The following is a 230,686-nucleotide window of genomic DNA, read 5'->3' as shown; positions in this document are numbered from 1 at the left end:
CACGGCCCAGCGCAGCACCCCGCCGTCGGCGACCTTGTCGCGGGTCGTGGCCGCGATGTCCTGGCCGGCGGCCACGGGACCGCCCTCGTCGTCACCAGCGCCGCAGCCCGCGAGCAGCGGCAGTGCGAGGACTCCCGAGGTCAGGAGCGCCAAGGACCTGCGCCTTCTCTGGGACATGGGTGGTACCTCCGGGGCGGGGCGTGAAAGGGGGCAGCTTGATCACGTTTGGCGGTATATGGAGCTGATCACACTGGGTGCCGCATCACACTGAAATCCACCGCCCGCCGCACCTCTCGCAGCCGGCCCTCGCCACGCCGCGAACCCCACCCGTGCGGACCAATCCCACTTGCGTCACGGACGGGCGTTCCCTCGGAAGAGGGATCAAAATGGGAGCAGGGAGGGGCGCACAGATTGCGCCTGCGCGCCCGCAATCGCTGCACGTCCCTTCACAACGGGGGACGGGAGGCGCGACACTCGCAGGCGCACATGAGCGTTGCCACCGCAACCAGCGGAAGTGAGGGCAAGTCATGTCCCTGCAAGACGATTTGACCGCCGTACGACGCAACCTGAACGAGCTGGTCCGCTCGGTCGAGCGGCTGGAGCGAGACGTCAAGGACGCAGCCCGGCAGGCCCCGGACACCCCGCGGGCCCCACGCCAGGAGGGGATGGTCTCCGTTCCGGACGCCCCGTACGACAGCTCGCTGTGGAAGGACGTCGACGACGAGGGTCTCGGCGCCCGCGACCGCCGGGCACCCTGACCCTGGCGTACCCGGCCCCGCACCCCGCACGCGCCGGCACCCCCGCACCCCACCAGGCCCAGCCGTCCGCGGCTGGGCCTCGTGGGTCACCCGTCATCACTCCACCCGGAGTCCCCTTTGGCCACAGGCACGGAACCACCCCGGCAGCTGACCGGCGTCCACGACGCGTCCCGGGCCGCGATCGCCGCCCGGCACCTGCGCACCGACCGGTGGTGGCTGGCCCCCGCCGTCACCGCGGCCGGACTGCTCGCCTTCATCGTCTACTCGACGTGGCGGGCCTTCGCCAACGCCGACTACTACGCGGCCCCGTACGTCTCCCCGTTCTACTCCCCGTGTCTCGCGGAGAACTGCCAGGAGATGCGCGGCGGCCCCAACCTGGACCTGTTCGGCAGCTGGTGGGGCCTCTCCCCGGCCCTGCTGATCCTGATCTTCCCGCTCGGCTTCCGGCTGACCTGCTACTACTACCGCAAGGCCTACTACCGGGGCTTCTGGGCCTCGCCGCCCGCGTGCGCCGTCGCCGAGCCGCACACGAAGTACACCGGCGAGACCCGCTTCCCGCTGATCCTGCAGAACATCCACCGGTACTTCTTCTACGCGGCGCTCCCGGTCGCGGGCATCCTCACGTACGACACGGCGCTGACCTTCCGCAACGACCGCTACGAGTGGGGCCACATGGGCCTCGGGACGCTGCTGTTCCTCGTCAACATCACGCTGATCTGGGCCTACACGCTGTCCTGCCACTCCTGCCGGCACATCATGGGCGGCCGCCTGCGCCACTTCTCCAAGCACCCGGTGCGCTACCGGCTGTGGGGCTGGATCAGCCGGCTCAACACCCGCCACATGCAGCTCGCGTGGGCCTCGCTGATCAGCGTCGCCCTGTGCGACTTCTACGTGTACCTGCTGGCCAGTGGCACCTTCACCGATCCGAGGTTCTTCTGAGATGGCTCAAGTCGACCGGCAGCAGTGGGACGTGGTCGTGGTCGGTGCCGGCGGCGCCGGGCTGCGGGCCGCGATCGAGGCACGCGAGCGGGGCAAGCGTACGGCCGTGATCTGCAAGTCCCTCTTCGGCAAGGCCCATACGGTGATGGCGGAGGGCGGGATCGCCGCCTCCATGGGAAACGTCAACGAGGGCGACAACTGGCGGGTGCACTTCCGCGACACCATGCGCGGCGGGAAGTTCCTGAACCAGTGGCGGATGGCGGAACTCCACGCGAAGGAGGCCCCGGACCGGGTCTGGGAGCTGGAGACCTGGGGCGCGCTCTTCGACCGCACCCCGGACGGGAAGATCTCCCAGCGCAACTTCGGCGGGCACGAGTACCCGCGCCTCGCGCACGTGGGCGACCGGACGGGCCTGGAGCTGATCCGCACCCTCCAGCAGAAGATCGTCCAGCTCCAGCAGGAGGACTTCAAGGAGTTCGGGGACTACGAGGCCCGGCTCAAGGTCTTCCAGGAGTGCACGGTCACCCGGGTCTTGAAAGATCGCAGCCTGAAGGACGGGCAGAGGGTCTCGGGGGCCTTCTGCTACGAGCGCGAGTCCGGCCGGTTCTTCGTCCTGGAGGCCCCGGCGGTGGTCCTGGCCACGGGCGGGATCGGCAAGTCCTTCAAGACCACGTCCAATTCCTGGGAGTACACGGGCGACGGCCACGCGCTGGCCCTGCTCGCCGGGGCGCCCCTGCTGAACATGGAGTTCGTGCAGTTCCACCCGACCGGCATGGTCTGGCCGCCCTCGGTCAAGGGCATCCTTGTCACCGAGTCGGTGCGCGGCGACGGCGGGGTGCTGCGCAACAGCGAGGGCAAGCGGTTCATGTTCGACTACGTCCCGGACGTCTTCAAGGAGAAGTACGCGGAGTCCGAGGAGGAGGGCGACCGCTGGTACGAGGACCCGGACCACAACCGGCGCCCGCCCGAGCTGCTCCCCCGCGACGAGGTGGCCCGGGCCATCAACTCCGAGGTCAAGGCGGGCCGCGGCTCCCCGCACGGCGGGGTCTTCCTGGACGTGTCCACCCGGATGCCGGCCGAGCGGATCAAACGGCGGCTGCCCTCCATGTACCACCAGTTCAAGGAGCTGGCGGACGTGGACATCACCGCCGAGCCGATGGAGGTCGGCCCGACCTGCCACTACGTGATGGGCGGGATCGCGGTCGACTCCGAGACCGCGGCCACGGTCGGGGTCCCGGGCCTGTTCGCGGCGGGCGAGGTCGCGGGCGGCATGCACGGCTCGAACCGGCTCGGCGGTAACTCCCTCTCCGACCTGCTGGTGTTCGGGCGGCGGGCCGGCCTGCACGCGGCAGAGTACGCCGGCGGTCTCGCCGAAGCGCTGCCCGCGGTCTCCCAGGCGGAGATCGACGCGGCCGCGACGGAGGCGCTGGCCCCGTTCCACGCCGCCGAGGGCGCGGAGAACCCGTACACGCTCCACCAGGAGCTCCAGACGACCATGAACGACCTGGTCGGGATCATCCGCCGCGAGGGCGAGATGGCCGAGGCTCTGCGGAAGCTGGCGGGCCTGCGCGTACGGGCGGCCCGGGCCGGGGTCGAGGGGCACCGGCAGTTCAACCCGGGCTGGCACCTCGCCCTGGACCTGCGGAACATGCTGCTGGTCAGCGAGTGCGTGGCCCGCGCGGCCCTGGAACGCACCGAGAGCCGCGGCGGGCACACCCGGGAGGACTGCCCGTCGATGGAGCGCGACTGGCGCCCGGTGAACCTGCTGTGCCGTCCGGTGGACCCGGCGCCCGAGGACCCGGCCGCCGACCGGATCTCCCTCGTCCGGACCCGGACGGAACCCATCCGCCCCGACCTGCTCGCGCTCTTCGAGAAGGAAGAGCTGGTCAAGTACCTCGCCGAAGAGGAGCTGTACGAATGAGTACGTACGACGCGAGCTTCCGGATCTGGCGGGGCGACGCGGAAGGCGGGGAACTGCGGGACTTCACCGTCGAGGTGCACGACGGCGAGGTCGTCCTGGACATCGTCCACCGGCTCCAGGCCACCCAGGCCTCGGACCTGGCGGTGCGCTGGAACTGCAAGGCGGGCAAGTGCGGCTCGTGCAGTGCGGAGGTCAACGGCCGGCCGCGGCTGATGTGCATGACGCGCATGTCGACCTTCGACCGGGCCGAGACGATCACGGTCACCCCGCTGCGCGCCTTCCCGGTCGTCCGGGACCTGGTCACGGACGTGTCGTTCAACTATCGCAAGGCCCGCGAGGTCCCGGCCTTCGTGCCGCCGGAAGGGGTGGCTCCGGGGGCGTACCGGATGCAGCAGGTGGACGTGGACCGCTCGCAGGAGTTCAGGAAGTGCATCGAGTGCTTCCTGTGCCAGGACACCTGCCACGTGGTGCGCGACCACGAGGAGAACAAGCAGGTGTTCGCCGGTCCGCGTTTCCTGATGCGGGTCGCGGAGCTGGACATGCACCCGCTGGACGCGGCGGCGGAGGCGGGCCTGGACCGCAAGCGCACGGCCCAGGAGGAGCACGGGCTCGGCTACTGCAACATCACCAAGTGCTGTACGGAGGTCTGCCCCGAGGGCATCAAGATCACCGACAATGCGCTGATCCCGCTGAAGGAGCGGGCGGTGGACCGCAAGTACGACCCGCTGGTGTGGCTGGGCAACAAGATCCGCAGGCGCGCTGATCTGTAGCACCCCCGGCCGTTCACTTCGCAGGACACAATGCCCCCTGGGAAAACGTCGCATGACGTGATGTCAGGGGGCTTTGCGGTGCGGGTGGGGGATGAACTGGCCGGCCGGTACCGGCTGGAGCGGCGGCTCGGCCAGGGCGGCATGGGCGAGGTGTGGCGCGGGCACGACCTGATGCTGGACCGGTCCGTGGCGGTCAAGGTGCTGCTGGAGGCGGCCACGAACGACGAGGTGGTCGCGCGGTTCAGACGCGAGGCCACGATCGGGGCGCGGCTCCAGCACCCCGGGATCACCGTGGTGCACGACGTGGGACAGCAGGACGGGCGGCTGTTCATCGTGATGGAGCTGCTGGCGGGCGAGGACCTGGCCACGACGCTGGCGCGGGACGGTGCGCTGGCGGTGGACCTCGCGGTGGACCTGGCCGCGCAGACGGCGGAGGCGCTGGCCGTCGCGCACGGACAGTCCGTGGTCCACCGGGACCTGAAGCCGGGCAACCTGTTCCTGCTGCCGGGCCGGCGGATCAAGATATGCGACTTCGGCATCGCGCACTCCGCGGACGCGACGGCGGGCTGGACGGTCACGGGGCGGATCATCGGCACCCCCGCGTACATGGCGCCGGAGCAGTGGCGGGGCGAGCGGGTGGGCGCGCGGTGCGATCTGTACGCGCTGGGGTGCGTGCTGTACGCGCTGGTGAGCGGGGCGCCGCCGTTCGGGCAGACCGAGGGTCCGTACGTCCTGATGCACCGGCACGTCGCGGAGGCGCCGCTGCCGCTGCGCGAGGCGGGGACGCCGGTTCCGGCGGAGCTGGACCGGCTGGTCCTGGCCCTGCTGGCGAAGGACCCGGCGGACCGGCCGGAGTCGGCGGAGGTGGTCGGGAAGGCGCTGAGGGAGCTGCGCGGCCTTCGCGGGGGCGAGAACGGGGACGGCCCGTCCCCGGAGTACACCCCGCCGGACCCGGACCCGGACCCGGTACCCGGCCAGCGGCTGGGAACTGGGCCCGGGGCCGACGCCGACCGGGGCCCGGGATCAGGCCCGGAGGGCGGGGCCGGCGTGAGGCCGGGACCAGGCCGGGAGGGCGGGGCCGGACAGGCGCCCGGATCAGGGCCCGAAGCCGGGGCCGACCGGAGGCCGGGATCAGGCCCGGAGGGCGGAGCCGACCAGGCGCCCGGACCAGGCCCGGAGGGCAGGGCCGGCGCGAGGCCGGGATCAGGTGCGGACGGCGGGGCCGGACAGGCGCCCGGATCAGGGCCCGAAGCCGGGGCCGAGCAGGCGCGGGTGCCCGGGGCGGCTCCGGAGCCTGCGTCCGGCTCCGGCGGCGGACGGGCGGCCGAGGCGGTCTCCGAGCGGGCCGACGGGGCAGGGGCCGAGCCGGCCGACGGGGCAGGGGGCGCTCCGATGGCGGCCGAGGGTGTGGGTTCCGGGGTGCGGGAGTTCGTACGGGGGCTGCTCGTCGAGGCGGAGGACGCGCTGCGGGAGCTCCCGGACGGCGACCACGCCCGCGTCGAGGTGCTGGCCGTCGCCGCCGACGCCGCGGCCCGCTTCGACTCGGGCCTCGCGGCCCGGCTGCTGGCCGACGCCGAGAGCGCGGCGTGGGCCGGCGGCGGGGGCGACGGGGCCCGGGTGGCCCGGCTGCTGACGGCGCTGGCCCGGAGCACCGCCCCGCACGCCCCGGCGCGGGCCCGGCGGCTGCTGACCGAGGCGCAGCAGGCACTGTTCACGGTGCCCGGCTCCCGGCGGGAGGGTCCGCTGCGCGCACTGGCGGAGGAATTGATCAAGGTTGCCCCCGGGCAGGCCTCCCAGATCGCCGGGTACCACCTCAGCGGGCGTCCGGCGCCCGGCGGGCTCCGCGCCCGGATCGAGGCGGCCCTCGCGGCGGAGCGGCCCGAGGAGGCCGAGCACCGGCTGGCCCGGATCCAGGACCCTGGCCAGCGCGCGGCCGCCACGTACGACACGGTGCTGGCCATCGCCCCGCGGGACCTGGAGAGTGCCCTGCGCCTGAGCGAGCGGATCGGCTCCGCCGGGGCCCGGCTGCTGGCGCTGTGTCAGGTGGCGCGCGACCGCGCCGAGGCCGGGGACGCGGCGGGCGGAGCCCGGGCGCTGGAGCAGGCCGAGGAGGAGCTTCCCCGGTTCCTGGAGGAGCGGGCGGCCTGGCTGCGCGAGGAGGCGGCGCACCACGCCGGGCAGGGGCGGTTCGAAACGTCCGAGCTGCTGCGCACCCAGGCGGCCGCCCTGCTGCGTCGCGATCCGGAAGGGGCCGCCGACGACAAGGCCGGCCACGCCCTGTCCTCGCTGGCCGAGGCCCGGGCCCGGGTCCGGCGGGCGGTACTGCCCCCGCTGGACCCTGCGGCGGCACGGGAGGGCGCGGACGCCGCCCGCGCTCTGCCGGACCCTGCGGTACGGGCCCGCGCGCTGGCCCGTACCGCGCGGGAGTGCCTGGCGACGGACCGGATGCCCTGGCTGGCGGAGGCGTCCGCCGACGCGGGGGCCCCTCCGCCGCCCGGCACGACGGCCCTGGGCGGCCCGTTCACGGGGCCCGCGGTGGCCCCTGCGACGTACGCCCGTCTGCGGGGTTGGGGGCCCGAGGCGCCCCCGTTGCTCCAGCAGGCAGCCCCCGGGTCCCAGGTCTGGCAGACCGGCGCACGGCCGGACGCCCTGTACCCGGCCGGTGCGTACGTCGTGTGGCGGTCGGGAACCGAGGTGGGCTGCGTACGAGCCGACTCGGGCGTGACCGGCTGGACGGCCCATGCCGACGAGGGCGCGGTCGCTCCGCCGCTGCCCGGGTCCGGGCGGGTGCTGGTGTCCTGCGTGGCGGACGCGGCCACGGTGTACGTGAAGGTGCGGCGGGAGGGCGAGCCGGGCGTGCGGCTGCTGGCGCGCGAGCCGCGCAACGGGCGGGTGCGGTGGTGGCGGGACCTGCCGCAGGAACGGCCGCTGCGGAGCGCGGGGCCGGTGCTGGTGCACGGGGCGCCCGGCGACCTGACCGCGCTGCGGGCGGCGACGGGCGAGATCCTGTGGGAGCGCACGTTGCGGGACACCCCCACCCGGTCGTCGGCCGCGGCGGCCGACCGCCTGGTCCTCGCGGACGACCGGGAGTACCAGGCGCTGGACCTGTCGAGCGGGCAGCAGGTGTGGTCACGGCGCCGCGACCGGCCCGCCGGCCGCACGGCCCATGGACAGCCCGTGCACATCCTGGACGGGGGCCACCTCCTCGCGCTGGACCGCGACACGGGCAGGGAAATGTGGCGGTTCGCGCTGGGTACTCCGGCGGAGCGGCTGTTGGTCGAACCAGCCACCGTGTATGCGGCGGCGTACCGCCCGGAGCAGGGCGGGGACGTGGTGTTCGCGTTCAGCGCGTTCAACGGGGAGCTGTACTGGCAGCGGTCGCTGACCCGGCACGAGGGCACGGTGTGCACGGTCGAGCTGCTGGGCCTCCGGCCGTGGGGCGTCTACGTCAACGCCTCCCGCGGTGGCCGCCGCGGCCTGCTGAGCCGGGTGGCGGGCCCCTCCGTCGCCGTCCTGGATCCGGGAACGGGCAAGCTCCGCCGCCAGTGGGAGCACCCCGACCTCGCCCTGGGCGACACCCTCCTGATCGCCGACCACGTCGTCCTCTCCCGCCCCGGCCTCTCGGCGTACGCCCTGCCCTGACCGGCCCTGCCGACCCTCGCGGCACCGGGCGCCCACCCCCGGGCCCGGGGCGGCGCGGAGGACGATCTCCGGGTGCGGGGCGGGTACTGCGCCCATACCCTCCCAAATGTGACGCCGCCGAGGAGCAGGGCGAAGAGGGGCACCGCCGCCGGGATATCCGTACGGGTCGGGCTCGCGCTGGGCGCCGCGCTGCTGGGGCTCGGTGGCTGGGGGGTGGCCGGGGCGCCGGCCGCTCGGGCCGACGATCCCGTCACCCTGTCCCAGCAGGGGCAGATCACCGACCGCGTGGGCGCCCTCGGCGACCGGAAGGCCGCCGTCACAGCCGCGCTGGACAAGCTGTACGCCGACCACCGCATCCAGCTCTTCGTGACGTACGTGCACGACTTCTCCGGGCGCTCCGCCCAGAGCTGGGCGGACGCCACCGCGCAGAAGAACGGCCTCGGCCAGGACGACGTGCTGCTGGCCGTGGCGACCGGGGCCCGCCAGTACGCCTATTCGGCCGATGTCGACTCCGGGTTCACCCGGGAGCAGCTCGCGGACGTCGCCCGTACGGCCATCGAGCCCGCGCTGAAGCAGAACGACTGGGCGGGCGCCGCGATCGGCGCCGCCGACGGGTACGGTGCCGTGCTCGCCGGGAAGCCCGTACCGGTGCCGGCCGTCACCCCCGGCGTGGCGAACCCCGGCGGCGGCGCGGACGAGGACGGCGGGGCCGGGGACTACGTGCTCCCGGTGGTCGTCGTCGGCGCGGCCGTCGCCCTCGGGGCGTACGCATACAGCCGCCACAAGCGCAAGGCCGGCTGGGCCGGTGGCACGACGGGCTGGGGCGAGCAGCCCGCGACCACGACCGCCCTGCCGCTGCCCGAGCTGGACGCCAAGGCCAGGGCCCTGCTGGTGGAGACCGACGACGCGATCCGTACCAGCACCGAGGAGCTCGGCTTCGCCTCCGCGCAGTTCGGCGACGCGGCGGTCGGCACGTTCACCGAGGCCCTGGCCTTCGCGCAGAGCGAGCTGACGGCCGCGTTCCGGCTGCGCCAGCAGCTCGACGACGCGTATCCCGAGGACGACCCCACCCGGCGGCGGATGCTCGACGAGATCGTGGCCCGCTGCACGGAGGCGAACCGGCGGCTCGACGCCGAGTCGGCGGACTTCGACCGGCTGCGGGACCTGGAGAAGAACGCCCCGCAGGCCGTGGCGACGGTCGAGGCGCACTTGCGGGCCCTGACGGGCCGTACGACGACGGCGACGGCGACCCTGACCGCGCTGGCCGGGCGCTACGCGGACTCGGCGTCCGCGCCGGTGGCCTCCAACGCCGAACAGGCCGAGGACCGGCTGCTGTTCGCGACGACCAGCCTCGGCGAGGCCCGGGCGGCGCTCGAGGGCGGCGACAACGGGAAGGCGGCCGTGCACGTACGGGCCGCAGAGGGGGCGGTGGACCAGGCGGCGACGCTGGTCGACGCCGTGGAGCGGCGGGCGCAGGAGCTGGCGGAGGCGGCCGGGAAGCTGCCCGGGGCGCTCACGGAGACGGGGACCGACCTCGCCGATGCCCGCGGCCTGCTGACCGGCACCGCGGAAGGGGCCTCCACGGCGGATCTGCGCGGCCGCATCGGCCGGGCGGAGGCGGTCCTGGCCGACGTACGGCGGGCGCAGGAGGCCGGCCGGTACGACCCGATCGACGCCCTGCGCCGGGTCGAGGAGGCCGATGCCGTCCTCGACGAGGCGCTGGCCGGGGCCCGGGAGCGCGAGGCGGGCAGCCGGCGGGCCGCCGCCCTGCTGGACCAGGCGGTGCTCTCGGCGCGCAGCGCGATCGGCGCGGCGGCGGACTACATCACCACGAGCCGGGGCGCGGTCGGCAGCCAGGCCCGCACCCGGCTGGCGGAGGCTCAGCGGCGCATGGAGCGGTCGGCGGCCCTGGCGGGCTCGGACCCGGCGGCGGCGCTGGCGGAGGCGCAGCAGGCGGACGGGCTGGCGCGGCAGGCGCAGCAGCTGGCCGAGCAGGACGTACGGGCGTACCAGAACCCGTACGGCGGCGGCGGGCAGCGGCAGCAGGGCGGCGGCATGGGCGGCGCGGTTCTCGGCGGGATCATCCTGGGCGAGATCCTGCGCGGCGGCCGCGGAGGCGGGGGCTTCGGCGGCGGGTTCGGGGGCGGCGGACCGGGCCCCGGCTCCTTCGGCGGCGGCGGGACCCGCGGCCGCATGGGGGGCGGCGGCCGCTTCTGATCCCCCCTTCGCCCAGGGAGAGGGCACCCCAAGGAGAGAGCACCCCCAAGGAGGGAGCACGCATGAGCAAGCAGACCATCCTCGGCCGCGTCACCCAGCTCGCGAAGGCGAACATCAACGCGCTGCTGGACCAGGCGGAGGATCCGCAGAAGATGCTGGACCAGCTGATCCGCGATTACTCGAACAACATCACGGAGGCGGAGCAGGCGGTCGCCACCACGATCGGCAATCTGCGGATGCTGGAGGCGGACCACGAGGAGGACGTGGAGGCGGCCGCCGAATGGGGGTCCAAGGCGCTCGCGGCGAGCAGGAAGGCGGACGGGCTGCGGGCGTCGGGGTCGGCAGCGGATGCGGACAGGTTCGACAACCTGGCGAAGGTCGCCCTCGGCCGCCAGCTCCAGTCGGAGAAGGAGGCGAAGACAGCGGAGCCGACGATCGCCGCCCAGACCGAGGTCGTGGACAAGCTCAGGTCCGGGCTGGACGCGATGAAGAACAAACTGACGGAGCTGACGGCCAAGCGGGACGAGCTGGTGGCCCGGGCGAAGACCGCACAGGCGCAGAACACCATGCTGGACGCGGTGAAGAGCATCGACGTCATGGACCCGACGAGCGACATCACCCGCTTCGAGGACAAGGTCCGCCGGGAGGAGGCCAGGGCCCTGGGCCGGCAGGAACTGGCGGCGTCCTCCCTGGACGCCCAGTTCGAGGCCCTGGACGACCTCGACAAGACCTCGGAGATCGAAGCCCGCCTCGCCGCCCTGAAGTCCCGCAGGGCCGCCTGACGAAACCGCTGCGCGGAGCCTCTCCGCGCAGCGGGACCCGTCCGCCGGCGGTCAGCCGTACATGCTCAGCAGCTGCTCCGCCGAGAGTTCCGAGACCGCCTCCGCCTCCGCGCCCGGGAGCGGGAGCTCGAACCAGACGGTCTTCCCCCGGTGGGTGCGGCGCGTGCCCCAGCCCGCCGACAGCATGCCGACCAGCTGCAGCCCCCGCCCGCCCTCGTCCGTGTCCCGGGCCCGGCGCCGCCGCGGCTGCACCAGGTTGCCGTCCCAGACCTCGCAGACCAGGGTGCGGTCCAGCAGCAGCCTCAGCCGGATCTCGCCCTCCCCGTACCGCAGGGCGTTCGTCACCAGCTCGCTCACCAGCAGCTCGGTGGTGTCCAGCAGCCCCTCCAGCCCCCAGCCCGGCAGTTTCGCCCGGGCCAGCTCCCGCGCCCGGCCCACCGACCGCGCCTCGCGCGGCAGCTGCCAGTCCCCCACCGCTTCCACCGGCAGCCCCTGCACCCGCGCCATCAGCAGCGCGATGTCGTCCTCACCGTGCCGCGTGTCCAGCGTGTTCAGCACGTGGTCGCACACGTCCTCCAGCGGCCGCACCGGGTCGGACAGCGCGTCCCGCAGCCCCCGCAGCCCTTCCTCGAGCGGATGGTCCCGCGATTCCACCAGCCCGTCCGTGTAGAGGGCCAGCAGGGCCCCCTCCGGGAGGTCCACCTCCACCTCCTCGAACGGCTCTCCGCCCACTCCCAGCGGCATCCCGGGCGGCACCTCCAGCAGCAGGGCGGGCCGCGGCGGGGCGCCCGGTTCCGCCGGTTCCACCAGAACGGGCGGCATGTGGCCCGCGTTGGCGATGGTGCAGCGCCGGGTCACCGGGTCGTAGACGGCGTACACGCAGGTCGCGAGGTACACCTCGGAGCGGTCCGCGTCCCGTGAGTGCAGGGCCGCCCGGGAGGCCTGCTGGGAGCCGCCGGGCGCGCCGAGCCCGCGGGCGATCTCGTCCAGCGCGGTCAGCACCTCCGCCGGTTCCAGGTCCAGCAGCGCCAAGGTCCGTACCGCGGTGCGCAGTTCGCCCATCGCGACGGCCGCCCGCAGCCCGCGGCCCATCACGTCGCCGACGACCAGCGCCGTGCGATGCCCGGGCAGCTCGATGACGTCGAACCAGTCCCCGCCGACCTCGGTGGCCGCGTTCCCCGGCAGGTACCGGCAGGCGATGTCCAGGCCGGCCGCCTCGGGGTCCCCGGGCGGCAGCAGGCTGCGCTGCAGTATCAGCGCCCGTTCGTGCTCGCGCCGGTAGAGGCGGGCGTTGTCGATGCAGACGGCGGCCCGGGCGGCGAGTTCCACGGCCACCGCCCGGTCCCGTTCCCCGAAGGGCTCGCTGCCCTTCGTACGGGAGAACTGGGCGAGCCCGACGACGGTGTCGTGCGCGACCATCGGTACGACGAGCGTCGACTGCACGAGGTCGTCCTGCCCGCCGCCCTCGATCAGCCGCGGCCGCGCCGTGCGCAGGGCGAGCGCTCCCGGCGAGGCAGCCGGGTAGCGGTGGATCTCCCCTACGGAGACCAGTGCGCCCGGACCGGACAGCGGGGCGTCCGACACGGCCGAGGCGAAGGCGACGCGCCGCAGGGGCGCGGAGGGCGCCCGGCCGGCGCCCAGCCCCGGCGGCAGCGAGGGCACGCCGGGGCCCTGCGGCCGGGCGGGCCGGTCGTCGTCGCCGAGCAGCAGCCCCTGGTAGAGGTCGACGGCGGCGAGGTCGCAGAAGCCCGGGACGGTCACGTCCAGCAGTTCGCGGGCGGTGGTCTCGAGGTCGAGGGAGTTCCCGATGCGGTGCCCGGCCTCGTTGAGCAGGGCGAGGTTGCGCCGGACCCCGGCGGCCTCGCGGGCGGCGAGGTGGCGGCGGGTGACGTCGGTGCCGAGGCCCGCGACGCCGATGGGGCGGCCGGTGCCGCCGTGGACGCGGTAGAGGTTGATGGACCAGTGGCGGTGCTCCCGGCTGCCGGGGGCGGCGCCGGTGATCTGGAGGTCCGTGACGGAGTCTCCGGTCTCCAGGACCCGCCGCAGGGCCTCGGTCATCCGGTCGGCCTCCTGGGGCGGGAGGTAGTCGTGGACCGTGCGGCCGCGGTGCTCCTCGACGGCGCCGCCGAAGACGGTCGCGAAACGGCGGTTGGCCCGCTGCACGGTGAGGTCCGTACCAAAGAGCAGGAAGCCGAAAGGAGATTGGCCGAATATGGCCTGCGAGGCGGCGAGATCGGATTCGATCCGGCGCAGCGCGCGTACGTCGACCACGACGCACAGCGCGGCCCGCTCGGCGGTCTCGGTCTGGGTGGGCATCACATAGATCTCGGCCACGCCGTGCGCGCCGTTCCCGCCGGGGATCCGGAAGGGGACGAGGCCGGTCCATTCCTTGCCGTCGAGGATCTCGGCCACCCTGCGGTGCCCGCCGGCGCGCAGCTCCGGCGGCATGAAGGCGTCCACCGGGTCGCGGCCCACGGCCTGTGCGGCGGTCAGCCCGAACAGCTCCTCGGCGCGCAGGCTCCACTGGTCGATGAGCCCGTCGGGTCCGATGGAGAAGGACGCGACCTTTATGTAGTCATATATCGAGCCAGGCGGGCTGCTGTGCCACAGGGAGTCGTGCCATGTCTCCCCGGGCACACGGGCCTGATGTGCCTGCGCAGGTATCTCGCTCACGCGACCGTCCCCTCCAGCTCACCGCAACCGGACCGGCCATGACCGAAGTATTCAGCACCACGGCCCCGCACGGCACGGCGTTCACGATCACAAAAAGGTCCCGACTATTTCGAGCCATGCCGTGTGATCGTCGGCCATCCTTCACCTTGTTACTCACCAGGAAGTGCCAACTCGAACCACACGGTCTTGCCCGATTTCCCGTGCCGCGTCCCCCAGCGCTGCGCGGAGGACGCCACCAGGTGAAGCCCGCGGCCACCCTCGTCGTCCGGGTTCGCGACCCGTTCGCGGGGCGGATCCGGAAGCGGATCGGAAACCTCCACGAGCAGGGCGGCACCCCCCGTCACACTTCCACTGGCCGGATTGCGCCGCACCAGCCGGACGCCGATGGGGCCGGAGGCGTACCTCAGTGAATTGGTGACCAGCTCGCTGACCAGCAGGACGGTGACGTCGCCGACGGAGTCCAGACCCCACGAACCGAGCGTGCCACGCACGGCGTGCCGGGCGGTGCGGACGGCGCCGGGTTCGGCGGGGAAGGCCCACTCGGCGCATTCACCGTCTGTGTCGATCACGCCGATCACTTCCCGGGCCGGTAACGACCCCAGTCCGATTCATCAGGGACAGAGCCACGAGGGGCAGCACACGATAGGGACTAATAGCGACATACCCGATATTTGAGGCGTCGTACCACCCGATCCTTCACGCACCGGCGCACTGTGGCGCAGACGGCCTAGAGCACGCGCGTCACGCGCCCCCGTGCGACCTGATGTGCTGCTCGGCGCGCTCGGCGCGCAGCCGGCGTCCGGCCTCGGCGACCGCCGGCCGGTCCTGGTCTAGCCAGTCCACCGAGTCCAGCTCCTCGGGCCCGAGCCAGCGCAGCTCGTCGTGGTCCTCCAGCGGCGCGGGGTCGCCGGACAGCAACCGGGCGGTCCACACGTGCAGGACGAGCCCGGGCCTGAGCGGCCACTCCCCCGGGATCCGGTCCAGCGGCTCGGCCTCCACGCCGAGCTCCTCGCGCAGTTCGCGTACGAGCGCCTCGGGGACGGACTCGCCCGGCTCGGCCTTCCCGCCCGGCAGCTCCCAGCGCCCGGCCAGCTCCGGGGGTGCGCTGCGGCGGGCGGCCAGCAGGCGGCCCTCATGACAAAGGGCTCCGCCCACGACAACTCGTACCGTCATGGGGCGGAGCCTATGTCAACGCGGGGATGCTCAGTTCGTCGTGGCGGTCTGACCGATCCGCTCGACCCAGTACAGCTGCTTGTGGCCCCTGTCTTCGAGGCTGTCGACGACCTTCTGGGCCTCGGCCCGGGTGGGGTACCGGCCCACCCGGTAGCGGTTGCCGTTGTCGTCCTGACGTATGACCAGCCATGGGAGCAGGGCACCGCTGTCGTTCATCGCGTTTCACCCTCCGCCGATGTACCTGCCCGGGAAACCGCATTGCGCATATGCCCGACCTTACGCCCGACCTTTACGGAGCGGATACGGTTTTTCACGAAGAGGTACCTCGCAGGCGTACGCATCCGGCCATGCGTACGACAAGCCCGTGTACGCCGGTTCAGGACCGGCGCACCGTGGGCGTCGGCAGCACCACCGCACCTCCCTGCGGTGCCTTGCGGCAGACGTCCTGGCAGGTGGCGTCGAGGGAGCAGCAGAGGGAGCAGATCGGCCCCGACTGGACGGGGCAGTCGGCGATGTCGGGGAGTTCGTACGCCGTCTCGCACACGGAGCAGGTGTGGGTGGCGGTGACGTCCTCGACCTCCACCCCCGGCCCGTTCACCGTGTTCGGCCTGGCCAGGTAGTACTTCCCTCGGGTCGCCCAGGCGATCAAAGGGCACAGGGCGAGGGCGAGTCCGGCCGCGATGAAGGTGGAGAACGCCTCGGCGTAGGTGCCGAACAGCCCGAAGAAGGCGAGGATCGAAACGGTGGAGGCGATCACCATTGCGCCGAATCCCGCCGGGTTGACGGCGTACAGGTACGCCCGCTTGAACTCGATGTACGGCGGGCTGAGTCCGAGCCGCTTGTTGATCACGAGGTCTGCGGCGACGGCGGCGATCCACGCGATGCCGACATTGGAGTAGAAGCCGAGCAGCTTGCCGAGCATCGCGAACATGTCGAGCTCCATCAGCGTCAGCGCGATGCCGAGGTTGAGGAAGATGTACCAGACCCTGCCGGGGTGGCGGTGGGTGATGCGGGAGAAGAAGTTCGACCAGGACAGCGAGCCGCTGTAGGCGTTGGTGACGTTGATCTTCATCTGGGAGACGATCACGAAGAGCGCGGCGGCGGGCAGCGCGAAGGAGCCGAGCCAGGGGCGCAGGGCTTCGATCTGCGGCGCGATGGGCTCCAGGGCGTGCGTCTTGCCGACCGTTTCGAGGGCCGCGAAGGCGAGGAAGGCGCCGCCGAGCTGTTTGGCCGCCCCGATGATCACCCAGCCCGGGCCCGCGGCGAGCACCGCGGTCCTCCATGTGCGGCTGTTGGCCGCGGTCTTGGCGGGCATGAATCGCAGGTAGTCGGCCTGTTCTCCGATCTGGGCGATGAGTGAGAGGGCGATGCCGGTCCCGAAGCCGAATCCCGTCCAGGAGAAGCCGGCCCCGGCGCCCTCGGTACCGCCGAAGTGCGTGAACGCGCCCCAGGCGTCCGGGGCCTGGAAGGCGAGCACGAGGAACGGCAGCACCAGGCCGATCAGCCAGACGGGCTGGGTCCACGCCTGCACCTTGGCGAGCGCGCCCATGCCCTTGAACACGATCGGGATCACGATGAGCGTCGTGACGAGGTACCCGATCTCGACGGGGAGCCCCATCGCCTGGTGCATGGCCTGGGCCATGATCGAGCCTTCGAGGGCGAAGAAGATGAAGGTGAAGGAGGCGTAGATGAGGGAGGTCAGGGTGGACCCGAAGTAGCCGAAACCGGCGCCCCGGGTGACCAGGTCCATGTCCAGCCCGTACGTGGCGCACGCCCGGGCGATGGGGATGCCGGTCAGGAAGATGACGGCGGCGGCGGTCAGGATCGCGGCCAGCCCGCTGCTGAACCCGTACGTGAAGACGATCGAGGCACCGATGGCGAAGTCGGCGAGGTAGGCGATCCCGCCGAGCGCCGTGCCCGCGACGGTGGCGGGACCCCAGCGGCGGAACGCGTGGGGCGCATACCGCAGCGAGTAGTCCTCGCGGCTCTCGTCGGCGGCGAGCTTCGCGTAGCTCCGGCGGGGTGCGGAGGCGGGCCCGGGCGTGGCGGTCGTGGTGGCGGCGGTGTCGGTCATACCGCCGGACGGTAGGGCCGGTCTGTGACACCCCGTCACACGTGGGCATTGCCCCGGGGTTACGCCCCGCACCCCCGCGTCACCGTCCGGTTAACGCGCGGGCACGCCCCGTCCGCTCACCGGACCGGCAGGTGGTACGACAGGCGGTAGCGGTCCGCCGGGACCACCACATCGGCGGTCTCGACCGCCAGTCCGGACGCGAAGTACGTACGGCCGATCACCAGGACCACATGGCCCGGGACCCCGCCCAGCAGCATGATCTCCTCGGCGAGGCCGGGCCGCGCCCCGACCTCCTCCACCACGTTGTCCACGACGACGTCGATCGCGGCCATCCGGTCGACGACCCCCGAGCCCCCGAGCGGCCCCTCCTCCGGCAGCATCACCGGGGTCCGGCCGGTGACCGTGAGCGGCTCCCAGGAGGTCGACAGCATCATCGCCTCCCCCGCGTCGCGGAACACGTACCGCGTCCGCATCACCCGCTCGCCCGGCTCGATGCCGAGCCGCTTGGCGATCTCCGCCGGCGCGGCCGTCTGCTCGCTGCTGGACTCCCACGTCCCGCGGGCCCCGGCCTCGGCCTGCTCCTGCCGGAACGGCGTCGACGTCCCGCCCGTGCGGTATCCCGAGCGGGCGACCCGCCTCGGCACGGGCTGCTCCCGTACGTACGTACCCGAGCCGGACCGGCCCTCGACCAGCCCCTCCGCCATGAGGACCTTGCGCGCCTCCAGCGCCACGGTGTCGGAGACCCCGTACTCCTCGCGGATCCGGGCTTGCGAGGGGAGCCGGGCGTGCGGGGGCAGGGACCCATCGACGATCTTCCGTCGCAGATCCCCGGCGACGCGCAGATAGGCCGGCTGCTCACCGAAAGTCACTGGCCACTCCCATCAGGTTGACAGACAGCTACACCCTGGCAACCGACGGTTGTAGACCGCAAGCAAGGGCCAGAGTTTCACCCGAAGTGATGAAGCCAGGTCACTGAAACCCGTTACCGCGCGTTACCGCGCGCTATCCTCGTCGGCTCCTCACACCGGGGCCGAAGAGGACCCGTCCGAGTCGCCCGGCTGCCCCGCGAGCCAGTCCGGCACCCTCGTCGACAGCCCGTACGCCCCGCGCAGCGCCTTCTCCGTGTCCACGGACAGTGCACCCGAGGCCGCGTCCCACGCGTCCCGGAACTCCGCCGGCTTCGTCGCCCTCGCCGCCCGCTGCCACGCCGCCCGCGCCGCCTCGACCTCCTTGAGCTGCGCCCGCACCGGCCCGGCCAGCTCCGGCCGGGCCTTCACCCCGTCCAGCAGCCCCGCCTCCGCGGCCAGCGCCCGGTCGACCTCGCGGGCCCACTCCCGGTACTGCGGCAACGCCTCGTCGATCTCCTCCTCCGGCCCGCCCCCCAGCGCCAGGTCGGCCTCGTTCATCACGCGCAGGAAGGCCACCTGCTCCGGCTTCAGCGTCCCGGCGTCCCTGCGCAGGCTGCCGCGGTGCTCCCGCTCCGCCGTGCCGATGACACAGAGCAGCCGCCGGTCGCCACCGCTCCACGCCTCGCGCGAGGGCGCGAAGTAGAACATCTCCGCGTACGAGGGCAGCGCCCACGAGTCCATCGCGTACGCGTCCTGCGCCTTCCAGCACGCGTCCGTGGCGGTCTTCCTCAGCTCGGGCCCGCCCGGGAACACCTTGTCGTCGAACCGGGTCGAGGAGGTGACCTCGCCCTCGTGCACCTCGGTGCACGCGATCCGGTAGATGAGCGGGCTCTCGTCGAGCAGGTCCCCGCCGGGGACGTTGAAGCAGTCGCCCGCGCGCATGTCGTCCGTGGCGGTCAACTCGCCCTCGACGCCCTCGAACCGCTGGAGCGTGTCCAGCCGGTCGAACAGCCGCTCCGTCACCCGGTCCGCGGCGAGGACGACGGCGCCGGTCATCGCGAGCGACACCGCCAGTCCCGTGATCGCGAGGGCCCTGCCCCGCTCCCCCTTCCGCGCGATCTGGACGAGCGCCACGATTCCGAAGACGACCCCGAGCGGCGGCATGCACAACAGCCCGACCAGCAGCGACGCGAGCGCGAAGCCGTTGAGGGCGGGCTCCCGGTACGCCTGTTGCGGGGGCGGAGCGAGCCAGTAGGGCGGGGGCGGGGTGCTCACGGGGCGTGGGGCTCCATCACAGGGGGGCGCGAACGAATGCGCGAAATAGTACGCAGCGGGGGTGACCGTCATGACGGTCACCCCCGCAGTTCATCGCGGCCTTACGCCGTGTTCATTCCCGGTGGGTCAGAACTGCAGCGCCCAGGAGTCGATCTTGCCGGTGTCGATGTTGGCGTTGTCGTTCACGCGGAGCTTCCACACACCGTTGGCGACCTCCGAAGAGGCGTTGACGGTGTAGGTCTTGACGATGTTGTCCGCGCTGCCGCCGCTGCGGTTGTGCAGGTTGTACACCGAGCCGTCGGGGGCGACCAGGTCGACCTTCAGGTCACCGATGTACGTGTGCTTGATGTCGACCGAGACGCTCAGCGCCGCCGGGGCGTTGCCCGCGACACCGCTGACGGTGAGCGGCGACTCGACGGTGGCGTTGTCGTTGACCGCGTAGTCGGCGGTGTTCTCGAAGCGGGTGCCCGGGTTCGGCGGGGTGGTGCCACCGCCCACGTACAGCAGGCGGTTCGGGGAGCCGGAGCCCGGACCCGTCACCACGTTCGGGGTGGCCGCGGCCACCAGGCCGTCACGGACCTGCGCCGGGGTGCTCGAGGGGTTCTGCGAGAGGTACAGGGCGGCCGCGCCCACGACGTGCGGCGTGGCCATCGAGGTGCCCGAGATGGTGTTGGTGGCGGTGTCGCCGGTGCCCCACGAGGAGGTGATGGAGGAGCCCGGGGCGAAGATGTCCAGGATCGAGCCGTAGTTGGAGTAGCTGGCCTTGGCGTCGGTACTGGTGGTGGCGCCGACCGTGATGGCCTCGGCGACGCGCGCCGGGGACTTGGTGCTCGCGTCCGTGGACTCGTTGCCCGCGGCGACGCCGTACGTGATGCCGGCGGCTATGGAGTTGCGTACGGCGGTGTCGAGCGCGGAGTCCGCGCCGCCGCCGAGCGACATGTTCGCCACGGCCGGCTTGACGGCGTGCTGCGTCACCCAGTCGATGCCGGCGACGACCTGTTCCGTCGTACCGGAGCCGTTGTTGTCGAGGACGCGGACGCCGACGATCTTGGCCTTCTTGGCCACGCCGTACGAGGTGCCCGCGACGGTGCCGGCGACGTGCGTGCCGTGGCCGTGGCCGTCCTGGGCGGTGTTGTCGTTGTCGATGGCGTCGTAGCCGTAGGAGGCGCGGCCGCCGAACTCGCCGTGGGTGATGCGGACGCCGGTGTCGATGATGTACGCGGTGACTCCCTCGCCGGCCTTGTCCGGGTAGGTGTAGCTGCTGTCGAGCGGGAGCGGGTGCTGGTCGATGCGGTCCAGGCCCCAGGACGGCGGGCTGGGCTGGGTGCCCTGGGCGTCGTCGACGGTGAACGTCCGGTTCTGCACGACGGACTTGACCGCCGGGTCGGCGGCGAGCTTCTTCGCCTGCGCCTCGGAGACCTTGACGGAGTAGCCGTTGAGGGCGGCGCTGTAGGTCCTGCCGATCGTCGCGCCGTAGCGCCGGGCGACGGCCTTGCCGCTGTCGGCGGTGGAGCGGGCGGCCGAGTCCTTCAGGGTCACGATGTAGCTGCCGGCGACCGAGCCGGGGGCACCGGCGTTCTCGATGACGCCCTGGGGGCCGTTGTCGGCCGCGGAGGCGGGTAACGCGGCGGCCGCGCCGAGCGCGAGGGCCACGACGGCGGTCGCGCTGACGCCGGCGAGTTTCCGGCGGGTGTGACGCATCACGGACATGTGAGGGGTCCTCCTCATAGGTGGTGCATTGCGGGGGGTGAGGCGGCGGAAAGGCATGGGCATGACAACCCCTTCGGGGTCTGCCGGGCTGCCGCCTCCAAAAGGTTGACCCACGCGTTCGCCCCACCACAAGAGGACGGCGAACGCGTAACATCCGTGCCATACAACGGCCATGAATGAGCAAAGGCGCTCTGCACATGACGCACGCACTGCCCGGCTACGTCTGCCCCGAGGACGCCACGCGCGCGGATGCCCGGACGGCGCCGTGGTGCTGCCCGCTCTGCGGTGGACCCTGGGATCTCGACTTCACACCGGATCCGGCCAGTCCGCTCGAACCGGCCGCCGGACCCAACTCGCTCTGGCGGTTCGGCTCCGTGCTGCCGCTGCCGGGGGCGTTCTCCGTCACGCTGTCGGAGGGGAACACCCCGCTGGTCCCGCTCGGGGAGCGGATTCACGCCAAGCTCGACTTCCTGATGCCCACCCTTTCGTTCAAGGACCGGGGCGCGGTGATGCTCGCGGAGCTGGCCCGGCGGCTGGCTCCGGAGCGGGTGGTCGCGGACAGCAGCGGGAACGCGGGGACGGCCGTGGCCGCGTACTGCGCGCGGGCCGGGCTGAAGTGTGAAGTTTTCGTGCCCGAGGGCACCTCGGAGAAGAAGACGGAACAGATGCGGGCGCACGGGGCGGCGGTCCGAGTCGTACCGGGCGGCCGGGAGGCGACGGCGGCGGCGGCCCGGGAGGCGGCCGACCTCCCGGGGGTCTTCTACGCGAGCCACGTCTTCAACCCGTACTTCCTGCACGGCACGAAGACCTACGTGTACGAGGTGTGGGAGGAGCTCGGCGGCCGGCTCCCCGAGACCCTCGTCGTCCCCGTCGGCAACGGCACCCTGCTGCTGGGGGCCGCGCTGGCGGTCGAGGAGCTGGCCCGGCGCGGGGTGAAGCCGCCGGCGCTGATCGCGGTGCAGGCCGAGGCGGTGTCCCCGCTGGCCACCGCCTTCGCGGCGGGCGCGGAGGACGCAGACCCGGTGGAACAGCGGCCCACCCTGGCCGAGGGCATCGCGATCCCGGCCCCGCCGCGGGCCCGCCAGATCCTGGCGGCGGTCCGCAAGTCCGGCGGCACGTTCCTGACGGTCCCGGAGCCGGCCCTGCGCGCGGCCCGGCGGGACCTGGCGCAGCGCGGGCTCTTCGTGGAGCCGACGGCGGCGGCCTGCTGGGCGGCGGTGGGCCCGCTCGCGCCCACCGACCCCCTCCGGGGCCGCACGACGGTCCTCCCCCTGTGCGGAGCAGGCCTGAAGGGAGGCCCCGCGTAGTGCGGCCCCCGCCGTCCCGTCCCGGCCCGTCGGCGTTCGAGGCGCGCAGCGGCCGGGGGCGGCGCCCCGGGCGAGGACCCGTACACGTCGGAAAATCGCCAGCCCTGGGCGGGCCCGGTCTGCTGAACTGGGCCCATGACCACCACCGTTGATCTCGCCCGCCGCTTCACCGCACTCCACACCCCGGCCGCCCCGCTGGCCCTGGCCAACGCCTGGGACGTGGTCAGCGCCCGCCTCGTCGAGGCCGCCGGCGCCCCCGCCGTCGCCACCACCAGCGCCGGCGTCGCCTGGTCCCTCGGCGCGCCCGACGGGGACGCCCTGACCCGCGACCGCGCCCTCGACCTCGTCGCCCGGGTGGCCGCGGCCGTCTCCGTCCCCGTGACCGCCGACATCGAGGGCGGCTTCGGCGCCGACCCCGCCGGGGTCGGCGAGACGGTCACCGGCGTGCTCGCCGCCGGCGCGGTCGGCATCAACATCGAGGACGGCACCCGGGCCGCCGCCGACCACGCGGAGCGGGTGGCCGCGGCCCGGGCCGCCGCCGGCACCGCCGGGGTCCCGCTGTACATCAACGCCCGCATCGACACGTTCCTCTTCGGCCTCGGGGAGGAGGCGAACCGCCTCGACGAGACCCTCGCCCGCGCCGCCGCCTACCTCCGTGCGGGCGCCACCGGCATCTTCGTCCCCGGCGTCACCGACCCGGCCACCGTCACCGAGCTGGTCAAGGGAATCGACGCCCCGCTCAACATCCTCGTCGGCCCCGGCGCCCCGTCCGTCGCCGAGCTCGGCGCCCTCGGCGTGGCCCGCGTCAGCCTCGGCTCCTGGGTCGCGTCGGCCGCGTACGACGTGGTCCGCCGCGCCGCCGAGGAGCTGGTCGCGGGCGGCACGTACACCGCGCTCGACGCCTCCCTCCCGTACGGCGAGCTGAACGCCCTGCTCAAGGGCTGAGACCCGGGAAGCATGTAGGCGCCAACGACCCTAGGATCCCGTCATGCGCACCTCGGAGACTGCTGGGAGCAAGCCGCCGGAATCCACCGCCCGCAGGGTCACCGGTGCCGTCTGGATCGCGCTCGCCCTCGTCTACGTCCTCTGGGGATCCACCTACCTCGCCATCCGCGTGGTCGTCCAGACCATGCCGCCGTTCCTCTCCGCCGGCGCCCGCTTCATCGTGGCCGGCCTGCTGCTGCTCGGCCTCGTCGCCTGGCGGTACGGGCCGGCCGCGCTCCGGGCCACCCGCGCCCAGGCCGGTTCTGCGGTCGTGGTCGGCCTGCTGCTGATCCTCGGCGGCAACGGCCTCGTCGTGCTCGCCGAGACCACGGTGCCGTCCGGCCTGGCCGCACTGCTCATCGCGGCGGTGCCGATGTGGCTGGTGCTGCTGCGGACCGCCACCGGCGACCGGCCGGCGCTGCGCACCCTGGGCGGCGTACTGCTGGGCTTCGCCGGGCTCGCGGTGCTGACCGGTCCGGGCATCGGCGGCGCGGTGCAGCTCTCCGGGGTGCTGCTCGTGCTGGTGGCGTCGGTGCTCTGGTCGCTGGGCTCGTTCTCCGCGTCGAAGCTGTCGCTGCCGGGCAACCCGTTCACGGGCAGCGCGTACCAGATGCTCGCGGGCGGGGCCGGCGGAATCGTCGTCGGCCTGCTGCGCGGCGAGCACCGGGGGCTGGACTGGGCCGCCTGCACCACCGCCTCCTGGCTGGCGCTGGGCCACCTCGTCGTGTTCGGCTCGCTGGTCGCCTTCACGGCGTACGCATGGCTGCTCCAGTCGGCGCCGCTGTCGCTGGCCGCCACGTACGCGTACGTCAACCCGGTCGTCGCCGTCGCGCTGGGTGCGCTGATCCTCGACGAGGCCCTGACCTGGCCGATCCTGGTCGGCGGTGCGGTCGTCGTCGCGGCGGTGTGCGTGATCGTCAGCACCGAGCGCAAACAGTAGCCGGGCCGGATCCGCAGGCGCGTCACGCCCGCCCGGCCGGAGCGTCAGTCCCGCGCGGCCTGCTCGTACAGCGCCTTGGCCTTCTCGTCGAACAGGGCGGCCGTGGAGTCCACGTCCGTCTCCCCGCCGCTCAGCACCCCGATCAGCCGCCCGGGACGGCCCGGACCGCCCCGGTCGGCGATCCAGGGGCTGCCGCTGGTGCCCGACCAGAAGCCCGCGCAGCCGATGTACAGCATCGCGGGGTCCTCCTGGTCGTGGCTGGTCTGGGTGGTGCAGGAGATGGGCTTGTTCTGCGGGTTGCGGTCCGACTCCGGGTAGCCGACGACCGTCACCTCGCGCTCGTACCCGGAGGTCCAGTCGGGCTTCGGGGCTTCGTCGGCGCCGCCGACCGCCTGCTGCACGGTGCGGCCGTCCTCGTCCGGCTCGATGCTGAGGAAGGCGAAGTCGGCGGTGTCCTCGCCCCATCTGGTCCAGCGCTCGTCCACGTGGACCGCGCGGACCTTCCACACCCCGAGGGGCTGGCGGCCCACGCCCTCCCCGGTGAACGCGGGGGCGAAGGAGAGGTCGCCGATGGCCCGGCCGTCGTGGGCGACCGCTCCGGGCTCGCCGTCCTCGCCCGCCGGGGCCACACAGTGCGCGGCGGTCGCGACGACGGTGCCCTTGGGACTGTCGACGACGCTCGCCGTGCACCAGTGCTCCCCGTTCGCCATGAGCACGCCGACGCCGGGGAAGGCGTGCACCGCGTGCGCGTCCACGTCCGTCGCCTTGAGGAAGCCGACGGCCAGGACCGCCGCCACCCCGGCGACGGCCGCCGCCGACGCACCCTTGACGGCTACGTTCATCGCACGCCGGGGTCGGGGGTCGGTGCGAGCATGACCTTGCTGATCCACTCCAGAGCGCCCTCCCTCATACCGCGCACGTACGACTTTCCGTTGTGCTCACCATCCTGGATCACCTGGAGCTGAGTGTGCACGGGGCCCTTTCCGTACTCCTTGATGAACTTCTCCGCCTTCTCGCGGCCGGTCTCCTTGGTGCCGATCTGGAAGTTGACGTACACGTCCGGACCACCCTCCTTGATCAGCTTCTCGGCGAGCTTCTCGGGGTTGTTCTCGTCCATGGCCTGCGTGTTCCCCTTCCACAGCGGGGAATCGGGGACGATGTCGACCCCGCTCGCGATGGCCGCCTTGAACCGGTCCGGGTACTTCAGGACGTGCTTGAAGGCACCGAATCCGCCCGCGGAGGAGCCCATGAAGGCCCACCCGTCCCGGGAGGTGAAGGTCCGGAAATTGGCCTTCGTGAAATCCGGGACGTCCTCGGCCATCCAGGTGCCCATCTTGGGCTCGCCGGGGATGTCCGAGGCGTCGAAGTGGTGCTTGGTGTCCGCGTTGTGCACCGGCATGATCAGGATGAAGGGCAGGCTCGTACCGGCCTTCACCCCGTCGCTCACGGCCTTCTGGAGGCCGAGGCCGGGGCCCGTACCCCAGTAGTTCGTGGGGTAGCCCCGGCCGCCGGGCAGGGAGATCAGAACCGGGAAGGCGCTCTTGGCGTACCTCGGCTCGTCGTACTCCTTCGGGACCCACACCCACACGTCACCGGTGAACCCCGACTTCGCGCCGGTCAGGGTCGTCCGGCCGATCTGCGTGCCGTCGGGCAGCCGGTAGGTCCGGACGAACTCGGACTTCGGCCCGGTCGGCATGCTCACCCCCTGCCGGATTTCCTCGGCCGCGGCCGACTCCTGCACCTTCCCGAAGGAGACCGGATCTCCTATGTCCGAGAAGAGCCCGTACTTGTACGCCGCCGCACCGCCGCCGGCGGCGAGCGTGAACGCCAGCGCACCGCCGATCAGAAGCCTGCGCCGACGCTTGGGGCGGCGACGGCCCGTGGTCAGCGGGCCTTCCTCGGTCATGAGGTCGCGGTCACCCTGAAGCTGGTCATGCTGCACGGATTTGTCCCGTTCCTTCTCCGGCGCTCCCGAAGAGCGCGGGTCGGACCGATCGGTCCCCCTTACACCCCTTACAGAGGTGTCAACGATCGGATGGGTTGCCTGGGACCGGCGGGACGTGGCCTGCGCCACCCCGGTCCCGGGCTCCGTGCGTACGGCCTGGTCAGCCGGTCGCGGGCTGCGGGCCCTTGAGCACCTTGCTGATCCACTCCAGGGAGCCCTCCTTCATGCCCCGGACGTAGTGCCAGCCGTTGTGCTCGCCGTTCTGGATGTCGCGGATGGTCATCTTGACGGGGCCCTTGCCGTACTGCTGCTGGAACTTGGTCATCCGCTCCTTCCCGGTCTCCTTGGTGCCGACCTGGAAGTTGATGTAGACCTCGGGGCCGTTGCCGTCGATCAGCTTCTTCGCGAGCTTCTCGGGGTTGTTCGCGTCCATCTCCGCCTGGTGGCCCTTCCAGAGCGGGGAGTCGGGAACGATCTCGCCGCCGCTGGCGATCACGGCCTTGAAGCGGTCCGGGTACTGCAGGACGGTCTTCATGCCGACGAAGGCGCCGGAGGAGGAGCCCATGAAGGCCCAGCCGTCGCGGGACTTGTACGTGCGGAAGTTGGCCTTGGTGAACGCCGGGACGTCGTCGGCGATCCAGGTGCCCATCTTGGGCTGGCCGGGGATGTCGGCGCCGTCGTAGTAGTACTTGCTGTCCGGGTTCAGCACCGGCATGACCACGATGAACGGCAGGCTGGTACCGGCCTGGACGCCCTCGCCTATGGCCTTCTGCAGGCCCAGGCTGCGGTCGGACCAGTAGTTGCTCGGGAAGCCGTTGCCGCCGGGCAGGGCTATGAGCACCGGGAAGGCGCTCTTCTCGTACTTCGCCTCGTTGTACTCCTTGGGCGTCCACACCCAGACGTCGCCCTCGAAGCCGGACTTCGCGCCCGCGAGGCGGGTCCTCGCGATGACCGTGCCGTCGTCGAGCTTGGCGGTCTGCTTGAAGTCGGACTTGGGACCGGTCGGCAGGAGTACGTCCGGATCACCGGTCGGCGTGGGAGAGGCCGACGGCGCGCCGGGGGACGGCTTGCCCGCATCGGGGGCGGCGGACGCGGGGGCCTTGCCGAAGCTCACGGAGTCACCGTTGCCGGAGAACCACTCGAGCTTCCAGGCGGCGAAGCCCCCGCCGCCGAGCAGCAGCGCGAAGGCCACGACGGCGGATATCCATATCGCCCGGCGGGAACGCCGGGGCGGGTCTTGATGCACGAACTTCGCTCCGAACGGTCATGACTGCCCCAGGTCGGGGCAGAACGGCTGGGTTCCCATTGGTCCTGATGTGCGAATCTTCCGGGCAGTTCCAAAACCCGGCAAAAACATGGCCGGAATCTCATGTGTCCGGAACCCCGACAGCACATCTCACCTCTGGGCGTCGAGCGCCTCCGCGCACCGCCCCAGCAGGCTGATCAGCTGCTCCCGCTCCTCCGCCGAGAACGCCGCGGCGAGCGCCCGCTCGACCCGTACGGCACCGGCGTCGGCGAGCTCCATCGCGGTCCGGCCCTCCTCCGTGAGCCGGGTCTCGAGCACGTTGCGGTGCCATTCGTGCGGGGTGCGCTCGATGAGCCCGCGCTCCTGGAGGTTCTTCAGCACGGTGTTCATGGTCGGCGGCGTCACCCCGCACAGCCGGGCCAGCGCGGCCGCGGAGATGCCCGGCTTCTCGGAGAGCCAGAGCAGCGCGGCGTACTGCGGAACCGTTACTGCGGCGGGCTTGAGCGCAGCGTTCTTGGCCGCGAGAAGCGCCTGCTCGGCGCGCTTGACGTGCGAGCCGATGCGCTCCTCGGGAGGCATGGAGGTCATCCCCGCATCCTAAGGCCCTTGCAAGCATTAGGGCTCTAATCTATGTTCGTGTTCACCCACATGGAAGAGGACACTCGCTGTGCTGAAGAAGCTCCTGCCCGCCACGCTCCTGACCCTGACCACGGCGCTCACCCTGGGCGCGATTACGGCCGCACAGGCCGCCCCGGCCTCCTCCGCCCCGGTCTCCGACAGCCGGATCTCGGCGGCCTTCACCCTCCCCGGCGAGAAGGTCTACCCCGAAGGCATAGCCACCGACCCCCGCAACCGGACCGTCTACGTCGGCTCGTACGCGGACGGCACCGTCTACCGGGCCCGCCCCGGACAGCGCACCGCCGAGGTGTTCCTGCCCGCCGGCGCCGACGGCCGCCACACGGCGAACGGCCTGCGCGTCGACGCCCGCGGCCGCCTGTGGGTGACCGACTCCACCTCCGGGGTCTCCGTCTACGACACCGCGTCCCGCAGGCGCCTGGCCCACTTCGAGGTCGCCGGGACCGGCGGGCTCTTCGTCAACGACCTGGCCATCACCCCGGACGGCACCGCCTACCTGACGGACAGCGTCCGCTCGGTGATCTACCGCGTCACCCCGGCCCAGCTGGCGGCCGGCTCGGGCGCGCTGCTCCCCGCGTACGACCTGAGCGGGCACCTCACCCCGTCCCCGGCGGGCAGCTTCGCCCTCAACGGCATCGTCTCGGACCCGGCGGGCCGCTTCCTGCTGGCGGTGGACATGACCGCGGGCGACCTCCACCGCATCGACCTGCGCACCGGCGCGATATCCCGCGTCGCCCTCCAGGGCGGCGACCTCACCCACGCCGACGGCCTGGACCTCGCCCCCGACGGCACCCTGCGGGTGGCCCACAACACCACGAACACCCTGACCCGGTGGCACCTGAGCCCCGACGGCACCCGGGCCCGGCTGACCAGGACGATCACGGACCCGTCCCTGCAGATCCCGACCACGCTGAGCCACACCCCGGGCCGCACGCTCGTGGTCCGCTCCCAGTTCGACAAGGGCGGCCCCATGGGCCCGGGTACGCCGACGTCCTTCACGATCGCCTCGGTCCGCGGCCTCTGATCCCTTCTTGACGCGCCGCCCGCACGCCTCGGCCCCGGCGGGCCGCCCGCGCCGTCAGCGGGCGGCGCCGAGCCGTGCCTGCTCCTCCTCGACGATGCGCCGGGCCAGCGAGGTGTCCGAGACGTCGACCGCCTCGGGCGCCGACTCCGCCACCACGCTGCGCCGGGCGTACGCGTCGAAGAGCCGCGCCTTGCGCTCCAGCACCTCCAGCATCCGCTGGTCCACCCCGTCCGTGGCCAGCAGCCGGTGCACCCGTACGGCGCGCACCTGGCCCATCCGGTGGGCGCGGGCCACCGCCTGCTGCTCCATGGTCGGCTTGACCTGCGGCTCGCAGAGGATCACCACGGACGCCGCCTGCAGGTTGATCCCGATGCCGCCCGCCTCGATCTGCGCGAGCAGTACGGCGTGCCCGGCCGCCGCGCCGAACCCGTCGACGAGCCGCTGGCGGCGCGCGGGCGGCACGCTCCCGGAGATGGGCCCGAAGAGCGGGCCTCCGTCGTGTCCGTCGCCTCCCGGCGGCCGGCGCCCGAGCGCGTCCTCGACCGCCCCGAGCACCTCGCGGAAGGCGGAGAACACCACGACCTTCAGCCCGTTGGCGGCGGCGTCCGCCACCAGCTCGCGCAGCCGTTGCAGCTTCGCCGACTTCTCCGGCTTCGCGTACGCGGCCCTGCGCATCGCCATGAAGTTGCCGGCCCGCACCGCCGCCCGGTAGGCGTCCCGGTCCGCGGCACTCAGCTCCCCCCACTCGTCGGTCCACTGGAGCCCGGGCAGCTCGGCGAGCACGTCGCGCTGGTTGCGCCGCAGGTACGCGGGCGCCACCGCCCTGCGGAACGCCTTGGACCCGGCGACCGAGTCGACGTCCCCGATCCCGGAGTCCGCCTCGGGCTGCAGGATCCGTACGAGACTGCGGAACTCCGAGACCCGGTTCTCCATCGGGGTGCCGGTGAGGAAGAGGACGTACGTACAGCGGGCGGCCCAGGCGGCGACCGCCAGGGAGCGCTGCGCGCGCGGGTTCTTGACGTGGTGCGCCTCGTCCACGACGAGCATCCCCAGCTCCTCCGCGGCGAGTTCGGGGAATCCGGTCAGCGCCTGGAAGGTCGTCACGGCCACCCCGCCCTCCCCCCGCCAGTCCGCGAAGGCGTCGTGCCGGCCGGGGCCGTGCAGGGCGACCGCGCGCAGGGTGCTGCGCGCCTCGATCTCACGGGTCCAGTTGATCAGGACGCCGGCCGGGCAGACGACGAGGAAGTGGCGCTGCCCCTGCGCGGCGAGGTGCGCGAGGGCGGCGAGGGCCTGGATCGTCTTGCCCAGCCCCATCTCGTCGCCGAGGATCACCCGCCGCTGGGCGAGGGCGAAGCGGGCACCGAAGGACTGGTAGCCGCGCAGCGAGACCCGGCGGTGCGTCTCGTCGAGGTCCTGGGTGCGGATCCGTTCGGCCAGCGCTTCGGGCAGGAACCCCTGGGCGGCGGCCGGGCCGGGGCCGCCGGTCCCGGCGCGCTCGGTGATCTCCGCGAGCAGCCCGTAGTACTCGGCGGAGCGCAGCTCGAAGTCGACCCAGGCGGCCGCCTCGTCGGCGGGGCCGCGCAGCAGGTCGACCGAGGCCTGTCCGAGCAGTACGGGCACCCCGCTCCCGGCGGCCTCCGCGGTCAGCCGGCCGATCTCCCCGACGGCGGCCAGCGCCCGCTCCCGCCGCTCCCGTCCCGCGAACCACATCCGCAGCCGGCCTGCGGCGGGCCCGGCGTCGGCGAGCAGCGGCCCGAGTCCGGCGTCCAGCCGCCGGGCCGCCCCGACGGCCCGGCGTGCTTCGGGCCCGGCCTCGACGAGCAGCTGCAGGGCGGTCACGAGTGCGGTGGTCCGGGGTTCGGGGCGGTCCACGTCGAGGTGCACGGCGACGGTCTCCCCGACGGCCTCGGCGAGCTGCCGGGCGGCGCCGAGCGCCTGGTCGGCGGTCTGCTGCCCGACCCCGGGGATCTGCCGCAGCCGGTGACGTCCGGCGTCCAGCACCTGCTGCACGGTGTCGAACCCGGCCGCCTCGACGGCGGTCACCCGCAGCCGCCCCTCCGTGACCTGGGCCAGCCGGTCGACGGGGATCCGCTGCAGCTCGAGGCGGGCCAGCTCCGCGTGGATCGGCGCCCAGGCCTCCCGTACGGCTTCGACGGCCCGCCGGTGGTCGGCCAGCAGCGCGGCGGCCGCCGCGTGCAGCCGCTCGCCCGCGTCGATCGTCTCGGCCGCCCTGTGCCGCATGCCCCTCCCCTCGACTGCTCCCGCCGCCGACTGCTCCCGGCTGCGCCGGGTGACGACTGCACGCAACCTACCGCCGTCGGCGGGACGCTCAGTAGCCGTTCACGGCGCCGCCCACGGTGATCTCCGTCTTCATCCCGAGGTCCTTGTGCCCGTCGACGGGGCAGTAGAGCTCGTACGTACCGTCCTTGAGGGTGATGTCGAACTTCCCGCTCTCCCCCGGCGCCAGGGTCATGGAGCGCTGCTCCCCGCCCGGTCCCTCCACCTCCAGGGCGTGCTCGTGGTGGCCGGTGTTCCTGACGGTGAACGAGTAGGCCCCGGCCTTGAACGTCTGCTGGGACAGGGCGATGTGGAAGTCGCTGAGGTCCGCCGTGACCTGCGTCGCGGCGGGCGCGGACGGGGCGGGTGGCGCCGCCGGGCCGTTTCCGGCTCCGTAGCCGCCGCCCCCGCAGGCGGCCAGCAGCCCCGCGAGCGCTCCGGCCGCCAGCCCCGTTCCCACGCGAGTGGTCCGGGTGGTGCGTGTCCTTGTCATGGCAGAGATACGGCTGACCGCCGCCGGGAGATTGCGGACGGGGAGGGACGCCGGGAGAGGAGGACAATGAAGGGGTGTTTCCCCGCGAACCGGAACCAATCCATTCGGGGAGGCCCAACGTATCCACTGATGTGCAGAGAATGGGCCTCCCGCTCGGGCGTGCGCCGGACGAAGCACTGCTGTCGGGCCTGGCGACGGGGGATCCCGAGATCGCCATCGCGTTCGTCCGCCGCTTCCAGCGCACGGTGTTCGGCGTGGCCATCGCCGTCGTCGGAGATGCGCAGCTCGCCGAGGACATCGCCCAGCTGACGTTCGAGCGGGCCTGGCGGCACGCCCAGGTCTACGATGCGCGCCGCGGTTCGGTACGGACCTGGCTGACGGCGATCGCGCACCATCTGGCGATCGACGCGGTCCGGGCCCGCCGGGCCAACCCGGTCGCCCCCGAGGACCTGGACGCCCTCCTCGACATCGTGACGGAGACCCCCGAGCAGCAGGCGCTCGCCGCCGAGACGTCGGCCGGGATACGGACGGCCGTCGCGGACCTGCCCCGGGAGCAGGCCCGCGCCCTGGTGATGGCCGGCATCTACGGGATGACCGCGCAGCAGGTCGCGGACATGGAGCGGATCCCGCTGGGGACGGCCAAGACGCGGATCCGGACGGCCATGCACAAGCTGCGCAGGACCCTGGGGGCCGAGGAGAGCCGGCGATGAGCGAGATGACCTGCGAGCAGCTGAGGGAGCTCGACGCCGAGCTGGCGTTGGACATCCTCCCGGCCCGGGAGCGCGCCCGTGCGGTCGCGCACCTGGACCGGTGCCCCGGCTGCCGGGCGCACATCGAGCAGCTGGCCCTGGTCGGCGACGGGCTGCTCGGCCTGCTGCCGGGTACGGAGCCCCCGGTCGGCTTCGAGAGCCGCGTCACGGCCGGCCTGCAGCCGGCCCCGCGGCAGCCTCCCCCGCAGCCGGCACCGGCCCGGCGCCGGCTGCTGCGGCCCCGGGTCGCGGTCGCGACGGCGGCGCTGGCCGTGGCGTGCGGCTTCGCCGGCTGGGCGGCGGGCACGGCGATCGAGCAGGCCTCGGGGCCCGTGTCCCCGACGGCCGAAGCGAACGCCCAGCTGCTGCAGGCGCCGCTGATGGCGGACGGCGGGGAGGTGGGCCGGGTCTTCGCCCATCCGGGCCAGCAGGGCTGGGTGTACATGTCGGTGGACCTGGAGAAGGCGACGCCGGAGGTCAGCTGCGTACTCGACAACAAGGACGGCACGACGACCCGCCTCGGCACGTTCTCGCTCCAGGGCGGCTACGGCTACTGGGTCGCGGCGGCCGACGTGAACCCCACGACCCTCGCGGGCGCCAGCCTCCTCACCCCGGACGGCACGGTCCTGGCGAAGGCCAACTTCGCCTGACGAGTCACGGAGCGTGACCTTCCGACATGCGGGAGTCACCAGCGGGTGTCAGGGTGGTGGACGTCCCCAGTGGACGTCCCCTCACCCTCTTCGAGGAGCGAAACCGGCATGGTCAAGAAGCAGCCGCCCCAGGACAAGGCCAACAAGCTCAAGGAGCAGGCCAAGCAGAAGATGCAGGAAGCCAAGAGCCAGGCGAAGAACCCGGACCGCACGTCCGAGGACATGGACATGGACATGCCCCAGGACCGCCCCCGCCCGTCAGGCTCCTCCGAGTCCCTGCGCTAGCGGCACCGCAAGGCGCGCCCGGTTCTCCCGGGCGCGCCTTCGCCACGCCCGCTCACGGGACCACGAAGGCCAACGCGGCCGGCGGGGCGGCGGGACGGGGGACGGAGACGTGGGTGGTGCCCGCGCGGACCGCGCGCAGTTCCCATTCGCGGTGGCCCGTGGCCGTCACGTTGCTGATGGGGATCAGCAGGACCGACTCGCCGTGAGCGGTGGGTTCCGGGCCGGCCTCCGGGAGCCGCAGCCGGGCCGTCTGCCCGACCTCGAGCCGGCCCGTGAAGCCGTCGTCGGCCCCGGTGAGTACGCGGCCCTGCGCCGGTGTCGGTGCGCCGGCTCCCGTCGCACCCGTGACGCCCGTACCGCCCGGGTCACGCGCCTCGTTCGCCGGCGGACGTGCCTCGCCGCCCCCGCACCCGGTGAAGAGCGCGAGGGCGGCGAGGCACACCAGGCGTCGGTCAGCCACCGTCACGCACGTTGAACCGAAGCAGGACGTCGACCTGGTGCAGCAGCTGGTTCCGGGTCGACGCCGGGTTGTTGTAGACCGCCTCGGCGCCGGCCATCGCCGCCCCGAAGGCCGAGTCCGCCTTCCAGTCGCCGTCGGTGTCCACCGGCGTGGCCAGGTCGTACGAACCGTTCGCGAAGTTGAGCCAGGCCGCGAGCAGCTGCTGGGAGACCAGCGGCCTCGGCTGCGGGGAGCCCGAGCCCAGGATCGCGTACGCCTGGGCCTCGGTCAGCGGCCCGTACACCGCGCTCATGTACGAGGCCACGCCCAGCAGGCAGGCCCGCTGGGCCGGCGTGAACCGGTCCGGCGCCCGCCCGTCGTACTCGCCCGTCCAGTACGCCTGGTTGCGCGCCCGCACTGCATTGCCGGTGATGATGACGGCAGCCGTGTCGGAGGCGGCGGCGCCGTCGTCGTCCCGGCCGGTGAAGGTCAGCGTGGACAGGCAGGCGGCCGGGTACGCGTGCGACTTCGTCGCCGTCACGTTGCGCGGCTGGACCGAGGGGCTCGGGTCCGGGTCGGTGGCCGGCGGGTTCACCAGCGAGACCAGGTTGTCCGGGGCCCCGTCCCCCCACAGCCACGTCAGGGTCAGGTCGTCGCTGCCGGGGTCGGTCGACGTGCCCTTCACGGCGATCGGCGTGCCGGCGTGGGCGATGAAGGCCTTCTGCCCGTTGTACGTCGTCTGCCCGTCGGCCGGGATCGCCGCGGCCGGGTCGGTGTTGGTGATCGTCGCGTCGACCGACCGGCAGCTGCTCGTGTCGTCGTCACTGCCGCAGACCTCGATCGTGAAGGTCCCGTCATCCCCGTACGTGTGCGCCGCGGAGAAGCTCAGCGTCGCGTCGGGACGTACGTTCTCCAGCGTGCCGGCCGGCGCCTGCGGGCCCGCTCCGTCACCCCAGTCGACCGTGGCGGTCAGCGGGTCGAGCCGGCCCGGGTCGCCGATACCGCCCGTCAGGGTGACCGGGGTGTTCTCCCCGGCCGGGGGGACCGGCTGCAGGGACACGGCCGGCGCGACGTTCTCGACGGTCACCGTCCTCGAGTCGGTGTCGGTGTTGCCGGCGCTGTCCGTCACCCGGAGTCCGACGGTGAAGACGCGGTCCTGGCCCACCTGGCCGAAGGTGGCGCTGACCCCGGTGGCGTCGTCGTACTGGCCGTCGTTGTCGAGGTCCCACGCGTACGTCGTCGGGTTCCCGGCCGAGGGTGCGGTCCCCTTGGCGGAGCCGGCGGCGCTGAGCGTGACGTCCGTACCCTCGCCCGTCGTGTACGGGCCGCCGGCGTTCGCGGTCGGCAGGCAGGCGGCCGGTACGGTCTCGTCGGCCGTCACGGTGTTCTGGTCCGCGCTCGACGCGGCGCCCGTGCCCATGCCGCGGCCGGCGAAGACCCGCCACAGCAGGCACTGGTTCGCCCCCGCGTTGTTGGTCATGTCGGCGGCCAGGATGCCGTCGCGGGCGTCGAGGTAGCTCGGCGCGGTGGCGGTGTTCTTCATCCCGTCGATGACGAGCTGCTGGGTGAAGGCGACGCCCTTGGCCTCGCGGATGTCGTACATCGTCGCGGCCCAGATCTCACCGTTGCGGTGCACGCCGCGGGCCGGGCGGAACGTTCCCCACTTCTCGGTGGACGTGTCGTACGCCTGCGTGCGGATGCCGGTGGCGGTGTTGCCGGTGACGTACTCGCCGACCGTCGCGTCGCCCCACTTGAGGAAGGAGATCGTGTCGCTCCAGCCCTCCCCGAGGGCGCCGGTCTGGGCGCCGCCGCCGAGGTTGCCGCCGCCGACGAGGCGGTTGGACACGCCGTGGCCGTACTCGTGCGCGATGACGTCCCCGTCGAGCGAACCGTCACGCCACGGCCGGCCCGGTGGCTGCCACATGTACATCTGCATGCGGGGGCTGGCACCGTCCCCGGGGGTACCGAAGTTGGCGTTGTTCGTGCACCGGATCGCGTTCGGCGGTGTGCTGTTGTCCAGGCAGCCGAGGTCCCAGCCGTCCTGCGCCTCGGCCAGCACCGGGTCGTTGCCCGCGCCGCCGCGACCGAAGTTGTCGACCTGGAAGTTCCGCGACGCCTCGTCGAACCCCAGGCCGTAGAGGTAGTCGTGCATCACGTTGGTGTAGTAGAAGAGCTGCGTGACGACGGGGTTCACGTCCGCGTCGAGGTTGGCCTGCGTCGCACCGGCGTTGGTGCGCCACGTGTCGTTGAACGTGTGGTTGAAGTGCTGGAAGGCGGGGTCGCCACTGGCCGGGGACTGCGGGCGCAGCGCGTCGTTCCCGGTGTCCGGCACCGTGTTGTCGCCGTCCTCGTCCCGGTAGGCGTTGGCGTTGTTGCCCTGGGTCAGCCGGCCGGTCACCCAGGAGCCGTCGCGCCCGGTGAAGGGCGTGACCGTACGGGCGGCGCCGGCGGCGTCCGGGTGCTGCGCCGTGAAGACGGTCCCTTCGGGGCCGGCGTGGTGGTACCGGCTCTCGCGGCTCAGCAGCCGGCCGTCGGCGGCGTCGACCACCGTCTGGTACCAGGACGTACCGGAGACCTCGATGTCGGTGAGCCATGCCGGGCGCAGCTCGCGGCCGGAGTCGGTGGGGAACCACACCAGCTCGGCGGTCACGTCGTTGGGCTTCGTGAGCCTCTTGGCGTAGACGTTCTTGAACTTCTGCTTGCCCTTGTCGCGGTTGTCCGTGCCCGTCAGCTCGTGCTGCGGCCTGGCGCCCTGGGCCTCGGCCGCGTGATCGAGGGCCTGCCTGGCCGTCAGCTCGACGCCGCCGGCCGGCTCGGCGGTCACGACGGCACCACCGAGGATGACGAGGCGGCCGCGCTTGTCGACGGTGGCGGTGAGGAGCCCGCCGTGTACGCGCATGCCGTCGATGCTCTGACCGATCGTCACCTGCTGCGCCCCGTTGTGCTTGGTGGGGTACGTGGAGACGACGACGAGCTGCGCGGCCTGCTCGGCGGTGAGCCCGAATTCGCCGCGGTGATCACGCACGTAGGCGAGCGCGACGTGCTCGGGAGCCCGCTTGGAGGGCGGCGTCAGATAACCGCCGGAGTTGAAGATCATCCGGGCGTGCCCGGTCGCCGGGTCGCGCCGTACGGTCGGATCGGCGGGGTCGTCGACGCCCGACGGCGCGGCGGCGGCCAGCGCGGGGGCCAGAGCGGGGGCCAGAGCCAGGAGCAGGCTCGTGGTGGTCACCGCGGTCCACAGCCTCGTGCGGAATCGCCATCTGGTCACGGCCTGAGCCTCCCGAGCGCCAACGCTCCCCCCGGGCCTGCTGTCGAGACCGCGCGCGCTCCGTGACCCTACTCACCAAGATCCACCCGTCAACGAGGCTCTCCGCCCGCCCCCACCCCCGCCCCCATTTGCGGGCAAGCATCCACAAGCACGACACAGCACGCTGCGGTCGCCCCGAAAGCAGGAGGCCCGGGACGACTGCGAGTCGGTGACTACCGAGTCGTCTACACGATCGACAACGGGGAACTGGTGGTGTGGGTCGTGCACGCAGGACACCGCTCCACGGTCCACGACACGCAGCTGCTCCAGGTTCTGCGGACTACTGCGGACAGCACAACGCCCTGACCTGCTTTCTCGCAGGTCAGGCCCTGCGGAAACGTCGTTTCGGACGGGCCTCTCCCAGCACCATCCGCACGGTCGGTCAGTAGTGGTACCGAGCCGCGAGGATGATGATCTCCTTGTCCGTCACCAGGTAGACGAGGCGGTGCTCGTCGTCGATCCGCCGCGACCACGCGCCAGGCAGGTGGTACTTCAAAGGTTCAGGCTTGCCGATCCCCGAAAACGGGTCACGCCTGACGTCCTCGATGAGCTTGTTGATCCGGGCGAGCATCTTGCGGTCGTTCTTGAGCCAGGAGGTGTAGTCCTCCCAGCCCTGATCCTCGAACACAAGCCTCACGGGGCACCCGCACCAGCGTCCGCCGAGTCCGGATCGATCAGCTCCCGCTCCGACACATTGACGTGGGCCAGGGCGTTCTCGTACGCCTTGAGCAGCCGACGCGCGTTTGCCGGCGAGCGCAGCAGGTACGAGCCCTCGCGCAGCGCCGCGTAGTCCTCGGCCGAGACGAGCACGGCGTTGCCGTGCTTCGAGACGATCTCGATGGCCTCGTGGTTCTCGTTGACCTTCTTGATCAGCGGAAAGAGTTCCTTGCGGGCTTCGCTCGCGGTTATGGACATGACCCGACCTCTTCCCTCAAGTGGTACCTAATAACGTACCACTCTCGGCACCGTTCAGGAGGGAGGGCGACTGATGGATGGTCAGCAATCCCAGCACCATCCCAGCGCGGGAAAAGCCAAGGGCCCACCTCCGAGGAGGTGGGCACTTCTGACCTGCAGGTTTACCCAGTGAGCGACGTGGTGCTAATTCACACGCTCAGACGTTGAAGCGGAATGTCTGCCGCCCGATCCTGACCTGCGGCGGATCCCCATCCAGGGCTCTGACCAGCCATTTCCCTGTTGGCATGCGTTGGCTCCTGATGGCTGTTTACGGGTGTCCTGCGGACTGGCTGCGGACTGGTCGGGGTGCCGAGGCAGAGAAATCCATGGCGCACTGGCCGGACCTGCAACGAAACTGCGCAGGTGAGCGACCGCTACCCCTGTCCCTGCTGCGGGCACCGCGTGCTCGACAGCATGCCCGGCTCCTACGAGATCTGCCCCGTTTGCTCCTGGGAGGACGACGGGGTCCAGTTCCGCTGGCCGACCATGGACGGCGGAGCGAACAAGGTCTCCCTGATCGAGGCCCAGCACAACTACCAGGACTTCGGCGCCTGCGACCAGCACGGCCAGCAGTACATCCGCCCTCCGGCCGAGGACGAGCCGCTCGACCCCGCCTGGCGACCCATCGACCTGACGCGCGACTCCTTCGAGGACTGGGAAGCCGAGGACCGCGCCCCGTGGCCCGACGACCGCTCGGTGCTCTGCTGGTGGCTGCCCACCTTCTGGCGCCGCGCCCACCCGGCGTCATGACTCCCCACATCGAGGGACTCATCCAGCAGCTCGACGGCGAAGCCGGCGCGTCCTACGACGCCCGCGCGGAGCTGATCTGGATCGGCTCCGAAGCCATCCCCGCCATCATCGACGGCCTCCCCTCCCTCGGCGGCTTCGGTCAGCTCACCGCCATCGAGGTCTTCGAGGAGGTGGGTGATCCCCGCTGTGGCCCCGCCCTCATCCAACTGTTGGACAGCGACAACCCGACCGTCCGCGAATGGGCAGCGATCGCCCTGGCGAGCCTGGAGATCGACGGCGCGGTCGAGCCGCTGCGCCGCGCCTACCGCGCCTGCCTGGCACGTCGGACCCCACCCGACTGGACCGAGCCGGACGGCATCCGCTGGGCCCTGACCGAACTCGGCGCCCGCACCCCCGTCGTCCCCGCCCTGACTGCCCGCCTGCGCGCCGGTACCGGAGCGGACAGCCCCGGCTGGCCCTCTGCCCACTTCACGGAGATCATCGACGACCTGGCCGACCACGCCCAGCTGATCCTCTACTCCCAGTTCTGGCGAGTGGACGCCGGCAGCACATACTCCGTCTCAGGCGCTGGCCTCGACTGGCAGCTCGACTGGAGCGCGCCCTGGGAGCACCTGGTCGAAGAGGCCCGCGCCTGGTCCCTCCTCGAAGCCACCGAAGCGCCGGTCGGCGACAACATCTTCGTCGCCCCCACCTGGATCGACCGTACCGACCTATACCCCGAGAGGTGACCGATGCCATTCCAGCACCCCGAGGAGATCGGCTACGGCTACGTGATCGAGCGCTACGTGACGAGGAAGGACTCGGGCCGCCCCCGCTACCTCGCGCTGAAGAGCGGTCGCGTCCTGCGGCCCGGGTGGCCAGACGCCGAACGCTTCACCCGTCAGCTCATCGACGACGCAGCCACGATCACCGACGCCGAGCTGGAGGCCCTTCTCGGCTACGAATGGCGCTCACGCCTAACCGCCGCCTGGCTAATCGGCGTAGGCCGACGCGACACGTTCCGCGAACGCGTCGGCGACCTGCTCCTGGCCAGTGAGTTCTGCTTCTCCGGCGGCGCCTACTGCTTCGCCCTGGCCCGCTTCGGCACGCACGCGGACGCCGAGATCCTCACTGCCTACCTCGACCGCTACCTCCCCCGCACCGACCTCCGCTACGACCAGCCAGCCGCCCTCGGCGCCCTCCTCCACCTCGACGCCCGACTCGGCACCCACCACGCCGACCGCTTCACGGAGCCCGACGGCCTCTGGGACCAGTGGGTCAATGCCCTGGCCCACCTCCGCGGCCACCAGGGCTACGTGCCCGACGAGCAGCGCCGCTGGACGGACCTCCAGTGCGACTTCGCCAACAGCTGGACTCAGCCGTAGACGCACCTCGAGCTGGCCACGGTGACCGCCCCAGTCTCCGACAAATGGAGCCTGCTTCATGGAATTGGCCCAGATCCCACATGTGGCTTCTCACCCGATGTACTGAAAGTCGCACCCGCTCCTACCGTTCGGCCTAGCCTGAACGGCATGCGAGTCCGTAACACCGGACCCAACCGTGGGGGGTGCACATGAGGTTGCTGTCGCACGTTGAAGCAAGCCCAGAGCAGATGCGGATCCTGGCCGACACGCGGCCGGGCTTTCATCTGGTCCGTGGCGCCGCCGGGAGCGGCAAGACCACCACTGCGTTGTTGCGTCTGCGGCAGCTGTGCGCCACCAGGCTTAGCCGTCGCGAGCGACTGCAACTAGTCGACCCTGTGCGAGTGCTGGTACTTACCTACAATAAGACTCTTCAGGGATACGTCGGAGAACTAGCCCGTCAGCAAGTCTCCGGTTCACCGGGGCTGATCCTTCGCGTTTCGACCTTCAGCAAGTGGGCAGTCGGGATGGTCGGCAATGAGGGCCTCGTCGATCGCGAGCGAACCCGGCCGGCCATCGGTAGCTTGGCCGCTTCGGTTCCACTGCCAATCGACTTCGTCATCGACGAGGTCGAATACCTCATGGGACGCTTCCGCCCCGACGAATTGGAGGACTACCTAGGTGCCCGCCGAGAAGGGCGAGGCCAAGCTCCCCGCGTCGAGCGAGCGCTTCGCCAGCGCCTACTGACCGACGTGGTCCTTCCATATACCGCACACAAAGAGAAGCAGGGCTGGCGCGACTGGAACGACATCGCCGCGGAAGCTGCCTTGGTAGAAGGGCAGCCGACCTGGGATGTCGTGATCGCAGATGAGGCACAGGACTTCAGCGCCAACCAGGTACGTGCAATCGCTGCACACGTTGGTACCGAACACACCACGACATTCGTCATGGACGCGACTCAGCGCATCTACCCACGCTTCTTCACCTGGCCCGAGGCTGGCGTCCAACTCGCGAACTCCCACGTCTTGCGCAGCAACTACCGGAACACCCGGCAGGTTGCCGCCTTCGCGCGCGGACTCGTTGAAGGACTACCCAACGAGGATGACGGATCGCTCCCTGACTTCCACGCATCCGATCGCGACGGCCCGCTCCCTACTGTCGCGGTTGGCCGATTCAGCGCTCAAGTGCACTACGCGATCCGACGTCTGCGCAACGAGATCGACCTGACGAGCGAGTCTGTCGCGTTCCTCCACCCGAAGGGCGGCGGATGGTTCGACCACCTCCGACAGGAGTTGGATCGCGAAGGCGTCGCATGGTGTGACCTGACTCGCGCATCCGGGTGGCCGTCTGGGCCCGAGTCAGTCGCACTCTGCACCATCCACTCGGCTAAGGGGCTGGAATTCGACCATGTGTTCATGCTTGGCTTGAACCAGCAGGTCACCCCTCACGGCGACGAGGAAGGCGATGCAACGCTGGACATGCTCCGCAGGCTGCTGGCCATGGGCGTAGGCCGGTCCCGGAAGACGGTGACCTTGGGATACAAGGCCGACGATCCGTCAACACTCATCAACCTCTTGGCCGTCGGCACGTACGAGGAGGTGCGCCTGTGACGTCCACCCAGGACGCCCCGGAGACCAAGGACACGGTCGAATCGATCATCACGAGCCGGAAGATCTCCGAGGCACTCCACTTCACAACCAATCTCGGACTGCTAGGAATTCTTGGCACATCCGCAGTACTCAGCCGACATCGACTCCCATCGGAGAAATACGTAGAGCATATCTATACACCCAATTGCAGCACGCGGAAAGATCACGCTTGGCTTGACTATGTCAATCTCAGCATTTCCCGCATCAACGATTCCATGTTCGATGCCAGCAAGCGATGGCACGAGGTCGATGAAGTGTGGTGGGCCGCGTTAAGCTTCGAAGCCGAGATCCTCAGCGCTCCTGGCGTCTATTTCACAACCACAAACAATATCTACCCCTCCGTTCGCAGAGGTACGGGCGCGGACGGATTGAACGCACTGTTCGCCGAGGTGGTGAGCGGGCGCTACTCTCAGCCGATGGTACGAAGGGCCGGGCAGTCGACCTCTTGGACTACTGACCGACAGGCGGAGGTGCTGTACCCGAGCCGCCTACCTCTGGCGCAGCTGCAGCGCATATATGTGCGCGAGGAGCATCACGCAGACGACATCAGCGGCTGGTTTGCCAGCTTCCCATCAACCCCTACCGTTCCTGTCATCTGCGCACCCAAGGTCTTCACATGAGCCCGAATGATCCAAGTATGCACATCCAGCAGCGACTGCACTCGGCGCTATGGGCAGCCTGGGCAGATGCACTCGGATTCATCAGCGAGTTGACCGACGAGGCGGGCCTCCGCCGACGCCTAGCCGGGGGGACCCTGCAGCACCCGGTCGAGTGGAAACGCCGTATCGGTGGAAAATTTGGGGTAACCGTTCCACTTCCCGCCGGAACTTACAGCGATGACACGCAACTTCGCCTGGCAGTCGGACGGGCGATCCGCCCTAGTGGTTTCGATCCTGAAGTCTTCTCGAAGATCGAGCTTCCCGTCTGGACTAGTTACGCCCTTGGCGGTGGGAAGGCGTCCAAGGCAGCGGCATCCCATATCGCAGGCGCTAGTGTTCCCTGGTTCGGCAACTTCTACAAAGGGTGGACTGACGCTGGAGGGAATGGTGCCGCAATGCGTGTGCAGCCCCATGTCTGGGCGGCGCAGGACCCGAGTCGGGTTGGCTCGCATCTTCTGGATGTTCTGATCGATGCTGTGATCACCCATGGTCACCCACGGGCCCTTGTTGGCGCTCTGTTCCACGCGATGACTTTGGGGTTCATGCTCGATCGCGGCCGAACTCCTTACCCCGCCGAGTGGGTCAGCATTGCTGACGAGATGCATCAATTTCCCTCGATGATTCGCCAACAGGCAGAGCTCTCCTTGTGGTGCTCCGCCTGGGAGCGCAGCGCCGAGAAAACGCTGGACGCTGCCTGGGAATCCACGATTCTCGAAGTGATCGAGATGTTTAACGCGGCTGAGGAGTTTGCACATTCTGGCAACGCCGCGCTACAGGAGGAGGATTTCGAATCCCTCCGGGCCGCCTACGAGCTACTTATCGAAAAGCTTGACTTGCGTTCACCCGCCACGAGAGGGAGCGGGACGAATACAGTCGTCGCCGCCCTAGCCTTGGCGGTTGCCGGCTCAAGCCGCCCCATCTCCATCCTGCAAATCGCGGCTCAGGCCGTGGGGACAGACACAGACACAATCGCCACGATGGCAGCCGCCTTGGTGGGAAGCGTTACCACCAACGAACCGCCTTCCACTGTCGCTGATTACAAATACATTGCGACTGAAGCCGTCCGCCTCGCAGCGATTTCCGCAGGAAACCGAGAGCACATTGAGAACTTCATCTACCCGGATCTCCTCCATTGGGAGGCTCCCAGAACCCAGGCAGGCGCTGTCGGTCTGGTGGAGGGCAAGCCCGCCTTGGCCGGGCTGGGTTTGTCCGACGGCTTGACGCTAGCTGGGACCGCTCAGTCATTTTCCTGGTCCTGGACAACGCTAAATTTCGGTCAGACCGTCCTGGCGAAGCACCGCACAGTGCTGGACGAGCTGCCAGCCACACAATGCCCTGCGCCCCCGCAGAGGGGTACAGTTCACAAAGAGTCGGACCCAGCCCAGTCGGAACCCACGCACAGCATGGTCCAGCAGGAAATTGAGCTCCTCACGCCCGTGACAACGCCACAAGAGCACCGAGCACCCGCAGGTCCTAACCGCCAGCGACCCAGCGGGGGACAAGACCTTGATGTCGATGCCATGTTGGAATGGCTTCGTGCTCAAGGGCGCACTGACCAGGCCATCGGGTATGCCGTTCGACGCATCGCCGAGCTTGGCACAACGGAACAAATGATCGCCTTCACTGCAACCATCCAAGCTGAGATCAGGCTGCATGCCGGTCAGACGCACCGTACGTTCTAGCCTGACCCGGCAGATCGCCTCAGACGGTGGACGACCGCGAGGACTCGGATCCCTGGGTTCAGTTCAGGGAGCATGATGTTCACGCTTTTGGCCAGCCCATCGCGGAGACCGCGGCGCCGTTGTTCAGATAGTGGTGGAGGGCGCTGGCCGTGGTGTCCACGAACGCGTCGGGGATGGTGTTGGCGTCGACCCAGCAGACTTGGGAGTGCTTGCGGGGTTCGCGGTTCTCGGGTTCGCCGGTCCAGTCGTGGGCGGCGAAGACGACCGTGAGGAAGCCGTTGGGGGCTTCAACGCCCCAGGCGCCGTGGATGATGTGGGCGACCTTGAGGGACTCGGGCTTCACTGTGAGGCCCGTCTCCTCGTAGAGCTCGCGGACCGCGGTCTCGGTGATGGGCTCGCCCGGTTCACTCTTGCCGACGGGGAGGTCCCACATTCCCTGGGCGAACTTGGCGTTCTCGCTGCGCTGGAGGAGCACGACTCGGTTGGTGACCTTGTCGTGAACGATGACGGCCGCGACCAGCAGGGTCATCGATTCGAGCGCCGGCTTGAGGGCTTGGGAGCGGTCATCGGTCTGCTGAGCCACGGGGGTTCCCTTCGTCAGGCGGATTGTTGGGCATGTTAGGCGAGGGCTTCGCGGGCACGGCGGGCGAGATCGGCGGCTCCGGGTACGCGGCGGCGCTTGTAGACCGCGAGCGTGGAGCGGATCGAGGTGATCGCCTTCCGGGTGCGGTCTGAGGTCATGCCTTCCATGAGCAGCAGGGCCCGGGTCCAGGCGGCAACGGCCTCGTCAGCGCGGGCTTGGGCGGCCAGGCTGTCGCCGAGGTCGGCGTGGGTGAGGGCGTGGACGCGCTTGTACTTCTCCGGGTCCCAGCGTGTTAGGGCGTCTCTGTGCTGCTGCTCCGTGCCGATGTGGTCGGCGAGGTCGGTCAGCGTGCGGGCGGTATGGCTGGCCACAGTGCCGGCGGCGGGGCCGCTGACGCGGGAGTAGCTGGGCTGGGGGACGTCGTCCCGTAGGAGGGCGTCTTCGGCGGCGAGGAGGGCTCGTGCGGCCGACGGGCTCTCGGCTGTGGCTGCGTAGGCGCGGGCGTGGGTGATGTGGAGGAGGGCTTCGGTCTGGCCGTCGACGTGGCCGAGGCTGCGCCGCAAGGCGCCTTCGACGAGGTCGACGCAGTGGTGGGGCTGCTTGAGGCTCAAGGCCTGGTGGGCGAGGGCGCGCATCATCCAGGCCGCGTGACCGTGGGGGTCGGCTTCGCAGGCGAGCTGGTAGCCGACCTGGTAGTAGCGCTGGGCTGCGCCTTCGTGGCCGAGGTCGTGGTGTTTCCATCCGGCGAGGTATGCGAGTTCGGCGACGGCGCCGAAGGCGGCCTGGCGTAACGGCTCCGAGGGGAAGCGCCCTCGGAGCATCGGGGCAGCCGTGTCGGCGAGGTAGGCAGTGACAGTGGTGAGGCCGTGGCCGCCGCCCAGGCGCTCGTCGGCAGCGCTGAAGGCCGTGGTGATGTGCCGTACGACGTCGATGTCCTCGACGCCGACGAGGCAGCGGCCGGTGCGGGCGCGGAGCATCCGGGACGTGGCTTCGTGGTCATGGAGGAGCGGCATGGCTACGCCGGCCGTGGTGAAGGCGGCGATGGCTAGGAAGCGGCGGCGCTCGACGTCCGCGCGGCCGAGGTCGGTGACGGTGACGACCGGGTCGCCGTTCGAGGTGGCCTCGCCGTCCCCCGCCTGAAGGCCGATCTCGGTGGGGGTGACGATGCGGCCGAGTCGACGAGAGAGGGCTTCGGCGAGGTACTGGCCGGCCTGGCCCGACGGGGCGCGGGTGCCATTGGCCCAGTGGGAGATCGCGGACTTGTTGGTCTGGAGCAGCTCGCCGTTCTCGGCGGCGATGCGACGTACGTCCTTGGCGAGCGATTCGTACGTGCACCCGGCGGCGTTGATCGTGTCGCGCAGGCGGGGGTTGGGGTTGGTCGGCGCTGGCACGCTCTCCTCCGCTCCGGAGCTGTAAACCGCGTATACCGCTTGGCGTCGGTCACACGGTACCCACTCTGCGTAGCGGGCGGTTCACTTATCGACAGCCGCCCCACTCTCGGGCCGGGCGGCCCCCAAGTTCCGTACGCCCTACCGGGCTCGGGCATTCCTATGCCCGAGCCCGGCCGATCAGAGACGGAGACACGGTGACCACCATCGACACCGCGACCATCACGGTCGAGCTGCCCGACGCCTTCGACGCGCGCTGGAGCCGCCTGCCCGGCATCCAGGTCGACGGCCGGCGCATCACCATCGACCCGGCCGAGTACTTCTTCCGCTTCGAGTCCAACACCTGGCTCGTCGCCGACTGGGAACTGGTCAAGTCCCAGCTCCTCGACGTGGACGAGACGACCGAGAGCTCGGTCGAGCAGCTCGCGCTCGACTTCATCAAAAACCACGGCGAGTCCACGTCGGATGCGGCCCGCGTGCTGGCCACCGCGTACGGGGTGTACTCGTACCTCTTCCGCGCGGAGCACCTGGCCGGCCTCGGCCTCCCGCAGATCACTGCCGACCACCTGCGCATGCTGCGCGAGGCTGCCACGCTCATGGCGCTCAACAAGGTCGAGCTGAACGGGCACATCTCCAACGCCGGCCCGTGCTGGTTCTTCCCCGCCGCCACCTCCGTCGTCTTCGACCTCGACGACGAGACGGGCGGAATGCTGGACGAGGTCTACCACGGCGGCTGGTTCAACGAGCACCGCCGGATCGAGTCCATCAAGGCGCACGCCGCGCTCGGTGGCCGGCTCGTGCACGGCTGCCAGTCCGTGCCGGACCAGTCCGGCGGGGTCGTCGCGCCCTACGGTGCCTCGATGGCCAACTTCCGTGACGACCTCACCGCGTTCAAGGCGGGCTGGATCGAGCAGGTCTACGCCCACCGCGTGACCGCGGCCGAGTAACCCCAACCCCCGTACGGCTCCGGGGCGGGCTGACCCGCTCGTCCGCCCCGGAGCCCACCAGCCACCAGCCACCAGCCCCCTGGAGACCCCCATGGACCAGAGCCTGACCGCCGCCCTGCTGAACGACCTGTGCGCGCTCGTCGGCAAGCCCATGCCTGAACGTGCCGAGATCCGCGTCTGGGGTATGTCTGGCGTCGAACGCGTCACGTTCCCCGACGGTGGAACCGCCGTCTTCAAGTACGCCAAGGAGCCCTTCGACCGCGAGTCCCAGGCCCTGCGGATCGCCCACCAGCGCGGGCTCCCAGTCCCCGAGCTCCACGCCACCGCCATGCAGGACAAGTGGCTCGGGATGCTCATGGACGACCTCGGCACCCCCGCACGGGATGCCGACGACCTCGATGGCGTCGCCGCCGCCGTGATGCTCCACGCCGCCCGCCCGGCCGGCGGCCTGCCCCTCCTCGACGGCGCGGGCCTCGCGGCCTTGCCCGGCCGAGCCCTCGATCACCTCCAGCGGCTGCGGAAGGCCGACCGCTGGACGGACTGCGACGACATCGAGACCGCACTGGGGAAGATCTCCGCTGCGGCCGACGCCCGCGTCCAGGGGGCGACGCTCGACCCGTTCGGCTGGGTCCACTCGGAGTTCCACCCCACCAGCGTCCACATCGGTGAGGACGGCTGGCACCTCCTCGACTTCGCCCGTGCCTTCACCGGCCCCGGCCTGATCGACCTTGCCTCGTACCACGGCACCACCGAGGCGCCGAGCCCCGTCCGACTGCGGGTGTTCCTTGAGCAGTACGTCACCTCAGGTGGCCACGAGGACGCCTTGGCCGCCCGAGGCGGCCTGGCGGCCGAGGCATGGGCCCTGGGCTGGCACCGCCTGTGGGCCGTGGAGTGGTTCATGGAGCAGGCCATCCGCTGGATCAACGACCCGGCCAAGGACCCCGCGTACATCCCCGTCGTCCGCCGCCACCTGAACGACGTGGTCCAACTCCTGGAGGTCTAGGTGCTCGCCCAGGTCTCCCCCTGGTACGCCCACGCAGCCCAGCGCATAGCCGCCTCCCCCGCCCATGCGCTCACCGCACCGGCCCGGATGGAGTGGAGCACCCATGCGGGCCTCGGTCCCGGAGCTGAGATTCTGGGACGGGACCTACGCGGCAAGCGCCTCCTGGAGCTGGGCTGCGGACCCGGCCACAACGTGGCCCACCTCGCCAAGCACCACCAGGCCCGCGTCACCGGCGTGGACCTCGTCGGACTCCAGATCCGCCGCGCCCGGTCCCACTACGGCCACCTCGACGGCGCTACCTTCGCTGCCGGGCACGCGCTGCACCACCTGCAGGCCACCGGCCAGAGCTTCGACGCGATCTACTCCGTCTTCGGCGCCGTCGGCCTCGTCGCCCCCGAGCTCCTGCTCGCCGCGATCTCCCGCCGCCTCAAGCCGGCTGGAGTCCTGGCTTTCTCCGTCCCGCACCCGGCACGGGCCGGAAGACATCCATCCACGGACGACCGTCCGCGCGAGGACTACGTCACCATGCCCGACCACACCCGGCTACCCATCGCCCGATGGGAGTTCGATGCCCGCCGCTGGGGCGCACACCTCGCGCGTAACGGCCTGCGCATCACCTCGGCGTTGGAGCTGCGTCACCCTCGCCGCGACCCGTGGCCGACCACCCTCCTGATCACCGCCCGCAAACGCTGACCCGGGAGGCACCAATGACCCTGCCCTACCTGCTCTTGGACATCGACGGCGTCCTCATCCCGTTCCCGGCGGCAGATGGCAGCACCCCGCCCACCCACGTCCGCCACACCGTGCTGCCCACTGGCCGGCACCCCGACGATCCCGTCCCCATCTGGCTCGACCCCAGCCACGGCCCGGTGCTCACCGATCTCCTGGCCAGCGGCCTCGTCACCCCGGTTTGGTGCACGAGCTGGCGCAAGGACGCCACCACGATCATCGGGCCGCTTGTGGGAGTGCCGGACTTCCCCTACCTCGACCTCCCCCGCCCACAGATCGCCACCAGCCATCCCGACGGATACCTCTGGAAGCGCGACCACGTCGACCCCTGGCTCGGCAAGGCCCCCGCCGTCTGGATCGACGACGACTTCGCCGCCGCCGACCACACCTGGGCCGCCGAACGCACCGCCCGCGGCTACCCCACCCTCCTCGTCCAGCCGGACCCTTACACCGGTCTCCAGCCGAGCCACGTCGCCGAGGTGCGGGACTGGGCGGTCCTCCTGGACGCAGCGGGTGGAACGCCGGCAGCCGCATAGCGTGGGCCTCGCGTCCGGTCTACGAAGCGGATCGATCCGGCCGGGCGTTCCGGTGATCAATCAGCCGCGTCACGGCATCGTCCAGCCTCTTCGCCGTGCGATGGACGGCTTCCAGCACGGAGTGGGCACCAACACCATCAGCCCCCGAGTTCAGTGCCTTGGCAGCCTGGTTCAGGTTGTTGCCGATGTACCCGAGCTGGCGTCGCGCGGCGAAGATCTCGACAACGATCTCTCGTTCACCGGCAACCTCAGCGGCTGTGCGGTTCAGGTCACTCGACGCGGCAAGCGCGCAGTGCGCGAGGAAGCCAGCGGTCGTCATGTTGGAGACCTGGGCGCCCGCGCTGATCTCGACCAGCTCCTCTTCACTCAGGCGGACCGTGCAGACGATCTTGCGCTGCGAGGGCTTCCGGTGACGCCTCCGGATTCGGGAGAGCGGCTCTGCGCGATCTCTCGCGCTGGCCCGTTGGGCCAGGTGTCGGCCCTCTTCAAGCTGCGGGCCGCCCTCGGCCGCAGCTTCCCCGTCCGGCGCCCCCTGGTGCCGGGCGACCCCTTTGGATGCTCCGCCGACGGTGGAGTATCCAAAGGGATAACTTGCTCGGCCTCGGTCGGCCTTGCGGGAAGGTCCCCTTCCCGCCCAACTTGCTCCGCTCGCGGTCGGCATTGCGGTTGTGGCCTGTCTTCCCGCTTCATCGGATGGGAACGGGACGTCAGGACTCCTCTCTCCGGAGGCAGCGTCGTTTGTGTTGTCGATCAAGGTGAGTCTCCTTCGCGATGCGTGGGACAGCGGGCGGCGGCTCGACCGCGCCAACGGGGCAGCGTGCGTCTGGGATCGAGGCCGTGGTGCTCTGCCCCCTGGTGAGGAGGGTCCGCACGGGGCGTACGGGGCGAGTGATCGGGTGGTCGGAAGGGTTCCGACCACCCGATCAGGAACGTCGTCTCGGCAATCAGCCGAGGTTGGCGTCAGTCTTGAACTCGGGTCGCAGGATGTTCATCGCGTCGGTCAGCCGTTCGCCGCCTAGCTTGAGGCCCTCGTCCGTTACTGCCTGCCGGACCACTGCCCGGGTGAGGCGTCCTTGCTGCGCTGCGGCGGCGCGTCCGATTTCCACGATCCGGTCGAGGGATGCGTCCGGCGGCCGGCCACCTGGCGCCTGGGGCTTCAGCTCCTCGTCCACTACCGCCGAGTCCCGCGCCGTGTCCGCTTCGGAACCTGTCTCGCGGGTGATGAGTATGCGGAGGTGAACGGCCCCCGCGAGTGCGAGCGGGGCAAGGGTGGAGAGGATGCCGACCGTGAGGTCGCTCAGCTGCAGAGTGCCTGAGGCCGTCTGTTGGTTGAGGCGTACCGCATGGAGGGCGTTGGCCCAGGTGCTGGCGGCGGTGGCGGTGCCGAAGAGGGTCCATACGTACAGGCGGGCGCGGAACGGGGCGCCCCTCAGGATGATCAGAGCACGCACGCCGTAGGCGATGAATCCGTCGATGAGCAGCGGGAAAAGGTACGTCAGAAATCCGCGGACGTGGATGGCCACGGCCATCTGCTGCAAGGCGTCGTACGAGAGCGCGCATCCGGCGGCACCAAGGGCGAGGATCGCTGCGTGGTCCCAGGCTGTGGCGCGGCCGGGCATGGCTATCTGGGCAGGTGGCGCGAGGGTGGCCATGTGGTGCGAGTACTCCAAGGGGTGGCGGGGTTGTTGCGGTGGCCCGTCTTTGCCGTCTTGGCCGTTGCAAGCGCAGGTCAGACGGGGTACGGCAGCGACGCGGCGCTCCGTCTTGGTTCCGTCCCGGCGGGCATCCTGTGACCTGCGGCGATACGGCAAGGACGCCTGGGACGCGGCAAGACGGATGCGGGCGGCGTATCAGTGGTGCGGCGCGGCCAGCGTTGATCGACTTCCGTCTTGGCCCCGGTTGCCGTCTTGGCTGCATGCGTCTGACCTGCGGTGCGACGGCAGGGACGGCACGGACGGCAACCGGGGTGGGCGGGTCTCAGCCCTCGATCGAGGCGGGGCCGGCGTCGACGGGGTGGACACCGGGGCAGTACCGGCGCCAGGCGTCAAGGAACTTGTTGCGGGTGTAGCCCTTGCGCTGGGTCTTGTCCGCGAGGCGGACGTTGCCCGGCCTGATGCCGTACTCGCGGAGCAGGGAACCGAGTTCGCGAGCGATCAGGCCGCTGCGTCCCCAGTCCGCCCACGGACCTTCGGCGTCTCCGCGCAGGGCGCTGAGTATCTCGTCGGTGGTCAGGCTCTCCGGCTCGCGCTGGGCGAAGAAGACGCGACGGATGTCGGCGAGGATGCGTGCGCCACCGGGGTTGTCCTCCTCGGCCTGGAGCTCGTCGGCGACCATCTGCGCGCAGGCGGCGCGCGCCAGGCGGGGCCACGGGCCGCCCGCAAGGTCGGCGGTGATGACCAGCGGTTCCCAGGTGTCGGCAGCACGGTCCTCGACTGGCATCGGCGGTTCAAGGTCTGCAGCCTCGTCAAGCAGCGGCCTTGCCCATGCGGCGATGCGGTCGCGGAGATTGTGGAGGGACGGGGTGTCGCGGCGGGAGCGGAAGGGATGCACGCTCTCGCCCTCGGCCCGGCGCCTCATGCGGATGACCACTGAGCGGTCCATGATCGTGTCGGGCAGGTCGCCGATCCCCGCCAGGGCCGCCATGGCGAAGGTGGCGAACCTGTGGGGCGTGTGGTCGTTGCCGACCACCCGGGTGACGTACCGATTGCGCTGGTGACCCGCGTTGAGCAGGCCGCGCATCTCCTCGTTCTTCTCGGCCATCTTCGGGGTGCCGAAGATGGTGTCCGCCTCGTCCACGAGGAGCGTGGGCGGCTCCTCGGTGATGGACCGGAAGATCGCCGCCGGAGTGGTGTTGATGGTGAGCATCGGCTCGTGGACCGTCTCGGTCAGCACATCCAGCAGCCGTGACTTGCCGCACCGCTTCGCGGGGCCGACCACGGCCAGGCGCGGGGCGTGCTGCCAGGCGGGCTGGAGGTGAGTCGCGGCGACCCACAGCGTGACCGCGTCCAGGGCTCGCTCGGAGGGCAGGATCACGAAGCGGGCGATCTGTTCCCGTAGTTCTGACAGCAGCTCGGCGCCCTCGGTAGCCGGCGCGTCCGGAATCTCTGCAGGCTCGGCAGGTGGTACCTCTTCAGCCTCTGCGGGGACCTGGTCCCGAAGGATGCCAGGCTGGCCGGGTACCGCCACCGGAGGCCATCCGGCCTGATGAGCGGCAGGGGTGTTCGGGGTCGCGGGGTGCAGCAATATGAACTCCTTCTGGTGGGGCATCGGGTTGTCGGAACCGGCTCCACCGGTTCGATTCGATTCACTCTCGGGCGCGGCGTTCACGCCGTGGGCTGTCGCCGTGTCAGGGTCGGCGGCCATCAAGCTCCGAGAGCCCAGTCACCGCGCAGCCCGTCCTGGCTGAGCAGTTCCTGGTCGAAGCGAGCGAGCTCGGATTCGCTGTAGAGGACTCGGCGGCCGACCTTCACGCCCCGAGGGCCGTAGCCCGTGTGACGCCAGTACCGGACTGTGCTCTCGGCGGTGCGGTAGCGCTCCGCCACTTCGGCGGTGGTGAGGTAGGGACCCAAGATTTTCCCATTCGGCTAGGCGGCTTTCCATTTCACCTAGACAGTGCCACGCGGAGCGGGATTAGTCAAACCGGAGAGGCCATGTTTCAATTGGGATAGCCACTGGACATGAGACGGAGGGTGACACATGAAGGACGGACCAGGCGACGGCAGCGCGCCGCTGCTCTACAGCGAGGGCAACGCGGCGGCACGCATCGGGCTGGAGCGCGAGGTCAGGGGGTGGAGCACGACCGAACTGGCCGCCCGCATGACCAAGGCCGGCGTGCCGATGAACCAGACCGCCGTCTGGCGCATCGAGAACGGCAACCCGCGCCGCAAGATCACCCTCGATGAGGCGCTCGGCTTCGCCCGCGTCTTCGAGCTGCCCCTCGAAGAGCTCATGTCACCGCCCCTGGACGGTCTCGACCTCGACGGTCGGCGCATCGTCCAGGAGGCAGTCGAGGCGTTCTACGAGTCCCGAGACGCGCAGGACCGACTCCACCACGCGGTCGTCGCCATCTCCGAGTACATCGAGGCGCACCCCGAGGGCTCGAAGGGCATCCACCTGCAGGTCCTCCGCCTCATGGGCGAAGAGCGCGAGGCCCGCGCCCTCGCCGAGTACATCGAAAGCGGCGGCTACTACCACTAACCACCGAGGAAAGAAGACCCACTTGGCGAACATCCAGAAGCGACCCAACGGCAAATGGCGCGCCCGCTACCGCGACCTCGACGGCAAGGAGCATGCGCGCCACTTCGACCGCAAGATCGACGCCCAGCGCTGGCTCGACGAGGTCACGACCAGCGTGGTCACCGGCCAGTACGTCGACCCGAGGTCGGCGAAGAAGCCCTTCAAGGAGTACGCGGAGGAGTGGCGGGCCAGCCAGCCGCACCGGCCTTCGACGGCCAAGGCCGTGGCCCAGCACCTGCGCTGCTACGCCTACCCCGTCTGGGAGAGGCGGGCACTCGGCGCCATCAAGCCCGGTGACGTACAGAGCTGGATCACCAGCCTGACGACCACCCACAAGCTCGCCGCGAGCACCTCCCGCACCGTCTTCAACACGGTCAACGCGGTCTTCCGAGCAGCGGTCCGCGACCGCATGATTCCGCACAACCCCTGCACCGACGCGAAGCTGCCCTCAGTGCCCCGGAAGAAGGTGGTTCCGCTCGCGGTCGAGCAGGTCCGGACGCTGGCCGAGGAGATACCCCGGCGCTACAAGGGCCTGGTCCTGCTGGGCGCTTCCACAGGGCTCCGCCCAGGCGAGCTCTTCGGCCTCCAGGTCCGCCACCTCGACCTGCTGCACGCAACCGTCTCGGTCGAGCAGCAGATCCAGCAGACGGCCAAGCACGGCGTGTACGTCGGACCGCCGAAGACCGCCCGCTCGCACCGAACGGTTCCACTCCCCCGCGTGGCGGTGGATGCGATGAAGGCCCACCTGCGGGACTTCCCCGCCGATGGGCCCGAGAGCTGGGTCTTCACGGCGCCGCAGGGCGGACCCGTGGTCTACACGCACTTCATGGATGGGTCCTGGCGGCCCGCCTGCGCGAAGGCCGGAATAGCGAAGGGCACCGGACCCCACTCCCTCCGGCACCACTACGCCAGCTTGCTGATCAAGCACGGCGAGTCGGTGAAGACCGTCTCCGAGCGCCTCGGCCACACCAACGCGGCCATGACGCTGAACATCTACACCCACCTGTGGCCCGACTCCGAGGAGCGGACGCGGGCCGCAGTGGACAAGGCGTACGGATCACCCTGGCGAGGGTAAGCCGAGGACCAAGATTCCGACGCACTTCCCCACGGGCCGACCCGGGACAGGTACCAGACACCTCTATCGAGGGTGACTGGGCCACAGACACTCGCAGCACCGCTGTCCTGATCGGCATGGCAGTGACGTGCTGCTACGGACGCAGCCGGCCAAATCCCCTACCACGCAGGCCTCATGACAGCCTCAGCCACGGGGCGTGTCAGAGGTCCGTGGGAGGATCCTTGCTGGCCCCATGTGACTGGTACATCGTCCGACCGCCACTCGTCCACAAGGAGTGAGATGACCGTCCCCCCGCCCAGCTCGCGCGAAGGGCACGACGTCGGCGAGAAGTTCGCAGGGGCGCTAGCCCTGTTACTCGTGCTCCTGATCGCTGGCATGGAAGGAGGAGTACTCCTCCCGGAAATAGCCAAGATGGGAACCGGCACACTCGACACCTGGTGCCTCGGCGGACAATTCTGCCTAGCAATCCTCTTATGGATCTCCCTCCTCTTAGCGGAACTCGCGTACCGCCACGAAAGGAGCTTCGCGCGCCCATTTCGGCGCTACGCCTGGGCATGCCAGGGAATTATCCTCACCGCTGGCACCGCGGCAAGCTGGCAGAAGTCGCCATGGACCGGAATTGTCATCGGCTTCATGGTGTCAATGGCCATGACGGTGTGGGGCGGCTTCCTGAAGGCGATAGCCCTCAGCCGCGAAGACCAAGAGGTAATGGACCGCATCATCGAGCAGCATCGACTTCGCCAACGTGAGCGGTTCGAGGAGGAACAGCGTCGTCGTCGCGCTGTCCGCCTTGCTGCGGCAGCAGCTCGATACGGAAGCACCTTGTCCGGGGAAGCCCTAGCCGAGGAAGCTTCTTCCCCGTCAATCCGCTGGGAAATCCCGTCACGCAAACACTCATCGATGGTCTATTTCATGCGAAACGGGAATCGCGTGAAAATTGGAATTACCACCGATTTGCGACGCCGGATCCGCACTCTCGCCCTGCGTGCAGAGCACGTTGTCCTACTAGAAGAGGGCGGGCGAGAGGAAGAGCGAGCCTACCATAAGAAGTTTGCGCAATACCGAGACGGCAATACGGAATGGTTTCGCTGCACCGGAGAACTGCAATCCTTCATCGCTGATCAGATTGAGAAGATTCGGCGCGAACACGGGCCATCGTGAAACCAGCAGCGAAGAACCGCCAGGCGGTCGGACAGACGAGCGGTCGACCATGCACCTGGGGTCCGCTGTAGTGTCCCAAGCTGCTCATCTCACCCGTCACCCATCGCGGCATGGCCGGTGCGAGGAGACAGGTATGCGGAGAACGGGGGCACGCTGACGGATCGATCCACGTGCACCGGCTGCCTTGTCGATGCTTGTCGACCTCGCACCCTTACTCGCGTAGGCCTGCCGACTAGGCGGGAACGAGTCCTAGTGAAGACCTACCCGAAGCACTTCGGGCACACCAACGCGGCCATGACGCTGAACATCTACACCCACCTGTGGCCCGACTCCGAGGAGCGGACCCGGGCCGCCGTCGACAAGGCGTACGCGGACCAGTCCGCCGATGCCCAGCCGCTGGTCAACGAAGCGGCGTAGCCGCTCCCCCGCGCGCTGACCGAAGTCAGCACGCTGCGGACTCTGTGCGGACCGCAAAGGCCGCCCAACCCGCTCCGCCGCAGGTCAGACGGCCTTTCACCGAACGTGTTAGACGTTGAAGCGGAACTCGACCACGTCGCCGTCCTGCATGACGTAGTCCTTGCCCTCCATGCGGGCCTTGCCCTTGGCGCGGGCTTCGGTGACCGAGCCACAGGCGACCAGGTCCGCGAAGGAGATGACCTCGGCCTTGATGAAGCCGCGCTGGAAGTCGGTGTGGATCACGCCGGCCGCCTCGGGGGCCGTGGCGCCCTGCTTGATGGTCCAGGCGCGGGTTTCCTTCGGGCCGGCCGTCAGGTACGTCTGGAGGCCCAGGGTGGCGAAGCCGACGCGGCCGAGGGTGGCCAGGCCGGGCTCGTCCTGGCCGACCGACTGGAGGAGCTCGAGGGCCTCCTCGTCGTCCAGCTCGGAGAGGTCCTGCTCCAGCTTGGCGTTCAGGAAGATCGCCTCCGCCGGGGCGACCAGTGCGCTCTGCTCCGCCTTGAAGGCGTCGTCCACCAGCTCGTCCTCGTCCACGTTGAAGACGTAGAGGAACGGCTTCGTGGTCAGCAGGTGCAGCTCGTGGAGGAGGTCGCCCTGCTCCGTGCCCTTGGTGATGCCCTTGGAGAAGAGGGTGTCGCCGGCCTCGAGGATCTTCTTGGCCTCGACGACGGCCGCGAGGACCGCGACCTTCTCCTTCTGGAGGCGGGACTCCTTCGTCAGGCGGGGCTCGGCCTTCTCGATGGACTGGAGGTCGGCGAGGATCAGCTCGGTGTTGATCGTCTCGATGTCGTCCTTCGGCGAGACCTTGCCGTCGACGTGCACGACGTTCTCGTCCTTGAAGGCACGGATGACCTGGCAGATCGCATCCGACTCGCGGATGTTCGCGAGGAACTTGTTGCCCAGGCCCTCGCCCTCCGAGGCGCCGCGGACGATGCCCGCGATGTCGACGAAGTCGACCGTCGCCGGGAGGATCTTCTGCGAGCCGAAGATGCCGGCCAGGACCGCCAGGCGCGGGTCCGGGACGCCGACGACGCCGACGTTCGGCTCGATGGTGGCGAACGGGTAGTTGGCCGCCAGCACGTCGTTCTTGGTCAGGGCGTTGAACAGGGTCGACTTGCCGACATTCGGCAGGCCGACGATTCCGATCGTGAGCGACACGTTGGCGACTTCCCGTAGCTGGAGGGGGCGGCGGCCCGGGAGTGGGCCACCGGACAGTTTACTTTCCGATGAGTGGCAGTCGTTGTACGCGTGTCCCCACCCCGATACCGCGCTCGGCCCGCCTAGCTTGGTGGGGTGGAGCAACACAGGACGCGTTCGGTGGATCACCCGCAGCGACAGCAGCCGGAGCGGCAGCAGCCGCGGCGCCCGGCCCCGCCCGTCGGCGGTGTGCCCGCCCAGGGCGGCCGCCCGCAGCCCGCGCCCGCCCGGCGGCTGCCGCGGGCCCGGCTGACCGGGCTCGGCGGCGGGCTGTTCGCGTGCGTCGCGATGACCCTGGTCGCCGGGATCGCCTGGCTGCTCTTCGGCGGCTCGCTGCTCGCGTACGGACTGCTCTTCCTGCCCGTCGCGGCCGCCACCGCCCTCTGGGTGCGCCCCGCCGACCTGATCACCGCGCCGATCTCCGCGCCGATCGCCTTCGCCGTCGGAGTCTGGCCCATCTCCGGCGGCTCGGGCGGCTTCGGCGCAGAGCTCATGGGCATCGTGTCCGCCCTGTCCCTGCACGCCGGCTGGCTGTACGGGGGGACCCTGGTCTCGGCGCTGATCGTCGTCGTACGGAAGGCCGTGCTGATCTCCCGGCGGAGGCTCCCCCGCCGGGCCGCCTAACTGCTCGGTCCCCTCGCCGCCCTCGCCGCCATCGCCGCCCCCACGATGCCCGCGTTGTTCTGGAGCTTGGCCGGGAGGATCTCGGCCCGGACGTCCTGGATCAGCGGGAGGAACTTCTCCGGTTTGCGGCTGACGCCGCCGCCGATGATGAAGAGGTCCGGGGAGAAGAGCATCTCCACGTGCTCCAGATACCTCTGCACCCGGTGCGCCCAGCGCTCCCAGGTCAGCTCCCCGTCCTCCTTGGCCTTGACCGACGCCCGCTTCTCCGCGTCGTGGCCCTTCAGTTCCAGGTGGCCGAGCTCCGAGTTCGGGACCAGCCGGCCGTCCGTGAACAGCGCGCTGCCGATGCCGGTGCCCAGCGTCAGCATGATCACCGTGCCTTCGCGGCCCCGGCCCGCGCCGTACGTCATCTCCGCGATCCCGGCCGCGTCAGCGTCGTTGAGGACCGTGACGGGCTGGCCGCCGAGCCGGTCCGACAGCAGGGTCGCCGTGTCGACGCCGATCCACGCGCTGTCCATGTTGGCCGCCGTACGGGTGACGCCCCCCGTGACGACGCCCGGGAACGTCACCCCCACCGGGCCGTCCCAGTCGAAGTGGCGCACCACCTCGACAACGCAGCCGGCCACCCCGTCGGGGGTGGCCGGCTGCGGTGTCAGTACCTTGTGGCGCTCCTGCGCCAGCTCGCCACGGTCCAGGTCCGCGGGAGCGCCCTTGATCCCGGAACCACCGATGTCCACGCCGAAGATCTGCATGGAATCACCGTACGAAACGGGCTACTTCCCGGCGACCAGTGCGGCCGCTTCCGCGCGCAGGTCGCGGCGCAGCTCCTTCGGCAGCGAGAAGACGATCGACTCCTCGGCGGTCTTGACGATCTCCACGTCCTCGAAGCCGCGCTCCGCGAGCCACTCGAGCACCTGCTCCACCAGCACCTCCGGCACCGAGGCGCCCGAGGTCAGGCCGACCGTGGTGACGCCCTCCAGCCAGGCCTCGTCGATCTCGCTCGCGAAGTCGACCAGGTGGGCGGCCTTGGCGCCCGCGTCCTTCGCGACCTCGACCAGCCGGATCGAGTTCGAGGAGTTCTTGGAGCCGACGACGATGACCAGGTCGGAGTCGGCGCCCATCACCTTGACCGCGGCCTGGCGGTTCGAGGTGGCGTAGCAGATGTCGTCGCTCGGCGGCGAGACCAGCAGCGGGAACTTGGTCTTCAGCGCGTCCACCGTCTCCATGGTCTCGTCGACCGAGAGGGTGGTCTGCGAGAGCCAGACGACCTTCGACTCGTCGCGCACGACGACCTTGTCCACGTCGTCCGGGCCGTCCACGATCGTGATGTGGTCCGGGGCCTCGCCGGAGGTGCCGATGACCTCCTCGTGGCCCTCGTGGCCGATGAGGAGGATGTCGAAGTCCTCGTTCGCGTACCGGATCGCTTCCTTGTGCACCTTGGTGACCAGCGGGCAGGTCGCGTCGATCGTCGCGAGCTTGCCGGCCGCCGCCTCCTCGTGCACCACCGGCGCCACGCCGTGCGCGGAGAACATCACGATGGAGCCCTCGGGCACCTCTTCCGTCCGCTCGACGAAGATGGCGCCCTTCTTCTCCAGCGTCTGGACGACGTACTTGTTGTGCACGATCTCGTGCCGGACGTAGACCGGCGCACCGTACTGCTCGAGGGCCTTCTCGACGGCGATCACGGCTCGGTCCACGCCCGCGCAGTAGCCGCGCGGGGCGGCGAGCAGGACGCGTCGGGAAGCGGGAGCAGGTGCGGCAGCAGTCATGCGGTCCATCGTACGGGGGTCTCCAGGAGGCCGGGCGTCGCCCATTCGGCACAGACTGGGTCGAACGTGCGAACCGACCGCCCCTCGGAGGAATGATGGCGTCCGTTACGGAGCCCAGTACGGCCCCGAAGCCGGCCCTCCGGCGGAGCCTCGGATTCCGGGACCTGGTCGTGTACGGGCTCCTCTTCATCGCCCCCATGGCCCCGGTCGGGGTCTTCGGCACCCTGGACGCGAAATCGCACGGCGCCGTCGCCCTCGTCTACGTCTTCGCGACGGTCGCGATGGCCTTCACGGCCTTCTCGTACGCGCAGATGGTCCAGGTGGCCCCGCAGGCCGGCTCGGTGTTCACGTACGCCCGCAAGGGGCTCGGCGAGGGGCCCGGGCTGATCGCCGGCTGGATGGCGATGCTCGACTACCTGCTGATCCCGGCGGTCGCGTACCTCTTCTCCGGGATCGCGATGAACGCGCTGGTCCCGGAGGTCTCGAGGTGGGTGTGGACGGCGCTGGCCGTGCTGGTCACCACCGCGCTGAACCTGTGGGGCGTACGGGCGGCCGCGCGCGTGGGATTCGCCGTGCTGGCCATGGAGATCGCGGTGCTGCTGGTGTTCGTGGTGGCCGCGGTGACGGTACTGGTCCAGGGCGGGGCGCAGCGCGGCTGGCTGTCGCCGCTGACCGGGGACGGTTCGCCGGGCTTCTCCCTGGCGGCCGTGCTCGGCGCGGTGTCGGTGGCGGTCCTCTCCTACCTCGGCTTCGACGCGATCGCCTCCTTCGCGGAGGAGGTGACGGGGGGCTCGGCGCAGGTGGCGCGGGCGGTGCTGTGCTGCCTGGCGCTGGCCGGGGTGCTGTTCATCGGGCAGAGCTACCTGGCGGCGCTGCTGATGCCGGTGTCCCCGGCGGAGCTGGCGGCCGAGCCGGCGCAGCAGGGGCCGGCCTTCTACAACGCGGTGGACGCCTCGGTCGGCCCCTGGCTGCACGACCTGGTCGCGGTCAGCAAGGCGATCGGGGCTGCCTTCGCGGCACTGGCCGGGCAGGCGGCGGCGGGCCGGCTGGTGTTCGCGATGGCCCGGGAGCGGCGGCTGCCGGGGGCGCTCGCGCGGACCTCGGACGGAACTCCGCGGCCGGCCCTGCTGGTGGCGGCGACGATCACGCTGATCGCGGCGGTGTGGGCGGCCCGCCGCGACGACGGGCTCGACCAGCTGGTCTCGGTGGTGGACGTCGGCGCGCTGGTGGCGTTCACGCTGCTGCATGCCTCGGTGGTCGGCTGGTTCGTGGTGCGGCGCGGGGCAGGGACCCCGAACTGGTGGAAGCACCTGGTGGTCCCGGTGCTCGGCGCGGCGGTGACCGTGGCGGTGATCGTCGAGGCGGCCTGGACGGCGCAGGTGGTGGGGGCGGTGTGGCTGGTGGTGGGCCTGGGGGTGCTCTTCGCCCAGCGCGGCCGGCGACCGGATGACGACACCATCACCGGTCCCTGAGACGCTGTCAGCCCGGGCGGCTAGCCTTCGTGCATGGGTCTGAATACGTCGGCTGACGCGCCGCTGCCGGTCGGCCAGGTGTCCCGGCTCATCGGGGGCTGGATCGACAGGCTCGGCCAGGTGTGGGTGGAAGGGCAGATCACGCAGCTCTCGCGGCGACCGGGGGCGGGGGTGGTCTTCCTGACGCTGCGCGACCCCTCGCACGACATCTCGCTCAGCGTGACCTGCTACCGCCAGGTCTTCGACGAGGTCGCGGACGCGGTGACGGAGGGCGCGCGGGTCGTCGTCCTGGCCAAGCCGGAGTGGTACGCCCCGCGCGGGCAGCTGTCGCTGCGGGCCACCGAGATACGGCCCGTCGGGATCGGCGAGCTCCTCGCCCGGCTGGAGAAGCTCAAGCGGTCGCTCGCCTCCGAGGGCCTGTTCGCGCTGGACCGCAAGAAGCCGCTGCCCTTCCTGCCGCAGCTGATCGGGCTGGTGGTCGGGCGGGCCTCGGCGGCCGAGCGCGACGTACTGGAGAACGCCCGGCGGCGCTGGCCGGCGGTCCGCTTCGAGGTGCGCAACGTCGCCGTCCAGGGGGTGAACGCGATGCCCCAGGTGATCCGGGCGGTCAAGGAGCTCGACGCCCTGGACGAGGTCGACGTGATCATCGTGGCCCGCGGCGGCGGCAGCGTGGAGGACCTGCTGCCGTTCTCCGACGAGGAGGTCGTGCGGACGGTCGCGGCGGCCCGTACGCCGGTGGTCTCGGCGATCGGGCACGAGCCGGACTCCCCGCTCCTGGACCTGGTCGCGGACCTGCGGGCCTCCACGCCCACGGACGCCGCGAAGAAGGTGGTCCCGGACGTCGGCGAGGAACTGGAGCGGGTAAGCCAGCTGCAGGGCCGGGGGCTCCGGGCGGTGCGCGGGCTGCTCGACCGGGAGGAGCGGGGGCTCGCCCACGCACTGGCCCGGCCGGTCTTCGTCCATCCGCAGCGGATGGTGGAGACCCGCGAGGCCGAGCTCGAGGCCCTGCTGGGCCGCACCCGGCGCACCCTCGGGCACCTGCTGGACCGGGCGGATTCGGAGCTCGCGCACACCCTGGCCCGGGTGGTGGCGCTGTCCCCGGCGGCGACGCTGGAGCGCGGGTACGCCGTACTGCAGCGGGCGGACGGGCACGTGGTGCGCTCGCCGGAGGACGTCTCGGCGGACGAGGTGCTGCGCGCGCGGGTGGCGGAGGGCGAGTTCTCCGTACGGGTCGCACCGGACGCCGGGCAGCGCGCCGAGTGAGCCGCGCGCCCCACACCGGATTTTCGATGCACTGCACACATAAGGCGGGACGGGAATGACTGAAACCGATACCTCGTTGGGGTACGAGCAGGCCCGGGACGAGCTCATCGAGGTCGTCCGCAAGCTGGAGGCCGGCGGCACCTCCCTGGAGGACTCCCTCGCACTCTGGGAGCGCGGCGAAGAGCTCGCGAAGGTCTGCCGGCACTGGCTGGAAGGGGCCCGCGCCCGGCTCGACTCGGCACTGGCAGCCCGTGAAGCGGGGGCCGACGGGGGTGGCGGGAGTGACGAGCGGGACGCCTGAGGCCGGGCCGAACATGGGGCCAAACGTGATCCGAGTCACCTCGACGCCGATTTAGTTGAAAGTTCTACAACTTTTGGCTTAAAGTCGGGACATCGCTTCACCTCCGTATGGAAGAAGGCTTTCCGATGTCTCTCGTTCTTGACTCCGCCGCTCAGGACCTGCTGTTCCGCGAGGCCCGCACCGCCAACTCGTTCTCCGACGAGCCGGTGACCGAGGAGCAGGTCCAGGCGATCTACGACCTGGTCAAGTACGGCCCCACCGCCTTCAACTCGACGCCGCTGCGCATCACGCTGGTCCGCTCCCCCGAGGCCCGCGAGCGCCTGGTGAACCTGATGATGGAGGGCAACCAGGCGAAGACCGCCGCCGCGCCGCTCGTCGCGATCCTCTCCGCGGACAACGAGTTCCACGAGGAGCTCCCGACCCTGCTGCCGCACTTCCCGCAGGCCAAGGACGCCTTCTTCAGCGAGCGCCCGGTCCGCGAGCAGGCCGCGGTGATGAACGCCGCCCTGCAGGCCGCGTACTTCATCGTCGGCATCCGCGCCGCCGGCCTCGCCGCGGGCCCGATGGGCGGCCTGGACTTCGCCGGTGTCCAGAAGGAGTTCCTGGACGGCGACCACACCCCCCTGATGGTCGTCAACATCGGCAAGCCGGGCGAGGACGCGTGGCACCCGCGCGGCCCGCGCCTGAGCTTCGACGAGGTCATCACCACCGTCTGAGTCCGGACACAGGTACGCGGAAAGGCCGCTCCCCCGGGATTCCGGGGGAGCGGCCTTTCCGCATGTCGGCGCCCGTACGGCGGGCTGCCGGGCGTGCGGCGGGTTACTGGGCTGCGCCCTGCTTGAACTCCAGCGCCGCCGCCATCGCGGCGAGGTCCTCGAAGGAGGCCGTGCCGGCCACCACCGTCACGTAGCCCTGTTCCTGCCGGACCAGGGCGTCGTACTTCTCGCCCTCCCAGCGCTCCCAGGCCAGGTCGCCGATCTGCTGCGTCTGCCCGGTGGCCTTCGCCTGCTGCGTGAGGGCGGCCAGGCGCTTGGCCGAGGCGTCGCTGGACTGCTCGATCGCGACGTACTGCCCCTTCGGATCCAGGAAACCCAGATGCCAGGCGTTCGCGGCCTTGCGGTCGAACGTCACCGAGGTCGCCCGCCACTGCGACGGCAGCCCCATGGGCGCCGCCACCGGGTACGGCGCCGCGCGCCGGGCGGTGATCGTCTCAACCCGGTAGTCGACCACGTGTGTCGGATCGGCCTTCTCGTCATGTGGGACGAAGATGTAGATCACCGCGACGACGACACCGATCACCGCCAGCGACCGGACCATGTCCCAGACCGTCTGCTTGCCCTTCATACCTGCCACGCCACCATCGTCCCCCATGGCCGGGAGCGATCTCCGCCGGGGTGGCCGCGACGCCCGCCCCTGTTCGCAACATGTCCGGTCAGGCCAATCGCCTGACCGGTATTCCGCTCATACGTGACCCGGTCTGCTCAATTTGTCGACGTACCGATAGAGTTCCAGCACCCTCACTTCCCGGCCGTCGCCGTACAGAAAGGTGCGCTCCGATGACCGAGCACAACCTGCCGCCCCAGCTCGAAGTCTCTCCGGAGGCCCCCGACCGCAACCTCGCCCTGGAACTGGTCCGGGTGACCGAGGCCGCCGCGATGGCCGCCGGCCGGTGGGTCGGGCGCGGCGACAAGCTCGGCGCCGACGGCGCCGCGGTCAACGCGATGCGGACCCTGATCTCCACCGTCTCGATGAACGGCGTCGTCGTCATCGGCGAGGGCGAGAAGGACGAAGCCCCGATGCTGTTCAACGGCGAGCGGGTCGGCGACGGCACCGGTGCCGAGGTCGACATCGCCGTCGACCCGATCGACGGCACCACCCTGAACGCCAAGGGCATGCCGAACGCCATCGCCGTGCTCGCCGCCGCCGACCGCGGCACCATGTTCGACCCGTCCGCGGTCTTCTACATGGAAAAGCTGGTCACCGGCCCCGAGGCCGCCGACTTCGTCGACATCAACGCACCCGTCTCGGTGAACATCCGCCGCGTCGCCAAGGCCAAGAACATGGCCGTCGAGGACGTCACGGTGATCATCCTGGACCGCCCCCGCCACGAGGGCATCGTCAAGGAGATCCGCGAGACCGGCGCCCGGATCAAGTTCATCTCGGACGGCGACGTCGCGGGCTCGGTCATGGCCGTGCGCGAGGGCACCGGCGTGGACCTGCTCCTGGGCATCGGCGGCACCCCCGAGGGCATCATCTCGGCCTGCGCCATCAAGTGCCTCGGCGGCACCATCCAGGGCAAGCTGTGGCCGAAGGACGAGGCCGAGCGCCAGAAGGCCATCGACGCGGGCCACGACCTGGACCGGGTCCTGCACACCGACGACCTGGTGTCCGGCGAGAACGTCTTCTTCGTCGCCACCGGCATCACGGACGGCGAGCTGCTGCGCGGCGTCCACTACCGCTCGGAGACCGCGACCACGTCCTCGCTGGTCATGCGCTCGAAGTCGGGCACGATCCGGCAGATCGACTCGACCCACCGCCTGTCGAAGCTGCGCGCCTACAGCGCGGTCGACTTCGACCGCGCGAAGTAGCGCGCGAAGGACAACCGGACGGGCCGGCCGGCGGCCGGCACAGCGAGAGGGGCGCTACCGCGTGCGGCGGTAGCGCCCCTCTCGCTCGTGTGCGTACGGGCCCTCAGCCCGCGGCGGCTATCGGCCCGGCCCCCGGGGCCTGGCGCAGTTCCGCCGCCCGGCGCCGGCGCCGGGCCAGCACCACCCGCCGCTCGGCGGCGGTGAGCCCGCCCCAGACCCCGTACGGCTCGGGCTGGAGCAGCGCGTGCTCGCGGCAGGCGACCATCACCGGGCAGCGCGCGCAGACGCGTTTGGCGGCCTCCTCGCGGGAGAGCCGGGCTGCGGTCGGCTCCTTGGAGGGCGCGAAGAACAGCCCCGCCTCGTCCCGGCGGCACACCGCCTCCGCGTGCCATGGGCCGTCCTCTTCCCTCGCCGGCACCCGCGGCTTCGGTACGGCGGCCGGACGCGCCTGGAGGCTCTGTACGGCGGCTACCTGCAGGGACTGATGCGGCGGATGCTGCACGGTCTACTCCTGACGACGTATACGCAAGCGAGAGACGATGCACCTGTCCCTACCCGCTGTACGCGCCCCTATGCACTGCGTGGAGCAAGCGCGCCGCGGTGAGGAACTTCGACCGAAACCCGATGCACCGCCCGGCTCCCTACCCCTCTGGTTGCACGCCGGCTACCCCCGGGGCGGGCCCCCGGGATCACCCCGTGGTGGGCCGCGAACGAAGGGCTCCTGCGGCTACGGTTCCCCCGTCCCGAACGACGTGCACGACACGACGGAGGAACGATGAAGCTGAAGACGAAGGCGGTCCTGGCGTTGGCCGCCATCCCGGCGGCCCTGCTGCTGACGGCCGGTCCAGCCGCCGCCGGCGGCGGCTGGGACGTCACCCACACCGGCGGCGACATCGCCGGGGCCTGGGCCCGCGGCAACATCTGGCAGACGTCCGACGGCCGGCTGCACCTGGACGGCAAGCTGAAGGACACGTCCTCGGCGGACAAGAAGGGCGCGGCGCTGCGGATCCACGCCGTGTACGCGGACGGCGGCACCCGCGACGAGGAGGTCTGGAACACCAGCGGCGCCGGGACCGAGGTCAACATCGGCGAGTACAGCTTCGCGTCGAGCGTGCGCCGCATCCAGCTCAAGGAGTGCCAGCTGTTCCGCGCGGGCAACGGCGGCATCTACGTCGGCGCCTGCGCCGGCGGAACGGACGTCTGGTCCTTCTGACCCGCACCGCCGGCCGGCCGTACGCCCCGGCCCCCGCGGCCCGGGGCGTACGGGGGGCGGCGGGGCCGGCGCTACCCCTCCAGGCGCTTGCGGAGCTTGAGGGCCAGGTCGACCAGGCGGGCACCCAGCTTGGGCCGGGCCTCGATGTTGCCCAGCAGCGCGAAGCCCCGGACGATCACCACCGGCGCGTTCGGATCGGTGGTCCCGGCGCGGCCCTCGCCGTGCACCTCGAAGTTGCCGAGGACCCCGCTGCCGTAGCCGCGGAGCGTCACGTTCTCCGGAACCAGGATCTCGACGTTCCCCAGCACGCTCGTCACGTTGATCTCGGTGACCTGCTGCTCGAAGACGGCCTCGGTGAGGTCGACGGTGACGTCGCCCAGGACGGAGACCACGCGGGTGTGCGCGCCCGGCCGCCAGCTGCCCTTGCGGGTGACGCTGCTGCACACGGCGACCACGGTCTCCGAGACCTCGGCCTGGCCGGCCGGCGCCGGACCCACCGGGGCCTGTGCGTACGAGGGCGCCGCGGGCGCGGCGCCGGGCGTGGGCAGGTCCCGTACGAGCACCTCGAGCTCCCCGACCGTCTTCACGGCGTACAGCGAGTCCAGACGCTCGGAGTGCTCGTCGGCGGTCAGCCGGCCCTCGGCGAGGGCGTCGGCCAGGATGTGCGCGATCCGGTCGCGGTCGGCATCGGAGGCCCGCAGCTCGGCGGGGGCGGCTCCGGGGGCGGCGGCAGGCGCGGCGGGCTTCTTTTCCAGGTCCACGCCGGCCAGCATAGCGATACGCGATAGATCGCGATAGTCGCCAGTGAGCCTTACCTCACAGACACAGCCCGGGACGGAGGTCCTACGCTGGATAGCCGCGCTGCCAAACCGGTCGCCAGCGCCGTCTGCCGAGTGAGGAATGACTGCCGTCATGCCAGAGTTTGCGTACACCGACCTGCTGCCCCTGGGCGAGGACACCACCCCCTACCGGCTGGTGACCTCGGAGGGCGTCTCGACCTTCGAGGCCGACGGCCGTACGTTCCTCAAGGTCGAGCCCGAGGCGCTGCGCAAGCTCGCCGAAGAGGCCATCCACGACATCCAGCACTTCCTGCGCCCCGCGCACCTCGCGCAGCTGCGCCGGATCATCGACGACCCCGAGGCCTCGTCGAACGACAAGTTCGTCGCGCTCGACCTCCTCAAGAACGCGAACATCGCGGCGGCCGGCGTCCTGCCGATGTGCCAGGACACGGGCACGGCGATCGTGATGGGCAAGCGCGGCCAGAACGTCCTCACCGAAGGCGGGGACGAGGCGGCCCTCTCGCGCGGCATCTACGACGCGTACACGCGCCTGAACCTGCGCTACTCGCAGATGGCCCCCCTCACCATGTGGGAGGAGAAGAACACCGGCTCGAACCTGCCCGCGCAGATCGAGCTGTACGCGACCGACGGCGGCGCGTACAAGTTCCTCTTCATGGCCAAGGGCGGCGGCTCGGCCAACAAGTCCTTCCTCTACCAGGAGACCAAGGCGGTCCTCAACGAGGCCTCCATGATGAAGTTCCTGGAGGAGAAGATCCGCTCGCTGGGCACCGCGGCCTGCCCGCCGTACCACCTGGCGATCGTGGTCGGCGGCACCTCCGCCGAGCACGCGCTGAAGACCGCGAAGTACGCCTCGGCCCACTACCTCGACGAGCTCCCCACGGAGGGCTCCCCGCTCGGCCACGGCTTCCGGGACCTCGACCTGGAACAGCAGGTCTTCGAGCTGACCCAGAAGATCGGCATCGGCGCGCAGTTCGGCGGCAAGTACTTCTGCCACGACGTCCGCGTCGTCCGCCTCCCCCGCCACGGCGCGTCCCTCCCGGTCGCGATCGCCGTGTCCTGCTCGGCGGACCGCCAGGCCACCGCGAAGATCACCGCCGAGGGCGTCTTCCTGGAGCAGCTGGAGCGCGACCCGGCCCGCTTCCTCCCGGACACCACGGACGAGCACCTCAGCGACTCCTCGGACGTCGTCTCCATCGACCTGAACCAGCCGATGGACGAGATCCTCGCGACGCTGACCAAGCACCCGGTGAAGACCCGCCTGTCCCTGACCGGCCCGCTGGTCGTGGCGCGCGACATCGCGCACGCCAAGATCAAGGAGCTGCTGGACTCGGGGGCGGGGATGCCGCAGTACCTGAAGGACCACCCGGTCTACTACGCCGGCCCGGCGAAGACCCCCGAGGGCTACGCCTCGGGCTCCTTCGGCCCGACGACGGCCGGCCGCATGGACTCGTACGTCGAGCAGTTCCAGGCGGCGGGCGGCTCGAAGGTCATGCTGGCCAAGGGCAACCGCTCGCAGCAGGTGACGGACGCGTGCGGCACGCACGGCGGCTTCTACCTCGGCTCGATCGGCGGCCCGGCGGCGCGCCTGGCCCAGGACTGCATCAAGAAGGTCGAGGTCCTGGAGTACGAGGAGCTCGGCATGGAGGCGGTCTGGAAGATCGAGGTCGAAGACTTCCCGGCGTTCATCGTCGTGGACGACAAGGGCAACGACTTCTTCACTTCGCGTGAACCCGAGCAGCCCACGTTCACCAGCATCCCGGTCCGCGGTCCGGGCCTGTAGTACGACGGCCTGAGGGGCCCTCCCCCGTGCGGGGGAGGGCCCCTCACACATGTCGTCCGGCGGGCAGATGGATCGCCGGGGGTCCCGCGGGAGGCTGTTGCCGTACCCGAACGGCACACCGTCTCAACGGGAGTTCACGATGAAGAACCGCAAGCGCGCCCTCGTCCTGGCCGGATGCGCCGCCGCCCTGGTGGCGACGCTGATCGGCGCGGCTCCGGCCCCCGCGGCGCCGGCCGCGCCGAGGCTCGCCTCGGTGCACGGGGGCGGAACGGTGTCCTACCCGTACGTCCCGAAGGAGCACGACATCCGCTTCACGGTCGACGCCGACGCCGTCCCGTGGAGCCGGCCCTTCCCGGCGCCGGGCGGGGAGCAGGGCATGCCGGTCGACGCGCGCGGCCGGGTGACCGTCTACCACGCCATGCCCGATGCGGGTTTCACCGGCGTCGCCGAGGCGGAGGTGGACTGCATGGTCACCGGCGGCCGGACGGCCACGATCACCGCGGTGGTCACGTCCTCGAACGTCGGCTGGGAGGGCAAGCGGATCGGGATCAGCGTCCAGGACGGCGAACGCGGCGGGCCCGACCGGGTGGGCTTCTCGTGGGGCATCGCCAACGTCGACGTGAAGCCCGACGGCTCGGTGTCCGAGCCCCGCGTGGGCACGTGCATGGCCCCGGCCCCCTTCACGGAGGTCACGAAGGGCGGCTTCAAGGTCACTCCGGCCCCCTTGGCCCCGCGCCCCCACTGAGCGGTCCCGTCAGGACCTGCCCCGGTCTTCGCCCGCTGCGCGGAGCACGTTCCCGCGCAGCAGCCCGGCCTCGACCGGCGTGGCCTCGAAGCCGTGGGTCCGCGCTTGGCTCAGCTGCGTCAGCGTGAGGCCCATGACCTTGCGGACGGCTTTGAGCGGCACGCCGTCCGGGCCGCCGACTTCCAGGCGTTCCGTGCCTTCGCGGGCGATGATCTCCTCGCGGATGAGGTCCGGGGCCGGGCCCCAGCCGCCGTCGCATGCCTGTGTTCCGGACACCGGGCAGTGGTGCTGCCACTCCCAGCGCAGGCGGCCGTCGACGACGCGCTGCCACGACTCGTCCTGGCAGGACGCGCAAGGATCGCAGTGCCATGTCACGAAGTGTTCGGCCATCGGTGCAGCATGCTGCACCGGGGCGGTCACCGCATGCGGATAACGTCTGATCCATGAATCGGCAGTACGCGCAGTCCGTCACCGCCCGCGACGTGCGGGTCATCGCCCATCGAGGGGCCTCCCACGAGCACCCCGAGCACACCCTAGCCGCCTACCGGCAGGCCATCGCCGACGGCGCCGACGCGCTGGAGTGCGACGTACGGCTGAGCGCCGACGGGCGGCTCGTGTGCGTGCACGACCGGCGGGTGGAGCGGACCTCCGACGGGCGCGGGGTCGTCTCCGCCATGACGTACGAGGAGCTGGCCGCGCTCGACTTCGGCGGCTGGAAGGGCGAGGAGCACCGCGGGGCGCAGGTGCTGCTCTTCGAAGACCTGCTCAAGGAGGCGCTGGCCGCCGACCGGCCCGTCGGGCTGGCCGTCGAGACCAAGCACCCCACCCGCGCCGGCGGCCGCCTGGAGGCCGAGCTCGTACGGGTCCTGAAGGACCACGGGCTGGCCGACGGCTCCGACGGCCGCATCGAGGTGATGAGCTTCTCCCGCAACGCCCTGACCCGGCTGAACCGGCTGGCTCCCGGCCTGCCCGCCGTCTACCTGATCGAGCGGCGGCTGCGGCCGGCCCGGCCGCCGTTCGCGGGGCACGCAGGGCCCGGTATCGACCTGCTGCGCAAGGATCCGGGGCTGGTGGCGCGGCTGAAGGCCAAGGGGCTGCGGGTGCGGGTCTGGACGGTCGACGAGCCCGAGGACGTGGAGCTGTGCCTGCGCCTCGGCGTGGACACGCTGATCACCAACCGGCCCCGCGAGGTACGGGAGTACCTGAACGGCCTGTGACCGACCGCGTACAGCCACCCGGCCGGGGTGCGCCGGCCGGGTGTGGGGGGTTCGGGTCGTGTGCAGGGGCGGGTTTGCGCGCTGTGCCTCTACACGAAGCGCTGGTTCGCCGAGCCGTTGCAGGTCTGCAGGCGCAGCTGGTCGTGGGCGGCGGCCACGGTCAGGCACGTTCCCGGGGCGGCCGCGGGGCGCAGGGTGGCGCCGTCGCGGACCCACTGCTGGTTCGCCCCGCCGTGGCAGTTCCAGATGATCAGGCCGGTGCCGGCACCGTAGTTGGCGCCCGGGGCGTCCAGGCAGCGGTCGTGGGTGAGCTCGATGTGGACGGACTTCTTCGCGGAGTCGTACCACCAGCCCTGGTTGCGGCCGCCGTGGCAGTCCCAGCCGATGACCTTGGTGTCATTGGCGCTGGCGCCGCCGTTGGAGTCGAGGCAGTTGCCGGTCGCCTCGTTCTTCAGCGGCTTGTACAGGTCGTCCCAGGCACCGGTCTGCAGGACCGGGGTGCCGGTGCTCGCCGGGTCGGCGCAGGAGGCCTCGCGCAGGCCGGAGTTGTAGAGCTGGGTCAGGCAGGCCGCGAAGGCGCCGTGGCCGCGGTAGTTGGGGTGGAACGACTGGCGGGCGGTGTTCTCGTCCCACGGGAAGTGGTCCCCGAGGTCCAAGTAGAGGCCGCGGGCCCAGGTGTCCTCCATGCACACCTCGTGGCCCTGGAAGAGCCGCGAGTTGTCCAGGTACGTGGCGCCCGAGGCCAGGGCGGCCGCGCGCATGCCCTTCTCGAAGGTGGGCACCGCGTAGTTGCGGCCCCAGGCGGCGTCGGAGTCGTAGCCGGCGCAGCCTCCGGGGAGCTTGCCGGGGAAGTTCGGGTTGTCGTAGAAGTCGGGGCCGATGGGGCTGGGGTAGCCCATCACGACGAGCTTGTAGTCGGAGTCGGCGTAGCCCGCGTCGCGCATGACCGTCTTGAGGTCGGCGACGGTGGACTCGACCTTGGGCTTCAGGCCGTCGACGCGCGCCTGCCAGCCGGGGCCGTACTTGGGCTCGCAGGTGCCCTGGCTGAGCACCCAGCGGGTCACGCAGTCGGTCATCACCGGGCCGAACTGCAGGTCGTCGTTGGCTCCGGCGACGAGCAGCACCATCTTGATCTTCGTGTTGCGCGCCTTGACGGCCAGGCTGTCGCTCTGCACCAGTTCGTCGGCGTACTGCTTGCTGCCGCCTATCCGGATGTTGCCGGTGTACGCGCCGGAACAGGCCACGTTGAAGGTGAGGTCGGCCGGGATGCCGGTGCGGTGGATCGCGGTGTCGGGCGAGCGGTGGCACTGGTTGGCCGAGGTGTTCGTCGCGGGGTCGTAGTTGCCGACGCCCTCGCCCGAGATCTCGCTGTCGCCGAGCGAGATGAGCCCGGTCTTGCGCTCGTTCAGGGGCCGGACGGCCGGGTCGCCGTAGATCTTGACGGCCTCCGCTGCGCGGATGGCCTCGAGCTCGGGCGACAGGGGGGTGACGGCTCCGGCGGCCGCGGTGGGCGCGGCCGCGTGGGCCATGGGGGTGATGGCGGTGACGCCCCCGAGGGCGGCCGCGATGGCCGCCGCTGCCGCGAAGGTAGATCTGAGCCTGGGTTTGGTACGTACACGTGTCATGACGCCTCCCCGACGTTGGTGTTACCCCCGGTATTTACTGGCCGGTAGGGGAGTTGGGAACACTTCGAACAAGACAATTGCTCAACTTTTTGAGGAGGCCACGAAAATGACGAACGATCAGCAGGCCCATGGATCAGCAGGCGAGTACCGGATCGAGCACGACTCGATGGGCGAGGTGCGGGTGCCCGCGCATGCCAAATGGCGGGCTCAGACCCAGCGCGCGGTGGAGAACTTCCCCATCTCCGGGCAGCGCCTGGAGCGCGCCCACATCGAGGCGCTCGCCCTGATCAAGGCCGCGGCCGCCGCGGTGAACGCGAAGCTGGGGGTGGTGGACGAGGGCATCGCCGACGCGATCCGGTCCGCCGCCGCCGAGGTGGCGCAGGGGCGCTGGGACGAGCACTTCCCGGTCGACGTGTTCCAGACCGGGTCCGGGACCTCGTCCAACATGAACACCAACGAGGTGATCGCCACCCTGGCCGGCGAGCGGCTCGGCCGCGAGGTCCACCCCAACGACCACGTCAATGCCTCGCAGAGCTCCAACGACGTGTTCCCGTCGTCCATCCACATCGCCGCGACCGCCGCCGTCACCCGCGAGCTGATCCCCGCCCTGGAGCACCTCGCCGCCGCCCTGGAGCGCAAGGCCGGCGAGTTCGCCGAGGTGGTCAAGGCGGGCCGCACGCACCTGATGGACGCAACCCCGGTGACGCTGGGCCAGGAGTTCGGCGGGTACGCCGCCCAGGTGCGCTACGGCGTCGAGCGGCTGCGGGCGGCGCTGCCCCGGCTGGCCGAGCTGCCGCTGGGCGGGACCGCGGTGGGCACCGGGATCAACACCCCGCCCGGGTTCTCCGCGGCCGTGATCGCCGAGGTGGCCGCCGCGACCGGGCTGCCGCTGACCGAGGCCCGCAACCACTTCGAGGCCCAGGGGGCGCGGGACGCGCTGGTGGAGACCTCGGGGATGCTCCGTACGATCGCCGTCTCGCTCACCAAGATCTCCAACGATCTGCGCTGGATGGCCTCGGGACCGCGGACAGGATTGGCCGAAATCAATCTGCCCGATCTCCAGCCGGGCTCGTCGATCATGCCCGGGAAGGTCAATCCGGTGGTCCCGGAGGCCGTGCTCATGGTGGCCGCGCAGGTGACGGGGAACGACACGACCGTCGCGGTGGCGGGCGCGGCGGGCAACTTCGAGCTCAATGTGATGCTCCCGGTGATGGCGAAGAACCTCCTGGAATCGATCCGGCTGCTGGGCAGTGCGAGCCGCCTGCTGGCCGACCGCACGGTCGACGGGATCACCGCCAACGAGGCGCGGGCCAGGGAGTTCGCCGAGTCCTCGCCCTCCGTGGTGACCCCGTTGAACCGGTACATCGGCTACGAGGAGGCGGCCAAGGTCGCCAAGAGGGCGCTCGCCGAACGGAAGACGATCAGGGAGGTCGTGCTGGAGTCCGGGTACGTCGACCGCGGCGACCTGACGCTGGAACAGCTGGACGAGGCCCTCGACGTCCTGCGCATGACCCGGCCCTGAAAACGTTTCCGGCCTGGGTCCGGATTCGGTCGTTTCCCGTCCCCGCGCACCTCCGTGACCTGCACCGCAGCGGGCGCAGGGGCCCCAGCCCTAAGATCTGCGCATGACAGGTACCGGAGGCCGCGGGGGCGGCGACGACGCGCAGGGCACTCGCTGGCGGCCCGGGGAGCAGATCCTCTGGCGCTACCGCGACCACGCCCCGGGCCTGAAGGGCGCGGTCCACATCTGCCGCCCGGTGACCGTGGTCCAGGACACCGACGAGCTGCTGGCGGTGTGGATGGCCCCCGGCACCGAGTGCGTCAAGCCGGTGCTGGCCGACGGCACCCCCGTCCACGAGGAGCCGCTCGCCACCCGGTACACCGCGCCGCGCACCACCGTGCGGTCGCGCTGGTTCGGCGCCGGCGTGCTGAAGCTGGCCCGGCCCGGGGACCCGTGGTCGGTGTGGCTGTTCTGGGAGCACGGCTGGCGGTTCAAGAGCTGGTACGTGAACCTCGAGGAGCCGCGGACGCGGTGGTCCGGCGGGATCGACTCCGTGGACCACTTCCTGGACATCTCCGTCTACCCGGACCGCACGTGGAAGTGGCGGGACGAGGACGAGTTCGCGCAGGCCCAGCGGTCCGGTCTGATGGACGCCGAACAGGCCCGCCGGGTGCAGGTCGCGGGGCGGTCCGCGGTGGACGTGATCAAGGCGTGGGGGACTCCGTTCTCCGACGGCTGGCAGGACTGGCGGCCGGATCCCGCCTGGGGAGTTCCGGCCCTTCCCGAGGACTGGGACCGCACTCCGGCGCATATGACCTCATGAGACCCTTGATGCGCCCCCGGGGTTCAAACGTAAGATCTCCCTCCGCGGGTCGCGCGCGGGAGGCGCACTCGTCCGCACATCCGTAAATGTCGTGCTGTACGCGGGACTTGACCGGAGGTCAAAGCAGAGCGAGAGGTAACGAGCGGGACGCGGTACCGCGGGGTGATGGTGTCCCCGCCGCTGAGCGGGTATACCGCGACTGACCGAGTTGAGTGCAGCGCACATCGAGCGCAAACGGACGGAATTCCACGCGTGACGGAGTACCCCACCTCGCAGGAGGGCCCGCAGCCCGCCGCGACACCGGCCCCGGGCGGCTCCGCCATGCCTGCCGCCTCCGGCGGCCCGGCGGAGGAACTGGGCCACGGCAAGGCCCCCGTCCCCGCCGCCGAGGCCGTACGCGGTTCGGCCGCGGCCGGCGACGATCCGGTGCGCGCGCACGCCGAGGCCGCCGGCCGGGGCCCGGACGTCCCGCGCCCGCGCGGCGAGGGCGTGCCCGCCCCGCAGGACGGCACGCCCCGCCCGGGCCGGGGCCGCTCGCGCGGCGCCGCGGCGCAGGGCGCGGCCGGCCGCCGCGGCCGCGACGGCGAGGCGGCCCGCAATGCCGCGCGCGAGACCGCAGCGGGCGGATCCCGGCGACGCGACGGCGAAGCCGCCCGGAACGCCGCGCACGCGGCGGCCGCCCACGACGAGGACCCGGCTTCCGCAGCCCTGCCCGCCGGGCGGGCCCACGAGGCCCCCGGTGCGGGCCAGGACCGCCAGGCAGCCGCAACACCGGGTGCCTCCCGCCCCCGCGGAGCCGGACCCGACGCGGACCCACCCGCGGGCCGCGAAGGCCGGGCCGCCGCAGGCGGAGAGGGCGCGCTCGCGGGCCCGGCCCGCGAAGGCCACACCCCGGCGGACACGGACCCCGCCCGCATGACCGGGGCCGGTGCCGCCGGTCCGGCGTACGAAGGGCAGGGCTCCGCAGTGGCCGATGTCCTCGGCGGGGGCGCAGCCGTGCTGGACGGCGGGATGGCTCGGCGCGAGGGGGACCGGCTGCGCTTCGTCGGGGCCGCCACCCGGCGGATCGCACGCGGCATCGACCTCGACGAGATCGTGCTCGGACTGTGCCGGGCCACCGTGCCCACCTTCTCGGACGCCATCCTCGTCTACCTGCGGGATCCCCTGCCGGTGGGCGACGAGCGTCCCGTCGGCCCGGTCGTTTTAAGGCTGCGCCGCACCGACCGGCTCCGGCCGATCGACGATCTGACCGGAGCGGACGGCGCCGGGGCCGTGGGGGCCGCCGGCGAGCTCGACTTCAGCCAGCTGCCGATGGTCGGCCCGCAGGGTGACCTGCCCGCGGCGGAGCTCTGCGAGATCCGCACCGGCGGGGCACTCGCCGAGGTGCTGCGCGGCGTACGGCCGGTCTTCGGGTCCGCTGCCGGGGCCAAGGACGCGCTGCCGGAACTGCTCGGCTCGGAGCACCCCGTTCCGCGCGGCCAGCGGGCCATCCTCGCTCCGCTGCGCGGCCGCCGCCGCGTCATCGGCGCCGCGGTGTTCCTGCGCAGCCCCGAGCGGCCCGCGTTCGAGCAGAACGACCTCCTGGTCGCCGCCCAGCTGGCCACGCACACCGCGCTCGGCATCGACAAGGCGGTCCTGTACGGCCGCGAGGCGTACATCGCCGACGAGCTCCAGCGCACCATGCTCCCCGACAGCCTCCCCCAGCCCACCGGGGTCCGGCTCGCCTCGCGCTACCTGCCCGCCGCCGAGACGGCCCGGGTCGGCGGCGACTGGTACGACGCCATACCGCTGCCCGGCAGCCGGGTCGCGCTCGTCGTCGGCGACGTCATGGGCCACTCCATGACCTCCGCCGCGATCATGGGCCAGCTCCGCACCACCGCCCAGACCCTGGCCCAGCTGGACCTGCCGCCCGCCGAGGTCCTGCACCACCTGGACGAGCAGGCGCAGCGCCTGGGCTCCGACCGGATGGCCACCTGCCTGTACGCGGTCTACGACCCGGTCTCGCACCGGATCACCATCGCCAACGCCGGGCACCCGCCGCCGGTGCTCCTGCACCTCGGCGGCCGCGCCGAAGTGCTCCGGGTGCCCCCCGGCGCCCCGATCGGCGTCGGCGGCGTGGACTTCGAGGCCGTGGAGCTGGACGCCCCGGCCGGGGCCACGCTGCTGCTCTACACCGACGGCTTGGTGGAGTCCCGGCTGCGCGACGTCTGGACCGGAATCGAGCAGCTGCGCGAGCGGCTCGCCACCACCGCCCAGCTGACCGGCCTCGACCATCCGCCGCCGCTGGAGGCGCTCTGCGACGACGTCCTGGACATGCTCGGCCCGGGCGACCGGGACGACGACATCGCGCTGCTCGCGGCCCGCTTCGACGGGATCGCGCCGAGCGACGTGGCGTACTGGTTCCTGGACCCGGAGGAGACCGCTCCGGGCCGCGCCCGCCGGTTCGCCCGCCGGGCGCTGACCCGGTGGGGCCTGGAGGAGCTCCAGGACTCCCTGGAGCTCCTGGTCAGCGAGGTGGTCACCAATGCCGTCCGGTACGCCGAGCGGCCCGTGACGTTGCGCCTGCTGCGGACGGACGTACTGCGCTGCGAGGTCGGCGACGACTCCCCGCAGCTGCCGCGCCAGCGCCGGGCCCGGGACACCGACGAGGGCGGCCGCGGGCTGTTCCTGGTCAACCGGATGGCCCGCCGCTGGGGCGCCACCCGGCTGAGCAGCGGCAAGGTCGTCTGGTTCGAGCTCCCGTTGCCGGGGGCGAACGACCGGCGTTGACTGGGCCAAGTGGCCAACGACGTCAGCCGGTTCACCAGGTCCGACGTGTTCCAGCCGGGCCGGCGGACCGAGATGCCGGCGCCGGCCGGGCCTCGCCGCGGCGCTCCGGGGCTGAACGCGAGAACGCCGCCGCCCCGCAGCGTGGATGCTGCGGGGCGGCGGTGTGTCAGGGGCCGTACGAGCGCGCTACGGGAGCGTGATCGGCGGACTCTTGGACGGGTCCGGGCTCTTGCTCGGGTCCGGGCTCTTGCTCGGGTCCGGGCTCTTCGACGGGCTCTTGCTCGGGTTCGGCGAGCTCTTGCCGGGGTCCGGGGTGTTCGCCGACTGCGAGGCGCTCGTCGACGGCGTGATGGCGGCCGAGGGGCTCGACGACGGGGAGCTGCTGCGGCTCGGCGCCTGCGAGGCGCCCATCTTCGCCTCGGAGAGGTCGAACTCGCCGGTGTCCACTCCCTTGAGCGCGGCCAGCGTGTACGCCTTCCAGATCTCGGCGGGGAAGCTGGAACCACCCGCTCGGCCACCGCCCGCGGTACCGGTCAGGGTGACCTGCTTGGCCGTTCCGGGCTCTTCGCCGAACATCGCGACGACGGTGACGAGCTCCGGCGTGTACGCGGTGAACCAGGCGGCCACGTTGGACTCGGTGGTACCGGTCTTGCCGGCGGCCTCGTAGGCGGAGCTCTTCACGGCCTTGCCGGAACCGTCCTGGACGACGCCGGTGAGCACCTTGGTCACCGTGTCGGCGGTCTCGCGGGTGATGGCCTGGCCGCCCACGGACTCGACCGGCTTGAACTCGCGGGTGGCGTGCTTGGCGCTCTTGATGATCGTCGGCGTGACCTTCTTGCCGTGGTTGTCGAAGGTGGCGTAGACGCCGGCCATCTCCAGGGTGTTGGCGCTCATGGTGCCGAGCGACATGGCCGGCTTGTCGGCGGGCCAGCCGTCGCGGTCCTTCATGCCGAGTTCCAGCGCCGTCTTCTTCACGTTCGGCGGGCCCACGTCCACGATCATCTGGGCGTACACCGAGTTCACGGAGGAGTTGGTGGCCGCCTGGACGGTGAGGAAGGGGTCGCCGTAGTTCGTGTTGTCCTGGTTCTGCGGCGCGAACGGGGTGTCGCCTCCGACGACCGGGCGCTTGCTGGTGCCGTCGTAGAGCGCGTTCGGGGTGATCGGCTTGCCGTCGTGCGTCTTGGACTTGTTCTCCAGGGCGGAGGCGAGCACGACCGGCTTGAAGGTCGAGCCGGGCTGGAAGTCCTGGCGCAGGGCGTTGCTCGCCCAGTGGTCGGAGAGCCCGGTGCCGCCGTACATCGCGACGACCGCGCCGGTCTTCGGGTCCACGGAGGTGGCGCCGGCCTGCACGCTCGCGTCGACGGCGCGGTCCTTGCGGTCGAGCTTGGCCTCCAGCTCGTCCTGGACGGCCTTCTCCAGCGCGGCCTGCTTCTTGGGGTCGACGTTGAGGGTGATCTCCCAGCCACCGGCCTGCAGCATCTGCGCGGTCATGCCGGTCTGCCGGCGCAGTTCCGCGTCGGCCGCCTGCTTCAGGTAGCCCTTCTGGCCCTCCATGCCGGGGGCGGCCTTGGGCTTGATCGGCATCTGGAGCTGGAGCTGCTTGCGCTTCTCCGGGTCGAGCGCCTTCATCTCGACCATGTTGTCGAGCACACCGTTGAAGCGGATCTTGACCAGCCGCGTGCCGTTCGGGCCGGCGGTCGCCAGGTCGTAGTCGCTGGGCGCCTGGAGGACGGCCGCGAGGTACGCGCCCTGCTCCAGGGTCAGCTTGTCGACGTCGACGCCGTAGTACGCCTGGGCGGCGGCCTGGATGCCGTACGCGCCGCGCCCGAAGTAACTGGTGTTCAGGTACCCCTCGAGGATGTCGTCCTTCTCCATGCGCCGGTCGACCTTGAGGGAGATCACCAGCTCCTTGAGCTTGCGGGTCGCCGTCTGGTCCTGGTTCAGGTAGAAGTTCTTGACGTACTGCTGGGTGATCGTCGAACCGCCGGCCTTGCCCTTGCCGGTGACCGTGTTGAACAGGCCGCGGCCGATGCCGAGGAAGTCGACGCCCTTGTCCTCGTAGAAGGATTTGTTCTCGATGGCGATGAAGCCGGTCTTGACGTCCTTGGGGACCCGGCTGATCGGCACGATCTCGCGGTTCATCGCGCCGTCGCGCGCCATGATCGAGCCGTCCGCGTACTTGTAGACGTTGCTCTGCTTGAGGGCGTCGGCGTTGGGGTCGGGCTCGTTCACGTAGAAGTAGAGAGCGACGAGCGCGCCCATGCCGAGCAGGATCAGCCCGAAGAGCGTCCCCAGGATCTTCTTCCACGTGAAGAAGCGACGTATGCCGGTCCGTTTGCCGGTACGCCCCTTTTTCCCGGTGGCGCTCCCGCGCGGCGCCCGCCGCGCACTGCGCTGCTGCGCCTTACGCGCTTCTGCTCGGCCCATCGCTCCCGCTCCGCTCGATTTCCCCCCCGACGTCAGCTCAGAAAGCTAACACCGCAGGTTGTGACAAAGGTTGGCCAACCGTGGCCAATACCGGTCAATTCGGACGTGAGAATCAGCACCCACATCAAGGGAACCGACGCGCGGCAAGCCCATAGGGTTGCGGCAGCCCGAAAAAGTGATATCACTTTGCTAAGCGGCTCGACCGGCCGCGACCTAGCGAAACGGGGCAGATGATGACGAACCTGGCGGCAACCGCTGGAGACGTACGGGAGTTCACGGCGCGCAGTATGGGCGGCGGACTGGCGCTGGTGCTCGGGCTGTTGGCGACGGTGGCCGGCGCGGGCCTGATCGCCCTCGGCGTCACCGCCGACGGCACGGTGATGCACGCGTCCCTGATACCGGCGGGCGTCCTGCTGATCCTCGTCGCGGTCATCTCGATGAGCGGGCTGAACACGGTGGCTCCGGGCGAGGCCCGCGTGGTCCAGCTGTTCGGCCGGTACCGGGGGACGATCCGCGCCGACGGCCTGCGCTGGGTCAATCCGCTGACCTCGCGGGAGACGATCTCCACCCGGGTCCGCAACCACGAGACGGCCGTCCTGAAGGTCAACGACGCCTACGGCAACCCGATCGAGCTGGCGGCCGTCGTGGTGTGGCGGGTGGAGGACACCGCGCGGGCCAAGTTCGAGGTCGATGACTTCACCCAGTTCGTCGAGACCCAGACCGAGGCGGCGGTCCGGCACATCGCGATCGAGTACCCGTACGACTCGCACGAGGAGGGCGGGCTCTCACTGCGCGGCAACGCCGAGGAGATCACCGAGAAGCTGGCGCTCGAACTGCACGCCCGGGTGGAGGCGGCCGGCGTCCGCATCATCGAGTCCCGGTTCACGCATCTCGCGTACGCTCCGGAGATCGCCTCCGCGATGCTCCAGCGCCAGCAGGCGGGCGCGGTCGTGGCGGCCCGGAAGCAGATCGTCGAAGGGGCGGTCGGCATGGTGGAACTGGCCCTGACCCGCCTGGCGGAGGAGGACATCGTGGATCTGGACCCGGAGCGCAAGGCCGCCATGGTCTCGAACCTGATGGTGGTCCTGTGCGGCGACCGGGCGGCCCAGCCGGTGGTCAACGCGGGCACGCTCTACCAGTGAGCCCCTCCGGCGAGCCGCAGGACCCGGAACCGGGACGGGGCCCCGGCGAGGGCCAGGGCCAGGAGCGGGCCGCGCGCGCGGGGCGGCAGGCGCGCAAGCAGGTACTGCTGCGGCTCGACCCGCAGGTGTACGACGCCCTCGCGCGCTGGGCGGGCGAGGAGCTGCGCAGCGCCAACGCGCAGATCGAGTTCCTGCTGCGGCGGGCCCTGTCCGAGACGGGCCGGCTGCCGGGCGGTGCGGCCCCGATCCGGCCGCGCGGCCGCCCCCGCAGCTCACCCGATTCCTGACGGCAGCTCCCCGGGCAGACCCCTGCCGGGCATCTCCGGCCGACCGGGCCGCAGACCCGCCGGCCACCCGCAGGGGTCCGCCCCGACCTGCCGGAACGGGCGACCCCGCCCACAATGGACGCATGGGGACCTCCCGAGCCGGGCCCCCGAACTCGCGGCCGCCCTGGATGCCGACCCCGGGAAGGCCTACACCCCGCAGGACGTCCTGGCCATCGCGTTCCGCCGCCCGCCGAACTTCGCACCCGGCGCGTCCTACGAGTACTCCAACACCAACTACGCCCTGTTGGGCCTCGTCGCCGAAAAGGCCGGCGGCCGCCCCCTGGCCCGGCAGTTCCAGGACCGGCTGTTCACCCCGCTCGGACTGAAGGGGACGTCCCTCCCCGGCATCCACGACCTGTCGCTCCCCGAGCCCCACGCGCACGGCTACATGTACGGAGGGACGTCGTACGCGCTCGAGGACAAGCCCTACCCGGCAGCGATGCGCGAGGCGGCGCAGGCGGGGAAGCTCGCGCCCCTCGACTACACCCACCAGAACCCCTCCTACGCCACCGCTGCCGGAGGAGCCGCCCCCACCGCGGACGACCTGGCCGCATGGATCAAGGCGCTGGTGACGGGCAAGCTCCTGGACTCCGCAGCCCAGCGGCAGTGGCTGCGCAGCCCGCAGGCCGAGGACCCGGCAGCCCCCGACGGCCAGAAGTACGGCTACGGCATCGCCTACCAGCGCTTCGCCCCGAACGCCGCGATGTACTACCACGGCGGTGAACTCCCGGGCTTCAACTCCTTCATGGGCCACGACCCGGACAACGACGTCACGCTCGTGATCCGGACGAACCTGACCCTGTCCCCCGACGGCCGCACCACGGCCCAGGCCCTGCTGCCCACCGTCCCCAACCAGATCTACGCCGGGCTCGCCCTGCCCACCGGCTGACGGACCACCACCAGGCCTTCGGTCCCTTTCCCGCGGCCGTGGGGCAGGCCGAAAACCATCTATACACCGCGCGTATACATCGTGCGTATACACCGCGTGTATAGTCCTCGGCATGTCCATCGGTCACACGCTCCTCGGCCTCCTCGAGGCCGGCCCACGCCACGGTTACGACCTCAAGCGCGCCTTCGACGAGAGATTCGGCCACGACCGCCCCCTCGCCTACGGGCAGGTCTACTCGACCATGTCCCGCCTCCTGAAGAACGGCCTCGTCGAGGTCGAGGGGATAGAGAGCGGCGGCGGACCCGACCGCAAGCGGTACGCCATCACCGACGCCGGCATCACCGACGTCGACAGCTGGCTCGCCCAGCCCGAGAAGCCCGAGCCCTACCTCCAGTCGACGCTCCACACCAAGGTCGTCCTCGCCCTGCTCACCGGCCGCAGCGCCGCCGACCTGCTGGACACGCAGCGGGCCGAGCACCTGCGGCTCATGCGCATCCTGACCCAGCGCAAGCGCAAGGGCGACTTCGCCGACCAGCTCGTCTGCGACCACGCCCTGTTCCACCTGGAAGCGGATCTGCGGTGGCTGGAACTCGCCGCCGCCCGCCTCGACCAACTCGCCCGGGAGGTACGCCGATGACTCCGGCCGGCACCCTGCTCTGCGCCACGGACCTCCGCAAGGCGTACGGACCCACCAAGGCCCTCGACGGCGCGGAGTTCTCCATCCACCCCGGCGAGGTCGTCGCCGTCATGGGGCCCTCCGGCTCCGGCAAGTCGACCCTGCTGCACTGCCTCGCCGGGATCGTCACGCCCGACTCCGGCACCATCACGTACGCCGGCCGCGAACTGTCCGCCATGAACGACGCCGAGCGCAGCGCCCTGCGCCGCAGCGAGTTCGGCTTCGTCTTCCAGTTCGGCCAGCTCGTCCCCGAGCTGAGCTGCGTGGAGAACGTGGCCCTCCCGCTCCGCCTCGCCGGCGCCAAGCGCAAGGAGGCCGAGCGGACCGCCCTGCAGTGGATGGAGCGGCTCCAGGTCGAGGACCTCGGCCACAAGCGCCCGGGCGAGGTCAGCGGCGGTCAGGGCCAGCGCATCGCCGTGGCCCGCGCCCTGGTCACCGGACCCCGGGTGATCTTCGCCGACGAGCCCACCGGCGCCCTCGACTCCCTCAACGGCGAGCTCGTCATGCAGCTGCTGACCGAGGCCGCCCGGTCCGCGAACACCGCCGTCGTCCTCGTCACCCACGAGGCCCGGGTGGCCGCGTACTCCGACCGCGAAATCGTCGTACGCGACGGCAGGTCGCGCGATATGGAGCGGATCGTATGAGGACGCCCGGCACCCGCAGCTCCTGGGTCAAGGACCTCGCCATGGGCGTCCGGTTCGCCTTCGCCGGCGGCCGCGAGGGCTGGACCCGCACCCTCCTCACCGGGATGGGCGTTGGCCTCGGCGTCGCGCTGCTGCTGGTCACCACCGCCGTACCGAACGCCCTGGCCGCCCGCGACCAGCGCGGCGCCGCGCGCGAGACCATCACCTCCCAGACCGCCGAACAGCCGGGGCGCGACACCCTGCTGATCGCCCGCGCGAACATGTCGTACCACTCGGACGACATCGACGGGCGCCTCGTCCAGCCCGAGGGCCCGGACGCCCCGCTGCCGCCCGGCCTGAAGAAGTACCCCGGCCCGGGCGAACTGGCCGTCTCCCCGGCCCTCGACCGGCTGATGAAGACCGACGAGGGCAAGCTGCTCCGCAAACGCCTCGACGGGAAGATCGTGTCGGTCATCGGCGACGCTGGCCTGGTCGGCCCCGGCGACCTCTACTACTACGCCGGCACCGACCGGCTCGCCGCGCAGGCGGACGGCTCGTACGTCCAGCGGATCACCGCCTTCGAGAACACCGTCGAGGCCCCGCCGCTCGACCCCGTCCTCGCCCTCCTCGTGGTGCTGGTGTTCGTCGCCCTGCTGACGCCGGTCGCCGTGTTCATCGCGACCGCCGTCCGCTTCGGCGGGGACCGCCGCGACCGCAGGCTCGCGGCCCTGCGCCTGGTCGGCGCCGACGGCCGGACGGTCCGCCGGATCGCTGCGGGCGAGGCGCTCGCCGGTGCACTGATCGGCCTGGTGCTCGGCACCGGCTTCTTCCTGATCGCCCGGCAGCTCGCACCGCACCTGAGCCTCCAGGGGCGCAGCGTCTTCCCCGCCGACCTCGACCCGCGCCCGGCGCTGGCCGCCCTCGTCGCGGTCTCCGTCCCGGCCGCCGCCGTCGCCGTGACCCTGTTCGCCCTGCGCGGCGTGGTCATCGAGCCGCTCGGCGTGGTCCGCACGGCCACCCCGCGCAGGCGCCGGATCTGGTGGCGGCTGCTACTGCCGCTGGCCGGTCTCGGCCTGCTGGCCCCGATGACGGGCCGCGGCAACACCCACGGGCGGTTCAACCAATGGCAGGTCTCGGGCGGTGTGGTGCTGCTCCTGGTCGGCATCACCGCCCTGCTGCCCTGGCTGCTGGAGCGGGTCGTGGGCCGGCTCGGCGGCGCCGGCGGGGTCTCCTGGCAGCTCGCCGTACGCCGCCTCCAGCTCACCAGCGGGACCGCCGCCCGGCTGGTCAACGGGATCGCGGTCGCGGTGGCCGGGGCCATCGCCCTGCAGATGCTCTTCGCGGGCGTCGAGGGCGACTACACCCGTGACACCGGCCAGGACCCCTCCCGGGCCTCGATGTCCATCCTCACCCGCTCCGGTACCGAGGGCCACGTCGACGCCCTCGGCAAGGCGGTGGCCGACACCCCGGGCATCCTCAAGGCCGTTCCGCTGACGTCCGTTTCGGCCTCCCGCACCCCGAAGGCACAGGGCGGTTCGATCGGTCTGACCATCGGGACGTGCGAGGCCCTGCGCGAGGTCGGGCAGCTGCCCTCCTGCAAGGACGGCGACGCGTTCGTCCTGACCGGCGCCCCCGGCGAGCCGGACGGGCGCACCAGAACCGCCGGGCCCGGCGACAAGCTGTTCACCGGGAACCTCTACGACCGCGAAGGCCCCGAGCCGAGCGTCTGGACCGTTCCCGCCGACGCGCGGACGGCGCAGGCCCGCAAGGACCCGAACGGCAGCCTGCGCACCGGCCTGCTGGTCACCCCGGCGGCCGCTCCGAAGAACCTGAGCGGCCGCGGAATGGCCCAGGTGTACGTCCAGCTGGACCCGGAGGTGCCGGATGCGCTGGAGCTGGCCCGGACCGCGGCCTACAAGGCCGACCCGCTGGCCACGGCCATGACCCTTCAGTCGGCCCGGACGACCACCGAGTTCGCCTCGATCCGGACCGGGCTGTTCGTCGGCGCCACCCTGGTGCTGGTGCTGATCGGCGCCAGCCTGCTGGTCTCCCAGCTGGAGCAGCTGCGCGAGCGCAAGAAGCTGCTGTCCGCCCTGGTCGCGTTCGGCACCAAGCGCTCCACTCTGAGCCTGTCGGTGCTGTGGCAGACGGCCCTGCCGATCGCCCTCGGCCTGGCCCTGGCCACCGCCGTCGGCCTTTCGCTCGGCGCGGTGCTGATGCGGATGACCAACGTGCCGGTCCGGATCGACTGGTCCTCGGTCGCGATGATGGCCGGCATCGGCGCCGGGGTGGCCCTGGTGGTCACCCTGCTCAGCCTGCCGCCGCTGCTGCGGATGATGCGCCCGGACGGCCTGCGTACGGAGTGACGCCGGACGCCCGCAGGCCCGTACGCCCGCTCCCCGGTGTGGCCCGCCCTATTCGGCGGGCCACACCGGGAGCGGGCGTACGGCTTCGCGCAGGGCGCCCGCGATGGCCCGGAACTCCTCCTGGCGGGCCGTGCCCGTCCGCATCGCGAGCGCGATCCGCCGCGACGGCGCGGGCTCGGCGAAGTACCCGGTGGCCAGGTACTCGTTGCGGGCGGTCTCCAGCCGCAGCGCGGTGCGCGGCAACAGCGTCACGCCCAGTCCCCCGGCGACCAGTTGTACGAGGGTGGAGAGCCCGGCGGCGGTCGTGGTGACGTCCGCCCCGTCGGTCCGGCCGGCTTCGCGGCAGATGTCCAGCGCCTGGTCACGCAGGCAGTGCCCCTCGTCGAGCAACAGCAGTTGCAGGCCCCGCAGTTCCTCGCGCGGGATGTCCCTGCGCCCGGCGAGCGGGTGTTCCCGGGGTGCGAGGAGTACGAAGTCCTCGTCGAAGACGGGCAGTTCGGTCACTCCCGGGACGCCGAGCGGGACCGCGAGCAGCAGCAGGTCGAGCCGTCCGCCGGCCAGCCCGTCCAGCAGCGAGGAGGTCTGCTCCTCGTGCACCTGGAGGTCCATCCGCGGGTAGCGCCGGTGGAACAGCCCGAGCACGGTCGGCAGCAGGTACGGGGCGACGGTGGGGATCACTCCCAGCCTCAGGATCCCGGTGAAGGGGGCCCGTACCGCCTCAGCCTCCTCCAGCAGCCCGCCCATCGCGTCGAGGACGGCCCGGGCCCGGGCCGCGATCCGCTCGCCCGCCGGGGAGAGCAGCACCTTGCGGGTGGTGCGCTCCAGCAGCTGCACGCCGAGGGCCTCCTCCAGCGCGGAGACTGCGCCGGAGAGTGCCGGCTGGCTCATTCCGATGGCCGCGGCGGCATCGCGGAAGTGCAGGTGCTCGGCGACGGCCGCGAACGCGCGCAGCTGCGCGAGCGTCGCCTGCTTCGCTCCCCTATTACCGACAGCCACTGATAGGCACCTCCGATCACCGGCCTCGAGTCTAGCTATTTCCGTAATCAATCCTGCTGTGCCAGCATGTGAGATCCGTCCAACCCCCTCGGAAAACCCCCAAAAGGGCTATTTTCCATTTCCGCAAGGAGAGCACGTGCTCACTGTCGGTGACAAGTTCCCCACCTACGATCTGACCGCTTGCGTCTCGCTCGAGGCCGGCAGCGAGTTCGCCCAGATCGACCACAAGACCTATGAGGGCAAGTGGCGCGTGGTGTTCTTCTGGCCGAAGGACTTCACCTTCGTCTGCCCGACCGAGATCGCCGCCTTCGGCAAGCTGAACGACGAGTTCGCCGACCGCGACACCCAGGTCCTCGGCGTCTCCGGCGACTCCGAGTTCGTCCACCACGCCTGGCGCAAGGACCACGCCGACCTGCGTGACCTGCCCTTCCCGATGCTGGCCGACTCCAAGCACGAGCTCATGCAGGCCTGTGGCGTGCAGGGCGAGGACGGCTTCGCGCAGCGCGCCGTGTTCATCGTCGACCAGAACAACGAGATCCAGTTCACGATGGTGACCGCCGGTTCCGTGGGCCGTAACCCCAAGGAGGTCCTGCGGGTCCTCGACGCCCTGCAGACCGACGAGCTGTGCCCCTGCAACTGGAACAAGGGCGAGGGCACCCTGGACGCCGGCGCGCTGCTGGCCGGTGAGTGACGGATGTCCCTCGACTCCCTCAAGTCCGCCATACCGGACTTCGCCAAGGACCTGAAGCTGAACCTCGGTTCGGTCATCGGCAACAGCGACCTGCCGCAGCAGCAGCTGTGGGGCACGGTCCTGTCCTGCGCGATCGCCGCCCGCTCCCCGCGCGTCCTGCGTGAGCTGGAGCCGGAGGCGAAGGCGGCCCTGTCGCCCGAGGCGTACACCGCCGCCAAGTCCGCGGCCGCGGTCATGGCGATGAACAACGTCTTCTACCGCACGCGGCACCTGCTCTCCGACCCGGAGTACGGCACCCTGCGCGCGGGCCTGCGGATGAACGTCATCGGCAACCCGGGCGTGGAGAAGGTCGACTTCGAGCTGTGGTCGCTCGCCGTCTCCGCGATCAACGGCTGCGGCCAGTGCCTGGACTCGCACGAGCAGGTCCTGCGCAAGGCCGGCGTCGACCGCGAGACGATCCAGGAGGCCTTCAAGATCGCCTCGGTGATCCAGGCCGTCGCGGTCACCCTCGACGCCGAGGCCGCCCTCGCCGCCGAGTAGTCCCCCTCGTACGAGGTCCAGGGCCCCCGCAGCCGTTCCCGGCGGCGGGGGCCCTGTCGTTCACCTGCGCCTGTCGTTCACCTGCGCAGGGCCGCCATCAGGGCGCGCATGTCCTCGATCATCGCCGCCTTGATCGCGTCCCCGTCCGGCTCGAAGCGGGCGTCGGGGCCGAACCACTGGACGTGCAGCGTGAACACCGCCCCGCCGTCGAGCACTTGGAGCCGGGGCCCGCCGCCACCGTCCCCCTCGTGGAACTCCGCCCGCTCGCCGAGCCCGGGGACCTGCTCCACCGTGCCGGCGGCGCCGTCGAAGAAGCCCCAGCCGGCCCTGGGTCCCGTGCCGAACTCCGCCCCGGGGTCGGTCTTCTTGTGCAGCTCGGCCATCGCCTGCACCTGGTAGGAGACCTGTCCGTCGACGTAGTTCCCGTTGTAGTTGCAGTACGACCAGTCCAGCCCGGGGTGCTCACCGTGGGTCGGGAAGCCGCGGCCCAGCTGCACCTCGGTCTTGGCGAGCGCGGCCAGAGGTCCTGCCCCGCACAGGTCCTCGGTGTGCCGGTACGAGATCCGCGGGGCACTGGCGAAACGATCCTGCGCCACCAGGACCCCGGCCCAGACGGCCGAGGCCAGTACGGCCCCGCCGAGCGCCCATAACCAGGCCGTACGAGGCCCCCGTACGCGCTCCCGCGGGGCGTCGGGCTCCTCCGCCGGCGTGGCCGGCCGGCCGGTGCCCCACTCCCCCTCGAGCTCAGGCTCGCTGATCATGCCCGGCCTCGCGGAGGGCCTGTTCCACGGCGGTCGAGCCGTGCGGGCCCGGGCCGATCGGAGTGGCGCCCTGGAGGAGCTGGTCCCGGGAATAGGCCCTGAGGTAGACGACCACGGTGTTCGTGACGGCGACCAGCGGAACGGCGACGACCGCTCCGCCGATGCCCGCGACCATGCCGCCCGCGGCCACCGACAGCACCACCGCGAGCGGGTGCACCCGTACCGCCCGGCCCAGGATGAAGGGCTGGAGCACGTGCCCCTCGATCTGCTGCACGGCCAGCACCACGGCCAGCACCATCAGCGCCGTCCACGGCCCCTGGGTCACCAGGGCGACGACCACCGCGAGGGCGCCCGAGACCACCGCGCCGACGAGCGGGATGAAGGCGAACAGGAAGATGAAGACGGCCAGCGGCACCGCCATCGGCACCTTGAGGAAGTAGATGCCGAGGCCGATGAAGATGGCGTCGATGAGCGCGACGAGCACCGTGCCGCGGACGTACGCCGTCAGCGTGCGCCAGGCGCGCGGACCGGCGCCCGCGACACCGGGGCGGGCGGCGGCCGGGACCAGGCCCTGCACCCAGGTCCAGATGCGCTTGCCGTCGTAGAGCAGGAACAGCGTCGAGAACATCGCGAGCAGGATGCCCGTGAGCACCTCGACGAGGACCGTCACGCCCTGCAGGCCGGCGGAGGTGATCTGCTCGGTGTTGGTGCCGATGGTCTCGCTGAGGTTCTTCGCGATGTCGTTGATCTGCTTCTCGGTCACGTGGAACGGACTGTCCAGTGCCCAGAGTTTGAGCTCGTTGATGCCGTCGCGCACGCGGGCGGAGAGGTCGTCGAGGTTCTCCATGACCTGCCAGACCACGAACCAGCCGACCAGCCCGATGACCACGAACCCGAGGATCGCGGTGACGGCGGTGGCGAGCCCGCGCGGCAGGCCGAGGCGGCGCAGCCGGACCACGAAGGGCTGGAGCAGCGCGGTGACGAGCAGGGCGGCGGCGAAGGCGAGGACGACCAGGCGGACTTCGCTGATCACCTTCATCACGACCCAGAGCATCCCGGCGAGCAGCAGCAGCCGCCAGCTGACCTCGGCGGCGACGCGCATGCCCCACGGGACGACGCTCACCGGGTCGGGACGCCCGGGCGGAGCGGGCGGGTGCGGGTGGCCGGGCTGCTCGGCGGGGGTGGCGGGCGCCGGGGTGGGCGCCTGGGCTGCCGGAGCCCCCGCACCGGCCCGCGTGCCCGCGCCCGTACGGGCGGCGCCCGGAGCGGCGACCGGGACCGGGACCGGAGCGGCGCCAATGCTCTCCGCCTCGACCTCGGCACGCCGCTCCTGGAGCCGCGCCTCCATCTGGCTCAGCCTGTTCCCGAGCCGGCCGAGCCAGCCTGCCCTCTTCGCCATGTCTTTTCCTTCCCCCGCCCGTGGACACACCTCGAAAGACCGTACACGCGAGGAGCCCCGCACCGTAGGACGGTGCGGGGCTCCTCGAGGTTGAGCGGGTGGCCGGTACTAGTACCAGCCGTTGGCCTGGTGGAAGCTCCAGGCCGCGCACGGGCTGTGGTAGCGCTCGTTCATGTAGTTCAGGCCCCACTGGATCTGGGTGGCCGGGTTGGTGCGCCAGTCGTCGGCGACCGAGGACATCTTCGAACCCGGGAGTGCCTGGACCAGACCGTACGCGCCCGAGGACGAGTTCACGGCCTTGTAGTTCCAGGTGGACTCCTCGTTGATGATGTTCGAGAAGCACTGGAACTGACCGGCCGGGACGATCTGCCGGGCGATGTCCTTGACCTGGGCGACCGTGTAGGAGCTCTGGACGGCGAAGTCCCCGGCGCTGCGCGCCGCGGAGCGGGAGGCGATCTGCTCCTTCTCCTCGCGGTCCTTCTTCGCCTTCTCGTCGGCAGCCTTCTGCGCCTCGGCCTTCTTGGACTTGGCGTCCTCGGCGGCCTGGATGCGGGCGGCTTCCTCGGCGACGCGCTTGGCGTCGGTGTCGGCGCCCTGGGCGATGGCGTCGGCCTGCTGCGTCAGGGACGCATTCTGGACCTGCGCCTGCTCGCCGACCGGGATGTCGGCGAGGAGAGTCGCCCCGGACGCGGTGGTCTCGAGATCGTTCGAGGCGGGGTCGCCAGCGGCAACGCCCACGACTGCGCCGACGGTGGTGACTGCGGTGGCCGAAGCCACTGCGAATCCCCGGACCGAGATCCGGCTCACACGGTGTCCTTCCAGCAGCGTCCGCAGTGACCGGGCGGGCGCAATAGTGCCCCTCGACACTGGCCTCCGTGGTGCTGCGATCACTGGAGGCGCGGGCCCGTGGGCAACTCCCTTACGGGGGCTGCCGCGTGGTGCTCGGGCGGCATACGGCGAACGACTGTGGAGTTGTGGTGCTGCTTGCACCTCACGTTGGGACAACGGGAGATACAGGGGGTCCCCCCAGACGTAGTCGAGGGGGAGTGTGCCGTATGCGGGGCCTGACGGAAAACAGACTCTGCCGGACCCCGACACCGCAAGGCAATTCTCCATTGCGTGGGAAAGGTCACACCTGGCATGTTGCCGTTGGTTTCGTCAAAGACCTGTGCAGCACGACGCCGCCCAGCTAGGCTCTCGTGCCTTTGCCGGGCGGCGCCAACTCGCTTTCCCACTATGGGGGTTTTACCCCCTTCGCCCCTACAGGGACTCGAGCATCTCGGTGACCAGTGCGGCGATCGGGGAGCGCTCGGAGCGGGTGAGCGTGACGTGGGCGAAGAGCGGATGCCCCTTCAGCTTCTCAACGACCGCCACCACCCCGTCGTACCGGCCGACCCGCAGATTGTCCCGCTGGGCGACGTCATGGGTCAGAACAACCCGCGAATTCGCCCCGATTCGGGACAGAACGGTCAGCAGGACATTCCGCTCCAGTGACTGCGCCTCGTCCACGATCACGAAGGCGTCGTGCAGCGAGCGCCCGCGGATGTGCGTGAGCGGCAGGACCTCCAGCATCCCCCGGTTCAGCACCTCCTCGATGACCTCGCGCCCGGCCACCGCCGAGAGGGTGTCGAAGACCGCCTGCGCCCAGGGGCTCATCTTCTCGGAGGCGTCCCCGGGCAGGTAGCCGAGGTCCTGGCCGCCCACCGCGTACAGCGGCCGGAAGACCATCACCTTCTGGTGCTGCCTCCGCTCCAGCACGGCCTCCAGGCCCGCGCACAGCGCCAGCGCCGACTTTCCGGTGCCGGCCCGGCCGCCCATGGAGATGATCCCGATCTCCGGGTCGAGCAGCAGGTCCAGGGCGATGCGCTGCTCGGCGCTGCGGCCGTGCAGTCCGAAGGCCTCGCGGTCGCCCCGTACGAGCCGTACGTTGCCGTCCGCGGTGACCCGGCCCAGGGCCTTGCCGCGCTCGGACTGGAGGACCAGCCCGGTGTGCACGGGCAGTTCGGCGGCCTCCGGTACGTACAGCCGCTCCTCGGAGTAGAGCAGGTCGACCTGCTCCCCGGACAGCGCGAGCTCACTCATGCCGGTCCAGCCGGCGTCGGTGATCGCGAGCTCCGCCCGGTACTCCTCGGCGAGCAGCCCCACGGAGGAGGCCTTGATGCGCAGCGGGAGATCCTTCGAGACGACCGTGACGTCGTAGCCCTCGGCCTGGAGATTGCGGGCGACCGCGAGGATCCGCGAGTCGTTGTCCCCCAACCGGAAGCCGGCCGGCAGGACACCGGGGTCGGAGTGGTTGAGCTCGACACGCAGGGTGCCGCCCAGATCGCCCAGCGGGATGGGGGCGTCGAGGCGACCGTAGCGAACCCGGAAGTCGTCGAGCAGGCGCAGGGCCTGACGGGCGAAGTAGCCGAGTTCGGGATGGTGCCTCTTTGCCTCCAGCTCGGTGATCACCACGATCGGGAGCACGACCTCGTGCTCGTCGAAGCGGGTGATCGCGTTGGGGTCTGCCAGCAGGACGCTGGTGTCGAGGACGTAGGTCCGCCTGTCGGGCAGGCGGCGCTTTGTGCTGGTCACCACGGAAGGACGTACCCCCTCGGAAGAGGTCGGGCCATGAAGACCGGACCGGTCATCGGCACCCATGCCGGGGCCGATTTCCGGCCCTCCCATTCGTCCGTGCGAACCGCACGTGCGTCCTGGTGCAAAGGGCCTCCCGGGCGGACGACCCCATGCCGTCCGCTGAGACTCGACACCCGTGGATCGGGCATCGACCTGAAAGGGATATTCCCCGATCAGGCCCGGCCATGCCATGGCATATGACGGACGCTCGGTGAATCCCTGGTGAAGGCCTTGCTGGGAGGACGGCCGGGGCCGGGGGGACGTCCGGGAGTACGGCGACGGCGCGCCACCGGAAGTCCGGGGCGCGCCGCGAGAGGTGCCGAAAAGTGCCGTGCCGAGAGGCCGTCAGGAGCCGTAGCGGCGGTGGCGGGCCGCGTAGTCGCGCAGCGCCCGCAGGAAGTCGACCTTGCGGAAGGCCGGCCAGAACACCTCGCAGAAGTAGTACTCGGAGTGCGCGCTCTGCCACAGCATGAATCCGGAGAGCCGCTGTTCGCCGCTGGTGCGGATGACCAGGTCCGGGTCGGGCTGGCCGCGCGTGTAGAGGTGCTCGGCGATGTGGTCGATGTCGAGGATCTCGGCGAGCTCCTCGAAGGAGGTGCCCTTCTCCGCGTGCTCGAGCAGCAGCGAGCGGACCGCGTCGGCGATCTCCTGGCGGCCGCCGTAGCCGACGGCGACGTTGACGAGTATCCCGTCGATGTCGTGGGTGGCCTGCTCGGCCTCCTTCAGCACCGACTGCGTCTGCGCGGGCAGGATGTCGAGGTTGCCGACGTGGTGGACGCGCCAGCGGCCGTCCGCGGCGAGGCCGCGCACGGTGTTCTCGATGATGTTGAGCAGCGGGCGGAGCTCGACCTCCGGCCGGTCCAGGTTGTCCGTGGAAAGCATCCACAGGGTGACGACCTCGACGTCGGTCTCGGTGCACCAGCCCAGCATCTCGGAGATCTTGTCGGCCCCCGCCTGGTGGCCCTGTTCCGTCGTGCCTCCGGACGCCTTCGCCCAGCGCCGGTTCCCGTCCAGGATCACGCCGATGTGCTTGGGCGACGCGTCATGGTCGAGGCGGCCTTCCACCCGGCGTGCGTAGAGCCTGTACACCAGGTCGCGCAGCTTCACGATCTTCCAGCCCCTCCGTGCAATGCCCCCGTGCGAAATGCGGTCCTTCCCCCGAGGCCGCCACATTACTGCGCGGCGGGATCGGGTACCCAACTCGGTCTGTCACAAGTCCGTGATAGGGAGGACATCGTGACTGATAACAATCCCTATCGGGCAGAGCCCTCGCGCTACGACTCCATGCAGTACCGGCGCACCGGCCACAGCGGCCTCAAGCTCCCCGCCATCTCGCTCGGCCTCTGGCACAACTTCGGCGACGACAAGTCCCTCGAGTCCCAGCGGGCGATCCTGCGCCGGGCCTTCGACCTCGGCGTCACCCACTTCGACCTGGCGAACAACTACGGCCCGCCCCCCGGCTCGGCCGAGCTCAACTTCGGCAAGATCTTCGCGCAGGACTTCGCCTCCTACCGCGACCAGCTGATCCTCTCCACCAAGGCCGGCTATTTCATGCACGAAGGCCCCTACGGCGAGTGGGGCAGCCGGAAGTACCTGATGAGCTCGCTCGACGCCTCGCTGAAGCGGATGGGCGTGGACTACGTGGACATCTTCTACTCGCACCGCTTCGACCCGGAGACCCCGCTGGAGGAGACCATGGGCGCGCTCGCGTCCGCGGTCCAGCAGGGCAAGGCGCTGTACGTGGGCGTGTCCTCGTACACGGCCGAGCAGACGGCCGAGGCTGCGCGGATCCTCCGCGAGATGGGCATCCGCCCCCTCATCCACCAGCCCTCGTACTCCATGATCAACCGTTGGACGGAGGACGACGGCCTGCTGGACACCCTGGAGGAGGCCGGCATGGGCTGCATCTCCTTCGCGCCGCTCGCGCAGGGGCTGCTGACCGGCAAGTACCTGAAGGGCATCCCGGAGGACTCGCGTGCCGCCGCGGGCAAGTCCCTGAGCCCGGACCTGCTGTCTCAGGACGTGGTGCGCCGGCTGGCGGGCCTGAACGAGATCGCGGCGCGGCGCGGGCAGTCGCTGGCGCAGCTGGCGCTGAGCTGGGTGCTCCGGGACGAGCGGATGACCTCGGCGCTGATCGGCGCTTCGAGCGTGTCGCAGCTGGAGGAGAACCTGGCGGCTCTGGGCGGTGCGCCGCTCTCGGATCAGGAGCTGAAGGAGATCGATTCCTTCGCCGTGTCCACCCCCGGCACCAACATCTGGGCCCAGCGCAGCTGACCTGCGGTTTTCCCCGGGCGGTGGTGGAAACAAAAAACGGGCCGGTCCGTGGGGGGGATACGGACCGGCCCGAGGGGGGGGGTTCCACCATAACCCTTCGTAAAGCCTGATGCGTGCATCGGCGCAAGATGATTACGCTCCGAAACCGCCCAGCAGCACTCCGGTGAGGGCTCCGGCCGCCATGAAGGGGCCGAACGGGAACGCCGTCCGGCGGCCTCCGGGGCCCCACAGCACAAGGGCCAGCCCGTACAGGGCGCCGTAGAGGAACCCGAGGAAGGCTCCGGCGGCCCATACCCCCCAGCCGTACCACCCAAGGATGACCCCGAGCGCGAGCGCCAGCTTGACGTCCCCGAAGCCCATGCCGGCGGGGTTGATCAGGAACAGCAGGAGGTACGCCCCTGCGAGCGCGCCCCCACCGAGCAGCGCGCCGTACCAGTCCCCGCCGGCGCCGGGCACGAGGGCGGCCCCACCCAGCCCGGCGGCGACCGCTCCCGCGAGGGGCAGGGTGAGCACGTCGGGCAGCCGCTGCACGGCCAGATCCACCTGGGCCAGCAGGAGCAGCAGGGGCACCACCCCGACGAACAGCACCCCCTCGGGCCGCCCCCCGACCGCTCCGCCCACCACCCCGCACACCATCCCGGCCACGCCGCAGCTCCACGCGACGGAAACCCCGTACCGATGCGACGGCCCTGCCGGCTGCGACTCCCGCTGCGCGGTGCCGTCTCCCCGCCCCGCCCTTCTCCCGGTCACCGGGCTCTGCCCGGACCCGCGCCTCAAACGCCGGCGGGGCTGTATTCCAGCCCCGCCGGCACCATCCGGCCCCGCCGGCGATCGAGGCGCTGGGGGCACCCCCAGCGGTAGCCGGGGGAGGGCCCGGGGGCGGCGCCCCCGGCAGTAGGGCAGGCCCAGCCAGCCCCGGATGGGGTGACCCTCCGGGCAGCGGTCGCGCCACCCGGCATCCGGCTCAACCGCCAGGCGGTACGCGGCCCGCGGCAGCAGCAGCCCGGCAGCCACCCCGTACACGACCGCGGCGACGGTGATCACTGACAGGCCCATCCGCCGAAGGTAGGCGCGGACAGCCGCACGTGCATGGGCCCGGGGGCCCAACCGCCCCTACCCTGGCCGCCATGACCACCAGCAACGGCCTGCTCCGCCTCGGGCCGGACCGGGAACCGGTGCCCCTGGAGATCGCGGCCTCCTACCGGGCCCGCACCCGCGGCCTCCTCGGCCGCGACGGCATCCCCGGCGCCGCCCTGCTCCTCACCCCGGCCGGGAGCGTGCACACGTTCCGGATGCGGTTCGCGATCGACGTGGCGTACCTCGACCGCCGTCTGCGCGTCATCGCCCTCACCACCATGCCCCCCGGCCGGCTCGGGCTCCCCCGGCTCCGCTCCCGGCACGTACTTGAGGCCGAGGCCGGCGCCATGGCCGGCTGGGGCCTGCGGGTCGGCTCGCAGCTGTACGTCGACGGACCGGACGGACCGGGCCCGTCTCAACTGCCGCTAGGCCCCGCGCGGCCCCGGCGGTAGGTTGGGGCGGTTGAGCTGGGGTCTCAGGGGAGCGGCATGACGGAGAACGCGCGAATCAAGGCGCTGGAGCAGATCATGCCGGCGACGCACGGCGCCGACGAGGACATCGACTGGCCGGCCGCGGAGGCCACCTGGCGCACCCGGTTCCCGGCCGATTTCATCGCCTTCATGGGCCGCTTCGGCGCCGGCTCCATCAACGGCGAGGCCAGCATCCTGCTGCCCCTCCCCAAGCCCGGTCTGCAGTGGGATCCGGCGGAGATGGCCGAGGAGACCGACAACGCCCGCCAGCTGTGGGAGGCGGGGGGCGGTCGGGCCGCCTTCGGCGTGGACCCCGAGTCGGTCATCGCGTGGGGGGTCACCGGCGGCTCCGACATCCTCTGCTGGCTCACCACGGACCCCGATCCGGACCGTTGGCCCGTCCTGGTGGTCGGCCGGCACACCGCGGACGCGTTCGCGGTCTATCCGTACGGCATGGCCGAGTTCCTGTACCGGCTCTGCTCGGACGAGTTCGACGTGAGCCCGGTGAGCATCACCTTCTGGGACGGCGGGCACCTCAGCTTCGTGCACTGGCGCAAGGCCCAGCGCCGCTGGCAGGAGGGCCGCAACCCGGAGACGGGCGAGCCCGACCCGTACGCGGGCGAGTTCGCCGACTGAGCCCCGGGCGCACCCGCCCACTGACCTGATCCGGACCCCCGACCCGTTTCGCAGCCCCAATGGGCCGGAATCGGGCCTTTCGGCATGTCTACGCGCGTCCGATTTGTTGATCACATATCGGAAAACACCAGCCCGAAAAGCCGTACTTGGAGCATTGACCACAAGTTCCGACCCAATGGAATCAACCGCCCTTCCGCAGGAGAGAATTCCGGCCAACGGGCCAAGGACGGACACCCCGGCCCGGAGCAACTCATAAGTAGTAACGGGACTCACAAGAAATTCAGGGGAATACACCCGTGCGACGAAGAATCTTCGGCACGGGCGCGACCGCGGTCGTGCTCGGTCTGCTGATCCCGCTGGCCGGATGCGGCGGTTCAGACAACGGCGCAGGTGACAGTGGCACGCTGCGCCTGGTCGCCGCGGAATACGGCGACAACCAGGCCACGAGTTCCAAGGCCTTCTGGGACAAGGTCACGGCCGATTTCACCAAAGCCAACCCCGGCATCAAGGTCGAGGTCCAGCTCCTGCCATGGGCGGACATCGACCGCGAGGTCACCCGTATGGTCAAGTCCGGCAATGCGCCGGACATGGCCCTCATGGGCTCGTACTCGGACTTCGCGGCGCAGAACAAGCTCTATTCCGCGGACGAACTCCTCTCGGTGACCGCCGAGGCGAACTTCCTGCAGCCGCTCGCCGAGGCCGGCTCGGTCGGCAGCACCCTCTACGGCCTGCCCTGGGTGGCGAGCAGCCGGCTCCTCTTCTACAACCAGGGCCTCTTCAAGCAGGCCGGCGTCAGCGAGCCCAAGAACTGGCCCGACCTGGAGACCGCCGCCAAGGCGCTCAGGAGCAAGGGCGTGAAGTACCCGTACGCGCTGCCCCTGGGCCCGGAGGAGGCGCATGCCGAGGCGATGATCTGGGAGCTGAGCAACGGCGGCGGCTACGCCGACAGCGCCGGCAACTACAACCTGGCCTCCGACCAGAACATCCAGACCTTCCGCTGGCTGAAGGACCACCTGGTCGGCCCCGGCCTGACCGGCCCCGTTCCGCCGTCGCAGCTCAACCGCGCCGACGCCTTCGCCGCCTTCGTGCGCGGCGAGGTCGGCATGCTCAACGGCTACCCGCAGCTCCTCCACGAGGCGCGCGCCAAGGGCATCGACGTCCGCACCGCGACCATGCCGGTCTCGGACACGCTCGGCTCCGGGGAGACCCCGCCGACCGTGGGTGTCGCCGACTGGATGATGGCGTTCAAGCAGAACGGAAAGCGCGCGGAGATCGGCAAGTTCCTGGACTTCATCTACCAGGACAAGAACCTGTCGGACTTCGCGGGCCGCTACCACCTGCTGCCCTCGACCGTCTCGGCCTCCCGCAACCCCTCCGGCGGCGGCCTCGACAGCAACGACCAGTTCTTCCTGACCGCCCTGCGCGGTGCCCAGCTGTACCCGGTGAACGACCCGTCCTGGGTGACGGTCAGCGACACCATCAAGCGCAACATCGGCCGCGCCGTGGAACCGAACGGCGACGCGAAGTCCGTCCTCGAGGACATATCCGCCAAGGCGAACGAGGCCCGGAAGAAGCACTGAAGGCACTGAAGGCACTGAAGTTCCCGCCCGACACGGGACTTTCGCCCCTGCCGCATCACACCCCGTGCGGCAGAATGGCTGCTACGGCTCTTGATCCAAGGCCGCGGACCAGTCGCCCGCCGAGTACCCACAAGGTGCACGGGGCGGCCGGCCCTCTCCCCTCTCTCCCCCGCCTCCGGGTCAGACCCTGCCGTTCTCCGCCGAGAACGCCGTCCGGTGCTGCTCACAGCTGGAGTCCCAGCTCAGCGTCCCCGTGAGCGTCCCGTAGCCCGAGCGCGTGACCGACCACTCCACCGTGTACTCGCCGGTGTCACAGGCGATCCGCTTGCCGCCCGGAACCTTGGCGCGCCCCGTCGCCGGCCGGTCCGCCAGCTCCTGGCGCACCTCGACCGCCTTGGCGTGGTCCGCGGAGCGCAGTACGGCGTGCAGGACGATCGGGTGCCTGCCGTTCTTGGTCGTCACGGCCTTCTTCACCAGCTTCGAGTCCGACACCGCCCAGCCGAAGTCGAACGAGGGCTGCCAGGCCAGGGTCTTGGGGTCGACGACCTGCCGCTCGTAGTCGGGGGCGCCCGAGGGGCCGGGGCGGGTCACCGTCTCGTACCGGATCCCGGGGTAGAAGCGGAGCTGCCCTTCCAGCTTGTGCATCTCGTCCTTGGTCCACTGCGACTTCATCGTCTTCTCGCCGCCGGCCGGGTCCTGCAGGTACGTACCGTCCGCGGCGGTGGCGGGCTGGCCGAGGGCGGGGGCGAGGGCCGCTGCGGCGGTGGCGAGGGCGAGAGCGGCGATGCGGGTGCGCTTCATGCCCGGTCCAACGGGGGCCCAGAGCGGGCTGCAACGAAGCCGCGCGGGCTTTCACCCGTACGGGATCCGCGCACCGGAATATCGCATGATCATCTTCCGTTCTACCGGGCGCAGCGACGACACCGAGCGACAGGGAGTCCCGATGAGCGCGAGTGCGGATGTGGGTACGAACGTGCACGGCACGGTGGCGGCGGGCTGGGAGCCCGTACGGGAGGAGTTCGAGGCCTTCGTCGCGGCCGAGGCGCACTCCCCCGAGGCGCAGCTGGCGGTGTACCGGGACGGTCGCCGCGTGGTCGACCTGTGGGCGGGCGAGGACACCCGCGCCGACACCCTGACCGGGGTCTATTCGATCACCAAGGGCGGCGCGCACCTGGTGGTGGCGCTGCTGGTCCAGGACGGCGTACTGGAGCTGGAGCGCCGTGTCTCGGAGTACTGGCCGGAGTTCACGGGCGGTGGCAAGGAGCGGCTGACGGTGCGGCAGCTGGTCTCGCACCAGGCCGGACTGGTCAACACCGCCGAGGGCTTCGACTACGCGGAGATCGCGGACGACGCGCTGATCGCGGCGCGGCTGGCGGCGCAGGAGCCGTACTGGGAGCCCGGTACGGCGTACGGGTACCACGCCTTCGTGATCGGCGCGCTGGTCGGCGAGGTGGTGCGGCGGGCCACGGGCAGGTCCCTCCAGGAGGTGTTCGAGGAGCGGATCCGCGCACCGTACGGACTGGACCTGTACATGGGCCTGCCGCAGGAGCTGGAGGGCCGCTGGAAGCCGGTCCTGGAGATGCTCCCCACGCCCGGGCAGCTGGCGGCGATGGCCGGGGCGGCGGTGCCGGAGCTGCTGCCGGTCGCCTTCAACGCGCACCGGGAGCCTGCGATGGACCTGCTGGTGTACGGGAACCACCCGAAGGTGAAGGCGCTGGGCCCGGCGTCGGCCGGCGGCATCGGAACGGCGCGCGGCGTCGCGGGGATGTACGCGGCCGCGATCAGCGAGGTGGACGGCCGGCCTCCGCTGCTGAAGCCGGAGACGGCGGCCGAGTTCGCGCGGCCCCACACCCCGGGCAGCGACCGGGTGACCGCCGAGGTGGACCACTTCGGGCTCGGATTCGAGCGGCAGCACGCAGTGGGCCCGCAGGCCTTCGGGCACTGCGGCGCGTCGGGCGGGCTGGGCTGGGCGGACCCGGCGACGGGGCTCGCGTACGGGTACGCGCGCCGCCGGTTCGCCTTCCCGGGCGGGGCCGCGCCGGAGAACGCTCGCCTGACGGCGGCGGTGCTGCGGGCGGCCGCGGAACCGGGGACGACGGCTCAGGGGACGACGGCTCAGGCCTGACCTGTTTCGAAGCGGCTGATGCGGCCGTTGTCGGTGACGAACCGCCAGGCGGTGCGCATCTCGCCCCACGTGTCGTTGCGGTAGTCGACGACGAGGGCGCGGCCGCCGTCGGACTCCTTCTCGACGTCCATGTGCCCGTTGGAGGACCAGATCTCCTTCTCGGCCCACTGGGTGACGTCGCGGTCGGAGCCGTCGTCGGACATGGTCACGTCCTCGGTGAGGACGGCACGGAAGGCGTTCTGGTCGCCCGCGTTCACGGCGGTGACGAAGGCGCGGACGGCGGGGTCGGACAGCTGGCTCGACGGGATCACGGAAGCCTCCTGGGCGGTCGTACGGGCTGTGTGCGCGACCAGGGAACACCGCGGGCGGCGCCGGGGCGGCGACCTTCACCCGTTCGCCGCCGGACGGCGTGTCAGGGGGCGTCGGGGGCCGTGCGTACGGGGAAGCCGGTGGGGCGGCCCTGGTCCTTCAGCCAGGCCAGCACCTGGTCGAGGGCCGCGACGGTCTGTGCTCGGTTGCCGCCGCCGTCGTGGAAGAGGACGGTCGGGCCGTTGCCGATCTCGGTCTTGACCGCGTTGACTATGGCGGCGACGCCGGGCTTCCCGAAGTCCTTGGTGTCGACGTTCCATCCGAGCGGGCGCATGCCGTGCGCGGCGGCGATGCGGCGGCTGTCGGGGGTGAACGCGCCGCCGGGGGCGCGGTAGTACTCCACCTCGGCGCCGCCGCCCGCGGCGTCCTCGATCATCTTCTTCGCGTCCAGGATCTGCTTCTCCTGGTAGCCGACGGGCTTCTTGTCCATGGCCGTGTCGTGGTTCATGGTGTGGTCGCAGAGCCGGTGGCCGCCCGCGACGACCCGCTTGACCAGGTCGGGGTGGGCCTTGGCCTGCGGTCCGATCATGCAGAAGGTCGCCTTCACGTCGTACTTCTTCAGCACCTCGAGGACCTTGGGCGTCCACTGGGGGTCGGGGCCGTCGTCGATGGTGATGTTGACGGCGTTGCCGCCGCTCTCGGAGGCGTGCGCTATGCCGTCGGGTATCTGCGACTGCGGTGCGTCGGCGCCGCCGGCGCCTTGGGCGCCTCCCCCCTTCGCGTCGCCGCCCTTCGGCCCGCCCTGCGAACCGCCGCCCGTGTCACCGGTGTCGGTCTGGCGTGCCGCGTTCTCGTGCCTGCCGGGCCCCGGTTCCACGAGGGCCGTCACCCCCCACACCGTCCCGGCCACCGCGGCGGCCGCGGCCACGACGACTGCCCCGGCCCGGATGCCCTGCCTGTTCGCGCGCGCCATGAAGCCCATGAACCGTCCCCTCCCCGTCCGTTCTCGTGTGCGCTCTGCCCTCCAGGACGACCCTTGAAGCGGAGGGGTTCCCGCCAATTCCCCCGTAAAATCCAGCTAATAGGACCTTGGTACTTGATCGCCCCGATTTGGACCCCATCCGAAACAGGACGGAACCACATCAACCTCCCCCGCATCAGCCGCATTCACCGAACCCATGCGTACCCGGCTTCAGCGCAGGAAAAAGCCCGGCCCCGGCGGGAATCCGCCGGGGCCGGGCTGGGGAACGTATGGCGCGGTCAGTGCGAGAAGGACTCCTGCGGAGCCTGCGCCGCCTTGCCGCCGTCCGCGTCGGCGCCCTGGGCCGGGCCCGCACCCCGGAGCGGGACCTCCTTGACGAACCAGGCGGCCGCGAAGCCCAGTACGGCGATGAGCGCGCCGAGCAGGAACGCGGAGTGCGTACCGGCGGCGACCGCGTGCTGGTAGGCGTCGCGCACTGCTTCCGGCAGCTTCGCCAGGCTGGCCGCGTCGAGCTGGGCGGAGCCGGCGGCCTGGGCGGCCTGCGGGCCGAGGCGCTCGCTCATGGTGTCCGTGACCCGGCTGGTGAACAGCGAGCCCATCAGGGCCACGCCGAACGAGCCGCCGAGCGTACGGAAGAGGGTGGCCGAGGAGGACGCGACGCCCATGTCCTTCATGTCCACGCTGTTCTGCGCGACCAGCATGGTGATCTGCATCAGGAAGCCGAGGCCGGCTCCGAGGATCGCCATGTAGACGCCGGACATCAGGCGGCTGGTCTCGGTGTCCATCTGCGCGAGCAGGAAGAGCCCCACGACCATGAGCGCGCCGCCCACGATCGGGAAGATCTTGTACTTGCCGCTGCTGGTGGTGATCCGGCCCGCGATCAGCGAGACGACCATCATCGAGAGCAGCATCGGGAGGAGCAGCAGGCCGGAGTTGGTGGCGGAGGCGCCCTGGACCGACTGCTGGAAGAGCGGGAGGTAGAGCACACCGCCGAACATCGCGAAGCCGACGAGGAAGCCGATGACCGACATGAGCGTGAAGTTGCGGCTGCGGAAGATGTGCAGCGGCATGACGGGCTCGGCGGCCTTGGTCTCGGCGAAGAGGAAGGCGGCGATCGACACGATGCCGACGATGATCAGGCCGATGATCTCCCCGGAGCCCCAGGCGTACTCGGTGCCGCCCCAGGTCGTGACCAGCACGGTCGAGGTGATGGCGACGGTCAGCAGCGCGGCGCCCAGGTAGTCGATCTTGCCTTGGGCCTTCTTCTTGGGCAGGTGCAGGACAGCGCTGACCATGGCGAGCGCGACGGCGCCGAGCGGCAGGTTGATGTAGAAGGACCAGCGCCAGCCCATGTGGTCGGTGATGGTGCCGCCGACGAGCGGTCCGCCGATCATGGCGAGGGCCATCACGCCGGCCATCATGCCCTGGTACTTGCCGCGCTCACGGGGCGGGATCAGGTCGCCGATGATCGCCATGACGCCGACCATCAGACCGCCGGCGCCGAGGCCCTGGATGGCGCGGAAGCCGATCAGCTGGCCCATGTCCTGGGCCATGCCGCTGAGCGCGGAGCCGATCAGGAAGATGACGATGGAGGTGAGGAAGGAGCCCTTCCGGCCGTACATGTCGCCGAGCTTGCCCCAGATGGGGGTGGAGGCCGCGGTGGCCAGCGTGTACGCGGTGACCACCCAGGAGAGGTGCTCCAGGCCGCCGAGCTCACCGACGATCGTCGGCATCGCGGTACCGATGATCATGTTGTCGAGCATGGCCAGGAGCATTGCGATCATGAGGGCCATGAGGACGACTCGGACGCTGCGCGGCTTCACCTCCTCGGAGATCTCCGCCGCCTTTGTGTTTTGAGTCATGTCCACTCCCCGTTCACCCACACACTCCGGACCCTTACTTGCCGCCCGGCTAGTTGACTACACTGGGGAAGGTAGACCCGCCACTAGCCGGGCGTCAAGTAAGTAGTTTGGGGAGAGCCATGTCCAGCAGCAGTCCGCAGGCGCGCCGTGGCAACACGCGCCAGCGCATCCAGGACGTCGCACTGGAGCTCTTCGCCGAGCAGGGGTACGAGAAGACCTCGCTGCGCGAGATCGCAGAGCGGCTGGAGGTCACGAAGGCGGCGCTTTACTACCACTTCAAGACCAAGGAAGACATCATCATCAGCGTCTTCGAGGACCTGACGAGGCCGATCGACGAGCTGATCGACTGGGCGAAGCAGCAGCCGCCGACGCTGGACATGAAGCGCGAGGTGCTCCGGCGCTACAGCGAGGCGATGGTGGCGGGGGCTCCGCTGTACCGGTTCATGCAGGAGAACCAGGCGACGATGCGGGAGCTGAGCATCGGCGAGACGGTGAAGCGCCGGCTGTTCACGCTGGTCGAGCTGCTCCGCACGGAGGACGGGCCCCTGACGAACCAGGTGCGGTGCGTGAGCGCCCTGTTCACGCTGCACGCGGGGATGATGTTCCTCCAGCACGTGGAGGGCGACCCGGAGGAGACCCGGCTGGCCGCCCTGGAGGTCGCCACGGACCTGATCACCCAGGCCCACGAGGCGACCTGAGCCGGGGGCGGCCGGACTGGGGGCCACCCGCAGATGAGTATCCGCACCCACGTCCGATCGTTCGCGTTCCCATACGGTGGGCGGGTCCGACCGCCACGACAGCGGCGTGCGCGAGGAAGACGGCCGACCTGACCGAGCAGCAGGCCCGGATGCGTGCCGAGGGGATCGTGCAGCAGGCCGTTGCCGGGATGTCCCCGAAGCCGGCACTGCGGCAGCATCACCACTCCAGCAGTGGTGCACAACCGAGTTCGGCACCGCCAAGCCGGACCAGGTCTCCGTCGACTACCGGCTTGGGGGCGTGCCCCCTTCTGCCGCGAGGGATCTCGCCCGTCAGGCCCGGGACGCGTGGGTGGCGCCGGGTTGCGAGTTCCAGAGCAAAGGCAGCCCCTCCCCCTCCCCGTAGCCGAGGGCGCCCGCGCGGGGAAGGGTCGCCCAGGTCCGGGTCCCGCCACCCGGCTCCCGGGACTCCCCGAAACCCCAGGCCCCGCGGCACTCCCGGACCACGACGGCCATGAGCCGCAGCGCGGCCCGCCGCCGGGCCTCACAGTGGGCGGCCAGCCGGGGGTGGGAGTGGGGCGCGTGCCCGTCGTAGACGGTGAGCCGCAGCGCATCGTCCCGATACCGGACGGAGAGGTAGAGACTCCGCCCAGGATCCAAATGCCAGGAGGCGGCGAGCAGTTCGCCGGTCACCTGCTCGGCGGCGACGGCGATCGCATCGAGCCGATGCGCATGCAGGACGGACCGTACGGTCCGACGCGCGATCTGCGCGCTGTACGCCTCGCCGGGCACGGTCAGGCTGCAGGTCAGCGCCTCCGGACAGGGCGGCTCGTCCCCGTCGGGAGCGGGCGGCGCAGCCGGACAGACGGTGAACCGGCCCTGGGCCGACTGCATGAAGGGGTTGAGCATCGCGAACTCCCTGCGGTTGCGAGTGGCTCCGCCGTGGGCGTGGTGGCCTGTCGCTGCGGCATGCGCATGCCGCAGCGATGCACTTCAACTCCCGTTGCGTGAGCGGTGCGTTACCCAATGTAGCGAGGAGAGTGGTCAATTGACCACCTGGTCATGGCGATTAGTCCCCCTCTGGCTGTGAGCGACTGCGGCACGGCAGACTGCTTCCATGCCTGAACGGACGCTGCCGACCGAACGACAGAAGCGACTGGGCTCCGAGCTGCGCAGGTTGAGGCTGGCTGCCGACGTGTCCGCCGCATCCGCAGCAGGACTCCTGGGGATCGACCGCACCAAGATCTCCGCGATCGAGCAGGGCGTCCGCACCATCAGCGAGGAACGGCTCCGAACGCTGGCCTGCCATTGCGACTGCGCGGACGAGCCGTACATCAACGCACTTGTCTCCATGGCCCAACCGCAGAAGCGGGGCTGGTGGGAGCGCTACCGGGGCTCACTGTCGGCCGCGATGCTCGACATCGCCGAGATGGAGGCCCGCGCCACCCGCATGCGGTGCACCCACTCGGTTCACATCCCCGGGCTGCTCCAGACCAGCGATCACGCTCTCGCCCTGTTCCGGTTCGTCGTGCCCACCCTCCCGGATCAGGAGGTCGCGTTGCGCTTGGCCCACCGACTGGAGCGGCAGCAGGTGTTGGAGGGCGAGTCGGCACCCGAGTACGTTGCGTTCGTCCACGAGGCGGCACTGCGCATGCGGTTCGGCGGGCGCAAGGTGGCACGGGCACAGCTGGAGCACCTGCTGCACGCATCCGAACGGGACAACATCGTCCTGCGCGTCCTGACCTTCGAATCCGAAGGATTCCCGGGGGCCGGCCAGACGGTCAACTACCTGGAGGGGCCGGTGCCGCAGCTCGATACGGTGCAGGTCGACAGCACGCACGGCGCCGAATTCCTGCACACCGAGGCACAACTGTCGAAATACCGAGCCCAGTTGGACTGGATGGAGCGGCTCAGCCTGCCGCCCGACCCATCACGGGATTTCATCCACCAACTGGCTCGCGAACTCTGAGGGGACACGATGGCCGACATCATCTGGGAGGACGCCTTCTGCGGCGAAGGCGCGAGCTGCTACCGGATCGGGGTGGACGGGGAGGGCGGGAGCTACATCGCGGTGGCCGGGCAGGAGGCGGTATATGTCAGCGACACGGCGGACGCGCTGCGGCAGCTGATCCGGGACATCAAGGCCGGCAAGGCCGACCACCTGCTGGCGGACTGACCCGCGAGAACGTGCACGGGCCGCGCCCGCACACGTCCCCACGGCACGCCCCAGGGCTGCAAGTCGCCCTCGTGCCGGCCGCTGCCCGCGGCCGGCCGTCCGGGCCGCTGAAACCAGGAGGTGCAGCAGGTTGGAGTCAACGGGTCCGGGACACCAGGGCGGGCAAGGCCGCGACATCGCCACCTACGGGCCCGAGTTCCTCGTGGTCTGACCGGCGGGTGGCTACCCCGAGGAGCGGATGAAGGCGATCAGGCCGTCGGCGTAGCGGTCCGGGTGGGTGAGGTGGGGGACGTGCCCGTCCCCCACCAGCGTCCGCATCTGCGCACGGCCGCCGAGCGCGGTGGCGAGCTTGCCGACGATCACCGGGAACCACGGCGGGCTCTCGCTGCCGAAGGTCAGCATCGCGGGGCCGGTGTAGCCGGAGAGGCGGGCGAGGTCGAGGCTCGCCCAGTCAGGGTCGCCGTGTTCGTCCATGAACGTGGGGGCGTTGGCGGTGAACGTCTCGCGGAACTGCTCCGGCAGTTGCTCCCAGGCGCCCGGCCCCATGGCGACGTCGTCCACGAACCGCTGGGCACCGGCACGGTCCTCGCCGGCGCGCAGGGCCGCGAGGACGCCGTCGAGGGCGGCCTCCATGGCCTGGAGCACCGGACGCAGTTCCCGGTCCCCGTCGCCCACGATGCCCATGAGCGGGGGCTCGTGCGCGGCCAGGCTGCGCAGCAGCTCGGGGCGGCGGCAGGCGAGGCCGAGCGCGGTCGAGGCCCCGAAGGAGTTCCCGGCCACGTGGACCGGGGCGCCGAGGGTCTCGATGAGCTGCGCGAGGTCGTCCTCGTCCTGCCGCCGGCTGCCCTGGCCCGGCGGGCGCTCGCTGCGGCTGTGGCCGCGCCGGTCGTAGACCAGCACGCGGAACGACTGCGCGAGGCGGGGGACGACGAGCTGCCAGTTCTCGTGGTCGACCCACGAGCCGTGGACCAGGACCAGGGGTTCGCCCTCGCCCACCACCTCGTAGTAGAGGTCCACGCCGTTCACACGAGCCCGCGCCATTCCGAGTCTCCTCGCCTGGGATGCCAGGGGGTCCGAGCGCCCGCGCAGAGACATACCGCGGGCCGGCGAACGGCACACCTCCCTGCGGGTCAGGAGGTGAGGCGGCGGTCCTCGGGGGCGATCGGGATGTCGTTGATGCTGGCCTCGCGGCGCCGCATCAGCCCGTTGCCGTCGAACTCCCACTGCTCGTTGCCGTGGCTGCGCCACCACTGGCCGGCGGCGTCGTGCCACTCGTACTCGAAGCGGACGGAGATCCGGTTGCCGGTGTACGCCCACAGCTCCTTGCGGAGCCGGTAGTCGAGCTCGCGCTCCCACTTCTCGGCGAGGAACTCCCGGATCTCGTCGCGGCCGCTGAGGAAGCGGTCGCGGTTGCGCCAGAACGAGTTCTCGGTGTAGGCGAGGGCGACGCGCTCGGGGTCGCGGCTGTTCCAGGCGTCCTCGGCCGCCTGGACCTTGGCCAGGGCGGATTCCTCGGTGAAGGGCGGCACGGGCGGGCGTACGGCGGGTTCGGTCATGGGCGCACCTCTGTCGGACGAAGGGGCGGAGAACGATCGTTCTCGACAGGGAGGACGATAGAGAACGGCCGTTCTCCGCGCAAGCGGTTCTGGGCTACGCTGCCCTCATGGACGACGAAGAGGCCCGCACCCGGCTGCTGGACGCGGCGGAGGCGCTGTTCTATGCCGAGGGCATCCAGGCCGTCGGCGTGGACCGCATCCGCACGGAGTCGGGGGTGCCGCTCAAGCGGCTCTACAAGGTCTTTCCGGCCAAGGAGGCCCTGGTCACGGCCTACCTCGAACGCCGCGACCGCCGCTGGACGGCGAGCCTGCGCGGCGCGGTGGCGGATTCCGCGGATCCGGTCGAGGCCGTCTTCGACTGGCTGGCGCAGTGGTTCTCGGAGCCGGACTTCCGGGGCTGCGCGTTCCTGAACGCGTACGGGGAGCTGGGCACGGGCCCCGCCGGGGTGCTGGACGTCGTACGCCGCCACAAGGCGGAGCTGCGGGAGCTGCTGGCGGAGCTGGCCGGCCCCGGCCGCGAGGAACTCGCGGACCAGCTGCTGATCCTGGTCGAGGGCGCGACGGCGGTGGCGGCCCTGACCCCCGGCCCGGAGCCGGCCCACCGCGCGCGCGAGGCGGCGTCGGCCCTGCTGTTCGCCCGGGAGGGCGGGCATGCGCTAGATTGAACGCGTTCAACTCACTGCGGAGCAGAGCACGGGGGCGGCCATGACGGCGACGGAGCCGGCCGGAAGAGCCGGCGGAGCCCGGAAGCGCCGGGTGCGGCCCGTCCACCCCTGGCAGACCAAGATCGCGCTGGTCGCGCTGGTCCTCCCGGCACCGATCACGCTCACCTTGCTCGGTGCGGGCGCGCCGGCCTTCCGGCTGGTCGTGACCCTCCTGCTGTTCTCGGTGCCGCTGGCCTTCCGGGCGGACCGGGCGCGCTTCATGGCGTCCTGCGTGGCCCTCGGGATCGTGCTGGCAGGGTGGTCGATCCTCGGCGCGTGGGAAGGCACCTTGATCTTCTTCCCTTCGGCGCTGCTCCTGCTGTGCGCGGCGTTCGCGGATCCGCGCGAGCACCAGGTACCGGCCACGGTCGTGACCGCGCTCGCCTGCCTGGTGGCGGTGGTCCCCGGGTTGTTCTTCGCCGGCTGCCTGGCGGGACTCGTCCTCTAGTTGCCGCCGGCGGCGGTGCTGCGGGGGAAGGTGATCTCGACGCGGCGGTTCTTCTTGCGGCCTTCCTCGGTGCCGTTGTCGGCGATCGGGTAGTCCTCGCTGTAGCCCCGGACGTCGTAGATGACGCCGGGGCTGGTGACGGTCTTGGCGAGCTCCGCCTGAACGGCGTCGGCACGCTGCTTGGAGAGCTCCTTGCCGTGCTCGTAGCTGCCCTGGTCGTCGGTGAACCCGAAGACCCGGACGCGGGTCGCCTTCTGCGTGTTGATCTCGTTGGCGATGGCCTGTATCCGGGCGGCGGCCTGGGCGTTGAAGACGGCACTGTTCTCGGGGAAGAGCACCTCGGACTGCAGGGCCATCATGACGGCCTGGTTGGTCTCCTGCCGCCGCTGCTCACCGCCGAGGTCTTCGACGACCTCGGCGATGTCCAGGACCTTGATCGGAGCCAGGGTTCCGCCCTGGGGGATCTTCAGCCCGGGGGAACTCGAGTCGATGGGCACGGGCGCGGAGGCAGATGGCTCGGTACCGGGGGGCACGGACGGCTTGACGTCGTCGGCGTGGGCGCTCGTAGCGCCGATGAAGTGGGCCCCGGCGATGACGAGGCCGACTACGGCTGTGGATGCGGAGACGCGGTGGCGTTTATTCATGGGGGTCACCCGGAGATTTTGATGGTGGCCGTTGCGAAGGTGGGCAGGTTGAATTCAACCTCGGCAGTGTTCGTCGGTGGTGTGGGGAACTGGACGAAGAACGGCAACGACTTGCCGGCTCCGATCGAGTTCACGCCTGTGGTGCACAGGCACCTTCCTTCGGTGTCGCGCAGCACGTAGTAGCGCTTCTTGCCTGCCTTGTCGACCAAGGTGGCCCCCGCAACCGACTCGCCACTGCCTGTGAGTTCGTTGCCGCGCCAAGCCGTGGTGTGGTTGAAGTCCTTGCCGCCGGTGTTCTTGAGTTGGCCGCTCACCGTGAGAAAGCCGCCTGCGTCGCGTTTTGCCTCGTTGACCTCGAGGACAACCCCGTCTTCGCCAGCTGCCGTGGCGATCACCGCAGGTGGAGCGGAGCTCTGCTTCCCCGCGGAGGGTTCCTGCGAGCCACCCCCCGACGGTTTCGGTGCGGAGGAACTCGCGCCTGCGGGCTTGTCGTCATTGCCGCCGCCACATCCGGCCAATGTGAGCGCCAAGGCCGCCGCAACCGCAACGGCCGCTCCCCCGCGGACCTTCACCTTGTGCCGCATGCTCATCTACGCCGTTTCCTTGTCTCTCGTTCGCTGTCAGTCGACCAGTCGTACGCTGAAGAGTGCCCTCGCCAGCTGGGACAGCGGGCCGGGTTTCGCGGGATCCAACGTGAGGGTCTTCCCGCGGCACTCGAAGACGACACTCCCCTCCCCCGGTGAGGGCGAAGGGCTCGGTGTCGATGTGGGTGCCGGTGTGGGTGTCGGGGCGGGGGTCGGAGCCGAACTCAGTGAGCAACGCGGCTCGATCAGGGCCGTGGCTGTGGCCCTCCCCTTTCTGTCGCTGGTCCCAGGTACGACCGTTTTCCCGACAGTGCCGTTGGTCTCGACCCTGACGGTGAACTCGGGGGTGGCCGGTTCGCACACTGCAGTGGCATCGTTCAAGGCAGCGAAGTCGACCGCCTTCTCGCAGGCACCGGTCCCCTTGAGGAGATCGCCGTCGACGATCTTCTCCCAGTCGGCAGGTTTGAGATCCAGCAGGTCGAGGCCCAGGAATACGTTGTCTCTGGCTTCGCGCGCGGCGGCCAGTGCCGCAGCATCCGCAGCCCCCTGGGCATTACTGCGCGTCGCGCCGGCCATCCCGACCGCAACGAACGCCAACGCGGCGAAGAGCAGAGCAGCGATCACCACGATGTAGATGGGGAATGCCTGCCCCCGGTCACCGAGTCGATGCGCGATCACTTGCCCGCAGTGATGGCGGTGATCTGGTCCTTGATCTTGTTGGTGATGCTCTGGCCGATGCCCGTGCCGACGATCGCGCCGATGATCACCACGACCACCAGGATGATGCCCAGGTATTCGAAGGCCGTCTGGCCTCGATCGCTCGCGCCCTTGCCCTCGTACCGGTTCCGCATCCTCGCCAGGGTGTTCTGCAACATGGGGGTTCCCTCCCGGGCCGGTGCCGCTGTTGGTTTGCGGACCGTACGGGGAGTCACCGGTGATAACCAAGGGTCCCGGGGCCCAATTACGGACCCACTGCGCACTCCGTCTACCCATGGCCGGTCACCCCTGGACGGGCCGTTCCCAGCCAGCGCGCTATCGCCTCGCTGCGGCTCGTGCTCTGGAGCTTCGCGAAGATGCGGTTGATGTGGTTCTTGACCGTCTTCTCGCTGATGAAGCAGGTGGCCGCGATCTGCTGGTTGCTCATCCCGGACGCGATCAGATCCATGATCTCCACCTCCCTCGAACTCAGGCCGAAGAGAACCAAGTTGTGCACCCGCTCAGGAGAGCGTGCCACAGATCGTTGCGGTTGCGAAGAGGTACGAAGGTCCGCGAGCAGTGCGCTCGCCGCCGTCGTCGTGAAATGGGCCCGGCCCTCGCGGACGTCGCGGACCGCCCGGACCAGGTCTTCAGGAGTGAATTCGCCGTGGACCAGGTAGCCGCCTGCGCCCAGCAGGAGGGCTTCTCGGACAATCTCCGATTCCTGGCTGTACGTCAGCATCAGTACGGGCGCCAGCTGTACGAGATGCGGCAGCGCCGAGATGCCGTCGACCCCCGGCATGCGGACGTCCAGCAAGATCACGTCCGGGGCGTACCGGCGGGTGAGGCCGAGTGCCTCGCGGCCGTCCGATGCCTGGGCCACCACCTCCAGGTCCCCGGCCGTGGCCAAGAGGGCTGCCAGGCCCGCCCGTACGACCGGATTGTCGTCGGCGATCAGGACGCGGAGCGGCATCACGGGCTCCCCTCCGGGGTCAGGGCCGCGAGCGGGAGGTCCAGGCGGACGAGGGTTCCGGGGCCGGACGGCCGGGCTCCGATGTGGAGCCGGGCGCCGATCGACGCCGCGCGTTCCTTCATGCCGAGCAGCCCGAAGCGGCCCCTGCGGTGCAGGGCATCGGGCGGGAGGCCGCAGCCGTCGTCCTCGATGCTCAGGGTGAGGCCGGTGGCGTTCGCGGCCGCCGAGACCACCACGCGCGTGGCCCCCGCGTGGCGGCGGGCGTTCTCCAAGGCCTCCGAGGTGACGGCCAGGAGGTGGTGCGCCACTGCGGACGGGAGCACGGGGAGGACGCCCTCCGTACGGAGCTCCGCGTCCGCGCCGGCCAGGCGGCGGAGTTCCCCCGGCAGCGAGACCTGCGGCGCCTCCGCCTCCCGCCGCAGGTCCGTCAGCAGTGCGCGGGATTCCGCCGCCGCCGCGCGGGCCGCGCCGGAGAGGGAGCGGGCCTGGCGGCGCAGGGCCGCCGGGTCCGTGGTGCGGGCGAGGGCGTCCGCCGCCAGGGCCAGGCCGTGCAGGGTCTTCGACACCGAGTCGTGCATCTCGCGGGCCAGGTGGTCCCGTTCGGCGCGCACCGCCTCGGCCGCCGCCAGCCGGGCCCGCGTCTCCGTCAGGGCCTGGCTCGCCGAGCCGAAGCGGAAGAGCAGGTCCCGCAGCGAGGCGCCGGCCGTGCCCGCCAGGAGGCACAGCACCGGCAGGGTCAGGCCGCCGCCGCCCACGGCCACCACGAGGGCCGCCGCCAGGGCCGCGTGGACCGCCGAGCCGCGCCACCCGTGGACCAGCCCGGCCAGCAGCGGTGTGCACAGTACGGCGAAGCCGAGGGGCGAGTCCGGCGTCGCCGTGACCAGCAGCAGCCCGCAGAACGCCATGTCCGGTGCCAGCAGCCAGCGGTGGCGCAGCAGCAGCGGCCCGAAGCGCTCCCAGTCACGGAAGAGCACGTACGAGAGCATGAAGGTGAGCAGGATCGCGCCGCCGACGAGGTACGTCGGCCCGCCGCGGGCCGTGCGCCCCAGTGCCAGCGGCGCGCCCAGGCCGATCACCACCATCCGGAACGCGAACACCCGGCGGCACAGGGCCTGGAGGGCGTTCGCCTGGAGCGTGAGGGAGGGAGGCGGAGAAGGGGTCGGGGAAGGGGCGCCGCCCTGCCGCTGTGCCCTCCCCCGCGCCGCCAGGTCGGCCAGGGGGATGTGGAGGACCGCCATGGCTCACCCGCCCCCGAGCATCGCGCCGAAGTCGACGTCCGCGCCGTACACGAAGCCGCAGACCAGCAGGATCAACGTGCCCGGCAGCATGAACATCGTCACCGCGAACGTGGCCTTCGGCACGGCCCGGGCGGCCCGCCGCCGGGCGTTCTGGGCATCCGTACGGCGCATGTCCTCGGCGATCGCGATCAGCGTCTCGACGATCGGCGAGCCCAGCTCCTCGCCCTGCTGGAGCGCGGTCACGAACTGCGCCACCTGCTCGGAGTCGTTGCGCGCACGCAGCTCGTCGAAGGCCTGGCGGCGGCTGACGCCCATGTCCATCTGCTGCAGGGTGATCCGGATCTCGTCCGACCAGGGGCCCTCGTACTTGGCGGCCACCCGCTCCAGCGCCTGCCGGAAGCCGAGCCCCGCGCTGACCACGACCGCCAGCACGTCCAGGAAGTCCGGCAGCGTCCGCTCGATGTGGTCGCGGCGCACCCGGATCGCCGACCACAGGCCGACCTCGATCCAGAACAGGCCGAAGGCGACCATCAGCAGGGCGGGTACGAGCTGGCCGTTGATCAGCATCGCGAACGCGCCGAGCGCGCCCAGGAACCCGTACACCGCACGGCGCGCCGCGTACCGGTCGATCGTCAGGCCGGCCGGGTTGCCCGCCAGGTCGATCTGGCGGCGCTTGCGGGCGACCCGGTTCGGGCCCATCAGGCGCAGGACGAGCGGCGCCCAGCGGATGCCCAGCCGGTCGACGGCAGAGCCGACGGCCGTCGTACGGGTGGCGCCGACCTCCAGGGCGAGCGCGAGGTCGCTCGGCAGTTTCGTCTCGGCGCGGTAGAGGCGGATGCCGTGGAAGACGCCGAAGACCGACACCCCCAGCAGCAGGGCCAGCAGCAGAGCCGTCATGTCCGTCGCCCCCTCACACGTCGATCTTCGAGAGGCGGCGGATCAGGACGAAGCCGAGCGTGAAGAGCCCGATCGCCACCAGCACCGCCGTCTGGCCGATGAACGCGCCGGTCATCCGGTCGAGCGCGCCCGGCATCATCACGTTCACCAGCAGCAGCGAGCCGAGTCCGATCGCCGGTACCAGGTAGGCCGTCACCGTCACCTGGGAGAGCTGGGTGCGGATCTCGCGCCGCGTCTCCTTGCGCTGCTCCAGCGTCACCGTGAGGTTGCGCAGGCTGCCGACGATCGCGCCGCCCGCGCGCGCGGACAGGACGAGCGTGGAGACGAGGACGACCAGTTCCCGGGAGGGAAGCCGCTGCGCGATCTCGCCGAGGGACTCCTCGATGGAGTGCCCGACGGCGAGCCGGTCGGCGACGCGCGTGAGCTCCTCGCCCGCCGGGGCCTCCAGCTCCTCCGCCGCTATGGCGATGGCCGTACGCAGGGCCAGCCCGGCCTGGGTGGCGTTGGCGAGGATGCGGGCGAGCTCGGGGAGCTGGTTGATGAACCGCTCGGTACGGCGCGCCCGCTGCCAGTTGAGGAAGGCGTCCGCCGCCCACAGGCCGATCAGACCGGCCACCGGGCCGAAGAACGGGGCCAGGAAGCTCGCCGCGACGAGCCAGACGCCTGCGACGGACATCAGCATGTAGACGAAGAACTCGCCGGGGGTGAGGTCCAGGCCGGTCACGGCCAGTTTCACCTCGATCCGTCTGCCCAGCGCGGTCCTGCGCAGGCGCCGGTCCACGCCGGGGAAGCGGCGCCTGCGGCCCGCCGGCTCCGGTGCGCCGTCCGTGGCGAGGCGTTCGATGAGGGCGGCGCGCTGGGCGCGGCCGGCGGCGTACGCATGGACGCCGACGACCACGAGGACGCAGGCCAGCAGCGTGGCGCCGAGGGTGAGGAGGATGAGTGGGTTCACAGGAGTGTCCGGGTGATGCGGGTGGCGAGCTGGTCGTCGGACATGGCGACCCCGAAGGCCTGCGGGATCGGCTGGTTGTTCATGTAGAGCCGGTCCGCGATCCGGCGCGGCAGCGGGTAATACTCGAAGTAGCCGTGGACGCGGCCGTCGGCGCCCATCGGCTGGGCGGCGAACCGGCAGACGGTGGTGATGCGGAAGGGCTCGCGGCCGTGCGAGTCGAGGATGGCGATCTCCGTGACGCGGCGCGAGCCGTCGCCGAAGCGGGTCAGCTGGACGACCACGTTCACCGCGCTGTTGATCTGGTCCTGCAGGGCCTCGAAGGGGACCTCCACCTCGGACATGGAGGCGAGCGTCTGCAGGCGCATCAGGGCGTCCTCGGCGCTGTTCGCGTGGACGGTGGCCAGGGAGCCGTCGTGGCCGGTCGACATCGCCTGGAGCATGTCGAGGGTCTCGCCGCCGCGGACCTCGCCGACGATGATGCGGTCGGGGCGCATGCGCAGGGAGTTGCGTACGAGGTCGCGGATGGTGATCCGGCCCTTGCCCTCCACGTTCGCCGGGCGGGATTCGAGGCGGATGACGTGCGCCTGCTGGAGCTGGAGCTCCGCGGAGTCCTCGATGGTGATGATCCGCTCGCCCTCGGGGATCAGGCCGGAGAGGGCGTTGAGGAGCGTGGTCTTCCCGGTGCCGGTGGCCCCCGACACGATGACGTTCATCTTCGCCTGGACCAGGCCGGACAGGAGCAGGAGCATCTGCTCGTCCAGCGAGCCGAGGCCGATCATCTCGTGCAGGGTGAACGCTCGCGGGAAGCGGCGGATCGTGAGGGTGGCCCCGGTCAGGGACAACGGCGGAATGATCACGTTGACGCGCTCGCCGCTGGGCAGCCGGGCATCGACCATCGGATTGGCCTCGTCCACGCGGCGGTTGACGGTGGAGACGATCCGCTCGATGGTCTGCATCAGCTGCTCGTGCGAGGCGAAGCGCAGGGGCAGCTGCTCCACCCGGCCGGCACGCTCGACGAAGATCTGGTCGGGGCCGTTGACCATGATCTCGGAGATCGAGGCGTCCTCGAGGAGCGGTTCGAGCACACCGAGGCCGAGAGCCTCGTCCACGACCCGGCGGATCAGCTGCGCCCGCTCGACGGTGGACAGGACGGGCCCCTCGCGGCTGATGATGTGCCCGAGTACGCGCTCCAGCCGGGCCCGGCGCTCGGCGGGCGCGAGCGCGGACATCTCGGCGAGGTCGATCTCCTCCAGCAGCTTCGCCCGGTACGCGGAGACCAGCCGGCCGTCCTCGCGGGGACTGTGCCGGTCGTCGGGGGTGTTGACCCGGGAACGCAGGCTCATGGTCCGGTCACCTTCGGGTCGTCGTTGGGCATGATGGCAGTTGCCCTGGCCGGGTCGATGGACAGGCCCGGCACGATGGACTTGATCGGGATGCTGACCTTCGCGGTGACCGCGTCAGGGACCGAAGACACGTCGATCGTCGCGTCGAGGCCTGAGCTGATGGCCGCCATGCCCGCCGCCGACCCGGCGCCCGGGTTGCGGGCCTCCACGCGTGCGGCCGTCCGGGCAGCGGTCTCGGCCTGCTGGTGGACGTAGCCGACCCAGCCGAGCTGGATCCCGCACAGTGCGACGAACAGCAGGATGGGGATGAAGCCGATGTACTCCAGGGCCACTTGGCCCCGGTCCCGGTCTCGTTTCACCTCAGTCCTCCTCTTCCTTCGCGGAGCCGCCCTCGCCCGTGATCGGGGTGCCGATGTCGAGGCCCGGGAAGAAGACCGGGAGGTTGAGCTTCACGGTCGCCTTGTAGACGTCGCCCGACTCGCGGCAGTCCACGCTCATGTTCCAGGCGCCCCCGACATGCCGGCGCGCCGCGGCATCGCAGGCCCCGCCCCCGTGCACCGCGCCCACCCGCGCCGCCTCGTCCGCCGCGTTGCCCGCCAGGGAGAAGGCGTACCCGATCAGTACGCACTCCCACACCGCCGCCACGAGCAGCAGGATCAGCGGCACCATGCCGACGAACTCGACCGCCACCTGGCCGCGGTCTCCCCGGGCGGCACGGGCGGCACGGACGGCGCGGACGGGTCTCCGCGCGGACATGTGTCAGCCCTCCCGGCCGCGGCGCAGCCAGGGGCCCGCCGCGCCCCGGTCGCCGCCCCGCAGGCGCGCCACCGGGCCGGGGGCCCGTACGGCCAGGGCCGCGCCCGGGGTTCCCGGGGCGGCGGTCGCGGGCTCTGCCGTGGACGGGGGTGAAAGCAGGCCGAGTTCGCCCGCCAGCGTCCACAGCGCCTGCTTCACGCTGGAGCGGTTGTCGAGGTCCTGCACCCGTCCCGCGTCCACGACCGCCTGGAGCTCCTTGAAGGCCGCCGGCACCGGGGTCCGGGTGGCCCGGGTCTTCGTGATCTTCTCGATGAGCGCGGGCTGGATCTCCGTTTGCCTGCTCCAGCGGTTCACCACCATCGCGGTGTCCTCCGCCTTGCGGACCTGGAGCCGCTCCCACATCCGGACCAGCCGTTTGGCCGCCCGTACGGAGACCACGTCCGGGGTGGTGACCAGGACCGCCACGTCCGCCATCTCCACCGCCGCCGCGTTCGCGCCCGTCACCTGGGTGCCGCAGTCGATGACGACCAGCTCGTACCGGCTGCGCAGGGCGCCGACGATGTGCCGGGCGGCGCGTTCGTCGACCTCCTCGCCGCGCTCGCCGTCCGCCGGGGCCAGCAGCAGTGCCAGCCCGGTCCGGTCGTCGTACACCGCGTCCTGGAGCACCCGCGGCGAGATGTCGTGGATCCCGGCGAGGTCGGCGATGGAGCGCCGGAACTGCACGTCGAGGTACGAGCCGACGTCGCCGGCCTGGAGGTCCATGTCGACCAGGGCGGTGCGCCGCCCCGAGGCGGCCGCGGCCAGTGCGAACTGCACGGCGGTGAAGGTGGTGCCGACGCCGCCCTTGGCCCCCGTGACCGTGACCACCTTGCCGCCGGGGCCGGTGAACACGTCGGCTCCCCGGCCCAGGTGGCGGCGGACGCCCACGGACCACTGGGCGGCGGCCTGGACGCGGGCGGCGAGCTCCTCGTACGCGAGCGGCAGCCCGATCAGACCCCGGGCGCCGGAGTCCATGGCGGCGGAGAACAGCGCCGGGCCCGCGTCCGAGGACACCAGCACCACACCCACCGCCGGGAAGCGGAGCGCGACCTCGCGGATGAGGTCGAGCGCGGGCACCGGGCCGATCCGCTCGTGGACGAGGACCACCTCGGGCAGTTCGTCGATGGACTCGGCGGCCAGCCGCCCCAGGGTGTCCAGCAGCGAGGTGGAGTCGGGGACCGGGGCGCCCGGCTCGGCGGCCGGGAGCTGGCTGAGGAGGGTGGAGATGGCGCGGGCGGCGTCCGGGTCGCCGGCCGCGGGGAGGATTCGGGTGGTCATCCGGGCCTCACTTGTCCCCGTCGAGGGTGTACGTACGGTCGCCCGCGGCGGGCGCGGAGTCGGTGCCGGGGGCCACCAGGGCCAGGCGTACGTGCTCCGCGAAGGACTCTGCGTACGCGACGCGCTGGGTGTCCTTGGTGTTCAGGGCGAAGGTGATCGGGACCGCCTCGGCGGGGCCCTTCTTGTCGCTGTCCTTGTCGAGGGCGGTGAGTTTGCCGACGTTCAGGACGCGCGCGTTGGCCACGATGATCACCGACCGCGAGGGCTCGGTGTCCTTGGCGCCCTTGAAGGTGGCGATGATGTTGACCTTGGCCCCGGAGTAGATCTTGCCGGCCACGCCGGTCGCCGCGTCGATCATGATGGCGATCTCCTGCTCTCCGGGCTGGAGCTGCGGCTTGTCGACGAACATGTCCGCCTGAAGCAGTGAGCCCTTGCGCAGGGTGGTGAGCGTGATCTTGTCCTTGAGCTGCCCGAGGTCGGTGACGGCGGTGTCCGACAGCCAGCGCTTGGGGATCGCGACTTCCTCGAACTGGCCCGCCGACAGCGGGCTGTACGGCGCGATGTCGCCCTTGGCGCGGTAGGCGACGACCTCTGCCCCGACCTTGGAATTGACGTCGCCGATCACCACGAGGACCCCGCCGAACGCCGCGAGGGCGCACAGGACCGACAGGAGCAGCAGGATGACGCCGCGGCGCTGGCGTGAGTTCATGGGCCGGACTACCTCGCCGTTCTTCGTTCGTTCGGGCCGGTCAGTGTCTTGATCTGGGGGAGCCGGGAGAGCCGGAGTACGCCGGGGGCGCCGTCCGGCCCGCGTCCTCGATCGGCGGCGGTGCAGCCAGGGGCGCGGCGCAGAAGCCGCAGCGGTCGCCGATGAGCTCGAGGCCGCACCAGTGGCACTGCTCGCGCCGGACGGAGGCGACGAGCTGGTAGAGCACGGACGGGTCCGGGATGGCGGCGGCGAACTCGACGAGCTTGGCCGTGGCCCACCAGACGGGCGAGTCGGCCGGGAGCGGGTTCTCCATCACGCCCTGGACCTGCCAGGCGGGGGCGAGTTCGGCCGCCACCCAGTCGGAGGCGAGCTGGCCGCGGGCGAAGGTGAGGTGGGTGGCGAACCCGGGGCCGGGCGGCAGCCCGGCGCCCGCCGCGCCTCCGGAGCGCCCGCCTCCGCCGCGTCCGCCGTGTCCGCCGCGCCCGCCGCGCCCGCCGTGGGCCTTGCCGCCGGAGCCGCTCAGCCTGACCAGGTGCGGGGTCGGGTGGGCGAGTACGGCGAACTGCGCGTTCGGTGACCACGAGCGGGCATGGGCCTTGAGGCCGACGGCGACCCGGTCCAGTCTGGCGACCGAGCCCAGCAGGGCCCCCGCGTGGATGTAGTGGGACAGCAGCCGGGCCGCGGAGGCGATGACCCCGGGACTGAAGTCGCAGACGCTGAGCTGGCGCAGCTGACGTACCAGCAGGGCCGTGGCCAGCGGGGGCAGATCGAGGTCGAGGAGCGCGATCCGGTCGGTCTCCAGGATGGCCCGCACCGTGTGCAGCCGCTGGACGGTCGCCGTCGGCAGCCACGGCGGTACGAAGACCACGAGGTGGCCGTGACGCTCCAGCAGGGCGCTCGTCTCGGCGAGCGCGCCCGCCAGGTCGAGCTGTCCCGGCGGGTGCAGTACGACGGCCGGCGGTGTGTGCCGGTCAGGGGCCGGCAGCACCAGATCGGCGCTGGTGACGGCAATGGCGGTCGGCACGCGAATCCCCCTGTTCACCCCGTACGCCCCATACGTCGGCGCCGCCGTCGCGTACGCGCACCCCTGCGCGACCGCAAACGATCGGCGCCCTTCCCCCTTGCCCCAGCACCATATCCGCGTCGTCCCTGGCAGGGCAGGGCCTTGGGAATTCCCGTGCTGCAGGCACCTGTCACAGGTGGCGGGAAACCCGGACAACCGGGATCGGACGCCCGATCAATTCAAGCCACATTGCAAAGAGTCTTGACACGGAGATTGGTCTGGACCAACTTGGGGCCAACACTTCACCAACGCCGACGGGGTTTCCCCCACTTGCTCCCGGAGGCGTACCTCCGCCTGTTCCACCACCCCCTTCACATCCCCTTCTCCCCCCACGGAGACCACGTGAACCGCATACGCTCGCTCGCCCTCCTGGGCGCCGCCACCCTTGCCGCCGGCGGCCTGACCGCCCTCGCCACCGGCACCGCGCAGGCCGCCGACGTCAACGTCGCCCGCAACGGAGGCTTCGAGTCCGGGCTCGCCAACTGGACCTGCAGCTCCGGGAGCGGCGCCGTCGTGTCCTCGCCCGTGTACGCCGGGGCCGGCGCCCTGAAGGGCACCCCCGCGGGCCAGGACAACGCGCAGTGCAGTCAGACCGTCACGGTCAAGCCGAACTCGACGTACACGCTCAGCGAGCAGGTGCAGGGCTCGTACGCGTACCTCGGCGCGACCGGGACCGGCACGCAGGACGTGTCCACCTGGACCCCCGGCTCGGGCGGCGGCTGGCAGAAGCTGTCGACCACCTTCACCACCGGCCCCAACACCACCCAGGTCACCGTGTGGACGCACGGCTGGTACGGGCAGGCCGCCTACGTCGTCGACGACTTCAGCGTCTTCGGCCCGGACGGGGGCGGCGGCACCGACCCCGGCCCGTCCGTACCCGGCGCCCCGGCCGGGACCGCCGTTTCCGGCCAGAGCACGAACGGGCTCACCCTTTCGTGGAACGCGGTCAGCGGGGCGAGCGGCTATTACGTCTACCAGGACGGCGTCCGGGTCCAGACCGTGTCCGGCTCCCCCGCCCAGATCACCGGGCTCGCCGCCGCCACCTCGTACTCCTTCCAGGTGAGCGCGTACAACGCGGCCGGCGAGGGCCCGAAGTCGGCGGCGGTGACCGGCACGACGACCGGCGGCGGGAACCCGAACCCGAACCCCTCGGTCCCCAAGCACGCGCTGACCGGCTACTGGCAGAACTTCAACAACGGCGCGACCGTCCAGAAGATCTCCGACGTCTCGTCCCAGTACGACATCATCGCCGTCTCCTTCGCCGACGCCACGACCACGCCCGGGGCCATCACCTTCAACCTCGACTCGGCCGGCCTCGGCGGCTACACGGTCGCGCAGTTCAAGGCTGACATCGCCGCGAAGAAGGCGGCCGGCAAGTCGGTCATCCTCTCCATCGGCGGCGAGAGGGGCACCATCTCGGTGGGCGACTCGGCCTCCGCGAACAACCTGGCGAACTCGGCGTACGCGCTGATGCAGGAGTACGGCTTCAGCGGGATCGACATCGACCTGGAGAACGGCCTCAACCCGACCTACATGACGCAGGCGCTGCGCTCGCTGTCCGCCAAGGCCGGCTCCTCGCTCGTCATCACGATGGCTCCGCAGACCATCGACATGCAGTCGACGGCGGGCGGCTACTTCAAGACGGCGCTGAACATCAAGGACATCCTCACCGTCGTCAACATGCAGTACTACAACAGCGGCTCGATGAACGGCTGCGACGGCAAGGTCTACTCGCAGGGCTCGGTGGACTTCCTCACCGCGCTGGCCTGCATCCAGCTCGAGGGCGGCCTCGACCCCTCGCAGGTGGGCATCGGCGTACCGGCCTCGCCGAGCGGCGCGGGCAGCGGGTACGTCTCCCCGACCATCGTGAACAACGCCCTGGACTGCCTGGCCAGGGGCACGAACTGCGGCTCCTTCAAGCCCTCGAGGACCTACCCGGGGCTGCGCGGCGCGATGACCTGGTCGACCAACTGGGACGCCAAGGCGGGGAGCGCTTGGTCCAACTCGGTGGGGCCGAAGGTTCACAGCCTGCCCTAGGCGGTACGTGTGTGGGTGGCCGTCCCGGCAGATTTGGCCGGAATGCAGTCCTTGACCGGGACATGCCATAAGAGCACGCTGTGCGCGTCCGCACGGCTACCCCCACACTCCCACCCAGGAGAACGCATGCGGCTCCACACCCGACGCAGGGCCGCCGTCACGGCGGCCCTGCTCGCTCTCGCGCTCGGCGCACCCGCCTACGGCATGAGCGCTACGGCGGCCCCGCCGCCGACCCCCTCGACCGCCACCCAGGACGAGGCGATCACCCAGTACGAGATCAAGGGCCCGGCCACGGCGGCCGAGCGAACGGCCCTGCTCCGTACGGGCGTCTCGATCGACGAGGTCGACGCCCGCTCGGTCGTCGTCAGCGCCGACCCCATGCAGGCCAAGGAGCTGCGGGCGCTCGGATACAAGCTGACCGCGCTGCCCGGGCCGCCGGACCGCTCCGAGCGGGGCGTAGCGGCGAGCCCGATGGACTTCCCGTCCAAGGACTCGATGTACCACAACTACGCCGAGGCGAACACGGAGATCGACCAGCGCATCGCGCAGTACCCCTCGATCATGAGCAAGAAGGTGATCGGGAAGTCGTACCAGGGCCGGGACATCGTCGCCATCAAGATCAGCGACAACGTCGCGACCGACGAGAACGAGCCCGAGGTGCTCTTCACGCACCACCAGCACGCCCGTGAGCACCTGACCGTCGAGATGGCGCTCTACCTGCTCAAGGAGTTCGGTTCCAAGTACGGCACCGACACGCGGGTCACCAACATGGTCAACGGCCGTGAGATCTGGATCGTGCCGGACCTCAACCCGGACGGCGGCGAGTACGACATCGCGACCGGCTCCTACCGCTCCTGGCGCAAGAACCGGCAGCCGAACTCGGGCTCCTCGTACGTCGGTACCGACGAGAACCGGAACTGGAACTACAAGTGGGGCTGCTGCGGCGGCTCCAGTGGCAGCAAGAGCTCCGAGACCTACCGCGGTGCGGCCGCCGAGTCGGCCCCCGAGGTGAAGGTGGTCTCGGACTTCGTCCGCAGCCGCGTGGTCGGCGGCAAGCAGCAGATCACCGCCGCCATCGACTTCCACACGTACAGCGAGCTGGTGCTCTGGCCGTTCGGGTGGACGTACAACGACACGGCGCCGGGCCTGACGGCCGACGACCTCGCCGTGTACAAGACCATCGGCACGAGCATGGCCAACAGCAACGGCTACACGCCGGAGCAGTCGAGCGACCTGTACATCACGGACGGGACGATCGACGACTGGCTGTGGGGCAACCAGAAGATCTTCGCCTACACCTTCGAGATGTACCCGTCCGAGACGGGCGGCGGGGGCGGCTTCTACCCGCCGGACGAGGTGATCGACCGCGAGACGGCACGCAACCGCGACGCCGTCCTGCAACTGCTGGAGAACGCGGACTGCATGTACCGCTCGATCGGCAAGCAGTCGCAGTACTGCACGTGATCTGCGATCCGTGATCGGCGGCCGGTGATCCGACGGCCGCACCGCACCGGGGCGCCCCACCGCCAGGGGGGCGCCCCTTTCCGTCCGTGGGCTATCCGAGGACGGCGAGGGCGTCGATCTCGATGAGGAGGCCGGCGGGCAGGCCCACGTACACGGTGGTGCGGGCGGCCGGGGCCTCCTTGAGGCCCTGCTCCTCGAAGTAGGCGTTGTAGAGGGCGTTCATCTCGGCGAAGTGCCCGGTGTCGGTGAGGTACACCCGGATCATCATCACGTCGTCCCAGCCCGCGCCGCCGGCCTCCAGTACGGAGCGGACGTTCTCCAGCGTCTGGAGGGTCTGCTCGCGCAGCGTCGGCCCGGCGGGGGTGGGCGCCCGGCCCTCCACGTGCGGGAGGAAGCCGACCTGGCCGGCGACCTGGAGGATGTTCCCCTTGCGCACGCCGTGCGAGAACTTCGCGGGCGGGGTGGTGTGGGTGTCCGGCGTGATGGCGGTCTTCTCGGTCACGGGGTGTCCTCGCTGTTCTCTGGAGAGCCGGAGTACTCCCGGCTGACGGTGTCGGCGGTACGCAGGACCAGGGGCAGCAGTTCGAGCAGCCCCTCGGCGGGGACGACCACGCCGGGCGCGGAGACGGACAGCGCGGCGACGACCCGCCCGTCCGGCCCGCGCACGGGCGCGCCGACGCAGTTGACCGACTCCTCGTGCCCGCCCAGGTCGCAGGCCCAGCCCTGTTCCCGTACGAGGTCCAGCTCGCGCAGGAAGGCCTGCGCGTCGGGGGTGGAGCGGGCGGTGTAGCGGGGGTAGTCGATGCGCTCGGCGAGGCTGCGCCGCTCGGCCTCGGGGAGGTCGGCGAGCAGCAGCTTCGCGACGGCGGCGACCGTGAGCGGGACGGGCTTGCCGATGCGGGAGTACATCCGGACGGGGTAGCGGCTGTCGACCTTGTCGACGTAGACCACCTCGTCGTCCTGGTGGAGGGCGAGGTGCACGGTGTGCCCGGTGAGCCGGTTCAGCTCGACGAGGTGGGGGTGGGCGACGGCGCGGACGTCCAGGTTCTCCAGGGCCTGCCCGGCCAGCGCGAAGAGCTGCGCGCCGAGGCGGTAGCGGCCGTCGGGCTGGCGGTAGACGAAGCCGTGCTCGTGCAGGGTGCGCAGCAGGCGCAGGGCCGTGCTCTTGTGCACGCCGAGCTCCTCGGCCACCTCGCCGAGGCCCGCCGGCCCCTTCGCGAGCAGCGGCATGATCCGCAGCGCCCGCTCCACCGACTGACTCACGCCTTGCCCTTCCGTCAGCGGAACCCGAGACACACGGCGGGACGTTGACCCTTCACCACCAGGGATGTTAGACACCCTTAGGCACAGCACGCAACGAGCGTTGCAGAGTATGCAACGCGAGGAGGAATCCGCATGGGCACCGACGCAGTCCGCCGGCTCGCCGACGAGCCGGTCGACCACCGGTTCAAGGGGCTGCCGCCCGACGCCGAGCGCGCGAAGCTCACCGTGGGCCGGCTGGCCGCCGAGAAGCGGGACCTCTACACCGGCGGCTTCACCACCCCCGTCCTCACGCTCGACGCCGACGCGCTGGAGCACAACCTCACCGCCCTCGGCACCTACGCCGCCCGCCACGGCCTCGCCTTCGCCCCGCACGGCAAGACCTGCATGGCGCCGCAGCTCTTCCGGCGCCAGCTCGAACACGGCGCCTGGGGCATCACCGCCGCCGTCCCCCACCAGGCCCGCGTCTACCGCGCCTTCGGCATCCAGCGGATCTTCCTGGCCAATGAGCTCGTCGACCCGGCCGCCCTGCGCTGGGTGGCCGCCGAGCTCGCCGCCGACCCCGGCTTCCGCTTCGTCTGCTACGTCGACTCCGTGCGCGGGGTCCAGCTCATGGACCGGGCGCTGCAGGGGCAGGACCAGGTCGTCGACGTCGTCGTCGAGCTCGGCGCCGGCGAGGGCGCCCGTACCGGCGCGCGGACCGACGAGGACTGCCGGGCCGTCGCCGACGCCGTGGCCGGGGCCGCCACCCTGCGCCTCGTCGGCATCGCCGGGTACGAGGCCGAGGTCCCCGGCGCCGACCCGGACTCCGTCCACGCGTACCTGCGCCGGCTCACCGCGCTCGCCGTCGAGTTCGACCGGGCCGGGCGGTTCGCCGGGGCCGGGGAGATCGTCGTCAGCGCCGGCGGCTCCGCGTGGTTCGACGCCGTCGCGGACGTGTTCGGCGAGCTCCCCGAGCTGTCCCGGCCCACCCTGCGGCTGCTGCGCTCCGGCGCGTACGTCTCCCACGACCACGGCTGGTACACGCGCCTCACCCCCTTCAACCGGGTCCCGGAGGAGGGCGGCCTGCGCCCCGCCTTCCGGCTCTGGACACAGGTCGTCTCCCGTCCCTCCCCCACGCAGGCCTTCGTCAACGCCGGCAAGCGCGACGTCGCGTACGACCTCGGCCTGCCCGAGGCCGAGCTGGTGCGCGACGCCCTGACCGGCGAGGAGCGCCCCGCCACCGGTGTCCGCGTGGTCAAGCTGTCCGACCAGCACGCCTGGCTGGAGACCGATTCCGAGGACGCGGTGAACGTCGGCGACTGGGTGGCGCTCGGCATGTCCCACCCGTGCACGATCTTCGAGAAGTGGCCGCTGATCCCGGTCGTCGCGGCCGACGGCACGGTCACCGACTACGTCCGCACCTTCTTCTAGCCGCGCCGGTGGACCTGGTCATCCGTGGGGCCCGCGTCGTCGACGGGACGGGCGGGCCCTCGTACACCGCCGACGTGGGCGTCCACGAGGGCCGGATCGCCGAGATGGGCCGGATCCGCTCCGGCGGCCGGCACACCGTCGACGCGCACGGCCTCGCGCTGGCCCCCGGCTTCGTCGACATGCACGCCCACAGCGACCTCACCCTGCTCCGCGACCCGGACCACAGCGCGAAGGCCGCCCAGGGCGTGACCCTCGAGGTCCTCGGCCAGGACGGGCTCTCGTACGCGCCCGTCGACGATCGCACCCTGGCACAGGTGCGGGCCGCCATCACCGGCTGGAACGGCCCGGGCGACGACGTCGAGTTCACCTGGCGGGACGTGGCCGGCTACCTGGACCGGCTCGACCGCACCGGCATCGCCGTCAACGCCGCGTACCTCGTCCCGCAGGGCACCGTCCGCGCGTACGCCCTCGGCTGGGACGACCGCCCGGCCACCCCCGCCGAGCTCGACCGGATGCGCACGCTCGTCGCCGAGGGCCTCGCGCAGGGAGCCTTCGGCCTGTCCTCCGGGCTCACCTACACCCCCGGCATGTACGCGTCCGGAGCCGAACTGGCGGAGCTGTGCCGGGTGGTGGCCGCGTACGGCGGCTACTACTGCCCGCACCACCGCTCGTACGGGCGCGGTGCGCTCGACGCGTACGCCGAGATGGTCGAGCTGAGCCGGCAGGCCGGCTGCGCCCTCCATCTCGCGCACGCCACCATGAACTTCGCGGAGAACGAGGGCCGGGCGGGCGCACTCCTGGCCCTCCTCGACGACGCCCTCGCCGCCGGGGCCGACATCACCCTCGACTCGTACCCGTACACCCCGGGCTGCACCACCCTCGTCGCGCTCCTGCCCAGCTGGGCGAACGAGGGCGGGCCGGAGGCCGTCCTCGCCCGGCTGCGCGACGACGCCGAGGCCGAGCGGATCCGGTACGCGCTGGAGGTGACCGGGGCCGACGGCTGCCACGGCGTCCCCGTCGACTGGGCGACGATCGAGATCTCGGGGACGGCGGACCCCGCGCACGGGGCGTACGTCGGCACGCGCCTGCGGGACTGGGACGCCGCGCGGCGGCTGCTGGTGGAGGACCGGCTGGGACCGACGGTCCTCCAGCACGTCGGCCACGAGGAGAACGTCCGGGCGATCATGCGCCACCGGGTCCACACCGGCGGCTCCGACGGCATCCTCCAGGGCGCGAAACCGCATCCGCGGGCGTACGGCACGTTCCCGCACTATCTCGGGCGCTACGTGCGCGAGCTCGGCGTGCTCTCGCTGGAGGAGTGCGTGGCCCACCTGTCCGGCCGCCCGGCGGCCCGACTGCGCCTGCCCGACCGGGGGTTGGTGCGCACCGGCCACCGCGCCGATCTCGTCCTGTTCGACCCGGACACGGTCGCGGCCGGGTCGACGTACGAGAACCCGCGCGCGCTGCCGGCCGGTGTCCCGCACGTGCTGATCGACGGGCGGTTCGTGATGCGGGACGGGCGCAGGACGGACGTCCTGGCCGGCCGGGCGGTCCGCAGGACGCCGTACCGCGGGCGTTGAGGCCTCGAGGCCCTCGGGACCATCGGGTCCGCTGGGACCGGGACCGCCCAGCCGTTGGGACCGTTGGGGGTTCGGGCCGTCCGCCTACGATTGGCGGCATGCTCGCCTTCGTCCCCGCCGCGCTGTTCTTCGTCCTCTTCTGCGTGAGCGTGCGGGAGGACCGCCGGCGCTTCCGGAACGCGGTCCTGCTGGGCCTCACCCTGATGTTCGGGTCGATGGGCCTGCTGTTCCAGATACCTGAGCTGCCGTCACCGCTGGATGCGATCGCGGTCCTGCTGGTGCTGATCGTGCCGACGGTCGGCACGCTCGTACTCGGCGGCTACCTGATCCGCAACGGCCTGACGATGATCCGCAAGGAGGGCCGCAGCCCGACCAACATGCTGTCCATGGCGGCGGGCGTCGGGATCTTCGCGCTGATCGCGCTGGTCCTCGGGGTGGCCGGCCGGGGCTCGCGCGTGGTGGACACGATGGTGGCGGGCCTGGTCATGCTCGTCGGCTACGTCTCCTTCCTCTTCCTCTGCTTCCTCGCCTACGCCTTCCTCTACGGTCGGATCGCGGTCCGCGGAGACGTCGACTACGTGGTGATGCTGGGCTCCGGTCTCATCTGCGGCGAGCGGGTGCCGCCGCTGCTGGCGTCCCGGCTGGAGAAGGGCCGGCAGATCCACGCCGCCCAGGTGGCCCGGGGCGGCCGGGTGCCGCTGCTGCTGGTCTCGGGCGGGCAGGGGACGGACGAGAGGCTGTCGGAGGCACGGGCGATGGCCGACTGGCTGATCGCCCAGGGCGTCCCGGAGGAGCAGATACGGCTCGAGGACCGCTCCCGTACGACGAAGGAGAACCTCGCCTTCAGCCGCACGATCATGCTCGATGCGGACCCCGGCTACCGCTGCGTGGTCGTCACCAACAACTTCCACGCCTTCCGCGCCGCGATGACGGCCCGCAGGGCCGGGGTCAACGGGCAGGTGCTGGGTTCCCCGACGGCCACGTACTTCTGGCCGAGCGCCACCCTCCGCGAGTTCGTCGCGGTGTTCTGGGAGCACCGGGCGGTCAACCTGAGCATCTGCGCCTCGATAGTCGCCCTGACGGCCTTTGCGGCGGTCGCCTCGGCGTGACGAGCGGGGCCAGGGGCCCTGCAGGTGCGTTCATGGCGATGTCGCCGGAGGATGAGGGGATCGGGGGACATTCCGAGGAGGTAACCGATGGACAGTGAATCGGACCAGCAGCCCAAGCGGCCGGCCAAGCTCTTCAGCGGCGGGGAACGGCCGTACGACCCCGAGGACCTCGTGATGGTGCAAGGCATGGAGCCGACTCCGGAGCGGCTCGAGAAGGCGCGCCAGCTGATCGAGAAGGAGGGCCCGGCGGTCATCGAGCGCTACCTCCCGTAGCGCGGGCGGTAGCGCGGCACGAAAGCTGCTGGTGGCCCCGGTCCGGGGGCCGCGCCCCCGGACCGGGGCCACACGTCGGCCGCGCCGGCCGAGGCCGACCGCATCCAGAATCGGTGAAGGATCGTTAAGCCTCGCGGGGGCCCTGACTCGGAGGCACCGCCATGCAGACGCTCACCATCGACTGGGACCACCCCACCGACCCGAAGCCCGGCCGCGAACGGGACCACGTACGGGACTACGTGACCACCGGCGGACTCGACGGCCATCTCTGGCACGGGGTCCCCACGCTCCTGCTCACCACGGTCGACCGCGCCACGGGCCGGACCGCCCGGACCCCGCTGATCTACGTCGAGGACGCGGGCCGCCACATCGTGCTCGCGGCCGACTGGGGCGCCCCGGAGCACCCGGCCTGGTACCGGAACCTGGCCGCCCACCCGGAAGTCCGCCTCCAGGTCGGCCCGGCCGCCTTCCAGGCCACGGCCCGTACGGCCTGCCCGATCGAGCGGGACGTCTACTGGCCCGCCATGACGGCCCTGTGGCCCCTCTTCGACGACTACCGGACGGCGGCGGCCCCCCGCGAGATCCCCCTGGTCGTCCTGGAGGCGGCCCCGGGCCGCTGCGCCTGACGCCGGCCATCCGGATCACACCCCGCATCGGCCCCGCCCGGAAGGCGGACAGACAGCCGGCCGGGCCGCAGATCACCCGTGGTCGTAGACCGTCACGGGCACGTCCCGGGCGGACAGGGCCCAGGTGATCAGCGGTTCGATGCGGGGCCACTTGCCGCCGGCCAGGCCGCAGCCGATGCGGGGCATGTGGACCGAGGCGCCCCGTTCGAGCGCGTGCCCGGCGAGCGCCGCCAGGCAGCGCTCCACCGCGTCGTAGCGGATCGGGGGGCCGCCGCTGCCCGTGCGTATGCCGCGCTGGCCGACCATGTTGGCCACCCAGACGTCCGCCTTCACCTGGACCAGCTGGACCGCGCCCAGGGCGAAGTCGTTCCCGCTGCGGCCCCGGTGCCAGGCCCGGTACGCCTTCTCGGGCTCGGGCCAGCGCTTCGAGAGCGCCACCACGAAGCCCTTGCCCCAGCCGCCGATGTCGTTGCAGACGTGCGCGATGATCTTCGGCCCCTTGGCCTGCGGGCTGGTCGCGTCCCCCGCGATGATGCGCAGATGCTCCATGTTCCGCCCCTTTCCCCCACCCACGACGGTACGGGCCGCCACTGACAGTGCGGCGGTCTGCTCGTGCAGAGCACGGGCCGTCTGCTCGCGTCCCGTACGCGCACGCCTCGAACCGGTGAGCGTGACGAGCGCAACACCGCGGCTCCCCCGTCCCCGGCCCCCACCGATTCCGCAGGCCGGAACGCCGCGGTGCCGCCGTTTCCAAGGGCGGATCGGGCCGCCACCGTCCCATCATGCGAAACAGGACATATCCCTCCCCCGTTCCTGCCCCGAATACCTCGGCGGACCGCCCGTACGGCCCGTAAGCTCCCGTCATGCAGGTGATCCAGTCAACGAAACTCGCCAATGTCTGCTACGAGATCCGCGGCCCCGTCCTCGAAGAGGCGATGCGGCTCGAAGCAGCAGGTCATCGCATCCTCAAGCTCAACACCGGCAACCCCGCGGCCTTCGGCTTCGAGTGCCCGCCGGAGATCCTTGAGGACATGCTCCGCAACCTGGGCAACGCCCACGGGTACGGGGACGCGAAGGGGCTGCTCTCCGCGCGCCGCGCGGTCATGCAGCACTACCAGACCAAGGGCATCGAGCTGGACGTCGAGGACATCTACCTCGGCAACGGCGTCTCCGAGCTGATCCAGATGTCGATGCAGGCGCTGCTCGACGACGGCGACGAGGTGCTCGTCCCCGCGCCGGACTACCCGCTGTGGACCGCCTCCGTGTCGCTGGCCGGCGGCACCGCCGTGCACTACCGCTGCGACGAACAGTCCGACTGGATGCCGGACCTCGCCGACATCGAGCGCAAGATCACCGACCGCACCCGCGCGATGGTGATCATCAACCCGAACAACCCGACCGGCGCCGTCTACGACGACGAGATGCTGCGCGGCCTCACGGACATCGCACGCCGCCACAACCTGATCGTCTGCTCCGACGAGATCTACGACCGGATCCTCTACGACGGCGCCACGCACACGAACACCGCCGCGATCGCCCCGGACCTGCTGACCCTCACCTTCAACGGGCTCTCCAAGAACTACCGCGTCGCCGGCTTCCGGTCCGGCTGGATGGCGGTCTGCGGCCCCAAGAAGCACGCCGCGTCGTACATCGAGGGCCTGACGATCCTGGCCAACATGCGACTGTGCGCGAACATGCCCTCGCAGCACGCCGTCGCGACCGCCCTCGGCGGCCGGCAGTCGATCACGGACCTCGTCCTCCCGGGCGGGCGGCTGCTGGAGCAGCGCGACACGGCGTACGAGCTGCTGACGCAGATCCCCGGCATCACCTGCGTGAAGCCCAAGGGCGCGCTGTACCTCTTCCCGAAGCTCGACCCGGCCGTCTACAAGATCAAGGACGACCGCCAGCTGGTCCTCGACCTGCTGCGGGCCGAGAAGATCATGGTGGTGCACGGTACGGGCTTCAACTGGCCCGAGCCCGACCACTTCCGGATCGTGACGCTGCCGAACCCCAAGGATCTGGCGGACGCGGTGACCCGGATCGGCAAGTTCCTCGACGGATACGGCCAGCCCTAGCAGACATGACGTACTCGATCCCGGATCGAGCACAACTTTAGAACGGATCCAATGTAGGATGGCCTCCTGACCACGCAGGAGGCCCCCTCATGTACGAGCCGATCCGCACGAAGCCGGTCGTCCACCGTCTGGGCGGCCGCAACTCCGACGGCCACGCCGGCTATCCGCACAGCAGCCGCGCCGAAGCACTGGACACCCAGCTCGCCGGGCACCTGGCGGCCCTGCTGACCGTCACCGACGAGCTCGGGCTCGACGGCGCCGCCACCCGTATCGCCGCCCAGGTGACCCGGCTGCGCGGCGCCGAACCCGCCCGTGCGCCGCGCGCCGACATCGCCGGCGCCGCCGAGCTCACCGCCCTGCACCAGCGGGCCCACGACCTCGCCGGCCGCGCGCTGGTCGTCGCCGCGTCCCGCGCCGACACCACCGTCGCGATCCTCGCCGCCGAGCGCATGGACGCGCACGCCGCCGCCCTGGCCTCGCAGAACCTGGCCGGCAGCCTCTGACCGGCCCCGGTCCGGGGCCGCGGAGGCTCCGGACCGGGCGCCACCGCCCTGGCCGGGCGCGTTGTGTCCTGGCTCGGCCCGCAGGCCTGCTTCAGGCGTGCCGCTGCGCGGGGCTTATCCCCGCCCCACCCTTCTCCCGCTCACCGGGCTCCACCCAGACCCGCGCCTCAAGCGCCGGCGGGGCTGGAGGACCCGGGGCTCCACCCGGACGCGCCCTCAAACACCGGCGGGGCTGGAAGACCGGGGCTCCACCCGGACCCGCGCCTCAAGCGCCGGCGGGGCTCGAAGACCCGGGGCTCCGCCCCAAACCCCGCGCCTGGAACGCCGGCGGGGCTGGATGGTGTCGGCGGGGCCGGGTTACCCGGATGGCGTGAAGTCCGCGCCGGCGACTCCGCACCAGGGGGTCGTCGCCGGGGGCCAGAGGGGGCCCAGCGCCTCGGCGTGTTCCGTTGCCGCCGGGGCTACGCCCGGGAGTTTCACCAGGGCCTGGGCCGGGCGCTCGGCCGGGTCCGGATCGGCCTTTTCGCGGAACTCGACCGTGACCACGTACGCGCCGGTGCCCTCGGGGCGGCCCGTCACCTCCACCGTCGCCACCACGCGGCGGCTGCCGGGGTCGATCCGGCAGCCGGTGACCCGTACGTCCTCCACCGCCGGCCGCGGCGGCGCCGCGCCCGGCTCGCCGCTGGCCCAGACGTACAGGCCCAGCGGGGCGAACACCAGCAGGCCGGCCACGACCGTCAGGCCGACCGCCCAGCCCTGCCACTTCAACGCGCTCACGCCCATGGGACGATCCTCCCGGCCTGCCGCCCCGCCTGCCAGCACCGGCCGATCCACACAGCATTTCGAAGTGGGACCGCCTGGACACCTGACGTTCATTCGACTTCGCGCGGAATGTGGGTTTCCGCGAGCACTCTGCACCCGTGAGACGCATCCTAGGAATCGCCCTGGCGGTCCTCCTCCTCGGCGGCGTGGCCGCCGTCGCGCTCGCCGGAGGAGACAAGACCCCACCCACGGCACCGAAGACCGTGGTGAAAGGCGTCATCGGGTCCGAGAAGTCCGAATACTTCCGCGACCCCGACGTCGTCAATGCCCTCGCCGACAAGGGCTACACCGTGAAGACCGAAACGTCCGGCTCCTGGGCGATGGACCAACTCGCCCTCAAGGAGTTCGACTTCGCCTTCCCCAGCAGCAGCGAACCCGCCACGGAGATCGAGGCCGCGGCCGGCGTCAAGGGCGCCCAGACCACCAAGCCCTTCTTCTCCCCGCTCGTGGTCATCGCCCGCTCCAACGCCGCCAAGGTGCTCGCCGACAACAACCTCGCCAAGATGACCGGCAAGAACTCCGGGACCCTCCTCATGGGCCCCTACCTCAAGGCTGCCGGCGAGGACCGCAAGTGGCAGCAGCTGTCCGGCTCCGCCGCCTTCGCCGAGCTGACCGGCACCGTGTTCATCAAGACCACCGATCCCGCCACCTCCAACTCCGGTGCGCTCTTCCTGGCCGCCACCTCGAACGTCGCCAACGGCAACAGCGTGGTCTCCGACCAGGCCGCGATCGACCGCACCGCGCCCCTGATGCAGAAGCTGATCTCCGTCCAGGGCGCGCTGGAGCCGAGCACCGACGACCCGTTCCGGGCCTTCATCTCCGGCAGCGGCGAGCCGCTCATCCTCGCGTACGAGTCCCAGGTGGCCTCCCTGCTCCAGCAGAAGCCCGGAGCGGGGGCCGCCGACGGCATGGTCGTGCTCTACCCGGACACCACGGTCAACTCCCCGCACACCTTCGTGCCGATCAGCGAGAAGGCCAAGGAGCTCGGCTCCCTCCTCGCCACCGACCCGAAGCTGCGCGAGCTGGCCGTCCGGCACGGGTTCCGGCCGCAGAACGGCGTGCCCGAGTTCACCGCGGCCACCGCCGCACACGCCGCGTACCTCAACCCGGAACTGACCGGCATCCGCCAGGTCAGCGCACCGACCGTCAAGATCCTCATGGCGCTGGCCGCGCGCGCCAAGGGCTAGGGGGACCACCCGCATGACATTGACACCGCCTGAGGAGAGCCCGCTCGTCCTCACCGCCCCCGAGCCCGTCGCCCCCGTCAAGCGGGAGCAGGCCTCGGGCCTCGTACCGCTCCAGGAGGGGGTGCGCGAGGAGATGGCCCGCCGGGCCGGGGAGTACGTCGGTTCGCTCGCCGGGATCGACGCCCGCTCCCCCGAGTTCGCGAGCCGCATCGGCGAGATCTCCGGTCTCGGCGCCGCCGACATCCGCAGCGCCGCCCAGCAGTCCAACCGGATGCTCGAGCGGGCCGTACGGTCCCTCGGCTCCGACGGGGGCGGCGACGCCCAGGCCCGCGTCGCGGGCTCCCTGGTCGAGCTGCGCCGCACCGTGGAGGACCTCGACCCGCGGGACACGCCCGCCAAGGGCGTCAAGGCGTTCCTCGCGAAGCTGCCCGGCGGCAACAAGTTCCGCGACCACGTGGCCAAGTACGCCTCCTCGCAGGCCACCCTCAACAAGATCGTGGGCGCGCTGCGCGGCGGCCAGGACGAGCTGCGCCGCGACAACGCGGCCCTGCACACCGAGCGGGCGCGCCTGTGGGAGACCATGGGCAAGCTCCAGGAGTACGCCGTCCTCACCGAGGCACTCGACACGGCCGTCGAGCAGCGGATCACCGAGACCGAGCACGACGACCCGCCGGCGGCCGACGCGATGCGCGCCGACCTCCTCTTCCCGGTCCGGCAGAAGCACCAGGACCTGCTGACCCAGCTGGCGGTGTGCGCACAGGGCTACCTGGCGATGGACGTGGTCCGGCGCAACAACGACGAGCTGATCAAGGGCGTCGACCGGGCCGCCACCACCACCGTGTCCGCGCTGCGGATCGCCGTGATGCTGGCTTCGGCCCTCGACAGCCAGCGCAAGGTGATCGAGCAGGTCAACACGTTGCGTACGACCACCGAGGACCTGATCCGCGGCAACGCGGAGATGCTGTCCACGCAGAGCGGGGAGATCCAGCGGATCGCCGCCGATCCGGCGGTCGGCGCGGAGACGCTGCGTACGGCCTTCGCGCAGATCTACCGGACGCTGGATGCGATCGACACGTTCAAGGTGCAGGCCACCGAGAACATGGCCGCCACCGTCGAGTCCCTGACCGGCGAACTCCAGATCGCGTCGGCCCACCTGGCCCGTACGCGTACCTCCGGTGCCCTGGAAGGCGGAGAGCGATGAGCGTCCGTACCGCTTCGGTGCGCAGACGGCTCGCGGCGGCGGTCGCGTTGGCCGCGACCCTGCTGGGGGCCTCGGCCTGCACCTCCGACGGGCCCGCGAAGCCCGCCGGGTCGAAGTACCAGGAGGGCAGGCTGCGGGTGCTGGCCTCCAGTGAACTGGCCGACATGGAGCCGGTGCTGAAGGCCGCGAAGGCCGCGACCGGGGTCACGGTCGAGCTCACCTGGTCCGGCACCCTGGACGCGGCCGAACAGGTCGCCTCCGGCAAGGCCGATGGCAGGTACGACGCGATCTGGCTGTCCTCCAACGACTATCTGCGGCTGCGCCCCGAGGCCGCCGGGAAGCTCAGCAGCGAGACGCCGGTGATGTCCTCGCCGGTCGCGCTGGGCATACGGGCGGACGCGCTGGCCCGGCTCGGCTGGAAGCCGGAGGAGGTCACCTGGTCGGCGGTGCACGAGGCCGTCACCGCCGGGAAGCTGTCGTACGGGATGACCGACCCGGTGCGCTCCAACTCCGGGTTCTCCGCGCTGATCTCGGTGGCCTCCGGGCTGTCGGGCGCACAGGCGGCGCTGACCGACGCGGACGTGAAGACGGCCGGGCCCAAGCTGAAGGAGTTCTTCGCCGGGCAGAAGCTGACCTCGGGCTCCTCCGGCTGGCTCGCCACCGCGTACACCAAGCGCGGGGACGTGGACGCGCTGGTGAACTACGAGTCCGTGCTGCTGTCCATGAACCGGGACGCGAAGACGGACCTGACGGTGATCCGGCCGCGCGACGGGGTGGTCACCGCCCACTACCCGCTGACCCTGCTGACCTCGGCCCCGGCCGGGGCCCGCGAGTCGGGGCGGGCCCTGACCGACTATCTGAGCGGCGCCGAGGCGCAGAAGGCGATCACCGAGAAGACGTTCCGCCGGCCGGTCGCGGCCGGGGTGCAGCCCGCGGCCGGGCTGAACGCGGAGAAGCGGCGCGAGCTGCCGTTCCCGGGTACCCGGTCGGTCGCCGACGGGCTGCTGGCCTCGTACGAGAACGAGCTGCGCCGGCCCTCGCGCACGGTGTACGTGCTGGACACCTCGGGCTCGATGGCCGAGGAGGACCGCATCGGGCGGCTGCGGTCGGCGCTCACCGAGCTGACGGGGACGGGCGGTTCGGGGCCCGGGCAGCGGTTCCGGGACCGTGAGGAGGTGACACTGCTGCCCTTCGGCGACAAGGTGAAGGAGGTGCTGACGCACGTCGTCGAGCCGGGCAATCCCGGGCCCGCGCTGGACGCGATCCGGGGCGATGTGAAATCGCTCCGGCCGGAGGGGGGTACGGCCGTGTACGGCAGTCTGAAGGCCGCGTACGAGCACCTGGGGAAGGGCAACGCGGACGCGTTCACCTCGATCGTGCTGATGACGGACGGGCAGAGCGGCGACAAGGCGAAGGACTTCGACTCCTTCTACGCCGGGCTGCCGGACGCGCAGAAGCACACTCCGGTCTTCGCGGTGCTGTTCGGGGACTCGGACCGCAAGGAGCTCACCCACATCACCGAACTGACCGGCGGGCGGCTCTTCGACGCCACCGGCGGCAACGGTTCGCTGGACGGAGCCTTCGAGGAGATCCGTGGCTACCAATAGGGCGCTCGGCACACGTCTCCTCACCTACCTGGAGTCGAAGAAGAACCTGGCGGGCAGCGCCTGCGGGATGGTCGGGCTGGGCCTGACCCTCGCCGGGGCCGCCGGCACGTACTGGCCGGTGGTCGTGGCCGGGCTGTACGGCGCGGGCGCGCTGATCGCCCCGCCGCAGCGGCCGGCGCCGCCGGAGCCCGAGGGGCCCACCGAGCAGCTGAACGGCGTACGGGAGCAGTTCGGCCGGCTGCGGGAGTACGTGGCCGAGGTGGAGCTGCCGGCTCCGGCCGAAGGGCGGCTCGCCGAGCTGATGGAGCTGTACGGGGCGCTGCTGGAGCCGGGGTGGGTGGCCGACGTCCTGGCCACCGATCCGGAGTCCGTGCACGCGCTGTCGCGGGCGATCGAGCTGGACGTGCCGGAGTGCGTGGACACGTACAACCGGACGCGCTGGTGGACCCGGCTCACCCCGGGCGGGGAATCGCCGGAACGCCACCTGGAGCGGCAGCTGTCGCTGCTGTACGAGGAGGCGGAACGCGTGACGGCGGACCTCCGCGAAGCAGAGGCCCGCCGTCAGCAGACGCACACGACCTACCTGGAGGAGCGCGGACAACGCTCCTGACAGGTATGACTTTTGGCCGGTGCTGCGGTGGGAACCGCTTGGTCGGGGGCTCCCACAGCGGTGGGCGCCGCTTGGTCGGGGGCTCCCACGTTCATTGGCCCTTCTTCAGGGCGCGGCCTGGCTCAGCCCAGGCGCTCGACGAGCGCGTGGTACTGGTCCCACAGCTCCTTGGGAGTGTGGTCGCCGTAGGTGTTCAGGTGCTCGGGGACCAGGGAGGCCTCGTCCCGCCACACCTCCTTGTCGACGGTGAGGAGGAAGTCGAGGTCGGCCTCGGGGAGGTCCAGGCCGTCCAGGTCGAGGGAGTCCTTGGTCGGCAGGATGCCGATGGGGGTCTCGACGCCGGCGGCCTTGCCGTCGAGGCGCTCGACGATCCACTTCAGGACGCGGCTGTTCTCGCCGAAGCCCGGCCACACGAACTTGCCCGCGTCGTTCTTGCGGAACCAGTTCACGTAGTAGATCTTCGGGAGCTTGGACTGGTCCTTGTCCTTGGCGACGTCGACCCAGTGACCCATGTAGTCGCCCATGTTGTAGCCGCAGAACGGCAGCATGGCGAACGGGTCGCGGCGCAGCTCGCCGACCTTGCCCTCGGCGGCGGCGGTCTTCTCGGAGGCGATGTTCGAGCCGATGAAGACGCCGTGGTTCCAGTCGAAGGACTCGGTGACCAGCGGGACGGCGGAGGCGCGGCGGCCGCCGAAGAGGATCGCGGAGACCGGGACGCCCTTGGGGTCCTCCCACTCGGGGGCGATCGTCGGGCACTGCGAGGCCGGCACGGCGAAGCGGGCGTTGGGGTGGGCCGCCGGGGTCTCGGACTCCGGGGTCCAGCGGTTGCCCTTCCAGTCGATGAGCTCGGCCGGGGGCTCCTCGGTCATGCCCTCCCACCAGACGTCGGAGCCGTCCGGGGTGAGCGCGACGTTGGTGAAGACGGTGTTCGCGTACATCGTCTTCATGGCGTTGGCGTTGGTGTGCTCGCCGGTGCCGGGCGCGACGCCGAAGAAGCCGGCCTCGGGGTTGATCGCGTACAGGCGACCGTCCTCGCCGAAGCGCATCCAGGCGATGTCGTCGCCGATGGTCTCGACCGTCCAGCCGGGGATCGTGGGCTCCAGCATGGCCAGGTTCGTCTTGCCGCAGGCGCTCGGGAACGCGGCGGCGACGTACTTCGCCTCACCCTGCGGCGGGGTGAGCTTGAGGATCAGCATGTGCTCGGCGAGCCAGCCCTCGTCGCGGGCCATGACGGAGGCGATGCGCAGCGCGTAGCACTTCTTGCCGAGCAGGGCGTTGCCGCCGTAGCCCGAGCCGTACGACCAGATCTCGCGGGTCTCCGGGAAGTGCGAGATGTACTTGGTGGTGTTGCAGGGCCACGGCACGTCGGCCTGGCCCTCGGCGAGCGGAGCGCCGAGGGTGTGGACGGCCTTGACGAAGAACCCGTCGGTGCCGAGCTCGTCGAGGACGGGCTTGCCCATGCGGGTCATGGTGCGCATGGCGACGGCGACGTAGGCGGAGTCGGTGATCTCGACGCCGATCGCGGAGAGCTCGGAGCCGAGGGGGCCCATGCAGAAGGGGACGACGTACATCGTCCGACCCTTCATGGAGCCGCGGAAGATACCTTCCTGCCCGGCGGAGCCCCCCTCACCGGTGAAAAGGGCCTTCATCTCCGCGGGGGCCTTCCAGTGGTTGGTCGGGCCCGCGTCCTCCTCCTTCTCGGAGCAGATGAAGGTCCGGTCCTCGACGCGCGCGACGTCGGACGGGTCGGAGGCGGCGTAGTACGAGTTGGGTCGCTTGCCCTCGTCCAGCTTCTTGAACGTGCCCTTGGCGACGAGCTCCGCGCACAGGCGCTCGTACTCGGCCTCGGAGCCGTCGCACCAGACGACCCGGTCGGGCTGGGTGATCGCTGCGATCTCGTCCACCCAGGAGATCAGCTCCTGGTGGGTCGTCGGGACGGTGGTGGGAGCCGCGTTGTCGCGCGCCACGATTGCTCCTTGTTGAGGGGTGTGTTTGGTGTTTGCCCCGTGGGGGCTGCGACCCGGATGCTTCGCGCTCCGCTCATCCGGTGCCGACCGCACTCATCTGATCATCCGGTGCGTGTGCGCATATGTCCAGGGGGCCTCTCACGTGAGCATCGCCACTCCCGTCAATCTTCCGTAAAGCGCACTAACGGAAACCTACGGACCCGTAGGTAGCATGGCGGCCATGACTTCTGACGCCGCCGCCGCTCCGGCCGCACCGGAAGCCAAGCCGCTGATGCGCGGCTGGCTGCACACCGGGATGTTCCCTGCCGTCGTCGTCGCGGGCCTGGCACTGATGGCCTTCACCGAGTCGACCCGGGCCAGGGTGGCGTGCGGGGTGTACGTCCTCACGGCCTGCCTGCTGTTCGGCGTCAGCGCGGTGTACCACCGCGGCACCTGGGGTCCCCGGGGTGAGGCCATCCTGCGGCGTCTCGACCACGCCAACATTTTTCTGATCATCGCAGGGACCTATACCCCGCTGACCGTGCTCCTGCTCCCGCCCTCCACCGGACGGACGCTCCTGTGGGCGGTCTGGATCGCGGCCGCGGCCGGCATCGCCTTCCGTGTCTTCTGGGTCGGCGCCCCGCGCTGGCTCTACACCCCCTGCTACATAGCGATGGGCTGGGCGGCGGTCTTCTTCCTCCCCGACTTCATGCGCACCGGCGGCATCGCCGTCCTGGTCCTGGTGATCGCCGGCGGGCTCCTCTACAGCGCGGGCGGCGTGATCTACGGCATCAAGCGCCCGAACCCCTCCCCCCGGTTCTTCGGCTTCCACGAGGTCTTCCACTCCCTGACGCTGGCCGCCTTCGTGGCCCACTACGTCGGCATCTCGCTGGCCGCGTACCAGCACTAGGCCGTCTCTTCCGGATCCTGCGGAGCCCCGTCGCGGTGTGCGGCGGGGCTCCTTCCGGTCAGGGGCCGGCTACGTGCAGGCGTAGCCGTCCCCGTCCGGGTCCAGGCGCAGCGGGTCGCTGCCGTTGACCTTCATGCGCTTGGGGTACTGGTGGGAGGCCAGCCAGTCGCAGCGGGCCTTCGTCGTCGCCTTCACCTCCGCCGGGAAGTTCGTCGGGACGCACTGGCTGACCGTGCCGTAGTGCCGGTCACAGCCGGCCACGCTCGGGGCCACGGGCACTGAGTCCCGCTTGCCCGGGTTCTGCTTCGGGGCCGCCTGCGGCGCGTCCGCGAAGTCGTGGACGTGCGGCGACGGGGCCTCCGCCGTGGCCGCGAGCGCCGACGGGCCGCCCAGGTGCACCCAGGTCGCCACCGACGGGATGCCGTTCGCGTCGACCCCGAAGAGCATGTACCAGCCCGGCGGTGCCAGGTTCGGGTTGCTGGTGACGTTCAGGTCGACGGTGGTGTTGTTGACCACCGTCATCGGCAGGTCCACGAACCGCTGGTTCGGGTCCGAGGAGTGCGTGACCGCCGCCGGACGGATCAGCTCCGCCTTGGCGATCGGCCGGTCGACGGTGATCCGCTGCGTGTCCCCGTACACCCACTGCGTGTCGATCACCGAGGTGAGCTTCGGGCGTGCGCCCTTGAACAGGTACGGCGGGGTGTAGATCGACACGTTGTTGTTGTACGTGCCGTTGCCCGGATTGTCGCCGACCGTCATGACCCGCCCGTCGGGCAGCAGGAAGGCGCCCGAGTGGTACGTCCGCGGGATCGGGTCGGCCGGCAGCCCGGCCTTGTAGGTGTTGGTCACCGGGTCGAAGAACGAGGCCTCGTACACCGGGTCGGCCCGGTCGTGCAGCCCGCCGCCGGTCTCCAGCACCTTGCCGTCCGGCAGCAGCACCGCCGACACGTACATCTTGCCCTCGGCCCCGGTCTGCGCCCGCTTGACCCCGCCCACGTCGACGAGGCCCTGCGGCAGGTCCGGCCCGGCGGTGTAGGCGGGGCTCGCCGCCTTCAGGTCGATCAGCTCGGTGAGCCGGTTCGCCGCCGGGTTCGACTCGTTGTTGCCGCCGCCGACGGTCAGGACCCGCTGGTCCTGCGCGGGCGGCAGCAGCACGCTCGCCGACTCGTCGCGCTCGTCCTTCTTGCGCAGCCCGGGCACGTCCGTGATCGTGTTGGCGTTGTAGTCGTAGATCGACGCGCCGCTGCCCTGCGTACCGTTGCCGAAGGTGTGGCTGCCCGAGTAGAAGAGCCGCCCGTCCTGCATCAGGATCATCGACGGGTACAGGCCCCAGTACGACCAGGTCTGGTTGACCTCGTTCATCGGGAGCCACTTGCCCTGCGCCGCCGAGAACTTCTCCGCGGTCACATTGCCCGTCGAGTCCTCCTTCAGACCGCCGAAGGAGATCACGTCACCGTTGCCGAGGATCGTCGCCGACGGGTACCAGTGCCCGCCGTTCATGTCGTTGGTCTTCGTGTACGCCTCGGTCGCCGGGTCGAAGACGTAACTGTCCTTCAGCCCCTGGTAGCCGATCTTGCCGTCGGCGGACGGGTACCCCTTGTTGCCGCTCATCACGAGCACCCGGCCGTCCGACAGCTGCACGTGCCCCGAGCAGAACATGTCCACCGGCGTCGGGATCGTCTTGAAGGAGCCGTTCGCGGGGTCGTACACGGCCGAGGTGAACGTGCCGGCGTTGAACTGGGCGATGTCGTTGCCCGAGCCCGCGATCAGCAGGACCTTCCCGTTCTTCAGGACCACGGCGTGCATCGAGCGCACCGGGTTCTTGGCCGGGATCACCTCCCACTTGCCCTTGGCGCACTGCTCGGCCGTGCCCGTGCACCCCGGCTGCGGCGGGGCCGCGCCGACCTCCTCCAGCGCGTAGTCGTCGGTGGTGAGCGTGCCCACCCCGTAGACCGAAAGCCCCCACGTGATCTTGTCGGTGCCGGGCGGGACGGCGGGCGTACGGACCTCCGTACGCGCCCAGCCGGCGCTGACCGGCGGATTCTGCAGGTCGGTCCAGTACTGCCAGCCCGCGGTGGTGTCGTGACGGAACACGGTCACCGACACGTCCGGGGTGTTCGACTTGTACCAGGCGGACAGGTCGTACTGCCTGCCCGGCACGACGGTCGGCGCGCAGGTGGCGTTCTCGGTGACCAGCGCCTTGCGGTCACCGCTGAGGCGGCGGGTCAGCGAGACCTTCATGGCCTTGGTGCCGCTGTGCGCGTCGGCGACGGTGGCGTAGGTGAAGTCGTTGTCTCCCCAGCCGGACTTCTCCCAGCAGGAGGGCATGTCGTCGCCGGGTGCGCCGGCGGTCTCGAAACCGGAATTGGTGAGCAGATTGGGCGGTCCGGCCGTGGCCTGCTGCGGTGCGGTGAGCAGCAGGCCCGCGGTCATCGCCCCGACGGCGACCAGGGCGGCGCGCCGCCCGGCCTTCCGCCGGATGTTCGCTGGCATGGACAAGTTCCCTTCTGTTCTCGTGCTGTGCTTGCGGCTCAACTCCTGGTGGTACGTGCGGCACGCGTACGCGTGCGCGTACGCGTCTTGCGCGGCAGGTAGACGAGGGCCTCGGTGGCCGCGAACCGCAGGACGAAGGTCGTGACCAGGGCGAGGGCCGTGGCGGACAGCACCGCCATGCCGAACCTGCCGACGAACAGGGCGATCAGCGGGATGCGCAGCAGCAGGTCGGCATTGGCCAGCACGGCGAAGCGGCCGATGCGGTCCGCCCAGTGGCGGTGGCGCCGCCGGTCGCGGAAGAGCAGGGTCTCGATGAGGACGAAGTTCCAGAGCACCCCGGCCTGGTTGGCGGCGATCTCGGCCGGCAGGTAGTGCATCCCGGAGTGCGTGAGCAGCCACAGCACGAACAGGTTCGGGACGAAGCCGGAGAGCCCGATCAGCCCGAATCCGATCATCCGGGCCAGCGGGGTCGCCGAGCGCAGCGCGGCCAGGTGGGCCAGGAACCGCATCCCCTCGCGGGCGCTCGACTTGGACTCGCCGGCGTAGCGGTCCTGGAAGACGAACGGCACCTCGGCGACCTTGGCGGGGCGGCAGCGCACCGCCAGTTCCAGCAGGATCTTGTAGCCGAGGGGCTTGAGGGCGTCCGCGGTGACGACCGCGCGGCGCATGGCGAAGAAGCCGCTCATGGGGTCGCTGATCCCGCGCAGGGCGCGCGGGAAGAGCCCTTTGGCGAGCCAGGTGGCGCCGCGCGAGACGGCGATGCGGTAGCTCCCGGCGAGCCCGGCCCGGCTGCCGCCCGGGATGTAGCGGGAGGCGACCACGAGGTCGGCGCCGGTGCGTTCGCCCTCGCCGACGAGCTCGGGCACCAGGTGCGGCGGGTGCTGGAGGTCGGCGTCCATGACGACGATCCAGTCGGAGGCCGCACGCTTCACCCCTTCGACGACGGCGCCGCCGAGGCCTCCGGCCGCGCTCTCGCGGTGCAGGACGGAGACCGGGAAGGGCAGGTCGAGGGCGGCCTTCTCGATGACGGCCGGGGTGTCGTCCGTGGAGTCGTCCACGAACAGGACCTCGCAGGGCAGGTGGGCGGGGAGCGAGTCGGCGAGCCGGCTCAGCAACTCGCCGATGTTCCCAGCCTCGTTGAAGGTCGGGATGATGAGGGTGACGCTGCCCGCCGTCACCTCCCCCTCCTCCGGAATGGAAACTTCCGGATCACTCAGGGCATGCGGGGTCCACAGGTCCTCGCTCATGGCGGATCAGCTCCCGTCGACTCGGTCGGTCCTGCGGATCTCGATGCGGTCCTCGCCGGAGCCGAAGACGGCCACCGCGGTCGAATGCTCCAGCGCGGCCTTCACGTTGGGCAGGTCCACCGCGTCCCGGCGGACGGTGGGCGAGGAGACCACGTAGTCGATGTCCCGCCAGCCGCGCGGCAGCGCCTTGGTGACGGCCGGGTCGAGATCGGCCTTGTAGAACCAGATGGCGCCGAGACCGGGTTCGAACCCGTGGTGGACGGCGTCCAGCCAGAGCGCGTCGTCGACCAGGACCCGGGTGCGCCCCGGGTCGGGGACCTCCCGGCCGAGCCAGGCGGCGGCCTGCCGGTACGGGGCGTTCGCGTCGGCCGTGAGCGCGGTCCGGTTGCCGTCGTACCAGCGCGGCAGGACGTACACCGCGGCGGCCGCGGCGAGTACGCCGATCAGCACCCGGCGCCCGTACGTCAGGGACCGGCGCTCCCCCGGCGTCCGGCGGCGGCGCAGCACGGCGTGCGTGACGCTGGCCGCGCCCCCGGCGAGGACCAGCGCGAGGAACGGCAGCGCCTGGATCACGTACATCGCCGGCAGGTAGCCGGAGGGCCGCATCGCGACGGCGGCGAGGATGACGGCGGCGAGCGCCGGGCCGGCGAGCGCGCGGGCGGTGACCGACCACTTGAGGGTGGCGAGCAGCAGGAGCGCGCCGGCCAGCCCGCCGAGCGGCAGGACGGTGTCGTAGTACAGCCAGGACCGGAACACGCCGTTCGAACCGGAGCCGGGGGTGAGGATGAAGCCCGAGCCCGGGCGGCTCATCTGGTACGTGATGCCGTCGATCAGCGAGACGTGTCCCGCGCCGGGCAGCAGTTCGCTGTTGAGCAGCGCGTACAGGGGGTACGAGAGCCCGATGAGCGCGCAGGCCGTGATGGCCCCCGTGACGGCGAACTTGCGGGTGTCGCGGTGGCTGTGGCGCCACATGGTCACCAGCAGCGCCGGCAGCACCACCAGCATCGTCTCCTTGGTCAGGACGGCGGTGGCGGCCGCGAGTCCGGACCCGAAGTGGTGCCACAGGTGGCGGCTGGGGGACGCGGCCAGGCAGAAGGCCAGCAGCATCCACATCACGGCGAGGTTGTCGAGGAAGATCTCCCGCTGGAGCACGACGGAGAGCGGGGAGAGGCCGAAGAGGGCCATCGCCAGTCCGGCCGCCCAGCGCGGCAGCCACAGCCGGCGCGCGAGGACGTAGATCAGCACGGAGCTGACGGCGCTGACGCCGACCATCGAGAAGCGCATCGGCGCGACGGTCATCCAGTCGGGCACGAACAGGGAGGGCAGGTACGTCAGGCCGGCTATCTGTATCCAGCCCAGCGGCGGATGGTCGTACCAGTACGTGTAGTGCGCGAGGCCGTCTCCCTGCTGGACGGCCCACGCCTGGGCGAGGTACGTGCCCTCGTCGTCGCTCAGGGTCGGGAAGTTCGTGATGTTCCAGCCCTGGACGAGGACGACCGCGAGCAGGACGGCCCCGCAGAGCAGCAGGTCGGGGCGGGAGGAACGGAAGCGGACGAGGGGGTGGGCCGGGGCGGGCGGCCGGACCCCGAGACCGCCGCGGCTGCCGGGGCTGCCAGGGCTGCTCGGACCGCGCTGGGCGGGGACGCGGGGCTCGGCGACGGTCGTGGCGGCGACGGTCGTGGCGGCACCGGGCTGGGGATCAGTGGCCGTGGGCAGGGTGGCGGTCACTGGCGGCTGTCCTCTCGGATCGCGGTGGACGCGCCGGCGGTGGAGACCCCGGCGGTGGCGCTGATCGGAGCGAGGTGGGCGCCGGTGTGGCTGGTCAGCTCCCACTCGTTGCGGCCGCGCTGCTCGCGCCAGACCGCACGGATCGCGGCGCCCGCCAGCATCACCTGGTAGAACGGGCCGCCGACGACGAGCTTGAGGTAGTGCACGAAACGGACGCGCAGGCCGTACTGGCGGCCGAAGTCGTGCAGGCCGACGATCTCGAAGACGAACGTCACCATCGCCGTGATCATCGGCAGGAAGGTGATGATCGCGACGCCGACCGGCACGTCGAGGAAGACCGCGACGGCGAAGTTGACCGGGATGATCACCCCGGACGCGGCCTGCATGAACGGCGTCATCAGCGTGTAGCGGGCCAGCCAGCGCTGGCCGCGGCCGGGCAGCTGCTGCCAGTCCTTCTTCCGGTAGACCTGGAGGAAGCCCTGGTTCCAGCGGGTGCGCTGCTTGAGCAGGCTCATCAGCGAGCCGGGCGTCTCCTCGCGGGTGACCATGTCGGAGTCGTAGGCGACGACCACCTTCTTGCCGACCGAGGAGAGGCGTACGCCCAGGTCGCAGTCCTCGGCCAGGCAGTTCTGGTCCCAGCCGCCGGCCTCGCGGAGCACCTCGGTGCGGACGAAGACGGTGTTGCCGCCGAGCGGGATGAACCCCTTCTCGGCGTGCAGGTGCAGCCGGGAGCGGAACCAGAAGAAGTACTCCAGGCAGTTGCGCAGGCTGTACCAGCTCGAGTGGAAGTTGATGAGCTGGACCCCGCCCTGGACCACGTCGGCCGCGGTCGAGCGGAAGGCGTGGTCGACGTGGGCGAGCAGCTCGGGGTGGACCTGGTCCTCGGCGTCGAAGACCCCGACGATGTCGCCCCGGCAGTGCGGCAGGGCCGTGTTGAGGGCCTTCGGCTTGTTCTTGGTCTCGTGGTGGTCGACGACGACCCGTACCCGCTCGGGCGCCCCGGCAGCGGCGGCCTCGGCGACGGCGGCGGTCTCCGGGTCGTCGTGCCCGACGATGACGATGATCTCGTAGTCGGTGTGGCTCGATTCGAGCAGCCGCTCGATCGTGTGCTGCAGGACCGCCTGCTCGTGCCGGGCCGGCAGGAGGAGCGAGAAGGCCAGCCGGCCCTCGCCGTCGGGGCGGTCGAACCGGGTGGAGGCGAGCGTCTCGGGCGTTCGCCACGCGTGCATCTGCCACCACAGCGTGAACGCGGCCATCCAGAAAAGCGCAAACGAAATCACGGAAATGATGACAGAGGTGTACAAAACGTCCCCCACAGACATGCCGCGACACCAGGCGGCGATCGGCAAACCCCCCAGGGGATCAAGGCGGGCCCCCCGGCCCGCCTGCCCCTGCTTCCCCCTCGGGCGCACCCCCCAGTGCGCTGTTCCGGCGACTCCCCAGCTACTCCCGAAGACATGAGACTAGGCAGCAAAAATGAAACTCAGGCGCTGCAGAGATAAAAAATACGTTTCGGAACTCGCCTACAGGTAACCGGAGTTGACGGCACTCCGGCAGATTCAGGCACGAACCGCACCCAACTGATCGGCAAGCTCGACCGGGTCTGTCGTAGGCCGCGCGCAGACGAAATGTCGACACACATACGCCGTGGGAAGGTCGTGTACGAGTGTGCGCTCGGCCAGGAGGGGGAACTCGCCCCCGCTGCCGTCGGCCGTCCGCGGCAGACCGACCGCCACCACAGCCCCGGGAGCCGTCCCCAGCAACGCCGTCCGGTGCAGCCCGGCCAGAGCCGGATCCTCCGGATGACCGACCACGGCCACCTCGCGCGGACCGTCGAGCAACGCCTCCGCCACGGCGAGTCCGTGCCCGATGAACCGCGGAACGCGCGGACCCAGCGCGTGCACCACCCCGAGCGCCCGCTCGGCCGCCGTGCGGTGCGCCTGCGAGCCGGTGTGCGCCGCGTACGAGAGGAGCGCACCGGCCGCGGCCGTCCAGCCGGACGGGGCCGCGGTGTCGGTCGGGTCCTGGGGCCGGCGGATGAGCTGCTCGGCGTCGTGCGCGGTGTCGTAGAGGGAGCCGTCCTCGGCGGTGAACCGGTCCAGGACCAGGTCGACGAGGAACCCGGCGAACTCGAGCCAGACCCCCTCGCCGGTCACGGATGCCAGCGCGAGGAAACCCTCGGCGACGTCGCCGTAGTCCTCCAGCACCCCGGCGTTGACGCCGACGCGCCCGTCCTTGCTGGTCCGGGCCAGCCGCGCCCGGCCGTCCATGTGCACCCGGACGAGGAGGTCCGCGGCCTCGGTCGCCCGCTCGACCAGGTCCGGCCGGTCGAAGTACGCCCCGCATTCGGCGAGCGCCGCGATCGCCAGGCCGTTCCAGGCGGCGACGACCTTGTCGTCCCGCCCGGGCGCGGGCCGCTCGGCGCGGGCCGCGAGCAACCGCTCCCTGATCCCGGCGATCGCCCGGGCGTCCACGACGGGCCCGTCCTGCGGCAGCTGGAGCACGGACGCGCCGTGCTCGAAGGTGCCCTCGTCCGTCACCCCGAAGTACGCGGCGGCCAGCGCCCCGTCGTCCTCGCCGAGCACCGCGGCCAGCTGGGCGGGCGTCCAGGCGTAGTACGCGCCCTCCGCGTGCTTGCCGGTCAGCGGATCCTCGCTGTCCGCGTCGAGCGCGGAGGCGAAGCCGCCCTCGGCGGTGCGCAGCTCGCGCACCATGAAGTCGGCGGTCTCGAGCGCGACGCGCCGCGCGAGGTCCGAACCGGTGGCCCGCCAGAGGTGCGCGTAGACCCGGCACAGCAGGGCATTGTCGTAAAGCATCTTTTCGAAGTGGGGCACGACCCACTCCCGGTCGACGGAGTACCGCGCGAACCCGCCTCCGAGCTGGTCGTAGATCCCGCCGCGGGCCATGGCCTCACAGGTGTCGGCGGCCATCTGCAGCGCCCCCTCGCCGCCGGTGCGCGCGTGGTGGCGCAGCAGGAACTCCAGCACCATGGACGGCGGGAACTTCGGCGCCCCGCCGAATCCGCCGCGGACGGCGTCGTACTCCCGCGTCAGCCCGAGCAGCGCCTGCGCCAGCTCCTCGGGGCCAGGGGTGCCGGCCTTGCCGTAGTCCAACTGCCGCCCGGCAAGGTCCCGTACGATCCGCTGCGCGACCTCGGCCACCTCTTCGGGCCGCCCGACCCATGCGGTCCGCACGCCCTCGAGCACCTGCATGAAGGAGGGCATCCCGTGCCGGGGCTCGGGCGGGAAGTAGGTCCCGAAGTAGAAGGGCTCGGCATCGGGGGTGAGGAACACGGTCATGGGCCACCCACCCTGCCCGGTGGCAGCCTGCACGGCCTCCATGTAGACGGCGTCGACGTCGGGCCGCTCCTCGCGGTCCACCTTGATGTTGACGAAGTGCTCGTTCATGTAGGCGGCGGCCAGCTCGTCCTCGAACGACTCGTGCGCCATGACATGGCACCAGTGACAGGACGCATAGCCCACGCTCAAGAGGATGGGTACGTCCCGCCGCTTCGCTTCTGTCATCGCCGCCTCTCCCCACGGCCACCAGTCCACTGGATTGGAGGCGTGCTGGAGCAGATAAGGCGACTGGGAGTCGGCCAGTCGATTCATGTCGGCATCGTCGCACGATCCGGAGCGTCCGGCCCTGCAATCGAGGGCCAGACCCGGGAGTAATTAGATTCATACGGAACGTAACGAAGAAGACGCATGCCCCGCCCCGGCGGAGGAGACGGGCCCGAGCGATCTCGACCCTGTGGGGCAGGCCCGCCGGCCTGGCGCCACCCGAGGATCTCCTCCGACGCAACGACAAGAACGCGGCTCACCACGGAGCGGTCATCGTCCACCGCCGCACCGACAATGACTTGTCGGCCCCGAAGCTGGGCAGCGTACGCCTCGACCGAAATTCGAGGCGTACGCTGCCCCGCTTCGACTTTCAGCAGAGGCTTTCGGGACCTGCGGCGCGGATATATCCACCGAGGGATACCCGGCGCACGGGTCATCTTGGTCGACCAGGACCGAGTCCAGCGCACGGACCGCGACTGGGATGAATTCGCGGACGCCCTGGATCTCGGCACAAGTCGGCGCTTCCACACCCCCGATGGGTCTCACCGAGGAGAGCGAGACAATCAAGACCGGCGTCATGGCGGTGGTCAACAAGGCGGAGTCCCTGAAGAAGAGGCGCCGCATTCGCGACTGACACCAGGACCGAATCCTTGACGGCCTCCCGCACAGCGGGCCGCGGCCCTTCGGCCGGGAAGAGGACCTTAAAGACCCTGCGACCCGACGAGGCGATGTTCCTGGCCCGGTCGACCGATGAACGGATCGAGGGCGGGGCCATGCTCCTGGCGAATCTGGACGAAGAAAAACCAACCGCGGCAGCGGGCCGACAGGTTGGCCCAGCCGGAAGGGCAGTGGAGCACGGCCAAGATCAGTAGCGGCTGTTCTGCCGACCGGCTCCGAAGACGGAGAAGGAGGTAAAGGCGCTGCGACGCGAACGGCACAGTTCGAGTCGGCCTCCGAGGCCGAAAGAAAAACACCGGGCGACGTAATCGAAAACGGCCGGCCGGAGGATACGGCCTCGAACAAAAGCGGAAAGCATTGTTCGAGGCATTCGCCGCAATCCAGGTGCGGCCGGGGCGGAAGGGAAACAAGACGCCCGAACCCCGAGAGACTTACTCCCATCTGGAACAAATAACCCGAGGGAGAAGTCCAGGGCTGAAATTCGCAGATTTAAGGGCCGGGGCATTCGCGAATGCCCCGGCCCTCTGCGGCTTGCCCGTCAAGCAGCGGCAGGCCGTGACCGGGGGAGGACGGTCCGCCCCCTGGCGCGGCCCGTCGCGCTCTCGACCACGACCCCGGGCGGCCCCGTCACGCCCACATCGCCCATCCGCACACCAATCACCAAGAAGCACATTTCCGGACTAGCCGTACTGACGAGCAGAACCTCGCCAATCGGTCGATACCTCACATAACGAGGAGCCCCGACTCCATGGCCCGAACGACCGCAAGGGTCCGATTTGGGCAGTTGAGCTTGGCCAAAATGATGCCGACGGTGCGTTTGACTCCATGCTCAGAGATACTCAGCGATCGAGCGACTTGCCGGTTGCTTAACCCCTCGGCAATGAGGCGCAGCACCTGGTGCTCACGTGCCGTCAGCGCAATCATCGACGCGCGCTTCGAGGTGGCGTCATCACCGGCTTGGTCGGGCGCCGTCAAGGATCTCCGCGCCAGGGTCGCCGACACATGAAATCGTCCGGCCTTCACGTCGACGAGCGCTTCACGCAGGGTCTCGGGGCGGAGATCTGCCCAGTCCAGGAAACCGTTTGCGTGATCGACCCAGGATTGTTCAACAACGTCTGCCGAATCCACCAGGATCAGTACGTCTATGTTCTGGATGTGCAGCTTTTCAGCGATCTCGCCGGGCACAGAACCCAAAGCATTGCTGTCCGAAATGACCAGCTGGCCGTTGCAGAATGTCGAGAGATCTTCGATATCCGTGATGGATCGCACTGCCAACTGGATGCCGAGCGAACGAAGCATTCCCTCGATACTGTACCGACGAATGTCGTCTTCGATTATCAGCGCTATCTCGGTCTGCAACAGGGATCGTCCAGCTTGCGGGGAAAATCGTCCGCCAGACATATCAGGTGCCAAATAATCTACCTGGCTGGTGTAGTTTTCGTGATTTCCGCTGCTCGAAACAGGCTGCCAAGTCAACCTGTTCTTCACACTGCTCATATCAGCGGTCCCCCATTACCCATATCAGCGATCCCCCGTTCTCTCGCGTTTGAATCTGGAAGGTTTCGACGCTAGATAGATGAGGATGGCACGTAGTGACGGGAACTGTCCACCACGCTCGATCGCCAAGGCACCTGTGAAGTGAAATCTTCACAAGCCCGCGGAACTGTTTGCCGCGTTCGATGACCCCGATCTGATCGCGCATGCCGGGTCTATCCCGACTATCCGGTTGGCCGAGCGGTGCGCTCTGCCCGCCCTGGTGGCCGAGAAGGTGAAACGCGTCGGCGTGGCCAACGGCGCCGGGACGGCCGCCGGCGTGAAGGCGCTGCCGATCGTGGGTGGGACGGTGGCTGGGGCGGACGGCAGGGCCCGGCGGGCGGGGCTGCTGCGACTGCCGGCCGAGCGCGACAGCGACTGTGGGCGGTCACGCAATTCCCCAGCCGTGTGGTCACGTAATTCCCCAGGGTCGGGGGCCTCGGGCTCCGCTGGCGCGCGGACGGCACAGACGTTATGGTCGATAGGTAGAACGACCGGTCTTCCTACCTCTGGGGAAGCGGTTCTCGGCCTACCGGTCGAGGCCGGCTCCAGGCGCAGAACTGCCGGTGGGTCGCCGATGCACGTCACACAGAGATCAAAGGGCGCTATGAAACCAATCCGCGTCCCGGCCCGGCCGGGTCCCCGCACGGAGCCGCGGCTTCGCGTGCTCCGGCTGGGGTCAGCTCCCGGATCGGATGAGCCGGACTGCGTTCAGCAGGGTCTGCTGCGCGGCCGTCGAGTCGTCCAGGTAGCCGGCGGCCATCGCGCCGTCGTACATCATCAGCAGCGCCCCGGCGGCCGACTCCGGGTCGGCGTGGCCGAGCTGGGTGAGCAGGTCCTCGAAGAGGGTGCGGATCCAGTTCCGGTGGGTCGTGACCAGGGCGCGGACGGGATGGTCGGCGTCGGGGTACTCGGCGGCCGCGTTCAGGAACGGCGATCCGCGAAAGCCGCGCTCGTGGGCGTGCTCGGCGATCGCCTCGAAGATGAGGTCGATCGCTTCGGCGGGCGGGTGCGCGACGGCCAGCGGTTCGGCCACCGCCTTGTAGTAGGCGTCCTTGGTCAGCAGATAGGCCACGACCAGGTCGTCCTTGGCGGCGAAGTGCCGGTAGAACGTCGCCTTGGTCACCCCGGCCTCGGCGATCAGCCGCTCCACGCCGATCGCGCGTACGCCCTCGTAGTAGAAGAGCCGCGACGCGGCCCGGACCAGGCGTTCGCGAGGCGGCAGCTCCCGGTCGATCGTGGCCGCCTGACGCGCGGCGTTGGTCGTTGTCTTCTGCCCAGTGCTGCTCACTTCCCCATTGTGCCCTCGGCCCGGCCTTGAGCGGCCTCCACCCCTGCACGGCCCACAGCAGTAGGGCCATTCACCGCTCTGTCCCGTACGGCCCGAGGAACGCGGCCGTTCATCGAAAGGCTTGAACCATGACTCGTCGTCTTGAAGGAACCGTCGCCCTGGTCACCGGAGCCTCCAGCGGCATCGGCCACGCCACCGCACTGGAGCTGGCCCGCCAGGGCGCCTCGGTGGCCCTGGTCGGACGGCGCGAGGACCGGCTCACCGCCCTCGCCGCGGAAATCTCCCAGGCGGGCGGAAAGGCCCTGGCCGTGCCCGCCGACATCACCACCGCCCCGGCCGCCGCGGAAGCCGTCGAGCGGACCGTCGAGGGGCTGGGCCGTCTGGACACCGTGGTCAACAACGCCGGGCTCATGCTGCTCGGCCCCACCCCGGGCGCGGACCTGAACGACTGGCAGCGCATGGTCGGCATCAACCTCATGGGCCTGATGTACACCTCCCACGCGGCCATCCCGCACCTGGTCAAGGCCGCCGCCGACGGCCCGCGCCAGGTCGCCGACATCGTCAACATCAGCTCGCTGAACGGCCGCACGGCCTTCGCCATGTCCGCCGTGTACAGCGCCACCAAGTTCGGCGTCGGCGGCTTCAGCGAGGCGCTGCGCCAGGAACTGGGCAAGCAGCACGTCCGCGTCTCCGTCGTCGAGCCGGGCAGCGTCGACACCGAGCTGCGCACCCACAACTCGGAGATGGTCCAGCAACTGATCGTCGCGGGGCTCGGCAACATCGAGCGGTTGCAGGGCGAGGACATCGCCGACGCCATCGGCTACATCGTCACCCGCCCCCGGCACGTGGCCGTGAACGAGCTGCTCGTACGCCCCACCGAGCAGGGCTGACCACCGTGCCCGCGGCCAACCCCGAGACGGGCAAGGGACCTTGACGGCGGCCACCGCTGTCGCGGCAGCAGCCACCACCGTCGTCCGTGGCTGCCTGGGCGGCCGCAACGGTCCGGCGCCCGCTACCGCTCACTCATCGCGCGCAAGTACGGCATCCTCGGCCGCCTCATGATTCTCGACAGCCGACTGCGCCGAGGAGCGGACGCAACGGTGGGTGTCCGTGTGCGGCTCACCCCGCAGGAGTCACGCATCGTCATCGGGGGGGTCTGAACATCGCCGGCTTGGACCGGGCCGCATGATGCCGGGTGCGGCCAGGAGCGGTGCGGCGGCGAGCAGCCCCGTGCGCGCGGGCCGGTGTCCATACCGCGCCGGGTGCGCCCGCGGCGGCGACGCGGGCGCCGAGCCGTCAGGCGGGCTGGACGGTGATCGTGCAGAGGCGCTTGGTGGCCCGGGTCAGGGCCACGTACAAGTCCCTTTCCCCACCGGGGCGGGTCGTGATGATTTCCTCGGGGTTCATGACGACGACCCCGTCGAATTCCAGGCCGCGTGCTTCGGACGCCGGCACGATGCGTGCGTGGTGAGCGATGCCCTGGGCCGTCAGCTCGCTCACCCTGGTGTCCGGGCAGATCACTCCCAGGAGCTCGCCCGGGTGCGCGGTGCTCTGGGCGCGGAGTTCCTGAACGACGGCGGTGACCAGCCCGTCCGGAGGTGTGGTCACGGTGCGGGGGCTCTCACCGCTTCGCAGTGACCGTGTGGGCTTCTGGTCCGGAGCGATCCGAGTGAGCAGGTCCCGGACGCTCTCCAGAATCTCCTGCGTGGTGCGGTAGCTGACGGTCAGGTTGTGCAGTTTGAACCGCAGTCCGACGTGGGGGCTCAGTGCTTCCTTCCAGTCGCGTGCGGTCGCGACCGGGCCCGCCTGGGCGAAGTCACCCACCAGCGTCATCGCCCTTGACGGGCAGCGGCGGACGATCATCCGCCACTGCATGGCGGTCAGTTCCTGCGCCTCGTCGACGACGACGTGCCCGTACGTCCGCTCGGGGGGGCCGTCGACCAGGCTCGCCGCCTCGTCCAGCAACGGCACATCGGCATCGGTCCACGGGTCGTCCGGACCGCGCAGCAGAAGGGACCGCTCCTGCGCGGCCAGGCGGGGCAGGTGCTCGGCGAGAGCGTCGGCGTTCGTCAGGAGCGCCTTCACGAGGTCACCGGGTACCAGCTGCGGCCACAACGCCTCGACCGCTCGGTCGACGCCGGCGTCGTCGAGGAGATCGGCTCGGATGGCGTCCAGGTCCAGCTCGTGGACCGGACCCGAGTCGGGTGCGCCTTCGACACGGCGCTGGGCGACTCCCGTGAACCGGTCGAGGTTGAGGCCCGTCATCCGTTCGGTATCGGCGTCGATCTGTTCCAGGATGTCGCCCATGTCTCGTTGCATCGCGTCGGTGACGGCGTCGACCAAGAGCTCCTTGAACACCTGGCGCGCGGGGTTGTGCCCCGGTAGGGCTGCCACGGCGGCGTCGCGTGCCGTGGCGACCTCCTCGCCGGAGAGGTGGACCAGTTCCTGTCCGACCCGCACGGTGAAGTCACCGGCGGGGGCTTGGTGGACGCGCAGCAGGCCGGCCAGGGCGTCGGCGAGGTCGGAGCTGCCCTTGAGACGCGCCGTGTCGAACGGGCCCACCCCGTCCGGGGACACCCCGGCCAGTTCCCGGCAGGTCGCCAGAACGACGTCGTTCTCCCCGAGCGAGGGAAGGACCTGGGAGATGTAGTCGAGGAACCGGGCGTTCGGGCCCACCACCAGGACGCCCTCCTCCGCGGCGCGCGGGAACGCGTACAGGACGTAGGCCGCCCGGTGCAGGGCGACCACCGTCTTGCCGGTGCCGGGCCCGCCCTGTACCACGGTCACCCCGCGGTGGGCGGAGCGGACGATCTCGTCCTGCTCGGTCTGCAGCGTCGCGACGGCCGCGTGCATCCTGCCCGTACGCCGTGCCGACAGGGCTTCGGTCAACGGGCCGTCCCCCACGACGTCCTCGTCCGTCGGGGCGGTCCCGTCCAGCAGTTCGTCGCTCACCGAGATGACCGTGCGCTCCTCGAGGCGCAGGTGCCGGCGCCGCCGCAGGTCCATCGGGTGGACCGGTGTCGCCTCGTAGAAGGGCCGCGCCGCGTTCGCGCGCCAGTCCACGAGGAGAGGCAGGTCATCCTCCTCCGTCTGCAGTCCGATCCGCCCGATGCGCAGGGCAGTGCCGTCCGTCCAGTCGATGCGCCCGAAGACCAGCCCCTTTTCGGCGCCCTCCAGCCGGCCGATCTCCTTGGCCAGACGCTCGGCGGCGATTTCTCTCTCGTATGCCTCACCGGCGCTTTCCGCCGGGGCCTTCAGCACACTCGCGCGCTGTACTCGCGCCGCGGAAATCCGCTCGGTGAGCAGCTCGTACAAGGAGGACACGTAGTCCCGCTCCGATTCGACCGCACGCAAAGCGGGATCATTCATTTTCGCCAACAGAGGGCTCCTTCGATGTTTTGCAGACGGCCCGTCACACGGTGGATCGAGGCTCGGCGCTGCGCGCCTCTTCGCGGTCCGGCTGCGGTGTCGGGGCCTTCTTCTTCCCGGCAGCAGGCAAGGTGATCAGCAGCACGGCTGCTCCGAGGAGTGCGATGGCCGCGATCCAGCCCGCGCCGACGTGCATGGCATGGATGAACGCATCGTCGGCAGCCTGAGCAAGAGAGGGCTGGTGGATGGTGGCGGCGACGTGGCGGGCCTGTTCGGCGGAGACTCGCGCCTGCTCCTGCACCGGACCGGATGCACCCTCCAGCGAAGGTTCGATCGCACTTCGGTACATGATCGACATGATCGTGCCGCCCACTGCGATCCCGATCACGCTGCCGGTCTGTCGCACGGTGTTGGTGACGGCCGATCCCGCACCGGCCTGTTCCAGCGGCAGGTCGCTGATCAACGCAGCCGTAACGGGGCCGATCACCATGCCGACCGAGAGGCCCTGCACCAACAGCAGGATCTCGATCCAGACGAGCGGGGTCTGGAGCCCGAGGAACCCGTACCCACCCATGGTCAGCGCAGCCACGGTGAGCGCCGGCACGGCGACCAGGCGAAGCGGCAGACGGCGAACCAGGCGCGAGGCAAGGGGCGCCCCCGCGAGCGCGCCGAGTGCGGTCGGGATGTTGGCCAGACCCGCCTTCATCGGCGTAAATCCGAGCGCGCCCTGCAGGTAGAACGCGTTATAGAAGGTGATGGCGGCCACGCCGAAGAGCAGCAGTCCGAGCGCCACGTTGCCGCCGCCGAACGCGCGTTGCGCGAACACTCGCGGATCAAAGCTGGGCACCTTGAGGCGCAGTTCGACGAGTACGAAAACGGCCAGCAGAACCAGACCGGCGACGATCGGCGCCCAAACGTCGGTACGACTCCACTCCGCCACCTGCCCCGCCCGGATCAGCCCGTAGGCCAATGCCACGAGCCCACTGATCGACAGCAACATTCCAGCGGGGTCCAGTGGCCGCGGAGTGGGGCTGCGGAAATTCGGAACCAGCACGGCAAGCCCGACGAATGCCAATGCCGCGACCGGAACATTGATCAGAAAGACCGAGCCCCACCAGAAGTGATCGAGCAGGAATCCGGCCAGCACCGGGCCGGCAGCCATTCCGACACCGGCCGAGGTCGAGAAAATGCCGATCGCGGCAGCCCGCGCGGGGCCGGTGAAGGTCCACATGAGGATGGCCATCATGGCGGGCGTGATCAGCGCGCTGCCCACGCCCATCGCGGCTCGAGCTGCAATCAGCTGGGCCGCACCGCTTGCGTACGCCGCCCACAGCGAGGACGCGGCGAAGATCACCAGCCCACTGGAGAACACGGTCCGGTGGCCGAACCGATCGCCCAGTGCGCCAGCAGTGAACATCAATGTGGCGAAGGCCAGGGTGTACGCACCGGTCGCCCATTGCAGCTGACCGGGATCGGCTCCCAGTCCACGGACCGGGTCCGCAAGGGTCTCCAGCGTGGTACTCAGGACGGTGTTTTCTATCCAGATCAGCAGCGAACACAGCATGAGAATGGAAAGAATTAACTGCTGCCTGGGCTTCGGCAATGCGGGAGGCACGGTCATGAACACCTTCGGATATCGATGGGCGGAGACTTGGCCGATGGGAATATAGGCAACCTCCACAACGCTGTCAAGCTGGGATTTTCTCGCCAAAACCGTTGCGACCGGACGGACTGTATGCCTCTGCTGGATTTGCAGACCGAGCAGATTTGTGCCTCTGGCGGATTTGTGAGTTGAGGATTTCACTTCCGGATGGTTGCGACTGAGCGGATTTCATGTCTCCAGAGCTTTCGCACCGTGTCGCCCGTGGCGTCTCGGGCAAGCATGCCGCGTTCGCGCAGTTTGTCCAGCACGGTCGTACGGTTGCGCGTCCGGCACCGGGCGCCGCGGGACACCGCCGGAGCAGCGGAACTCGATCGGCCTTCCTCAACCCGGGCAGCGGCATGCTCTTGGGAAAATCGACCGATTCTCCAGGAAGGCTCCGGTTCGGGCTTGGCCCGCCGCATGACCGGCGTCAGCGTCCCGCTGGGGGTTCGTGACCACAGGGGTGCGGAATTGACTGACGCCGATCATGCGGATCGTGGGGAATTCGGGGAATTACGGTTCGGATATCAGTGGCCGCTGAGCGAATCGAGCCAGCGCCGCAGGTGCACGGCGGTCTCTGCCACCTGTTCCTCGATGATCGAGAAGTGATCTGCCTCGATGTACTCGGCCGGTCCACGGTGCTGCCAGTCGGGGACGGGGTCGACGTCCCCGAAGCTGCTCAGCGTCACGGTGGCCCGCAGATTCAGCGTCGGTGCGGCGATCGGCTCGGCCTCGCGCTCGGGGTATATCCGCACGTAGCCGCCCATGGAGACCAGGCCCTGGTCGTCGACGGGGGTCAGTGCGTTGTCCCGGGACAGGATCTGCCCCAGCGCGTTGGTGAGCACGAGGCGGTTGAGTTCGTGCTCTTCCGGGGAGTAGGTGTCGATCATCGCGACGCCCGCGAGCTCAGCGCCGTCGTCCTCGAGCCGCCGGGCGACCGCATGGGCGATCGCACCACCGGCCGAATAGCCGATGAGCGCCACCGGGCCTCGCTCGAGTTCCGACGCGACGGCCGCGGCGAGGCTCCCGATCGCCGCCGCCCATGTCGCCGGCAGGTCGTCGCCCGCCCGCATACCGGGCAGCCGCAACGCACTGACCTGCCGCTCGCCGCCCAGTTCGCGAGCCAGCCGGGCGAACTGGTGCGGGCCCGATCCCGCCAGGAACGAGGGGATGCACATCAGTGCCGGTGCCGCGGCGCCGCGCGCCAGGAGCTGCGACGCAGCCGGGCGCTGTACTGCGGCCTCGTCGGCGGAGTAGGTGGTCATCAGGGCCGAGCTCGCGATCAGCAGGGGCATCGCCCCTGCCAGATCACCGCGGCGATGCGCCGCCGACACCAGGTCGGTGATCGTGCCGCGCACGCCGGCCGGTGCCTGCTCGACCACGCCGGTGTCGGATTCCTCGATCCGCGATCCCACCAGCTTCGCCACATCGGCGGCGGTCGGGTGGTCGAAGACCAGCGTCGACGGCAACGTCAGCCCGGTCAGCTGTGCGAGCCGGTTCCGGAATTCGACGGCACCGAGGGAGTCGAAACCGAGCTCGGTGAACGGCGCGTGCGGGTCGATCGCGTCGCCGGACAGGTGGCCGAGGACCGCCGAGGCGACGTTGCGCACCTCTCGCAGGATCACACCGTCACGGTCGGCGTCGGGCAGTGCGGCCAGCTGCCGCGCCAGGCTGACACCGGTGCTCGCGGCGGCCTGGGGAACCCGGACCATGCCGCGCAGGACCGCGGGCAGTGTGCCGCCGCGCGCCAGGTCGGTGAGCGCCGCCGTGTCCAGCAGTGCCGTCACCGGTGTCGCCCGATCGGTCGCGAGTGCGTTGTCGAACAGCGCCGTCCCGGACTCCGGGTCGATCGGGACCAGGCCCAGCCTGGCCCGGATCTGGCGGGCGTACTGCTCGGCGCCGTCCCCGCTGAGTACCCCTGCCATGCCGACGGTCCACAGTCCCCAGGCCAGCGAGTGCGCGGGCAGGCCCGCGCTGCGCCGCACGCGTGCCAGCGCGTCCAGCGCGCTGTTCGCGGCGGCGTAGTTGCCCTGTCCTTGCCCGCCGAGCAACGGCGCAGCGGACGAGAACAGTACGAACGCCGACAGATCCAGGTCGCGGGTCAGCTCGTGCAGGTGCAGTGCCGCGTCGACCTTCGGTGCCAGCACCCGTGTCGTCTGCGCGGCGGTGAGGGTGTCGATCGTGCCGTCGTCCAGAACGCCCGCCGCGTGGATGACGGCGGTCAGCGGGGCGTCGGTGTCGATGTCGGCCAGCAGGGCTTGGACGGCGGTGCGTTCGGTGACGTCGCACGCCACGACCCGGACGTGGGCGCCGAGGCCGGTCAGCTCGGCGACCAGTTCGGCGGCGCCGTCCGCGGCGGCACCGCGCCGCGACGTCAGCAGCAGTCGTCGTGCGCCGTGCGCTGCGACCAGGTGCCGGGCGACGATCGCGCCGATGCCGCCGGTGCCGCCGGTGATGAGCACCGTGCCGTGGTCGAACGACAGTGGCGCGCCCGGTTCGGTGGCGGACAGCGGCTGCAGTCGCGGTGCCAGGAGCCGCCCCCCTCGAACGGCCACGTGCGGTTCGTCCTGGGCCACGGCATCGGCGAGCGACGTGATCGGCAGGGCGTCGCTGTCGTGGTCGATGAGCAGGAACCGGCCCGGGTGCTCGGACTGTGCGCTGCGCACCAGGCCCGCCACGGCGGCTCCGACCAGATCGGGTTCCTCGCCGGGCAGTCCGGCGGCCGCGTGCGTCACGATCGCGAGCCGGCCGGGGTGCTCGGCGCCTATCCAGCCCTGCAGCAGTGCGAGCGTCGCCAGCACGCCGGCGTGTACGTCCGCCGCGCCGGCACCGGTTCCGCGGGGCGCCGACCACACCACCGTGTCGGGAACATCCCGCAGCACGGCGAGTTCCGCGAGATCGGCACAGCGTGTCGGGGGCTCGGGGGCCTCGATGGTCCCCGGGTCGCCGAGCACGACGACGCGTCCGGCGTCCGCCTTGGAGGCGGCAGGCACGGCGACCCACTCGAGGTCGAACAGCGGTGCCGCGCCGCGCAGCCGGGCCAGCTCCCGCTGCTCGATCGGGCGGGTCCGCACCGACTCCATGCTCAGCACGAGGGCACCGGTCGCGTCGACCGCCTCCACGCACAAGGTGTCCGGTGCGGTGCGGGCGATGCGGACGCGCAAGGCACCCACGCCGGACTGTGCCAGCTGAACGCCGTCGAAGGCGAAAGGCAGTGGCACCCGGCCGTCGGGCCCGCCCTCGGCGAGAGGATCGACAGCCGCGTGGAACACCGCGTCCAGCAGTGCCGGATGCAGTCCGAAGGCGGTGGCGCGCGCTGCGGTGGCGGTGTCGAGCGCCAGGTCGGCGAACACCTCCTCCCCGCGCGACCACGCGGCGCGAACACCCTGGAACACCGGGCCGTACCCCAAGCCGAGGTCGCCGAGTGCGCGGTACACCTGCTGCCCGTCGACCGGATCGCCCGCAACCGGAGGCCACACCTGGGACCAGCCCGGCGCCGCGGTCGGCGCGGCGGGCGTGAGCAGGCCGCGGGCGTGCAGCACCCAGGCGTCGGCGGCGCGGGCGTGGACGGCCACGGTCCGGTTCCCGTCGGCGTCGGGTTCACCCACAGCGAGCTGAATGTCCGCGGCACCGTCGGGCGTGAGAACCAGCGGCGCCGCGAGCACCAGTTCCGCCAGGCGCGGCACGCCGAGCCGGGCACCGGCGGCCAGAGCCAGTTCCACGAATCCGGCGCCCGGCATCAAGACCGCGCCGAAGACGGCGTGGTCGGCGAGCCATGGGTGCGTGCGCAGCGAGAGCCTGCCGGTGAACAGCCACTCGTCCTTGCCGGCGAGCTGTACCTGGGCGTGCAGCAGCGGGTGGTCGACGGAGTCGGCACCGGCGAGCGGCGCAGCGGCCTCCGCGGGCAGCAGCCAGAATCGTTCGTGCTGGAAGGGATAGGTGGGCAACGTGATCCGTGCCTGCGGTCGGGCTCCGAAGTAGGCCGCCCACCGCACCGGCCGGCCCGCACAGTGCGCGGTTGCCAGCGCGGCGACCAGCTGCTCGGGTTCGGCGACCGTGCGACGGGATCCCGCGACCACCGACGTGCGCGCTGCGAGGTCTGCCGGCAGAGCGGCGCGGGTCATGGTCGTCAGCACCGCGTCCGGGCCCAGCTCGACGAACAGGCGTACACCCGAATCGAGCAGTGACTGCACCGCCGGGGCGAAGCGCACTGCCTCGCGCACCTGCCGTACCCAGTACTCGGGCGTACCCAGCGCATCGCCGGCGAAGGCGCCGGAGACCGTGGAGCACAGAGGTATGCGCGGCTCGTGGTACGTCAGGCCCGCGGCGGTCTCCGCGAACTCGGTCAGCATCGGATCCATCAAGGCGGAGTGGAACGCGTGGCTCACCCGCAGCCTGCTGGTCTTGACGCCCTCGCCCACCAGCCTCGACTCCAGCGCCGATATCGCCTCGGTGCTTCCGGAGAAGACCACCGCGTCGGGAGCGTTCACAGCGGCCAGCGAGACCGCGCCGGCGGCCGGATCGGCATGACCCGCCGCCAGCAGCTCCACGGCCCGCCCCTCCGGCACCCCGGCGGCCAGCATGCTCCCGCCCGCCGGCAGCGCCCCCATCAACCGGCCCCGGGCCGCGACGAGACGGCACGCGTCCGGCAACGACCACACACCGGCCACGTACGCCGCGGCCAGCTCGCCGATCGAATGCCCGGCCACCACGTCCGGCGTCACGCCCAACGACTCGACGAGGCGGTACATCGCCACCTCGAACGCGAACAACGCGGGCTGGGCGTACTCGGTGCGGTCCAGCAGGGTCCCGGCGGTCGCGCCGCTCCCGGCGGCCGGCGCGTCGGGCCCGCTCGCCTCCTGCCCGGTGCCGGTGTGCTGCGCGCCGAACATCACGTCCCGCAGCGAATGCCCCAGGTGTGCGTCGAATTGCGCGCACACCTCGTCGAGCGCGTCGGCGAAGGCCGGGAACGCCCGGTACAGCCCGGCGCCCATCCCGATCCGCTGCGCGCCCTGACCGGTGAACAGGAACGCTGTCGTGCCCGTCCGGCCGGCGATGCCCGGTCCCGGCTCGTCGGCTGCCAGGCGCGCCAGGGCCGCCAGCAGCGTCTCCCGGTCCGGGCCCACGACGGCGGCGCGCTGCTCGAGCTGCGCGCGGTGCAGCGCCAGCGTCACCGCGACGTCGGTCAGGTCGAGCTCCGGACGTTCGTGCAGCGCGTCGTGCAGACGGCGCGCCTGGCTCCGCAGCGCGTCGGGCGTCCGCGCGGACAGCAGCAACGGCAAGGCCGCCGGGCGCGGTGGACCGGCCGGCCGCGGCGGGACCGCGGGCGCCTCTTCGAGGATCACGTGCGCGTTGGTCCCGCTGATCCCGAACGACGACACTCCCGCCCGGCGCGGACGGTCCCCGGCCGGCCACGGCTCGGCCTCGGTCAGGATCTGCACCGCGCCCGCCGACCACTCCACGTGCGGCGACGGCGCGTCGACGTGCAAGGTGGGCGGCAACACCTCGTGCCGCAGCGCCTGCACCATCTTGATCACACCGCCGACACCGGCAGCCGCCTGCGTGTGCCCGATGTTCGACTTCAACGACCCGATCCGCAGCGGCTCGGCGCGATCCTGTCCGTAGGCGTTGATCAGCGCCTGCGCCTCGATCGGGTCACCCAGCGTGGTGCCGGTGCCGTGCGCCTCCACCGCGTCCACCTCGGCCGCGGTCACCCCCGCGTTGACCAGTGCCTGCGCGATCACCCGCTCCTGGGAGGGACCGTTCGGCGCGGTCAGGCCGTTGCTCGCGCCGTCCTGGTTGATCGCGCTGCCGCGGATCACGGCCAGCACCGGGCGCCCGTTGCGCTGCGCGTCGGACAACCGCTCCAGGGCGAGCACGCCGACGCCCTCGGCCCACGAGACACCGTCCGCGGCGCTCGAGAACGCCTTGCTGCGCCCGTCCGGTGACAGCGCGCGCTGCCGGGAGAACTCCAGGAACAGCAGCGGGGTCGACATGACCGTCACCCCGCTGGCCAGGACCAGCGACGTCTCCCCGGCGCGCAGTGCCTGCACCGCCAGGTGCAGGGCCACCAGCGACGACGAGCACGCCGTGTCCACCGTCACCGCGGGTCCTTCCAGACCGAGGGCGTAGGAGACCCGGCCGGAGACGACGCTGCCGGCCGCTCCGGTCGCCAGATAGCCTTCCGCGGCGCCGTCGGCGGCCTCGCGGGCGTTGTAGCCGTAGTCCTGGTACATGACGCCCGCGTACACCCCGGTATCGCTGCCCCGCAGTGAGGTCGGATCGATACCGGCGTCCTCGAGCGCTTCCCAGGACGCCTCGAGCAGCAGCCGCTGCTGCGGGTCCATCGCCGCTGCCTCACGGGGTCCGATGCCGAAGAAGGCAGCATCGAAATCACCTGCGGCGTGCAGGAATCCGCCTTCCCGGGTGTAGATCTTGCCCGGCTTGCCGGGCTCGGTGTCGTACAGGTTCTCCAGGTCCCAGCCGCGGTCGCCCGGGACCGGGGTGATCGCGTCGACGCGCCCGTCGATCAGTTCCCAGAGCTGGTCGGGATTCTCGACGCCGCCGGGATACCGGCAGCTCATGCCGACGATCGCGATCGGCTCGTCGGCCCCGGCCCCGGCCCTGGCACTGGTCGAGGCGCGGCGCGGTCGCGCCGGCTCCGAACCGTCGACCCTGGTTCGCAGGAAGCCCGCGACAGCGGCGGCGGTCGGATAGTCGAACACCAGCGTGGACGGAAGCTGAACACCTGTGGCGGCGGTCACCCGGTTGCGGAACTCGACTCCGCCGAGCGAGTCGAAGCCCAGATCTGTGAACGGTGTCTCGGGGTCGATGGCGTCGGCCGACTCGTGGCCGAGGACCGCGGCGGCGATCGCGCGGACCTCGTTGCGGATCAGCGCCTCCCACTGATCGGCGGGGGCGTCGAGCAACCGCTGGCGCAACGGGCTGTCGGCGACCTGGCCGCGCGGCGGTACGTGGATCAGGCCGCGCAGCAGCGCGGGCAGCGTGCCGAGCCGGCCCAGCGCGGTGAGGGCGGGTGTGTCGAGCAGCGCGGTCATCAGCATCGGTTCGCCGGTGGTCAACGCGTTGTCGAACATCTGCATGCCGGTGTCCGGCTCGATCGGGGACAGACCGAGACGCGTGCGGATCTGACGCACCAGGTGTTCGGCACCCGGGTCGTTCAATGCCTCGGCCATGCCGCGCTTCCACAGCCCCCAGGCCAGCGAATGCGCGGGCAGACCGGCGCTGCGGCGCGCCTGGGCGAGCGCGTCCATCGCCGCGTTCGCGGCCGCGTAGTTGCCCTGGCCCTGCCCGCCGAGCAGCGGCCCGGCGGAGGAGAACAGCACGAACGCCGACAGGTCCATGTCGCGGGTGAGCTCGTGCAGGTGCCAGGCGGCATCGACCTTCGGGGCGAGCACCCGGTCCACCTGCTCGGCGGTGAGGGTTTCGATGGTGCCGTCGTCGACCACGCCCGCGGTGTGCACGACAGCGGTCACCGGTTCGTGCGCCGGTACGGATTCCAGCAGCGCCGCGACCGCGGCGCGATCGCTGACGTCGCACGCGGCAACGCGTACGTCGGCGCCCAGCGCGGTCAGCTCGGTGACCAGCTCCTCGACACCCGGCGCGTCGAAGCCGCGGCGCGAGGCGAGCAACAGGCTGCGCACCCCGTGCCGGGTGACCAGGTGGCGTGCGGTGACGGCGCCCAGTCCGCCTGCGCCGCCGGTGATCAGGACCGTGCCGTCACCGAAGTGCCCGCCGGCCGGTTCGAGGGTGGTCGCACGGATCAGCCGCGGTGCCAGCGTGGCGCCGCCGCGGACCGCGAGCTGTGGTTCGTCCGCGGCGACCGCGGCGGCGATCCGCCGGTGCAGGTCCGCGAGGTCGTCGTCGTCGAGGTCGACCTGCACGAGGCGCCCCGGGTATTCCGATTGCGCACTGCGTACCAGGCCGCGGACGGCCGCTGCCGCGGGGTCCGGCGTCTCACCGGGCAGACCTGCCCCGTTGCGGGTCAGCACGATCAGCGTCGAGTCGGCGCAGCCCGGTTCGGTGAGCCAGTCGCGCAGCACCGCGAGGGCGTGGTGCACGGCGGTGCGGATCGCCGCGGGGACGTCGTCGCCGTCCGCCGACGCCGTTTCGGGCGACCAGACGACAGCCGCGCCGGTGTGGCCCCCGGCCGTCGCGAACGCCGCGACGTCCTCGAACGTCTCGGCGCAGCCTGCGACGGGTCGGCCCAGTGCGACCAGCTGCCGGTCCGGCACCGCAGGCGCCGTCACCGGCGTCCAGTCGACGGCGTAGAGCGGGCTGCGGGCACCGGCGAGAGCGGTCGCGTCCGCGGGGCGGGCGAGCACGGCGTCGATCGACAGCACCGCGGCGCCGGTGGCGTCGCAGGCGTCGATGCGTACCTTCTCGGAACCCGAACGGATGATGCGGGCGCGGACCGCGGTGGCGCCGTGCCGGAACACACGGACGCCGTTGAAGGAGAACGGAAGCGGCAGCCTGCCGTCGGGGAGGTCGTCGGCGAGCACGTCGATGGCAGCGTGGAAGGTCGCGTCCAGGAGCGCCGGGTGCACCCCGAAGCCCGCCGCCCGGCCCGCTGCCGCCTCGTCCAGGGACACCTCGGCGAACACGTCGTCACCACTGGTCCAGGCGGCGCGCACGTCCTGGAAGCTCGGGCCGTAGCCGAATCCCAGGTCGGCGAGCCGGTCGTACAGACGCGTTCCGTCGGCCGGCGTGCCGTCGGCCGGCGGCCAGTCGGGGTCGGTCCAGGCCGGCGTCACGCCGTCGGCGGGGGCGAGGGTGCCGGTGGCGTGCAGCGTCCAGTCCGGCTCGCCCGGGTCGGACCCCGTGGTGCCGGTGACGGCACGCGAGTGGATCGACAGGCGCCGACGGCCGGTGTGGTCGGGCTCGGTCACCGAGACCTGCACGTCCACGGCAGCGGCACCCTCGAACAGCAGCGGCGTCTCCAGGACGAGTTCGTCCACGACGGGCAGTTCCAGGCGGCGCCCCGCGGCCAGCGCGAGATCCACGAACCCGGTGCCGGGCAGAAGCACCGCCCCGAAGGCCGTGTGGTCGGCGATCCACGGCTGGTCGGTGGTGGAGAGCCTGCCGCTGAACAGCCATTCGTCGCGACCGGCGAGCGGCGCGGCGACGCGCAGCATCGGATGGTCGAGCGTGGAGAGACCGGCGCGGCCCATGTCACCGAGCGCGTCGTCGTCGGGCTGCACCCAGTAACGGCGCTGCTGGAAAGCGTAGACGGGCAGGTCGAGGTGGGTGGCCGGCCTTCCTGGTGACAGCAGCGCCCAGTCGACGGTCATGCCCGAGCAGTGGGCGGCGGCGAGCAATCGCAGGAACTGGCCGACCTCGTCGACGCCGCGCCGTGACCCCGCCGCGACCAGCGAGCGGGACGCCACCTCGTCGGTCAGTGTCTGGCGGGTCAGCGCCGCCAGCACCGCGTCCGGACCCACCTCGACGAACCGGCGCACGCCCGCGTCGACGAGTGACTGCACCGCCGGGGCGAACCGCACGGCCTCGCGCACCTGCCGCACCCAGTACTGCGGCGTCAGCAGCTCGGGGCCGGCCGGCTCCCCGGACACCGTGGAGCACACACCCATGCGTGGCGTCCGGTACGCCACCGATCCGGCGACCTGCTCGTACTCGGCAAGCATCGGCTCCATCAACGCCGAGTGGAAGGCGTGACTGACCGTCAGGCGGGTCGTCTTCACACCTTCGCCCGCCAGCTGGTCCTCCAGCGCGACGATCGCCGCCGTCTCGCCCGAGAACACCACCGCCGCGGGCGCGTTCACGGCCGCCAACGAGACCGTCCCGGCCGCGAGCAGTTCCCGCGCCCGCTCCTCCGACACCGCGGCGGCGAGCATCGCCCCGTCGGTCGGCAGCGCGCCCATCAGCCGACCGCGGGCGGCAACGAGCCGGCACGCGTCGGCCAGCGACCACACCTCGGCCACATAGGCCGCGGCCAGCTCACCGATCGAATGCCCGACCACCACGTCCGGGGTCACGCCGAACGACTCCAGGAGGCGGTACAGCGCCACCTCGAACGCGAACAGCGCAGGCTGCGTGAGTTCCGTCCGGTCGAGCAGGGCCTTGCGCTCGGTGTCGCCGACGCCGTTCCCGGCACCACCGGTCCCGCCGGACATGACCTCGCGCAGCGATACCCCCAGCAGGGCGTCGAATTCCGCGCACACCTCGTCGAGGGCGGCGGCGAACACGGGGAACGCGGCGGCCAGCCCCGCGCCCATACCGAGACGTTGCGCGCCCTGACCGGTGAACAGGAAGGCCGTCTCGCCGGTGGCGGCGACACCCGACACCACGTGCGGGGACGCCGAACCCGCGGCCAGGGCCGTGAGGCCGGCGAGCAGACCGGCCCGGTCGGCGCCGAGCACCGCGCCGCGCCGGCCCAGCTGAGCGCGTGCGGTGGTCAGGACGGCGGCGACATCGGCGTCATCCGCCTCGGGGTGGTCGGCGAGCCAGGCCAGCAGCCGGCTCGCCTGTGCCTGCAGCGCGGTCTCCGACTTGGCCGAGAGCAACCACGGTGCCGGCAGCGCCGGTCGGCCCGGCTCCGGCTGTCGTACGGCAGCGTCCGGTCCTGCCACCGGTTCGGCAGCAGGCTCGCGCGGCGCCTCTTCGAGGATCACGTGAGCGTTGGTCCCGCTGATCCCGAAGGACGACACGCCCGTACGACGCGGACGATCGAGCTCCGGCCACTGCCGGGCCTGCGTCAGCAGTTTCACCGTGCCCGCCGACCAGTCGACCTCGGGGGTCGGCTCGTCCACGTGCAGGGTCGAGGGCATGACCCCCTTGCGCATCGCCATGACCATCTTGATCACGCCCGCGGCACCCGCCGCGGCCTGCGTGTGACCGATGTTCGACTTGAGGGAACCCAGCCACAACGGGTTGTCGTCCCCGCGGGCCTGGCCGTAGGCGGACAGCAGCGCCTGCGCCTCGATCGGATCACCCAGCCGCGTACCCGTACCGTGCGCCTCCACCGCGTCCACCTCGGACGCCGACAGCCGCGCGTTGGCCAGCGCGGCCCGGATGACCCGCTCCTGCGAAGGCCCGTTCGGCGCGGTCAGCTGGCTGCTCGCACCGTCCTGGTTCACCGCGGAACCACGGATCACCGCCAGCACCCGGTGCCCGTTGCGCTCCGCGTCCGACAGCCGCTCCAGCACCAGCACGCCCACGCCCTCGGCCCAGCCCGTGCCGTCCGCCGACGACGAGAACGCCTTGCACCGCCCGTCCGGCGACAGCCCGCGCTGCCGGGAGAACTCCACGAACGTGCCCGGTGTCGCCATCACCGTCACACCACCGGCGAGCGCCATCGAGCACTCACCCTGACGCAGCGACTGAGCGGCGAGGTGGAGCGCGACGAGCGAGGAGGAACACGCGGTGTCGACCGTCACCGCAGGCCCCTCCAGGCCGAAGGTGTAGGACAGACGACCCGACGCGACGCTGCCCGCGCTTCCGGTCAGCAGGTAGCCCTCGAAGACCTCGGGCGCCTGGGGGATCCGGGAGCCGTAGTCGTCGTACATGACGCCCATGTACACCCCGGTACGGGTGCCCCTCAGCGCGGTCGGGGCGATGCCCGCGTGTTCGAAGGCCTCCCAGCCCGTCTCCAGCAGCAAGCGCTGCTGGGGATCCATCGCCGCCGCCTCGCGAGGACTGATGCCGAAGAACTCGGCGTCGAACCGGTCCGCCTCGTGCAGGAAGCCGCCTTCGCGGGCGTACGAGGTCCCGAGGTGGTCGGGGTCCGGGTGGTACAGGTTTTCCAGGTTCCAGCCGCGGCCCTCCGGGAAGGGACCGACCGCGTCGCGTTCGGCGCTCAGCAGCTCCCACAGGTCATCCGGGGAGGCGATACCGCCCGGGAGTCGGCACGCCATGCCCACGATCGCGATCGGCTCGTGTGCGCGCTCCTCCAGATCCTGCACACGCTGACGGCTCTCCCGCAGGTCGACCGTTGCCCGCTTGAGGTAGTCGCGAAGTTTCTGCTCGTTGTTCATGTCTACCTGCCGAGTTCGTTGTCGAGTGCTGCGAAGAGTTCGTCGTCGGTCGCCAGGTCGAGGTCGGCGCCGTCGGTGGCGCCGTCCATCGCCCGGAGCAGACCGCGGAGTCGCGCGGTGTACGCTCCTGCCGGTCCGTCGCTGTCCGCCGCTCCGGCGGCCCAGAGGGCAACCTCAAGTGCGTCCATGGCCGCCTGGACCGGGTCCGCCACTTCGCCGACCAGCTCGCCCCGCAGGTACTCGGCGACGGCTTGGGTGGTCGGGTGGTCGAAGACGAGCGTGTTGGACAACCGCAGTCCGGTGAGGGTGTTCAGCCTGTTGCGCAGTTCGACCGCGGTGAGGGAGTCGAAGCCCAGGTCCAGCAGTCCGCGCTGGACGTCGATCGTCCGCGGGGCCGGGTGGGCCAGGACGATGCCGACCTGTTCCCTGGCGAGGTCGAGCAGCAGCTGCTGCTGCGCTTCCACGTCCAGGCCCGCGAGCCGCTGCGCCAGCGGGATCTCCGCCGGAGCGGAGGCACCCCGGCCGGCTCGGCGCTCGGTGCGCACCAGGCCCCGGTACAGCTCGGGCAGTGCGTCCCCGAGGCTCCGCAGTACCGCGAGGTCGAGTGCCACCGGTGCGAGCACCGGTCGAGTCCCCGCCTCGCCGTCGGCTCGAGGCGCCCTGGCTCCGGCCAGGGCCGTGTCGAGGGCCGCGAGTGCCCGGTCGGTCTGCATCGGCAGGATCCCGTTGCGTGCGAGCCTGGCCCGGTCGGCACGGTCGAGGTCGCTCGCCATCCCGTCCTGCCACATGCCCCAGGCGAGGGACACGGCGGGCAGGCCCTCGGCGCGCCGGTGTTCGGCGAGCGCGTCCAGGAAGGTGTTGCCGGCGGCGTAGTTGGCCTGTCCGGCGTTGCCCACCAGGCCGGCGACGGAAGAGAAGAGGACGAAGTCCGTCAGCTCCAGTCCGGCGGTCAGCTCGTGCAGGTTCCAGGCGGCTTCCACCTTCGGCCGCAGGACCCGGGAGAGGCTCTCCGGGCTCAAGGCCTCCAGCGTGGCGTCCTCGACGACTCCGGCCGCGTGCACGACCGCGGTGAGCGGGTGCTCGTCCGGGATCGAGGCGAGCAGAGCGGCCAGCGCGTCGCGGTCGGCCGCGTCGCACGCCGCGACCCGTACGTCCGCGCCGAGCGCCGTCAGTTCGGCGACCAGGTCCTCCGCCCCGCCCCGCCGGCTGGTGAGCAGCAGGCGACGGGCGCCGCGGCCGGTCACCAGGTGCCGGGCGACCTGGGCTCCGAGTGCACCCGTGCCACCGGTGATCAGCACCGTACGCTCCGGGTCGAACGCGGCGTCGGCGTCCGGGGTCCGGACCTGGTACGGGACCTTGGCGAGCCGGGTCACGTAGGCCTGTCCCTCGTGCAGTTCGAGCTGCGGCCGGGGATCGGCCAGGGCCGCGGCAAGCAGCTCGCGGCCGGCCGGCAGGCCGTCCGTGATCACGTGCTGGAAGCGTCCCGGGTGTTCCGACTCGGCGGTCCGCATCAGCCCGGACAGTGCGCTGTGCGCCAGTTCCCCGGTGCTGAGCACGGCGAGCCGCGCTCCGGCCGGCACGTCGGTGGCGAGCCACTGCCGCAGTACCGCCAGCACCTCCTCCGTGACCCGGCCGGTCTCCTGCACAGTGGCCGGGCGTACCGGAAGGACGACCACGTCGGGTGCGGCCGCGCCGTCCGCCGTCGAGGCGGCCAGGTCGGCCAGGTCGGCGTGGTGCTCGGCGGCCCCGCCGAGGCCGGCCCAGCCGAGGTCGGCCTCGCCGAGGACCACGATGGTCGTGTCGCCACCGGCGGGGAGTTCCACACCGGCCCGCTCCACCGCGTATACGTGCTGGTCGGAGGCGCGGGTCAGCGAGGTCCCCGCCGGCAGGGCCCGCAGGGCGAGCGATGCGACGGTGGCGACCGGTGCGCCCGTCTCGTCGGCGACGGCGACCGCGACCGTTCCGTCCGGGCCGGCCGACAGCTTGACCCGCAGGGTGCCGGTCCGGGACCCGGTCAGCTGGACACCGCCGAAGGAGAAGGGCAGCCGTAGTTCGGCCGACTCCTCCAGGAGCAGTGCGTGCAGCGCGGCGTCGAACAGTGCCGGGTGCAGGGCGAATCCATCGGGGTCGACGGACATCCGTACCTCGGCGTAGAGGTCCTCACCCGAACGCCATGCCGCCCGGAGGCCCTGGAAGGCGGGGCCGTAGTCGTAGCCCCGGTCGGCGAGGCGGTCGTACAGGTCCTCGACCGGCTGGGGCTCGGCGCCGGACGGAGGCCAGGACACGAGGTCGGGTTCGGGGCCGGCGGGAACGGCGGCCACCACGGTTCCGGTGGCGTGCCGGTTCCAGACGTCGCCTTCCTGGTCCCCGCGCGAGTGGACGGCGACGGGCCTGCGGCCTTCTCCGTCGGGGCCGCCGACGGTGATCTGGATCCGGAGCGCACCCTCGTCGGGAAGGACCAGGGGTGCCTGGAGGGCGAGTTCCTCCAGGCGCTCGCAGCCGAGTGCGGCGCCCGCGTGGAGCGCGAGCTCCACCAGGGCCGTGCCCGGGACCAGCAGGGTCCCGGCGACGGCATGGTCGGCGAACCAGGGGTGGCTGCGGGCCGAGATCCGGCCGGTGAACAGGACGCCGTCGGAGTCGGCGAGCGGAACCGCGGCCCCGAGCAGCGGGTGCCGTGCGGAGTCGAGTCCGGCCGAGGTGACGTCGCCGCCGGGCCCCTCCGTGAGCCAGTAGCGCTGGCGCTGGAAGGGGTAGGTCGGCAGGTCCGCGGCCGGTCCGGCGTTCTCGCCGAACAGTGCGCGCCAGTCCACCGGCACGCCCCGTACGTGGGCGTGGGCCACGGCGGTGACGGCGGTGTGCGGCTCGTGGCGCCCGCCGCGCAGCACCGGGACCAGGAGCGATCCCGCGTCGAGGAAGTCCTGCGCCATCGCGCTGAGCACGCCGTCCGGGCCGAGCTCCAGGAAGGTCCGTACGCCTTCGGCCTCCAGGGCGCGGGCCGCGTCCAGGAAGCGCACGGGCCGGCGGACGTGCCGGACCCAGTACTCCGGCGTGGTCAGTTCCTCGGCGCCGACCGGCTGCCCGGTCAGGGTGGAGACGATCGGGATGGTGGGCGCGGCGAACGTGAGCCCCTTCGCGACCGTCTGGAATTCGTCCAGCATCGCGTCCATGTGCGGGGAGTGGAAGGCGTGGCTGACGCGCAGTCGCCTGGTCTTGCGTCCCCGGGCGGAGAGTTCGGCTCCGACGGCCTCCACGGCTTCCGCGTCGCCCGAGAGCACCACGGAGGCGGGGCCGTTGACGGCGGCGACGGCCAGCAGGTCCTCCCGTCCGGCGAGCAGCGGCAGCACCTCCTGCTCCTCGGCCTGCACGGCGAGCATCGCGCCGCCACCGGGCAGTGCCTGCATCAGCCGGCCGCGGGCCGCGACGAGCTGCGCCGCGTCCGCCAGGGACAGGACGCCGGCGACGTGCGCGGCGGCCAGCTCACCGATGGAGTGGCCCGCGAGGAAGTCCGGCCGTACGCCCCAGCCCTCGAGGAGCCGGAAGAGCGCGACCTCGGTTGCGAACAGGGCGGCCTGCGTGAAGCCGGTCTGGTCCAGCGGCGCCGGGTCCTCACCGAAGAGGACGTCGAGCAGCGGCGCTTCCAGCCACTGGTCGAGCTCTGCGCACACGGCGTCCAGGGCCTCGGCGTAGGCGGGGTAGGCGGTGTACAGCTCCCGGCCCATGCCGAGTCGCTGACTGCCCTGACCGGTGAAGAGGAAGGCCGTACGGCCGCTCACGGGTGTGCCCCGCACGGTCAGTTCCGCGAATCCGTCGACCGCTTCGGTGGCGGTGGAGGCCACCACCACGGCGCGGTGCGGCAGTCCGGCCCGTCCGACGGCCAGGGTCCGGCCCGTCGATGCCAGGTCCTGCTGCCCGGTGCCGGCGAGGGCCGCGCCCACCTGGCCGGCCTGCGCCAGCAGGGCCGCGTCGGTGCGCGCGGCCAGCAGCAGCGGCACGACCGGCATCGGCTCGGCCGGCGGGACCGTCCCCTCGGCCGGCGGCTGCTCCACGATGACGTGGGCGTTGGTACCGCTGATGCCGAAGGAGGACACGCCCGCCCGGCGCGGCCGCCCGGACTCGGGCCACGCCACCGCCTCGGTGAGCAGTTCCACCTCGCCGGCGGACCAGTCCACTTGTGGGGTGGGCTCGTCGATGTGGAGGCTCTTGGGGAGCACCCCGTGCTGCATCGCCATGACCATCTTGATGACGCCGGCCACACCGGCGGCGGCCTGGGAGTGTCCGATGTTGGACTTCATGGAGCCCATCAGGAGGGGGGACGGACGCTCCTGCCCGTAGGCGGCGAGTACGGCCTGGGCCTCGATCGGGTCGCCCAGCGTGGTGCCGGTGCCGTGGGCCTCCAGCGCGTCGACGTCCGCGGCGGTCAGGCCCGCGTTGGTCAGCGCTTGGCGGATCACCCGCTCCTGGGAGGGGCCGTTGGGGGCGGTGAGGCCGTTGCTCGCGCCGTCCTGGTTGACGGCGGTTCCGCGGATCACGCCGAGGATCCGGCGGCCGTTGCGCCGGGCGTCGGAGAGCCGCTCCAGCAGGAGGATCCCGGCGCCTTCGGCCCAGGCCGCCCCGTCCGCCTGCGCGGAGAAGGACTTGCACCGGCCGTCCGGTGCCAGGCCGCGCTGCCGGCTGAACTCGACGAACAGGGTGGGCGCGGCCAGTACGGTCACACCGCCGGCCAGGGCCAGCCCGCATTCGCCGTTGCGCAGCGCCTGGGCGGCGAGGTGGACGGAGACGAGCGAGGAGGAGCAGGCGGTGTCGACGGTGATCGCCGGTCCCTGCAGGCCGAAGGTGTAGGCGACGCGGCCGGAGGCGACACTGACCGTGCTGCCGACCGCCAGGTAGCCCTCCAGGGCCTCGGGGGCGTCCTTCAGGCGTGCCGCGTAGTCGTTGGCCATGACACCGGCGAACACACCGGTCTGGCTGCCCTTGAGGGACGTCGGGTCGATGCCCGCGCGCTCGAAGGCCTCCCAGCAGATTTCCAGCAGCAGGCGCTGCTGCGGGTCGATGGCGGTGGCCTCCCGGGCACTGACCCCGAAGAGCTCGGGGTCGAACTGCGGGGCGTCGTAGAGGAATCCGCCGTGGCGGGTGTACGAGGTGCCCACGTGGTCGGGGTCCGTGTCGTACAGGCCGTCCAGGTCCCAGCCGCGGTCGTCCGGGAACGGGCCGATGGCGTCCCGCTCGTCGGACAGCAGCGCCCACAGCTCCTCCGGGGAGCTGACCTCGCCCGGGTAGCGGCAGGCCATCGCGACGATCGCGATCGGCTCGTCGGAGGCGCCGGCGACCGGTTCGGCCACGGCCACCGCGGCGGCCGAGCCGAGCAGTTCGGTCCGCAGGAAGCCGGCCAGCTCGACCGTGTTCGGGTAGTCGAACACCACCGTCGCGGGCAGCTTCAGGCCTGCGGCCGCGTTCAGCCGGTTGCGCAGTTCCACTGCCTTGAGCGAGTCGAAGCCCAGCTCGTTGAAGGCCCGGCCGGGCGGGACCTGGGCGGCGTCGGTGTGCCCCAGTACGGAGGCCACCACGCCGCGGACCAGTTCCAGCAGCGCGCGCTCCTGGTCCTGGGGGGCCAGGGGCGCCAGGCGTTCCTGGAGGGAGTTCCCGCCCGCCCCCTCGCCGACGGCGGCGCGCCGCGCCGGACGCACCAGGCCGTGGAAGAGCGCGGGCAGGGTGCCGTCCTCGCTCTGCCCCCGCAGTCCGGTGTGGTCCAGCAGCGCCGGAACGAGCACCGGCCGACGGGTCGCGAGGGCCGCGTCGAACAGCGCCAGCCCCTGCTCGCTGCCGATGGGAGCGATGCCGCCCCGGGCCATGCGGGCGAGGTCGGCGTCGGTCAGGTGACCGGTCATCCCGCTGCCCTCGGCCCACAGACCCCAGGCCAGCGACGTACCGGGCAGGCCCAGGGCCTGGCGGTGCTGCGCGAGGGCGTCCAGATAGGTGTTGGCGGCGGCGTAGTTGGCCTGTCCCGCGGTGCCGACCGTACCGGCCAGCGAGGAGAACAGGACGAACGCGTCCAGCTCCAGGCCGGCCGTCAGCTCGTGCAGGTGCCGGGCGGCGTCGACCTTGGGGCGCAGCACGGTGTCGAGCTGCTCGGCCTTGAGGGCGTGCAGCGTGCCGTCGTCGAGGACGCCGGCGGTGTGCAGGACCGCGCTGAGCGGGTGCTCCGAGGGGATCGCGTCCAGCATCGCGGCGACCGCCGTGCGGTCGGCCGTGTCACAGGCGACCACGGACACGTCGGCTCCGCGGGCCGCGAGTTCGGCCTCCAGCTCCGGCATGCCCGCCGCGTCCCGGCCGCGGCGGCTCGCCAGCAGCAGGTGCCGTACACCGTGTTCGGCGACGAGGTGGCGGGCGAACAGCCGGCCCAGGGTGCCGGTGGCACCCGTGATGAGCACGGTGCCCTCGGGGTTCAGGGCGGGCACGGTGTCGTCCGTCGTGGGCGACTTGACCAGCCGCGGCACGAGCAGTGCCCCGTCCCGCACACTCACCTGCGCGTCCGGTACGGCCAGCGCACGGCCGAGCTCGGCCTCGGAGAGGTCCCGGTCCGTCAGGTCCAGCAGGCCGAACCGGTCGGGGTTCTCGGCCATGGCGGTACGCACCAGCCCCCAGACGGGAGCCGAGCCGAGTCCGGCCTCCGTGCGGGCGGTGGTCGCGTCACGGGTCACGAAGACCAGGCGCGAGTCGGCGAACCGCTCCTCGGCGAGCCACTCCTGGGCCAGCCGCAGGGCCCGGTGCGCCACGGCGCCGGGGCCGTCCTCGCCGGGGAAGGGGGCCACGACGAGCGGCGGGGTCCCGACGATGCCGGCGAGGTCCGAGTAGCTGCCCAGCGGGGCGGGCAGCCCACACCAGCCGCTGCCGGAGTCGTCGAGGACGGCCCATCCGGCGGCCGGGGCCGCCTCCGGGGCGGTCGTCCACTCCACCTGGAGCAGCGGCTGGCGGGGGGTCCCCGGGCCGGCCAGCCGCGCGGGGTCCACGGCCCGCAGGCTGAGCGTCTTCACCGACGCGATCGGCGTACCGCCGGCGTCGGCGAGGGACAGGGCGGCGCCCGAGCCTTCCGGGGTGATCCGTACGCGCAGCACGCTGGCGTTCACCGCGTGCAGCCGAACGCCGGTCCAGGCGAACGGCAGCGCCAGGCGGCCGTCCTCCGCGAGCGCCAGCGGGTGCAGGGCGGCGTCGAGGAGGGCCGGGTGGATCCCGAACTCGCCCGGGGGGACGTCCTTCGGGAGCGCGACCTCGGCGAACGTCTCCCGGCCGGCGCGCCACAGCGCCCGCAGGCCCTGGAAGGTGGGCCCGTACTGGAAGCCCCGCTCGGCGAGCGTGTCGTACGCCGCCGTCAGGTCGACCGGCTCGGCGCCGGCCGGGGGCCAGGCGGTGTCGGCCGGTACGCCCGCACGTCCTTGCGCGTGACCCAGTACGCCGGTGGCGTGCAGGGTCCACGGGTGGACCGCGGTGTCGTCGGACTCGGGCTCCGGGCGGGAGTGGACCGACAGCGCGCGCCGGCCCTCCTCGTCCGCAGCGTCGACCACGACCTGGAGCTGCACTCCGCCGCGGCCGGCCAGCACCAGCGGTGCCTGGAGGGTCAGCTCGTCGAGCTGGTCGAGGCCGGTGTGGTCACCCGCCCGGATGGCGAGGTCCACGAAGGCGGTACCGGGGAGCAGCACGGTGCCGGCCACGGCGTGGTCCGCCAGCCAGGGCTGCGTGTTCAGGGCGATCCTGCTGCTCAGGACCAGCTTGTCCTCGTCGGCCATCCAGAGCGCGGCGCCGATGAGGGGGTGCCGCTCGGCGGCCATGCCGAGCCCGCCCGCGTCCCCGGCGAGCGCCGGGCCCTCCAGCCAGTGGCGCCGGCGCTGGAAGGGGTAGGTCGGCAGGTCGACGGCCGCGCCGGGTCCGCCGACCACGGCAGCCCAGTCGAGCGGGGCGCCCGAGACGTGGGCCTGCGCCGCGGAGGCGAGGAAGTCATCGAGTCCACCCTCGTCACGGTGGAGCGAGGGCACGGTGACTGCGCTGTCGTACGACGTGTCGTCGATCGTCTCCTGGAGCGCGATGGTCAGCACCGGGTGGGCGCTGGCCTCGATGAAGACGCGGTGGCCCTGGTCGAGCAGGGTCCGGGTGGCCTCCTCCAGCTGGACGGTCTGGCGGAGGTTGCGGAACCAGTACGAGCCGTCGAGCTCCGTGCCGTCCAGCGGCTGCCCGGTGACGGTGGAGAGGAAGGGCACCTCGACGGCGCGCGGGGTGAGCGAGGACAGGGCGTCGAGAAGCTCGTCCCGCAGGCTTTCGACGTGCGCGGAGTGGGAGGCGTAGTCGACCGGGATGCGCTTGGCGCGCATCTTGTTGGCCTTGCAGTGGGCGACCATCTCCTCAAGAGCGGTCACCTCTCCGGCGACCACCACGGAACGCGGGCCGTTGTGCGCGGCGATGTCGATGGCGCCGTCCCAACGGGTGACGAGCTCGCGGACCTCGTCGGCGGGCAGGGCCACCGAGACCATCCCGCCCGTACCCGCCAGCTTCACGATCGCCCGGCTGCGCAACGCCACGACCTTCGCCGCGTCGTCCAGCGACAGCGCCCCCGACACCACGGCCGCCGCGATCTCGCCCTGCGAGTGACCGATCACCGCGTCCGGCTCGATGCCCACCGAACGCCACAACGCGGCCAGGGACACCATCACCGCCCACAGCGCGGGCTGCACCACGTCCACCCGGTCGAAACCGGGCGCGCCCTGCGCACCGCGCAGGACGTCCAGCAGCGACCAGTCCGTGAACGGCGCCAGCGCCCGCTCGCACTCCACCAGCCGGGCGGCGAACACCGGGGAGGAGTCGAAGAGTTCCAGAGCCATGCCCTGCCACTGCGAACCCTGCCCCGGGAACACGAACACCGTCTTGCCCGAGCCCGTGACCGCGCCCTGCACCAGGTTCGCCGCGGAACCGCCCGAGGCCAGCGCCCCGAGGCCCGCCAACAGCTCATCCCGGCCGGCGCCCGACACCGTCGCCCGGAAGGGGAGGTGCGGGACCCGGGTCGCGAGAGCCGAAGCCACCCGCGCCGGGTCGACGTTCTCCGAGGCCAGCAGCTCGCGCACCTGGCCGGCACGCGCCGCCAGGGCCGCCTCGCTCTTCGCCGACACCACCAGCGGAAGCCCCGCCACCACCGGCTCAGCGGCCACGACCGGCTCCGGGCCCTGCTCCAGGACCACGTGCGCGTTCGTACCACTGATACCGAACGAGGACACGGCCGCGCGGCGCGGACGCGCCACCTGCGGCCACGCCCGACGCTCGGTGACCAGCTCCACCGCACCCGTCGTCCAGTCGACGTGCGGCGTCGGCTCGTCCACGTGCAGCGTCGCCGGAAGCTCCCCGTTGCGCATCGCCATCAGCATCTTGATGATGCCCGCGACACCCGCGGCAGCCTGCGTGTGACCGATGTTCGACTTGATCGATCCCAGCCGCAGCGGCTCTTCGCGGTCCTGGCCGTAGGTGGCCAGCAGCGCGTTGGCCTCGATCGGGTCACCGAGCCGGGTACCGGTGCCGTGCGCCTCGACCGCGTCCACCTCGTGCGGAGCGAGGCGGGCGTTGGCGAGGGCCTGGCGGATGACGCGTTCCTGCGAGGGCCCGTTGGGGGCGGTGAGACCGTTGCTCGCACCGTCCTGGTTGACCGCGGAACCGCGGATCACACCAAGGATGTTGTGCCCGAGCCGCCGGGCGTCCGACAGTCGCTCCAGCACCAGCATGCCCGCGCCCTCGGCCCAGCCCGTGCCGTCCGCCGAAGCCGCGAACGACTTGCAGGTCCCGTCCGGCGACAGACCGCGCTGACGCGAGAACTCGACGAAGGTCGTCGGCGTGGACATCACGGTGACACCGCCGGCGAGTGCCATCGAGCACTCGCCCTGGCGCAGCGCCTGAGCGGCCAGGTGCACCGCTACCAGCGACGAGGAACACGCCGTGTCCAGCGTCACCGCCGGTCCCTCGAAACCGAACGTGTAGGCCACCCGGCCCGACAGGACACTCCCGATCGTGCCCGTCAGCAAGTGCCCCTCGAAGCCCTCCGGAGCACTCCCCAGCCGCGACCCGTAGTCGTTGTACATCACGCCCGCGTAGACACCGGTCGAGGAACCGCGCAGCGAGGCGGGGTCGACTCCGGCACGCTCCAGCGCCTCCCACGCGACCTCCAGCAGCACACGCTGCTGCGGGTCGGTCGCGATCGCCTCGCGCGGGCTCAGACCGAAGAACTCGGCGTCGAACTCGGCTGCCTCGTAGAGGAATCCGCCCTTGCGCGTGTACGACTTGCCGATCTTCTCGGGGTCCGGGTCGAAGAGGCCTTCCACGTCCCAGCCGCGGTCGGACGGGAACTCGTCGATCGCGTCCCGGCCCTGCGCCACGAGCCGCCACAGGTCCTCCGGCGAGGTGACCCCGCCCGGGTAGCGGCACCCCATGCCGACCACGGCGATCGGCTCGTCCAGTCCCGGGGCGTGGGCGGCCACCGACGGGACGACGGCCGTTCCGGCCGCGTCGAGCCGGTCGAGCATGAAGTCCGCCACCGCCTGGGGCGACGGGTGGTCGAACACGAGGGTGGTGGGCAGTCGCAGCCCGGTCACCGAGTTGAGCCGGTTGCGCAGTTCGACACCCATGAGGGAGTCGAAGCCGGTCTCCTTGAATGCCTTGGCCGGGTCGATGCCGGCGTTGGCCCCGTGCCCGAGAACCAGCCCCACGGTCTCCCGTACGGTCTGGAGTACGGCCTGCGCCCGCTCCTGCGCGGACAGCGCGATCAGCCGCTGGACCCACGACGAGTCGGCGCTGCGGGCGGCGCCGGCCGCCTGCCGGCGGCGGACGCGGACCAGGCCGGTGAACAGCTCGGGGAGCGCGTTCTCCTCGGCCCGGGCGCGCAGGGCGCCCAGGTCGAGTTCGGCGGGGACCAGCAGCGGCTCCGCCGAGGCGAGCGCCGCGTCGAACAGGTCGAGACCCAGTTCCGGGGTCAGCGGGACGATTCCGCTCCGCTTCCACCGCGCGACGTCGGCGTCGGCGAGGGTTCCGGCCATGCCGTCGGCGCTGTCCCACAGGCTCCACGCGAGGGAGGTGGCGGGCAGGTTCTGGGCGCGGCGGTGCTGCGCGAGGGCGTCGAGGAAGGTGTTCGCGGCCGCGTAGTTGGCCTGGCCGGCGTTGCCCATGAGACCCGCGATGGACGAGAACATGACGAACGAGGCGAGGCCGAGGGACTCGGTGAGGCGGTGGAGGTTCCAGGCCGCGTCCACCTTCGGACGCATCACCCGCTCCAGCTGACCGGCCGACAGCGACGCGACCGTCGCATCGTCCAGGACACCCGCCGTATGCACCACGGCAGTCAGCGGACGCTCGAGCGCGACCTCGTCCAGCAGACCCGCGAGCGCGTCGGGGTCCGACACGTCGCACGCCGCGGTCCGGGCCCGCGCACCCAGCTCCGCCAGCTCCGCCACGAACTCGGCAGCACCCGGGGTCTCGCCACCACGACGCGACACCAACAGCAGGTGCCGCGCGCCGTGATGCGTCACCAGCCGGCGCGCCACCAGACGGCCCAGCGTACCCAGAGCGCCGGTCACCAGGACCGTACCCTCCGGGTCCAGGCCCTCCACCGCACCCGCCACGGCGCCCTCGGCACGCGTCAGACGCGGCACGAACAACTCGCCGCCCCGCACCGCCACCTCAGGCTCACCCGAAGCCAGCACGGCAGGCAGCAGCTGCGGACCACCCTCGTCCACGTGGACGAGGACCAGCCGGTCGGGCTGCTCGGTCTGCGCAGTACGGATCAGGCCCACGAGCGGGGCCGTGTGCAGCGCGCCGTCCGGCACGACGAGGACGAGGCGGCTCTCCGCGAACTGCGGGGCGGCCAGCCACTCCCGCACCGCCTCCAGCCCGCGCGCCGCCGTGGCGTGGGTCTGGTCGAGTACGTCACCGGTGGTGGCGACGACGAGCTCCTGCTCGCCGATCACCACGAACTCCGGTACGGCAGATCCGGCGTCGACCGCGGCGCTGAGCGCGGCGAGGTCGGCGTAGGGCGCCTCGCCCAGCCGGACCCAACGCTGGTCGGCGACCGGCTCGGCCGCCGGGACGGCCTCCCAGGCCACCCGGTACAGGGACTCCACGGCCGGGCCGGCAACGGCGAGCTGATCGCGGGCGATCGGCCGCAGGGCGACCGACTCGATCGCCGCCACCGGAGCGCCGGCGCCGTCGGCGAGAGCGAGTCGGGCCGTGTCCTGGCCGGTACGGGTCCAGCGGACGCGCAGTACCGTGGCACCGACCGCGTGCAGCACGAAGCCCGAGAACGAGAACGGCAGACGGATCGTGCTGTCGTCCGGTGCCGAGGCCGAGGCCTCCAGCACGAGCGGGTGCAGAACCGCGTCGAGGACGGCGGGGTGCACGCCGAAGCGCGCGGCTTCGGTGTGGAGCTGGTCGGGCAGGACGACCTCGGCGAAGAGGTCGTCGCCGGCGCGCCAGGCGGCGCGCAGGCCGTGGAAGGCCGGCCCGTAGCCGTAGCCCAGGTCGTCGAGGCGGTCGTAGACGCCGTCCAGCGGGATGGGGGTGCCGTCGGCCGGGGGCCACTGGTCCAGGGGAACGCCCGGCGAGGGGACGGAGGACGTGAGCAGGCCGGCCGCGTGGGCGGTCCACTGCTCCTCACCGGTCCGCGAGTACACGGTGAACCGACGATCGCCGCGCGCGTCGGCCCGGTCGACGGTCAGGCGCAGCTGGGCGCCCGTCCTCTCCGAGAGGATCAGGGGTGCCTGGAGGGTGAGTTCCTCGACGGTGGCGTAACCCAGCTGCTCGGCCGCGGTGCCCGCGAGCTCCAGGAACACCGTCCCCGGAACCAGGACCGTCCCGCCGATCGCGTGATCAGCCAGCCACGGATGCGAGGACAGCGACACCGAAGCCGAGAACTGCACCGCATCACCATCAGGCTCCGTGATCATCGCAGCCAGCAGCGGATGATCCACGGCCGTCAGACCCAGACCCGCCGCATCACCGGAACGCGGGGCGTCCAGCCAGAAGCGCTCACGCTGGAACGCGTACGTCGGCAGCTCCACCACACCGGAACCCGGCAGGAACCCCTCCCAGTCCACATCCACGCCGTGTGCGTGCACAGCGGCCAGGGCGGCGAGGAGGGAGCGCTTCTCGGCACGGTCCTTGCGCAGCGCCGGAACCACGACGATGCCCTCGGTGTCGGCCAGGCACTCGCCCGTCAGACCCGCAAGCGTCCCGTCGGGACCGAGCTCCACGAACGCCGTCACACCAAGACCGGCCAGCGTGGCGATGCCGTCGGCGAAACGGACCGCCGAACGGGCCTGAACGGCCCAGTACTCGGCGGTGAACTCCTCGACCACCTCACCGGTGACGTTCGAAACGACCGGGATCCGGGGAGCCGAATGGGTGAGGGTCCGGGCGACCTCGGTGAGCTCCGCCAGCATTGCGTCCAGGTGCGCGGAGTGGAAAGCGTGGCTCACCTTCAGCCGCGTCGCCTTCACGCCCTCCCCGCGAGCCAGCTCCAGGACTTCGAGCACTGCCGTCTCGTCACCCGAGATCACGGTGCTTGCAGGGCTGTTGAACCCGGCCACGTCCACACCGGAACGACCCTCGAGCCACCCGGCGACGCGCGCTTCGCCCGCGTTCAGGGCAGCCATCGCCCCGCCCTCGGCAACACCCTCCATCAGACGCGCCCGCGCACACACCAGACGCGCGGCGTCCTCGAGCGACAGCACACCCGCCACGTGGGCCGCCGCCAGCTCACCCACCGAATGACCCACCAGATAGTCCGGGGTCACCCCGTAATGGGACAGCAGACGGAACAGGGCCACCTCGACCGCGAACAACGCCGGCTGGGTGAACACCGTCCGCTGGAGCAGCTCCGGCCCACCCTCGATCACCCCGGCGAGCGAACGGTCCAGGTGGACGTCCAACGCCCCGACGACCTCGTCGAACGCAGCCGCGAACACCGGCTCCGCCGCGTACAGCTCACGGCCCATACCGACACGCTGACTGCCCTGCCCGGAGAACAGGAACGCCACCGAACCCGCCGCCGCCGGAACGGCCTCGCCCGGGGTCAGCGCCCGCAGAGCCTCCAGGAGCTCCTCACGGGTCTCCCCCACGACCACCGCACGGTGATCGAAACGAGCACGCGAGGCGGCCAGCGAACGGCCCACCGCCGCGACGTCCAGCTCCGGCCGCTCCGCCAGGAACGACACCAGCCGGTCCGCCTGCTCCGACAGAGCGGCCCCCGACTTGCCCGACACCACCCACGGCACCGGACCCGGCACCGACCGCTCCTCCACGGGAGCTTCGCTCTGCGCGACCTGCTCGACGATGAGGTGTGCGTTGGTACCGCTGATGCCGAAGGCCGAGATGCCCGCCCGGCGCGGCCGGGAGAGCTCCGGCCACTCCTGGGCCCGCGTCAGCAGCTCCACCGCGCCGGCCGACCAATCGACGTGCGAGGTCGGCTCGTCCACGTGCAGCGTCGCCGGGAGAACCCCGTGACGCATGGCCATGACCATCTTGATCACGCCCGCGACACCCGCCGCGGCCTGCGTGTGACCGATGTTCGACTTCAGCGAGCCCAGCCGAAGCGGCTCCTCGCGGCCCTGGCCGTAGGTGGCCAGCAGCGCCTGCGCCTCGATCGGGTCGCCGAGCTTGGTGCCCGTGCCGTGCGCCTCCACCGCGTCCACCTCGGACGCCGACAGGCGGGCGTTGGCCAGCGCGGCGCGGATGACCCGCTCCTGCGAAGGCCCGTTCGGGGCCGTCAGGCCGTTGCTCGCACCGTCCTGGTTCACGGCGGAACCACGGATCACCGCGAGCACCTGGTGCCCGTTGCGCTCCGCGTCCGACAGCCGCTCCAGCACCAGCAGACCCACGCCCTCGGCCCAGCCCGTACCGTCCGCCGCCGAGGAGAACGCCTTGCAGCGCCCGTCCGGCGACAGCCCGCGCTGCCGGGAGAACTCCACGAACATGCCGGGCGTGGCCATGACGGACACGCCGCCGGCGATGGCCACGGAGGACTCGCCCTGGCGCAGCGACTGCGCGGCGAGGTGGAGCGCGACGAGCGAGGACGAGCAGGCGGTGTCGACCGTCACCGCCGGGCCCTCCAGCCCGAAGGTGTAGGCCAGCCGGCCCGAGGCCACACTGGCGCTGTTGCCCGTCAGCAGGTAGCCGTCGTACCCGCCGGACGGCTCGTGCAGCCGCGGCCCGTACTCCATTGCCGTCGCGCCCACGTAGACACCGGTACGGGTGCCGCGCAGCGCGGCGGGGTCGATGCCCGCCTGCTCGAAGGCCTCCCAGGCCGTCTCCAGCAGCAGCCGCTGCTGGGGCTCCATGGCCGCCGCCTCGCGGGGACTGATGCCGAAGAACTCGGCATCGAACCGGTCCGCGTCGTACAGGAAACCACCCTGGGTGGCGTAGGTCTGGCCGGGGCTGTCCGGATCGGGGGTGAAGAGCGCATCAAGGTCCCAGCCCCGGTTGGCCGGGAATCCGCCGACCGCGTCGGCCTCGCTGCTGACCAGACGCCACAGGTCCTCCGCAGAGGCGACCCCTCCCGGCAGCCGGCACGCCATGCCCACGATCGCGATCGGCTCGTCGGGGGCCACGGCCTCGTACGCGTCGTCCTCCTGGTCCTGGTCCAGGTCCAGGCCGCGGAGCTGACCACTGAGGTGTTCGGCGAGTACGGCCGGGGTCGGGTAGTTGAAGAGGAGGCCGGGGGGCAGCGAGAGCCCGGTTGCCCTGTTCAGCGCGTTCCGGAGCTCGACGGCCGAGAGGGAGTCGAAGCCCAGGTCGTTGAAGGTCGTGTCGATGTCCACGTCGCGCGCCGATCCGTGGCCGAGCACCGCTGCCACGTGCGCGAGCACCAGCTCCAGCTCATCGCCGCGCCGCGCGGACCGCTTCGGGGCGCTCCGCCTTGCCGCGACGGTCCGGCCCCGGACCGGCCCGGTCGCCGTACCCTCCAGCCAGAAGGGCTCACGCTGGAAGGCGTACGTGGGCAGGTCCACCAGGCCCGGACCCGGCAGGAACCGCTCCCACTCCACCTCCACGCCGTTGGCGTGCGCCTCTGCGACCGAGGCCAGGAAACGAGCCCGTCCACCGTCGCCGCGCCGCAGCGATCCGACGACAACGGTGCCGCCTACGCCGGCCTCGTCGGCCGTGTCGCTGAGGGCCGAGGTGAGCACCGGGTGCGCACTGACCTCGATGAAGACGCGGTGCCCGTCGTCGAGCAGAGCACGGGTGGCCTCTTCCAGCTGGACGGTCCGGCGGAGGTTGCGGAACCAGTACCCGCCGTCGAGCTCCTCGCCGTTCAGCGGCTGCCCGGTGACGGTGGAGAAGAACGTGATGTCACCGGTACGCGGCGTGACGCCGGCCAGCAGCTCCCGCAGCTCGTCCTCCAGCAGGTCGACGTGGGCGGAGTGGGAGGCGTAGTCGACCGGAATGGTGCGGGCACGGTATCCCTTGGCCTCGCTCTGAGCGACGAGGTCGGCCAGGGCCTCCGGGTCGCCGGAGACGACCGTGCTCGCGGGGCCGTTGTGTGCGGCGATGTCGATCGCGCCGCCCCAGTGGGCGACGAGCTCGCGGACCTCGTCGGCCGGCAGCGCGACCGACACCATCCCGCCCGTACCAGCCAGCTTCACGATGGCCCGGCTGCGCAGCGCGACGATCTTCGCCGCGTCCTCGAGCGACAGCGCACCGGCAACCACGGCCGCCGCGATCTCACCCTGCGAGTGACCGACCACCGCATCCGGCTCGAAGCCCGCCGAACGCCACAACGCGGCCAGGGACACCATCACCGCCCACAGCGCGGGCTGCACCACGTCCACCCGGTCGAAGTCCGGCGCGCCCTCAGCGCCGCGCAGGACGTCCAGCAGCGACCAGTCCGCGAACGGCGCCAGCGCCTGCTCGCACTCCACCAGCCGGGCGGCGAACACCGGGGAGGAGTCGAAGAGTTCCAGAGCCATGCCCTGCCACTGCGAACCCTGACCCGGGAAGACGAACACCGTCTTGCCCGCACCGCCCGGCAGCGCACGGCCCGACACCACACCAGCCGCAGGCATGCCCTCAGCCAGCGCCCGAACGCCCGCCAGAAGCTCCTCGCGAGTCTCCCCCACGACCACCGCACGGTGATCGAAACGAGCACGCGACACCGCGAGCGACCGACCCACCGCCGCGACGTCCAGCTCCGGCCGCCCCTCCAGGAACGACAGCAGCCGCTCCGCCTGACCGGCCACGGCCTCGGCCGACTTGCCCGACACCACCCACGGCACCGCACCCGAGCCGGACTCGGCGCCGGGCAACTCCTCTTCCGCTGCCGGCTCGGTGCGCCCGTCCGAAAGCACGACGTGGCAGTTCGTACCGCCCATGCCGAACGAGCTGACACCCGCGTAGAGCGGCTCGTCCGGCCGCGGCCATGCCCCGAGGCTGCGCTGCACGGCGAGCTTCCACTCGTCGAACGGAATGTCCGGGTTGGGGGTTTCGAAGTTCAGGCTCGGCACGAGCTCGCGGTGACGGATGCAGAGCGCCGCCTTCAGCAGGCCGACGATGCCGGCGGCACCCTCGAGGTGTCCGACGTTGGTCTTCACCGATCCGACCCGCAGCTCGGCTCCGTCCACGCGGCCGTCACCGAGCACCGCGCCCAGGGCCGACGCCTCGATCGGGTCGCCCACCTTGGTTCCCGTGCCGTGCAGTTCGACGTACTGCACCTGCTCCGCGGACACCTTGGCACGCTCGTACGCCTGCCGCAGGACATCCTGCTGGCCGGCCGGACTCGGCGCGGCGAGACCCTCGGTCGTCCCGTCGTTGTTCATCGCGCTGCCGTGCAGCACGCAGTAGACCGGGTCGCCGTCCGCCATGGCGGCGTGCAGCGGCTTGAGCACCACGAACGCGCCGCCCTCACCGCGTACGTATCCGTTCGCCCTGGCGTCGAAGGTGAAGCTGAGGCCGTCGGGTGAAAGTGCGCCGAACCGCTCCGCGCCGATGGTGCTGTCCGGCACCAGATTGAGGTTGACACCGCCGGCGATGGCCATGGCGGACTCGCCGCGGCGCAGGCTCTCGACGGCCAGGTGCACGGCGACCAGCGAGGAGGACTGGCCGGTGTCCACGGCCGCACTCGGTCCGTGCAGCCCCAGGGTGTAGGAGATCCGGTTGGCGACGACGCCGCGGTTGAGACCGGTCAGGGTGTGACGGGTGATGGCTTCGACCCCGTGCTGACGCGTGAGGGCGGCATAGTCGTCGGCAATGACGCCGACGAAGACACCGGTCCGGCTGTCGGCGAGGTCGGACGGGACGATCCTGGCGTCCTCCAGTGCCTCCCAGGCGAGCTCGAGCATCAGCCGCTGCTGCGGGTCCATCGACGACGCCTCACGCGGACTGATACCGAAGAAGCCCGCGTCGAAGCCGCTGACGTCCTCGAGATAACCCCCCGGCCGAGAGGGCAGTCCGGGGCGGCCGGCCGGGGGCGCGCCGATCGCACTGCGGCCGTCGCGCAGCAGCTGCCACAGTTGCGCGGGGTTCTCCGCGTGCGGCAGTCGGCAGGACATACCGACGATGGCGATGGCCTCGGTCGATGTCGACGTGTCAGCTTGGAATTCACCCATGGTCGGTCGCCCTACCTATTGTTACGTACGATGCCTGAGCGGAGGCGTAGCACTCGCAGCGGTGCCGCGAGTGCTACGCCCATGTGAATCTGTTTCGTTTGCAGCTACGAGCTGGTGGTCGACTCGTATTGCGAGACGAGCACCCGCTTGAGAACTTTTCCGCTGGACCCCATCGGGAGAGCGTCGGTGAACTCGACTCGGCGAGGGTACTTATAAGCGGCGAAACGCTGTTTGCCCCATTCGATGAGCTCTTCGCCCGATCCAGAGGTGACGTCCTCCGGCCGGGCAGGCACGACAATCGCCCAGACCTCCTCACCAAGCACAGGGTGCGGAACACCGATCACCGCCACCTGCGCCACGTCCGGGTGCCCGAGGAGGGTCTCCTCGATTTCGCGCGGATAGACGTTGTAGCCACCACGCAGAATCAAGTCCTTCTTACGGCCCACGACCGAAAGGTAGCCGTCGCCGTCCAGCCTGCCGAGATCACCGGTGAGGAACCAGCCGTCGATCAGAACCTCGGCGGTGACATCCGGGCGACCCAGATATCCGGCCATGACATTCGGACCGCGCACCACGATCTCGCCCACCTCACCGACGGGCAGGAGATCGATCCTGTCGGCATTCGGCCGGGCTATACCGACGGTGATGCCGGTGATCGGAACACCGACAGTTCCGGGCCGAAAAGTCAGGCCGGGATAGTGGTAGGCAACGCTGCAGGAGGTCTCGGTCATCCCGTAGCCCTCGTACACAGGACATCCGAACGTGCTTCGGACGTCCTCGAGGGTCTTGACCGGAAGCGCCGATCCCCCGCTGTACACGCGGTCGAGCCGAGGAACCGGCTCTCCCTGGGCCACCGCGTCGAGCAACTTGAAATACATGGTCGGCACGCCCATGAACACCGTGCACCGGTGTTCCGTCATCAACGCGAGGGCCTCCCGTCCGGAGAACCTCGGCATCATGACGATGGATATACCGGCGCGGAATCCGGTCAGCATGCCGCAGATCTGACCGAAGCCGTGCGACAGCGGAAGGCACCCGAGCAGTACGTCGTCGCTCCGGAACATGTACGGAGTGGCGACCATCCTCTCGACGTTGTACAGGATGTTCCGGTGGGTGAGCATCACACCCTTCGGCTCACCCGTCGTACCGGACGTGTAGAACACGACCGCGACGTCGTCGGGTTCCCGCACCGCGCAATCGTCGATCGGCGCCGTGTCCTGTGCCGCGTCCTCCAGGTCGACCGTGCCCGCGGGGCCCGGGCCGACCGTGAGGAGCACCGTGCCGAGCGGCTCCGCCGCCTCGCTCGCCCGGGCGAGCAAGGGGGCGGCGCACACCAGGAAACGGGCGTCGGCATCGGTCAGTACGTGCTCGATCTCCGACGCGGTCAGCATGACGTTCAGCGGGATCGCGACGGCGCCGGCCGCCAGCACGCCGAAGTACACAGCCGGGAACTGCGGGGTGTCGGCCAGGAGCATGGCGACCCGGTCTCCTGGCCGTACCCCGTTGGCTCGCAGCACGGAGGCGTAGCGGCGCGCCTGTTCCCACAGCCACCCGTAGGTGAAGTGCTCGGACTCGTAGATCACGGCCGAATGTTCGGGTCGCCGCGCCGCCGTGTCGGCCAGCACGCCGGCAACTGACATGGTCATTACGACAGGAGTCCGTCTTCCGCGGCGGTGCGGGCGCCGCCACCGCGGAGCGCGGACGTGGACCAGTCCCGGGCGCTGGCGGTCGGAATGTCCAGTTCCTTCCAGATCCCATGAAGGGCGTCGGCGAAGTTCTCGACGTCCTTCTGGTCGTGCACGGCGGACGGAGCGATCCTCAGGATCTCCTCGCCCGCGGGCACGCTGGGGGCGTTGATGGACTGGACGTAGATCCCGTGCCGCTCGAACAGCAGCTGGGACGCCCGCTTGCACAGATCGTCATCACCGACGAAGGCCGCAACGATATGGGAGTCCGTCGAAATGAACGGGATGTCGGCCGAGATCAGCAGGCTGTGCAGAAGCTGCGCATTCTCCGAGAGAAGCTTTCGCTCGATGTCGGAGGACCGCAGGTACTGGACCGACGCCAGCGCACCGGCCGCGACCGCCGGCGGCAGCGAGGTGGTGAAGACGAACGAGCGCGAGAAGGTCCGCACCGCGTCCACGAGGGCCGCCGGTCCCGCAATGTAGCCGCCGACCGTTCCGTAACCCTTTGCCAGGGTACCCATCACCACCGTGAACCGGTCGGCGATGCCTTCCCGCGCGGCTATGCCGGCGCCCTGCGGGCCGTACATGCCGACCGCGTGGACCTCGTCGATGAAGGTCGTGGCACCGTACTTGTCCGCAATGTCGGCAATCTCGGCGAGCGGCGCAACGTTGCCCGACATGGAATAAACGGATTCCACGACGATAAGCTTCGGGGAGTCCGCGGGAGCGGCCGCGATCAATTCTTCCAGGTGGGCGACGTCATTGTGCCTGAAGACGTGCTTCTTCGCGCCGCTGTGCCGCAGACCGTCGATGATCGAGGCGTGGTTCTTCGCGTCGGAAAATACGATGGTGTCCTGCGGGAGCCCCGCCAGTACGGAGAGGGACCCCTCGTTGGCCGTGTATCCCGACGTGAAGAGGAGAGCGGATTCCTTGCCGTGCAGATCCGCCAGCTCGTTCTCGAGAAGGACATGGTAGTGGTTGGTTCCACCGATGTTCCGGGAACCTCCGGAGCCTACGCCATGGGCATCGATCGCGGCGTGCATGGCCTCGACGATCTGGCGATTCTGACCCATTCCCAGATAGTCGTTGCTGCACCAGACGCTTACTTCCGAATCCACCCCGTCGCGCCGCGCACTGGCCAGGGGGTAATGGCCGGAACGGCGGCCGATCTCCAGGAACTCACGCTTGCTTTCAGCAAGATCGTCAGCGGTGTTCCCACTCAGGTATGATGCCAGGTGAACGTTCATTCACTCGCCTTCTCGACGTAGCGGTTGGATTGACCTGCGAACCGAAAGGTCTGCGCTAGGAATACTGCGACTTCAGGAGCGCCTTGTCGGGCTTGCCGTTGCTGTTCATCGGCAGTTCGCTCAGGACATGTATCTTCTCGGGCACGTGAATCGGGGACAGCTTCTCGGAAATGCTCGCGCGGATTTCCTCCACTTCGACCACCTCGGCCGGATCGCATTCGATTGCGGCGTGGATGTGATCGCTCCCGTCCTCGTCCTGCACGCCGTAGACGGCGGCGTGCCGGACACCCGGGTGGGCAAGGATTTCCGCCTCGAGAACGATGGGGTGAACCTTGACGCCACCGACCTTGACGACGTGGGCCACCCGGCCCAGGAGAGTCAAATAGCCCCGCTCGTCGAGACGACCGATATCTCCGGTGAAATACCATCCGTCACGAAGAACTCGTGCAGTCAGTTCCGGTTCACAGTTATAGGCGTCCATCATCTGAGGCGAGCGGACGCGAACCTCACCGGTTTCCCCGACCGCCAGTTGCACACCCGAATCCGAGTTGCAGACAGCAAGTTCCACCCCAGGGAAGGGCCGACCGACAGTGGCCGCGAGATCCGGGTCGCCGTGCTCCTCAGGCGTCAGGATCGTGATCCGACCACACTCGCTCGCGGCATAACCCTGCGCCAGAGCGGGGCCGAAGATCCGAAAAGCCTGTGCAATTCTGGCGGGCGCCGCGGGGCTGCCGCCGTAGACGATCCGCTTCAGCGAAGAAAGGCCCGCAGCTTCCAAGGCATCCCTGTCGCCGATTCCTCGCTCAAGCAAATGATCGAGGACGTGGAACACGTGATTTGTCGCCATGAACGTCCACGAGATCTCCTTTTCTGCGGAGACGTTGTCCACGAACTTCTCGGCGTCGAAGGCCTCATGGACATAGAGCGCTCCGCCCATGGCGAAGACCGCGTCTGCCATCGGGGCGACGCCATGACTCAGAGGGGTCGATATCAGGATCGACGCACAGTCGTACTCACGACCGACATCCATCCATGCACGCACGGTGGCTTCCCACGCCCGGCCCGACAACCGGATTCCCTTGGGCCGTCCCGTGCTGCCACTCGTGAAGTTGATGAAGGCCAGCGCATTCGGGTCCCATGAAACGGCGTCCAGGGCATCGGCAACATCGGCCCGGCCGGCCTCATCGCCTTCCCCGTACTGAAGGCGCGTCACCGGGATCCCACTACCATCAGCAAGCTCTGCCGCGCGCTCCGAACCTTCGGCATCGGCATAGATGGTCATGGCTTCGGTCTCACGCAGGATCTGGATCTGGTGATCCAGCGGGAGGACCGTTGCCCTGGTACCAGGGTTAGTGGTTCGCAAATAGCACACGGCGCCGCCGAGCAGGTGCGTCGCGTACCGCACGGTGAGCGTCTCAGGGCTGTTGGGTGCGACCAGGACCGCTACCACATCCCCCTTGCCCACTCCGCGGTTGCGCAGCGCAAGGAACGTTTCAGTCACGGACCGGATCAGATCGCCACCGGAGAAGGCTTCGCCACGCCAATGGAAGAAATCTCGATCCGGCGCGGCTGCGAGCAGCGAGAGGATCTCCGAGACATAACTTTGACTTGCGCGCCACCAAGGCTCGGGCAGGCTCATGGGACTTCCTTTTATTTTGCCAACTATAACGACGTTTCTAATTGGGCGATTCAATCTTCGCCGCGCAACGAAGTAAGCGGTAGATCGTTCGACTGGCTATAACGGAGTGCCGGAAGGCATCACGATCTGGGTAGCCGATCGGCGCACCGCGCGGGCCACCCAGGGGGCGGCGGGGTCGTGGGGGAACGCCTCGGGGCCCGTGCGGCGCCCCGTGTCCGGAGGGCAGGCCTTCTGGACCGCGCCCTTCATGCCGAACAGCGCCCTACCTGAGCAGGGGCGCCAGGTCGCGGGTCCAGGCGTCGCGGGCCTGGGGCCAGGTGGGGGTGCAGCCTCGGGTGCGGTCGGCCAGGTCGGGGTGGCGCTCGGGGGCCGCACCGTGGAGCAGACAGAGGTGGGCGGCGGCCCGGGCGGCGGGCGGTGCGTGCTCGTCACGGCCGGCTTCGGGGTCCGGGGGTGTGCGGGCGTAGGCCTCGGCGGCGGCGCGGAGCGCCCGTTCGCCGTCCGGGCCCTGACGGATCAGCATCAGCGCGGCGAAGCGGTCGGCGGCGTCCTCCTCGGCGCGGTCCCCACCGACCGGCAGGTCGAGCGCGTCGACGAGGGCGTGGCCGGCCTCGTGGTACAGCGTCTCGGTCATCACGTCGGCCGCTTCCCCGTCCGTCGTGACGAGCTCCCGTTCCTCCGTCAGGTCGTCGTAGCAGAGCTCGATCCGCCGGGTGTCGGGGTCGTAGCCGGATCCTTCCCCTGCGCAGGAGCGGGCGAGGACCGTGACCGTGTACGGGAGGTCGAGGTAGGCGTTGAGGGCGTCGGCCGCCCGCTCCGGCAGTCGCCGCTCGCGCAGGAAGCGGGCGTGGGCGGCATCGGCCTGCGCCGGCTCCTCGTACCGCGGTACGAATCCGCGCGGCGCGGCCCCGGGCTGCGCGTCGCAGCCCGCGGAGGCGAGCAGTACGGACACGCACAGTACGAGGGTCTTCCACCGTCGGCTCATCCGCCCAGGCTAGAACGTACATATATGCGTGCGAGCGACCGAAGTTGGACCAACTCCCTCTGATCTAGCTCAAGTTCCCTCGCGCTCGCGGCAGTCCCGGCGGACACTTGGGGCACGTTGCCGGAGCTCTCTTGAGGGGGATGCCGATGCGGGACAGCCATCGCGGTGAGGCCGAGCGGCTGTTGGAGCGGGCCGTGGACGAGGAGGCCCAGCGGGCTGCCGGGACGGGGCAACCGGTCGACAGTGCGGCGCTGCTGGCGCGCGGCCTGGAGGCGCTGGACGCGCTCGCGGCGAGCGCCGGCGAAGAGTACGAGGCGTACGTACGGGCCCTGGACGAGGCGGCGGCCGGGGACGAGTCCCTCGGCGAGGCCTTCCGGCGCGGGAACACCTCGACCGCCCTGCTCGTGACGGCGGTTGCGGCGGCCGCGGCCGTCGGGGCCGACCTGTCGCTCGGCGTGGCGGCGGGCACCGCGCTGGCCGCCGGGGCCGTCACCGGCATCGCCGGGGCGGCGGCCACGGTCGCCAAGGTGACCGCCCTGCACCTGCCCGCCGCGAACCGCCGCGCCGGGGTGCGCGGCCGCCCCGGCGGGCCGGAGCAGCTGAGGCTCCAGTGGCTGACGGCGCTGGAGGTGCGCGGGATCCGCCCGTTCCTGGAGCAGCAGCGAGCGGTGGCCGCCGCGGCGCGGGTGCCCCGGCAGCCCTCCCGGCCGGCTGCTGCCTCGCTGCGCGGGACCGACCGCAGTGCGGAGGCCCGGCGGCGCAGCGTGCTGGAGCAGTCGTTCGGCCAACTCCCGCAGTCCGGAGAGCTGTTCACGGGACGCCGCGCGGAGCTGACGCGGATCGCGCAGTGGGTGCAGGCGGCCCGGGCCAGTACGGAGACCCGCCCGGTGGTCGTGGTGCTGCACGGCGAGCCGGGCGTGGGCCGCACGGCCCTGGCGCTGCGGGCCGCGGACGCGCTGCGGGACCAGTTCCGCGGCGCCTGCGTGGTGGACCTGCGGGGCGGCTCGCTCAGCGGTGAGGCGCCGCTGTCGACCCGGGAGGCGCTGCTGCACCTGCTGAACCGGCTGGGCGCACCGCGCGAGCAGCTGCTGTTCCGCGAGGGGTCCTCGGCGGAGCAGCAGGTACGGCGTCTGGGCGAGCTGTACCACCAGCACCTCCAGGGGCTGCCGGTGACGGTGCTGCTGGACGACGCCGTGGATGCGGGGCAGGTGCGGATGCTGGTGCCGGAGCGGTCGGAGAGCCTGGTGCTGGTGACGGCGCGGGAGCCGCTGGAGCTGCCGGACCTGGCGGCCTGGGTGCACCAGCTGCCGGTGGAGCGGCTGGCGGAGCCGGCGGGCGCGGAGCTGGTGCGCGCCGGGGCGGAGGCGGCCGGCGGGGCCCCGTACGAGGAGCAGACCGTGCGGGGGCTGCTCGCCCTCGGCGGCGGGCTCCCGCTGGCCCTGCGCGTCCTGGCCCCGCTGGGTGCGGCGGAGGCTGCGGAGCCGGACGGCCCCGCCGGTACGGGTGACGCCGCCGCCGGTACGGGCGACACCGCGGGTACGGGTGACACCGCGGGCGCCGATGCGCTGGAGGGCGCCCTCGGCCTGGCCTACGTACGCCTGCCCGAGGAGCGGCGCCGGCTGCTGCGGCGGCTCACGCTGGCCGGGCGGGCCTCGCTCGGCCCGTCGGCCGCGGCGGCGCTGATCGACGCGGACCAGGCGGCCGCCGGGCGGCTGCTGCGCGAGCTGGCGCAGGCGGGCCTGCTGGACGCCGTGCGCGGGGAGCGGTTCCGGATGCACGACTCGGTGCGCTCGTACGCGGCGGCGCGGCTCGCGGCGGACGAGGACCGGGCCGAGGCCTCTGCGGCGCACGGGCGGCTGATCCGGAACTACGCACAGCTCGCGGACTCGGTGATCCGGATGGTCGACGGGAAGACGTCGACCCGGGCGAACCACTTCGGCGGGCACGGCTTCGCCTCGCTGGACGCGGCGCTGCGCTGGCTGGACGACGAGTCCAGCTTCATCACGGCCGCGCTGCGGCACTCGGAGGACGTGGACCAGCAGGCGGTGCTGGACCTGCTGGGCGCGCTGTGCGACTTCTGCCTGCTGCGCGGGGACCTGTACCGGCTCGGCGAGATCAACGAGCTGACGCAGGCGGTGGAGGCCGCCCGGCAGGGCGAGCCCGGCCAGGGGCGGATGGTCCGCTCGGTGCAGTGGCGCACGGGTATCGCGGCGCGCCAGCTCGGCGAGCTGGACAAGGCCCGCACCACGCTGACCTCGGTGGTCGACCAGTACATCGAGGCGCAGCAGGACGCGGGCGCGGGTATGGCGCTGATCTCGCTCGGCATCACCCTGCACCACCAGGGGCAGCTGCCGGAGGCCGCGGCCCGTATCCGGGAGGCGCTGGTGCTGCAGGAGCCGGACAAGCTGGCCGGCGACCGGGCGTGGGGGCTGCACGCCCTGGCGGCGGTGGAGCGGGACCGGGCGCACCTGGCGGAGGCGATGCAGCTGCTGGAGCAGTCGCTGGCTCTGCACCGGGAGAGCGAGAGCGTGCACGGTGAGGCGTGGGCGCACTTCCAGCTGGGGCAGGTGTACCTCCGGCTCGGGGACGTCCCGCGGGCGGAGGCGGAGCTGAAGCTCGCCCTCGAGCTGTACGGGCGTACGCGCGACGAACGCGGTCAGGCCTGGGCGCTGACCCAGCTGGGCCGGGCCCGGGTGGTGGACGGGGATCCGGGGCCGGCGGTGGAGCGGCTGCGCGAGGCGCTGGCCCGGCACCGGGAGCAGGAGGACGCGCGCGGGGAGGCGTGGACTCTGTACTACCTCGGGCAGGCGCTGGAGGAGGGCGGCGAGCGCGACCAGTCGGTACGGGAGCTGGAGCGGGCCCGGACGATGTTCTCGCGGATGCGGGACGTGTACGGGCTGGCCCACGCCCGGCACCACTCGGGCCGGGTGACGCGCGACCAGCGGGCGGCGCAGACGGGGAACCTGAAGAACTCCGGGTTCGCGCGGCAGCTGCTGGTGGACGCGCGGGCGGACTTCCGGCGGATCGGGCTGGCGCACGGGGAGGCGTGGACCTGCCTGGAGCTGGCGGTGGTGGACGCGGGCAACGGCCGGGCGTCGCAGGCGCTGGGCCTGTGCGAGGAGGCGGCCCGGCTGTTCATCTCGTACGGGGACCGGCGCGGGGAGGACTGGGCCCGGTTCCTGCGCTGCACGCTGCTGCCGTACGCGCTCCCGGGCGCGGGCGTGGACGAGGCCCGGGCCGAGCTGGCCCGGCTGGCCGCGTCGCCGCATCCGATGCGGGACGGGCGCCTGGAGGACAGCCTGGACACCTATGCGGTGGTGCTGGGGCGGGGCGTGGACCCGGCGGAGGGCTGGCAGGCGTGGCGCCTCGCACTGGTCCCGAACCTGCACTCGCGGGAGATCATGGGCGTCCCGATGCCGCCGGCCTCGCCGGCCGTATGACCGCATGACCGCATGACTGCATCACCGCCCGGGTCGCACGGCCGGCCGCAGGCACGCACAGTCGCCGCCCCTCCCGCTGCGCGGGTGGGGCGGCGGCGCATCGTCCGGAGGACGGCTCCTTACGGGGCCCGGTCCGCGGCGGGGGCTGCGGCTGCCGCGCCCGCCTCCGGGGCCTCCTGGAAGTCGACCTTGCCCATGTGGCGGCTCATCGACTTCATCAGGCCCCACACCGCGAGGGCGAGGGCCGCGAACACGATGAAGCCCAGGACTCCGGGCGTCACCTTGTTCTTGTCGAAGGTGTCACCCGCCAGCGGAAGGAGCTCGGTCAGTGCTGCCTGCGTAGCGTTCATGGCTACGCATTCTCCCGGATGCCCGCGAAGAGGTCGGACTCGGGGAGGGAAGTGTCGACGAGCGACTTCGCGAGCTCGTACTCCTCCGTGGGCCAGACCTCCTTCTGGATCTCCATCGGCACGCGGAACCAGCCGCCGTCCGGGTCGATCTGCGTGGCGTGCGCGATGAGCGCCTTGTCGCGGATCTCGAAGAAGTCGGCGCAGGGCACGTGCGTGGTCAGCGTCCGCTCGGTGCGCTCGAACTCCTTCCAGCGCTCCAGCCACTCCCCGTACGGGGACTCCATGCCGCGCGAGAGCAGGGCCTCGTGCAGGGCGATGGTGCGCGGCTTGTTGAAGCCCTGGTTGTAGTAGAGCTTCTGCGGCTGGTACGCCGGGCCGAACTCGGCCTCCGGGTACTTCTCGGTGTCGGCCGCGCCCTCGAAGGCCACCATCGAGATCTTGTGGGTCATGATGTGGTCGGGGTGCGGGTAGCCGCCGTTCTCGTCGTACGTGGTGATGACCTGCGGCCGGAACTCGCGGATCTTCTTCACGAGGCGGCCGGCCGCCTCGTCCACGTCCTCGAGGGCGAAGCAGCCCTCGGGCAGCGGGGGCAGCGGGTCGCCCTCCGGCAGGCCGGAGTCGACGTAGCCCAGCCACTCCTGCTCGATGCCGAGGATCTGGCGCGCCTCGTCCATCTCCCTGGCGCGGACCTCGTGGATGTTCTCCTCGATGTATTTGTCACCCTGGAGCTTGGGGTTGAGGATCGAGCCGCGCTCGCCCCCCGTGCAGGTCACCACCAGCACGGGAACCCCCTCGGACACGTACTTGGCCATGGTGGCCGCGCCCTTGCTCGACTCGTCGTCGGGGTGGGCATGGACGGCCATCAGTCGAAGCTGCTCGGTCAAGACAGGATCCTCTTTAAGTCGTCAGGGCGGCGGCGTCGCCTTCTATATTGACTCCTCCCCTCAGCAAACAAATTGCGCGGGGGATTCCTGGCTCACGCTGCCCGATCGTCCTGCGGAGGATCAGGTCTTCTGCGATCGGCACCAGCCGGGGTGAGACCAGCCCGGAGGAGCATCACACGCGCGGAGTTCTTGTCCCTGGGGGAGACAGCTCCGCACGCACTGCACCTGTAGGTACGTTCCGAAAGCGGCAGTGCGTGCTTGGCTCTCGCTCCGCAACGTCCGCAGTCCATGGTGGTGTACACGGGAGGCACCAGGTACAGGGTGCGGCCGTGCTTGCGCGCCATGTTGATCACTTCGCGCTCGGTGGCCGAGGTCGCGGCATCAGCAGCCTTGCGGGCCATGGTCGACCTGGCCAGGAACTTCGGGTGGAAGTCCTCCACAGCGATCTGATCGAAGTCGAAGGACACCTGCTTAGCCCACTTGCGGGCGGTGTCCTGCCGCTGCCGAGCAACTTTCTTGTGCAATTTCGCGGCCTGTCGCCCGGCCTTCCGGTACCCCTTGGATACAGCGTGCCCCTTCTTCGGCTTGCGGCGGGCCATCATCCGCTGGTACCCGGCCATCCTTCCCGCCGCCCGCTTCCCGTACTCGGGGTGTGGAAGGTCGTGTGCGTCACTGGTGGTGGTGGCGATCTCCTTCACGCCCCAGTCGATTCCGATCGACCGACCCGTCTCGGGCAGTGGTTCAGCTTCCGTCTCCACGACGAAAGAGGCGTACCAGTGACCGAGACTGTCGCGATAGACCCGGACGCTGGATGGCACGGCGGGCAGGGCGCGCGACCACACCACGGCCAAAACGATCCCCCCGGCAAGACGCAGGCGGCCACCTGCGAGACGAAAACCCCGCCGCGTGTAGTTGAGGGTCGGGGCCGTCAGGTCCTTCTTCTTGAACCGTGGCATCCCCGCGCGCCGAGACATCGGCAATCGCGCTTCGATGTCTTTCAGCGCCTTCGTCCGGGACTTTCCGAAGTCCCGGACGATCTGTTGCTGCGGCACCGACGCGCCTTCGCGCAGCCACTCGTGCGCAGCACGCCACCCGGTCAGCATCTTGTCCAACCCAGCTGGCCCGCACGCCTCCCCGGCCATACGCGCCGCCCTGGACCGGGCAACGCAGCTGTTCCACACCCAGCGGCACCGATCCCACTCCGACCTCAGAGCCGCTTGTGCAGTGGCGGACACGCGTAGCCGGTACGTGTACCGAGCGTGTCCGGCCTGCCTCGGCTCAGCCAGTGGTGTCACAGCGTCAAAATGCCACCGCTGTGACACCATCCGAGCATGGACTCAGAAGTGCGCTTCACCCTCCGGCTCCCCGCAGAACTTCACACCCGGCTAACCGCTCACGCGAAGCGCGAGAGGCGGTCCCTCAACGCCGACATCGTCTACCTCCTGGAAAGCACGCTCGGCACCCCTGTCGCGGAGCCGGTTTCTCGCAGGAAGGAGACAGGAGGCCCCCACCCCTGACCGACGACCGTGACATCCTCCGGTTACGGTGTCCGAACCGGGCGAGCGGAGCATGCCCGGACCCGAGAAAGGAACGATCAATGAGTGCGGTGCGCGAGGGGCTGCCCGAGGGCCGCTACGGGCGGTCGGCGGACGAGCGTGCGGACCGGAAGCTCAAGATCGTCGGGTCGGTGCTGGGCGTCGGCCTGCTGGCCCTGGTGGGCTGGATCGGCTGGGACTACGTCGCCGGTCAGAGCGTCAGCGCCGAGGTGATCAAGTTCCAGGTGGTCTCGGACACCGAGGTGAAGGTGCACCTGGAGGTGCGCAAGGACGCCTCGGTCACCGGGGTGTGCACGCTGAGCTCCCAGAACGAGGACCATGCCGAGGTCGGCCGCGCCGACTTCACCTTCGGGCAGAAGGACACGCGCGTGGACGAGATGCTCTCCCTGAAGACCACCGGCCGCGCGACGATGATCGAACTGGTGGGCTGCCAGGCAGCGGCGCGCACCACGCCCGCGGCAGACTGAGCTCTTTCCTGCTCACGGGCCCGATGACACACTTCATACACATGGTGTCCTCCCCCTTTTCTTCCCGAATTGTTAGGCTCGTGGTTTCGCCCGCCGCTGGCGGCTTTGTAGTCCCCTGTACCGACGAGGAGCACCCGTGACCCAGACGAGCGAGAGCGTCACCTGGCTGACCCAGGCGGCGTACGACCAGCTGAAGGCCGAGCTGGACTACCTCTCTGGTCCCGCACGCACGGAGATCGCCACCAAGATCGCAGCCGCCCGCGAGGAGGGCGACCTGCGCGAGAACGGCGGTTACCACGCGGCCAAGGAGGAGCAGGGCAAGCAGGAGCTCCGCGTCCGCCAGCTGACGCAGCTCCTCGAGAACGCCAAGGTCGGCACCGCGCCCGCCTCGGACGGCGAGGTCGCGCCCGGCACGGTCGTCACCATCGCCTTCGACGGCGACGAGGACGACACGATGTCCTTCCTGCTCGCCTCGCGCGAGTACGCGTCCGGAGACTTCGAGACCTACTCCCCGCAGTCCCCGCTGGGCAGCGGCGTGATGGGCAAGAAGATCGGCGAGAACGCCGAGTACGAGCTGCCGAACGGCAAGAAGGCCACCGTCAAGATCCTCGACGTCAAGCCCTTCAACGGCTGATCACCCCACGACATCAGGAAGCCCCCGCCGGAGCGATCCGGCGGGGGCTTTCCCGTGCCGTGGGGCCTACGCGGTCGCCGAGCGGTACTTGCGGACCGAGAGGGTCCGGAAGGCCGCGATGATCAGTACGGACCACAGGACCGACGCGAGCACCGGGTGCTGCATCGGCCAGGCCGCAGGTGCCTCGTACCCCGGCGGGAAGTTGCCGAACAGCCCGCGGGCCGCCTGGACGGTCGCGCTGAAGGGGTTCCACTCGGCGATGGTCCGCAGGAAGGTCGGCATGTTGTCGGAAGGGACGAAGGCGTTCGAGATGAACGTCAGGGGGAAGAGCCAGATCAGCCCGCCCGAGGTGGCCGCCTCCGGGGTGCGCACCGACAGGCCGATCAGCGCGCCGATCCAGGAGAAGGCGTACCCGAGCAGGAGCAGCAGGGCGAAGCCGCCCAGTACCTCGCCGGCACTGGTGTGGGTGCGCCAGCCGACGAGCAGGGCGACCACGGCCAGGACGAACAGGGTGAGGGTGGTCTGGACGAGGTCGGCGAGGGTGCGGCCGGTCAGGACCGCGCCGCGGGCCATGGGCAGCGAGCGGAAGCGGTCGATCAGGCCCTTGTGCATGTCGTCCGCGATGCCCGCGCCGGCGCCGGCCGTGGCGAACGTGACGGTCTGGGCGAAGATGCCGGCCATCAGGAACTCGCGGTAGGCGGCGGGCGAGGTGTTGCCGTCGACGCTGATCGAGCCGCCGAAGACGTAGCTGAACAGCACGACGAACATGACCGGCTGAATGACCCCAAAAACTATCATTTCGGGAATCCTGGACATGCGGATCAAATTCCGCTTGGCGATGACCAGGGAGTCGTTGACGCCCTGGACGATGCCGCCGCGCGGGCGCGGTGCCGCGAGCTCCGGGGTCGGGGAGGCGCCGGTCACTTCGCCGCCTCCTTCGATGCCTGCGCCGACGCCGGCTCCGGGGCCGAGGCCGGCACCCGGGCCGGCGCCTTGTTGCCGCGGCGGCCCTTGGCGTCCGCCGGGGCGCCCTCGCCGTTCTCCCCGTCGGCCAGGGCGGCCGCGTGGCCGGTGAGGGATATGAACACGTCGTCGAGCGTCGGCCGGCGCAGGCCGATGTCGTCGATCTCGATGCCCCGGGAGTCCAGCTCGCGGATGACCTCGGCGAGCAGCTTGGCGCCGCCGGTGACGGGCACGGTCAGCTTGCGGGTGTGCTCCTCGACGGAGGTCTCGCCCTTGCCGAAGCCGGCGAGCACCGTACGGGCGTCGGGGATGTGGTCGCGCTCGTGGACGACGACCTCGACGCGTTCGCCGCCGGTCTGGGCCTTGAGCTGGTCGGAGGTGCCGCGGGCGATGACCTTGCCGTGGTCGACCACGCAGATGTCGTGCGCGAGGTGGTCGGCCTCCTCCAGGTACTGGGTGGTGAGCAGCAGGGTGGTGCCGCCGGCCACGAGCTCCTGGATGACGTCCCAGAGCTGCTGGCGGTTGCGGGGGTCCAGGCCGGTGGTCGGCTCGTCCATGAACATGACGGGCGGGCGTACGACGAGTGCGGCCGCGAGGTCCAGGCGCCGGCGCATGCCGCCGGAGTACGTCTTCGCGGTGCGGTCGGCGGCGTCGGCGAGGTTGAACCGCTCCAGCAGTTCGCCGGCCCGGACCTTCGCCGCCTTGCCGCTCATCTGGTAGAGCTGGCCGACCATCTGGAGGTTCTCGCGGCCGGTCAGGTACTCGTCGACGGCGGCGAACTGGCCGGACAGGCCGATGGCGCGGCGGACTTCGTTGGGGTGTTTGAGGACGTCGATCCCGGCGACGACGGCCTTGCCGCTGTCGGGCTTGAGGAGGGTGGTCAGGACGCGCACGGCCGTGGTCTTGCCGGCACCGTTGGGGCCGAGCAGGCCCAGCACGGTGCCTTCGGGGACATCGAGGTCCACGCCGTCCAGTGCCCGTACCTCGCCGAAGGTCTTGACCAGACCTTCGGCATAGATGGCGCCTGGCATGTGGGTTCTCCCAGTGTGCATCGGGCCAGCAGAATCGTTACATTCCCACGCAATCCTAGGGGCGCCCGGCCCTCATCGCCCGGCCGTTCGGGGGACATACGCTATCGCGTTATATCGCGTGCCGCTATGGGGCTGCGTGCGCGGCTTCGGTGCATTTCGCTTCGGCGCATTTCGCCGGCGACCCGTCGGCCCGGCTCGGCGCGGTTCGGCCCGGCTCAGCCCATGACCGTGTACCCGGCCGCGTGCAGCGACCGCGCGACTTCGGTGCAGTGCTCCGGGCCCTTCGTCTCCAGGTGCAGCTCCACCTCCACCTCGGTGAGCCCCAGCCGCGGGTCGGTCCGTACGTGGCTCACGTCCAGCACGTTCGCATCCACCACCGACAGCACCCCGAGGAGACCGGCCAGCGCCCCCGGCCGGTCGGCCACGCGCAGCCGCAGCGAGAGGTAGCGGCCCGCCGCCGCCATGCCGTGCCGCAGGATCCGCTGGAGCAGCAGCGGGTCGACGTTCCCGCCGGACAGGACCGCGACCACCGGGCCGCCCCCGCCGTACAGCTCGGGCCGGCTCAGCAGGGCGGCCACCGGGCTGCACCCTGCCGGCTCGACGACGAGCTTGGCGCGCTCCAGGCAGAGCAGCAGGGCACTGGAGAGGGCGTCCTCGGAGACCGTGCGGACGCCGTCGAGGAGGTCCCCGATGATGTGGAAGGGGATGTCGCCGGGGCGGCCGACCTTGATGCCGTCCGCCATGGTGACCGGGTTGTCGATCGAGACCGGGTGCCCGACCCGCAGCGAGGGCGGGTAGGCGGCGGCGCCCTCCGCCTGGACCCCGATCACCTTGACGTCCGGCCGCAGCGCCTTCACCGCGACGGCGATGCCCGCCGCGAGGCCGCCGCCGCCGATGCCGACGAGGATCGTCCGCACCTCGGGGCACTGCTCCAGGATCTCCAGGCCGACCGTGCCCTGGCCCGCGATGATGTCGCGGTGGTCGAAGGGGTGGATGAACACCGCCCCGGTGCGGTCCGCGTACTCCTGGGCGGCCGCCAGGGTCTCGTCGACGACCTGCCCGGACATCCGCACCTCGGCGCCGTACTCCTGCGTGGCCGCCACCTTCGGCAGCGGTGCCCCGACCGGCATGAACACCGTCGAGCGGACGCCGAGGAGGGAGGAGGCCAGGGCCACGCCCTGCGCGTGGTTGCCGGCGCTGGCCGCGACGACGCCGGCGGCCCGCTGCTCGGGGCGCAGGCCCGAGATGCGCACGTAGGCACCGCGCAGCTTGAAGGAGCCGGTCCGCTGGAGGTTCTCGCACTTGAAGTGGACCGGGGAGCCGGTGAGGGCGGTCAGGTGCCGGCTGCCTTCCATCGGCGTGACCCGGGCGACGCCCGAGAGCATCTTCTGAGCCCCCCGGACGTCGTCGAGGATGACCTGCGGGACGGGCACGGGCACGCGGTAGTTCATGCCGCCAGTCTCGCAGCCCGCGCGGATCACGGCGTCCGGCCGGCAGCCCGGCCAACAGCCCGGCAGGGAAAGCCCACAGGGGGCGAAATCCGGCCATCCGGGACGGGCCCGCGGCCCAGCTCCACACCGCCCGTACCAGTTCTCGTACGAGGCGTACGAGCCGCCCCACGGCCGCGTACTCTGTCCCCCATCCTTGTCGGCCCCACGCGAAGAGAGCTCACGGCCATGCCTTCCACCCCGGCCAATTCCGACCTGCCCACGGCGGCCGAGGCGTCCGCCGAAGCCGGTCTCCTCGATGCGCTCCAGCACCAGGTGGCCGTCTTCGCCCGCCGCGCCGAGCAGACCCGCCTGGGCGGGGTCGGCCAGGCCCGCAACTCGATGGACCGCGCCGCGTACCTGCTGCTGAACCGGCTCGACCTGGAAGGCCCGATGGGCGTCAAGGCGCTCGCCGGCGGCATGGGTATCGACTCCTCCACGGTCACCCGCCAGGTCGCGCCGCTCGTCGACAGCGGCCTGGTCAGGCGCACCTCGCACCCGGAGGACGGACGGGCCGTGGTCCTCGCGCTCTCCCCGCGCGGCCTCGCCCGGCTCGAGGAGGTCCGCTCCTCGCGGCGCGAGCTGATGGCCCGGGTGACCGAGGACTGGAGCGAGGACGAGCGCGAGTCCTTCACCGGGCTGCTGACCCGTTTCAACGGCTCGCTGTCGGAGCTGATGGGCGCCGTCTCGGAGGCGGGCCCCGCTTCCTGAGGACGAGCGTGAGCCGGGTCCGTCCGACCTCTTGACCGGGGCGGTCCCGCTGCCCGCACTATGTGGCCTGTGGACGACCACGGGCCGGGCGCCTACGCGGAGTTCGAAGCCTTCGTCGCGGGTGCGGCGGGGCGGCTCCTGCACGTCGCCGTCCTGCTGACGGCCGAGCCGGAGACCGAGCCCGCCGCCGCCCGCCGGCTGCTCGCGGACGCGCTGGCCCGTACGTACGCGCACTGGCGCCGGGTGCGCGGCGACGACCCGTACGACCACACCCGCCGGGAGCTGTGCGACGCCTTCGCCCGCACCGGCTGGCGACACCACGGCGGCAGGGGGCTGCTCGCCCGGCTCGGCCCGCTGGAACGGCTCGTGCTGGTGCTGCGCGTGTACGAGGGCGTCGCGGAGGAGGTCACCGCCGCGCAGCTGGGGCTGCCGGTCGAGCGGGTGCGGGTGCTGTGCAACCGGGCCGTGGCCGCGATGCGCTCGCGGGAGGCGGCATGAGCGTCCCCGACCGCAAGGAGGACCAGGTCAGGCGGCTGCTGGAGGGCCCCCACCCGGTGGTCCCGGCCGGGCTGGCGGCCAGTGCCGCGGCTCGCGGGGACCGGCTGCTGCGCCGCCGCCGGGCCCTGCGCCGGGCCGGCTGGACCCTGCTGTTCGCGGCGGCGGTGGCCTTCGCCGTGTGGGCCTCGCTGGCCCGGCCGTGGGAGATCCCGCCGAGCGGTGTCTCCCCGCCCCTGGAGGGCTGGTGACCACCGCTCGGCGGTTGTCGGCGTGAAGGCCGCGAAGGCCGCGAAGGCCGCGAAGGGACGGCTAGCCGAGGGCCTGGGTCAGGTCCGCCAGCAGGTCGTCGGCGTTCTCGATGCCGACGGAGATGCGGACCAGGTCCGCCGGGACCTCCAGGGCCGAGCCGGCCACCGAGGCGTGGGTCATGCGGCCCGGGTGCTCGATGAGGGACTCGACGCCGCCGAGGGACTCGGCCAGGGTGAAGATCTTGGTGCGGGCGCAGACATCGACCGCCGCCTGCTCGCCGCCGACGACGCAGAAGGAGATCATGCCGCCGAAGTTGCGCATCTGCTTGGCGGCGATCTCGTGGCCCGGGTGCTCGGCCAGACCCGGGTAGAGGACCTTGTGCACCTTGGGGTGCCGGGTCAGCATCTCGGCGATCTTCGCCGCGTTCTCCGCGTGCCGGTCCATGCGGACGGCCAGCGTCTTGATGCCGCGCAGCACGATCCAGGAGTCGAAGGGGCCGGCCACGGCTCCCATCGCGTTCTGGTGGTAGGCCAGTTCCTCGCCGAGCGCCGCGTCCGCGGTGACCAGCGCGCCGCCGACCACGTCGGAGTGGCCGCCCATGTACTTGGTCAGCGAGTGCACGACCACGTCCGCGCCGAGCGCGAGGGGCTGCTGGAGGTAGGGCGAGGCGAAGGTGTTGTCCACGACCAGCTTGGCGCCGGCCGACCGCGCGATGTCGGCGACGACCGCGATGTCGGTGATGCCGAGCAGCGGGTTGGAGGGGGTCTCGACCCAGATGACCTTCGTCTTCGGGGTCAGGGCGGCCCGTACGGACGCCGGGTCGGAGGTGTCGGCCACCGACCACTCCACGCCCCAGCGGGAGACGACCTTCGCGAAGAGGCGGAAGGTGCCGCCGTACGCGTCGTTCGGGATGACCACGTGGTCGCCCGGGGAAAGCAGCGTACGCAGCAGGCAGTCCTCGGCGGCGAGCCCGGACGCGAAGGCGAGGCCGCGCCGGCCGCCCTCCAGCGCCGCGAGGTTCTCCTCCAGCGCGGTCCGGGTCGGGTTCGCGCTGCGGCTGTACTCGTAGCCGCCGCGCAGTCCGCCGACGCCGTCCTGCTTGTACGTGGACACCTGGTAGATCGGGGGCACGACCGCGCCGGTCAGCGGGTCCGCCGTGTTGCCCGCGTGGATCGCGCGGGTCTCGAAGCTCTGGTGCTCATGGCTGTCGTCGCTCATGGGCCGATGCTATGCCCCGGCCGCCGACGAGCCCACTGCACACCCGGTGGTGCGGCAGCGCACGGCCGACGGCGGGGCGCTGGTGCGGCATTGGCCTTTGCGCCGGTGCGTCTGGTTCGCTTGGGGGCATGGAGATTCTGTGGTTCCTGATCGCGCTCGGCCTGCTCGTGGCCGCCTTCAGCCCGTACATACGGCGCCGGCGGGGTGGCGGCGTACGCCTGGTCGCGCCGGGCAGCCCTGACGCGGCCGACCCGGAGAACTACGGTTTCGCCCGCCAGGAGCACCTGGACATCCGCGTCCCGGGCCCCGACGAGGACCTGATGGACGCCCTGGAAGCCGTGCAGCGCAGCGGCCGGTGGCAGGCCGCGTCCCAGCTGCTGGCCGGGACCCAGAAGGAGGGCGAACTGCGCTGGCAGCGCATCCAGGCCTTCGGCGGCGCGGCGGCGCTGGAGCTGGTGGAGCGGCCCGGCGTGGGCGCGCAGTGGCTGAAGGCCTGGCGGCTGGAGGCCGAGAAGGACGCCGGCGGCGCGCAGGTGCACGCGGAGCTGCTCGTGCAGCAGGCGTGGCGGCACTCGGGCGGCGTGGGCTCCACGGACCACCGGATCATCCTGGAGGAGGCCCGGGAGGCGTGCCGCAAGGCGGCGCTGCTGGCCCCGGGCGACCCCGTCCCGCACATCACGGAGCTGGCGGTCGCGCGGGCGCTCGGGTACTCGGAGGCGGAGTTCGACGCCCTCTGGGCGAAGGTCATCGACGTCGCGCCGGCGCACATGGGCGCGCACCTGGCGGCCCTGCACTACTGGTGCGAGAAGTGGCACGGCTCGCGGGAGAAGGCGGACGCCTTCGCGCACGCGGCGGCGGCCCGCGCCCCGCAGGGCTCGCTGCTGGCGGCGCTGCCGCTGTTCGCGGTGTACGAGCACGTCCCGGAGGTCGTCCTGACGAACTTCTGGCAGGGCGCCGTCGTGACCCGGGCGGTGGAGGGCGCGCTGTACGCGGTGCACACCGCCCGCCAGGACGACCCGATGCTGGCGCACGTACGGCACATGCTGCTGTCGTTCCTGGTGCCGATGGAGCGCTGGGCGGAGGCGATGGAGCAGGTCCGCCACATCGACGGCTACGTCGGCGCCCTGCCGTGGTCGGTCTCCCCGGACCCGGCGGCGCAGTACGCGGTGTACCGCGCCCTGGCGGTGGCGGGCTACGAGGCCAACGGCGGCTCCCCGGCGACGCTGCCGCACTGAAGAGGCCGCCCCCCTGGCCCCCTGGCCCCCTGGCCCCCACCTGCGGAATCGAGGGGAATAAGGTTGCTGTAAAGATCTGCGGGCCGCATGATGACCCGGCGTGACCGCCCGGGCCCGGCCGACCACCGCGCGCCCGCGGCACACCCGCAGCATCCGCACATACACCTGCACCACTTCGTCCCGTGGGGGGATCCGTCCATATGGGCGCTTCACTGCGCGCGCTGCGCGCCCTCGTCCTGCTCGCAGGCTTCTACCTGCTCGGCTTCATCCTGCTCGGCGTGCTCGCGGCCGCCGACTGGGCCACCGTCGCCTGGCTGCACGGCGGCATCGCCTTCAAGATCCTCATCGTCTCGGTGGTCCTCGCGGTCCCCATCGTGCGCGGCATGCTCATGCTCCGCACCCCCAAGGGCGACCCGCAGCCCGGCGTGCCCGTCACCGAGCAGCAGGAACCCGTCCTGTGGCAGACCGTCCGCGACATCGCGGCCCAGGTCGGCACCCGCGCCCCGGACGAGATCCTGCTCATCGACGAGGTCAACGCGGCCGTCAGCGAGGACGCCCGGCTGCTGGGCCTGAAGTCCGGCACCCGCCGCCTCTACCTGGGCCTGCCCCTGATGACGGGCCTGGACGAGATGCAGCTGCGCGCCGTACTCGCCCACGAGATGGGCCACTACGCCAACCTCGACACCCGCCTCACCCCGCTGATCGCCCGCGGCCGCGCCCAGCTGATCCGCACCATCGGCCACTTCCACGACCGCGCCGACACCAAGGTCGCCAAGGAGCGGGCCCGGCAGGAGAAGGCGGCCGAGAAGCGGCTCGCGAAGGGCAAGAAGGCCAAGGAGGTCGACACCGCCGGCCAGGGCGCGATGTACCGGGCCATGGCGAAGATCTACACGGCGTACGCGCGCTTCTACATGCGCGCCACCCTCTCCGGCGGCCGCCGCCAGGAACTCGCCGCCGACCTGGCCTCGGTCCGCGTCGCCGGCCGCGACGCCGCCGCCTCCGCGCTGCGCGAACTCAACGCCCTCGGCCCCGCGCACGACTTCTACATGGACTCGTACGCCACCCTCGGCGTCGGCGCCGGCCTGCTGCCGCCCTCCGGCCAGGTCTTCGGCGGCCTGCGGCAGCTGCTCGACGCCCGCTCGGACGAACTGGACGGCCTGCGCCGCGAGCTGTCCACCGAGCCCACCTCCCCGTACGACTCCCACCCCGCGCTCGCCGAGCGCGTGGCCCGCATCGAGGCCCTGCCCGACGACGGCCGCGGCGCGCAGGCGACCCGGCCGGCGCTCGAGCTGCTCGCCTCCCCGCAGGCCGCGCTGGCGGCGCTGGAGCAGGCGGTCCTGACCCCGGAGGCGCTCGCGCTCACCCGCGTGGACTGGGCGGACCTCGTCCACGAGAGCATGACCCGGTACGTCGGCCAGGGTGCCCAGGAGATCCGCGAGGCCGTCGCCGCCGAGGGCACGGCCCCGGAGCTGGCGGCCCTGCTGGACGCCGTCGACGCCGACCCGGCGCTGCGCTGGCGGATCGCCGACCGCTTCCCGAAGTCCGAGGAGGCCGCGGCCGCCACCGGCCGCGCCGCCCGCGAGTTCACCCGCCCCGTGCTGCGGCGCGCCCTGAAGCAGCTGGTCACGGCCGAGCTGACGGCCCGCGGCGCCGCCCGCTGGCAGCTGTCCTGGTCCGACTCGGCCGCCCTGCGGTACGCGGCCGACGGGTTCGAGGAGCAGCTGGAGCTCGCACTGGACGCGCTCGTCGCGGACCTGCCCGACACCGGACCCCTGCGGAAGCTGGTGCTCGTCTGATGCTCGGCCTGATCATCCTCGGCATCCTCCTGATCAGCGGCGCCTACAAGCTGCTGCGCGCCCGCAAGGGCGGCGGCGGCGCCGGCGGGCGCCGCCGGGCGAGCCGGGCCGACGGCCTGGCGGCGGTCGCGCTGGGCTTCGCCCCGGCCGAGCAGCTCGACACCGACCACGGGTCCCCGCTCCTGCCTGCGGACACGGCCGCGCTGGACGCCGTACGGGCGGGCGACTGGCAGGCCGGCGCATCCTGGGCGGACGCGGCCGGGCAGAACTGGGACGAGCGGATCCGGCGCGTACGGGAACTGGCCGAGCTGGCCGCCGAGGACGACGCCTGGCTGCTGGCCTGGCGCGCGGCGCGGCCGCAGGACCCGACGGCGGCGGCGGTGCACGCGGACGCGTCGGTGCTGGTGGCGTGGAACGTGCGCGGCTCGCTGAGCGCGAAGAACACGACGCAGGAGCAGTTCCGGAACTTCCACCGGCTGATCGCCGCCTCGCAGGAGGCGATGCACGAGGCCCAGCGGCTCGCCGACCCGGCGGACCCGGTGCCGTACATGCTCGAGCAGCCGGTCGCCATGGCGCTGGGGTACTCCCACGAGCGGTACGGGCAGCTGTGGGCGCAGATCGTGGGGCGCGGTCCGAAGGTGCTGGCGGCGCACACCGGCGCGCTGCAGTACTGGTGCCGCAAGTGGCGCGGCTCGCACGAGGAGGCGGAGGCGTTCGCGCAGCGGTCGGCCGCCGCGGGCGCGCCGGGTGAGCTGCTGTCGCTGCTGCCGCTGTACGCGTACCTGGAGTACGAGATGTCGGAGTCGGAGCTCGACCCGGGCGTCTACTACAAGCGGCCGGAGATCGTGGCGGCCACGGACGCGGCGCTCGCGGACGTGGCGGCGGCGGACCCGGCCGACCGGCGGGTGCCCCGGGTACGGCACATGCTGGCGTGGAACCTGTACTGGCAGGACCGGTACACGGAGGCCGTGGAGCAGTTCCGCGCCGTCGACGGGTACATCGGGGCGACGCCGTGGACCTACTCGGCGGACGCGAAGGCGCGGTACGTGCAGGCGAGGGACTTCAGCGTGCGGCGGGCGGTCACGCAGAAATGACGGAAGTCTGACGTGGTGGCCGGGGGCGGGCCGGGGGGAATCCCGGCCCGCCCCCGCCCGTTAAGGGAGAACCACTAGGAGGGAATCATGTTCTCGTACCGCCGCACGCCCGAGCTCCCCACCCGCGAGGAGGCCCTGCAGGGCCGCGCGACCCAGCAGTTCTCGCTCCCGGACCGGCACACCGTTCTCGGCAACCCCCTCGCGGGGCCCTACCCCGCCCACCTCCAGGTGGCCGACTTCGGCCTGGGCTGCTTCTGGGGCGCGGAGCGCAAGTTCTGGCAGACCCCGGGGGTGTGGACCACGCTGGCCGGCTACCAGGGCGGTTTCACCGAGAACCCGACGTACGAGGAGGTGTGCTCGGGCCTGACCGGCCACACCGAGGTCGTCCGCGTGGTCTTCGACCCGGCGCAGGTCTCGTACGCCACCCTCCTGAAGCTGTTCTGGGAGTCCCACGACCCGACCCAGGGCTTCCGCCAGGGCAACGACGTCGGCACCCAGTACCGCTCGGCGATCTACACCCACTCCGAGGCCCAGCAGGCCGAGGCCGAGGCCTCCCGCGCCGCGTACCAGCAGGTCCTGGCGTCCTCGGGCTACGGCGACATCACGACGGCCGTCCTCCCGGCGGCAGAGCGCCCCTTCTGGCCGGCAGAGCCCTACCACCAGCAGTACCTCGACAAGAACCCCGACGGCTACTGCGGCATCGGCGGTACGGGCGTCAGCTGCCCGATCGGCGTGGCCAAGGCCCAAGGCTGACCTTCCCGCCCGGGAGCTCCGGCGCGGCCCTCACCTGTCGAGCGGCGGCGCCGGAAGTCCTTCACTCGTTCGAGCAGAGGGACAGGCGTTCACGCCCGATACGCTGACGTCCGGGATCAGAATCGCGCCCATGGGAGTAGTCATGACCACCTCCGCCGCCGGGCAACCGCTCATCCCCCAGCCCCCTGCCACGGTTGCCACGCTGCGGCAGGCCATCCGCCAGATCGCACCTGCCGCCCTGCCGGCGTTCACTCAGGAGCTGGACCAAGCGGCCGACCAGTCCCGGCAAGGGTCCGATCTGGCACCGCTTCAGCGGTTCATCGCCCAGTGGGCCGTTTATGTGCACATCCAGCGGCAACCCGACCTGGCAGCGGACCTCCGCCGCTGGGAAGACGCCGCCGAGTCGGGCGACGCAGCCCAGGCACGGCAAGCCGCTTCCCGGATCGGGCGGATTCTGGACGCGGCACACGCGGCCGTCGGTCTTCCGGCCCGGTGAGCAGCGACTGGCACTGGGAATACGACCCCGACCACGACCACGTGGCGGGCGGCATCCCCGCTCACGTGGTGGCCGAGGTGGAACGCCTGGCCGGCCAGCTCGTAGACCTTGCCCGTACGGGCATCGACGTCAGTGACCTCGGAAACGGCCCACGGCCAGGTGGTCTGCGCCGCATGGACGCCGCCGGCGGCTGGTTCTACTTCCTGGACGGTGAAGTGGCCGCCGGGCAGACGGCCACCCGGGACCGGCTCGCCGCCGCGCTGGAGCAGGCCGGTCAGATCGTCGAGGCGTCGATGACGAAGCGGTAGCGGACGTCGCTGGCCAGGACACGCTCGTACGCCTCGTTGATCTCGTCGGCGCGGATCAGTTCGATCTCCGAGCCGAGGCCGTGCTCGGCGCAGAAGTCCAGCATCTCCTGCGTCTCGGCGATGCCGCCGATCATCGAGCCGGCGAGGGTCTTGCGGCCGGTGATGACCGAGAACAGGTTCACCTCGACCGGCTCCTCCGGGGCGCCGACGTTCACCAGCGCGCCGTCGACCTTCAGCAGGCCGAGGTACGCGTCGAGGCCGAGCGGGGCCGAGACGGTGGAGATGACCAGGTCGAAGCTGCCGGCCAGCTTCTCGAAGGTGGTCTCGTCGCTCGTGGCGTAGTAGTGCGAGGCGCCGAGCCGCAGGCCGTCCTCCTGCTTGCGCAGGGACTGGGAGAGGACGGTGACCTCCGCGCCGAGGGCGGCCGCGATCTTCACGCCCATGTGCCCGAGGCCGCCGAGACCGACGATCGCGACCTTCTTGCCCGGGCCCGCCTGCCAGTGCCTGAGCGGGGAGTAGAGGGTGATCCCGGCGCACAGCAGCGGGGCGGCGACGTCGAGGGCGAGGCCGTCGGGGATGCGGACGGTGTAGTTCTCGTCGACGACCACGTGCGTGGAGTAGCCGCCGTACGTCGGCTCGCCCTTCTTGTCGCGGGCGTTGTACGTGCCGGTCATGCCCTGCGCGCAGTACTGCTCCTGCCCGCGCAGGCAGTACTCGCACTCACGGCAGGAGTCGACGAAGCAGCCGACGCCGACGTGGTCGCCGACCGCGAACTTCGTGACGCCCGGGCCGACTTCGGTGACGACACCGGCGATCTCGTGGCCCGGGACCATCGGGTATATGCCCTCGCCCCAGCCGTCGCGGACCTGGTGGATGTCGGAGTGGCAGATGCCGGCGTACTTGATCTCGATGAGGACGTCGTGCTCGCCGACGGGGCGGCGCGGGACGGTGGTGCGCTCCAGCGGGGCCTTCGCGGCGGGAGCGGCGTAGGCGGCGACCTGGGTGACGGACATGGGTGAAGACTCCTCGAACGCTGCTGCGGACGGTCTGCGGTGCGAGCAACGATTGCGGACCTGGCCTGCGTCACCCAGACCCCTGTCCTGCCTAGGACTGGCGGTCCTACCCCTGGCGGGGTCAGGAACACGTCCACGCCGCGCGGGCCGCCCGGCGATACTGGCGTCATGGACCAGCTTGATCAGCGTGCCGAACTGGGCGAGTTCCTCCGTTCCCGCCGTGCGCGGCTGCGGCCCGCGGACGTGGGCCTGCCGGACTACGGGCGCCACCGCCGCGTACCCGGGCTGCGCCGCGAGGAGCTGGCGCAGCTGGCGGGCGTGTCGGTGGCGTACTACACGCGGCTCGAGCAGGGGCACGGACAGAACGTGTCGGCGGAGGTGCTGGACGCGATCGCCCGCGCCCTGCGCCTGGACGGCACGGAGACGGCCCACTTGAACCACCTGGCCAGCCCCCGGCCCCGCAGGCACCGCGGCAAGCAGCACCGCGCGCAGCACGTCCGCCCGGAGCTGCGGACGCTGCTGGACGCGATGGAGGGGGTGCCGGCGTACCTGGTGGGGCGGCGCCAGGACGTGATCGGCTGGAACCGGCTGGCGGCCGCGGTCTTCGGCGATTTCGGGGCGCTGCCGCCGCAGGAGCGCAACCTGGTACGGCAGGTGTTCCTGGATCCTGCGACGGCCGAGCTGTACGTGGAGTGGGAGTGCCGGGCCTGCGAGGTGGTGAGCAACCTGCGCATGTACGCGGGCCAGCACCCGGAGGACGAGCAGCTGTCCGCGCTGGTCGGGGAGCTGTCGGTGAAGAACGAGGAGTTCCGGCGGCTGTGGGCGGCGCACACGGTGGCGGACAACAAGACGCACGGGGTGAAGCGGCTGCGGCACCCGCTGGTGGGTGAGCTGGACCTGGCCTTCGAGACCCTGGCGCTGCCGGACGATTCGGCGCAGTTCCTGGTGACCTTCCATGCCGCTGCGGGCTCGCCCTCGGCGGACGCCCTGCGGCTGCTGGCCTCGTGGTCGGCCCCGTCCGCCCCTGCCATCTCTTCGGCCTCGTCCGCCCCGGCCTCGTCCGCCCCGGCCCCGGCGGACGCGGACGGGGCTACAGCTTGATCTGGAAGATGCCCGCCGCGCGTTCGCGGCGGTAGCCCAGGGCGGCGTTCACCGCGCGCATCGGGGTGTTCTCGTCCGCCACCGAGGTGGCGATCTCGCGGAGGGCGGGGAAGCGGGCCGTGGCCTCCCCCAGCATGCGGAGTTTGACCGTGCGCCCGAGGCCGCGGCCGCGGTGGGCCGGAACGACCGCCGTGTCGTACTGGAGGGCGCGCGCGGCGGCCGGGTCCGGGAGCACCAGGGACGTGTACGCGGCCACCTCGCCGGCGGGGGTCACCGCCGCGGCCATGAGCATCCGGCCGCCGCGGTCCAGGACCAGCCGCTGCACCGTGTGCAGGCGTTGCGGGGTCCAGGCCGGGGGCTGCTCGTCCATGTCGCCGGTCGGCGCGTCCTCCATCGACCCGTGGGCGACGGCGGCCGCGGCCACCCACGCGTCCGGGACCAGGCCCTCCCAGCACACCAGCGCGTAGCCCGCCGGGAGTTCGGGCTCCGCGGCCGCCGCCGGCCCCGCCGCCGCTGGCCCCGCCGCCGCCGGCCCCGCCGCCCCGGCCTGCACGTCCTGCACGTACCAGGCGAGCGGCAGCACGTTCTCGAAGCCCAGCGACTCGGCGAACGCCTGTCCCGCCCCGCCCAGGTCGGCCATGGTGGAGACGGAGGTGCGGCCCTGGGCCAGCAGTTCCTCGCGGGCCCGGAGCCACAGGGCCGTGCCGATCCCCCGCCGCCGCGCGTCCGGGCGTACCTGCAGCACGTCCAGCGAGGCGGTGTGCGCATTGTCTGCGTCCGTGAACAGGAGCAGGCTCGCCACGCCTTCGTCCGCCGCGAAGTGCGTGAAGCGGCCGGCGGCCGGCGGCACGCGCAGCCGTCCGGCGATCTCCACCCGGGTCGGTACGGGTACGCCGGGCAGGTCGGCGGCGTGCGCCGCGGTCAGGACCGCCGCCCAGGCGTCCACCTCGGCGTCGGTCGGCGGCAGGGACAGCTGGGTGAGGGCGAACGTCATGACTCGGACCTTAGCCCCCGCAGACGCCGGATGGCGGGGAGCCTCCGTCAGGGGCTCCCCGCCATCCGCGGGAGTTCGGTCGGGACCGGGGTGGGATCAGGAGGCCGTGCCGGCCTTCCAGTCCGCCCAGCTCATGTTCCAGCCGTTGAGGCCGTTTTCGGGCTTGATGGTCTTGTCCGGGGAGTTGACCACCGTGACCACGTCGCCGATCAGCGAGTTGTCGTAGAACCAGGCCGCGGGCTGGTTCGGGTCGTTGGCACCCTGGGCGTCGTTCAGGCCGACGCAGCCGTGGCTCGTGTTCACGCTGCCGAAGATCGAGTCCGATCCCCAGTAGTTGCCGTGGATGAACGTGCCGGACTGGGACAGCCGCATCGCGTGCGGGACGTCCTTGATGTCGTACTCGCCCTTGCCCTCGCTGTTCTTGAAGCCGACGGTCGAGCCGTCCATCCGGGTCTCCTTGAACTTCTCGGAGATCACCATCTGGCCGTTGTACGTCGGGTTCTCCGGGGAACCCGCCGAGATCGGGATGGTCTTGAGGACCGCGCCGTCCCGGGTGACGGTCATCTTCTTCGTCTTCGCGTCGACCGTGGAGACCTGGCTGCGGCCGATCTTGAAGGTGGCGGTCCGGTTCTGCACACCCTGCACGCCGGGGGCGCCCTGAACGCCCTCCAGCGCCAGCTTCAGCGTGACGGTGGAGCCGGCCTGCCAGTACTGCTCGGGGCGGAAGTCCAGGCGCTGCGCGCTGAACCAGTGCCCGACGACCTCCTGGCCGCTGCTGGAGGTGACGGAGATGGCCGCCTGGACCGCCTTCTGGTCCTTGATCGGCTTGTTGAACGTGATCGAGACGGGCATGCCCACGCCGACGGTCTGGCCGTCGTCCGGTATGAACGAGCCGACGAAGCTGTTCTCCGGGGAGACGGTGGTGAAGGAGGCGTTCTCGTGCGCCTCCTTGCCGGAGGCGTCCTTGGCGCTCGCCGACAGGGCGTACTTCGTGGAGCGCTTCAGCGCGGCGTCCGGCTTCCAGCTCTTGCCGTCGGCGGCTATCTTGCCGGGCACGGCCGTGCCCTCGGAGGTCTTCAGCTCGACCGCCGTGAGGGTGCCGTCACCGACGGCGACGTTGGTCGCGTCGTTCAGGCCCACGTTGGTCGCGCCGTCCTTGGGCGTGATCGTTATCTTGGCCTTGGAGGCGTCCTTGGCCGCGGCCGCGTCCACGTCCGACTGGGACTTGCTGCCCGCGTCCCCGCCGCCCTTCGGCTTGTCGTCGCCACCGCCGCACGCCGAGAGCACCAGCACGCCACCGAGTACGGCGGATATGGCCACGAGGGACCTTCTCCGCCGCTTCTTGTCCGTCCTCACACGCCACTCCATCGTTGCCTGAACCCCCGAGCTTCCCCCGGCCGGCGCCGGGTGGTGCCCCGATCGAGGCAGGGAGACACGCCCCCTGCCTCGCACCAGTCAACGCGTTGAAGGCCCGGATCGGTTCCACATTCCGTTTGAATGTGGGCAACCACACGGTCAGGCGTTGTCGGTCGTCTCTTCGTCGAAGTCCCCATCTTCCTCGCCCAGGTCCCACTCCATGGACTCGGGGTCGTATTCGACGGGCTCGCTGCTCCAGGAGGCCTGCGCCAGCTCCACGCCGGGGATGTCCGCGACCAGGTCAGTGGGGTCGACGAGGTACGCGAGCGCCTCCGACTCGTCCTCCCGTACGGCCGACTCGGCGTGGCCGCGCTCCTCGTCCGGCATGAACTCGTCGGCCTCGATGTGCTCGAGCGCGGCTCCGGTGAGCGCCTCGGGGTCGGGCACCTCCAGTACCAAATCCACCCGAAGCCGTACGTATCGTGATGTGTCAGAAGGGTTCATACGACGGAGACTAAGCCCGGGGAAGCCCCGACTTTCCCACGACCCGCCCTTGTCCGTAGCATCACCGCACACGGCCAATTCGCTGCTTCCGCAAGGGGGATCGCACCGTGTCCGCACGTCGACCGCTGCTCACCGCTCTCGGAGCGACCACCCTCCTCGCCGCCCTGTGGTTCGTGCCCTCGGCCAACGCCACCGCGCCGGGGTCCGCGGCGCCCGGTTCCACGGCGTCCGATTCCGGTTCCGCCGCGCCGGAGTCCGCCAACGCGCCCGGGCCCGGATCGGTGACGACGCTCGTGACCGATCCCGCGGGCGCCTCCCCGCAGACCGCCGGCCAGGTGTCCCTCGGGCTCGCGGACACCGGTGGGATCGACACCGCCCCGTACCTGCTGGGCGGCACGCTCTGCCTGGGCCTCGGGGCCGGGTTCGTCACCTTCTCCGTACACCGCTCGCGCGCGTAGCCCCGTACGGGCGGACACCGAAGGGCCGGCCCCGGGAGACGATTCCCGGGGCCGGCCCTTCGCGGCAGCGATACGGCTAGGCGAGCGGACCCGTCACCGGCTCCACCGCGGCGACGAGGCCGCCCGTACGGACGAACGCGTCGGCGGCCGCCAGGTCGGGGGCGAGGAAACGATCCGGCCCGGGACCCTCCACGCCGGCCGCCCGAGCCGCCGCGATGGCGGCCCGGCTGGCCGGGGCCGGGGTGAGCCCGTGGCGCAGCTCGATGGCCCGGGTGGCCGCGTACAGCTCGATCGCGATGATGCGGGTCAGGTTGTCGACGGCGGTACGGAGCTTGCGCGCGGCCGACCAGCCCATCGAGACGTGGTCCTCCTGCATGGCGGAGGACGGGATCGAGTCGGCGGAGGCCGGCACGGCCAGCCGCTTCATCTCGCTGACCAGGGCGGCCTGCGTGTACTGGGCGATCATCAGACCGGAGTCGACACCGGCGTCGTCCGCCAGGAACGGCGGCAGGCCGTGCGAGCGGTTCTTGTCGAGCAGCCGGTCGGTGCGGCGCTCGGCGATGGAGCCGAGGTCGGCCGCCGCGATGGCCAGGAAGTCCAGGACGTACGCGACCGGGGCGCCGTGGAAGTTGCCGTTGGACTCCACGCGCCCGTCGGGCAGCACCACCGGGTTGTCGACCGAGGAGGCCAGCTCGCGCGAGGCGACCAGGGCGGCGTGCGCCATGGTGTCGCGGCCGGCGCCGGCGACCTGCGGGGCGCAGCGCACCGAGTACGCGTCCTGCACGCGCGGGGCGGACTCCTCCTGGAAGTGCCCGGTGAGCCCGGAGCCCTTCAGGACGGCGGCCATGTTCGCGGCGGAGGCGCCCTGGCCCGGGTGCGGGCGGATGGCGTGCAGCTCGGGCGCCAGCACCTTCTCGGTGCCGAGGAGCGCCTCGAGGGTCAGCGCGGCGGTGATGTCGGCGGACTTGTACAGCTTGTCGAGGTCGGCGAGGGCCATGACCAGCATGCCGAGCATGCCGTCGGTGCCGTTGAGGAGGGCGAGGCCCTCCTTCTCCTTCAGCACGACCGGCTGGATGCCGGCCGCGGCCAGCAGCTCGCCGGCGGGGCGCACGACCCCGTCCGGACCCTCGGCGTCGCCTTCGCCCATCAGGGTGAGCGCGCAGTGCGAGAGCGGCGCGAGGTCGCCGGAGCAGCCGAGCGAGCCGTACTCGTGGACGACGGGCGTGATGCCGGCGTTGAGTACGTCGGCCATCGTCTGCGCGACGGACGGCCGGACGCCGGTGTGCCCGGAGGCGACGGTCTTCAGGCGCAGGAACATCAGGGCGCGCACGACCTCCCGCTCGACGCGCGGGCCCATGCCGGCGGCGTGCGAGCGGACGATGTTGCGCTGGAGCTGGGCGCGCAGCTCGGGGCTGATGTGCCGGGAGGCGAGGGCGCCGAAGCCGGTGGACACCCCGTAGACGGGTTCGGGCTTGGCGGCGAGGGCGTCGACGATCTCGCGGGCACGGGCGAGGGCGTCGAGCGCCTCGCCGGACAGCTCGATCCGCGCGTTGCCGCGGGCGACGGCGATGACGTCCTCGGCGGTGGTCCCGGACGTCCCCACCACGACAGTGTGCATATCCATATTCAGCAGCCTACGGACTGAATCGCTTCATGTCACCCCTCTTCGCGCCTCCCTCGCGCGGCTCGGCCCCGGCGGGCCCCTCCGGCTTCGGGCCGCCGCGCGGACTCCGTCCGTCGGCACCCCCGCCACGCGCGCCGCGCGCCCCGGCACGGGAGCAGGTCAAGGCCGGCCGCGGAAGCGGCGCCGCTCCCCCGACACCTCCTGCGCGGCAGCGGCATCGGCCAGCCGGACGACGGCGGTGTCCCGGCCCGCGACGACGGGCTTCGGCGAGCGGGCGGCCTTGGCCTTGTACTGGGCGGCGTCGGCGAGCCGGAACAGCCGCCGGGAGGACTTCACGAGCCCGATCGGGTCTCCGGTGGAGGCGACCCCGCAGGCGACCCCCTCCCCGAGCTCCAGCTCGGCGGCGCGCAGGCACAGCTCCTCGGTCACCCGCACCACCTCGTCGGCGGGGGGCCCGACGCTCACCAGGCAGAACTCGTCGCCGCCGAGCCGGGCGACGAGGGCGCCGGGCAGCATGGCCCCGCAGAGGCTGAGCACCGACCCGAACCGCTCCAGCAGCCGGTCGCCCATGGCGTGTCCCAGGGTGTCGTTGACCTTCTTGAGCCCGTTCAGGTCACACACCACCAGGCTGACCACGGCGGCGCTCCGCCGGTGCTCCTCCAGGGCCCCGTCGAGCCGCATGTCGACGGCGCGGCGGTTGGCCAGGCCGGTCAGCGGATCGGTGAAGGCGAGCCGCCGGGCCTCTTCGAGCCGCTCGTTCTGCGCGAGCCCGGCAGCGACGACGGCGGCCAGGACGGTCGCGAACTCGGCGTCGTCCTCGTCGAAGTCGGGCAGGCCCTCGTCGCGGGCGACGTACAGCTCGCCCCAGGCGCGCCCGCTGAGCACGATGGGCGCGACGACGCAGGTCCCGCGGCCGCGGCGGCGCAGGGCCTCGCCGCGGCGCCCCGGGCGGCCGCCGCCGGCGCTCTCCACCCAGGCGTGCGGGCCGCCGCCGCCGACCCAGCGCTCGTGCAGGAACTCGGTGATCTCGGGGAAGTCGTGGACGGGGTACGACTCGTCCGCGGGGAACGTCTCCTCCCCTGCCCGCAGCTCCCCCTCGTTCACGAGGACCCGCAGCCGGCCCCGCTCGCGCTCCCACGCGGAGATCGCGGCGAACGAGCCGTCCATCGCGAGGCGGGCCCCGCGGGCGGCCGCCCGGACACTGTCCCGCGGCGCGCATGCGGCGGCCATGGCCTGCGCCAGGCCCACGACGGCTCGTAGCCGCCCGTCGACTCCCATCACCCCAGGTTAGGGAGTTCCATCCGCTTTCGTGCTGCTTGATGCAGCATCAGAGCACGGGGCAGGACCTCCGGGGGAAGCCGCCCGACCTGCCGGAACACACCCCCGCGCATAAAATCGAACCGGACGTCCGGGCACGGGGCCACGAACGCACGAACGCCCCGACAGGCCGCCCGGGGGCAGTCCGTCGACGACACCCCGGCCGCCGCACCCTTCTGCCGTGCCGCACCCATGCCGACTCCGGCTCTGCATTCCGTACGCCCCGTCGCGCTGTCCCGCCCAGGAGGGAACCAGCATGAACCGGCACCGTCGTCTCGCCCTCGTCGCCCCGCTCCTCGCCTCCTCGATCGCCCTCCCGCCGGCCGTGGCCACCGCGCAGGGGCCACCGGAGCGGATGCCCGCGTCCCACACCGCGCCCCTCGCGCCGGTCTGCACGCTGAAGGCGGCGCCCGGCACGGACCCGGTCGAGTACGACCTGCTGCTCACCGACTTCAAGCCGGGGGACCCCGTCAAGATCACCGGTCCGAAGGAGTACAACGGCGTCACCAGCCCCCAGGGGGCCTTCGACGAGGAGAACGTCCCGCGCGGCAATTACACCGTCACGACGGGCCAGGGCGGGGCGCCCCAGCAGAAGACCGGCTGCGAGAAGCCGCCCAGGCCGCCGGTCACCCGGCCCACCGGCATTACGGAAGCGACGGTGGAGCTGGACTCCCCCGGGTTCAGCGTCAACTGCAACGTGCCGCACGAGGTGCGCGTCGACGGCACCCTCAAGGGCAGCGGCAGCGGGACGGTCAAGTACGTGTGGACGAGCGGCACAGGCAAGCGGACCGAGAAGACCATGCGCTTCCCCGGCTTCTCCACGCGCGTCGAGGAATTCAGTGTGACCGCCCCGGCGCGCACGAGGCCCCAGGACCCCGCCCCCACGGTGACCGTCCAGCTCTCGGTTCCGAAGCAGGGCGGGCAGGGGGCCATCTCGTCGGAGGTGCTGCCGGTCACCCTCAAGTGCCAGTGAGCGGCACCCGCCCGCCGGTCCCTGCCCCGGCCCCTGCCCCGGGCCCTGTCCCTGCCCCTACTTCCCCGGCCACTGCGGCTTGCGCTTCTCGTTGAACGCCGCCACGCCCTCGGCGCGGTCTCCCGAGAAGGCCACCGTCCGCCAGGCCGCGTCCTCGATCTCCAGGCCGGCCGTCAGGTCCATCCCGTGCCCCAGCCGCAGGGCCCGCTTGGCCGCCCGCAGGCCCACCGGGGAGTTCGCCGCCATCCGGGCCGCGAGGGCGAGGGCTTCCTCGCGGTCCGTGCCCGCCGGGACCACCGAGTCCACCAGGCCCAGCGACAGCGCCTCCGGCGCCTCCACCCGACGCGCCGTGAAGATCAGTTCGGCCGCCCGCGCCGCACCCACGCGCCGCGGCAGCAGCTGCGTACCGCCGCCGCCCGGGATCACGCCCACGGAGACCTCCGGCAGGCCGACCACCGCCGTCTCGTCGGCCACGATCACGTCACACGCCAGCGCCAGCTCGAAGCCGCCGCCCAGCGCGAAGCCGTGCACGGCCGCGATCGTCGGCATCGGCAGCTCCAGCACGCCCCCGTAGGCGCCCCGCGTGGTCGGCCGCTGCTGCACCAGCTCGGCGTCCGACAGGGAGTTGCGCTCCTTGAGGTCGGCCCCGACGCAGAACGCCCGCTCGGCGGTCGAGGAGAGCACGACCACCCGCACCGAGGGGTCCGCCCCGAGCGCGGCGCAGGCCGCGCCGACGGACCGGGCCATCTCCGTCGACACCGCGTTCATCGCCTTGGGGCGGTCCATCGCCAGCTCCGCGACGTGCCCGTCGCCTTCCCTGCGTACCGCGACGAACTCTCCGAAGCGCTGCTCAGACATGCCTGCGACCCTCCCGGTTAACGAGCGTTATCTGCGCACTCTAGTCCGGGGGGCGGCCATCGGGTCAAGGTTCCCGGACGCGGCTCCGCCACGAGCTCAGGCGGGGTTCTTGGGCTTCCTCCGCGTCAGCGACCAGGGCTCCACGACCCCGAGCCCGCGCACCGGCCGCTGCCACATCGGCTGGAGTGCGAAGCGGTACGCCCCGCCGCCCTCCTCGGCCTCGGCCTCCTTCTCCGAGACCGGCGCCGCGCCCGTCCGCCCCAGCTCCTCCGCCATCGCCCCGTCGACCAGCACCGCGTCCTTCGGCGCTATCGACGTCAGCCGCGAGGCCAGGTTCACGGTTGTCCCGAAGACGTCGCCCATCCGGGTCGTCACCGTCCCGAACGCTATGCCGACGCGCAGCTCCGGCATCTGCGCATCGGCTTCCATCGTCTCGATCAGCCGCAGCGCGATCTCCGCCGCCGTCGCCGCGTCGTCGGCGCAGTACAGCACCTCGTCGCCGAGCGTCTTGATCAGTCGGCCGCCGTGCGCGGCCACCAGGTCCGCCGAGGTCGTCTCGAAGGACTCGACGAGCTCGCCGAGCTCCTCCTCCTCCAGCCGCCGCGTCAGCCGGGTGAAGCCGACCAGGTCAGCGAAGCCCACCGCGAGCCGCCGGTCGACCATCTCCTCGTCGTCCGCCACCTGCACGACCCGGCCGGTGGCCGCCGCCAGCTGGCGGCGCCACACGTAGACGAGGAACTCCTCGAGCTCCGGCAGCAGCAGCTCGACCAGCGGGTACGTGACCTCCGTACGGGTCATTCCCGGCTCCGGCGGCTCCGTGAGCCCCTCCAGGAAGGAATCGATCTGCCATTCCGCCAGCCGGGCGGTGGTCTGCCCGGTGGACCGGGCCACCTGCACGGCCATCGGCTCGCTCAGCAGCCCGGCCTCGACGAGGCCGGCGAGCCGGCGCAGCGCCAGTACGTCCGCCTCCGTCAGGGCCTTGGCCTGCCCGATGTCCGCGAAGCCCATGGCCCGCCAGAAGCGGGAGGCGAGCTCCATCGACACGCCGGCGCTGCGGGCCGCCTGGAAGGGGGTGTACCGGCGCTCCGCGCCCAGGATCAGCTGCTCCAGCCGGATGGCGAGCGGGTCCGCCGTCGGCTGTGCGGTGTGGTCGACCTCGTGGTGGGGAGTGTGCTGGTCGCGCCCGATCGGTGTGCCCGGGCCGGTGGACCCCGAGCCGGTGGGCCCCGGGCCGCCGGGCCGGGGGGCGGACGCGCCGGACGTAGAGTCGTCGACGGTCAAGGGCCGCCTCCTGTCCATTCCGTGCGCACTGCCCTGCCGAACCGGGTGATCACCGGGAGGACCGGGATCGCCTAAACCATACGGCAGGTGTGCCGTAGCTCACTCCCCACTCCCTGCAGCTGCGGCCGGCTACCGCACCGACCGCAGATGGACCACGTCCCCGGCCCCCACGGTCTCGTGCCGGTCCTCCGCCGTCCGGACGACGAGCCGCCCGTCCGCGTCCACCGCTTCCGCCGTCCCGGTGAGCGTGCGGCCGCCGGGCAGGTCCGCCCGTACGTGCCGGCCGAGCGTGACGCAGTCCGCCGCGTACGCCTCCTGGAGCCCGCTGGCGGCCGGGTCCCCGCCCGCCGCCCGCCACTCCCCGTACCAGTGCTCCAGGGAGCGCAGTACGGCCTTCAGCAGGGGCTCCCGGTCCGTCACGGCAGCCTTGGCGAGGATCAGCGACCCGGCTTCCGGTACGGGCAGCTCGGCCTCGGTCAGCGTGACGTTGAGCCCGATCCCGAGGACCACGCCGTCGCTGACCCGCTCGGCGAGGATGCCGCCGGTCTTGCGCTCCTCCCCCTCCACGGTGACCAGCAGGTCGTTGGGCCATTTGAGGGCCGTGTCCACCCCGGCGGCCCGGGACACCCCGGTCGCGGCGGCCACCCCGGCCAGCAGGGTCAGCCACCCCCACCGCTCCTGCGGTACGGAGTCGCCCGGCTTGAGCAGGACGGAGAAGAACAGCCCGGACCGGGCCGGTGCGACCCAGCTCCGGTCGAGCCGCCCGCGCCCGGCGGTCTGCTCCTCGGCGACGAGCACGGCCCCTTCGGGCAGCTGCCCGGCCCGGGCCGCGAGATCGGTGTTGGTGGACCCGGTACTGGGCACGGCCTCCACCGAGGTCCACAGGCTGCCCGGCGCGACGAGCACCTTCGCAAGGGCGGCGGCATTGAGCGGCGGCCGCTCAAGGCTCGACCAACGACCCGCGGAAGCTCCGGCTGAGGGCTCTGATGACATGATCGGATTCCTTCTGTTGCCGTACGTGACCCTTTGACCCGGGTTTGCGTTCGGATCGTGACTGACCCTAGCTTCCGGACTGTGGGGAAATCTCCGGTAAAGCGGGCATTCAGGTTCCGTTTCTACCCCGATGAGGCGCAGGCAGCCGAGCTCTCGCGGACGTTCGGGTGCGTGCGGAAGGTCTACAACCTCGCCCTCGCCGCCCGCAGCGAAGCATGGTCGGCGCGCCGCGAGCAGGTGGGCTACGGGCAGACCTCGGCCATGCTCACGGCGTGGAAGCGGAACGCGCAGCGGGTTCCGCTACGCGGACGGCCGGCTGACGCTGGCCAAGACGGCCGAGCCACTGGACATCGTCTGGTCCCGGCCCCTTCCCGCAGGCGTGCAACCGTCCACGGTTACGGTGTCCCGTGACCGTGCGGGGCGCTGGTTCGTGTCCCTGCTCTGCCAGGACACCCCGGCCCCCATGCCCGCCACGGCGAACACGGTCGGCATCGACGTCGGACTGACGTCCCTGGTCACCCTCTCCACGGGGGAGAAGATCCCCAATCCGAGGCACGAGCGCAGGGACCGGGAGCGCCTGGCCCGCGCCCAGCGGGCTCTGTCGCGGAAGGAGAACAGGAGCAAGAACCGGGCGAAGGCCCGCGTACGGGTGGCCAGGATCCAAGCGCGGATCGCGGACCGGCGCCAGGACTCCTTGCATCGGCTGACGACTCGACTCGTGCGCGAAAACCAAACGCTCGTGATCGAAGACCTCACCGTCAAGAACATGCTGGGCAACCGCAAGCTCGCCCGCGCCATCGGCGACGGGGCGTGGCGAGAGCTGCGGTCAATGCTGGAGTACAAGGCTGCTTGGTACGGGCGTGAGTTGATCATCGTGGACCGATGGTTCCCCAGCACACGCCTGTGCTCGGCCTGCGGGGCCATCGCCGACAGCATGGCCCTGGACGTCCGCGAGTGGATATGCGCGCAGTGCGGAGCCACCCACGACCGGGACGGAAACGCAGCAGTCAATCTTCTGGCCGCCGGGCTGGCGGGCACCGTCTGTGGAGCGGACGTAAGACCTCGACGGGAGTCCTCCCGGACGCGGCAGCCCGCGGTGAAGCAGGAAACCTCACCCGCGAGGGTGGGAATCCCCTCCCCTTAGGGAAGGCGACGAGGCCAAGCAACCCACAGTAGGTGTGTCAAACGCCGCACTGCCGAGCGCCATGCCCGCCGATACGCTACGCACCAGTAGCCAGCAGTAGTCAATCAATTGACCAGGCAGTTGACACCACACAGGGAGCCGCGACCCCGATGTCACAACCCTCAGAGCCGATCGACATGCACACGACCGCGGGCAAGATCGCGGACCTGCAGCGCCGCATCGACGAAGCCACTCACGCCGGGTCGGCGCGCGCGGTGGAGAAGCAGCACGCCAAGGGGAAGCTGACGGCGCGCGAGCGGGTCGCCCTGCTGCTGGACGAGGGGTCTTTCGTCGAGCTCGACGAGTTCGCCCGGCACCGGTCGACCAACTTCGGGCTGGAGAAGACCCGCCCCTACGGCGACGGCGTCGTCACCGGCTACGGCACGGTGGACGGCCGCCCGGTGGCCGTGTTCTCGCAGGACTTCACCGTCTTCGGCGGGGCCCTCGGCGAGGTCTACGGCCAGAAGATCATGAAGGTCATGGACTTCGCGCTGAAGACCGGCTGCCCGCTCGTCGGCATCAACGACTCCGGCGGCGCCCGCATCCAGGAGGGTGTCAGCGCGCTGGGCATGTACGGCGAGATCTTCCGCCGCAACGTCCACGCCTCCGGCGTCATCCCGCAGATCAGCCTGATCGTCGGGCCCTGCGCCGGCGGCGCCGTGTACTCCCCCGCCATCACCGACTTCACCGTGATGGTCGACCAGACCTCGCACATGTTCATCACCGGCCCGGACGTCATCAAGACGGTCACCGGCGAGGACGTGGGCTTCGAGGAGCTGGGCGGCGCCCGCACCCACAACTCCACCTCGGGCGTGGCCCACCACATGGCCGGGGACGAGAAGGACGCCATCGAGTACGTCAAGAACCTGCTGGCGTACCTGCCGTCGAACAACCTCTCCGAGCCGCCCGCCTTCCCCGAGGAGGCGGACACCGAGGTCTCCGAGGCCGACCGCGAGCTCGACGTCCTCATCCCGGACAGCGCGAACCAGCCGTACGACATGCACACCGTGATCGAGCACGTGCTCGACGACGCGGAGTTCCTGGAGACCCAGTCGCTCTTCGCGCCGAACATCCTCACCGGCTTCGGCCGGGTCGAGGGGCACCCGGTGGGCATCGTCGCGAACCAGCCGATGCAGTTCGCCGGCTGCCTGGACATCAACGCCTCCGAGAAGGCCGCCCGCTTCGTGCGGACCTGCGACGCGTTCAACATCCCGGTGCTGACGTTCGTGGACGTGCCGGGCTTCCTGCCGGGCACGGACCAGGAGTACAACGGAATCATCCGGCGCGGCGCGAAGCTGATCTACGCGTACGCCGAGGCCACCGTCCCCCTGATCACCGTCATCACCCGCAAGGCGTTCGGCGGCGCGTACGACGTCATGGGCTCCAAGCACCTCGGCGCGGACCTGAACCTGGCCTGGCCGACCGCCCAGATCGCCGTCATGGGCGCGCAGGGCGCGGTCAACATCCTGCACCGCCGCGCCATCGCCGAGGCGGAGGAGGCGGGCAACGCCGAGGAGACCCGGGCGCGGCTCATCACCGAGTACGAGGACGCGCTGCTGAACCCGTACACGGCCGCCGAGCGCGGTTACATCGACGCGGTGACCATGCCGTCCGAGACGCGGGCCCACGTGGTCAAGGGGCTGCGCCAGCTGCGCACCAAGCGCGAGTCCCTGCCCCCGAAGAAGCACGGCAACATCCCCCTCTAGGCCCTCTAGACCCCAGGAGGTCTCCGTGGTGATCAAGGTCGTCAAGGGGAATCCGACGCCCGAGGAGCTGGCCGCCGCACTGGCGGTGGTCCAAGCGCGCGCGGCGGTGCTGGCCTCGGCACCGTCGGGCGCGCCGCGGGTGGCGGACGAATGGTCGGCGCCGGCCCGGGTGGCCCGGCGGACGCTGCCGCAGCCGGGGCCGCGCGCGTGGGCCCGTACGTACTGGCCCGGTTAGGCCGCCGTCCGGTCGTGAAGATGGCGTGAACGGACCGTGGGGGGGGGGGGGGGGGGGGGGGGGGGCCCCCCCGGGTCCCCGGACACAGACAAAGGACTGTTTTTTTTAACCCACAAGAAGAAACCACCAGAGCAAAAAAAAGGCCTGTAGGGGAA

General features: G+C 71.2%; 191 protein-coding genes and 1 pseudogene (1 of these 192 running past the window's edge). 94 read left to right on the top strand and 98 right to left on the bottom strand.

The features are described from left to right. Positions 1-177, bottom strand: partial view of an ABC transporter family substrate-binding protein gene (locus tag ACZ5WG_RS01425; protein WP_468719808.1) — the beginning only. 2,244 nt of this gene lie to the left of the window's left edge; 177 of the gene's 2,421 nt are visible here — the first part of the coding sequence; its start codon is at positions 175-177; its stop codon lies off the left edge, out of view. Positions 178-527: 350 nt separating this feature from the next. Here ACZ5WG_RS01425 and ACZ5WG_RS01420 point away from each other — a divergent pair, with 350 nt between their 5' ends. The 7 genes from ACZ5WG_RS01420 to ACZ5WG_RS01390 all read left to right on the top strand — a co-directional run bounded on the left by ACZ5WG_RS01420 (position 528) and on the right by ACZ5WG_RS01390 (position 11,029). Next, positions 528-758, top strand: coding sequence for a hypothetical protein (locus ACZ5WG_RS01420; protein ID WP_468719806.1), 231 nt, complete (start codon positions 528-530; stop codon positions 756-758). Between the two features lie 117 nt (positions 759-875). Next, positions 876-1,697 (top strand): hypothetical protein, encoded by an 822-nt coding sequence (locus ACZ5WG_RS01415; protein ID WP_468719805.1) that lies wholly within the window; start codon positions 876-878, stop codon positions 1,695-1,697. A 1-nt stretch (position 1,698) separates the two neighbouring features. Then, on the top strand, positions 1,699-3,618 hold the full coding sequence (locus tag ACZ5WG_RS01410; protein ID WP_468719803.1) for a fumarate reductase/succinate dehydrogenase flavoprotein subunit: 1,920 nt from the start codon (positions 1,699-1,701) through the stop codon (positions 3,616-3,618). Further along, positions 3,615-4,388, top strand: a complete 774-nt coding sequence (locus ACZ5WG_RS01405) for a succinate dehydrogenase/fumarate reductase iron-sulfur subunit (RefSeq protein ID WP_468719801.1) — start codon at positions 3,615-3,617, stop codon at positions 4,386-4,388. The genes ACZ5WG_RS01410 and ACZ5WG_RS01405 overlap by 4 nt, the downstream gene beginning before the upstream one ends. Before the next feature lie 78 nt (positions 4,389-4,466). After that, positions 4,467-8,030 carry a protein kinase domain-containing protein gene (locus ACZ5WG_RS01400; RefSeq protein ID WP_468719799.1) on the top strand — a complete coding sequence of 1,188 codons (3,564 nt, stop codon included), beginning with the start codon at positions 4,467-4,469 and terminating at the stop codon, positions 8,028-8,030. A gap of 153 nt (positions 8,031-8,183) precedes the next feature. After that, the gene (locus ACZ5WG_RS01395; RefSeq protein ID WP_468720484.1) at positions 8,184-10,247 is read left to right on the top strand and encodes a TPM domain-containing protein; all 2,064 of its coding nucleotides are present in this window, start codon (positions 8,184-8,186) and stop codon (positions 10,245-10,247) included. 62 nt (positions 10,248-10,309) lie between these two features. Further along, positions 10,310-11,029, top strand: coding sequence for a PspA/IM30 family protein (locus ACZ5WG_RS01390; protein ID WP_468719797.1), 720 nt, complete (start codon positions 10,310-10,312; stop codon positions 11,027-11,029). 51 nt (positions 11,030-11,080) lie between these two features. Here ACZ5WG_RS01390 and ACZ5WG_RS01385 read toward each other — a convergent pair whose 3' ends face one another. From ACZ5WG_RS01385 to ACZ5WG_RS01350, 8 genes are all read right to left on the bottom strand, one after another. Next, on the bottom strand, positions 11,081-13,693 hold the full coding sequence (locus ACZ5WG_RS01385; protein ID WP_468720482.1) for a SpoIIE family protein phosphatase: 2,613 nt from the start codon (positions 13,691-13,693) through the stop codon (positions 11,081-11,083). Between the two features lie 158 nt (positions 13,694-13,851). After that, complete coding sequence (locus ACZ5WG_RS01380) at positions 13,852-14,280, bottom strand: ATP-binding protein (protein ID WP_468719795.1); 429 nt, start codon at positions 14,278-14,280, stop codon at positions 13,852-13,854. A 163-nt stretch (positions 14,281-14,443) separates the two neighbouring features. Further along, positions 14,444-14,875 (bottom strand): (deoxy)nucleoside triphosphate pyrophosphohydrolase, encoded by a 432-nt coding sequence (locus ACZ5WG_RS01375; protein WP_468719794.1) that lies wholly within the window; start codon positions 14,873-14,875, stop codon positions 14,444-14,446. Between the two features lie 30 nt (positions 14,876-14,905). After that, a complete protein-coding gene (locus ACZ5WG_RS01370; protein ID WP_383504957.1) occupies positions 14,906-15,091 on the bottom strand; it encodes an SPOR domain-containing protein in 186 nt (61 codons plus the stop codon). 160 nt (positions 15,092-15,251) lie between these two features. Beyond that, the gene (locus ACZ5WG_RS01365) at positions 15,252-16,949 is read right to left on the bottom strand and encodes a purine-cytosine permease family protein (RefSeq protein WP_468719791.1); all 1,698 of its coding nucleotides are present in this window, start codon (positions 16,947-16,949) and stop codon (positions 15,252-15,254) included. Between the two features lie 116 nt (positions 16,950-17,065). Then, positions 17,066-17,818, bottom strand: coding sequence for a GntR family transcriptional regulator (locus ACZ5WG_RS01360; protein WP_468719790.1), 753 nt, complete (start codon positions 17,816-17,818; stop codon positions 17,066-17,068). A gap of 150 nt (positions 17,819-17,968) precedes the next feature. Beyond that, on the bottom strand, positions 17,969-19,072 hold the full coding sequence (locus tag ACZ5WG_RS01355; RefSeq protein ID WP_468719789.1) for a DUF4190 domain-containing protein: 1,104 nt from the start codon (positions 19,070-19,072) through the stop codon (positions 17,969-17,971). 126 nt (positions 19,073-19,198) lie between these two features. Next, a complete protein-coding gene (locus ACZ5WG_RS01350) occupies positions 19,199-20,782 on the bottom strand; it encodes a S8 family peptidase (RefSeq protein ID WP_468719788.1) in 1,584 nt (527 codons plus the stop codon). A gap of 197 nt (positions 20,783-20,979) precedes the next feature. On the opposite strand from ACZ5WG_RS01350, the gene ACZ5WG_RS01345 reads away from it, so the two are divergent. The 3 genes from ACZ5WG_RS01345 to ACZ5WG_RS01335 all read left to right on the top strand — a co-directional run bounded on the left by ACZ5WG_RS01345 (position 20,980) and on the right by ACZ5WG_RS01335 (position 24,013). Continuing rightward, positions 20,980-22,089 carry a threonine synthase gene (locus ACZ5WG_RS01345; RefSeq protein WP_468720480.1) on the top strand — a complete coding sequence of 370 codons (1,110 nt, stop codon included), beginning with the start codon at positions 20,980-20,982 and terminating at the stop codon, positions 22,087-22,089. A gap of 135 nt (positions 22,090-22,224) precedes the next feature. Further along, positions 22,225-23,034 carry an isocitrate lyase/PEP mutase family protein gene (locus ACZ5WG_RS01340; RefSeq protein WP_468719786.1) on the top strand — a complete coding sequence of 270 codons (810 nt, stop codon included), beginning with the start codon at positions 22,225-22,227 and terminating at the stop codon, positions 23,032-23,034. Between the two features lie 43 nt (positions 23,035-23,077). After that, entirely contained in the window at positions 23,078-24,013 is a 936-nt protein-coding gene (locus ACZ5WG_RS01335) for an EamA family transporter (protein ID WP_468719784.1), read from the top strand. A 44-nt stretch (positions 24,014-24,057) separates the two neighbouring features. On the opposite strand, the gene ACZ5WG_RS01330 is transcribed toward ACZ5WG_RS01335, so the two are convergent. The 4 genes from ACZ5WG_RS01330 to ACZ5WG_RS01315 form a co-directional block, all read right to left on the bottom strand. Next, complete coding sequence (locus ACZ5WG_RS01330) at positions 24,058-24,855, bottom strand: trypsin-like serine peptidase (RefSeq protein WP_468719782.1); 798 nt, start codon at positions 24,853-24,855, stop codon at positions 24,058-24,060. Next, positions 24,852-25,919: an alpha/beta hydrolase gene (locus ACZ5WG_RS01325; RefSeq protein WP_468719781.1), complete on the bottom strand. Its 1,068-nt coding sequence runs from the start codon at positions 25,917-25,919 to the stop codon at positions 24,852-24,854. Before ACZ5WG_RS01325 ends, ACZ5WG_RS01330 begins: the two co-directional genes overlap by 4 nt. Before the next feature lie 199 nt (positions 25,920-26,118). Next, positions 26,119-27,204, bottom strand: coding sequence for an alpha/beta hydrolase (locus tag ACZ5WG_RS01320; RefSeq protein WP_468719779.1), 1,086 nt, complete (start codon positions 27,202-27,204; stop codon positions 26,119-26,121). A 150-nt stretch (positions 27,205-27,354) separates the two neighbouring features. Next, positions 27,355-27,792 (bottom strand): MarR family winged helix-turn-helix transcriptional regulator, encoded by a 438-nt coding sequence (locus ACZ5WG_RS01315; protein WP_468719778.1) that lies wholly within the window; start codon positions 27,790-27,792, stop codon positions 27,355-27,357. A gap of 79 nt (positions 27,793-27,871) precedes the next feature. On the opposite strand from ACZ5WG_RS01315, the gene ACZ5WG_RS01310 reads away from it, so the two are divergent. Then, on the top strand, positions 27,872-28,864 hold the full coding sequence (locus tag ACZ5WG_RS01310) for an SMP-30/gluconolactonase/LRE family protein (RefSeq protein WP_468719777.1): 993 nt from the start codon (positions 27,872-27,874) through the stop codon (positions 28,862-28,864). 54 nt (positions 28,865-28,918) lie between these two features. Here ACZ5WG_RS01310 and ACZ5WG_RS01305 read toward each other — a convergent pair whose 3' ends face one another. Together ACZ5WG_RS01305 and ACZ5WG_RS01300 are read right to left on the bottom strand one after the other, a co-directional pair. Further along, positions 28,919-31,105, bottom strand: a complete 2,187-nt coding sequence (locus ACZ5WG_RS01305) for a DEAD/DEAH box helicase (RefSeq protein ID WP_468719776.1) — start codon at positions 31,103-31,105, stop codon at positions 28,919-28,921. Between the two features lie 88 nt (positions 31,106-31,193). Next, positions 31,194-31,634, bottom strand: a complete 441-nt coding sequence (locus ACZ5WG_RS01300; protein WP_468719775.1) for a cupredoxin domain-containing protein — start codon at positions 31,632-31,634, stop codon at positions 31,194-31,196. A 140-nt stretch (positions 31,635-31,774) separates the two neighbouring features. Between ACZ5WG_RS01300 and ACZ5WG_RS01295 the strand changes: the two genes are divergently transcribed. From ACZ5WG_RS01295 to ACZ5WG_RS01285, 3 genes are all read left to right on the top strand, one after another. After that, positions 31,775-32,344 (top strand): RNA polymerase sigma factor, encoded by a 570-nt coding sequence (locus tag ACZ5WG_RS01295; protein ID WP_468719773.1) that lies wholly within the window; start codon positions 31,775-31,777, stop codon positions 32,342-32,344. Next, positions 32,341-33,033 carry an anti-sigma factor family protein gene (locus ACZ5WG_RS01290; RefSeq protein WP_468719772.1) on the top strand — a complete coding sequence of 231 codons (693 nt, stop codon included), beginning with the start codon at positions 32,341-32,343 and terminating at the stop codon, positions 33,031-33,033. The genes ACZ5WG_RS01295 and ACZ5WG_RS01290 overlap by 4 nt, the downstream gene beginning before the upstream one ends. Before the next feature lie 108 nt (positions 33,034-33,141). Then, positions 33,142-33,318: a hypothetical protein gene (locus ACZ5WG_RS01285; protein ID WP_468719771.1), complete on the top strand. Its 177-nt coding sequence runs from the start codon at positions 33,142-33,144 to the stop codon at positions 33,316-33,318. Between the two features lie 52 nt (positions 33,319-33,370). Here the strand turns inward: ACZ5WG_RS01285 and ACZ5WG_RS01280 are convergent, their stop codons facing one another. After that, entirely contained in the window at positions 33,371-33,778 is a 408-nt protein-coding gene (locus ACZ5WG_RS01280) for a hypothetical protein (RefSeq protein WP_468719770.1), read from the bottom strand. Beyond that, positions 33,771-37,025: a M36 family metallopeptidase gene (locus tag ACZ5WG_RS01275; protein ID WP_468719769.1), complete on the bottom strand. Its 3,255-nt coding sequence runs from the start codon at positions 37,023-37,025 to the stop codon at positions 33,771-33,773. The genes ACZ5WG_RS01280 and ACZ5WG_RS01275 overlap by 8 nt, the downstream gene beginning before the upstream one ends. Positions 37,026-37,151: 126 nt before the next feature. On the opposite strand from ACZ5WG_RS01275, the gene ACZ5WG_RS01270 reads away from it, so the two are divergent. Continuing rightward, the gene (locus ACZ5WG_RS01270) at positions 37,152-37,370 is read left to right on the top strand and encodes a type II toxin-antitoxin system RelE family toxin (protein ID WP_468720479.1); all 219 of its coding nucleotides are present in this window, start codon (positions 37,152-37,154) and stop codon (positions 37,368-37,370) included. Between the two features lie 76 nt (positions 37,371-37,446). Here the strand turns inward: ACZ5WG_RS01270 and ACZ5WG_RS01265 are convergent, their stop codons facing one another. Together ACZ5WG_RS01265 and ACZ5WG_RS01260 are read right to left on the bottom strand one after the other, a co-directional pair. Then, a complete protein-coding gene (locus tag ACZ5WG_RS01265; protein ID WP_365998077.1) occupies positions 37,447-37,701 on the bottom strand; it encodes a Txe/YoeB family addiction module toxin in 255 nt (84 codons plus the stop codon). Next, complete coding sequence (locus ACZ5WG_RS01260; RefSeq protein ID WP_468719768.1) at positions 37,698-37,979, bottom strand: type II toxin-antitoxin system Phd/YefM family antitoxin; 282 nt, start codon at positions 37,977-37,979, stop codon at positions 37,698-37,700. Before ACZ5WG_RS01260 ends, ACZ5WG_RS01265 begins: the two co-directional genes overlap by 4 nt. Positions 37,980-38,381: 402 nt before the next feature. Between ACZ5WG_RS01260 and ACZ5WG_RS01255 the strand changes: the two genes are divergently transcribed. The 6 genes from ACZ5WG_RS01255 (at position 38,382) to ACZ5WG_RS01230 (ending at position 44,098) form a co-directional block, all read left to right on the top strand. Further along, positions 38,382-38,768 carry a CPCC family cysteine-rich protein gene (locus ACZ5WG_RS01255; protein WP_468719767.1) on the top strand — a complete coding sequence of 129 codons (387 nt, stop codon included), beginning with the start codon at positions 38,382-38,384 and terminating at the stop codon, positions 38,766-38,768. After that, on the top strand, positions 38,765-39,496 hold the full coding sequence (locus ACZ5WG_RS01250) for a HEAT repeat domain-containing protein (RefSeq protein WP_468719766.1): 732 nt from the start codon (positions 38,765-38,767) through the stop codon (positions 39,494-39,496). The genes ACZ5WG_RS01255 and ACZ5WG_RS01250 overlap by 4 nt, the downstream gene beginning before the upstream one ends. 3 nt (positions 39,497-39,499) lie before the next feature. Next, positions 39,500-40,132, top strand: a complete 633-nt coding sequence (locus ACZ5WG_RS01245; protein ID WP_468719764.1) for a DUF6000 family protein — start codon at positions 39,500-39,502, stop codon at positions 40,130-40,132. Between the two features lie 188 nt (positions 40,133-40,320). Next, complete coding sequence (locus ACZ5WG_RS01240; protein ID WP_468719762.1) at positions 40,321-41,718, top strand: 3'-5' exonuclease; 1,398 nt, start codon at positions 40,321-40,323, stop codon at positions 41,716-41,718. Beyond that, positions 41,715-42,377 (top strand): DarT ssDNA thymidine ADP-ribosyltransferase family protein, encoded by a 663-nt coding sequence (locus ACZ5WG_RS01235; protein WP_468719761.1) that lies wholly within the window; start codon positions 41,715-41,717, stop codon positions 42,375-42,377. The genes ACZ5WG_RS01240 and ACZ5WG_RS01235 overlap by 4 nt, the downstream gene beginning before the upstream one ends. Continuing rightward, on the top strand, positions 42,374-44,098 hold the full coding sequence (locus tag ACZ5WG_RS01230) for an ADP-ribosylglycohydrolase family protein (RefSeq protein WP_468719759.1): 1,725 nt from the start codon (positions 42,374-42,376) through the stop codon (positions 44,096-44,098). The genes ACZ5WG_RS01235 and ACZ5WG_RS01230 overlap by 4 nt, the downstream gene beginning before the upstream one ends. A 79-nt stretch (positions 44,099-44,177) precedes the next feature. On the opposite strand, the gene ACZ5WG_RS01225 is transcribed toward ACZ5WG_RS01230, so the two are convergent. Further along, entirely contained in the window at positions 44,178-44,681 is a 504-nt protein-coding gene (locus ACZ5WG_RS01225) for an NUDIX domain-containing protein (RefSeq protein ID WP_468719758.1), read from the bottom strand. A 35-nt stretch (positions 44,682-44,716) separates the two neighbouring features. Then, positions 44,717-46,072, bottom strand: coding sequence for a tetratricopeptide repeat protein (locus ACZ5WG_RS01220; RefSeq protein ID WP_468719756.1), 1,356 nt, complete (start codon positions 46,070-46,072; stop codon positions 44,717-44,719). Positions 46,073-46,266: 194 nt separating this feature from the next. Between ACZ5WG_RS01220 and ACZ5WG_RS01215 the strand changes: the two genes are divergently transcribed. The 4 genes from ACZ5WG_RS01215 to ACZ5WG_RS01200 all read left to right on the top strand — a co-directional run bounded on the left by ACZ5WG_RS01215 (position 46,267) and on the right by ACZ5WG_RS01200 (position 49,284). After that, on the top strand, positions 46,267-47,016 hold the full coding sequence (locus ACZ5WG_RS01215; RefSeq protein WP_468719755.1) for a hypothetical protein: 750 nt from the start codon (positions 46,267-46,269) through the stop codon (positions 47,014-47,016). A 151-nt stretch (positions 47,017-47,167) separates the two neighbouring features. Then, positions 47,168-48,019 carry a phosphotransferase family protein gene (locus tag ACZ5WG_RS01210; RefSeq protein WP_468720478.1) on the top strand — a complete coding sequence of 284 codons (852 nt, stop codon included), beginning with the start codon at positions 47,168-47,170 and terminating at the stop codon, positions 48,017-48,019. After that, entirely contained in the window at positions 48,020-48,712 is a 693-nt protein-coding gene (locus tag ACZ5WG_RS01205) for a class I SAM-dependent methyltransferase (protein ID WP_468719754.1), read from the top strand. It abuts the gene before it with no gap. Between the two features lie 14 nt (positions 48,713-48,726). Then, positions 48,727-49,284, top strand: a complete 558-nt coding sequence (locus ACZ5WG_RS01200) for an HAD domain-containing protein (RefSeq protein WP_468719752.1) — start codon at positions 48,727-48,729, stop codon at positions 49,282-49,284. A gap of 19 nt (positions 49,285-49,303) precedes the next feature. Here the strand turns inward: ACZ5WG_RS01200 and ACZ5WG_RS01195 are convergent, their stop codons facing one another. From ACZ5WG_RS01195 to ACZ5WG_RS01180, 4 genes are all read right to left on the bottom strand, one after another. Then, entirely contained in the window at positions 49,304-49,945 is a 642-nt protein-coding gene (locus tag ACZ5WG_RS01195; protein WP_468720477.1) for a plasmid mobilization protein, read from the bottom strand. A gap of 283 nt (positions 49,946-50,228) precedes the next feature. Further along, complete coding sequence (locus ACZ5WG_RS01190; protein ID WP_468719750.1) at positions 50,229-50,936, bottom strand: DUF2637 domain-containing protein; 708 nt, start codon at positions 50,934-50,936, stop codon at positions 50,229-50,231. A 325-nt stretch (positions 50,937-51,261) separates the two neighbouring features. Continuing rightward, positions 51,262-52,551: a DUF3631 domain-containing protein gene (locus ACZ5WG_RS01185; RefSeq protein WP_468719748.1), complete on the bottom strand. Its 1,290-nt coding sequence runs from the start codon at positions 52,549-52,551 to the stop codon at positions 51,262-51,264. 95 nt (positions 52,552-52,646) lie between these two features. Further along, a complete protein-coding gene (locus ACZ5WG_RS01180) occupies positions 52,647-52,853 on the bottom strand; it encodes a helix-turn-helix domain-containing protein (RefSeq protein WP_468719747.1) in 207 nt (68 codons plus the stop codon). A gap of 127 nt (positions 52,854-52,980) precedes the next feature. On the opposite strand from ACZ5WG_RS01180, the gene ACZ5WG_RS01175 reads away from it, so the two are divergent. The 4 genes from ACZ5WG_RS01175 (at position 52,981) to ACZ5WG_RS01160 (ending at position 56,173) form a co-directional block, all read left to right on the top strand. Further along, positions 52,981-53,481: a helix-turn-helix domain-containing protein gene (locus ACZ5WG_RS01175; RefSeq protein WP_190101491.1), complete on the top strand. Its 501-nt coding sequence runs from the start codon at positions 52,981-52,983 to the stop codon at positions 53,479-53,481. 22 nt (positions 53,482-53,503) lie between these two features. Then, positions 53,504-54,595 carry a tyrosine-type recombinase/integrase gene (locus ACZ5WG_RS01170; protein ID WP_468719745.1) on the top strand — a complete coding sequence of 364 codons (1,092 nt, stop codon included), beginning with the start codon at positions 53,504-53,506 and terminating at the stop codon, positions 54,593-54,595. 279 nt (positions 54,596-54,874) lie between these two features. After that, positions 54,875-55,756, top strand: coding sequence for a GIY-YIG nuclease family protein (locus tag ACZ5WG_RS01165; protein WP_468719744.1), 882 nt, complete (start codon positions 54,875-54,877; stop codon positions 55,754-55,756). A gap of 252 nt (positions 55,757-56,008) precedes the next feature. Continuing rightward, complete coding sequence (locus tag ACZ5WG_RS01160; protein ID WP_468719743.1) at positions 56,009-56,173, top strand: hypothetical protein; 165 nt, start codon at positions 56,009-56,011, stop codon at positions 56,171-56,173. Between the two features lie 108 nt (positions 56,174-56,281). Here ACZ5WG_RS01160 and ychF read toward each other — a convergent pair whose 3' ends face one another. Further along, complete coding sequence (gene ychF, locus ACZ5WG_RS01155; RefSeq protein ID WP_468719742.1) at positions 56,282-57,370, bottom strand: redox-regulated ATPase YchF; 1,089 nt, start codon at positions 57,368-57,370, stop codon at positions 56,282-56,284. A 135-nt stretch (positions 57,371-57,505) separates the two neighbouring features. Here ychF and ACZ5WG_RS01150 point away from each other — a divergent pair, with 135 nt between their 5' ends. After that, positions 57,506-58,033: a DUF6542 domain-containing protein gene (locus ACZ5WG_RS01150; protein WP_468719741.1), complete on the top strand. Its 528-nt coding sequence runs from the start codon at positions 57,506-57,508 to the stop codon at positions 58,031-58,033. Here ACZ5WG_RS01150 and ppgK read toward each other — a convergent pair. Both ppgK and ACZ5WG_RS01140 read right to left on the bottom strand, forming a co-directional pair. After that, complete coding sequence (gene ppgK / locus ACZ5WG_RS01145; protein WP_468719740.1) at positions 58,030-58,785, bottom strand: polyphosphate--glucose phosphotransferase; 756 nt, start codon at positions 58,783-58,785, stop codon at positions 58,030-58,032. The genes ACZ5WG_RS01150 and ppgK overlap by 4 nt on opposite strands. 21 nt (positions 58,786-58,806) lie before the next feature. Next, the gene (locus tag ACZ5WG_RS01140) at positions 58,807-59,811 is read right to left on the bottom strand and encodes a 4-hydroxy-3-methylbut-2-enyl diphosphate reductase (protein ID WP_468719738.1); all 1,005 of its coding nucleotides are present in this window, start codon (positions 59,809-59,811) and stop codon (positions 58,807-58,809) included. Between the two features lie 86 nt (positions 59,812-59,897). Between ACZ5WG_RS01140 and ACZ5WG_RS01135 the strand changes: the two genes are divergently transcribed. The 4 genes from ACZ5WG_RS01135 (at position 59,898) to ACZ5WG_RS01120 (ending at position 63,554) form a co-directional block, all read left to right on the top strand. Then, positions 59,898-61,274 (top strand): APC family permease, encoded by a 1,377-nt coding sequence (locus ACZ5WG_RS01135; protein ID WP_468720476.1) that lies wholly within the window; start codon positions 59,898-59,900, stop codon positions 61,272-61,274. Between the two features lie 33 nt (positions 61,275-61,307). After that, the gene (gene xseA / locus ACZ5WG_RS01130; protein ID WP_468719730.1) at positions 61,308-62,537 is read left to right on the top strand and encodes an exodeoxyribonuclease VII large subunit; all 1,230 of its coding nucleotides are present in this window, start codon (positions 61,308-61,310) and stop codon (positions 62,535-62,537) included. Between the two features lie 55 nt (positions 62,538-62,592). Beyond that, positions 62,593-62,838 (top strand): exodeoxyribonuclease VII small subunit, encoded by a 246-nt coding sequence (locus ACZ5WG_RS01125; protein ID WP_030291008.1) that lies wholly within the window; start codon positions 62,593-62,595, stop codon positions 62,836-62,838. A gap of 125 nt (positions 62,839-62,963) precedes the next feature. Next, positions 62,964-63,554, top strand: coding sequence for a malonic semialdehyde reductase (locus ACZ5WG_RS01120; protein WP_383505047.1), 591 nt, complete (start codon positions 62,964-62,966; stop codon positions 63,552-63,554). A gap of 103 nt (positions 63,555-63,657) precedes the next feature. Here ACZ5WG_RS01120 and ACZ5WG_RS01115 read toward each other — a convergent pair whose 3' ends face one another. Further along, on the bottom strand, positions 63,658-64,182 hold the full coding sequence (locus ACZ5WG_RS01115) for a DUF4245 domain-containing protein (RefSeq protein WP_468720474.1): 525 nt from the start codon (positions 64,180-64,182) through the stop codon (positions 63,658-63,660). A 212-nt stretch (positions 64,183-64,394) separates the two neighbouring features. Here ACZ5WG_RS01115 and glpX point away from each other — a divergent pair, with 212 nt between their 5' ends. After that, on the top strand, positions 64,395-65,426 hold the full coding sequence (gene glpX / locus ACZ5WG_RS01110) for a class II fructose-bisphosphatase (RefSeq protein ID WP_266625948.1): 1,032 nt from the start codon (positions 64,395-64,397) through the stop codon (positions 65,424-65,426). Positions 65,427-65,529: 103 nt separating this feature from the next. Here glpX and ACZ5WG_RS01105 read toward each other — a convergent pair whose 3' ends face one another. Then, on the bottom strand, positions 65,530-65,928 hold the full coding sequence (locus ACZ5WG_RS01105) for a WhiB family transcriptional regulator (RefSeq protein WP_376192998.1): 399 nt from the start codon (positions 65,926-65,928) through the stop codon (positions 65,530-65,532). Positions 65,929-66,201: 273 nt separating this feature from the next. Between ACZ5WG_RS01105 and ACZ5WG_RS01100 the strand changes: the two genes are divergently transcribed. Beyond that, entirely contained in the window at positions 66,202-66,639 is a 438-nt protein-coding gene (locus ACZ5WG_RS01100; protein WP_468719728.1) for a hypothetical protein, read from the top strand. A 71-nt stretch (positions 66,640-66,710) separates the two neighbouring features. On the opposite strand, the gene ACZ5WG_RS01095 is transcribed toward ACZ5WG_RS01100, so the two are convergent. Continuing rightward, entirely contained in the window at positions 66,711-67,400 is a 690-nt protein-coding gene (locus tag ACZ5WG_RS01095; RefSeq protein WP_468719726.1) for a DUF1707 SHOCT-like domain-containing protein, read from the bottom strand. Positions 67,401-67,551: 151 nt separating this feature from the next. Between ACZ5WG_RS01095 and ACZ5WG_RS01090 the strand changes: the two genes are divergently transcribed. Together ACZ5WG_RS01090 and ACZ5WG_RS01085 are read left to right on the top strand one after the other, a co-directional pair. After that, the gene (locus tag ACZ5WG_RS01090) at positions 67,552-69,219 is read left to right on the top strand and encodes a fumarate hydratase (protein ID WP_468719724.1); all 1,668 of its coding nucleotides are present in this window, start codon (positions 67,552-67,554) and stop codon (positions 69,217-69,219) included. 139 nt (positions 69,220-69,358) lie between these two features. Beyond that, positions 69,359-69,964 (top strand): hypothetical protein, encoded by a 606-nt coding sequence (locus ACZ5WG_RS01085; protein ID WP_468719722.1) that lies wholly within the window; start codon positions 69,359-69,361, stop codon positions 69,962-69,964. A 9-nt stretch (positions 69,965-69,973) separates the two neighbouring features. Here ACZ5WG_RS01085 and ACZ5WG_RS01080 read toward each other — a convergent pair whose 3' ends face one another. After that, positions 69,974-70,354, bottom strand: a complete 381-nt coding sequence (locus ACZ5WG_RS01080) for a hypothetical protein (protein WP_468719721.1) — start codon at positions 70,352-70,354, stop codon at positions 69,974-69,976. A 53-nt stretch (positions 70,355-70,407) separates the two neighbouring features. On the opposite strand from ACZ5WG_RS01080, the gene ACZ5WG_RS01075 reads away from it, so the two are divergent. Further along, positions 70,408-71,181 (top strand): glycerophosphodiester phosphodiesterase, encoded by a 774-nt coding sequence (locus tag ACZ5WG_RS01075; RefSeq protein ID WP_468719719.1) that lies wholly within the window; start codon positions 70,408-70,410, stop codon positions 71,179-71,181. An 89-nt stretch (positions 71,182-71,270) separates the two neighbouring features. On the opposite strand, the gene ACZ5WG_RS01070 is transcribed toward ACZ5WG_RS01075, so the two are convergent. After that, positions 71,271-72,806 (bottom strand): ricin-type beta-trefoil lectin domain protein, encoded by a 1,536-nt coding sequence (locus tag ACZ5WG_RS01070; RefSeq protein WP_468719718.1) that lies wholly within the window; start codon positions 72,804-72,806, stop codon positions 71,271-71,273. A gap of 106 nt (positions 72,807-72,912) precedes the next feature. Between ACZ5WG_RS01070 and ACZ5WG_RS01065 the strand changes: the two genes are divergently transcribed. From ACZ5WG_RS01065 to ACZ5WG_RS01055, 3 genes are all read left to right on the top strand, one after another. After that, positions 72,913-74,328 carry a class II fumarate hydratase gene (locus ACZ5WG_RS01065; RefSeq protein ID WP_468719717.1) on the top strand — a complete coding sequence of 472 codons (1,416 nt, stop codon included), beginning with the start codon at positions 72,913-72,915 and terminating at the stop codon, positions 74,326-74,328. A 103-nt stretch (positions 74,329-74,431) separates the two neighbouring features. Next, entirely contained in the window at positions 74,432-75,130 is a 699-nt protein-coding gene (gene fomD, locus ACZ5WG_RS01060) for a cytidylyl-2-hydroxypropylphosphonate hydrolase (RefSeq protein ID WP_468719716.1), read from the top strand. Positions 75,131-76,045: 915 nt separating this feature from the next. Next, entirely contained in the window at positions 76,046-77,899 is a 1,854-nt protein-coding gene (locus tag ACZ5WG_RS01055; RefSeq protein WP_468720473.1) for a SpoIIE family protein phosphatase, read from the top strand. A 186-nt stretch (positions 77,900-78,085) separates the two neighbouring features. On the opposite strand, the gene ACZ5WG_RS01050 is transcribed toward ACZ5WG_RS01055, so the two are convergent. Beyond that, positions 78,086-80,326, bottom strand: coding sequence for a transglycosylase domain-containing protein (locus tag ACZ5WG_RS01050; protein WP_468719714.1), 2,241 nt, complete (start codon positions 80,324-80,326; stop codon positions 78,086-78,088). Between the two features lie 230 nt (positions 80,327-80,556). On the opposite strand from ACZ5WG_RS01050, the gene ACZ5WG_RS01045 reads away from it, so the two are divergent. From ACZ5WG_RS01045 to ACZ5WG_RS01020, 6 genes are all read left to right on the top strand, one after another. Continuing rightward, entirely contained in the window at positions 80,557-81,468 is a 912-nt protein-coding gene (locus tag ACZ5WG_RS01045) for an SPFH domain-containing protein (RefSeq protein WP_468719713.1), read from the top strand. Then, on the top strand, positions 81,465-81,755 hold the full coding sequence (locus tag ACZ5WG_RS01040; protein ID WP_468719711.1) for a type II toxin-antitoxin system antitoxin: 291 nt from the start codon (positions 81,465-81,467) through the stop codon (positions 81,753-81,755). Before ACZ5WG_RS01045 ends, ACZ5WG_RS01040 begins: the two co-directional genes overlap by 4 nt. Then, the gene (locus tag ACZ5WG_RS01035; protein WP_468719709.1) at positions 81,703-82,683 is read left to right on the top strand and encodes a serine hydrolase domain-containing protein; all 981 of its coding nucleotides are present in this window, start codon (positions 81,703-81,705) and stop codon (positions 82,681-82,683) included. Before ACZ5WG_RS01040 ends, ACZ5WG_RS01035 begins: the two co-directional genes overlap by 53 nt. A 112-nt stretch (positions 82,684-82,795) precedes the next feature. After that, the gene (locus ACZ5WG_RS01030) at positions 82,796-83,320 is read left to right on the top strand and encodes a PadR family transcriptional regulator (RefSeq protein ID WP_468719707.1); all 525 of its coding nucleotides are present in this window, start codon (positions 82,796-82,798) and stop codon (positions 83,318-83,320) included. After that, on the top strand, positions 83,317-84,003 hold the full coding sequence (locus ACZ5WG_RS01025; protein WP_468719706.1) for an ABC transporter ATP-binding protein: 687 nt from the start codon (positions 83,317-83,319) through the stop codon (positions 84,001-84,003). Before ACZ5WG_RS01030 ends, ACZ5WG_RS01025 begins: the two co-directional genes overlap by 4 nt. Then, positions 84,000-86,348 (top strand): ABC transporter permease, encoded by a 2,349-nt coding sequence (locus tag ACZ5WG_RS01020; RefSeq protein WP_468719705.1) that lies wholly within the window; start codon positions 84,000-84,002, stop codon positions 86,346-86,348. Before ACZ5WG_RS01025 ends, ACZ5WG_RS01020 begins: the two co-directional genes overlap by 4 nt. A 48-nt stretch (positions 86,349-86,396) precedes the next feature. On the opposite strand, the gene ACZ5WG_RS01015 is transcribed toward ACZ5WG_RS01020, so the two are convergent. Beyond that, entirely contained in the window at positions 86,397-87,344 is a 948-nt protein-coding gene (locus tag ACZ5WG_RS01015) for a hydrogen peroxide-inducible genes activator (RefSeq protein ID WP_399246569.1), read from the bottom strand. 136 nt (positions 87,345-87,480) lie between these two features. On the opposite strand from ACZ5WG_RS01015, the gene ACZ5WG_RS01010 reads away from it, so the two are divergent. Together ACZ5WG_RS01010 and ACZ5WG_RS01005 are read left to right on the top strand one after the other, a co-directional pair. Next, positions 87,481-88,035, top strand: a complete 555-nt coding sequence (locus tag ACZ5WG_RS01010) for a peroxiredoxin (protein WP_266625972.1) — start codon at positions 87,481-87,483, stop codon at positions 88,033-88,035. Positions 88,036-88,038: 3 nt separating this feature from the next. Beyond that, positions 88,039-88,575 carry an alkyl hydroperoxide reductase gene (locus ACZ5WG_RS01005; protein WP_053786237.1) on the top strand — a complete coding sequence of 179 codons (537 nt, stop codon included), beginning with the start codon at positions 88,039-88,041 and terminating at the stop codon, positions 88,573-88,575. A 77-nt stretch (positions 88,576-88,652) separates the two neighbouring features. On the opposite strand, the gene ACZ5WG_RS01000 is transcribed toward ACZ5WG_RS01005, so the two are convergent. The 5 genes from ACZ5WG_RS01000 to ACZ5WG_RS00980 all read right to left on the bottom strand — a co-directional run bounded on the left by ACZ5WG_RS01000 (position 88,653) and on the right by ACZ5WG_RS00980 (position 94,458). After that, complete coding sequence (locus tag ACZ5WG_RS01000) at positions 88,653-89,336, bottom strand: hypothetical protein (protein ID WP_468719704.1); 684 nt, start codon at positions 89,334-89,336, stop codon at positions 88,653-88,655. Continuing rightward, complete coding sequence (locus ACZ5WG_RS00995) at positions 89,320-90,735, bottom strand: AI-2E family transporter (protein WP_468719703.1); 1,416 nt, start codon at positions 90,733-90,735, stop codon at positions 89,320-89,322. The genes ACZ5WG_RS01000 and ACZ5WG_RS00995 overlap by 17 nt, the downstream gene beginning before the upstream one ends. A gap of 108 nt (positions 90,736-90,843) precedes the next feature. Then, on the bottom strand, positions 90,844-91,542 hold the full coding sequence (locus ACZ5WG_RS00990) for an aggregation-promoting factor C-terminal-like domain-containing protein (protein WP_468719702.1): 699 nt from the start codon (positions 91,540-91,542) through the stop codon (positions 90,844-90,846). 453 nt (positions 91,543-91,995) lie between these two features. Then, on the bottom strand, positions 91,996-93,312 hold the full coding sequence (locus ACZ5WG_RS00985; RefSeq protein ID WP_266664238.1) for a PhoH family protein: 1,317 nt from the start codon (positions 93,310-93,312) through the stop codon (positions 91,996-91,998). Positions 93,313-93,696: 384 nt separating this feature from the next. Beyond that, complete coding sequence (locus ACZ5WG_RS00980; protein WP_266664245.1) at positions 93,697-94,458, bottom strand: isoprenyl transferase; 762 nt, start codon at positions 94,456-94,458, stop codon at positions 93,697-93,699. Between the two features lie 129 nt (positions 94,459-94,587). Here ACZ5WG_RS00980 and mgrA point away from each other — a divergent pair, with 129 nt between their 5' ends. Then, the gene (gene mgrA, locus ACZ5WG_RS00975) at positions 94,588-95,625 is read left to right on the top strand and encodes an L-glyceraldehyde 3-phosphate reductase (RefSeq protein ID WP_468719701.1); all 1,038 of its coding nucleotides are present in this window, start codon (positions 94,588-94,590) and stop codon (positions 95,623-95,625) included. Between the two features lie 132 nt (positions 95,626-95,757). Here mgrA and ACZ5WG_RS00970 read toward each other — a convergent pair whose 3' ends face one another. Beyond that, complete coding sequence (locus ACZ5WG_RS00970; RefSeq protein ID WP_468720472.1) at positions 95,758-96,261, bottom strand: prepilin peptidase; 504 nt, start codon at positions 96,259-96,261, stop codon at positions 95,758-95,760. A gap of 491 nt (positions 96,262-96,752) precedes the next feature. Here ACZ5WG_RS00970 and ACZ5WG_RS00965 point away from each other — a divergent pair, with 491 nt between their 5' ends. From ACZ5WG_RS00965 to ACZ5WG_RS00955, 3 genes are all read left to right on the top strand, one after another. Continuing rightward, positions 96,753-97,154 carry a DUF192 domain-containing protein gene (locus ACZ5WG_RS00965; RefSeq protein WP_468719699.1) on the top strand — a complete coding sequence of 134 codons (402 nt, stop codon included), beginning with the start codon at positions 96,753-96,755 and terminating at the stop codon, positions 97,152-97,154. A 36-nt stretch (positions 97,155-97,190) separates the two neighbouring features. After that, positions 97,191-97,808 (top strand): SMI1/KNR4 family protein, encoded by a 618-nt coding sequence (locus ACZ5WG_RS00960; RefSeq protein WP_468719697.1) that lies wholly within the window; start codon positions 97,191-97,193, stop codon positions 97,806-97,808. Positions 97,809-98,104: 296 nt separating this feature from the next. Then, entirely contained in the window at positions 98,105-99,388 is a 1,284-nt protein-coding gene (locus tag ACZ5WG_RS00955) for an ABC transporter substrate-binding protein (protein ID WP_468719696.1), read from the top strand. Between the two features lie 180 nt (positions 99,389-99,568). On the opposite strand, the gene ACZ5WG_RS00950 is transcribed toward ACZ5WG_RS00955, so the two are convergent. Beyond that, entirely contained in the window at positions 99,569-100,189 is a 621-nt protein-coding gene (locus tag ACZ5WG_RS00950) for a hypothetical protein (protein WP_468719694.1), read from the bottom strand. A 142-nt stretch (positions 100,190-100,331) separates the two neighbouring features. Between ACZ5WG_RS00950 and ACZ5WG_RS00945 the strand changes: the two genes are divergently transcribed. After that, positions 100,332-101,513 (top strand): serine hydrolase domain-containing protein, encoded by a 1,182-nt coding sequence (locus tag ACZ5WG_RS00945; RefSeq protein ID WP_468719693.1) that lies wholly within the window; start codon positions 100,332-100,334, stop codon positions 101,511-101,513. Here ACZ5WG_RS00945 and ACZ5WG_RS00940 read toward each other — a convergent pair. From ACZ5WG_RS00940 to ACZ5WG_RS00930, 3 genes are all read right to left on the bottom strand, one after another. Continuing rightward, positions 101,504-101,824, bottom strand: a complete 321-nt coding sequence (locus ACZ5WG_RS00940; protein WP_468719691.1) for a nuclear transport factor 2-like protein — start codon at positions 101,822-101,824, stop codon at positions 101,504-101,506. The genes ACZ5WG_RS00945 and ACZ5WG_RS00940 overlap by 10 nt on opposite strands. Positions 101,825-101,925: 101 nt before the next feature. Beyond that, positions 101,926-102,795, bottom strand: coding sequence for a polysaccharide deacetylase family protein (locus tag ACZ5WG_RS00935; protein WP_468719690.1), 870 nt, complete (start codon positions 102,793-102,795; stop codon positions 101,926-101,928). Between the two features lie 287 nt (positions 102,796-103,082). Continuing rightward, complete coding sequence (locus tag ACZ5WG_RS00930; protein WP_468719688.1) at positions 103,083-104,666, bottom strand: MDR family MFS transporter; 1,584 nt, start codon at positions 104,664-104,666, stop codon at positions 103,083-103,085. A gap of 119 nt (positions 104,667-104,785) precedes the next feature. Between ACZ5WG_RS00930 and ACZ5WG_RS00925 the strand changes: the two genes are divergently transcribed. Further along, positions 104,786-105,364: a TetR/AcrR family transcriptional regulator gene (locus ACZ5WG_RS00925; RefSeq protein WP_266664267.1), complete on the top strand. Its 579-nt coding sequence runs from the start codon at positions 104,786-104,788 to the stop codon at positions 105,362-105,364. Positions 105,365-105,694: 330 nt separating this feature from the next. Here ACZ5WG_RS00925 and ACZ5WG_RS00920 read toward each other — a convergent pair whose 3' ends face one another. Continuing rightward, positions 105,695-106,270 (bottom strand): ATP-binding protein, encoded by a 576-nt coding sequence (locus ACZ5WG_RS00920; RefSeq protein ID WP_468719686.1) that lies wholly within the window; start codon positions 106,268-106,270, stop codon positions 105,695-105,697. A gap of 208 nt (positions 106,271-106,478) precedes the next feature. On the opposite strand from ACZ5WG_RS00920, the gene ACZ5WG_RS00915 reads away from it, so the two are divergent. Together ACZ5WG_RS00915 and ACZ5WG_RS00910 are read left to right on the top strand one after the other, a co-directional pair. Continuing rightward, positions 106,479-107,330 carry a DUF5753 domain-containing protein gene (locus tag ACZ5WG_RS00915; protein WP_389590047.1) on the top strand — a complete coding sequence of 284 codons (852 nt, stop codon included), beginning with the start codon at positions 106,479-106,481 and terminating at the stop codon, positions 107,328-107,330. Positions 107,331-107,339: 9 nt separating this feature from the next. Beyond that, entirely contained in the window at positions 107,340-107,537 is a 198-nt protein-coding gene (locus ACZ5WG_RS00910; RefSeq protein ID WP_389590045.1) for a hypothetical protein, read from the top strand. A gap of 222 nt (positions 107,538-107,759) precedes the next feature. On the opposite strand, the gene ACZ5WG_RS00905 is transcribed toward ACZ5WG_RS00910, so the two are convergent. Together ACZ5WG_RS00905 and ACZ5WG_RS00900 are read right to left on the bottom strand one after the other, a co-directional pair. Beyond that, positions 107,760-108,578, bottom strand: coding sequence for an alpha/beta fold hydrolase (locus ACZ5WG_RS00905; RefSeq protein ID WP_468719685.1), 819 nt, complete (start codon positions 108,576-108,578; stop codon positions 107,760-107,762). An 89-nt stretch (positions 108,579-108,667) separates the two neighbouring features. Continuing rightward, a complete protein-coding gene (locus ACZ5WG_RS00900) occupies positions 108,668-109,093 on the bottom strand; it encodes a nuclear transport factor 2 family protein (RefSeq protein WP_468719684.1) in 426 nt (141 codons plus the stop codon). A gap of 107 nt (positions 109,094-109,200) precedes the next feature. Between ACZ5WG_RS00900 and ACZ5WG_RS00895 the strand changes: the two genes are divergently transcribed. Both ACZ5WG_RS00895 and ACZ5WG_RS00890 read left to right on the top strand, forming a co-directional pair. Further along, positions 109,201-109,758 (top strand): TetR/AcrR family transcriptional regulator, encoded by a 558-nt coding sequence (locus ACZ5WG_RS00895; protein WP_468719683.1) that lies wholly within the window; start codon positions 109,201-109,203, stop codon positions 109,756-109,758. A gap of 40 nt (positions 109,759-109,798) precedes the next feature. Beyond that, positions 109,799-110,245, top strand: coding sequence for a hypothetical protein (locus tag ACZ5WG_RS00890; RefSeq protein ID WP_468719682.1), 447 nt, complete (start codon positions 109,799-109,801; stop codon positions 110,243-110,245). Here ACZ5WG_RS00890 and ACZ5WG_RS00885 read toward each other — a convergent pair. The 14 genes from ACZ5WG_RS00885 to ACZ5WG_RS00820 form a co-directional block, all read right to left on the bottom strand. After that, positions 110,242-110,889 carry an OmpA family protein gene (locus ACZ5WG_RS00885; RefSeq protein ID WP_468720470.1) on the bottom strand — a complete coding sequence of 216 codons (648 nt, stop codon included), beginning with the start codon at positions 110,887-110,889 and terminating at the stop codon, positions 110,242-110,244. The genes ACZ5WG_RS00890 and ACZ5WG_RS00885 overlap by 4 nt on opposite strands. Before the next feature lie 5 nt (positions 110,890-110,894). Beyond that, positions 110,895-111,479 carry a hypothetical protein gene (locus ACZ5WG_RS00880; RefSeq protein WP_468719681.1) on the bottom strand — a complete coding sequence of 195 codons (585 nt, stop codon included), beginning with the start codon at positions 111,477-111,479 and terminating at the stop codon, positions 110,895-110,897. A gap of 30 nt (positions 111,480-111,509) precedes the next feature. After that, complete coding sequence (locus ACZ5WG_RS00875; protein ID WP_468719679.1) at positions 111,510-112,151, bottom strand: pilus assembly protein TadG-related protein; 642 nt, start codon at positions 112,149-112,151, stop codon at positions 111,510-111,512. Next, positions 112,148-112,348, bottom strand: a complete 201-nt coding sequence (locus ACZ5WG_RS00870; protein ID WP_468719678.1) for a hypothetical protein — start codon at positions 112,346-112,348, stop codon at positions 112,148-112,150. Before ACZ5WG_RS00870 ends, ACZ5WG_RS00875 begins: the two co-directional genes overlap by 4 nt. A 110-nt stretch (positions 112,349-112,458) precedes the next feature. Next, a complete protein-coding gene (locus tag ACZ5WG_RS00865; RefSeq protein WP_468719676.1) occupies positions 112,459-113,142 on the bottom strand; it encodes a response regulator in 684 nt (227 codons plus the stop codon). Next, on the bottom strand, positions 113,142-114,380 hold the full coding sequence (locus ACZ5WG_RS00860; RefSeq protein WP_468719675.1) for a sensor histidine kinase: 1,239 nt from the start codon (positions 114,378-114,380) through the stop codon (positions 113,142-113,144). The genes ACZ5WG_RS00865 and ACZ5WG_RS00860 overlap by 1 nt, the downstream gene beginning before the upstream one ends. A 3-nt stretch (positions 114,381-114,383) precedes the next feature. Further along, positions 114,384-115,277: a DUF5936 domain-containing protein gene (locus tag ACZ5WG_RS00855; protein ID WP_468719674.1), complete on the bottom strand. Its 894-nt coding sequence runs from the start codon at positions 115,275-115,277 to the stop codon at positions 114,384-114,386. Between the two features lie 13 nt (positions 115,278-115,290). Continuing rightward, entirely contained in the window at positions 115,291-116,229 is a 939-nt protein-coding gene (locus tag ACZ5WG_RS00850; protein WP_468719673.1) for a type II secretion system F family protein, read from the bottom strand. Further along, positions 116,226-117,572 carry a CpaF family protein gene (locus ACZ5WG_RS00845; protein ID WP_328620438.1) on the bottom strand — a complete coding sequence of 449 codons (1,347 nt, stop codon included), beginning with the start codon at positions 117,570-117,572 and terminating at the stop codon, positions 116,226-116,228. Before ACZ5WG_RS00845 ends, ACZ5WG_RS00850 begins: the two co-directional genes overlap by 4 nt. Then, positions 117,569-117,931 (bottom strand): TadE/TadG family type IV pilus assembly protein, encoded by a 363-nt coding sequence (locus ACZ5WG_RS00840; RefSeq protein WP_399246513.1) that lies wholly within the window; start codon positions 117,929-117,931, stop codon positions 117,569-117,571. The genes ACZ5WG_RS00845 and ACZ5WG_RS00840 overlap by 4 nt, the downstream gene beginning before the upstream one ends. Position 117,932: 1 nt before the next feature. Further along, the gene (locus ACZ5WG_RS00835) at positions 117,933-118,328 is read right to left on the bottom strand and encodes a TadE family protein (protein WP_468719671.1); all 396 of its coding nucleotides are present in this window, start codon (positions 118,326-118,328) and stop codon (positions 117,933-117,935) included. A 3-nt stretch (positions 118,329-118,331) separates the two neighbouring features. Then, positions 118,332-119,645 carry an AAA family ATPase gene (locus ACZ5WG_RS00830; protein WP_468719670.1) on the bottom strand — a complete coding sequence of 438 codons (1,314 nt, stop codon included), beginning with the start codon at positions 119,643-119,645 and terminating at the stop codon, positions 118,332-118,334. Between the two features lie 7 nt (positions 119,646-119,652). After that, entirely contained in the window at positions 119,653-120,354 is a 702-nt protein-coding gene (gene cpaB, locus ACZ5WG_RS00825) for a Flp pilus assembly protein CpaB (RefSeq protein ID WP_468719669.1), read from the bottom strand. Positions 120,355-120,394: 40 nt separating this feature from the next. After that, positions 120,395-121,378 carry a hypothetical protein gene (locus ACZ5WG_RS00820; protein ID WP_468719667.1) on the bottom strand — a complete coding sequence of 328 codons (984 nt, stop codon included), beginning with the start codon at positions 121,376-121,378 and terminating at the stop codon, positions 120,395-120,397. A 381-nt stretch (positions 121,379-121,759) separates the two neighbouring features. Between ACZ5WG_RS00820 and ACZ5WG_RS00815 the strand changes: the two genes are divergently transcribed. Then, positions 121,760-123,454 (top strand): chitinase, encoded by a 1,695-nt coding sequence (locus tag ACZ5WG_RS00815; protein ID WP_468719665.1) that lies wholly within the window; start codon positions 121,760-121,762, stop codon positions 123,452-123,454. Between the two features lie 126 nt (positions 123,455-123,580). Beyond that, on the top strand, positions 123,581-124,918 hold the full coding sequence (locus ACZ5WG_RS00810) for a M14 family metallopeptidase (protein WP_468719664.1): 1,338 nt from the start codon (positions 123,581-123,583) through the stop codon (positions 124,916-124,918). Positions 124,919-125,009: 91 nt separating this feature from the next. Here the strand turns inward: ACZ5WG_RS00810 and ACZ5WG_RS00805 are convergent, their stop codons facing one another. Then, on the bottom strand, positions 125,010-125,420 hold the full coding sequence (locus ACZ5WG_RS00805) for a RidA family protein (protein WP_468719662.1): 411 nt from the start codon (positions 125,418-125,420) through the stop codon (positions 125,010-125,012). Beyond that, a complete protein-coding gene (locus ACZ5WG_RS00800; RefSeq protein WP_468719661.1) occupies positions 125,417-126,181 on the bottom strand; it encodes an IclR family transcriptional regulator in 765 nt (254 codons plus the stop codon). Before ACZ5WG_RS00800 ends, ACZ5WG_RS00805 begins: the two co-directional genes overlap by 4 nt. 132 nt (positions 126,182-126,313) lie before the next feature. Between ACZ5WG_RS00800 and ACZ5WG_RS00795 the strand changes: the two genes are divergently transcribed. The 5 genes from ACZ5WG_RS00795 to ACZ5WG_RS00775 all read left to right on the top strand — a co-directional run bounded on the left by ACZ5WG_RS00795 (position 126,314) and on the right by ACZ5WG_RS00775 (position 131,179). Continuing rightward, complete coding sequence (locus ACZ5WG_RS00795; protein WP_468719659.1) at positions 126,314-127,591, top strand: alanine racemase; 1,278 nt, start codon at positions 126,314-126,316, stop codon at positions 127,589-127,591. A gap of 8 nt (positions 127,592-127,599) precedes the next feature. Further along, entirely contained in the window at positions 127,600-129,171 is a 1,572-nt protein-coding gene (locus ACZ5WG_RS00790) for an N-acyl-D-amino-acid deacylase family protein (protein ID WP_468719658.1), read from the top strand. Positions 129,172-129,269: 98 nt separating this feature from the next. Beyond that, complete coding sequence (locus tag ACZ5WG_RS00785; RefSeq protein ID WP_468719657.1) at positions 129,270-130,280, top strand: YdcF family protein; 1,011 nt, start codon at positions 129,270-129,272, stop codon at positions 130,278-130,280. Positions 130,281-130,367: 87 nt separating this feature from the next. Continuing rightward, a complete protein-coding gene (locus ACZ5WG_RS00780) occupies positions 130,368-130,553 on the top strand; it encodes a hypothetical protein (RefSeq protein WP_030290913.1) in 186 nt (61 codons plus the stop codon). Between the two features lie 161 nt (positions 130,554-130,714). Then, on the top strand, positions 130,715-131,179 hold the full coding sequence (locus ACZ5WG_RS00775) for a nitroreductase family deazaflavin-dependent oxidoreductase (protein ID WP_468719656.1): 465 nt from the start codon (positions 130,715-130,717) through the stop codon (positions 131,177-131,179). 72 nt (positions 131,180-131,251) lie between these two features. Here the strand turns inward: ACZ5WG_RS00775 and ACZ5WG_RS00770 are convergent, their stop codons facing one another. Continuing rightward, the gene (locus tag ACZ5WG_RS00770) at positions 131,252-131,728 is read right to left on the bottom strand and encodes a macro domain-containing protein (RefSeq protein WP_468719654.1); all 477 of its coding nucleotides are present in this window, start codon (positions 131,726-131,728) and stop codon (positions 131,252-131,254) included. A gap of 314 nt (positions 131,729-132,042) precedes the next feature. Between ACZ5WG_RS00770 and ACZ5WG_RS00765 the strand changes: the two genes are divergently transcribed. Together ACZ5WG_RS00765 and ACZ5WG_RS00760 are read left to right on the top strand one after the other, a co-directional pair. After that, entirely contained in the window at positions 132,043-133,254 is a 1,212-nt protein-coding gene (locus ACZ5WG_RS00765) for a pyridoxal phosphate-dependent aminotransferase (protein WP_266664340.1), read from the top strand. Positions 133,255-133,343: 89 nt separating this feature from the next. Then, positions 133,344-133,757 carry an SCO4983 family protein gene (locus ACZ5WG_RS00760; RefSeq protein ID WP_468719652.1) on the top strand — a complete coding sequence of 138 codons (414 nt, stop codon included), beginning with the start codon at positions 133,344-133,346 and terminating at the stop codon, positions 133,755-133,757. Positions 133,758-134,114: 357 nt separating this feature from the next. On the opposite strand, the gene ACZ5WG_RS00755 is transcribed toward ACZ5WG_RS00760, so the two are convergent. Further along, positions 134,115-134,534: a hypothetical protein gene (locus tag ACZ5WG_RS00755; RefSeq protein WP_468719651.1), complete on the bottom strand. Its 420-nt coding sequence runs from the start codon at positions 134,532-134,534 to the stop codon at positions 134,115-134,117. 143 nt (positions 134,535-134,677) lie between these two features. Between ACZ5WG_RS00755 and ACZ5WG_RS00750 the strand changes: the two genes are divergently transcribed. Genes ACZ5WG_RS00750 through ACZ5WG_RS00735 form a run of 4 tightly spaced genes read left to right on the top strand, consistent with a single transcriptional unit; the run spans position 134,678 to position 139,184 of the window. Beyond that, complete coding sequence (locus ACZ5WG_RS00750) at positions 134,678-135,766, top strand: hypothetical protein (RefSeq protein ID WP_468719649.1); 1,089 nt, start codon at positions 134,678-134,680, stop codon at positions 135,764-135,766. Positions 135,767-135,779: 13 nt separating this feature from the next. Further along, positions 135,780-136,967, top strand: coding sequence for a toxic anion resistance protein (locus ACZ5WG_RS00745; RefSeq protein ID WP_468719648.1), 1,188 nt, complete (start codon positions 135,780-135,782; stop codon positions 136,965-136,967). Further along, the gene (locus ACZ5WG_RS00740) at positions 136,964-138,574 is read left to right on the top strand and encodes a substrate-binding and vWA domain-containing protein (RefSeq protein WP_468719647.1); all 1,611 of its coding nucleotides are present in this window, start codon (positions 136,964-136,966) and stop codon (positions 138,572-138,574) included. Before ACZ5WG_RS00745 ends, ACZ5WG_RS00740 begins: the two co-directional genes overlap by 4 nt. Then, a complete protein-coding gene (locus ACZ5WG_RS00735; RefSeq protein WP_468719646.1) occupies positions 138,561-139,184 on the top strand; it encodes a hypothetical protein in 624 nt (207 codons plus the stop codon). Before ACZ5WG_RS00740 ends, ACZ5WG_RS00735 begins: the two co-directional genes overlap by 14 nt. 122 nt (positions 139,185-139,306) lie before the next feature. Here the strand turns inward: ACZ5WG_RS00735 and ACZ5WG_RS00730 are convergent, their stop codons facing one another. After that, positions 139,307-141,151, bottom strand: a complete 1,845-nt coding sequence (locus tag ACZ5WG_RS00730; RefSeq protein ID WP_468719645.1) for a phosphoenolpyruvate carboxykinase (GTP) — start codon at positions 141,149-141,151, stop codon at positions 139,307-139,309. Between the two features lie 211 nt (positions 141,152-141,362). On the opposite strand from ACZ5WG_RS00730, the gene trhA reads away from it, so the two are divergent. After that, positions 141,363-142,040: a PAQR family membrane homeostasis protein TrhA gene (gene trhA / locus ACZ5WG_RS00725; protein WP_468719644.1), complete on the top strand. Its 678-nt coding sequence runs from the start codon at positions 141,363-141,365 to the stop codon at positions 142,038-142,040. Between the two features lie 69 nt (positions 142,041-142,109). On the opposite strand, the gene ACZ5WG_RS00720 is transcribed toward trhA, so the two are convergent. The 7 genes from ACZ5WG_RS00720 to ACZ5WG_RS00690 form a co-directional block, all read right to left on the bottom strand. After that, on the bottom strand, positions 142,110-144,533 hold the full coding sequence (locus tag ACZ5WG_RS00720) for a galactose oxidase-like domain-containing protein (RefSeq protein ID WP_468719642.1): 2,424 nt from the start codon (positions 144,531-144,533) through the stop codon (positions 142,110-142,112). 38 nt (positions 144,534-144,571) lie between these two features. Beyond that, entirely contained in the window at positions 144,572-145,780 is a 1,209-nt protein-coding gene (locus ACZ5WG_RS00715; protein WP_468719641.1) for a glycosyltransferase, read from the bottom strand. A 6-nt stretch (positions 145,781-145,786) separates the two neighbouring features. Further along, positions 145,787-147,508, bottom strand: coding sequence for an ArnT family glycosyltransferase (locus ACZ5WG_RS00710; RefSeq protein ID WP_468719639.1), 1,722 nt, complete (start codon positions 147,506-147,508; stop codon positions 145,787-145,789). Next, on the bottom strand, positions 147,505-148,830 hold the full coding sequence (locus ACZ5WG_RS00705) for a glycosyltransferase (RefSeq protein ID WP_468719638.1): 1,326 nt from the start codon (positions 148,828-148,830) through the stop codon (positions 147,505-147,507). Before ACZ5WG_RS00705 ends, ACZ5WG_RS00710 begins: the two co-directional genes overlap by 4 nt. Before the next feature lie 237 nt (positions 148,831-149,067). After that, complete coding sequence (locus ACZ5WG_RS00700; RefSeq protein WP_468719637.1) at positions 149,068-151,119, bottom strand: thioredoxin domain-containing protein; 2,052 nt, start codon at positions 151,117-151,119, stop codon at positions 149,068-149,070. 1,353 nt (positions 151,120-152,472) lie between these two features. After that, complete coding sequence (locus ACZ5WG_RS00695) at positions 152,473-153,246, bottom strand: helix-turn-helix transcriptional regulator (RefSeq protein WP_468719636.1); 774 nt, start codon at positions 153,244-153,246, stop codon at positions 152,473-152,475. A 715-nt stretch (positions 153,247-153,961) separates the two neighbouring features. Beyond that, positions 153,962-154,573 carry a TetR/AcrR family transcriptional regulator gene (locus ACZ5WG_RS00690; protein WP_468719635.1) on the bottom strand — a complete coding sequence of 204 codons (612 nt, stop codon included), beginning with the start codon at positions 154,571-154,573 and terminating at the stop codon, positions 153,962-153,964. 128 nt (positions 154,574-154,701) lie between these two features. On the opposite strand from ACZ5WG_RS00690, the gene ACZ5WG_RS00685 reads away from it, so the two are divergent. Then, entirely contained in the window at positions 154,702-155,463 is a 762-nt protein-coding gene (locus ACZ5WG_RS00685; RefSeq protein WP_468719634.1) for an SDR family NAD(P)-dependent oxidoreductase, read from the top strand. A 406-nt stretch (positions 155,464-155,869) separates the two neighbouring features. Here ACZ5WG_RS00685 and ACZ5WG_RS00680 read toward each other — a convergent pair whose 3' ends face one another. The 8 genes from ACZ5WG_RS00680 to ACZ5WG_RS00645 all read right to left on the bottom strand — a co-directional run bounded on the left by ACZ5WG_RS00680 (position 155,870) and on the right by ACZ5WG_RS00645 (position 195,765). After that, entirely contained in the window at positions 155,870-157,942 is a 2,073-nt protein-coding gene (locus tag ACZ5WG_RS00680; protein WP_468720469.1) for a HelD family protein, read from the bottom strand. A 43-nt stretch (positions 157,943-157,985) separates the two neighbouring features. After that, on the bottom strand, positions 157,986-159,746 hold the full coding sequence (locus ACZ5WG_RS00675) for an MFS transporter (protein WP_468719633.1): 1,761 nt from the start codon (positions 159,744-159,746) through the stop codon (positions 157,986-157,988). Between the two features lie 365 nt (positions 159,747-160,111). Continuing rightward, positions 160,112-171,595 (bottom strand): type I polyketide synthase, encoded by an 11,484-nt coding sequence (locus ACZ5WG_RS00670; protein WP_468719631.1) that lies wholly within the window; start codon positions 171,593-171,595, stop codon positions 160,112-160,114. 2 nt (positions 171,596-171,597) lie between these two features. Further along, on the bottom strand, positions 171,598-190,209 hold the full coding sequence (locus ACZ5WG_RS00665) for an SDR family NAD(P)-dependent oxidoreductase (RefSeq protein WP_468719630.1): 18,612 nt from the start codon (positions 190,207-190,209) through the stop codon (positions 171,598-171,600). Between the two features lie 104 nt (positions 190,210-190,313). Then, complete coding sequence (locus ACZ5WG_RS00660) at positions 190,314-191,855, bottom strand: long-chain-fatty-acid--CoA ligase (RefSeq protein ID WP_468719629.1); 1,542 nt, start codon at positions 191,853-191,855, stop codon at positions 190,314-190,316. Continuing rightward, positions 191,855-193,141 carry a 5-aminolevulinate synthase gene (gene hemA, locus ACZ5WG_RS00655; RefSeq protein WP_468719627.1) on the bottom strand — a complete coding sequence of 429 codons (1,287 nt, stop codon included), beginning with the start codon at positions 193,139-193,141 and terminating at the stop codon, positions 191,855-191,857. The genes ACZ5WG_RS00660 and hemA overlap by 1 nt, the downstream gene beginning before the upstream one ends. A gap of 55 nt (positions 193,142-193,196) precedes the next feature. Next, positions 193,197-194,780, bottom strand: a complete 1,584-nt coding sequence (locus ACZ5WG_RS00650) for a class I adenylate-forming enzyme family protein (protein WP_468719626.1) — start codon at positions 194,778-194,780, stop codon at positions 193,197-193,199. Between the two features lie 262 nt (positions 194,781-195,042). Then, entirely contained in the window at positions 195,043-195,765 is a 723-nt protein-coding gene (locus ACZ5WG_RS00645) for a DUF4344 domain-containing metallopeptidase (RefSeq protein WP_468719624.1), read from the bottom strand. 146 nt (positions 195,766-195,911) lie between these two features. On the opposite strand from ACZ5WG_RS00645, the gene ACZ5WG_RS00640 reads away from it, so the two are divergent. After that, entirely contained in the window at positions 195,912-199,205 is a 3,294-nt protein-coding gene (locus ACZ5WG_RS00640; RefSeq protein ID WP_468719623.1) for a tetratricopeptide repeat protein, read from the top strand. A 119-nt stretch (positions 199,206-199,324) separates the two neighbouring features. Here ACZ5WG_RS00640 and ACZ5WG_RS00635 read toward each other — a convergent pair whose 3' ends face one another. The 3 genes from ACZ5WG_RS00635 to ACZ5WG_RS00625 form a co-directional block, all read right to left on the bottom strand. Continuing rightward, positions 199,325-199,555, bottom strand: a complete 231-nt coding sequence (locus ACZ5WG_RS00635; RefSeq protein ID WP_030290865.1) for a hypothetical protein — start codon at positions 199,553-199,555, stop codon at positions 199,325-199,327. A gap of 2 nt (positions 199,556-199,557) precedes the next feature. Then, the gene (mca, locus tag ACZ5WG_RS00630) at positions 199,558-200,439 is read right to left on the bottom strand and encodes a mycothiol conjugate amidase Mca (RefSeq protein ID WP_468719622.1); all 882 of its coding nucleotides are present in this window, start codon (positions 200,437-200,439) and stop codon (positions 199,558-199,560) included. 92 nt (positions 200,440-200,531) lie between these two features. Next, the gene (locus ACZ5WG_RS00625; RefSeq protein WP_468719621.1) at positions 200,532-201,764 is read right to left on the bottom strand and encodes an RNA-guided endonuclease InsQ/TnpB family protein; all 1,233 of its coding nucleotides are present in this window, start codon (positions 201,762-201,764) and stop codon (positions 200,532-200,534) included. A 6-nt stretch (positions 201,765-201,770) separates the two neighbouring features. Between ACZ5WG_RS00625 and ACZ5WG_RS00620 the strand changes: the two genes are divergently transcribed. The 3 genes from ACZ5WG_RS00620 (at position 201,771) to greA (ending at position 203,096) form a co-directional block, all read left to right on the top strand. Further along, the gene (locus tag ACZ5WG_RS00620) at positions 201,771-201,956 is read left to right on the top strand and encodes a toxin-antitoxin system HicB family antitoxin (RefSeq protein ID WP_468719620.1); all 186 of its coding nucleotides are present in this window, start codon (positions 201,771-201,773) and stop codon (positions 201,954-201,956) included. An 80-nt stretch (positions 201,957-202,036) separates the two neighbouring features. After that, complete coding sequence (locus ACZ5WG_RS00615; protein WP_468719619.1) at positions 202,037-202,462, top strand: DUF4307 domain-containing protein; 426 nt, start codon at positions 202,037-202,039, stop codon at positions 202,460-202,462. Between the two features lie 136 nt (positions 202,463-202,598). Beyond that, entirely contained in the window at positions 202,599-203,096 is a 498-nt protein-coding gene (gene greA, locus ACZ5WG_RS00610) for a transcription elongation factor GreA (protein WP_468719618.1), read from the top strand. 66 nt (positions 203,097-203,162) lie between these two features. Here the strand turns inward: greA and ACZ5WG_RS00605 are convergent, their stop codons facing one another. The 3 genes from ACZ5WG_RS00605 to ilvA form a co-directional block, all read right to left on the bottom strand. Then, positions 203,163-204,020 carry an ABC transporter permease gene (locus tag ACZ5WG_RS00605; protein ID WP_468719617.1) on the bottom strand — a complete coding sequence of 286 codons (858 nt, stop codon included), beginning with the start codon at positions 204,018-204,020 and terminating at the stop codon, positions 203,163-203,165. Continuing rightward, positions 204,017-205,090, bottom strand: a complete 1,074-nt coding sequence (locus ACZ5WG_RS00600) for an ATP-binding cassette domain-containing protein (protein WP_468719615.1) — start codon at positions 205,088-205,090, stop codon at positions 204,017-204,019. Before ACZ5WG_RS00600 ends, ACZ5WG_RS00605 begins: the two co-directional genes overlap by 4 nt. Before the next feature lie 215 nt (positions 205,091-205,305). Further along, positions 205,306-206,541 carry a threonine ammonia-lyase gene (gene ilvA, locus ACZ5WG_RS00595; RefSeq protein WP_468719613.1) on the bottom strand — a complete coding sequence of 412 codons (1,236 nt, stop codon included), beginning with the start codon at positions 206,539-206,541 and terminating at the stop codon, positions 205,306-205,308. Positions 206,542-206,766: 225 nt separating this feature from the next. Here ilvA and ACZ5WG_RS00590 point away from each other — a divergent pair, with 225 nt between their 5' ends. The 3 genes from ACZ5WG_RS00590 to ACZ5WG_RS00580 all read left to right on the top strand — a co-directional run bounded on the left by ACZ5WG_RS00590 (position 206,767) and on the right by ACZ5WG_RS00580 (position 208,034). Continuing rightward, positions 206,767-207,288, top strand: coding sequence for a MarR family winged helix-turn-helix transcriptional regulator (locus tag ACZ5WG_RS00590; RefSeq protein ID WP_468719612.1), 522 nt, complete (start codon positions 206,767-206,769; stop codon positions 207,286-207,288). A gap of 69 nt (positions 207,289-207,357) precedes the next feature. Beyond that, entirely contained in the window at positions 207,358-207,786 is a 429-nt protein-coding gene (locus tag ACZ5WG_RS00585; RefSeq protein ID WP_468719610.1) for a sigma factor-like helix-turn-helix DNA-binding protein, read from the top strand. Beyond that, the gene (locus tag ACZ5WG_RS00580; protein WP_468719609.1) at positions 207,783-208,034 is read left to right on the top strand and encodes a hypothetical protein; all 252 of its coding nucleotides are present in this window, start codon (positions 207,783-207,785) and stop codon (positions 208,032-208,034) included. The genes ACZ5WG_RS00585 and ACZ5WG_RS00580 overlap by 4 nt, the downstream gene beginning before the upstream one ends. Before the next feature lie 61 nt (positions 208,035-208,095). Here ACZ5WG_RS00580 and ACZ5WG_RS00575 read toward each other — a convergent pair whose 3' ends face one another. After that, positions 208,096-209,253: a cystathionine gamma-synthase gene (locus ACZ5WG_RS00575; RefSeq protein ID WP_468719607.1), complete on the bottom strand. Its 1,158-nt coding sequence runs from the start codon at positions 209,251-209,253 to the stop codon at positions 208,096-208,098. Between the two features lie 128 nt (positions 209,254-209,381). Between ACZ5WG_RS00575 and ACZ5WG_RS00570 the strand changes: the two genes are divergently transcribed. From ACZ5WG_RS00570 to ACZ5WG_RS00545, 6 genes are all read left to right on the top strand, one after another. Next, positions 209,382-210,488, top strand: a complete 1,107-nt coding sequence (locus ACZ5WG_RS00570; protein WP_468719606.1) for a hypothetical protein — start codon at positions 209,382-209,384, stop codon at positions 210,486-210,488. A gap of 200 nt (positions 210,489-210,688) precedes the next feature. After that, a complete protein-coding gene (locus ACZ5WG_RS00565) occupies positions 210,689-212,284 on the top strand; it encodes a M48 family metalloprotease (protein WP_468719605.1) in 1,596 nt (531 codons plus the stop codon). Further along, the gene (locus ACZ5WG_RS00560) at positions 212,284-213,378 is read left to right on the top strand and encodes a hypothetical protein (RefSeq protein WP_468719604.1); all 1,095 of its coding nucleotides are present in this window, start codon (positions 212,284-212,286) and stop codon (positions 213,376-213,378) included. Before ACZ5WG_RS00565 ends, ACZ5WG_RS00560 begins: the two co-directional genes overlap by 1 nt. A gap of 87 nt (positions 213,379-213,465) precedes the next feature. After that, entirely contained in the window at positions 213,466-214,131 is a 666-nt protein-coding gene (gene msrA, locus ACZ5WG_RS00555; RefSeq protein ID WP_468719603.1) for a peptide-methionine (S)-S-oxide reductase MsrA, read from the top strand. 142 nt (positions 214,132-214,273) lie between these two features. Next, positions 214,274-214,627, top strand: coding sequence for a DUF6247 family protein (locus ACZ5WG_RS00550; protein ID WP_468719602.1), 354 nt, complete (start codon positions 214,274-214,276; stop codon positions 214,625-214,627). After that, positions 214,624-214,935: a hypothetical protein gene (locus ACZ5WG_RS00545; RefSeq protein WP_468719600.1), complete on the top strand. Its 312-nt coding sequence runs from the start codon at positions 214,624-214,626 to the stop codon at positions 214,933-214,935. Before ACZ5WG_RS00550 ends, ACZ5WG_RS00545 begins: the two co-directional genes overlap by 4 nt. Here the strand turns inward: ACZ5WG_RS00545 and ACZ5WG_RS00540 are convergent. After that, the gene (locus ACZ5WG_RS00540; protein WP_468719599.1) at positions 214,902-215,948 is read right to left on the bottom strand and encodes an NAD(P)-dependent alcohol dehydrogenase; all 1,047 of its coding nucleotides are present in this window, start codon (positions 215,946-215,948) and stop codon (positions 214,902-214,904) included. The two genes, ACZ5WG_RS00545 and ACZ5WG_RS00540, sit on opposite strands and share 34 nt — an antisense overlap. Positions 215,949-216,116: 168 nt before the next feature. Between ACZ5WG_RS00540 and ACZ5WG_RS00535 the strand changes: the two genes are divergently transcribed. Continuing rightward, the gene (locus ACZ5WG_RS00535; protein ID WP_468719598.1) at positions 216,117-217,049 is read left to right on the top strand and encodes a helix-turn-helix domain-containing protein; all 933 of its coding nucleotides are present in this window, start codon (positions 216,117-216,119) and stop codon (positions 217,047-217,049) included. On the opposite strand, the gene ACZ5WG_RS00530 is transcribed toward ACZ5WG_RS00535, so the two are convergent. From ACZ5WG_RS00530 to ACZ5WG_RS00520, 3 genes are all read right to left on the bottom strand, one after another. Next, entirely contained in the window at positions 217,039-218,043 is a 1,005-nt protein-coding gene (locus ACZ5WG_RS00530; RefSeq protein ID WP_468719597.1) for a GNAT family N-acetyltransferase, read from the bottom strand. The genes ACZ5WG_RS00535 and ACZ5WG_RS00530 overlap by 11 nt on opposite strands. A gap of 96 nt (positions 218,044-218,139) precedes the next feature. Next, the gene (locus tag ACZ5WG_RS00525) at positions 218,140-219,411 is read right to left on the bottom strand and encodes a L,D-transpeptidase (RefSeq protein WP_468719595.1); all 1,272 of its coding nucleotides are present in this window, start codon (positions 219,409-219,411) and stop codon (positions 218,140-218,142) included. Between the two features lie 147 nt (positions 219,412-219,558). Continuing rightward, positions 219,559-219,864 carry a hypothetical protein gene (locus ACZ5WG_RS00520; RefSeq protein WP_266626132.1) on the bottom strand — a complete coding sequence of 102 codons (306 nt, stop codon included), beginning with the start codon at positions 219,862-219,864 and terminating at the stop codon, positions 219,559-219,561. A 146-nt stretch (positions 219,865-220,010) separates the two neighbouring features. Here ACZ5WG_RS00520 and ACZ5WG_RS00515 point away from each other — a divergent pair, with 146 nt between their 5' ends. Further along, positions 220,011-220,361: a hypothetical protein gene (locus ACZ5WG_RS00515; protein WP_468719594.1), complete on the top strand. Its 351-nt coding sequence runs from the start codon at positions 220,011-220,013 to the stop codon at positions 220,359-220,361. A gap of 76 nt (positions 220,362-220,437) precedes the next feature. Here the strand turns inward: ACZ5WG_RS00515 and hutH are convergent, their stop codons facing one another. Both hutH and ACZ5WG_RS00505 read right to left on the bottom strand, forming a co-directional pair. Further along, on the bottom strand, positions 220,438-221,979 hold the full coding sequence (hutH, locus tag ACZ5WG_RS00510) for a histidine ammonia-lyase (RefSeq protein ID WP_468720468.1): 1,542 nt from the start codon (positions 221,977-221,979) through the stop codon (positions 220,438-220,440). 165 nt (positions 221,980-222,144) lie between these two features. Further along, the gene (locus ACZ5WG_RS00505; RefSeq protein WP_468719592.1) at positions 222,145-223,263 is read right to left on the bottom strand and encodes a GGDEF domain-containing protein; all 1,119 of its coding nucleotides are present in this window, start codon (positions 223,261-223,263) and stop codon (positions 222,145-222,147) included. 295 nt (positions 223,264-223,558) lie between these two features. Between ACZ5WG_RS00505 and ACZ5WG_RS00500 the strand changes: the two genes are divergently transcribed. After that, positions 223,559-224,275 (top strand): hypothetical protein, encoded by a 717-nt coding sequence (locus ACZ5WG_RS00500; RefSeq protein ID WP_468719591.1) that lies wholly within the window; start codon positions 223,559-223,561, stop codon positions 224,273-224,275. 57 nt (positions 224,276-224,332) lie between these two features. Here the strand turns inward: ACZ5WG_RS00500 and ACZ5WG_RS00495 are convergent, their stop codons facing one another. From ACZ5WG_RS00495 to ACZ5WG_RS00485, 3 genes are all read right to left on the bottom strand, one after another. Continuing rightward, the gene (locus tag ACZ5WG_RS00495) at positions 224,333-225,133 is read right to left on the bottom strand and encodes an enoyl-CoA hydratase/isomerase family protein (protein WP_468719589.1); all 801 of its coding nucleotides are present in this window, start codon (positions 225,131-225,133) and stop codon (positions 224,333-224,335) included. 96 nt (positions 225,134-225,229) lie between these two features. Then, entirely contained in the window at positions 225,230-226,414 is a 1,185-nt protein-coding gene (locus ACZ5WG_RS00490) for an adenylate/guanylate cyclase domain-containing protein (RefSeq protein WP_468719588.1), read from the bottom strand. Between the two features lie 129 nt (positions 226,415-226,543). Further along, positions 226,544-227,407: a biotin--[acetyl-CoA-carboxylase] ligase gene (locus ACZ5WG_RS00485; RefSeq protein WP_468719587.1), complete on the bottom strand. Its 864-nt coding sequence runs from the start codon at positions 227,405-227,407 to the stop codon at positions 226,544-226,546. An 81-nt stretch (positions 227,408-227,488) separates the two neighbouring features. Here ACZ5WG_RS00485 and ACZ5WG_RS00480 point away from each other — a divergent pair. From ACZ5WG_RS00480 to ACZ5WG_RS00470, 3 genes and pseudogenes are all read left to right on the top strand, one after another. Continuing rightward, positions 227,489-228,551, top strand: a pseudogene (locus ACZ5WG_RS00480) (RNA-guided endonuclease InsQ/TnpB family protein). Positions 228,552-228,700: 149 nt separating this feature from the next. Continuing rightward, complete coding sequence (locus ACZ5WG_RS00475) at positions 228,701-230,296, top strand: acyl-CoA carboxylase subunit beta (protein ID WP_468719586.1); 1,596 nt, start codon at positions 228,701-228,703, stop codon at positions 230,294-230,296. A 28-nt stretch (positions 230,297-230,324) separates the two neighbouring features. Continuing rightward, positions 230,325-230,531, top strand: a complete 207-nt coding sequence (locus ACZ5WG_RS00470) for an acyl-CoA carboxylase epsilon subunit (RefSeq protein WP_266999597.1) — start codon at positions 230,325-230,327, stop codon at positions 230,529-230,531. Positions 230,532-230,686: the final 155 nt, after the last annotated feature.

The organism is Streptomyces sp. NPDC032745, assembly GCF_055579465.1.
This window is presented reverse-complemented; position numbering and strand designations above follow the sequence as displayed.

Coding starts and splice junctions, on each gene's coding strand:
- ACZ5WG_RS01420 (WP_468719806.1), top strand. CDS start 528: ATGTCCCTGCAAGACGATTTGACCGCCGTACGACGCAACCTGAACGAG.
- ACZ5WG_RS01410 (WP_468719803.1), top strand. CDS start 1,699: ATGGCTCAAGTCGACCGGCAGCAGTGGGACGTGGTCGTGGTCGGTGCC.
- ACZ5WG_RS01405 (WP_468719801.1), top strand. CDS start 3,615: ATGAGTACGTACGACGCGAGCTTCCGGATCTGGCGGGGCGACGCGGAA.
- ACZ5WG_RS01390 (WP_468719797.1), top strand. CDS start 10,310: ATGAGCAAGCAGACCATCCTCGGCCGCGTCACCCAGCTCGCGAAGGCG.
- ACZ5WG_RS01375 (WP_468719794.1), bottom strand. CDS start 14,875: ATGACGGTACGAGTTGTCGTGGGCGGAGCCCTTTGTCATGAGGGCCGC.
- ACZ5WG_RS01370 (WP_383504957.1), bottom strand. CDS start 15,091: ATGAACGACAGCGGTGCCCTGCTCCCATGGCTGGTCATACGTCAGGAC.
- ACZ5WG_RS01365 (WP_468719791.1), bottom strand. CDS start 16,949: ATGACCGACACCGCCGCCACCACGACCGCCACGCCCGGGCCCGCCTCC.
- ACZ5WG_RS01350 (WP_468719788.1), bottom strand. CDS start 20,782: ATGTCCGTGATGCGTCACACCCGCCGGAAACTCGCCGGCGTCAGCGCG.
- ACZ5WG_RS01345 (WP_468720480.1), top strand. CDS start 20,980: ATGACGCACGCACTGCCCGGCTACGTCTGCCCCGAGGACGCCACGCGC.
- ACZ5WG_RS01340 (WP_468719786.1), top strand. CDS start 22,225: ATGACCACCACCGTTGATCTCGCCCGCCGCTTCACCGCACTCCACACC.
- ACZ5WG_RS01335 (WP_468719784.1), top strand. CDS start 23,078: ATGCGCACCTCGGAGACTGCTGGGAGCAAGCCGCCGGAATCCACCGCC.
- ACZ5WG_RS01330 (WP_468719782.1), bottom strand. CDS start 24,855: ATGAACGTAGCCGTCAAGGGTGCGTCGGCGGCGGCCGTCGCCGGGGTG.
- ACZ5WG_RS01325 (WP_468719781.1), bottom strand. CDS start 25,919: ATGACCGAGGAAGGCCCGCTGACCACGGGCCGTCGCCGCCCCAAGCGT.
- ACZ5WG_RS01315 (WP_468719778.1), bottom strand. CDS start 27,792: ATGACCTCCATGCCTCCCGAGGAGCGCATCGGCTCGCACGTCAAGCGC.
- ACZ5WG_RS01305 (WP_468719776.1), bottom strand. CDS start 31,105: ATGCGGCACAGGGCGGCCGAGACGATCGACGCGGGCGAGCGGCTGCAC.
- ACZ5WG_RS01300 (WP_468719775.1), bottom strand. CDS start 31,634: ATGACAAGGACACGCACCACCCGGACCACTCGCGTGGGAACGGGGCTG.
- ACZ5WG_RS01295 (WP_468719773.1), top strand. CDS start 31,775: ATGGGCCTCCCGCTCGGGCGTGCGCCGGACGAAGCACTGCTGTCGGGC.
- ACZ5WG_RS01290 (WP_468719772.1), top strand. CDS start 32,341: ATGAGCGAGATGACCTGCGAGCAGCTGAGGGAGCTCGACGCCGAGCTG.
- ACZ5WG_RS01285 (WP_468719771.1), top strand. CDS start 33,142: ATGGTCAAGAAGCAGCCGCCCCAGGACAAGGCCAACAAGCTCAAGGAG.
- ACZ5WG_RS01260 (WP_468719768.1), bottom strand. CDS start 37,979: ATGTCCATAACCGCGAGCGAAGCCCGCAAGGAACTCTTTCCGCTGATC.
- ACZ5WG_RS01250 (WP_468719766.1), top strand. CDS start 38,765: ATGACTCCCCACATCGAGGGACTCATCCAGCAGCTCGACGGCGAAGCC.
- ACZ5WG_RS01245 (WP_468719764.1), top strand. CDS start 39,500: ATGCCATTCCAGCACCCCGAGGAGATCGGCTACGGCTACGTGATCGAG.
- ACZ5WG_RS01240 (WP_468719762.1), top strand. CDS start 40,321: ATGAGGTTGCTGTCGCACGTTGAAGCAAGCCCAGAGCAGATGCGGATC.
- ACZ5WG_RS01230 (WP_468719759.1), top strand. CDS start 42,374: ATGAGCCCGAATGATCCAAGTATGCACATCCAGCAGCGACTGCACTCG.
- ACZ5WG_RS01210 (WP_468720478.1), top strand. CDS start 47,168: ATGCCTGAACGTGCCGAGATCCGCGTCTGGGGTATGTCTGGCGTCGAA.
- ACZ5WG_RS01200 (WP_468719752.1), top strand. CDS start 48,727: ATGACCCTGCCCTACCTGCTCTTGGACATCGACGGCGTCCTCATCCCG.
- ACZ5WG_RS01195 (WP_468720477.1), bottom strand. CDS start 49,945: ATGCCGACCGCGAGCGGAGCAAGTTGGGCGGGAAGGGGACCTTCCCGC.
- ACZ5WG_RS01190 (WP_468719750.1), bottom strand. CDS start 50,936: ATGGCCACCCTCGCGCCACCTGCCCAGATAGCCATGCCCGGCCGCGCC.
- ACZ5WG_RS01185 (WP_468719748.1), bottom strand. CDS start 52,551: ATGCCCCACCAGAAGGAGTTCATATTGCTGCACCCCGCGACCCCGAAC.
- ACZ5WG_RS01175 (WP_190101491.1), top strand. CDS start 52,981: ATGAAGGACGGACCAGGCGACGGCAGCGCGCCGCTGCTCTACAGCGAG.
- ACZ5WG_RS01165 (WP_468719744.1), top strand. CDS start 54,875: ATGACCGTCCCCCCGCCCAGCTCGCGCGAAGGGCACGACGTCGGCGAG.
- ppgK (WP_468719740.1), bottom strand. CDS start 58,785: ATGCAGATCTTCGGCGTGGACATCGGTGGTTCCGGGATCAAGGGCGCT.
- ACZ5WG_RS01140 (WP_468719738.1), bottom strand. CDS start 59,811: ATGGACCGCATGACTGCTGCCGCACCTGCTCCCGCTTCCCGACGCGTC.
- ACZ5WG_RS01135 (WP_468720476.1), top strand. CDS start 59,898: ATGGCGTCCGTTACGGAGCCCAGTACGGCCCCGAAGCCGGCCCTCCGG.
- xseA (WP_468719730.1), top strand. CDS start 61,308: ATGGGTCTGAATACGTCGGCTGACGCGCCGCTGCCGGTCGGCCAGGTG.
- ACZ5WG_RS01125 (WP_030291008.1), top strand. CDS start 62,593: ATGACTGAAACCGATACCTCGTTGGGGTACGAGCAGGCCCGGGACGAG.
- ACZ5WG_RS01120 (WP_383505047.1), top strand. CDS start 62,964: ATGTCTCTCGTTCTTGACTCCGCCGCTCAGGACCTGCTGTTCCGCGAG.
- ACZ5WG_RS01115 (WP_468720474.1), bottom strand. CDS start 64,182: ATGAAGGGCAAGCAGACGGTCTGGGACATGGTCCGGTCGCTGGCGGTG.
- glpX (WP_266625948.1), top strand. CDS start 64,395: ATGACCGAGCACAACCTGCCGCCCCAGCTCGAAGTCTCTCCGGAGGCC.
- ACZ5WG_RS01100 (WP_468719728.1), top strand. CDS start 66,202: ATGAAGCTGAAGACGAAGGCGGTCCTGGCGTTGGCCGCCATCCCGGCG.
- ACZ5WG_RS01090 (WP_468719724.1), top strand. CDS start 67,552: ATGCCAGAGTTTGCGTACACCGACCTGCTGCCCCTGGGCGAGGACACC.
- ACZ5WG_RS01085 (WP_468719722.1), top strand. CDS start 69,359: ATGAAGAACCGCAAGCGCGCCCTCGTCCTGGCCGGATGCGCCGCCGCC.
- ACZ5WG_RS01080 (WP_468719721.1), bottom strand. CDS start 70,354: ATGGCCGAACACTTCGTGACATGGCACTGCGATCCTTGCGCGTCCTGC.
- ACZ5WG_RS01075 (WP_468719719.1), top strand. CDS start 70,408: ATGAATCGGCAGTACGCGCAGTCCGTCACCGCCCGCGACGTGCGGGTC.
- ACZ5WG_RS01070 (WP_468719718.1), bottom strand. CDS start 72,806: ATGACACGTGTACGTACCAAACCCAGGCTCAGATCTACCTTCGCGGCA.
- ACZ5WG_RS01065 (WP_468719717.1), top strand. CDS start 72,913: ATGACGAACGATCAGCAGGCCCATGGATCAGCAGGCGAGTACCGGATC.
- fomD (WP_468719716.1), top strand. CDS start 74,432: ATGACAGGTACCGGAGGCCGCGGGGGCGGCGACGACGCGCAGGGCACT.
- ACZ5WG_RS01055 (WP_468720473.1), top strand. CDS start 76,046: ATGACCGGGGCCGGTGCCGCCGGTCCGGCGTACGAAGGGCAGGGCTCC.
- ACZ5WG_RS01050 (WP_468719714.1), bottom strand. CDS start 80,326: ATGGGCCGAGCAGAAGCGCGTAAGGCGCAGCAGCGCAGTGCGCGGCGG.
- ACZ5WG_RS01045 (WP_468719713.1), top strand. CDS start 80,557: ATGATGACGAACCTGGCGGCAACCGCTGGAGACGTACGGGAGTTCACG.
- ACZ5WG_RS01030 (WP_468719707.1), top strand. CDS start 82,796: ATGTCCATCGGTCACACGCTCCTCGGCCTCCTCGAGGCCGGCCCACGC.
- ACZ5WG_RS01025 (WP_468719706.1), top strand. CDS start 83,317: ATGACTCCGGCCGGCACCCTGCTCTGCGCCACGGACCTCCGCAAGGCG.
- ACZ5WG_RS01020 (WP_468719705.1), top strand. CDS start 84,000: ATGAGGACGCCCGGCACCCGCAGCTCCTGGGTCAAGGACCTCGCCATG.
- ACZ5WG_RS01005 (WP_053786237.1), top strand. CDS start 88,039: ATGTCCCTCGACTCCCTCAAGTCCGCCATACCGGACTTCGCCAAGGAC.
- ACZ5WG_RS01000 (WP_468719704.1), bottom strand. CDS start 89,336: ATGATCAGCGAGCCTGAGCTCGAGGGGGAGTGGGGCACCGGCCGGCCG.
- ACZ5WG_RS00995 (WP_468719703.1), bottom strand. CDS start 90,735: ATGGCGAAGAGGGCAGGCTGGCTCGGCCGGCTCGGGAACAGGCTGAGC.
- ACZ5WG_RS00970 (WP_468720472.1), bottom strand. CDS start 96,261: ATGGTGTGCGGGGTGGTGGGCGGAGCGGTCGGGGGGCGGCCCGAGGGG.
- ACZ5WG_RS00965 (WP_468719699.1), top strand. CDS start 96,753: ATGACCACCAGCAACGGCCTGCTCCGCCTCGGGCCGGACCGGGAACCG.
- ACZ5WG_RS00960 (WP_468719697.1), top strand. CDS start 97,191: ATGACGGAGAACGCGCGAATCAAGGCGCTGGAGCAGATCATGCCGGCG.
- ACZ5WG_RS00950 (WP_468719694.1), bottom strand. CDS start 100,189: ATGAAGCGCACCCGCATCGCCGCTCTCGCCCTCGCCACCGCCGCAGCG.
- ACZ5WG_RS00945 (WP_468719693.1), top strand. CDS start 100,332: ATGAGCGCGAGTGCGGATGTGGGTACGAACGTGCACGGCACGGTGGCG.
- ACZ5WG_RS00935 (WP_468719690.1), bottom strand. CDS start 102,795: ATGGCGCGCGCGAACAGGCAGGGCATCCGGGCCGGGGCAGTCGTCGTG.
- ACZ5WG_RS00930 (WP_468719688.1), bottom strand. CDS start 104,666: ATGACTCAAAACACAAAGGCGGCGGAGATCTCCGAGGAGGTGAAGCCG.
- ACZ5WG_RS00925 (WP_266664267.1), top strand. CDS start 104,786: ATGTCCAGCAGCAGTCCGCAGGCGCGCCGTGGCAACACGCGCCAGCGC.
- ACZ5WG_RS00920 (WP_468719686.1), bottom strand. CDS start 106,270: ATGCTCAACCCCTTCATGCAGTCGGCCCAGGGCCGGTTCACCGTCTGT.
- ACZ5WG_RS00915 (WP_389590047.1), top strand. CDS start 106,479: ATGCCTGAACGGACGCTGCCGACCGAACGACAGAAGCGACTGGGCTCC.
- ACZ5WG_RS00910 (WP_389590045.1), top strand. CDS start 107,340: ATGGCCGACATCATCTGGGAGGACGCCTTCTGCGGCGAAGGCGCGAGC.
- ACZ5WG_RS00905 (WP_468719685.1), bottom strand. CDS start 108,578: ATGGCGCGGGCTCGTGTGAACGGCGTGGACCTCTACTACGAGGTGGTG.
- ACZ5WG_RS00900 (WP_468719684.1), bottom strand. CDS start 109,093: ATGACCGAACCCGCCGTACGCCCGCCCGTGCCGCCCTTCACCGAGGAA.
- ACZ5WG_RS00895 (WP_468719683.1), top strand. CDS start 109,201: ATGGACGACGAAGAGGCCCGCACCCGGCTGCTGGACGCGGCGGAGGCG.
- ACZ5WG_RS00890 (WP_468719682.1), top strand. CDS start 109,799: ATGACGGCGACGGAGCCGGCCGGAAGAGCCGGCGGAGCCCGGAAGCGC.
- ACZ5WG_RS00885 (WP_468720470.1), bottom strand. CDS start 110,889: ATGAATAAACGCCACCGCGTCTCCGCATCCACAGCCGTAGTCGGCCTC.
- ACZ5WG_RS00880 (WP_468719681.1), bottom strand. CDS start 111,479: ATGAGCATGCGGCACAAGGTGAAGGTCCGCGGGGGAGCGGCCGTTGCG.
- ACZ5WG_RS00870 (WP_468719678.1), bottom strand. CDS start 112,348: ATGTTGCAGAACACCCTGGCGAGGATGCGGAACCGGTACGAGGGCAAG.
- ACZ5WG_RS00865 (WP_468719676.1), bottom strand. CDS start 113,142: ATGCCGCTCCGCGTCCTGATCGCCGACGACAATCCGGTCGTACGGGCG.
- ACZ5WG_RS00860 (WP_468719675.1), bottom strand. CDS start 114,380: ATGGCGGTCCTCCACATCCCCCTGGCCGACCTGGCGGCGCGGGGGAGG.
- ACZ5WG_RS00855 (WP_468719674.1), bottom strand. CDS start 115,277: ATGACGGCTCTGCTGCTGGCCCTGCTGCTGGGGGTGTCGGTCTTCGGC.
- ACZ5WG_RS00845 (WP_328620438.1), bottom strand. CDS start 117,572: ATGAGCCTGCGTTCCCGGGTCAACACCCCCGACGACCGGCACAGTCCC.
- ACZ5WG_RS00835 (WP_468719671.1), bottom strand. CDS start 118,328: ATGTCCGCGCGGAGACCCGTCCGCGCCGTCCGTGCCGCCCGTGCCGCC.
- ACZ5WG_RS00830 (WP_468719670.1), bottom strand. CDS start 119,645: ATGACCACCCGAATCCTCCCCGCGGCCGGCGACCCGGACGCCGCCCGC.
- cpaB (WP_468719669.1), bottom strand. CDS start 120,354: ATGAACTCACGCCAGCGCCGCGGCGTCATCCTGCTGCTCCTGTCGGTC.
- ACZ5WG_RS00810 (WP_468719664.1), top strand. CDS start 123,581: ATGCGGCTCCACACCCGACGCAGGGCCGCCGTCACGGCGGCCCTGCTC.
- ACZ5WG_RS00795 (WP_468719659.1), top strand. CDS start 126,314: ATGGGCACCGACGCAGTCCGCCGGCTCGCCGACGAGCCGGTCGACCAC.
- ACZ5WG_RS00785 (WP_468719657.1), top strand. CDS start 129,270: ATGCTCGCCTTCGTCCCCGCCGCGCTGTTCTTCGTCCTCTTCTGCGTG.
- ACZ5WG_RS00780 (WP_030290913.1), top strand. CDS start 130,368: ATGGACAGTGAATCGGACCAGCAGCCCAAGCGGCCGGCCAAGCTCTTC.
- ACZ5WG_RS00775 (WP_468719656.1), top strand. CDS start 130,715: ATGCAGACGCTCACCATCGACTGGGACCACCCCACCGACCCGAAGCCC.
- ACZ5WG_RS00770 (WP_468719654.1), bottom strand. CDS start 131,728: ATGGAGCATCTGCGCATCATCGCGGGGGACGCGACCAGCCCGCAGGCC.
- ACZ5WG_RS00765 (WP_266664340.1), top strand. CDS start 132,043: ATGCAGGTGATCCAGTCAACGAAACTCGCCAATGTCTGCTACGAGATC.
- ACZ5WG_RS00760 (WP_468719652.1), top strand. CDS start 133,344: ATGTACGAGCCGATCCGCACGAAGCCGGTCGTCCACCGTCTGGGCGGC.
- ACZ5WG_RS00745 (WP_468719648.1), top strand. CDS start 135,780: ATGACATTGACACCGCCTGAGGAGAGCCCGCTCGTCCTCACCGCCCCC.
- ACZ5WG_RS00740 (WP_468719647.1), top strand. CDS start 136,964: ATGAGCGTCCGTACCGCTTCGGTGCGCAGACGGCTCGCGGCGGCGGTC.
- trhA (WP_468719644.1), top strand. CDS start 141,363: ATGGCGGCCATGACTTCTGACGCCGCCGCCGCTCCGGCCGCACCGGAA.
- ACZ5WG_RS00720 (WP_468719642.1), bottom strand. CDS start 144,533: ATGCCAGCGAACATCCGGCGGAAGGCCGGGCGGCGCGCCGCCCTGGTC.
- ACZ5WG_RS00715 (WP_468719641.1), bottom strand. CDS start 145,780: ATGAGCGAGGACCTGTGGACCCCGCATGCCCTGAGTGATCCGGAAGTT.
- ACZ5WG_RS00705 (WP_468719638.1), bottom strand. CDS start 148,830: ATGTCTGTGGGGGACGTTTTGTACACCTCTGTCATCATTTCCGTGATT.
- ACZ5WG_RS00700 (WP_468719637.1), bottom strand. CDS start 151,119: ATGAATCGACTGGCCGACTCCCAGTCGCCTTATCTGCTCCAGCACGCC.
- ACZ5WG_RS00695 (WP_468719636.1), bottom strand. CDS start 153,246: ATGAGCAGTGTGAAGAACAGGTTGACTTGGCAGCCTGTTTCGAGCAGC.
- ACZ5WG_RS00685 (WP_468719634.1), top strand. CDS start 154,702: ATGACTCGTCGTCTTGAAGGAACCGTCGCCCTGGTCACCGGAGCCTCC.
- ACZ5WG_RS00680 (WP_468720469.1), bottom strand. CDS start 157,942: ATGAATGATCCCGCTTTGCGTGCGGTCGAATCGGAGCGGGACTACGTG.
- ACZ5WG_RS00670 (WP_468719631.1), bottom strand. CDS start 171,595: ATGAACAACGAGCAGAAACTTCGCGACTACCTCAAGCGGGCAACGGTC.
- ACZ5WG_RS00665 (WP_468719630.1), bottom strand. CDS start 190,209: ATGGGTGAATTCCAAGCTGACACGTCGACATCGACCGAGGCCATCGCC.
- ACZ5WG_RS00660 (WP_468719629.1), bottom strand. CDS start 191,855: ATGACCATGTCAGTTGCCGGCGTGCTGGCCGACACGGCGGCGCGGCGA.
- hemA (WP_468719627.1), bottom strand. CDS start 193,141: ATGAACGTTCACCTGGCATCATACCTGAGTGGGAACACCGCTGACGAT.
- ACZ5WG_RS00650 (WP_468719626.1), bottom strand. CDS start 194,780: ATGAGCCTGCCCGAGCCTTGGTGGCGCGCAAGTCAAAGTTATGTCTCG.
- ACZ5WG_RS00645 (WP_468719624.1), bottom strand. CDS start 195,765: ATGAGCCGACGGTGGAAGACCCTCGTACTGTGCGTGTCCGTACTGCTC.
- ACZ5WG_RS00640 (WP_468719623.1), top strand. CDS start 195,912: ATGCGGGACAGCCATCGCGGTGAGGCCGAGCGGCTGTTGGAGCGGGCC.
- ACZ5WG_RS00635 (WP_030290865.1), bottom strand. CDS start 199,555: ATGAACGCTACGCAGGCAGCACTGACCGAGCTCCTTCCGCTGGCGGGT.
- ACZ5WG_RS00625 (WP_468719621.1), bottom strand. CDS start 201,764: ATGGTGTCACAGCGGTGGCATTTTGACGCTGTGACACCACTGGCTGAG.
- ACZ5WG_RS00620 (WP_468719620.1), top strand. CDS start 201,771: ATGGACTCAGAAGTGCGCTTCACCCTCCGGCTCCCCGCAGAACTTCAC.
- ACZ5WG_RS00615 (WP_468719619.1), top strand. CDS start 202,037: ATGAGTGCGGTGCGCGAGGGGCTGCCCGAGGGCCGCTACGGGCGGTCG.
- ACZ5WG_RS00600 (WP_468719615.1), bottom strand. CDS start 205,090: ATGCCAGGCGCCATCTATGCCGAAGGTCTGGTCAAGACCTTCGGCGAG.
- ilvA (WP_468719613.1), bottom strand. CDS start 206,541: ATGAACTACCGCGTGCCCGTGCCCGTCCCGCAGGTCATCCTCGACGAC.
- ACZ5WG_RS00590 (WP_468719612.1), top strand. CDS start 206,767: ATGCCTTCCACCCCGGCCAATTCCGACCTGCCCACGGCGGCCGAGGCG.
- ACZ5WG_RS00580 (WP_468719609.1), top strand. CDS start 207,783: ATGAGCGTCCCCGACCGCAAGGAGGACCAGGTCAGGCGGCTGCTGGAG.
- ACZ5WG_RS00575 (WP_468719607.1), bottom strand. CDS start 209,253: ATGAGCGACGACAGCCATGAGCACCAGAGCTTCGAGACCCGCGCGATC.
- ACZ5WG_RS00570 (WP_468719606.1), top strand. CDS start 209,382: ATGGAGATTCTGTGGTTCCTGATCGCGCTCGGCCTGCTCGTGGCCGCC.
- ACZ5WG_RS00565 (WP_468719605.1), top strand. CDS start 210,689: ATGGGCGCTTCACTGCGCGCGCTGCGCGCCCTCGTCCTGCTCGCAGGC.
- ACZ5WG_RS00560 (WP_468719604.1), top strand. CDS start 212,284: ATGCTCGGCCTGATCATCCTCGGCATCCTCCTGATCAGCGGCGCCTAC.
- msrA (WP_468719603.1), top strand. CDS start 213,466: ATGTTCTCGTACCGCCGCACGCCCGAGCTCCCCACCCGCGAGGAGGCC.
- ACZ5WG_RS00550 (WP_468719602.1), top strand. CDS start 214,274: ATGACCACCTCCGCCGCCGGGCAACCGCTCATCCCCCAGCCCCCTGCC.
- ACZ5WG_RS00540 (WP_468719599.1), bottom strand. CDS start 215,948: ATGTCCGTCACCCAGGTCGCCGCCTACGCCGCTCCCGCCGCGAAGGCC.
- ACZ5WG_RS00535 (WP_468719598.1), top strand. CDS start 216,117: ATGGACCAGCTTGATCAGCGTGCCGAACTGGGCGAGTTCCTCCGTTCC.
- ACZ5WG_RS00530 (WP_468719597.1), bottom strand. CDS start 218,043: ATGACGTTCGCCCTCACCCAGCTGTCCCTGCCGCCGACCGACGCCGAG.
- ACZ5WG_RS00525 (WP_468719595.1), bottom strand. CDS start 219,411: ATGGAGTGGCGTGTGAGGACGGACAAGAAGCGGCGGAGAAGGTCCCTC.
- hutH (WP_468720468.1), bottom strand. CDS start 221,979: ATGCACACTGTCGTGGTGGGGACGTCCGGGACCACCGCCGAGGACGTC.
- ACZ5WG_RS00505 (WP_468719592.1), bottom strand. CDS start 223,263: ATGGGAGTCGACGGGCGGCTACGAGCCGTCGTGGGCCTGGCGCAGGCC.
- ACZ5WG_RS00500 (WP_468719591.1), top strand. CDS start 223,559: ATGAACCGGCACCGTCGTCTCGCCCTCGTCGCCCCGCTCCTCGCCTCC.
- ACZ5WG_RS00495 (WP_468719589.1), bottom strand. CDS start 225,133: ATGTCTGAGCAGCGCTTCGGAGAGTTCGTCGCGGTACGCAGGGAAGGC.
- ACZ5WG_RS00485 (WP_468719587.1), bottom strand. CDS start 227,407: ATGTCATCAGAGCCCTCAGCCGGAGCTTCCGCGGGTCGTTGGTCGAGC.
- ACZ5WG_RS00475 (WP_468719586.1), top strand. CDS start 228,701: ATGTCACAACCCTCAGAGCCGATCGACATGCACACGACCGCGGGCAAG.